This window comes from Mesorhizobium sp. B2-6-2 (assembly GCF_006440615.1).
GTDB lineage: Bacteria > Pseudomonadota > Alphaproteobacteria > Rhizobiales > Rhizobiaceae > Mesorhizobium.
Window position 1 is genome coordinate 111,424 of the sequence record NZ_VFUG01000007.1, and the last position, 167,224, is coordinate 278,647.

Sequence of the window (167,224 nt, forward strand, 5' to 3'; positions counted from 1 at the left end):
CACACCCCCCTCTGCCCTGCCGGACATCTCCCCTGCAAGGGGGGAGATTGGATGTCGCTCGGCTTTCGCCAATCGCCGACGTTGAAAAACGAGAGCCAGCGGATGAGCTGCTGATCTCCCCCCTTGCGGGGGAGATGGCCGGCAGGCCAGAGGGGGGTGCTGTCCCGCCAGCATTTCTAATTCTCACTTCCCCGCCCTTCGTCCCGCCTCATAGGCGCGCCGCGCCCACACTGCCATCTCGTCCGGATCGTCGAAGGCCTCGTCGGGCACGCTCCAATAGGGCATCGCCACCTCCTTACCGTGGCGCGAGCCGGTATAGGTCCACTGGCGGCAGCCGGCGGCTTCGAAGTCTGGGATGCTCTCCTCGTCCGCCTTGAGCATCAGCTCGCCACGCACGACGACCGCGACGATGACGCCGTCGCAATAGATGCCTTTGCCGCCGAACAGTTTTCGGATGGCGATAGGTCCCAGGCTTTCGAACAGTTCTTCAAGACGCGCATTGTCCATGCCGCGATCATCTCATCCGTCACCGGCCTTGTCATCGCCGCAACCAAAAGCATGCTGACAGGTTGACATCTGGAAACGGAGTTCCCGTCATGCCCGTCCTGCTCAAGGGCTCCTGCCGCTGCGGCGCCGTCCGCTTCGAGGTGGAGAGCCACACGCCCGTGCCGTTCATGCTCTGCTACTGCTCGATCTGCCGCAAGCAGCAAGGCGGCGGCGGGTTCGCCATCAATCTCGGCGCCGACTACGAGACGCTTGATATCAAGGGCAAGCGCAACCTCGGCGTCTATCGCGCCGAAATCGAGGATGACGAGCACCCGCATTGCGAGGTCTCTACCGGCGAGCGCAATTTCTGCCGGAAATGCGGCGCAGCACTCTGGCTCTACGACCCGACCTGGCCGGACCTCGTTCACCCCTTCGCTTCGGCGATCGACACCGACCTGCCGAAACCGCCGGAAAAGGTGCATCTGATGCTGAAATACAAGGCGAACTGGGTCGAGCCGGTCGTCGGCAAGAACGACAAGGTATTCGACGTCTATCCAGAGGAATCGATCGCCGACTGGCACAAGCGAACCGGCATGTGGGTTGATTAGGGCAATTCCCGCAAAGCTGCGCAGCGGTTTTCCGCCCGGAATTGTATCAAGACAAGCATCTGGCGACAGGAGGCAGAAATGAACCTCACGACGCACAAGAAATTCAAAGGCGATCGTTTGATGCCTTGGGGCAAGGGAACGGTCGTCTCGGACGCCAAGGGATATGTTTTTCTGTCCGGCAACACCGCCACGGTCGACGACTACGATCCTTCGAAACACCAGGGCGGCGCTGTCGGCGACGCGGCAACGCAGTGGCGCGAAATCCTGGCCAACGTCAAGTCGGATCTGGAGGAACTCGGCAGCTCGCTCGACTACCTGGTCAAGGTGACGTTCTACGTCAAAGGGCCTTTTCCGTCCGGCGGCGTTCTCAGCTCGCCCAACTTTCGTCTGGACGTGCTGGACGAATTCTTTGCCGAACATTGCCCGAAGCACTGCAGCTATAACAACCCGCCGCCATCGGAGGTGATCGGTGTCGCCGCCCTGGCGCAGCCTGACCTCGTCGTCGAGCTTGTCGTCGTCGCCGCGCTGCCGGACTGAGTGGAAGCACTGGCGGACCTGGTCAGGCCGAGGCGCGTGCCTCGGCAAGCGCCTTGAGGTCGGCCGGCTTCAGCTCGACGGACTCGCCGCAGCCGCAGGCCGAGCTCTGGTTCGGATTCTTGAAGGTGAAGCCGGTGCGCAGCGTCGTCTGCTCGAAATCCATCTCGGTTCCGAACAGGAAAAGTGCCGCCTCCGGCGCGACATAGACATGCGCGCCGTCGCGCTCGATATGGTCGTCCTTGGGGTTCGGCTCGGTCACAAGGTCGACCGTATACTCCATGCCGGCGCAGCCGCCCTTCTTGATGCCGAGCCGGATGCCATGCGCACCTTCCCGCGTGGCGACGATCTCGCGCACCCGGTCGGCGGCCTTGTCGGTCATCGTGATGACGGCGAAGCGTCCCATTCTTTCCTACTCCATTCCATGCAGGTTCAAGGCCTGCCGAATGATTCTCACCTAAAATGGTGAAGTTTTATGACTGGCGCAAGGTTATAGGCCTCAATACCACCCCACCGCGACCTGCGCCTCTTCCGACATGCGGTCGGGCGTCCATGGCGGATCGAACACCATGGCGACCTCGACACCGGACACGCCTTCCACGGCGCCGACGGCGTTCTCGACCCAGCCCGGCATCTCGCCGGCCACCGGGCAGCCCGGCGCGGTCAGCGTCATGTCGATCTTGACCGACCTGTCGTCCTCGATATCGATCTTGTAGACGAGGCCGAGCTCATAGATGTCGGCCGGGATTTCCGGATCGTAGACGGTCTTCAGCGCCGAAACGATATCGTCGGTCAGCCGCGCCAGCTCGTCGGCGGGGATCGCCGAGGCCGAAACGATGCCGTTCGCGGCCGTTTCCGGCGCTTTTTCCGCGGTGGTGCTCACGTCGTCCATCATCGTCACCCGAAGAACTTTCGCGCCTTTTCCAGCGCCTCGGCCAAAGCGTCCACTTCGGCCCTGGTATTATACATGCCGAACGATGCCCTGCATGTGGAGGTCACGCCGAAGCGTTTCAACAGCGGCTGGGCGCAATGCGTTCCGGCCCGGACCGCGATACCTTGCCGATCGATCACCATCGACACGTCATGCGCGTGGATACCCTGCAATTCGAACGAGATGATGGCGCCCTTGCCGGGCGCATCGCCGAAGATGCGCAGCGAGTTGATGGCGCGCAGCCGCTCATGCGCGTAAGTCTTGAGGTCCGCCTCATGCGCGGCGATGCGCTCGCGGCCGACCTTCTCCATATAATCGAGCGCTGCGCCCAGGCCGATCGCCTGCACGATCGGCGGCGTGCCGGCCTCGAAACGGTGCGGCGGCTCGTTGTAGGTGACGATGTCCTCCGTCACCTCCTCGATCATCTCGCCGCCGCCCATGAAGGGCCGCATCTCTTCCAGCCTGTCCTTCTTGCCGTAGAGCACGCCGATGCCCGACGGGCCGTAGACCTTGTGGCCGGTGAAGGCGAAGAAATCGCAGTCGAGATCCTGCACGTCGATCGGCATGTGCACGGCGCTCTGGCTGCCGTCGACGAGGACAGGAATTCCGCGCGCATGCGCGATGCGCACGATCTCCTTGACCGGCGTCACCGTGCCCAGCGCATTGGACATATGGGTGATGGCGACCAACTTGGTGCGGTCGGTCAGGCGCCTTTCGAATTCCTCGACGTGGAAGGCGCCGAGATCGTCGACCGGCACCCAGACGAGCTTCGCGCCCTGCCGCTCGCGGATGAAATGCCACGGCACGATGTTGGAATGGTGCTCCATGATCGACAGCACGATCTCGTCGCCCTCGCCGATCCGCGGCATGCCCCAGCCATAGGCGACGGTGTTGATCGCCGAGGTGGTGTTGGAGGTGAAGACGATGTTGTCGGTGCTCGGCGCGTTGAGAAACCGCTGCACCGACTTGCGCGCATTCTCGTAGGCGTCGGTCGCCGCATTCGACAGGAAATGCAGGCCGCGATGCACGTTGGCATATTCTTGGGAATAGGCGTGCTGGATGGTGTCGAGCACAATCTTCGGCTTCTGCGCCGAGGCGCCGTTGTCGAGATAGACCAGCGGCTTGCCATAGACCTGGCGCGAGAGGATCGGGAAGTCGCGGCGGATCGCCTCGACGTCGTACAGGCGGCCGTCATCCTCGGGCTTGTCCCGAGGATCTATCGCCTTCTCATCGACGGAATCGACCATCACTTTACTCCGAAACGCCGCAGATCCTCGGGACAAGCCCGAGGATGACGTCAGTACCAATTACCCGTGCGTCGAAAACCAGCCGTCGAGCCGCGCTTCCAACGCTTCGACCAGCGCCTCGTCGTCCAGTTCCTCGATCACTTCGGCCACGAATGCCTTCACCAGAAGACCCCGCGCCGACTTCTCGTCGATGCCACGCGCCATCAGGTAGAACAGATGGTCGTGGTCGATCTCGGTGACGGTGGCGCCATGGCCACAGACGACGTCGTCGGCGAAGATCTCCAGCTCCGGCTTGGTCGAGAACTCGCCGTCATCCGACAGAAGCAGCGTGTTGCAGGCCATCTTGGCGTTGGTCTTCTGCGCGTATTGATGCACGTTGATGCGGCCCTGGAAGACGCCGCGCGCCTTGCCAGTCACTACGTTGCGGATCACTTCGGTCGACGTCGTGTGCGGCACGGCGTGGTCGAGCACCATAGTCACATCGGTGTGGGTGTCGCCGGCGAGAAGATTAATGCCGCGCAATTTGAAGTCGGCGCCCTCGCCCGTCGTCCTGACGACGACCTCCTGGCGAACAAGCCTGCCGCCAGCGTTCATCACGAACAGCGTCAGCTTGGCATCCTTGCCGATATGCGCCTTGAACTGTGCGAGATGCGTGGCCGTGTCCGGCTGCTCCTGCACGATCAGCCAGGTCACCTCGGCGTCGTCGCCGACCACGAGCTGGCTGACCGAAGAGACGAGCGCCTCGCCGTCTTCGCTTGCCTCACCCGTCTGACGCTCGACGATGACTGCCCTGGCGCCGGCCCCGACACGCGCGAAGAGCCGCACATGCGACTGGCCACCGGCCTGCAGGTTCTGCAATTCGACCGGCCTTTCCAGCTCGGCGCCATCGGCGATGTCGACGAAATAGCCGTCGGCGACGAAAGCGGTGTTCAGCGCGCCGATCGCGTCGTCACTGCCATAGGGATCGAGCCCGGGCGCGACGCTGCCGTCGGTCAGCTTCTCCGACAGGCGCTGCACTGTCACGCCGTCGATCTCCGGCAGCTTCGTCTGCGAGACGCCGTTCAGCACCGGCAGCACGGCCGAGCCTTCAAGGATCGGCGCAAGTGCCTTGACGACGGCGCCGGCCTCGAAAGCCGGCACCGAAGTGAGCAGCCGGCGCAGGTCCGTATAATGCCAGGATTCGACGCGGCGCGTCGGCAGGCCGTGCTTGATCGCCTCGATCGCGTCGTCGCGCTTGACCATCACCGCGCCGTCGCCGGGCAGCAGCGACAGCCGCTCGCCGAAGGTGTCGATCAGCGCCGTCTCGGCCAAGGTCCGCTGGGGCTGTGCATGCATGTTCATGACTTTCGCCTCGACCGCTCCCATCTCACGCGGCTTGCCCGATCACGCCGGCATAGCCGTTGGCCTCGAGATCGAGCGCCAGCGACTTGTCGCCCGACTTGATGACCTGGCCCTTGTAGAGCACATGAACCGTATCAGGCACGATGTGCTCGAGCAGGCGCTGGTAGTGGGTGATGACGACGATGGCGCGGTCGGGCGAGCGCAGCGCGTTGACGCCGTCCGAGACGATCTTCAGCGCGTCGATGTCGAGGCCGGAATCGGTCTCGTCGAGCACGCAGAGTTTGGGCTCGAGCAGCTTCATCTGCAGGATCTCGGCGCGCTTCTTCTCGCCGCCCGAGAAGCCGACATTGAGCGGCCGCTTCAGCATGTTCATATCCATATTAAGCGAGGCGGCGGCTTCCTTCACGCGCTTCAGGAATTCCGGCACCTTCAGCGGCTCCTCGCCGCGCGCCTTGCGCTGCTCGTTCATCGCGACCTTCAGGAATTCCATGGTCGCGACGCCCGGTATCTCCATCGGGTACTGGAAGGCGAGGAAGATGCCGGCGGTGGCGCGCTCGGCCGGATCCATTTCGAGGATCGACTGGCCGTTGTAGAGGATGTCGCCCTCGGTGACCTCATAGTCCTCGCGGCCGGCAAGGATATAGGACAGCGTCGACTTGCCCGAACCGTTCGGACCCATGATGGCGGCGACCTCGCCGGCTTTCACCGTCAGGTTCAGGCCGCGGATGATCTCGGTGCCGTCATCGACGATGCGGGCGTGCAAGTTCTTGATCTCAAGCATTTCTGTTCGTCCTATTCGTAGCCGTTTGCGCGGCCAAATTCTTAACCAACTGCGTCAGGTCATCCTCGGGCACCAAGCGCGCCGTCCCTGGGACGTTAGGCGCGTCATCCGCAGGCGCTAGACGCGTCATCCTTGGGTTTGTCCCGAGGATCTACCGTTCCTCGGTCCTGACCACTCTACACTCTCGTTGGTCGGCAGATCCTCGGGACAAGCCCGAGAATGACGACCGCATTGCCGAAAGCTCAATTGTAATTACTCCACATTCTCGTATTCGGATGAGGCCGATAGACATTCTCGATCTCGTCAACGCTCTCATACAAATCCAGCCAGGTCGGGTTTAAGCCCTCAATCAGATTCACCTTCCATTCGCGGCGATATCGCTTCAAGGATTTCTCACGTTGGATCGCCAGAACGATATTCGGATGCTGTTCGAACCAAACCAGATTCTTCGCCTTGTACTTCGAAGTGAAACCCCGATGAATATCATTGCGGTGCTCCCACGCTCGCCCATGCAAATCGCTGGTTACGCCAATGTAGATCACGCCTCGCGGCTTATCGGACATCATGTACACGAAGCCGGTCATTTTCCCCCAGCCGAACGACGCAAGGCGCCGTCATCCTCGGGCGCTACGCCGTCATCCTCGGGCTTGTCCCGAGGATCTGCCGCCCAGGGACGATGTGGCGCAATCAGTCTTGAGACGTCAGTAGATCCTCGGGACAAGCCCGAGGATGACGGCGCAGAACTTGGCGCGACCGACGGAGCAAAATGGCTTAAATTGGGTGTCATCCCACCGAACCTTCAAGCGAGATTCCGATCAGCTTCTGCGCCTCGACCGCGAACTCCATCGGCAGCTGCTGGATGACGTCCTTGACGAAGCCGTTGACGATGAGCGCGATCGCCTCTTCCTCGGGGATGCCGCGCTGCATGACGTAGAACTTCTGATCCTCGGAGATCTTCGAGGTGGTCGCCTCGTGCTCGAACTGCGCCGTCGAATTCTTGGCTTCCATGTAAGGCACGGTGTGCGCGCCGCACTGGTCGCCGATCAGCAGCGAGTCGCAATTGGTGAAGTTGCGCGCGTTGGTCGCCTTGCGATGCGCCGAGACCTGGCCGCGATAGGTGTTCTGCGAGAAGCCGGCGGCGATGCCCTTGGAGATGATGCGGCTCGACGTGTTCTTGCCGAGATGGATCATCTTGGTGCCGCTGTCGACCTGCTGGTAGCCGTTCGACACCGCGATCGAATAGAATTCGCCGCTGGAATCGTCGCCGCGCAGGATGCAGCTCGGATATTTCCAGGTGATCGCCGAACCGGTCTCGACCTGCGTCCACGAGATTTTCGAGCGGTCGCCGCGGCAATCGCCGCGCTTGGTGACGAAATTGTAGATGCCGCCCTTGCCCTCGGCGTCGCCGGGATACCAGTTCTGCACCGTCGAATATTTGATCTCGGCATCGTCGAGCGCGATCAGCTCGACCACCGCCGCGTGCAGCTGGTTCTCGTCGCGCTGCGGTGCCGTGCAGCCTTCGAGATAGGAGACGTAAGCCCCCTCCTCGGCGATGATCAGCGTGCGCTCGAACTGGCCGGTGTTCTTCTCGTTGATGCGGAAATAGGTCGACAGCTCCATCGGGCAGCGCACGCCCTTCGGCACGAAGACGAACGAGCCGTCGGTGAACACCGCCGAATTCAGCGTCGCGTAGAAATTATCGGAGGTCGGCACGACCGAGCCGAGATATTTCTTCACCAGCTCCGGATGCTCGCGGATCGCTTCCGAGATCGAGCAGAAGATGACGCCCGCCTGCGCCAGCTCCTTCTTGAAGGTGGTGACCACGGAAACGGAATCAAACACGGCATCGACCGCGACGCGGCCCGATTTGTAGACGTTGTCGCTGGCTTCCTCGAGCTCCGAGGCATCGGTCTTCTGCACGCCGGCCAGTATTTCCTGCTCCTTGAGCGGAATGCCGAGTTTTTCATAGACCTTGAGCAGTTCAGGGTCGACTTCGCTCAGCGACTTCGGCCCCGGCGTGCTCTTCGGCGCGGCGTAGTAGTGGATGTCCTGGAAATCGATCTTCGGATAGTGGACGCGCGCCCAGGTCGGCTCTTCCAGCGTCAGCCAACGGCGATACGCCCCCAGACGCCATTCCAGCATCCAGTCCGGCTCATCCTTCTTGGCCGAGATGAAGCGAATGATGTCTTCGCTAAGGCCCTTGGGGGCCTTGTCCATCTCGATCTCTGTCTGGAATCCATATTTATACTGGTCGACGTCGATCTTTCGAACCCGATCGATCGTCTCCTGCACAGCAGGCATCAGCGTTCTCCATCCACGCCGGGGTCAAGGCCCGGCAGTTTTCAAACTATGGCACCGCCGAAATCGCGTCCCAGGGAGGGACTCGCGGCGGAGTAAGCTCCATATAGTGCGTATCCGCCGGAAATTCACCCGGCCAGAACAAAACGCACGGCTCTACCAGGCCCTAAAGCCTGAATTCTTGTTCGAGCAGCAGAAATCCGGGAACCGCAAGGCGTTTCTCGCTCCGATGCTCCGCCGTCAGGCGGCTTCTTCCTTGCCCGCGCGGCGGGCGACGATGCCGGCCAGTGCCGCCCGGAACGCCACGATATCGTCGGCGCCCGTCGCACGGCCGATCGAGACCCGCAGCGCGCCCAGGCTGTCGCCATGCCCCATCGCCTTGAGCACATGGCTTGGCCCGACTTTCCCCGACGAGCAGGCCGAACCCGCAGACAGCGCGACGCCGGCAAGATCGAAGGCGATCTGCGCCGTTTCGGCCTTGACGCCGGGAATAGCGAAGAATGTCGTGTTGGCAAGCCTGGCGGCGTCATTTCCGAAGATTTCCGCGTCCGGCGCAAGGTCCCGCACGATCGCCTCGACCTCGTCGCGCCGGCGCGCGATGGCGTCCATGTCGGCGAGACCTGCCAGCGCGACACGCGCCGCGGCGCCGAAACCGGCGATCCCGGCGACGTTTTCCGTGCCGGCGCGGTGGCTCTTCTCCTGACCGCCGCCATTGATCAGCGGGCGCGGCATCATCAGGTCGGATGCCGCCACGATCGCGCCGACGCCCTTCGGGCCGCCGATCTTGTGCGAGGACAGGATCAGATAATCGGCATAAGGAATTGACATATCGAGCGGAATCCGCCCGGCAGCCTGCACGGCGTCGACGACCAGCACCCCGCCGGCGGCCTTGACGATCTCGCCGATGCGCCCGATCGGCTGGATAACGCCGGTCTCGTTGTTGGCGGCGTGGATCGCCACCAGCGGCAGGCCGGCGACCTTGTCATGCGCGCCGAGCGCGGCGGCCAGCGCCTCGACATCGGCAATGCCGTTCCGATCGACGCCGATCTTCGTCACCTGCGCCACCGCGAAGCGTCCACCATTCAGGGTGCAGGGATGGTCGGCTTCCGAGACGTAGAGATGGCTCATGCGGATAGCACCGCGCCCCATCTGCCAGTCGGGCGTAAGCAGCGTCGAGGCGGCTTCGGTGGCGCCGGACGTGAAGACGATATGTTCAGGCCTGGCGTTGACCAGCCGCGCCACGTCGCGGCGCGCGTCCTCGACCAGCCGGCGCGAGGTGCGCCCTTCCGCGTGGACCGATGACGGGTTGGCGGCATCGAGCGCGCCGACCATCGCTGCCCGCGCTTCCGCAATGAGCGGCGCGCTGGCGTTGTAGTCGAGATAGGCGCGGGTTGCGGCCATTTTCGCTCAGTTCGTCCTTCCGCCGACTATCCCGCCAGGATAGCGCGTTATTTCCTTGAAATTGCAAGGCAAGCCGTCCTATTTACCCGGCTTGCGGCGCGGGCGGCCGGACCATAGGGTTTCGGCCTCCCAGTTTTGAACAATTCTAAACTAGCTTCTAGGAACCCGCTCGCCCGGCGTCAAGGCCACAGAAGATGTGGACCGCGGGTGAGTCGGGATCAGGAAAGTTCTGGGCTAGCGCATTCATATGCCATGTGGAGTATTTTATGCCTGAGGTCATTTTCGCCGGTCCGGCTGGTCGCCTGGAGGGACGTTATCAGCCTTCGAAGGAAAAGAGCGCCCCGATCGCAATCGTGCTGCATCCGCACCCGCAATTTGGCGGCACGATGAACAACAAGATCGTCTACGACCTCTTCTACATGTTCCAGAAGCGCGATTTCACCACGCTGCGTTTTAATTTCCGCGGCATCGGCCGCAGCCAGGGCGAGTTCGACCATGGCACCGGCGAATTGTCGGACGCGGCCGCCGCGCTCGACTGGGTGCAGTCGCTTCATCCGGATTCGAAGAGCTGCTGGGTCGCCGGCTATTCCTTCGGCGCATGGATCGGCATGCAGCTCCTGATGCGCCGCCCCGAGATCGAGGGTTTTATTTCGGTCGCGCCGCAGCCCAACACCTACGACTTCTCGTTCCTGGCGCCCTGTCCGTCGTCCGGCCTCATCATCCATGGCGATGCCGACAAGGTGGCGCCGCCGAAGGATGTGCAGGGCCTGGTCGACAAGCTGCACACGCAAAAGGGCATCACCATCACCCAGAAGACGATCCCAGGCGCCAACCATTTCTTCGCCAACGATTCCGAGCTGCTGATCCAGGAGTGCGCCGACTATCTCGACCGTCGCCTGGCGGGCGAGCTGGCCGATCCGAGGCCGAAGCGGCTTCGCTAAGCGCGGAGGCGCCAGTCAAGGCGTCTTAAGGAATCTGGGTTTGATCGACGGCGGGCTCGACCGAATCGGCCGTCGAGGCCCTGCTTCTTGGCGCGCGGAACGGTACCAACCGGAATGTCCGCTTGCGCACCGGCAGCTTTGAGCCTGTCTGGCCGAAGATGAAGCCGAGCCGGGCAAACATAAGTCCCGATAGCACCGCGAACGCCAGTCCGAGCCCGAAGCCCGCGACCGTATCGCTGGGATAGTGCGCGCCGACGAAGATGCGTGTCGAAGCGATGCAGGCCGTGACCGCCAGCGCGATGGTCCAGCGCCTCGGGAACAGCAGCAGCAGGATGCCGAAGACCGCGCCCATCGTCGTCGCATGGCCGGACGGGAAACCGGCAAAGCGCGCATCCATGGCGAAAGGATGCAGCGACAGGACGCCAAAACTGTCGAAATAAAGCGGCCGGGCGCGGCCGATTCCGTATTTCAGTAGGTTGACCGCAAGACCGGACAGGCCGACGGCGCACAGCACCAGGAACGCGAAACACGTCCAGTTGTAGACGATCATCCGGCCATGCCGGGACAGGCCGCGCCAATCCGTCAGATTGGCGGCGACAAGGCAGAGTGCCGCCGGAATGAGGTACCAACCGCCGAGGCCGAATTGCGTGAAGAAATCGGTGAAGCGTACGAAGCCGGGGGACCATTCGCCGCGCATCTCGCCCGCGCCGGCGTCGAGGCGCAGGAAGATCGCGACGGTGAGCAGCGCCCAGGCTATGAGCCAGATGCCCCACAAAATTTTCGGATAGCGCGCCGGCCGCACGGCAAAGCGTCGCTTCACGATCGACATCGTGTCGTGGAAATTGCCGAGCGAGCGGCGGTAGAGGGCAAGGGGCGGCGCGGCGGACATGGCTTGGCGCTTATAGGGACATTCGACGCCTGACGCTATTCATCACGGTGCCACCCGGTAAAGCCCGAGCGACAGCTTGTCTCCCGACGAATAGTTGATGCCGTCGATCTCGGTCAGTCGCTTTGCCGACTTGCCCTGAGCGGCCAGCACATCGGTAAGCTTCTGCTCGTCCTTGATCGGCGCCAGCCCAAGCGCGCAGGACGGATCGGCGAGCAGATGTTGCCCCACGCCCTCGACGTCGGTCAGCACGGTCTTGGTGCCGACCAGGAAGACGAGGCTCGGCTCCTGGAACTTCGCCGAGGCAAGCACGGTGGTATCGCAAGGACGGTTGGCGTCGACGGCGGCCTTGACGGCGGGGCCGAGCCAGATCGGGTTCAGCGACGGCGCGATGACGCCGAACAGCAGGCTGAAGGTGATGCCGGCGCCGACGGCGATCGCCGCGATGCGCGGCAGCGACACCTGCAGCTGTCTTGGGAAGGCAAGATAGCCGGTGACCAGAGCGGCGATCGCTGCCGGTATGCTCCACCAGGAGAAGGTCTTGGCGAGGTAAAGCGGCGCGCCGACGCAGACCACGGCAAGGCCGATCGCCACCACGGCAAGGCCGAAAGCCGTCGCCCACCACAGCCATGTCTGCCAGCGCTTCAGTGGCGCGTTGGCCTTCTCCGCCGGCAAGGTGAGCAGCCAGCCGACCAGAAGCGCCATGCCCGGATAGGCCGGCATCACATAATGCGGCAACTTGGTCGGGATCGCCTCGAACACCAGCCAGAACGGGATGTACCAGGCCAGGCAGAAGCGCAGCCGCGGATCGTCCCAAAACCGGTTGATAGCCTGGAGCCCGGCGCCGACCGCGATCAGCCCGAAGGGCCACATGAACAGCGAATAAGTCAGCATGTAGAAACCGGGCGGCAGGCCGTGTGACTCCTCGCCCTGAGCCACCTTGTTCAGCATGTCCTTGCCGACCGCTTCCTGGAAGAAGGCCCCGCCGCTCTTCCAGGTGATGAGGATCAGCCACGGCAGCACGATGACCAGCACGATGCCAACGCCGCGCACCAGCTTCATCTTGAGGAGCCAGCGCCAGTCGCGGTCGAAGGCAAAGAGTGCCGCGGCGGTCAGCAGCGACAAAAGTGGTGAAACCGGGCCCTTGATGAGGATTCCGAAGCCCTGCGCGATCCAGAAAATCCACGGCAGATGCCCGGGAACCGGATCGTTGCGCTTGGCTGCCCAATAGACCTGCGCCAGCGCGCCTTGCGCTATCACGCAGCAGGCGAGAAGCATGGCATCGGTCTTGGCGTCGCGCCCCTCGAAGGCGGTGGCGAAGATCGCCGCCATCATCAGGCCGGCGGCCAGCCCGGCACTGGCGCCGAAGAGTTTCGTCCCGGTCCAGCCGATGCCGACGACCGCGAGCGCGATGCCAAGCATCGAGACCAGGCGATAGACCCAGATCGGCGCCACGGCCCCCTCGCCGCTCAACGCCACGGCAGCCGACTGCAGCCAGTAGATGCCGATCGGCTTCTTGTAGCGCGTGACATCCTGCAGGCGGATATCGACATAGTCGCCCGTCTCGACCATCTGCTTGGTCGACTGGACGAAGCGGGATTCATCGCGGTCCACCGGCGGCAGGCTGGCAAGCCCGCTGACGGTCATCACGATGCTGAACAGAAAGAGGAAGAGGGTGTTCCTGTTCATCGCGGGAGCTTTTCCGATCTGAAACTGCGGGATGGCCCCGTCGCGGTGCATGGCGCCGTGTCTTTGCGCGGCGCCTCATTACGCCAGCAAAAAGGGCGAAGCAAGGACGCGCCGCGCTGCACGCGATCGGACGCGATCGGGCGCAAACCGGAAACCACTTTTGCTGATCGCGTGTTTGTCGGTTGAAGCGCCATCGAGCGCAAAACCGGATTCCACTTTTGCTGATCGCGTGTTTGTTGGTTGAAGCGCGATCGGACGCAAAACCGGATTCCACTTTTGCTGATCGCGCTTGGATGCTAAACGCGCGCCTTCATATCAAGCATGGCCAAGCGCCCGGCGACCTCCAGGAAGAAAAAATGTCCGCCTTCAAATCCGATTTCCTGCGCATCATGAGCGAGCGCGGCTTCATCCATCAGATTTCGGATGAATCCGCCCTCGACCAGCTTTTCGCCAAGGAAACGGTGAGCGCCTATATCGGCTTCGACGCCACCGCCAAGAGCCTGCACGCCGGGTCGCTGATCCAGATCATGATGCTGCATTGGCTGCAGCAGACCGGCCACCGGCCGATCGCGCTGATGGGCGGCGGCACCTCGATGATCGGCGACCCGTCCTTCAAGGACGAGGCGCGCAAGCTGCTCACTCCCAAGGACATCGACGACAATCTGGTCGGCATCCGCCGCAATTTCGCGCCTTACCTGAAATTCGGCAGCGGCCCGGGCGACGCGGTCATGGTCAACAACGCCGACTGGCTGATGCAGATCAACTACGTCAATTTCCTGCGCGATGTCGGCCGGCATTTCTCCGTCAACCGCATGCTTGCCTTCGATAGCGTGAAGCTGAGACTCGATCGCGAACAGTCGCTGTCCTTCCTCGAATTCAACTATATGATCCTGCAGGCCTACGACTTCGTCGAGCTCTACAAGCGCGTCGGCTGCCGGCTGCAGATGGGCGGCTCCGACCAGTGGGGCAATATCGTCAACGGCATCGACCTCGGCCACCGCATGGAGGGCGTGCAGCTCTTCGCCATGACCACGCCGCTGCTCACCACCTCGTCCGGCGCCAAGATGGGCAAGTCCGCCTCGGGCGCGGTCTGGCTCGATGGCGACATGCTCTCGCCTTACGAATTCTGGCAGTACTGGCGCAACACCGAGGACGCCGATGTCGGGCGCTTTCTAAAGCTCTACACGACCCTGCCGCTCGACGAGGTGGCGCGCCTTGAAAAGCTCGACGGCTCGGAGATCAACGAGGCGAAGAAGATCCTCGCCACCGAGATCACCGCCATGCTTCACGGCCGCGATGCGGCAGAGACCGCAAGCGAGACAGCGCGCAAGACTTTCGAGGAAGGCGCGCTCGCCGACACTCTGCCCAGCATGGAGGTAGCCAAATCGGACCTCGAAGCCGGGATCGGCATTCTCGCGCTGTTCGTAAGCGCCGGGCTAGCCGGCTCGAACGGCGAGGCGCGCCGGCACATCCAGGGCGGCGCGGTGCGCGTCAACGACCAGCCGCTGACCGACGACCGCCGCGTCGTCACGCTTCAGGATCTCGGCCCGGAAGGCCTCGTGAAGCTTTCGCTCGGCAAGAAGAAGCACGTGCTGGTGCGGCCGAACTGATCGGCCGAACTTACTGCGCAGTTTGGGACGGTTGCTGCCTGTATTCGAAGATCGAGCGGAATATGCCCGGCGCCACCACCGATAGCGGATTGATGTTGAGCGTCGGCTTGTTGGCGTTGCCGCGCAAACGGTAGGTGACGCCGATCAGGCCGCGGTCGCGCCCGTTGCCCAGCAACGGCCCGAACAAAGGCAGCTCGCCGAAGATGCGGTTGAGACCATAGACCGGCATGAAGGTGCCGGTCATGTCCATGTTGTTGTTCGGGTCGTAGAGCGTGCCCTGAAAGGTCGTGCCGATGCGCGGGCCGCGCAGCAGGCCGTTCGCCAGTTTCAGATAGCCGGAACCCTTGTCGATCTCGGCGAAGCCGCGCTCGAACTGCACCCTGGACGTATCGATCTTGCCTTTGACGGCCTGGTTCAGGCTGCGCGTGTCGCCGGCCGGCGTTGTCGACACGATCGAGGCCAGTTTGGGCTCGTTGACCACATAGAAGTTGCGGGCATCCACCTGACCCTTCATCGGCCCGTCGCCGGCGCCGGAGAGCGAGAGCGTGATCGCGCCGCCTTCCATATGCTCGTAGACATTGAGGAAACGCAGGATCGCGCCGGCATCGGCCGACTTGACGCTGAGCACGCGGCCGCCTTCGCTGGTGGTGTTGTTGATCGCGATCGCGGCGCCCGAGCTTGCCGCGGCGGTGACGTTTAGCCCGTTCACCCGCGATCCGGCGGCGCTGTATTCGAGCCTGAGGTTGGAAAGCACCTCGTCATGAAAACCGGTCAGCGATGCCACATCGGCGCTCACCGAGATCGCGTCGCTGCCGGCGCCCTTCGTGGCTGTATCGACGTCCGAGGTGAACTGCTTGATCAGCGAGCGGGCGTCGAGCGACGCGCCGCTGACATCGACAGCGTAGCTCTTGCCGGAACGCTTGACCGAAACGGCGACGTCGTCGCCTCTGTTCAACGCGACTTTGCTGAAGCGGGCCGCGGACAACGAGCCGTTGACCAGTGTCACATTGCCGTCGATCGAGAAGCTTTTTCCGTCGAGAGCGAAATCGGTCAATGTGGTGGTGCTGCCGGACTTCGCCATGTCGAAAGCGACCTTGGCGGGAATGCCGGCGCCCTTGCTCCAGCCTGCCCACGGAATGTCGAGCCTGGCATTGGTCAGGTCCGCCGAAACCTGCTGGGCGCCCTCGCCGCTCTTGTCGATCGCCACCTTGATGGTTCCCGAAAGCAGGTCCGACAGTCCAGGCATGCTGGCGTTGCGCGTCTTGTCGTCAAGGACCAACGTAACCTTGCGGCTTCGCGCCGGCCCGTCATCGGCGAGCGGCTCGACGAGGTCGAGCTCGGACGGAATGCCGTTGAGCTTGGCCTCGGCGGAAATCACCGCCTGCTTCGGCCCGACGGTGATCGAGCCATCGGCCTCGGTGACCGTCTGGTCCTCGAAAGGCTTCGCCAGCGACAGGTCCTGATAGTCGAGCGAAACCAGCCAATCGAGCTTCGAGGTGTCCATGCCCTTGGTCAGCGGAATATCCGCCCTGACATGGCCGGTGACGGTGCCGGACAGGTCTTCCGGTGCCAGTCCGACATGGCGCATGGCATTGATCGGCTCATAGGAGGCTAGCTCGGCGATCGCCGGCGCCTCGCCCGCCACGTCGATGTTGAGCCCGCCGATCACAAGCGGTCGATTCGCGTTCTTGACCGTCAGCGTGCCGCCGCTTGCCGCCACGGTGCGGCCGCTCGGCATATAGACGCTGCCCGAGGAGAGCGTGACATCGACGTCGTTGCCGTGGAATGCAACCGCGCCGACGGCGTCGCGGACCGGCGGGATGCGCCCGGCGGTATCGAAGCGCGACCCTTCGATCTGGAAACGGCCGAACACTTCGTCGCCGGTAAGCGGCACGCCGTTGCCGAGGCGCCCCGGCGCGACCTGGAACTGCAGCTTGGCGTCGGTCACCGTGCCGCCGAACAGATTGCCCAGCACCCAAAGCCGCGCGTTGCGGGCGGAGAACCACGGCCACAATTGCTTGACATGCGAGACCGGCATGTCGTGCACGTTGAGCGACAGCGATACCCCTGGCGGGCCGTTGTCGATGAAGGCGACGGTGGCCGCGCCCAGCACCTCGCCCGGTCCGCCGGAGCGCACACCGATCTGCTCGGCAACGAGCTTGCGGCTCTTCGGCTGGTAGACCCCGGCGATACGGGCCAGGAACTGAAGCGCCGGTTCCGGCGATTCCGAAGGCGCCAGCGTCGAGCCGTCGCTGGTGAGATCATAGCGGTAGGCGGGCTCCTCCCCCGCAGCTGCCGGCTTCGGCCCGATCGATCCGGCAAAGTTGAAGCTGGAGCGGCTGCTCCTGATCAGCAGCCGGTCGACCGAGATCTTGTTCGAACCGGCCACCAGCGTGGCATCGACATCGACATCGGTCGGCAGCAGCCCGCGCTCGTCCAGGTCGAGCACCGAACCGTTGAGCGAGAGCGAAGCCGCCAGGCGCGATGGGTTGTCGCCCGACGCTTCCGACCCGGAAAGCTTCAATGCGATCGAACCCAGCCTGCCGCCGTCGGCCGCCGGAGCGGCCTCGGTCGAACTGCCCTCGCCGGGGGCGCCTTCTATCTCGAGATTGGCGTCCAGCGACGAAATGCGCCTTGCCGTCGCATCGCGCGTCGCCGAGGCGGTCAAGGTCGCGTGCCGGCCGTCGACATCCGCATCGTAGGAGACCTGTATGCGTCCCATGCCTGTCTGGGCGACGGTCGCCGAGGCGACGGTCACGCGCTTGACCAGTCCGGTGTCCGGCAGCTTGAACTCGACATTGCGCAGATCGATCTGTCGCATCGAATCCTCGCGCACGGCATCAAGCGCGTCATTGACGGCCGAAAACAGCGCCGCCGACACTTTCTCCGGGTCGACAAGGCCATCCGCGTTGCGCAGCGCCGCCGTCCAGTCGCTGCCGCCGGAGGGCATGGCGGCCACCACGATATGGGCATCGGAAAATCTGGCGCTCGTCAGCCGGACGTCGCCCGAAAGCAGCGGCAGCAGGCGCATGCCGAAACGCACGCGTCCGATATCGGCCATCGGCTTGCCGTCGGCCGTCTTCAGGCTGACATCGTTCACCTGCAGGGCGACGAAGCTCGACCCGTCCAGCGTCAGCCGAGCCGCGCCGACGGCGACGTTGACATCGACGCCGGCCAGCTTCTCGATGGCTGTCTCCGCCTCGGTCCGCAGGCGCTCCGTGCCGATGCCGGAGGCGCCGAGGACATAGACACCTGCCGCCGCCAGAAGCATGAGCGCGCAAAACCCGGCAAACACCCGGCCGAGGATGCGGAAACGCCGCCGCACGGCTGCCCGGCCGAGCGGCGGCACGCTGCACGCGGACGGAAGCCTCGCCAGGTCGGTGATCTCGTCACGCCTGAACCTGATCTTCTCGTGCTGCGGTGCTTCCTGATCCAAGCAATATTCCGTTGTGACGAACTCGTCGTGGACGAATCCCCGCCTCACGTTATATCGATGATTTCCCGCGCGTAACCGCAAACAAGGGCATCGATATGGCTGACCTCGACGTGGGCGACGCAGCGCCGCAATTCGATCTTCCGCGTGACGGCGGCGGCTCCCTCAGCCTCGCGGCGTTCCTGGGCAAGCCCGTGGTACTCTACTTCTATCCGCAGGACGACACCACAAGTTGCACCGCCGAGGCCATCAGCTTCTCGCAGTTGAAGCCGGGGTTCGAGAAGGCCGGTGCCGTGGTGATCGGGCTGTCGCCTGATAGCGTGAAGAAACACGACAAATTCAAGGCGAAGCACGATCTCACCGTCGATCTCATCGCTGACGAGGAGCGCAAAGTGATCGACGCCTACCATTTGTGGGTCGAAAAGACGATGTATGGGCGCAAATATATGGGTGTCGAGCGCGCCACCTTCCTGATCGGCAAGGACGGGCGGATCGCCCGTATCTGGCGCAAGGTTCGCGTCAAAGGCCACGCCGAAGAGGTGCTTGAGGCCGTGCGCGCGCTCTAAGGTGTGTTGAGATTCAGGTCAGGCCGCGCCGAAAACGGCGGTTTTCGAGAACCGGAGCGGAGCGTACTTAAGTACGTGAGCACCGGAAGCGCAGTAAACTGGCGTTTGCAGGCCGGCATCACCTGAATATCAACATACCTTAGAAGCAGGCGCACGCTTTCGCGGTATCGTCGGCCGTCAGCCCGGCCATTGCAACCTCCCACCCGCAAAGCGCGAGATGGTGTTTCAGACGCTGCGGCCGGCAAAACTTTGTTAACCCTAATAATGTGTAATCAGGCTTGTCGTTGGTCCCGTAACGAAAGCTTGGTCCCCGTGAAACCAACCGGTCAGTCAGCTGTCTTCGGCAGGCGTAAGGAACCGCACACGGTCATCATCGCCAGGGGCAATGAGATAAGGCATTTCACCATCCGCCCTTGGCTCGCCGCCTTCATCGGCTCGGCGCTGGCGGCGATCGCCATCGGCTATCTGCTCGCGACTTCCTATCTGGTGCTGCGCGACGACCTGATCGGCGCCACGACGGCAAGGCAGGCGCGCATGCAGCAGGCCTATGAGGACCGCATCTCGGCCCTTCGTGCCCAGGTCGACCGCATCACCAGCCGCCAGCTTCTCGACCAGCAGCTGATGGAGACCAAGGTCAGCGAGCTGCTGGCCAGGCAGACCCAGCTCAGCGAGCGGCACGGACGGCTTGGGCCGATCCTCGAGCGCGCCGAGAACGAGGTCGGCGACACGCCTGCGACGAACGCGGCGACGCCCAAGCCCGATGAACACGCCGAGGTCACCGGCAGCGTTTCGCAGGCGCCGACCTATTCCGTCGCATCCTTGGACGCCGGCGATACAAGGCCCTTCTCGCTCTGGTCGACACGGTCCGATCCGCTGGACGGCGAAACGGCGGCCGATCGCGCCGACAAGCTGTTCGTTTCGATCAATGCCTCGTTGAAGGCCATCGAGGGCCAGCAGCTTTCGCGCATCGCCACGCTTGCCAACAACGCCTACAAGAATGCCGATGCCATAGCGCAGGCACTGGAAGCGGCCGGCCTGCCGGTCGACGGTGAACTGAACAAGAGCGATGTCGGCGGCCCGCTGGTTCCGCTTGATCCCTCCATGGGTTTCGACAGCAAGGTCAAGGAGTTGGACGAGGCGCTCGATGCGCTCGATCAGGTCAAGAAAGAGGCGCGCAAGTTGCCGCTCGCCAATCCCGCCCCGGGTCACACGGTGACCAGCCCCTTCGGCGTGCGCACCGATCCGATCCTGGGCAGCGCCGCCCTGCATACGGGAATGGATTTCAGGGCGCCGATCGGCATGCCGGCCAAGGTCACCGCCGCCGGCGTCGTCACAAGAGCCGGCTGGGCCGGCGGCTACGGCCGCATGGTCGAGGTCGACCACGGCAACGGCTTTGCCACACGCTACGGACATCTGAGCGAGATCGATGTGAGCGTCGGCCAGAAGCTCGCCGCCGGCGACGTCATCGGCAAGACCGGCAGCAGCGGCCGCTCGACGGGTCCGCACCTGCACTACGAAGTGCGCCACGATGGCGAGGCGGTCGACCCGCTGCGCTTCCTCACCGTTGGCAAGAAGGTCGCGCAGTACCTTTGACCGGCTGATCCAAACCGGCGCCGTGCCCGATCTCGATCATCCGATCAAGAATCCAGGCATCGATACCGGCCGCGGGACCGCTCGCGCCGGCCAGTCAGGCTTTGACATGGATATCCCGCGGGAACTTCGTCAGCGTCTCGTTGCCGGTATCGGTTACCAGAATGGTTTCGCTGATCTCGATGCCCCAGCCGTCCATCCACATGCCCAGGATGGAATGAACGACATTGCCGGGCTGGAGCACCGTCTTGTCGCCAGGCCTCAGGCTGATCGTATGCTCGCCCCAATCCGGCGGATAGGCGACGCCGATGGAATAGCCGATGCGCGATTCCTTCTTCAGCCCGTGACGCTCTATGACCTTGCGCCAGGCAGCTTCGACCGCCTCAGCGGCCGTTCCCGGACGTGCGGTTTCGAGCACCGCATCCATGCCCTCGATCACCGCCTTTGCCGTTTCCGCGACGCGGGTCGGCGTCTTGCCGAGCTGCATGGTCCTGGCGAGCCCGGCGGCGTAGCGGCGGCAGACGCCGGCCAGTTCGAGCGCGATCGTTTCGTCCTTTCCGAACCGCCTGTCGCTCCACATGATGTGCGGCGCGGAAGCGTTCTCGCCGCCGAGGATCGTCGGCGGTAGCGCCGTGATGTCGCCGGCGAAATCCGGACTGCCGGCAATCTGCGCTGCCTGGATGGCGGCGATCGCATCGCATTCGCGCACGCCCGGCGCGATAATTTCGAATGCGCGCGCGACGGCTGCTTCGGCCAGCATCGAGGCCTTGCGCAGATAGGCGATTTCCGGCGCCGATTTCACCGCGCGGATCCAGTTCACGAGCAGGTCGGCGTCGTTCCATTTCGCATTGGGCAATCCGGCGACGAGCTGCGCATGTGCCTTCGGCGAAAAATAATAGGCTTCGAGCTCGACGCCGATATGGCGGCTGCCCCAGCCCTTGGCGACGATCCACGCCGCGATCCAGTCCATGGGATGCCGATCGGCGCGCTGGACATGGTCCTCCGGAAATCCGACCACGTTTTCCGGCTTCATCCAGGCCGTCAGCAACCCGCCGGCCGCATCCATGGCGCGGCCGATCCAGACCGGCTCGACGTCCTCGATCGGCACGAGCACCACCTGGGGCGTGTAGAACGACCAGCCGTCATAACCGGTGATGTAGTGCTGGTTGGCGACGTCGTTGACGATCAGGAGCTCGATGCCGCGCTTTGCCATCTCGGCGCGGATTCTCGCGAGCCGCCGCTGGTACTCTTCGCGGGCAAAAGGCAGCTCAATCATCTTTTCTCCTCATCGGGATCGATCTGGTCGGGAATGAGCCGCGGGCTTTCTCCCACCGCCCACCATCGCGATGCTTTTGGCGGCCGGCAATCAGCCAGGCCGACGCATAGGCAGGGCCTGTACTGAACCGGATCAAATGCTGAGCCAGTCGGTCGGACCGCGGCGCGCTGCGCTCACATCGAAATAAATGTCAGGCTTCCGAGGCAACCAGGCATTCATCGCGCATTTATTCGGCCTGCGGTAGAATGCCGGCGTGCAACCGAACCGGGAGACAATTCGTGTCAAAAACTTTTCACGTCTCGATCCGAACGATGCTGGCCTTCATATGTCTGGCCGGGCTGGTCGCCGCGGCGTCCGCCCTTTTCCCCGCCACCGCCTCGGCGCAGCAACTGCGGCGATGCGCGAATGAGGGCGGCATATGTCGCTTGCCCTACCCCACCCAAGTGATCTACGGCGCGCGGGGGCGAACCACCGCACGGTTTTTCGACCGTCAGGCTGTGCCCTGCTCGAATCGCCTGTTTGGCGACCCCGCCCCCGGCCGCGAAAAGGCTTGTTATTTCGTGGCGCGCGGTGGCGGCGACTATGGCGACAACGACTACGGGGACGACGATTACGGTTCCCGCCCGGACCGCAGCGGATGGGCCGCCTGCGCCAGGGAGGGTGAGTTCTGCGATTTCCGCGGCCGCGCGATGGTCAGATACGGCGCACGCGGCCAGTACACGCAGGATGTTTTCAGGAACGGTGTCAGATGCGGCAACGACGCCTTTGGCGATGATCCCGCTCCTGGCGCTCACAAGCGCTGCTACGTCAGGCAGTAGTCGCGCCTGAACCCGGCGCGCAATAAGGTGGCGGCCCCAGCGAGGGCCGTCGCCGCATTCTGCTTCAGCTTGTCCGGCAGGCTGGTGGGCGATGACGGGCTCGAACCGCCGACATCTTCGGTGTAAACGAAGAGGACTGGTTACTCTACGCTCCCTCCTCCGCCCCTGTGATACTGTTTTCACTCAGTTATTTCATGTCGCGCTACCTTGTGGCCCCCGCCATTTCCCGCGATACTAGTTGCTAGTTTGTAGCTAGGGGGAAGGAATCATGGCCATCACGAAGACGGATGTAGACACACTCCCTGGGAACTCCGTCCTCTGGGACTCGGGAAAGGGAAGCGTTGTCGGTTTCGGTGTTCGTAAACAGCGGCGCGATGCGGTGTTCGTGATCAAATACGCGATCGACGGCCGCCAGCGGTGGTATACGATCGGACGGTTTGGATCTCCGTGGACTGTCGACCAGGCGCGCCAAGAGGCCAAAAGGCTTTTTGGTCAGGTCGCATCCGGAGTCGATCCTGGCCAAGCCAAACGCGATGCCAAAGACGCAACGCCTGTACTTTCGGTTTCGGACCTTTGCGACCGGTATATGGAAGTGGCAAACGCGGGTGCCATTCTGACAAGGTTCAATAGGCCCAAGAAAAGCTCTACCCTGCAAATTGATATCGGCCGAATCGAGCGACACATCAAACCGCTGATCGGCACCACAGCAGTCACTGAGGTCGACGCCAAGGTCGTTAAGCGCCTGATCCAAGACGTAGCCCTAGGCAAGTCGGCAATTGACGTCAAAACAAAGGCAAGAGGTCGAGCAAGGGTTACAGGCGGAGCCGCCACCGCAGCCCGGGTGGCCGACCTTTTGTCCGGAATAATGACGTGGGCCGTCGACGAAGCCATCATTGACAAGAACCCAGTCCATGGCGTCCGACGGTTCCGCAGCGAGGCAAAACAGCGCTTCCTCAGCGATGACGAACTAGCTGCGCTGGGAACCCAACTCCGAAAAGGCAAAGACCAAGCCGACAAAGCCTTTCATCCTTATGCCCTGGTAATTATCGAGCTACTCTGCCTGACTGGCTGCCGATCAAGCGAGATCACCAAACTCGTTTGGTCCGAGTTTGACCTCGACCAGCATTGCCTCCGACTCTCTGATACGAAATCGGGATACAGTTTGCGGGCCATCGGGAGTCCGGCCTCGGACTTGATTAGCAAGCAAGCCGTCGTTGAGTCGTCTCCCTTCGTGTTCCCTGGCGCCAAGGGGATTTCAAACTACCAAGGACTGAACAAAGAAGCCCCGCGCCTCTTCACATCCGCAGAGCTGGTAGGCGTGACATGTCATGTCCTCCGTCACACATTCGCATCGGTCGCTTCAGGATTGGGGTATTCGGATTCCACAATTGCCGGACTACTCGGTCATAGAGGTCGCGGAGTAACCTCTCGATACATTCATCGGCCAGACGCTGCGCTGGCATCTGCTGCAGAGGCGGTGGCAGCTGAAATTTCAAAAAAAATGCTGATTGAGATTCAGCGCTGACGCGGTTTGCGCGAAATTTGTGTCTGCGCAAATTTGTCATTCAACTCCCCTAATTCCCGCCGCCGTAAAGACCGCCGTTTCCACCTCGATGAAAATGAATCGCACTAATGTGAACCCGCGCGGAAATTTAGCAGACAAAACTTGGCATGGAAAATTTGGAGCGCGCGATTCCGCGATAACTCACATCGTGCGCATTTATGCGCGCGCGAATTTCTGCGCGTGACGTCGACGATTTTCGCCGCCGTAAAGACCGCCGTTTTCATGGGATGGAAAATCAATCGCGCGAACTTCGACGCGCGCGGAATTTAGCAAACTAACGAAAATTGAAATCCCAACTTGGTGCGCGCAATTCCGCGATGACCCGCGTCATGTGCATTTATGCGCGCGCGAATTTCCGCGCGTGATTTCGACGATTTTCGCCGCCGTAAAGGACGTGTGCACTCGAACAAAGGAGTACACGTTGTGCAGCAAACTCAATCCAAAAAAGCTGAGATCGACGCAGCTGAAAATGCGTTGTCCGATCGCCTGATTGACGAGAAAGCACTAGCAGTTCGCTGGGGCGTTTCAACGAGGACGCTACAGAACAAACGCGTCGCCGGAAATGGAATCCCATTTCTGAAAATCAGCTCATCCGTGCGATATCGCATGAGCGATGTGATCGCGTTCGAAAACGCGGCAATGCGTTTATCGACATCAGAATCTTCAGACACAAACTAGTCAGAACCGCACTACTCATGTCGGTCATTCAGCTGCACATGCGCACGCACCGCAACGCGCAATTCGCTTCATCGTTTAGCTTAGTCCGACAGCGATTCCGCTCATCGTAAATGATCCCGTCGAACGACGTTCACTCATTCGGCGATCTCAGCAAAAAATCAATTTCAACAAACGAAAGGAACTGCCGTGAAATCACGTCAGAAGGAAATCCGCGTTGCGCCGATCGACGCGAAAGGCAACAGCGGAAGGTCCATCTTGCGGACCTTCAAAAATGCTCGCAGTCACGACGACATCAGGAAACTCGGAAAAAACCTGCGAAAGCAGGACGGCGTCGCAAACGTGTTGATCAAGCTTCGGTCAGAGCTTGGTGCACTGTCGCAGGCATATCATCACCACGTCAGAGAATCGACCATCGCGGTCTACGCAGCCGCCCGACTCCTTGTCGAAGATAAATCTTCGTGGAAGGAGTTTTGTGGGCACCGCGAATGGCGAGATCGGAAGCGAGTTGCACCGCGCTTACGTCACCCAGAAGACGCACTGCGCGCGACTGCCAGGATCGCTGCGGGATTTGATGGCAAACGAGCGACGAGACGGGCCAGCCGCCTCTATCGGCTGCTGCAGCCGTTTTTCGCCCGCGGCACCTCCCCGCAAGAAGTCGCATCCATCGTCAGTGACGGCGGCTTGAAGCGCCTAGCCGAGGTCGGGGCAACGTTAAAAAAGGAAAAAAAGGCAGCGTTGCAATCGGGAAAGGCCCCAGCGTATCGATTCAAACTGGAAAACAGGCAGATGGCGAAGAAGATTTCAGGGATGGCGGCCGGAACGAAATTCAGGATGTCTGCCAAGATCAAAAAAACCAAAAGCGGTGCATTAGAAATCAAAATATACAAGGTGATAGCGGCATAAGGTATTGTAATACACTAATTACATGATGCATATAACATATGTAATAATAATAATAGCTATATGTTTTATATGACTATAGTTATTTGGTTATATGGTCATATAGCTATTATTTTTTTTAAGGCACCCGCAATGAAAAGAGAGCCTATACTAACTAAGAGCGTTTTTATCAAAACACATGATAAAATCGATGAGGTTATCGCCAAGAAACTTCTTACCCCGCTAGGCGAGGAGCTTCTGAACATCGACCTACGCGATGCGCTACTCGAAAGGGAGGCCAAATGCCTGTACGCCATCAACAAAAGGTCACGCATCGCCTTCGCTAAATCCGTGTACAGGACCTTCAAGCGCATAATCAACAACAAGGGCAAGAAAGCTACGTATCATTTCGTCACCCTGGCGCCAGCAAGGTTTGCTGTCCCCATCTCCCAAGCCTCGGCCATGGATGTCGCGCGCATCATCAAGTGGACCAGGCGTCACCTCGGGAAATGTCACTTCGTCGCCTGTGTAGAGGCTGCGATCTACCCCAACCTTGCTAAGGCTGGCATCGCCCGGGAGATAGTGGTCTCTTGGCACGTTCACGCCATCGTCTGGGGGGTCAAACGCGAAGCCGTTAAAGAACGCGTGGACAGGGTCACCAAGCGATGCCCCTCCCTCCTTCCAGGCGTGCCGGCAGGGCACGTTGCGACATTCACGGCCGACGAGATCCTCGGGCGGGTATGGTACGCTCTCAAGGCCCCCTGCTCCGAGCACAACGTGTACCCGATGAAGACAGAGGATGTTAATGGGGAGACCGGGGAGATCTTCACGGTAGCTACCGGACGGTTCAGGCAGAAAAAGCGCGAGATCCGCCCCGGCAATGCCGTTCGGATGGTTGGGATCATGGGAACTCGAACGATCCCGGACCTAGCTTTCGGCGGCGTTAAGGGTGCAGCGTTTCTGGAACGGGCTGAGAAGGCCGCCAGACGCACGTTGGAGAAGCAAGACAGGGAAGCCGCGCTGCGCCTCGACCGGCTGTTTGAGTAACAGCTTCGACGTTCGCTCCCGCGGCGGGGCTAAATCGCCACTGGGCCATGACCGTCATCGCGCTGATCGGGTGTTGTCGGCTTCTCCTCGATCGCAGGTAGCCTCGCCAATTGCTGGGGTGTTGCGCGCACGATACCCGGCTCGAAAGCACCCCACCGTAAAGGACTCATGACCAACGCGACTGGTGGGAAGAGAAGGATCTCTATCTCCATTCGAGTTGTCGCCGCGTTGGTTGCATGAGGACAAGGTTGCAACCCGAGTGTCCTCTCCACCCCAAAATCTATGGAGACTACAATGCCGAGTGTCGTTCGGACCCGTCCTGATATCATCACCAAAAGCGCTTTGATCGTTTGGCTATCCCACCAGGTCAAGCGAAGGGAGCGACAGAAAGAGGTGCCTGTCGCGTTCATCAACTACTTCAATCATCTGGTACGGCGTTTCAAGGAAGATGATTTCATCGAGGACGGTGAAGGCTGGTTCGATGAAATCTACAATCTCGTTTTCTGCGCGGTCGTCGATAACAACGGAGCAACGCAGCTCTGCAACGAGGACGTCACAGCTGCAATCGCTGCCACTGTTTCGCGCGCAATTAACAACCAAGGACGTGTCTCAGCAGCAGACTTTGTCACGCAGCTGGCGAGTCTGTCAGAGCTCAATTGGCTCGAGATAGACCAGTCCGACAAGACCACTCAGATCAGCAGCAAGCGTCAGTTCTTGGAGCACTGGGGGTTCAAGATCGACGTAGCGTTGTCACGATGTTAGCGGCCAGGGCTCCTACGGTAGTCTCCGATCTCTGCTCGACGAACTAGCTCTGCTGACAGTACGACCCATCGCGGAGGACGTCGATCCAGGTAAGGTGCAGAAAGCGGTCATGTCGTCCTTGGCGCCGGAACCGGACGGTATGCTCTCGGCATGACCGCGCAAATTGGCGGAGGCACGATTCTTGATGATCGCGGCGCGGCCAAGTGCGACAACGGGGCGGTGCCCGGATTGTGGAATAATCGCCGATCGGGTCCACAGCCGATACGAACGTGGGCTGGCCGACCTGCCGACGAGTCCGGCTCGTCTTAACGGTCCGGCGCTTCCGCTGTGACGCTGTGACGTGCGCGCGGCAGATCTTCGCCGAGCGCTTCGATACCGATGTCCTGGCACCCTGGTCCCGTCGGACCGCTCGCCTTGACCATATCGTCCATCATCTCGCGCTGGCTCTTGGCGGGCGGCCGGCTGCAAGCTTTGCGCGCAGGCTGATGCTACCCGTCAGCAACGACACCTTGCTGCGCGTGGTCAGGCGGCGCGCCACCCCCGGCTTCGTCCCGCCAGCCGTGGTGGGGATCGACGACTGGGCGTGGCGGCGCAACCAGCGCTATGGCACGATCATCTGCGATCTGGAGCGGCGACGTACGATCGCCTTGTTGCCCGATCGGGAACCTGCGACCGCCGAGGCTTGGCTCCTCGAACAGTCGCAGATCAAGGTCGTCGCCCGCGACCGCGGCGGCGGCTACTCCCTGGCCGCCGCCAGGGCGCTGCCAAAGGCGATCCAGGTCGCTGATCGATGGTATCTGATGGAAAACGCCAGCCGCGCCTTTCTCGACGCGGTCCGCAAATCCATGCGTCAGATCCGCACCGCACACCGTCCAAGGAACTCTGCACCCGCTATCTCGAGGATCTGAGGAACGGCCTTGTGCTCGGCAAGCGCGGGCGGCCTAAGAAGGCCACGACGATCTCCACCGATGTCGGGCGCATAGAGCGCCACATCGTTCCTCTGCTCGGGCGTCGACGGGTGCGGGGTTTTTGGCCAAGTCCGACATAATGCAGGCCATGAAGGACATTATGACGGGCAATACCCGTGCGAACGTGAAGACGGAAAAGCTGCGTGGGCGAGCAATCGTGCGTGGAGGGGCTGGCACGGCATCCCGGACGATCGGTCTCTTTGGCGGCATTCTCACCTACGCGGTCGAACTCGACATCGTCGAGCAGAACCCTGTCCATGGTGTGCGAAAGCCGAAGGACCAGGTCAACGCCCGCCGCCTCAGCGAACAGGAATACCGCACGCTTGGCGACATTTTGCGGAAGGCGGCCGAGGACAGGCAGTACGAGACCACCGCAGCACTGATCCGGGTGATAGCCTTGGCGGGCTGCCGGCGCAGCGAAGTCATCGGTCTGCGTTGGGGAGAAGTCGATATCGAGGGCAGTTGCCTGCGCCTTGCCGACAGCAAAGAGGGAGCATCGGTGCGTACCATCGGCTTGCCGGCCCAGGAATACCTCGAGGCTCGCCGCGACGAGGAACAGGATGCTGAAGTCTACGTCTTTCCCGGCTGGGAGGACGGCATACCGTTCGGGAGCTTCCCCAGGCAATGGACGAAGTTGCTCAAGGATACTGACTTGGCCGACATCACGCCGCATGTTCTGCGGCACAGCTTCGCCAGCATTGGAAACGACCTTGGGTTCACCGAGGCAACCATCGCCGCCTTGGTTGGGCACTCACGAGGCACTGTGACCAGCCGCTATGTCCATACCGTGGACACTGCTCTCATCATGGCGGCTGACAGCATCGCTGGCTACATACAGGGCCTGCTTGACGGCGTCGCCTTCAGCCACATCGCCTATGCGCTGGATCGAGATTCCAGGAAGGCGGCACTCGCACATTTCCTAGGGCAGCCGACATCGGGAGCGAGGGCTAGTGAACGCTCGGCAGCATGATTGGGCTTCTTCCTACCGAAACGTCTGCTTCGCGCCCCATTGGTCATGAGGTCAACTGTGCGGCTTCTCGAAGGCGGACATCATCGACTACAACGCAGGGATGCCGAGCAAGGCATTACATCGTAGCTTCCTCTCCATCATTTGCATGCCCTGAAAAGGGTCCGCCATCCGGGGTTGGACGCGACGCCGACCGCCCGCGCCGATAGCCCTGACAATCTCGTCGACGGCCGGGCCATTGGCAATCTGGAAGATGGCGGTGTCAGCGGCGGCCGTTCTCGTCTTGCGCATCATCTGCTGCAACAGCAGCGCGCTGGGCGCATTGCGCCTGTTGCAAAATTCGAGATAGGTCGTGCCGCTAAAGGCGTCGCGAAACACCTTGCCGAAGCGCGTGATTAGATTGCGGACTCGACCTCAATAGTAACATGCGAAAGATCGTGAATGTGCGCCAGCTTCTCGCGATAGTGCGAGGGTGCTTTCGGCTCACTCGATATCAGCGAGACTATAGCACCGTGGTGGCCGGGACCGAGCTGCCAGACATGTAAGTCGGTTATGCGGTCGGTATTGGTCTCCATCGCTGCGCGGATCTCTTCGGGCAGATCTTCCGCGGGCGACAGATAGTCGAGCAGCACGCCGCCGGCGTCACGGATAAGGCCCCATGACCAGCGTGCGATGACGAGGGCGCCGACGAGACCCATCGCGGGATCGAGCCAAAGCCAGCCGTAGATGCTTCCCGCCAGCAGTGCCTCGATCGCCAGGACCGAGGTCAATGCATCCGCCAGGACATGGACATAGGCCGCGCGCAGATTGTTGTCGCTGCCACCACTATGCGCTTGATGATCGTGGTGGTCGTGGGCATGTTCGTGGTGGCTGTGGCCATGGCCGTGTTGATGGTCGTCCTTGAGCAGCCACGCGCTGACCAGGTTGATAATCAGACCGATGACGGCAACGGCAATGGCCTGCGGGAAATCGATGGGCACGGGCGACCTCAGACGAAGGAAGCTCTCCCAAGCGATCATCAGGGCGATGAGCGCCAGCACGATCGCGCTGGCAAAGCCGGCAAGGTCTCCCATCTTGCCGGTGCCGAATGTGAAGCGCGGATTGCGAGCATTCTTACGGGCATAGAGATAGGCAAGCGCCGCAATCAGCATCGCCGCGGCATGCGTCGCCATATGCCAGCCATCGGCAATCAGTGCCATCGATCCGTAAATCGTGCCGGCGACGATTTCGGCCACCATCATCGTCGCCGTCAAGGCGATGACGAACCAAGTGCGGCGCTCGTTGCGCTCATGGGCATCGCCGAGGAACACATGGTCGTGGCCGCGGACGTCGAGATGCAGGCTCATTTCAGATAGGTCCTCACTACGGTGATCAGTTCGTCGGCGCCGCGGGCACGCGCGGTCGCGTCAGGACCGGCGACCACATGCTCACGCACATGGTCCTCGATCAGCTCGGCCGTCAGCCCGTTCACGGCGCCACGGATCGAGGCGACCAGGTTCAGCACCTCGGTGCATGGCGCTTCGGCCTCGAGCGCGCGCTCGACCGCTTCCATCTGGCCCTTGAGCCTGCGGACACGGCCTAGAAGCTTGGCCTTGTGTTTGATCGTGTGACTCATAATATAGGGAGGTACCCTATATTTTCCGGCACGTCGAGTCCACTTTCGAAGCTCGTGCTTGCTTGACCGATAAGCTGGAAAGGCCGATGGTCCACGAGAAACAGACGAGAACTTGCAATGCTGGCCATCGGCGATCTGGCCCGCCGGACGGGCGTCAAGGTTCCAACCATTCGCTACTATGAGCAGATGGGGCTGATCGATGCGGCCGAGCGGTCGGAAGGCAATCAGCGACGCTATGGCCGCAGCGAAGAGGACAGATTGTCCTTCATCAAGCACGCTCGTCAATTCGGGCTCAGTGTTGAGACAATTCGCGAACTTCTGCGGTTGAGCGCGGGTCCGGAAGGCTCATGTGGCGATGCCGGTCGCATTGCCGCCGAGCAGCTTGCCGTGGTGCGCCAACGCATAGCCGAACTGCGCAGGCTCGAGCGCGAGTTGGCGCGGATTTCGGCACATTGCCACGGCGACCAGGTCAAGGATTGCTACGTGATCCAGGCATTCGCTAATCATGAGCTGTGCGACGACGAGCACTGACGCCGGCTAAATCCGATACCTGACTACAGGATTGTTTCGATCGGCTAATCATTCGATTAGGCGGTGATCTTGCCCAATATACAATACCCCGTATGGTATACACGCGGGTTCGGACGGTGCTGCTTTCAAGAGCAGCGAGAACCGGAGCGAGCGAGGCCAGGTCTGACGTGTCAGGCTATCGACTCAGCGGCTAGGCGACGATTGATCACACCAGCCCTGACCTCGTTCGCTCCCGGCGAGTCAGGGGCGACGCGACATTTACGGGAGATTTTTCGCATGACCGACTTTTCGCAGTTGCTCCAGCAGGGAGCAACGAACGCTTGGCTTTTTATACCCAGCGCCATCCTGCTTGGCGCTCTGCACGGGCTGGAGCCCGGGCACTCGAAGACTATGATGGCTGCCTTCATTATCGCGGTGCGCGGAACGGTGTGGCAGGCATTTCTGCTGGCTATCGCCGCTACGGTCTCGCACACCGCCATCGTCTGGCTCGTCGCGCTGGCCGGCATCTGGTATGGGCCGAGTTTCTCCGCAGAGGCAACCGAGCCCTACTTCCTGCTCGCATCCGGCGTGCTCATCGTCGGTGTTGCGCTGTGGATGCTCCTGCGCACGTATCGCGAGCAGCAGGACACCAAGGCGCGCCTCGCCTATCAGCAGAAGGCTCAATCCAACCAGACACGCGTGATCGACACTGGTCACGGCTTGGTCGATCTCATGCTGGTCAATGAAGGCGGCTCGAACCGCTTTCGCGCCAAATTCAAGAATATGCGCGGCGTCGATAAGAAGCCGCCGGCCGCCAAGGAACTGATCCTGGACACAAAGCGTGACGACGGCTCGAAGCAGACGTTCCGCTTCTTGACCAAGGGCGACTACCTGGAGACGATCGATGCCGTTCCGGGACCGTTGTCCTTCGACATCGTGCTTACCTGGGATCACGATGATCATGAGCACGTCTACTACGAAAGCTTCCGGCCGCATGGCGCCGCCAAGCCAGCGGCGGCAGGACAACTCGACCTCGGCGACATGGAGGCAATGGATGCCCATGCTCGTTCGCACGCCATGGACATCCAGAAGCGTTTCGCTGGGCGCACGGTGACGACCGGACAGGTCATCATGTTCGGTCTGACCGGCGGCCTGCTGCCATGCCCGGCCGCCATCACCGTGCTGGTGCTGTGTCTCCAGCTCAAACAGTTCTCGCTCGGTCTCACACTTGTGCTGTGCTTCAGCATAGGGCTCGCGCTGACGCTCCTGTTCTCGGGGACGGTGGCAGCCTGGGGAATGCAGAAGGCCAGCAAGAAGTGGAAAGGCTTTGACGCCTTCGCCGATCGCGTGCCCTATTTCTCCAGCGCGGTCATCATCGCCGTTGGTCTCTTCACCGCCTATTCGGGCTACTCTCACCTGCTGCAGGGCCACGCAGCCTAGGCCACGGCCGATTCCTCCGCCAGGCGGCGCTTCGGCGCCGCCTCATCCTCCCAGCGGCGCTTCCTCTGGAAGCGCCGCCCACCAATTTGTTGCCATGCTGCGCCGCCTTTACGACTGGACCCTTTCGCTTTCTGGACGCCCTGGAGCCATCTGGGCACTGGCTGCGGTTTCCTTCGCCGAAAGCTCATTCTTTCCGATCCCTCCGGACGTGCTGCTTGTCCCGATGTCGCTGGCAAAACGCGATAAGGCCTGGCTCTATGCCGGAATTTGCACCATCGCTTCAGTGATCGGCGGCATTCTAGGTTATGCTATCGGATCGCTGCTTTACGATTCGGTCGGCACTTGGCTGATCAACGCCTATGGCTACGGCCAGAAAGTGGAGGCGTTCCGCCAGGCTTACGCCGAATACGGGCAATGGATCATCCTGCTCAAGGGACTGACACCCATCCCCTACAAGCTGGTCACCATCACCTCCGGCTTCGCCGGCTACAATCTTGTCTGGTTCGTGATCCTGTCCATCGTGACACGCGGCGTGCGCTTCTACGTCCTCGCGGGCTTGCTGACCCGCTTCGGCGACCCCTTGCGACGCTTGCTTGAAAAGCACCTTGGGCTGATCGTCGCTCTCTTCGCAATCGGCCTGCTCGGCGGTTGCGTAGCGTCGAAGATGTTCTTCTGAGTCACCGCAGCAAAGCACAAGGGTCAGCCGATGGCGGCCGGACGTACCTTACCATCCGCCTCACTTACAGATACTTGGTGATTTCCTTGAACTCGGCGATCGTGGCCGGGTGCGGGTGCGCATGGTCATGACTGTGCGGCTTGCCGTTTGCGCTTTCGGCTAGGCAATGGTCGATATGGTCGTGGATTAGGGTACGCTTGGCGCTGGCGACAGCGCGTTCCAGCGCGTGCAGTTGCTGTGCGATCAGGACGCAGTCCCGATCCTGCTCAAGCATGCCGATCAACGCGTCCATCTGGCCGCGCGCGCGCTTCAATCGCTTGATGATGTCAGTATGGCTTTCGTGTCTCATACGTCAAATAGAATACCCCACCCCGGTATCGTCAAGGCCTTCGGAAAAAAATGATCTCGATCCGAATTTCTCTCTTTGAAGCTATAGCCGCTAGAGGATGCAGGTTTCTTGCAAATTGAGATCGGCCCTCATTCCGGCCGCCCGCAGGAGACCATTTCCATGACCGCAACCAATACGCATAGCGATCTGTCCGGGAAGCACGCCCCTTCGTGTTCAAGGTGGAAGGAATGGATTGCAGCGGTTGCGCAGCGACACTGAAGAAGGCCGTCGAGCGTATGCCAGGGGCCTCCGACGTGGCTGTGTCGCTGACCAAGGAGACGATGACGCTGCTGCTCGATGAAGGGGCGACCGATATCGCGGCGATCGAAAAGAAGGTTCGTCAATTGGGTTTTCAGCCGCAATTGTCGTTCCGTCCGGCGATTGCCGCATCCGGTCACGTCCATCGTCCCGACTGCAGTCACGAGCACGCCGCGCGTGGCAATGCGGATCCCAAAGTTGTCCCGGCCTCGACCTTTAGCGATCGGCTGGTCTGGGAGCTGGAGGGTATCGACTGCAAAAGCTGCGCAGCCACCATCAGCCATGCGCTGCAGCGGCTGCCTGGTATCTCCAACGTCCAGGTTTCCGTAAGCAACGAGACGCTGACATTGGGGCTGGATGAGCGATCGACAAACACCAGCGCCGTCGAAGCCAAGCTCAATGCTCTCGGCTATGCCGCACGCCGTGTCGGATTGGCTACACAGGGAAACGAAGGCGAGTCATCGCCCGCGCCGGTGCGTCGCTGGTGGTGGCAGTCGCCGAAAGCCAGGATTGCCGCAACAGCAGGGATGCTGCTTGTTGCAGCCTATCTGGCAAGCGTGGTCTTTCCACCTTTGTCCAATTGGGCTTTCCTGCTGGCAACTATCGCTTGTGGATCGCGGTGTTTGCCGGCACCGGCGCCACGGTGGTGGTGACGCTCAACGCCATGCGCCTGCTCGGTCGGGCAGTCGACCGGCCTTGATCCGCGACCGGCGCGTTGACGGAGTTCGATCGAGTGAGCGCCGAAATGTGCTTGACCTTCCCACGTTGGCATCTTGCAGCGTGGCTAGCGCACGCATTTTTTTGAGAGACAACAAAGAAGGATACTAGATGAAACGAATGATGATCGCCGCGGCCGCATTTTCGTTGCTCGCGACACCAGTGTTCGCCTCCGGAACCGGGGAGCACAAGCATGTCGGTATGCCGGGAAAGGCCAATGATGCGACCCGGGACGTAACCATCGAGATGATGGAGATGAGCGACGGCTCGATGATGTTCGAACCCGCTTCGCTGGACGTCAAGGCCGGCGAGACGGTGCGGCTGAAGCTGAAGAACGACGGTGAAATCGACCACGAATTCGTCATCGACACCGACGAGGGCATTCAGGAGCATAAGGCGATGATGGCGAAGATGCCGGACATGCAACATGATGAACCCAATGCAATGCGCCTGAAGCCAGGCGCCAGCGGCGAGATCATATGGACCTTCACGACGCCCGGCAGCTTCGAGTTCGCCTGCCTCATCCCGGGCCACTACGAAAACGGCATGAAAGGCGCCATCACGGTTTCCAATTGATGTCGTGATGCTGGAACGGTCCGCCAATCGCGCGATCCGTTCCAGCAATCACAAAAAATTCAAAAAAACGCTTGACCTTCCCATGCTGGTACCTTGCAGTTTCGTGGCTGTCCTCATTTTGAACATCGGAGACAGCCATGTGTGAAGAACACGATCATCATCCTTCCGTCGCCGCATCGTCGGCATCGGTATCCGCAACCGGCACCACACTCTACGTATCGGACATGACCTGCAGTCATTGCGCCGGCGTCATCACCAGCGCTCTCGAACAGACTCTGCCGAACGCCAAGTTCAGCATCGACCTATCCAAGGCTCGCGTGACTGTCGATGGGGATGCGGCGCTCGCCATGGAAGCCATCCGCACTGCCGGCTACAGCCCCGAACGCATTGCCATCTGAGACCAAGGCAGGCAGCCGTAGCATTGCACGACGGCTGTCTGCTGCGACGACGTGCGCCCTCTCATCTCCATGCGACCGGATTCAACCATGAACACAACTGAGCTCAGCTTTCATGTCGAGGGCATGACGTGCGCGTCCTGCGTCCGCCGGGTCGAACTCGCCGCGGCGAAGTTGCCTGGAGTCAACAAGGCGTCAGTCAATCTCGCTATGGAGAGGCTGAATGTTTCGGTCGCGGACGGCTTCACGACCGAGGCGCTCGGCAAAGCCATCGCGGCAGCCGGCTATGGACTGCGCAAGACGCAGACGGAGATCGGCATCCAGGGGATGAGTTGTGCCTCGTGCGTGGCGCGCGTGGAAAAGGCATTGAAGCGCGTGCCAGGCGTCACCGCGGCCTCAGTCAACCTTGCAACCGAACGCGCCACGATCGAGGCGTTGACGATGCTCGATCCGAGCGCGATCTCGCGCGCGATCGAAAAGGCCGGCTATATGCCTGTCCAGCTCGCGGGCGCCGACCTGCCGCTTACCGACAACAAAGCGGCGGAAGTCAACGCTTTGCGTCGCGATCTGCTGATCGCCACAAGTCTGACGCTGCCGATTTTCGTCGTCGAGATGGGGTCGCATCTCTACAGCCCGATGCATCATTGGGTGATGAGCGCCATACCGATGCGCACACTCTATTTCGTCTACTTCGTCCTCAGCAGCATCGTCATGTTCGGGCCGGGCCTGCGCTTCTTCAGGAAAGGTTATCCGGCGCTTCTGCGCGGCGGGCCGGACATGAATTCGCTGGTCGCGCTGGGCGCGACCGCAGCCTATGGCTATTCGCTGGTGACCACCTTCTTCCCCGAGGTGCTGCCGCTCAATGCGCGCTTCGTCTATTACGAAGCGGCGGTTGTCATCATCACGCTGATCTTGCTTGGCCGCCTGCTCGAAGCCGGCGCCAAGGGCCGCACCAGCCGGGCAATCAGCCGGCTTGTCGGCTTGCAGGCGAAGTCGGCCTGGGTCGAGCGCGACGGCGTCATGCGCGACGTGCCCCTCGACGCTGTCGTACCGGGCGATATCATCGTCGTGCGCCCGGGCGAGCGCATCGCTGTCGACGGCAAGGTGATCGACGGCGCGTCTCACGTCGATGAGGCAATGATCTCCGGCGAGCCGATGCCGGTAGCGAAATCGGTCGGCTCCGATGTCATCGGCGGTACTATCAATCGCACCGGCAGCTTTCGCTTCCGTACGACGAAGGTCGGCAGCGACACCATGCTCGCGCAGATCATTCGCATGGTGGAGTCGGCGCAAGGGTCGAAACTGCCGATCCAGATGCTTGTCGATCGCGTGACGGGATGGTTCGTGCCGGCAGTCATGGGCATCGCTGTCGCCACCTTCACGATCTGGATGATTTTCGGACCTTCGCCGGCCTATACCTTCGCGATGATCAATGCCGTGGCGGTGCTGATCATCGCCTGTCCCTGCGCCATGGGCCTGGCGACGCCGACATCGATCATGGTCGGGACTGGCAGGGCGGCGGAGCTTGGCGTCCTCTTCCGCAAGGGCGAGGCGCTGCAGCAGTTGCGGGGAGCAGCGGTGGTCGCATTCGACAAGACCGGCACCCTGACACGAGGTCGGCCCGAGCTGACGGATATCGTCACTGCAAGCGGCTTCGATGCTGATATGGTGCTGCCGCTCGTCGCAGCGGTCGAGAAGTCGTCCGAGCATCCGATCGGTGAAGCGATCGTGCGCGCCGCCGAGGCTCGGGGTATTTCCGTTCCGCCGGCCAGCAATTTCGAAGCCCGTCCCGGTCATGGTGTGGCAGCGGTGGCTGACGGGAAGAAAATCGAAGTCGGCTCCCGGCACAATTTCGAGGCTCATGGTTTTGATCTCTCCGCGCTTGCCGCTGATGCGGAAGAGTTGGCGGGTGCCGGCAAGACGCCGGTCTATGCTGCCATCGACGGCAAGATGGCGGCCGTCATTGCGGTTGCCGACACGCTGAAGCCAACCAGTCGAAGCGTGATCGCCATCCTGCATCAAGCAGGCATCAAGGTGGCGATGATCACCGGCGACAACCGCCGCACCGCCGAAGCCATTGGCCGCCAGATCGGCCTTGATCACGTTCTGGCGGAGGTGCTGCCGCAGGGCAAGATAGAGGCGATCCGGCAATTGCAGAAAGGTGGCACGACTGTCGCCTATGTGGGCGATGGCATCAACGATGCGCCCGCCTTGGTTGGCGCTGATATCGGCATTGCCGTGGGCAACGGCACCGACGTTGCCATCGAGAGCGCCGATGTGGTGCTGGTCGGCGGCGATTTGCGTGGCGTCATCGACGCGATCGCGATCAGCAAGGCAACGATGCGCAATATCGCACAGAACCTGTTCTGGGCCTTCGGCTACAATGTGCTTCTCATCCCGGTCGCGGCCGGTGCGCTCTATCCGGCTTTCGGCATCGCGCTTTCACCCATGATCGGTGCCGGCGCCATGGCGCTGTCGAGCGTCTTCGTGCTCGGCAATGCACTCCGCCTGCGGCGGTTTCGCTCGCCAGGCGCGCCTCGTGAAGCAATGGCTATCAGCCCGACATTGGCGGAAGCTCACTGATGGCGTATCGAGCTATGATTTCCGGTGTCGAGCAGACAATCTCCGTCGAGGATGGCGAAACCTTGCTTTCGGCCGCCCTTGGCGCTGGCATCGCCTATCCTCACGGCTGCCGCTCCGGGCGCTGCGGCTCCTGCAAGACGCAGCTGCTGGACGGGCAGGTCGATCTGTTGCCCCATACGCCCTTCTCACTGACCGAAGCCGAGAAGCAGCAGGGGCTCATCCTCGCCTGCCGCGCCCGGCCGTCCTCGGATGTCGCGGTCCGCTGGCTGGCTCGGCCGGCTGCAAGCCATCCGGTCGTCCGGACAACAGCGGTCGTCCGCGCCGTAGAGCCGCTGACGCACGACATCGTCGAGATCCGGCTCAAGCCTGAGCAGCCGCTTGCAGCATCGCCCGGTCAATTTGCCCGTCTGTATTTTCGGGGACTGCCGGCACGAGACTATTCCTTTGCTCCAACTGCCGACGGCGAGGTCGCTTTCCATGTCCGCGTTATCGCGGGTGGCGAAGTTAGCCCGGCGATAGCGGGACGAACGCGGCCGGGTCTGAGGGTGACGATCGAAGGACCCTATGGCGAGGCCTATCTGCGCGAAGATCACACCGGGCCGATGCTATGCGTGGCCGGCGGGTCCGGCCTGGCGCCGATCCTTTCGATCGTCAACCGAGCGGTCAGCGCGAGAATGCATCAGCCGATCCATATGTATTTCGGGGCTCGGGATACTGGCGATATCTATGGCGTCGAACAGCTTTCGCGTTTGGCGGCGAAGCATCCTCGGTTGACCATGCATATCGTTCTGTCGGCTACCCGAGCTCCCGGTCCGCACCGGTCTGGCTTCGTCCATCAGGCGATCGCCGGCGATCTCAGCGGAAGCAAGCGGGGCTGGAAGGCTTATGTCGCTGGCCCTCCAGCGATGGTTGACGCGGTCGATGCGCTGTGCCGGGAACACGGAATGAAGCCAGGCGATTTTCACGCCGACCCGTTCTTCACCCCGAGTGCGTTGTCGGCATCCCTTGGCAGCGAGCACGAATTCACACGTTGAGCGTCGGCCAAGCCGTTGCCTTTCCGTGATGCAACTGCGGCTTTGCGGGGGGCTTTGGCCAGATCATTCAGGATCGGGCAGTTCGGCCGTTCATCGCCGCTGCAGCAACTGACGAGATGCTTCAATGTCTCGACCATCTCCTGCATGGCCGCAATTTTGTTCTGAAGCTCGCCGATATGGCTGCTCGCGATGCGCTTTACGTCGGCACTGGCGCGGCCCTTATCGCGCCAGAGACCCAACAGGACGGACGTTTCCTCGAGAGAGAAACCAAGATTGCGCGAGCGCTTGATGAAGCGCAGGACATGCACCTCGTCCTCGCCATAGATGCGATAGTTGCTTTCGGTTCGATGCGCCGATCGGATCAGTCCCGTCGACTCGTAATAGCGGATCATTTTGGCCGAGACACCTGATGCCTTGGCCGCTTCGCCTATGTTCAAAGTTCGCTCCTTCCGACGTGCGTCAGGCGGTCGCCGCGGCAGGTTCGACCACAATGCTGGCCAGCGCCTCGACCGCTTGCTTGAGCGCCGCTGCTTTGTCGGCAAGCACCTGTCTCACGACCGTGACGAAGCCTTCGTCCTGTTGAAGCACCATGCGTTGAGCCGCCAGCATTCTCAATGTCTCGGCAGGACAGGGAGCGCCCAGCGATATGCGGCGCTCAACGCTCTTTTGCGGATCAAGAATGTCGCTGATTTCGGTGGCGCCGAATTCAATCCTGCGATGCAGGACGATCTCGACCGCCTCCGTGACCATTTCCGCGGTGATCCCGCTCGCCGCGATCTTCTCCTCCAGTGCTCTTCGCGTCACATAACCGACGATGTGATGCGCTTCGCGGAATGACAGCCCGTGGCGCTGCACAATGAAGTCGGCAAGGTCGGTCATCGTGGAGAAGTTATTTGCGGTCAATTCGCGCATGCGCCGCGCCCGCGGAATGACGGCCGCAACCAGCAGGTCGAGCAGCGTCATGGAGGACCTGCAGGTCTCGAAAAGCGTCCAGGCGCGGTTAAGCGAGGCTCGGGTCGCGTCAATGCTGTGCGTGAAATGGCTGGCGCGCATAGTGGCAAGCATGGCGGTATAGTCGCCGATAACCTCGCCGGCGTTGGCTTTCAGGGCTTCGATGACGACTGGGTTCTTCTTCTGCGGCATGATGCTGGAGACGCCGGCGACCGAATCGGCGAAGTCGATCAGCGCGAACTCCGCGGTCGTCCAGACATAGAAATCCTGCGCCAGCCTGCTCCATGTCGTCGACAGCGAGGCGCCGATCGCGGACAGCGAAAGCATGTAGTCGCGCGCGGCGACGGCGTCCTGAGAGTGTTCGGCAACGCCGTCGAATGCCAGGAGCCCTGCCGTCATGTTCCGGTCGATGGCAAAGGAAGTGCCGGCCATAGCTCCGGCGCCGAGCGGGCAGAGATTCATGCGCCTGTATTCCGCGCGTAATCGTTCGATGTCGCGCGCCAGCGCGGTCGCGACGCCGAGAAGATAGAAGCCGAAGGTGACGGGCTGCGATGGTTGCAGATGGGTATAGCCAGGCATGACGGTGTCGGCATGGCGCTCCGCTTGGTCGAGCAGGCTGGACCGGACCCGTGAGACGGCCTCAATCAGGTCAAGGATCTCTCGGCGCGCGCGCATGCGGTCGATGGTCGCCCCTATGTCGTTGCGGCTACGGCCCACATGCAAGCTGCCGCCGATCTCCACGCCGGTACGGGCAATCAAAGCGGTTTCGCAATTGAAATAGAGATCTTCGAGCGACGGATCGTTGGGCAGGGCCTCCGCGCCCTGCCGCTGCAATTCCAGCATCTCGCGGGCCAGTACCGCTGCTATGTCCTTGCTGAGGAAGCCATGGCGCTTAAGCATCAGCAGATGCGCCTGGTTGATGGCATGCATGTGTTCCAGCGCGTGCTTCGTCTCGCGCTCCAGCCGCGGCCGGTAGACAAGCTCCCGCACCTCTGCGGCCATGCCCTGGCTCAACCTTTCGCCGCGTACAGACATTGTGCGTGTCTCTCAGCCGGCGACGTAGATAGTGCGCGAACGGGTGAAGAACTGGACCACTTCTGGTCCCATCTCCCGCACGCCAAAACCGGACTCGCCGTTACCGCCGAAGGGCACATGATAGTCGGTGCCGACCGTCTGCAGATTGATCATCAGCATGCCGGCAGTGCTGCGCCGGCGGAACTCGCCGATGGCGGCGTGCGAGGCGGTGTAGATCCCGGCCGACAGCCCGTAAGGCGTATCATTGGCGATCTCGATCGCATGGTCGAGCGAATCCGCGCGGATCAGCGATGCGACCGGGCCGAAGATCTCGTGCCGGTTCACAAAATCGGCGGACGACGTGCCGATGAACAGCGCGGGCTGAACGAAATGGCCGGGCGTCGCCCCCTCAAGTGGTGAGCCGCCCCAAGCTTCGCCGCTGGTCTCGGCCTTCGCGTTGTCGAGCGACTGCAGCACGCGCTCGCGCTGCTGCTCACTGACGAGGGGGCCGATGTTCGACTGCGGGTCCAATGCATGCCCGACCCTGAGACCCTTGACTCGCTCGAGCAACGTCTCGGCGAAGCGGTCGTGGATCGCGGCGTCGACGATGATGCGGCTGGAAGCCGTGCAGCGTTGACCGGTCGAATAGAAGGCACCTTTGATCGCCGCATCGAGAGCGCCTTCGAGATTGGCGTCGGCCATGACGATCAGCGGATTCTTGCCGCCGAGCTCTAGCTGGAGTTGCGCATTGCGGCCATTCATCGAGGCCGCGATCTTGCTGCCCGTGACGGACGAGCCGGTGAAGCTGACAAGGTCGACTTCTGGGTTGGATACCAGAGCCGCGCCAACTTCCCCGCCCCCCATCACCATCTGGAAGACGCCATTGGGCAGACCGGCCTCGACCATGATCTCCGACAACAACTGCGCGCAACCGCTGGTCAACTCCGAAGGCTTGAGGACCGCGCAATTGCCATAAGCCAGCGCTGGCGCCAGCTTCCAGGCCGGAATGACGATCGGAAAATTCCAGGGCGTGATAAGCGCGGCAACCCCAACCGGCTCGCGAACGACATCGATGTCTATGCCTTCGCGCAGCGAGCGCACATGCCGCCCGGACAGGCGCAATGCTTCTCCGGCGTAGAATTTGAACAACTGACCGGCCTTGGTCACTTCGGCGCGCGCTTCCGGCAAGGTCTTGCCTTCTTCGCGCGACAACAGTGTCGCGATTTCCTCGCGCCGGGAAACGATGAGCGAGCCAACCGTGTCGAGCAAATCGGCTCGCGCCTGCGGCAGCAAGCGAGCCCATTTCGGAAACGCCTCTCGCGCTGCCGCGACAGCCTCGGCAACGTCGTCCAGCGAGGCGAACGTCGCAACCGAGACGACTTCCCCAGTGTCGGACGGATTGCGCCGCTCCTTTGCAGCCCCATTCGCGACGCGCTCGCCATCTATCAGGTTCTGGCAGGCCAGTGGCTCGATCCGACCAAGATTAATTAGGGAAGCCTGCACATTCATTAGAATTCGTTCCTTGTCTAAATTCCATATGGCAATTAGGGTTTACATAGATAACCGTGCTGCATCAATCTCCCATTCATTTGATCCGGTAATGGATTTATAAACGGGAACGAAATACAAAATGAACCAACCTAGCTGAGAAAAAGTGAGGCATCCCGATCCAGCAGAAATCGTCAAAAGAGGCTTGAGAGCAAGCAAGCAGCCGCCACTCTCCAAAGCGAGGGCGCGACCTGCGAACCGAGCGAAGACTCGGCGCTACAGGCAACAAAAACAATAAGGGGAATAAAATGGAGAATCCGATGAAACGCGTTCCGTCAACAACGAAGGGGCTCGTTGCCGTTCTTACCGTCTGTGCGCTATTTTCGTGGCCAGCCTTCGCGCAAAACAAAGGCGGCAATCTTATTTCGGTTTTGCGCGCAGACCCAAAAGGGTTGGTTCTGGCTTTTCCGAGCGCGGGTGATACCCAGCTCGTTTCGGGCAAAATCTATGAGGGGCTGCTCAACTATTCGTCCGACCTGAAGCCGATGCCCTCATTGGCCAAGGCCTGGGAAGTCTCGCCCGACGGATCGACCTACACTTTCAAGCTTCAGCCCGGCGTGAAATGGAGCGACGGCGAGGATTTCACGTCCGCCGACGTGGTCTTCAGCCTGTCGGAAATGCTGCCGAAGACCAACGCCGCGGCCAAGCAGGCGCTGGAGCAGGTAAAGTCAGTGACGGCTCCCGACGCGCAGACGGTGGTCATTACCCTCAAGCGGCCGGTGCCTTATTTCCTGATGGTGTTTCCGCGCCAGCAAATGCCGATGATGCCCAAGCATATCTACGAGGGCACGGACTACGCGACCAATCCGCATAATGCCAAGCCTATCGGCACCGGTCCGTTCAAGCTGCAAGAATGGCAGCGGGGTTCCTATATCCGCTTGGTCCGCAACGACAGCTACTGGAACAAGGACCGTCCCGACCTCGACTCGATCACCTACCGGATCATGCCAGATGCGGCTTCGCGAGGCATCGCACTGGAAACGGGCGACGTGCAAGTTGCAACCTCACTCGAGGTGAGCAGCACTGACATCGCCCGCTTCAAGACCAATGCCGACATTGAAATGACGCCCAAGGGCTGGGAGTACTACAGCGCCCAGGCAATGGTTGAATTCAACCTGCGCAAACCCTTGCTGAGCGATGCGCGGTTTCGGCAGGCGCTGTCTTATGCTGTCGACCGCCAATTCGTGCTCGACCACATCTGGGGCGGACTCGGACGCATCGCCACGGGACCGATCGGCGCCAGTATTCCCTACTATACGCCGGACGTGCCGAAATATGATTTCGACGTAGGCAAGGCCAAGAAGCTACTTGATGATATGGGGCTGAAGGCTGACTCTGACGGCATGCGCCACGATGAAAAAGGCAATTCGGTAAAGGTAAGCCTCCTTGTTCTTCCCGGTGAGCCCTATGATCGCCTGGCCGAATACGTGCGGGAAGCCTGGAAAGGAATTGGGGTCGAGACGGACCTGCAGACGACCGATCTTGGCACCTGCTATGACCGGCTCTCCAATTGGAATTTCGACGCTGCCGTCTTCACCCTCGGCCAGCTCGCCGACCCGGGCATCGGCAGCCGCAGCTACTACCATTCTTCGAACATCAAAAAGGGCAGCCCGTTCTCGAACGTCGTCGGCTACTCGAACCCCGACGTCGACAAGTGGTACGACGAAGCGGCAGTGGAGATGGATCCGGCAAAGCGCGGCAAACTCTACGCCGACATCCAGCGCGAGCTGGTCGCGGATGCGCCGATGATCTGGCTGCTCGATCTCGATCGGCTGACCATTTACCACAAGAGCGTGCACAATCTCGTGACGGACGGGTTCGGTCCGCGCGGAGCCTGGGACCAGGCCTACCTCGATCAATGAGGCCACGGTGCAGATGATATCCTACATCGGGGCGAGATTGATCAAGGCGCTGGGCATCCTGGTCGGCGTCGTCTCGCTCAACTTCATCCTGATCCGCCTGGTCCCGGGAGATCCGGCGACGGTTATCGCCGGTGAAAGCGGCATGGCCGATGAGGCGTTCGTCAACACGATCCGCCACGTCTACGGGCTGGATCAGCCAACGCTGCTCCAGCTCAAGACCTACCTGGTCAATACGCTCTCGTTCAATCTCGGATATTCCTACCGACTTCAGAGCGACGTTCTGTCTCTCATCGTCGAACGGTTGCCGGCTACGCTGGCGTTGACAGGCTCTGCCTTCATCCTGTCACTCTTGGTCGGTGTCGGGCTCGGCGTCGTCGCCGGGACCCGTCCCGACACCAAACTCGATCATGTCATCAGGATCGTCACGCTCGCCTTCTATGCGATTCCCGTCTTTTGGATCGGTCTGATGCTGATCCTCGTCTTCTCGTTGCGAGTGCACTGGTTCCCAGCTTCGGGAACGGGCTACGAATATGGCGACAATCCAGGCCCGGCCGTCTTCCTCTGGCACCTGGCGCTGCCGGCGGTGACGTTGTCGCTGTTTTACATTGCCGTCTATGTCCGCCTTGCGCGTACATCGGTCATCGATGTCATGCATCTCGACTTCGTGCGCACCGCCCGCTCGAAAGGGCTGGGCTCCAGCGAGATCATACGCCGGCACGTGCTGCCCAACGCGATCCTGCCCATTCTGACGATGGCTTCGCTGCAGGCGGGCAGCCTGGTGAGCGGATCGATCGCGGTCGAGACCATCTTCGCCTGGCCGGGAATCGGCCGCCTCGGGTACGAGGCGCTGATGCAGCGTGATTACAACATGCTGCTGGGCGTATTCCTGACCACTGCGGCGATGGTCGTGCTGCTCAACCTCGTCGCCGACGTCCTCTACGCCATCGTCGATCCCAGAATAGAGTTGGCAAAATGAACCATGCCCGCACATTGCTAGCCTGCGCCCTGCCGTTGCGCATGCGCGACTGGCAATTGACGATCGGCACCGGCCTGCTTCTTGCCCTCGCTTTCGTCGCCGTGTCGGCGCCCGTCATCTCGCCATTCGGCCCGTGGGAGATCGGTGCCCCACCCTATCTGCCGCCCCTATCGCCGCATCACTGGCTGGGTACCGACATGCTCGGACGGGACGTCCTGTCCGGTGTCATATACGGGGCACGCGTATCGCTGTTGGTGGGCGTGATCTCCGCGGCTGCCGCGATCTGCATCGGCACCATTGTCGGCGGCACCGCAGGTTATGCTGGCGGCCTGATTGACGACATTCTGATGCGTCTGACGGAATTCCTCCAGACCATGCCGGGCCTGGCGCTGGCATTGGTCCTGGTCGCGGTGCTCGGCGCTTCGATGTGGTCGGTCGTGCTGGCAATTGCGCTTGTGAGTTGGCCGCCGGTGGCGCGGCTGATGCGGGCGGAGTTTCTTTCGCTGCGTAGCCGTGAATTCGTACTTGCTGCCAAGGTGCTGGGCGAAAGCCACAGCAAGATCGTCCTCAGCCACATGCTGCCCAATGCGCTGGGACCGATCATTTCAATCGCCTCGCTCAAGGTCGCCAGCGCGGTTCTGACCGAATCCACCATCAGCTTCCTGGGCCTGGGTGACGTCAACAAAATCTCCTGGGGCATGATGATCGGCATGTCGCAGAGCCAACTGCGCAATGCCTGGTGGATGAGCGTGTTTCCGGGGCTAGCCCTGCTCATCACGGTTCTTGCCCTAACGCTTATTTCAGACGGTATCGGACGCGCACTCAGCGGTCGTCGCCACAGCATGTTGTGAGCTGCCAATGCTGCAAGTCGAAAACCTGAAGATAGGCCTGCCTGCCGGCGCCGACAGGCCATTCGCGGTCAACAGCATTTCCTTTTCCGTCGAGGCTGGAAAGACACTTTGCCTGGTGGGGGAATCCGGCTCCGGCAAATCGGTTACCGGTCAGGCCATCGCCGGCCTGCAACCAAAGTTCCTGCGCCAGTCGACCTCTGGCTCGATCCGCCTCGGCGACCTCGATCTGTCGTCGCTCAGCGAGCGTCAATGGCAAGGCATTCGCGGCCGCGAGATCGGTATGATCTTCCAGGAGCCGATGACGGCGCTCAATCCGATCATGCCCGTCGGTCGCCAGATCGCCGAAGTCTATCGCGCGCACGGGCTCTTGGTCGGCAAGGCGGAAATGCGCGACCGCGTGCATGCTTTGTTGGAGCGCGTCGGTATCCACGATCCGCGTCGCATCGCGAATTCCTACAGCTTCCGCATCTCGGGCGGGCAGCGGCAGCGCGCGATGATCGCCATGGCGGTGGCGTTGAAGCCCAAGCTGCTGATTGCGGACGAGCCGACTACGGCACTCGACGTGACCACGCAACGCCAGGTGCTCGAGCTTCTGGCAGACCTGCAGCGCGAAACAGGCATGGCGCTGTTGTTCGTAACCCACGATTTCGGGATCGTCGCGGAAATCGCTGACGATGTCGCGGTGATGCAGCACGGTAATCTGGTCGAGTTCGGGGCGAAGGAGGAGGTGCTGCATCGGCCGCGCCAAAGCTACACCAGGAGCCTGCTCGATGCCGTGCCGCGTCTCGGCGCCTGCCGTCCCTGCGCCATGCAACGGGCCGAACCTCTGATCCAGGTCCGCGGCGTATACAAGCGCTATTCGGTTGCCGAAGGACTTCTGAAACGGCGCCAACTGGTGGCTTTGGACGACGTGTCCTTCGACGTCTGCAAGGGCGAGGTGGTGTCGCTTGTCGGTGAATCCGGGTCCGGAAAATCGACCATTGCCAAATGCCTGACCAAGCTGACGCCGCTCAATGGCGGATCGATCAAGCTGGACGGCGTCGACCTGCTCACGCTCAAGGGCGATGCTCTGAAGAATGCGCGTCGCCGCATCCAGATCGTGTTCCAGGATCCGTACGGCTCGCTAGATCCGCGGCAGAAGATCATCGAAAGCGTTGCAGCGGGTCCGATCGCCCATGGCGCGCCCAAGGCCCAAGCGCAGGCCGAGGCGGCGGAGCTGCTCTCCCTCGTCGGGCTGGGCCGGAATGTGTTCGACCGTTATCCGCACGAGTTTTCCGGCGGCCAGCGTCAACGCATCGGCATTGCCCGCGCGCTTGCGGTCAAGCCGGATCTGCTAATTGCCGACGAGGCCGTCTCGGCGCTCGACGTCACGGTCCAGGCGCAGGTGCTAGAGCTCTTGAGCGAGCTTCGCGACAGGTTCGGTCTGACGATGCTGTTCATCACCCACGACCTTCGCGTCGCCGGCCAGGTCAGCGATCGGATTATCGTCCTCAAAAACGGCGCTGTGGTGGAGGAGGGTGCGACTGAGAACGTCTTCGCCTGCCCATGCAGCGACTACACCCAGAAGCTTCTTAAGACCATTCCGGGTCTCGGCGCGATCCGCCACGACTCCGGCATGGATATGGTTCCCCGGGTGGCGGTCTAACGCGTCCCGGTTGTCAGTGCAGAGCAAAGGAGAATGGCATGACAAGTGAAGCCCTGGTCGGCAAAGACCGCATCAAGATCGACGGCGATTGCACCGTCGAAATCGCCCGCCAGGCTGACGGCGTTTGGCAACTCTCGTTCCTGGATGGATCCGGCAAGAGGCTAGTCGCGCCGGAGCCCGAGCAGGTCAAGGCGGAGTCGATCGGCAGCGACTTCATCGTTCGTGTGCTGACCGTCGCAAAGGGCCCGGACGCCAACACCCTGACGGCGACGGGCAAGACCGAACTGGCTAACTATGCCCGCATTTCCGTCGACAAGGGCGGCGCCTGGAAGACGCAATACGCGCTCCTTACGAACACCGAGACGCCGACGGCGCCGATCGGCCCCAATGGCGGCCCGATCATGGATATGGGTCACGATTCCTTCATCGAGCTTGCGGTCAATCCGGACAAGCCCTGGGACCTGACCTTCTACGAGGAAAAGGACGAAGTGGATGCGCCAAACCCGTCGATCATCCTTGTCGAGGCATTAAAGGGCGACGGCACCGTCGCCAATCTCGAGGTCGCCGCCGGTCCGAAGCCGTCGATGCTTGTCGCCTCAGGACCGACCCACAAGACCACGCGCGTGCGGCTCTTGTGGGCACATGGCGATCATTTCCATCGCCGTGAGTTCAACCTGCCGGATTGATCGGCAACATAGGTCCTGCAAGGAGGCCGGCCCAGAGACGGGCCGGCTTTTTGTGTTCACGCTTCCGCGTGTATCGCCTGGAATTCGTTCATTACTTTCAGGAAATTCTTGACACGCGCCGAGGTTTCTTCCTGGCGGCATACCGCCGCGATCTCGGCCAGTTTCGGCAATTCATGCAGAGGCCGGAACACCACCTTGGGATGACGCGCAAAATTGGTAACCGAGGCGGGAAGAATGGCGATGCCGACGCCGGCGGCCACAAGTCCGACTATACCCGTTGTGTCCGGCGTTTCCTGCACGACATAGGGCCGGAAGCCGACCTGCTGGCAATGCGCGATAAGGCGTGATTGATAGGGAATCTCTGGATGATGATTGTGCTGTACCAGAGGCTGGTCTGCGAGATCGGCGAGCCGGAAATCGGGCTTGGTCGCAAGCGAATTCATGACGTTGATGACCGCCACGAAGCCTTCGCGCACGAGCAACTGAGTGTAAAGCGAAGGCTCCCTTATCGGGGTCCGTATGAAACCGATGTCCAGCTTCTGGCTCATGATGGCGTCGATCTGCTCGCGCGAATTGAGATGGCGCAATTGCAGCGTGACAGCGGGGTATTTCTCGCGAAAACTGTGGATGGCTTCCGGTAAGCTGTCGACGATGGCGGAGGTGATGAAACCCATCCGCAGCTCTCCGGCCGCGCCGCGCGCGGTGAGCGAAGCGATGCGCGGCGCGGCGTCCAGCGTGGCCAAGCCCTGCTGAATCTGGGCGAGGAAGGCTTCTCCGGCTGGCGTAAGCTTCACGGCGCGCGTCGTGCGGTTGAGAAGCTTCACACCAACGCGATCTTCGAGCGCTTTGATCTGCTGGCTTATCGAGGATTGCGACACACCGAGACGTTCGCCCGCACGCGCGAAATGAAGATCACTCGCTACCGCTTCGAAGACGCGTAGCTGCTTGATATCGATGGGATTATTCATCATTATTCGTAATATATCTTCGCGTGCCGAGGCTTGGCAAGCGACCGAAGGATAGGCAATCTCGATTGCGAATGACAGAAAAGACAATCAGTGAAAAGGCCGAGGCGATTTATCGGTCGGCCATCGTCTGCGATCTCACCTTGCCATGGAGTTCAGGCCCGCCTGATGGCAGAGCCAAGGCTCTGAATGACGTTGCCGAAGCCGGCATAAATTTCATCTCGTTGACCATGGGCACCGACTTTTCCACGACGCATGACACACTGCGTCTGATCGCTGCCGAACGCGCCCGCACCGCGGCTTCGGGCAATCTCGTCTTCGTCGAAACAGTAGAGGATATTGCCGATGCCAGACGATCCGGCCGTCTTGCCGTCGGCTTCCATTTCCAAGGCGCGGGGCCGCTGGCCAACGATGTCGAACTGATCCCGGTTTTCTATGCGCTCGGCGTTCGCCACATGATCCTTGCCTACAATCAGCGCAACCGCTTCTGCGATGGTTGTTTCGAGGTCAATGACGGCGGGCTTAGTCGGCTGGGCATGCGCGCCGTCGATGAATTGAACCGCGTCGGCATGATCCTCGATTGCTCGCATCTGAGCTACCATTCCTCGATGCAGATCATCGACCGCTCTTCGGCGCCCGTCATGTTCTCGCATTCGAACGCCGATGCCGTGCTGCCCTCCTTTCGCAACATCAAGGACGACCAGATTGTCGCCTGCGCCGAAAAGGGCGGGCTGATCGGTGTATGCGGCGCCGGCAAGTTTTTGACCGCCAGCCAGGAATCCACGGTCGAGGGACTCGCCGATCATATTGACCACATCGCCGGTCTTGTCGGCGACAGCAATGTCGCGCTGGGTCTCGACGCAGTTTACTACCCGGAGGTGTTCTACAGACTCTACGCCGAGCGCAGGGACGCGTATCCCGCCGACGTTCCGCCGCCGCCCTGGAACTATTTCGACCAGGGCGAGCTTCGCCATCTGCCGGATGTGCTTCTGGCTCGCGGTTATTCGGACGAGTCGATCGTTGGAATTCTCGGCGGAAATTTCCTCAGGCTGGCCAGCCGTGTCTGGAAGCCGGTCGACGATGCCTGGCCGACAGGCAAATACTGAACGAAAAAAGCCCCGCGCCTGAGCGTGAGGAGAGCGTGCTTCCAGTGAGATCAGAATGTGCGCTGGAAACGAAGTATGCCGCCGACCGCGTCGCTGTCATCAATGTCGAAATTATCGAAGTAATCGACTTCCGCCGTGATCGTGTAGCCGGGGATGATGGTGTAAGCCAAATTGGCCGCCACGGAGAAATCCCTGGCGTCGGTGTAGGTAATCTGGGCATTGAAGGACGTCTTGTCCGTGACGGCATAGGAGCCGCCGCCCCACAGCGCCCATTTGCCGGACCATGGCTTGTAGAAATTGGCGTCGACATTGTCGTCGGTGCCGTAGCCAGCCATCACGAATAGCGTCAGGTTCTTGACAGGTTTGATGTCAAGCCGCAGCTTGCCGGCCCATTCCTCCCAGTTGCTGTTATAGGCGCCGACGCCGGTGATCGCGCCCCAGTCGCCCTTGTACTTCGCGCCGAGCACGACATGCGGGACGTAGCTGTCGATCGTGTCGGTTCCCGATCCCTCTTCGAGGGAAACCACGCCCGAGAACCCGCCGCCGGCGTCGAAATAGTAGCTGATCAGATTCGTGTCCTTGATGCCGTACGGGATGATTGTGTCCTGGATGACATTGCCGGCATAGCCGACGAAGGAATCATAGGTCGACTCGTCCTTGCCGACGCGCAGTCCGCCGAGTTGGATCCAGGCGAAGTTCAGCGTGAGATTGGTTGGGCCGCCGTTCGGATAGTTGAACCGCGTTTCGGTGAAAGTCTTGAGCGTGCCCAGTTCGGTTTCCTGTCCGGTCCAGGTCCTGAATGTGAAACGCGTATTGACCTTCAAGGCGTGCTGCGGATCGCCGTACTGCGCGTCCGTTGCCGTGCGACCATCGAAGACACGGCCGCCATCTCCGACGCTGGCGTCGAAACGGATATAGCCGCCGAGACGAAAACAGGTTTCGGTGCCTGGGATGTAAAAATAGCCGGCGCCATAGACGTCGCAGACCCGGACATATTCGGCTGGTTCCGGTCCGGCAACTGGGCCGTCCGCAGCATAGGCGCCAGACATTCCGATCAACCCGGCCACAGAGCCAAGCAGCAAACTTCTGATAGTCATTAAATTCCCCCTTATTTGATGTTTGTTTGGAGTTGCGGCGCCTCGGCCGGATGTTACGTGATCATCCGGACACGTCGGGCGATCTCGACGAAGCAGTCTTGCAGAACCTTCAATCCTCCATGCAGTTCACGTGTGTGTTCGTTGAGATAGAGGTCTCGCCGCATCTCCACCTGGAGGCTGTAGATGCCCGTCTTCGGGCAAGCGTGACGGCGCAGCAATTCGTTGCCACGGAATGGTTTATTGAAAGCAACCTCAAATCCGCGATCGCGGAAAACGGAAGCAACGAGCTCGACATAGGCCGGCATGGCCGTTGTCCCGTCGAGATCGCCAAGGCAGATGTCGGGACGCTTGATGCCGTCCTGCGGTCCGATGGACGACATCGAATGACAGCTCAGTTGGAATGCGTGGCCGAACTTAGCGCGCTTCTCCGCGAGCAGTTCGCCAAGCTTGCTGTGATAGGGGAGATAGTAATCATCTATCCTCCGCTTGACATCCGCGACAGCCAGCTTTTCTTCGTAGAGGGGCTTGTAACTGACCCCAAGTGAATGGATGAGTCCTGACCCCGACTTTATCGACGCCGGCAATGGCTTCACCGGCGATGGCCAAGCGCCGTCGATCTGGTCCGGATCGATGTCGTCTTCAGGCCGGTTGGGATCGACATAGGTCGGCGGAAACTGCGCCATAAGCACGGTCGCGCCTTCCGCGATGCAGGGCAGCACAACACGCTCGACATAGGGCGAGATTTTGGTGTGCAGGCTTTTGAATGAAGCCGGGGGCATGAATTCGGGCGGATAGGTCGTACCGCTTCGGGAAACGTCGAAGACGAGCGGACTGTCGATCTCGCCCGGAGCCATTCGGTAGATGGTCTCGGTCGCGATGCAGGCGCGCGCGTTCTCATCACGGTTTGGCGCCGTGGTTATATTCATTGCACCGTTCCTTTGTAATTTGCGCGCGGCACACCGTGCCGGTCGCGCTGGCGTTAGCGGGCGTTTGCCAGCTTCTTTTCCTCGACCTTGTCGAAGCGCGAGATGCAGAAGGCATCGATCGGCGTCTCGGAGCGGCCGTCGCGGATGACTTCGCACAGGATTTCCCCGATCGCCGGTCCGAGCTGAAAGCCGTGGCCGCACAGGCCGAAGGCATGGATGAGGTTGGGCGTGGTCTGGCTGGGTCCGATGATCGGCAGCTTGTCCGGCAGATCGCCTTCTAGCCCGCTCCAGGAGCGGATTATCTGCAGGCCCGAAAGCTCGGGCACCAGCTCGATGGCGCGTTGGAATTGACCAAGCGTGGTGTCGGCGCGGTTGCGGGCGCGCTCGATCGAAAGATCGCCCCAGCCCGGACCGCCGCCGAGCACGACGTTGCCGCGTTCCACCTGGCGAAAGTAGACCGCGCCGCCACAAACGGCGATCGACTTGGTCATGAAGTAGGAAACGGGTTCGGTGACGAAGAGGTTCGGCGTGCGCAGCGTCAACGGCGCGCTTTCATTGAACAGCTCGATGAATTTTCCGGCCCAGGCGCCTGCGGCGTTGACCAGATATTTCGACTTCACCATAAGTTCGGGCGCCGAGGTTTCGAAGTGGCTGCCGGTCCAGGCGCTATGCTCGACACGCGTAAATTCACGTATGTCGACGCCATGCGCGCGCGCCGCACGGCTGTAGGCCGGGGTGACGAGGCGTGGGTTCGCGTGGCCATCTTCGACCGCGAGCGAGGAGCCCGCGATCTTGCGGCTCACCCAGGGAAACATCTCTTGGGTGATCTTGCCCGAGTTAAGTTGAAGGTAGAGGCCGTAGTCGTGCGCCATCCTCGCGTAGTCTTCCAGCATCTGCACATCCTGTTCCGAGCGCGCCAGCCGCAAATGGCCGACTTGCCTAAACTCGATGTCTTCGCCGAGAACCTCATGCAGCCGAGGCCAGATCTTGGCCGCACGCCGTGTCATGGGAAGCTCGCTTTCGTCACGCGCCTGCTGTCGCACGCCGCCCGCATTCACTCCGCTGGCCTGCGCGCCGCACATGCCTTTATCGAGCAACACGACACTCATGCCAGACTTGCGCAGTGCCAAGGCCGTTGCGGAACCGACGATGCCGCCTCCGATGATCGCAACGTCAACCGTCAGCTTTTCCATCGCCGCCTCCTCAAACAACCATCGGAATTGGCTTGACCGGATGCTGGCCCCGCAGGCGGCCAACCTCCGCTAGCGGCCGCCCGCTCTTCTCGGCGAGTATCTCAGCGGCCATCGCGCCGCAGACCCGCCCCTGGCAGCGTCCCATGCCTACGCGCGTGAACGCCTTCAGCCGATTGACCTCGGGGGCGGCCGTCTTGACGATGTTCGCACGCAGTTCGCCGACGGTGACACCTTCGCAACGGCAAACCATCAGCGAGTCCTGCATCTGCCCGACGAGATGGACGGGGAACGGATAGGCAGCATCGATGGCGCTGCGGAAGCGGGCATGGCAATCGAGTTCCGCCTGGATTGCTGACAAGCGTTCCGCAGCCGGCGAGGCGATGCCCAAATCCTGCAAGACCGAGTAAGCCGCGCGCTGCCCTGTCAACTCCGCCACATCGGCTCCGCCGATGGCCGCGCAGTCACCGGCTAAATAGACATTGGAATTGCTGCTTCGCCCGCCGTCCCGGACTGACGGCAACCATTGTCGTGTCGGCTCGTCGAAGCGGAGGTCGCAGCCAGCGAGTTCGACTAGTTGCATCTCCGGCTTCAATCCGAAGGACGCAGCCACCGCATCGCAAGCAACCTGGTGCCAGCGGCCGCTGCCGTCGCGCCATTTCAGCCCCTCGACATGTGTATCGCCGATCACTTCGAGTGCCTTGGCGCCATAGATTGGCTTTACCCCATGCCTGCGGATCGTTCGCAGATAGGCCATGCCGCGTTTCACATAAGAGGGCAGCGCCATCATCGCGGGCAACGCTTTGACCTTCGCCGAAAAGGGTGTGACATCGATCACGGCCGCGACCTCGCCGCCGGCTTCCAGATACTGGCTGGCGACCAGCGGCAGCAGTGGGCCGCCGCCGACTAGCGCTACGCGCTTGCCTACCGCGACGCCTTGCGCCTTCAACGCGATCTGGGCCCCGCCCAAGGTGTAAACGCCAGGCAGGGTCCAGCCGGGAAAGGGGATGATGCGATCGAAGGCACCGGTTGCCAGAATGAGGCGATTGTAGGGGGCAATCCCCTGCGCGCCATTGCTGAGCGTATTGAGTTTCTGGTCGAAGCAGTTCCAAACCAGCGTGTTAGGTCGATAATCGATTCGGTCCCCGAACTGGGCAAGCGCGGCATGTATCGCCCTGGCTTTGCCCGCCTCGCTTCCATAGAGCTTGGCGGCATCGCGCTCGGCGCCTGCCGGCGGCTGACGATAGATTTGGCCACCGGGGCGCTTGGCTTCATCCAAAACGATTGGGCGAAGGCCAGCCTGTGCGAGCACCTCGGCTGCTCTAACGCCGGCAGGGCCGGCGCCAACTATGACGATGCTGGCAGTCAATTTCGATGCTCTCTGCTGGCGTGGAACAGTCCGGTTTCAATCCGCATGCCAGGCTCGACCGCGGTGTCGCATGCGCGCACCCGCCGCCCATCCCCGAGTTTCACCCAGCAGTCCTGACAAGCACCCATAAGGCAGAATCCCGCCCGGACACCGTCGCCGAATTCAAACCGACGCACTGCGGGCTGGTGGAGCAGGATGGCGGTGATCGCGAGATCGCCTGCTTGGACCTCGACAGGCCGGCCATCAATGGAAATCTCGAAGCGAAGACCTCCACGATCAACCAAGCGGTGAAATTGTGCCGAGCTCTGGCTCATCAGCTTGCGGGTGCTCCCGACAGGCTTCAAGCTCTTGATTAATCCCTGTAGATAATCCAGGAGGAATCTGAGAGGCCGAGCCTATCGTCTTGATAGCTGTTGAAATATGTGCGTAAAATCAACCATATGCGCTGAGACTGTCAACGGTATGCTCCTTATCGATTAATGACAGTGGCTAATCAGATGGACCATTGAGTGAGCCGATTTCACTGTATCAAAGCACTTGGGCAGGACGGAACTAATGGGCGCCCGGTCGCTGCTCACCCGTACGGCGGTGAGCGAGACCACGGAGCGGTTGTGGGCGGAATAGGAGGCGGTTACCAGCCCGATCTTGCCGAGTTCGAGGTGGTGTACTTGTTCGTCGACGGATCGCCGAGCTACTGTATCTGGGTCCCCGACGCGAGGCGGTGCTGGCGGCCTGAGCATCTTGGCTGACCACAAAGCCCTGCTGCTCGTGCCCGGCACCAAGGAGGACCCCGTGCGGCAACGAATGCACGCAGCGCATTCTCAAAAGAACGTCTCGATCGCTCCTACGACATTATAGCTGTCATCGATCTCGTAGATCAGGCGCCATTTGTCGAAGGTCGTGCACGGATGTGACGGGCTCAATGCAACCATGTCGCCGATCCCCAGCCCGTGCCCGACTGGCAGCTTAATGGTTGTATGCTGATCGTTGATGATCGCAATCTCGTAGGAGCCTGCGGCGAGAAGCCGGGTGCAAACCCCTCGTTGTGCCGTTTTCAACATCACCGGTGGTCCTGCGTCATGACCGAAGTCCCGTTGCCCCGCACCCAAGACAATTCGATCCGGTTCAGGGGTCGAAAGGACGTGGCACCAAATCTCCAATGCTGGTTCGAAAGAAAGGTGGGTCGCCTGGGCTATATCGTTACGCTGTTTCAGATCCTCAAATAACCGCGCATACAGTCCGGAATCATGTGTCAGATAGCATCCGCTCCGGATTACGATCTGTACCTGCCTGCTGAGTTGTAAATAGCGCGGTATATCGGCGACCAGATCGTAAAAGGAACTGCCACCGGCGCTGAGCATGATCCGATCGCGGGCATTGAAGAGACCCTCCGCGTCACAGGCCCGGATCATCTCGAGGAGAATGTCAAGGAATGAGGGTACGGCGGTTTGCCGTTCGTCCTTTGGCTTCGTTTGCAGCACACCCTCGTATCCCTCCAGCCCCACAAGACAAAGGTGAGGGAAACTCGCATGGACCGCACGCGCGACATCTAAGGCTGAGTCAACTGTTCGAACCCCGCAGCGGCCGCCGGGAAATCCTCCTTCCACAAGGACCTGCACCGGGCGACCTGGCGAGGATTGCTCCGCGCTCCTGCGCAGCCGTTCGACGCCATCGATTGAGTCGACGAGACAATAGAAATCGAATGCAGGATCGGCGCCCAGTTCCTGGAGAACAAAGGCGATCTCCTGAAGTCCGACGAGTTCGTTCGCATAGAAGATGCGGTCGAAGCCAAGGCGCCGCGCTGCGCGGAGCTGATGAAAAGTTGCAAGACTGATTCCCCAGCAGCCGTCGGCAAGCTGCCTCTGGAACAGTTGTGGGCTCATCGTCGTCTTGCCGTGAGGGCAAAGAACGATGTTGGGCGCAAAGGCTTCGAGAAAGCGGAGCATCCGCTTGCTGTTGTGCTCCAGCGCTTTCCGGCCGAGGGTGCATGCGGGCAGCGGAAGATCGCCGCGCAGGAGATTCCAGCCGGCGCCTGCGATGGATGCAAGGTCGACCCTGTCGTGACCGAGGCCGGGCAGACCCTTCTCCAAACCCGTCAGCCGACCAGTCGACTCGGAGCCTAATGCCGTCACCTCAGCTTCGTCTGACATCGCTTGCCGCCGTGTCCGACAACAGTTGTCGAATGGCAGTCAGCACCTCATCCGGTGCCTCCCGCGGGATGAAATGCCCTACGCCCGGCAGCACACGTCTTTCGTAAGAGCTGACAAAGAACCGCTCTTTGCCCTCGGACGTCTCCGGAAAGTTGTCGGCGTCATCGGCGCCTTGCAGCATCACGGTGGGCACTCGAATAGGCGGATTTTCGAGCAGCCGCTTTTCGAGCTCCTCATGCTCCGGCGCGCCCGCGGCTTCTCCCCAGCGCTGCAGGTAGGCATGAATGCTGATCGGAGCCCAGTCGCCGTTCTCCCAGGAGGCGGCCGTAGCCTCGAACTCTGCTTCATCGAACCTCCAGGCGGGCGACCAGGTCCGCCAAAGATGGCGGCAGAGACGACGCCTGTCCTTGTCCATCGCCTCGCGGCCTTGCTTGGTGGCCACCAGCCATTCGTACCAATAGGCCTTCGCCAGGTCGTAGGACATGTCGCGGACGGGCTTTGATGTGGCATAGCCAGCGGACATCGCAAGGAGTCCCCGCACCCGCTCGGAAAACAGCGCGCCGACGACGTAGCCGGCTCGGGCGCCCCAATCATAGCCCACCACGAGAATATCGCGGAGATCGAGACCGTCAATCAAATCCGCCAAGTCCTGACCCAGCGCCGAAATAGCTCCGCTTCTCAGCGTCTCCTCCAAGCGAAAAGTCGTAGGGGTGGTGCCGCGCAAGTAAGGGGCAAGAATACGATGCCCAAGTTTGGCAAGCTCAGGCGTGATCTTGCCCCAGCAGCGTACGTCGTCCGGCCAGCCATGGACTAAAACGATCGGATTTCCTTGCGGATTGCCCGCCTCTTCATAAGCGAGATTGAGATATGGCGTTTCGATGTATTTCGTCATGAGCGCGAACCAAATTCGTTCAACACGGGCCGCCCATCTTGGCTGTGACGGCGTTCTCTACGGCACTGGATTCTGGATCACGTGTCCGTTCTCCAACCGATCGAGCGTGCCGTCATAAAGCGCAATGGGCGGATGACCTCCCGGATCGGTCAGCACGTCGAGCAAGGCCAGTTTGTCGGACCCGGCCGCGCGATCGAACGCGGCGTCGAGGTCGCGCGCATGCTCCACGCGCTCCCCATAGCCGCCGCAGGCATGCGCGATTGAGGCGTGGTCCACATGGCCGAGGTGTCCTGCCGCGGTGTAGCGGCCGAACTTGGCCATCTCGGCGTCCTTTTGATACCCGAGGACACCGTTGTTAAGCACGACCACTGTCACCTTGATGCCGATCCGCACAGCGGTTTCCATTTCCGCCCAACCATGCGCAAAACCGCCATCGCCAACCACGACGATAACGTCTGCATTGGGTCGCGCCAGCTTGGCGCCGAGGGCGAGCGGCAGACCCCAGCCGAGGCCTGCAAGCCCGCGCGGCGAGATCACACGCGTTGTTGCATGACGCGTGCGAAGCTGACCCGCCACCCAGCTCGACGAATAGCTGGCATCCGCCGCGATCACGGTCTCCGGCCCGAGGCGCTTCTGGATAGAAGCAAGGACGCGTTCGGCGCGGATCGGTTCGGCGTCTGCCAAGAACGGCGCGCGTTCATCCTCAAACGCTTCCCAAGCAGACGCGATACGGCGTTCGATCGCACCGCGATCCCGTGCATGGCTGCCGAGCGCATCTGTGAGCGCGTCGAGCGTCGCACGTGCATCGCCGAGCAGGCGCACCGCCTCATAGTTCCGGCCGATCTCCTGCGGGTCGATATCAATGTGAAGCACGCGCGCATCGTCCGCAATCAGCGACCAGCCGTCCGTGCCGTCCTCGTTGGTGCGGTTGCCGATCAGCAGCACCAGATCAGCCTCTTTTACGAGCGGCTTGGTCTGGCGCCCGAGCCCACCTGGCCCTGTAAGATTGCCGATTACGCCCATGGCCAGTGGATGTGTCTCGGGGATCGCCCCCTTGCCCATGCTCGTCGTGGCGACGGGCGCGGTAGCTTTCTCCGCAAAACGAAGTAGCGCTTCGCCTGCTCCCGAACTGTGCACGCCGCCGCCGGCGATGACGATCGGCAAGCGGGCGTCGTTGATGAGTTTCGCCGCCTCGACGATGACGCCATCGTCCGGGCGTGGCCGGTCGATCGGCCAGTTACCGAGCCGTGTCTCACGGCGGCCGACCTTGCCGGCGCGCGCTTTGTGCAGATCGACCGGCAACATCAGCACGGCCGGGCCGGGCTTGCCACTGGCAGCGGCGACGAAGGCCCGGTCGAGATGATCGTCGATGCCGTCAGCGCTGTCGACGACGTGAAGCCACTTTGTCACCGGAGCGAACAAGGCCTTATGGTCGTATTCCTGAAAGGCGTTCTTTCCAATGTGGGAGCGGTCCACCTCCTGCATGATCGCGACGATCGGTGTGCCGGCTTTCATGGCTTCGGCGAAAGGTGCGACCGCAAGCGCGGCAGCGGGGCCGTTCTGGCAGATCAAAACAGGCACGCGGCCGGAGGCGCGCGCGAAGCCGTCCGCGATCGCCCCACCCATGTTCTCCTCGCGGTAGGTGATATTGCGAATGCCGCGGTCCTCGCAGGCGAGCACCAATGCTGTCGGCACGCTCTGTCCCAGGATGAATTCGACGCCATGCCGGACCAGTCCGTCGGCGACCACGTCAACCACCGTGGGCGGTTGGTTGGACATGCCGGCGGTGCACCGTGTGCCGATGTTGTCCAGCCCGGCCCGGAGAAAGCCTCTGATCGCTTCGACCGTCTTTTCCTTGTCTGCTGTGGGTTCGAAGTCCGCCGACCAGACGACGGTGCTTGTTTCATCGCCGTTATCTTCGACCCTGAGTTCGGAAACGTAGTCGCGAACCGGCATCGCGGTCTTTTCCATCCGGTACCGATAGGCGTGGCGGCCCGGCTGCTTTTCAAGCAACCGCTCCGTCTGTCGGCTGCCGTCACGGGTTTCGGCGATACGGAGGCTGCCTTTTTGTTCGCCCTCGCTTGTGACCTTGGCCAGCATCGGATGCCATTCGCCGACACCGCCGAACGATCCAATCATTCGCCACAGCGTTTCGGCTCCTTCCGCGACCCGCGTCCTCTCAGCAAGACTTGTCATGTCAGGCACCTCTCATTTTCATTCAATGCAGATTAGATTCGAGATGCTGTAAGACAGCATCTGCAACGATATCCGGCGCCTCACGCGTGGGAAAATGACCGATGCCATCCAGGACAACGCGCCGGTAACCGTTAGTGAAAAACCTGTCCTTGCCCTCGGTGCTTTTCGTCAACACCGTACCGTCGGCCGCGCCCTGGATCATCAGGGTCGGAACATCAAGGCGTTCCGTGGCTGCGATTTTGCTGTGCAACTCGTCGTAGCGCGGATCGCGCGGCTCGTTACGCCAACGGCTTCGATAATTACTGAGCGTGATCGCGAGCCAGTCGGGGTTCTCGAAGCTCCGAGCAACAGCCTCGAAGGAAGCGTCGTCAAACCAGCCAAGCGGACTCCAAGTCTGCCACTGAAGGCGCGCAAAGCCTGTCGGGTCCTTGGCCACCGCCTCCGCGCCACGGTCGACCGACATGAACCACTGATACCACCAAGCGCGCGATTGCTCGAATGGCGGCACTGGAAACGCCCCGCCGGGCGAATAACCGAGGGACAGTGCCGTTATCGTTTCCAAGCGCGCCGGCGCGATCGCGGCCAAGGCATAGGCGATGCGCGCCCCCCAATCATGCCCTACGACCGAGAAGCGCTCTATCTCAAGCGCATCCATCAGGTCGAGCGCATCCTGAGCCAGCGCTTCTATGCGGCCATCGCGAAACGTCGAGGGCGACAAGAACCGGGTTGGGCCGAACCCCCGAAGCCAAGGGGTGATTGTCCGAATTCCGGTCTGGGACAATCGCGGGGCGACACCGAGCCAGGTGGTGGCGTCGTCGGGCCAGCCATGAAGCAGCAACGTCGTCCTGCCACTCTCCGGACCTTCTTGGAGAAAGGCTATTTCCAGTACTTCTGTGATCGCTGTCAGCGACGGATTGGAGGATGCGAATGTCGACATCCTTACCCAACAACCGCGGCGCCACTAGGTTCCGCTGGATACGACGGCTAAGTCCCCAAGGTACCGAGTATAGCATCGACGGCGGAACGGAGGTCCGAAGGGAAAAGTCGGTGTGCGAATGCCGCTTCGTGGAATCTCGATCTAGCGCATAGGCGGTGTGGGTGAAGGCGACGCCATCAAGCAGACCGTGTAGCCAGCGATGCGTTCCGCTTCCAGCCTATTTGTCATGTTGAGCGTTGCTCACGTGGGCAAAGGTCAACCGAAGGCCACTTGGTCACAGACCGCAACACTAACGCCAGAATCGCCAATAACCTTCTAAACTCCGAGCAAACGGATTCTCGATTGGCAGATTTGCTCCCTCGGTGCTTTCGCGGCATTTGCCGAGATATGGAGCGAGCAGTTCGTTGGCTATACAAGTCTCTGAAAAATATAGAGAAACTGGCGCACCCGGCAGAATTCGAATCTGTGACCTCTGCCTTCGGAGGGCAAGCTGATGGAAAGCACCCAGGTTCTCGACTTGATGGGGACGCTAAAGCTCTTATGGCATGCGAAGCGCCTATGACGAGGTCATGGCGACAGGCATCAAGCGCCAGCACGAACCGCCCAGGATCGTCGGCGATCTGCTCTCGGCCGAGATATCCGAGAAGCAGGCCCGCTCGATCAAATACCAGCTCACCGTCGCCAAGCTGCCGCTGGAGTTCGACTTCGACGGCACGCCGGTCAACGAGGCGCTTATCCGCGATCTCGCGGATGGCACCTTCGTTGCCGACCGGCGCAACGCCGTCCTCATCGGCGGCACAGGAGCCGGCAAGTCGCATCTCGCCATCGGCATCGCGCGTGCCCTTATCGGCAACGGTTCTCGGGGCCGCTACTTCTTCAATGTCGTCGAGAGTTCGACGGTTAGTGTGAAATGGGTATTTCACACTGAGAGAATCGGCCAGCGGGTTCGAATCCCTCTCTCCGCCAGACTTCCGATAGATCGGCAAGTTATTGAAAAAACTAGATTAACAGAAGGACAACCAACTCGCGGTGCCCCAAACCGGTGCCCCAAATTCATTCCTGGACCCCGCCGTCTCCTTTAGGTTTCCGTGGCTTCCTGGGAGGCTTCGTCTCGCTCCTGCGCATTGCCTCGTATCGCTTACGCTCCTTTTCCCGGTCATCGCTGGAATAGGTGTCCGTTTTGATTTTGTGCGATCCTCGCGCGACCCACTGCCAGTCTTCCCGCAGCTTTTTGAGTTGCTCCGCCATTTGAATGAGCGGGGAGCGAGCGCCTAGGTGGCCATAGCCATTATAGTCCCCCATGGATAGCTCATAGCTAAGGGACTGGCGCTTTTGCTCGCGGGGATGGTGCTTCCAACTGGTCGAGACTTCGAAAGTCTTCCCGTGAAAGCCCTTGTAGTCGCCCACGTAGCTCGACATTGACTGACCCGGCTTTAAGATGCTGACGTGTCTCAACGGCCGCCCCTTGTCTTTATGGCCGTCCCTCTCAAACTCCGGGCTAAAAGCCACCGCCACGTCATGCGCCGCTGCGTTTCCTGTATTCGTGACGATCAAGTCAACATGCATCAGAGACCAGCGGTTAGGCTCAAGGGTGGCCACAACGTGAGCCTGTGCCGTTGCCCTTGAGAGACGCTTGGTCTCTCGTGCCAACACCCAGGTGAAGAAGCCAAGCGCGATGGTCGCAACGGCGGTGACAACCATGGACCACGTCTGGGCGTCCGCCCGCAAGCTCTCCCACAAGCCCGCCAAAAAATGGTCGTGTGCGTCAAGTTCTGCAAAAAGGGGCGGCCACGAGGCTGGTCATGCGGCTTGGCGCAGAGCGAGCTTCTTGTGCTCGCGCAGGTCGTCCATGTTGATGTAGCGGTTGGCCTCCATCCAGTTTTCGTTGGTTTCGACGGCCAGCGCCCTGACCAGGCGCAGGCAGCTTTCGGCGTTGGGAAAGATGCGCACGACATAGGTGCGGCGCCTGATCTCTTCGTTGAGGCGTTCCAGCATGTTGGTCGACTTCAGGTGCTTGTGGTGCTGGCGCGGCAGGCGAAAGAAGGTCAGCGTGCCCTCGATGGTCTCCTCCACCCACGTCGTCAGCCTGGGATAGCGGCTCGACCATTTGGCCAGCCACGCGGCAAGATCGGCCTTGGCCTCGGCGAGATCGCGCCGGTCGTAGAGCCATCTGAGCTCCTGCAGGCAGTCGTCGCCATGTTTCCTCGGCAGGTGATCGAGCGCGTTCCTGAGGAAGTGGACGTAGCAGCGCTGCCAGGCCGCTTCCGGGATCACCTCGCCGATCGCCGCGACCAGGCCGGCATGGTCGTCGGACACGACCAGTTCGACGCCCCTGAGGCCGCGCGCCTTGAGCGCGACGAGGAAGTCTTTCCAGGCCGAGCGGCTCTCGCGATTGGCCATCTCCACGGCCAGGATCTGGCGCCGCCCGTCCCAGTCGATGCCGACCGCGATCAGCACCGCCTGGCTCATGACGATGCCGGCCTCGCGCACCTTCTCGTAGCGGGCATCGAGGATGAGGTAGGCAAAGGGCTCTTGCAGCGGGCGCTCGGCAAAGGCCTTCAGGCTCTCGTCCAGGCGCTTGTTGATGGCCGAGATCGACGAGGCCGAGAACGCATGCCCGCACAGCTCTTCCGTGATCGCCTTGACCTTGCGGGTCGACACGCCCTGCACGTACATCTCGGCGAGCGTCGCCACCAAGGCCCGCTCGGAACGCTGGTAGCGCTCGAACAGCTCGGTGGAGAAGCGCCCCTGCCGGTCCTGCGGAACCCGCAGCTCCAGCTTGCCGACACGGGTGACAAGCGTGCGGCCGTAATACCCAGAGCGATAGCCCAGCCGCTCCGGCGTGCGCTCGCTCTTCGAAGCACCCAGCGCCTCGTCCATCTCGGCCTCGAGCACCTCCTGCATCACCGCGCGGATCACTTCATGCAGCCCGTCCGGGTTCGAAAGCAGAATGTCTTTGACGGCAGCTATGGCGGATTTATCTTCAGTCTTGGTCATGGTGGCGTTCCTTCGCGGGAATCAGGTGACGTGAACAATCACCAGCCTGCCATGACCGCCCTCTCTCAGCGAATTTGCAGAACTCTCAGCACACTACCCAAAAAATCCCAAATCATACTGAGTCCCCCAAGCTGAACACATAGTATGGGCCACAGGCAGCATGTCCAGTGGACAGTCTGAATGGCCGCTTGAGGCTCGACCGATACTGTGGCTGTATGCGGCCGCGAAGTTCAAAGGGGGTCTCAGAATGCAAAAGAACAATCTTGCAGCGCTCGCCGCGTGCGTGATGCTTGGCGGGTGCGCCATGACTCTGCCCGTGACGGGACAGTCTGGGGATGGTGCGGAGACCTTCACAGGCAGCGCCACCGGTTACGCAGACGGTGCCGGCAACCTGACCATCACCAGCAACAAAGGGCGGAAGTGCAAGGGCGACTTCGTCTATGTGAACCGCCGTGAGGGCAGCGGGACGTTCACCTGTAGCGATGGCTCAAGTGGCCCCTTCACATTCGTATCCACGGGCATGCGTGGCACCGGCACGGGAACCCTTGGCGGCAAGCCGTTCACGTTCTCCTTTGGCTAGGGCCTCAGAGGACGACAACTAGGGGCCTATGGAGAGGAGGCGAGTCCATGCCGTTAGTGTTTGATCGGCAGTTGCGGGACGTTGACCGGTGCCCGCAATGCAACGTGGCAAAGCCAAGTCTGTCTCTCGTGTGGGCATGTGATCCGATACCAACCGAGACGAAATCAATTCATCAGCGCTGGGGCATCTTTCAATGCTCGAACTGTCAAAGAATGATAATGGCGGAGGGAATACCGCTCCCACTCAACGGGGGCAATGCCCGAAAAGAGCACAACTTCGTTAAGCGGCTCTATCCCGATGTCAAGGCGGTAGACAAGAGCCTTCCTGAGGACGCCCAACGGTATCTAAAACAGGCAATTGATACCCTCTTTGCCCCAGATGCTAGCACCGTCATGGCAGCGTCGGCTGTCGATGCGATGTTAAGAGCAAAGGGATTTCGTGATGGCAGCCTTTATGGGCGAATCGACAAGGCAGTCCAAGAGCACGTTCTCACGGAGGGGATGGGCCGATGGGCGCACAAGGTTCGACTTGGAGCCAATGCCGTAAGGCATGCGGACGACGCGACCCTGCCGCCCACGGCTGACGAGGCCGCCCAGGTGGTGCAGTTTGCTAGTGCACTAGGCGACTTTCTATTCGTCTTTACCGCTCGCGTGGAGCAGGGGGTGAGTGAAGCGGAAAGTCAATCTGAAATAGATCAGCCAGCCGCGACCTCCTAGACTCACAGCCGCAATGTACGCATCCTCCTCGGGGAGCGGGCGATGGGCAAGGTAGTTCATCCCAACTGGACAAGGCGGCGACGGCCCCTGTGGCGCTCGCTTATGGCTGCTCGCCTTCCCATAGCCCTAGTGCTGCTAGCGGTTACCACGGGCGCTTACTTTGTGGTTGGCGAAGAGGCGCGACTTCCAACTGTCCACTCAGCCAGCTCATCGTCTAGCCAGACTGCTTTCCACAAGCCCGGCTGCGACATCAAGGGCAACATCAACGAGTGGGGCGAGCGCATCTACCATATGCCCGGCCAAGCTTACTATTCGGCCACCCGCATAAATTCTGCTCGGGGGGAGCGGTGGTTCTGCTCGCAGTGGGAGGCTTGGTGGGCCGGCTGGCGCAAGGCGAAGGTGTGAAGGACCGCCTCACTCCATGTCCGGCACGTCGCCGCCCACGAACAGCGTCTTCGGCTCCCCATACTCGCCCACGGCGGGGTTGGCCTCGCGCGACCACGCAACGACGCCGGCATGCTTTCCGGCTAGCACCTTGGCGGTCCTTATAGCCCGCTCCTCGCTCTGCTGCTCTGCCGGCCCGTAGACGGCCTGGAGGTTGCCCTCTTCGTCTCGGTCGAAGGCGGTGACCACGATGAGCTTCGGCGTTTGCCGCTGCGGGAGAATGCTCTCGCTCATGGCGGCCTCATGCCACCGTGGGGTGCGTCTCGTCAAAGTTGATGGAGACAAGCCCCGGATACCGGTGAGCGATGGCGAGTATTTGGGTCTCAAGCTCGCAGTTGTAGGCCATAAGTGCGTCCAAGGCATCCACCGGGCTCTCATATTTGGCAATGAGCTTTTGGGCCTCAGAGTGCAGCTCGGCCTTGGTGGCGGGGTCCAGATTGTAGGTTCCCATAGTTTCGCTCCTCATCCCACAAGCCGGCGAGAACGCGTAGACGATCCAGGGGCGGCATCGAGCTTTTCCCGAAGGTGGCCGTTAAGCACGATCATCTCCTTGAGGGCCTTCATCACGTCGCCCTGGTGGGTGGCAACAAACTTGTCTGCGATGGCTTGGAGGGCAGCCTCCTGGCGGCCGTCGAGCCTGACAATGTGGTCCATTTCATTGACTCCTAATCGCCCATACCAACATCGAACAAAAAGGGAACGAAAATGTCAATATGGGTGAATTGACTCTTTGAGGAATAGCTTCCTATCGGTTGGCCATGCCGGAGCCCAGCAGCCGAACCCGCCGCGTCGTTCAGACGCTCAGCCGTGCCCACGACATCGGGCAGCTGATCCGCGTCCGTTGCATCAACTGCAACATCACGCGCCACTATCTGCCGGGGGACCTCCTCAAGCTCGTGGGGGACCTTCCGTTCTGGGATGTCGAAAGGCACTTGCGGTGTGAGCGATGCAAGCGGCGGGAGTTTGATGTGGACATCCTGCTCCCCAGCGCTGCCCAGGTTGTGAAGATACGCGTGAGGCGGCTTGTCGGGGTCCGTATGGTTCGGCGCGTGATCTGGGAAGACGACTAGCGCACCTGAATTTTCAACACGGGCCGGTCCTTCCTTCGGCAATTGAGGGCTCCACGGTCACGTTTTCGATGGAGGACATCGGCACCGGCAAATCACCACCGAAGTTCTGTCGAACCCCGCCCCCGTAATGGCAACCGTCGCGAGCGAGCGAAGGGGTTTCGGTATGCAGGTCGGCCCCGTTTTGTCCGAGAAACTTGATGGTCACGTATTGCGATCCCTTCCACGAGCCACCGCTTCCCGTATAGAGCCACGTGGCCGTCCAACGGCCATTGGGGTGCGCGGCATCTGGAGGAATTAGTGAAACGTGGATGTCCCACATGTGACCGGACTTGCCGTCACCTTGCCTAGTATCCCGTTCAGCAAAATCAAAAACCCGTGGCTGCGGGGGCACGGGAGTGGGCGGAGCTGGGGGTTGGCGGACTAGGGGTTGGAGCTGGAGGGCTTGGGCTTGGAGTTGGAGGGGTTGGGTTTGGCACAGAAGCTGGGCTGTGCTGCACAAGATAAATAACCGCAACAACTCCTAGCACACAAAGAACCAATCCGGTGCCACCACTGGCTTCAGCACCAAAGATTTTTACCTTTGCGTCGCCACGATTAACGCCATTCGAGATCAGGACGGCACCTAACAGAACAATAGCTGTAGCTACCAACAGTGCAAGATACCACCCGATCATGGTTCGCTCCCCCCAATACTACAAAACGAAAGCACCGCGGCTATAGCAGCGATAACTGAGATTTGCGACTTAACTGAACTTTGATCTGTGTGGCCGGCTTCTCGACGATCACCAAGGCATCGTCTGGGGCCGTCCGTTGCATGTGTCGCGCTTCGGACCATGGGGCCGTCAACCAGGTTTCCACCTCCTCCCGCGTGGTGAGGATCACGGGCATGGCCTTCTCATGGATCGGCGCAATCAGGGCGTTGGGCTTGGTCGTGAGGAAGCCGTAAAGCTCGAAGTCGCCCGGCCCATCCTTGACCCTGCGGACACCCCGCCAGCGCGTCCATATGCCCGCGAAGAAGAACAGCGGCCGGTCCTCGCCCCGTGCAAACCAGTAGTTCCGCTGTATGCCCGTCTCCGGGTCCTTATCGTTGGGCGTAGGGCTCGGCTCCGCGAAGCTCGTGACGGGCACCACACAGCGGTTCTGCACGCCAACGTATTGCTGCCAGTGCCCATACTGCGGATTGCGAATGTTGGTGGTGCCATAGTGCGCCTTGCCCTTCACCCGCTCTGCCGGCGTAGGCATACCCCAGAGCAGCTTGGCAAGCTCACGCTGGCCATCGGAAGCATTGCGGACCACAGCGCCGGGCATGTTGGGGTAGACATCCAGCGACGGCTCAAGGTTGCCCATGATGTCCCGCATGGCGCGGGTCCACTCGCGGATGGCGTCTTGGGTGGTGGTGATGTTGTAGAGGTTGCACATGTGGGCGAATGTGCACTAGCGCCGGAACTTTGGGCAAGCCTTACATGTGGCAGCCCTTGGAACTGAGCCAAGGCAGAAGATCGCCGTACGCCCATATTAGCGTTCCAATAGCAGCTAGGAGTGGGAGGAGAAATAGCGGGTTCCAAATGTGGATTCGCTCCACCTCCCCGCCACTCAACAACCCTGTTTTAGGCTCATGCCACTCCCGCACCGCATACAAGGCCGCAGCGGTAAAAGTTATGATCCCACCAACCCGGGCGAAATTGACTCCGCACTCGGAACCAACCGCCCAGATGAAATGCACCACCGCAACCAGGATGCTAATTGCCAATGCCAACCTCGGAGCCAAATAGTTCACAGCCTTTCTTCGCATCCAGGGATCGGCCCGGGCCGAATGTCGCAGAACGCGCCACGAGAGCTGTAACGTGAATATCTCGTCGTGCTTGATGCCTAAATATTCAATTGGTTTTTCGGGCTTGTCGTTGGCCATTTTCAGAATTCCGGCACCGGCTTGTCCCGGCAGCCAAACTTGCCGCCAGTCCCCGAGTCCTTGATGCTCGAATCGTAGAAGCGCCCCTTGGACTCTGCGGCGAACAGTGCGTCCACCGTGCCCTGGTCAATCTCGCAGTAGTGATACCAAGTCTGCTTGAGGCGGATGAGCATGTAGGAGTACTCGGGGTTGTAGCAGACGCGCTTGAGCACGCTGCTATCTAGCTCCCCAGTGCATTGGAACTTGGCGAGGTGCACCGGCCCGCGATACTTCACATCAACCGTCTCGGCGTGCAGCAACCCCGAGGCGGCCAGCAGCGCGACCCCAGCGATTGCTGCGCGGGACTTCATGCCCGCAAAGGGTGCGAGGAGGCGATGGAACATTCCACACGCCGCTCTCATGGATGACTCCTGACGATTGGCGGCCGCCTACTGGCAGCATACCTTGCGAACATAGGTGTTTCCGAAAGTCGAATAGGAGTCACTAGGGATCGCGCCCCGCGCTTTCATCTCGCCGACCAAGGTGCTCGCCATGGGCTCGTCGTAGGTATTGTCGAGCGTTATCGCGAACCACCCGTTGGTAGCCAGATAGGCGGAGACTGGTATGGACGACGTTCGGACATAGGCCTCGGCCTCGGCGTAGTTGTCGAAGCTCTTGACCTGTATGTGGCGTCGTCCGAAAGGCCCGCTGTCGTATTGATCGACATGGACCCAGGTGTCGTGCATGTAGCCGACCTGGTTCCCGGCCTGGACTCGATACCACCGGCCGCTACTGCCCAGGATCGCCACCGGGCTGCCATTTCGCAGCACCGCGACATTAGTGGACTTTCCCTCCGGGAGCGCCTTAAGCGGCGCAGAGCCCCTCGGGTGCCCTATCCGGCCAGAATGAGCCTCAGGAACCACCAGCGAGGGATTAGCTGGAGGCGGTGGTGTGGTGATTGGGGTCGGCGGTGGGGGCTGAGATGGCGGCATCGAGGATGGCGGCGCATTTGCAACTGTGGCTTGGCCCGCGCCTGGGGTGAAAGTGACCACCTTGTACTTCGCCATCTCGCTCATGGAGAGATACCGGATGTCGTTGCTATCGTATTGCAGGGAGAGCTGGAGCAGCGCGGGGTCCACACCCATTTCGATCATGTAGGTGATGACGTCGGCCGTGATTTGCTGGACAGCGGAGACCGCCTCTTGCGTGGTGAAGGGAACGTCGCCCTGAAACGATGACTTGTGGACGCCTATCGAGCCCGCCTCGGCAAAACGTATCACGCCGCCAAGGAAGGCCAACGAGCAAGCTGACTCGCACTCAGAGGCTCTAAACTGTGCGGTCGCCAGGCCCAGCCGTCTAATGAGCCGACCCAGGTCCATAGCTTTCTGGATGTTGCCGCCGGGGGAATGAAACGTAACCGCCGTCGAGGCGCTGGAATGCACCAGTGCCTCAAAGACCGACAAGTCGTCCTGATAGGCAAAATCCCCTGATACCAAAATGTAGCGGAGCCCGCCGTCAGTCTGTCCCGCCTGGAACTGTAACCCAGCATGGGCGGACGAAGCAGCTAGCAGAGTCGATACGCTGCACAACACAACTAGGATCGAGAAAACGCGAAACATGGCCCCAAGCACCCCTGATCGAAGTCTAGCGTTGGCGAGCCGAAGTTGTCGAATCCTTGTTGCGAAAATTATGAATTTCGGCGTGGACTCTATTGTCAGAGGAGGACGAATCGATGGGCGAAGCAAAGCAGCGAAAAACATTCTCCCAGCGGATCAGAGGACCAGCCGTTCTGCATATTCTGCGGCGGAAGCACGCCAAGTGAGACGGTGGAGCACTACCCGCCTCGCAGCATCTTCGATGGCAAGCATCGGCCCAAAGGCATGGAGTTCGGGGCATGCAAGGAGTGCAACGAGGCGTCGCGCGAGGCCGATCTGGTGGCGGCCACCCTTAGCCGCATGATGCCGAACCCAAAGACTTCGACCGGGCGGGAGGAGATGTTGCGATAGTCCTCCCTCCCGCCCGTCTCGTGATCCGCGCCCCGTTTCCGCAGCTCCGCATCTGTTATTGTGTCTTACTTGGAAATACAGCGCGCCATCGTTATCTTACAGTGGGTGCTGCCATGGGTGGGGATGTCTGATGGACGAGTTCCAAGAGTTTCTTGATGAGTATGACGATCTCGCTCAGCGTCTGATCGGATCGCGGTATCAGGAGTTTCCGGCTGTCGCGCAGCGGTTCCTGCAATTGTTGCAACGCGCCCCAGAGCCATCAGCATCGAGGCTCACATGGCTTCGCGGCCTGATGCCTATCGAGCGCGTCGAGGCAGAGGTTCTCAAGGAACCAACCGGAATGGTTGGGTCCGGGCGAATGGTCTGGCCAAAGGACTTCGAACAAGCTCTGAGCGGACAGCTGAATCTTTTAGCGTCATTTACCGGCGACGAGAACGCGGCTTGGCAGTTCGCTCACAACTATTTCTATAGCCGCTCCAACAACATCAATGACACTCTCCACGAGATGACGGAGCACCTTTACGACCCGATGATCCGGGATCTGCGGCGCTACCTTCAGCGAAATAAGGACAAGCCGATCGACGTAACTCAAGTGCCGGCATCTGACCGGATTGTGCATCTCGATCACAACAAGCCCGAATACACAGCCACGCTCGAAGCGATAGAAGCCGCTCATGACGCTGCGCTGGCTTCCAACGAAATAGATCCAGACGACCGCGACCGAGTGAAGTTCGAACTTGATGCGGGCATTCTGCTGATTAAGGCTTCGTCCGTTCGGCTGGCCGCGATCGAGGCGGTGCTTATTCACGCTCTGAAGTGGCTCGTTGCTGGCTTCGCGGGCAATGCGCTAGCCCATGTGGCTGAGCAAGCACTGCAGGCCGTTCTTAAACTCTTAGCTATCAGCTAACCGGGCTGACAGTTCGCCAGCAGGCCTTCGAAGTCGTCCAGGCATCTGCGTTGGCATTCTCGCGCAGCTCGTCCGTCGCCTGCTGCCTCTTGGTTTGGCGATACGCGGCACCGATCGTTCCAAGAAACCCTCCTGCAACTGTTTTAGTGTGAAATTAGTCTTTCACACTGAAGTGTCACTCTTGACAGTAGCTCTTTAGGTACGATGGATGGCTGCTTGCCGTCATCCATCATTGGTTGGCTCGTCGATGCGGACCGAAATATTGTCCTAGTGCGTCAATCTGTGGGACGGCTAAAGACCGCTGCGCAGCGGAGTCTGGGTGCCAAGGGAGGTAGTTGTTGGCAGCCATTGCCGGAAGCCTCACCACTAAGAGAGGTGTGGGTTTGGTTCGGTTTTGACTGCCACCTTGGCCCCCGCAACGCTTCTTCTAGGGGATTGGCGACGAAGTGGCTTTGCGCTGAATCAATTTTTTGATGGTGAGATAGGAACTCCGTCGCCAGCGCGTCAATCCTCGACAGGTGGTCCGGCGAACTCAGCCCCTGCCCCAGCCTGAATGAGCTTCGCCTCTCGCATACGGGAGTTCCAGTTCCAGCCGATCAGGAGGGCAAGTTCGTGCGCTTGCGTCTCCGTGATGCCGGTCTCCTGAACGAGCTTTTGGACGAGCGGTATCGTCTGGTTTTCGTCTGACATGGCTGGATCTCTCTACCCCCCAGCGGCCGTAACTTCCGAATTTGGGATTCGGTTCCATAAAAGTTGAGGTAAAGAAAAAAGCTCGACAGGAGGCTGCCGGGCTTAGAGCCTGGGCATTTGCAGCGACGGGAACTAAACGCAGGGGCGTTGGGGTGCCGCTGCAACGGGTATGATTTGGTCATATCGGCAAGATCGCGTCAGTCCGCATGGGAGGAAATGCAGTGGCGCAATCCAGCCTCTACGAACTTGCGTCATCTGTTTCCTCGTCCCGCCGATCCAGCGCCGCTAACAAGTCAGTGAAAGATGTCGGCAGAGTCGGTCCGACGTCCAAGCTTAGCTGCTCGCGCAAATTTCGACGGTAGTCTTCCGAAGTGATCAACTGCCGGAAAGCTTGGGCAGACTCGTTAAGGATGGACATTGAGCAGGGCATCCAATCGGGGCCCTAAGATAGGAACTCGCCCGTAAGGGAATCGTTCCGAGACCGCCGGTGAGAACCAGAGGGTTCCTGGGTGCGCATCTATTCGTGCATGTCGAAGGCGACGAACCGGCCCAACAATATCGTCTCATACATTACGCATTCGGTGAGTTGGCAATCGCTCTCGGTGAGATCGGGATCGAGTTCGCACGGCACGTGAGCTGAACAGGCGGGGTGACCGCGATCAGTCCCGAAATCCCTAGCCTTCATTGAGCGCTCGGTTGCGCATGCAGAGATAGGCTCAACCTTGCCAGCTTTTCTCCATGCTCGTTGCGGATTTCGATGAACAACTCCTGGCCATTGAGGTCCTTAAGGAATTCTCTCGTCAGGTCTACCAGACCTTCTATAGCCTGATGACGCGCGCTCCCGATCCCATCGCATTCGATGCCTACCTCATCCTTGAGGACAACGTCGCGATCACCGCTATCAAAGAAGTATCTCGCCATCGCACCAGCTCGCCATCAGAATGTTATTGCGGTCCTTTGATGCAAGTAGGTGGCGTCAAAATCTCCGGCTCGGACGAGCCCGGCCCAATCAACAGCATGAAATCGGGTGCCCTCGGTAAATATCAGCCCATTGCGTCGTAGCTCCTGAAGCACTCGGTTCACGTGGACGGTTGACAGGCCCAACGCGTCGGCAAGGGCCGCCTGCGTGACCGGGAGATTGGCTACATGATCTTTGATAACCCCCATCGAGTGAAGGCGAACGATCAGTTCGCACAATATGTGAGCCATACGAGTATAGGCGTCGCGCCTTCCAACGTTGGTAACCCATTCTCGGTATATTGCTGCGTCGATCAGCGTCGAGCGCCAAAATATAGCGGCTATGGAGGCATGTCGGTCGCAGATGGCTCGCATGGCATCATGCCGCATGAAGCCCAGACTGGCGCGCGCGAGCGATGAAAAGGTGCAGTCCAGAACCGAGAGATGCATACCGTGCAGATCGGGAATATCTCCCGGAACAAAGAAGGACGTGATCTGCCGTTTGCCGTCGCCGGTAAGCTTGGTGGATCCCACCAAGCCCTCCAAGACCACAAATGAATGGGTGGGTCGCTCGCCCTCGCGTACAATATCCTCGTTTGCACGACACTCCCTCTTTGAAAGCGGAATGCCTTCTAAAATAGCTATATCTGACTGGGTCAGATCGGAGATGTTCTGAAGCTTACGGATCAAAACGTTCGGGGAAAGGACATGTGCCAAGTTGGGTGACCGGGTTGAGTTGCGTACCGAACCGGGATCAGGCGCTAATGTTCCATTTTGGCGGGCGGCTTTGCTGCCAAGCGCGAGCTTGGCGAGATGTCCTACGAGCGCAGTCTGGGCGGCCTCGGCTTGTTGGTGATGGCTTTGGCCTCTCGGACGAGCGAAGACCAATTCGTGCCGAGTAGTGAGACCACCTCTCGCGCTTGTTGCCTCGGTAATGCCGGTTTCTTCCAGAAGCCTCTGCACGAGGTCGCGGCCCGAGGTATCGGCTTAAGCGTGGCTCCAGGAGGCGTGACCCCAAACCGGGTTCAACGATACCTTTTGATATTCGTTACGCTCTATGCCGTTGATTTTTAAAGGGTGCTTGCTGCGCACAATTCCAAGCGCCTGATTGGCTTTTGTTAAGCGGGCGACCAGATGAAACTGTTTTTCTTTGCCCCCGATGTCTACCTAGGGTGCCGCTCAAGGCCGATTGGACAGCGGGGCTGAACGACGTCAGTAAATTCCCACCGCAATGATCAGGATGATACCGATAACCGCCAAGGCCATGACCGTGATCATTGCGGCTTCAAATAGGTCGCCGCCTTTTCTTACGTGGTTTGTCATGCTCCGACCCGCGCGTCCGCCCAATCCTCTTTCTAAGCTGAGTGCTAAGCCGAAATCAGTTCCTGCGGAATTACAATTGTTAGCAGTAGCTAAAAACGATTCGAAGCGGCCTGAGGTGTTGAAGCCGGTGCCGTTAGAGAGACGAGCAGCGAGGACCGGAACAAGCCCGCCTCGGATCGGGCAGGCCTCGTTCATGTGCAGATGCAAGGAGCTACACGCGAGTATTAATCGCCGAAGAGGTCACTTGACACTGACTATTTGCGACAGGGTAGCGTCGAGCCTTTCGACCTTGAGGTGACAGGCTATGGCTCGGATTGGTTACGCTCGCGTCAGCACGGTTGATCAGGACCTCGAAACGCAACTCGCCAAGCTAAAAGCTGAAGGGTGCGAGGTCATTCGGTCAGAGAAGGTGTCGGGCGGCAGCGGCGACGGCCGCGCCGAACTGGCAACCGTTCTAGAGTTCCTCCGCCCAGGAGATGAATTGATGGTGACGCGCCTAGACCGGCTTGGCCGCGACACGCGTGACGTCCTCAACCTGATTTACGAATGCGAGCAGAAGGGCGCGTTCGTGACCGTGCTAGACCCGCACGTGTCAACGCGGGTAGAAATGGGTCATGTCGTGCTTACCGTGCTTGGTATGGTCGCTCAGATGGAGCGTCGGTTCATCAAAGAACGACAGCGCGAGTAGGCCAAACGTGACGGCGTCTACAAGGGTGGGACGCCGCGGCTGGATAGAAGCCGTGTGCAGGGATACCGCCTCATTCCGTCGCACCACGTTGCCCGGCCCTAGTGCTGATCTCGTCAACGAAGGCAGTTTCGGCCTCACCGGGAATTACGCACTGAATCCGGAGCTGCATCAGCTCGCTGCCGGTGATATCCCGGATTGTGCACACCACATCGCGGCCCTTTCCACCTTTTACCAGCCTGCGAGCTACCTCGAAGGCCCTCTCCTTGGCTTCCAAGAAGCCAGGAGGTAGGTCCCTCGCGCATCGTGGTAGACATCGTCGCGGGGGGACAGATCAAAGAAAAATCTGGACATGTCGCCGCGGGTGACTGGCGGGCATTCGTGATCTGACGATGAACGGACGGAGGGAAATTCAGTAAATCCCTGGGACAATGACGAGTATGATTGCGATCGCCGCCAGGGTCATGACCGAGACCATGGCGAGCTCAAACGGGCCGACGCCATTTCTCACGAAATTCATGGTGCCTCCCCGCATGCCACTATGTTTTTTGCATCGTGGTTTGCCTGCATGGACAGAATGGATTTGATCCTGCTCCAACCTCCTCTCGGCCGGAACAGGAACTTCGCGGCATTAGATCGGAAAAAAACCAATGAGACTATCATAGGTAATCGCGTGCCGTGCCTGACGTAGCGTAAACGCCGGATCAACGAGCTTTTTTGGGAGCGGGCGTCATGCTGTATCCAGGTCGGTTTTTGGAGGCGAGCGAAATCGAGATGCTAGCTCGAGTTCTTCGGGCGATCTGCGCTGAGCGCGGCATTTTATCCGCCTCTGAACAAGGGGAACGCTTAGCTTCCCATTTGCTCAAGCTTTTTATGAACGGCTTGACTGGGGAGCACGAGTTGCTTGACGCCGAGAGGAACCGGGCTCGACGGCACTACGAGCCGCTCCAGCGGCTTTCTGGCGGTCACGCGTGGACGAGGGAGGCCGCGTGAAATCGAGGTGGGTCATTCAACCCGCTGGGTCTTAGCGCAACGCTGAAAGGCTCAGTACGCCACGAGATCGATGCCGCGGTCGCTAGAGCCGCGGGGCGCAACAAGCCAAGTGCACTCGGGTCCAGATTTGGAGCGGTTCCGATAGGCGGCAGAAGGGCCACATATTGCCGTCCTGCGATCCCATTGCTCGTTATGCGATTACTATCGCCCAATTCAGGGTTGGCACTGAGCGCCATCATCTACGGTTCGGTTTTGCTCAGGTGCGGGGGGACAGAAGCGCAATGGCCTTCAAAAAATACAGGGGGATATACACGCCTTCGGATATCGACCTTCTTCAGAGGGTGTTCGACCGATTGTGCAGCGAGCGACGTCTGGCCCTCAAAGATGAGGAGCAGAGGGATTACCTTGCCTGCGAGGTCATCGCAGCTTTCGATAGTGGAGTCGCCGACGAAACAGAATTGTGGAGATCGCTTTCAAGGCTCCGTGTTGCCAAGAACGCTTAGTGCCGGGTCTGTCCATATCTCGTGGCAAGGGATTAAATGTGCCGGTGATCTGACGCTTGTCGCGTCGCCAACCTTGCGAACGTCGAAGACGTCCCGAGTTCCAAATCGGCAATTCGCGTAATTCCAGCAGGATGCCCCCATTCTTTTTTTGGAATGCACCAAATCTTCAGGATAGTTTGACAGGCTCGCGCCTTGCGAAACCCCGTAAGGGGATCGAGTGGATGGTCAGGAGAAAGCGCAAGGCCTATCGACTGTGTCAGACCTCATGCGCCTCGATGTGCAGGATGATCCTGCCTTAAGTCCCGAAGTTGACCGGCTTCTGGTGCGCCGAACGCGCGATATCCGCCTCACAGGTGAGATCAAGCGTCTGTTTCGCGCACGAGTCTGGTCGCAAACGGCGAAGATCATCCGCGCCTGGATGATCTGGGTGGCGGTGTTGGATATGCTAACGCTGGCCTTCAATATGCTGATGCTCCCAACCGCAATCGCGCAATCTATGCTCCTGCCTGGAGCTATTATCCCGCCCGTCGTCATCGCAGTGGTGCTCGTATGGCGGAAACCGCGCCCTTCCTGGCTCGAAGGGGCTTCGCTGATTATAGGCATGTTCCTGATTTTGTTGTCGGTGGCCTTGGTCGGCGTAGCCGCTGGCGGCGAGTTCTATGAACGGCAATTGAACGTCATGCTGTTCGTGGCCATTACAGCCATTATCATCTTCGGCATCCCGCTGGCCTGGACGGTGACGATTGCCGCGCTGGCGCTCGGACTGTATCTCGTGTTTCAGGTGCAGAATCCGGCTATCGAGCACGGGAGCGCCGTCGCCGGAACGCTGTTCTTCGCCAGCGGTATCTTCGCGACGGTTGCAGCCCGTCGCATCATGACAATTCTCGCTCAGAAGACTTTCCTGTTTGAGCTGCGCGACCAGCGCAGGGTCGCCGAATTGGCTAAGGCGAACCACCGGCTGGAATTGCTGGCGAAGACCGATCCGCTCACGGGCATCGCCAACCGGCGCTGGATGACTGAAACGCTTGACCATCTGTGGGGAAATGACAAACGCTGCCTCGACGGCGCGGCGATGCTGATGTGCGACATTGATCGCTTCAAGAAACTGAACGATCACCTCGGCCATTCCGAGGGTGATCGCTGTCTGGTGGAGGTCGCCAATATTATTCAGGAGAACGTCAGGCGCGACTGCGATCTTGTGGCCCGCTACGGTGGCGAAGAGTTCCTGGTGCTCCTGCCCGGGGTAAGTGAGGAAGAGGCCGTCTCTGTGGCTGAGCGCGTTCGTAAGAGCGTTGAAGCTGCCGCTTTGCCCAACCCCGGATCCCGCGTCTCGCGCAGCGTTACTCTCAGCATTGGAGTTGCAGTTCAGACTGCTGACGAGGCCATTTCACCGGAACAGCTACAGCGTCAAGCGGACGCCGCACTCTATTTGGCCAAGCAAACCGGCCGGAACCGGGTGCTGCTCCACAGACCCGACCCAGCGGTGCACAAACGTATCCGCTCGACGCGGTGAGGCCTCGAGTGGGGTCCGCAGCGCGAGGTTCCGGAATATCTTGGCTTCGATCTACGGCGATTGAACGTAGCGTCTTCACCACATGCAGCCGCGGATCGCTGACGATGGAGCACATGAAAGCCCCGTTCGGGTTCGGACAAACGCAGGCTTGAGGACGCTTGATCTCCGCCGTTGAGCCGCTGGGGTTTGGTTCGTCACCATAGCTCGCCGGAGATCAGACCTATGAACCTTCCCGGCCATGCGCCGAGCCACATGGAAGTACGACAAAGACATTAAAATCCGAAGCATATTCGTAGCCGGTAAGAAACCATATCCTGCGGCTCCTCCTCCTGTGGGGAAACCCTCCGTACCTTAGCGCGTACTAATTTGAATACAGGCAAATGGCTTGTTGCAAGTTCGCAAAGCAACCACAGGAGAGCGTTATGGCCAGAATCTTCGGAAACCTTGCTAAAACATTGGCGGGCGGCGCAGTGATCGCGGTGATGTGCGTGTCGGCAAATGCAGCCGGAATTGGCGTCGGTGCGTCAGTCGGTGGCAGTGGCGGCATCAACGCCGGGGCGGGTGCTTCCTTGGGCGGCTCCAACGGGGTAAGCGCCGGGCTCGGTGCTTCGGTTGGCGGGTCAAGTGGCGTCAACGCTGGAGCCGGTGCTTCTTTAGGTGGCTCAAACGGGCTGAACGCCGGGCTCGGTGCCTCGGTTGGCGGATCAAGTGGCGTCAACGCCGGAGCCGGTGCTTCTTTAGGCGGCTCCAATGGGGTGAACGCGGGCGCTGGGGCGACAGTGGGCGGTGGCAGTGGCGTGACGGCAGGGTTAGGGGCTACGGCGGGTGGGACCAGTGGGATCGGCGTCGGAGCCGGTGTTGGGGTCGGCAACGGCGTTACTGCCGGGGTCGGGGTCGGAACCAATCCGAGCGGCCTGACAGGCCCGGCCACCCCGACGAGCCCCAAGTTGGCCAGCGCTGTCTCTGGTTTGTCGGGCGCTCAGTTGGTTCGGATGAAGAAGCGTTGTGTCGATGTGCTGGGTAGTCGGGATAGCTATGATCGGGATCTGCGCCAACTCTGCCTGATGATGTCGCGCAGATAGTCCGGCTCGCAGGGCGGAAGTGTTAACAGGCAGGAGGCTCATTGTGACACTCTCCGGGCTCCAGCCGGTTGGAAAGTCCGCTGCAGCAACGCGGCGATACGCGGTGCGTTCTGCGACGAATCCGTGATACGAAGGGAGCGGCTTCGGGGTCGATCGATCTCACGGAGGAATCTGCGTTGTCGAACAAGGAACACCGTAGCGAACATCGGAACCGCGTTCTCAAGGGCGCGACGATCATCACCAGCATTACGAACTCGGAAACCACCTGCACCATCCGCAATCAACACGCGGATGGTGCAGAATTGAAAGTGCCGCTCGAAACAAGGGTCCCGGCAGAATTTCTACTCTACGTCCCGGTTGATGGGATCGCTTACCGGTGCATCACGCGATGGCGGAAGAACGACACGATCGGTGTTCAATTTACCGGCACAGAGACCAAGCCGAAGCTTCACTATGGCTGACGGACGCCGAAAGGAATGTCAAATATCCCGTGTTGATGCACATCGTCGTATTTCCGATGTTCACTACAGTGCACATTTTAGCGTGTTTGGAGACATTTATTTGGAGTCGTAGCGTCAAGAGCGTATTGTAGTTATTTATGACCATTAGACCTGGTGCTTTTAAGGAGGCCCTGCGGTGACTGCACTCTCAACTGATCTCCGCACCCCGGCAGCGCAGTACCTTCGCATGTCAACCGAACACCAGCGGTATTCTCTGGAAAACCAGACCACTGCAATTGAGGAATATGCAGAAGCCAGAGGCTTCGCAATTGTCCAGACCTATGCCGACGCCGGTAAGAGTGGCCTTAGTTTAACAGGCAGAGACGGGCTTCAGAAACTGCTGGCCGATGTCGTGACAGGCGAGCGGAGCTATTCTGCGATCCTCGTATTGGACGTCAGCAGGTGGGGACGCTTTCAGGACGCCGATCAATCCGCTCACTATGAGTTTCTCTGTCGATCCTCGGGTGTGCGGGTGGTGTACTGCGGCGAACCCTTTGAGAACGACGGCAGCATGATTTCAACCATCGTCAAAAATCTCAAACGCGTGATGGCAAGCGAATACAGTCGTGAGCTTTCGGCAAAAGTTTCCAGAGCGAAAATACAACAGGCCCAACTTGGATTCCATCAGGGTGGGTCAATACCCTATGGAGTGAGGCGGATGCTGGTTAGCGCTGAGGGGCAGCCGCGATTTTTGCTCGGGCCAGGAGAAGCGAAGGGCCTGAACACCGACCGAGTAGTTTTTGCGCCGGGTCCACCTGACGAGTTGAGAGCGGTGCGCCGGATCTTTCAAATGTTTGTCGATCAAAAGCGGAGCATGACGGGCATCGCGCGGACATTAAACGACCAGAGGGTGGCTTCATCTGATCCGTTCCGATGGACTGAGAGGCGGGTCGGAACCGTCCTTCGAAGCGAGTTAATGATAGGTTTTTACGTGTACAACAGAACAAATCAGAAACTCAGGGGGCCGCGCAAGCGAAATAGCGCAAGTCAGTTGATTAGAACGCAAGTAATGGAACCGATTGTAGACCCTAAGCGATTTGCGAAAGCGCAGCGTGAAATGGGATACCACCGACAACACTTATATCCGAGAGAGGACATGTTAAGGCGGTTGAGGCTACTTCTGCAGGAAATGGGCAAGCTCAGTCAGAGGATCATCAACAGTTGTCCGTATACGCCCTCTGTCGGAGCGTATCGAGCTCGCTTCGGAAGCCTAACCACCGCATATGCAGCACTTGGGTACAAGGGTCGGCCCACACCCAACCGATGGCGACAATACACCGATGAAGAGCTACTCGCTGGTGTTCGCAAAGTACATGCAAAGTTCGGATATATCACCATCGCCCTAATAAAGGCAGACCGCGAGTTACCCGGACCGGGGGTTTTTGTCGAGCGGTTTGGATCGTTCATCGAGACATATAGGTTGGCGGGTCTTCCAACAACCAAGGAGGCAACGGTTCAGGCGGCGGCGCGACGGGGTAGGCAAAAGCGGAGTGAACGATTTTCTGACGGTGCGCTCCTCGAAGGTATCCGAAGGCTGTATGCTACCTTCGGTTATATCACAGGCGCTTTAGTAGACACGGACCCAGAACTTCCCAGGTCCATCGCTTACAGGCTACGATTCGGCTCCCTAACCAAAGCGTATGCGCTGGCAGGCGTTTCGGTTGGTGAATCGGAAGCAACGCGTCGAGAGAAGAAGAGGGCGCGGGGCCGGTTGCAAGACGCGTTGCGGTATGATCCCTCGAAGCCTCGGAGCAGAGGAGCCGGAAAACCAAGCTAAATCCGTACAGTCCGACAATGATCCACGGTTCGCAATCGCCGAAGTCGATACATTCTCTCGACGTTCTTCTGGATGATCGCAGGATTGGCACCATCCTTCGTAGTCCCGTCTACGCCTTTTCGTTCGAACAGGATTATCATGACAGAGGTGGCTCTCCGACTTTGAGCCTTTCCTTTCACTCACCGGCTGGCGAATTGCGGAAGGCACCCAAACCGCTTGCGGGCATCCTGCCGGCGTTCTTCGCGAATCTCTTGCCAGAGGGCAACCTTCGCGAGGCTATGGAAAGACACCACCGAGATAGCGTCCGACGAGGCAACGATTTTGATCTTCTAGCAGCTCTTGGCGCTGATCTGTCGGGTGCCGTGCAGGTTTTTCCGAGTGATCGACCGAGCTTAAACGAAAGGCCAAAGGTTCGCTTTTCGTTGGCTGGTGTCCAGATGAAGCTATCGATCACAAAGAGCAACAAAGGCGCGTTCACCCTGCCGATGGAGGAGCAGCAAGGGGATTACATCGCAAAGTTTCCCCCTGCAGCGTTTCCCAGTGTTTCCGAGAATGAATTCGCAAACCTTGCTCTCGCGGCAGCGATAGGAATGGAGGTTCCTGAGCGGGAGTTGGTCGATAGGTTGGATTTCGAGTGGCTTCCCAAGGAATTCGCAGCGCTCTCAAAGGGCAAGGTTCTTCTTGTCAGGCGCTTCGACCGGAGCGCTGACGGTAAGCGGATTCACATTGAGGATTTCGCCCAAGTTTTCGGCGTCCAGCCTTCGCGCAAATATGAGGGCGTCTACCATGCTATCGCGGCCATTCTCCACGAAGCTGTTGGACCCGGCGCCGCTCTCGAATTTGTCCGGCGTCTGACCCTAGCTGCTGTTACCGGCAACGGCGATATGCACCTGAAGAATTGGTCGCTAGTCTATAAGGGAGATGGCACCAGCCCAACGCTCGCTCCCACATATGACTTGCTCTCCACCGTGCCTTATATCCCTACAGATTCGGTAGCACTATCATTTGCAGGAGAGCGCTCGTTCAGAGCGATGACGGCCTCACGGTGGAAATCGTTTGCCCGCCGGGCGCGGCTGCCCGAGCAGGCGGTCATGAATGCTGTGGTTGAGACCGTTTCCCTAGTCAATGAACGGTGGTGGCAACTGCCAGAGCGCAAAGTGGTGCCCGCAGAAATCCTGACGTCCATCGACGCGCACATCAAGGCTATGACTCCTATCCTCAACACCTGCGCCTTTTGACGAGGACGGCAGCTCTCCCCCAGCGGTAATTGCGATCACGGGGGGACAGCTAGAAATTGGGCCAAGCGGAATCGGTTGGATCGGCGGCGTGATGCAGTGAGGTAAAGTGGGAAAGCGGGCGCAGAAACCGAGTCATGTCGGAAAGCAGAAGGTGAGAGGCTCGGAATGGAAAAATGACGCGCATCTAGCCTCGTGACGAGGGTGGCGCCATCTTCTTCTATGCAGCCTTCCTAAAATTGGGTCTGAACGGGTGAGCAAGCGTGAAAGCCTCCGGCCGCACACCTGCTTCAACCTGCTTCCATGTCACTGGATGGGCGATTGGGAAGCCAAGGCGGGCTCGGGGAGAGAACGCGCCTACGGCAGTGTTTCCTCGGCCGTTACGCAGGTAATCAAGGAAGATCCGGCCTGCCCGCGCTGCCGGGTCAGCTGAAAGAAGGTACCGCTCGGGGTCGGCATCCACGAGACACTGAGCGATTGATCTGGCCATTTTTCGGGAGCTGTCATGAGTCATATTCGGCGGTAGCGGGGCGGTGAGATGGATGCCCTTGCCGCCGGTGACCTTGGGCCAGCCTTCCAAGCCAGCGGCTTCAAAAATGTCGCGCAGCGACAGCGCGGCCTCGATCACCGCCCCCCATGCCACGCCTTCCCCCGGATCAAGGTCAAGTACGAGCTGATCGGCGTGTTCGATGTCGTCAATGATAGCGTTCCACGGATGAAGCTCGACGGCGTCCATTTCGACCAATCCAAGTAAGCCGTCGAGGTCATCTACCCAAACCCGGACGCCTTCGCCGCCTTCGCGCTTTTGGACTTTCAGCTGGTGCACCGTCGGCGGGATCGGGGGCAGCGGCCCTTTGTGGTAGAACGTGGCCCCGTAGGCGTGGCGGACGAGCTTCAGTGGTCGTCGGCTTAAATGAACGAGCGCCCGGTCGGCCACCCGCCGCCAGTATCCTATCAGTTCTTCCTTGGATGGCGCGACCGCATTAGGCAGCAGCTGAAGAATGTTCTCTCGCGGGACGCCATGCTTGCCTTCCGCCCGGCCCTTAGAAGGGGCCGCAGGCTTGGCTGGAATTGGCTGAAGGTCCTCGCGCAACCCCTTGAACACCGCCTCGCGCAAGATGCCGCGGTCCGTCACCCCGCTGAATTGCACCTCGGCCAGCACCTCTGGTTTGACCCACGTCGCCTTGGGCTTCTTGATGGGTTCCGACAAGGGCGACTTGTCGATGATCAGCGGGTCCAGCCGCTCCCGAACCCGTCGCGCTGCTTCCAGCGTGTAGCCGCTTTGTGCCTTCCCGGCATAAAGCAGCGTGTCGCCGTCTCGCCTGCCAATGTAAAGCGATGCGATGCGGCGCGGCTGAGCACCGAGCTTCTCAACGAACGCGACAATCGGGAACGTATCGCTCTTAATGCATTTGATCTTGAGCCAGCTTGTTTGAACTCCGGAACGGTACGGAGAGTCGGCCCGCTTCGACACAATGCCCTCCAGGCCCATTCGACAGGCATGATCAAACACGTCCTTGCCGGTTAGCTCCAGATGCTCGGCATAGGTCAGTCTCGGAGCGGTTTCCTTCAGCAAGCGCTGCAGAGCGGCCTTGCGCTCAATAAGGGGCTGTTGTCGCAGATCGCGGCCATCGAGGTGCAAAAGGTCGAATGCAAAGTACATGAGCTTAGGCGAGTTTGGCTTTCCCAACTCCCGCTCGAGGGCTTGAAAATCCGGCAAACCGGTATTGCCGAGGACGACCACCTCGCCATCTAGGATTGCGGACTTGATCGGCAGGTTCGCCGCCGTCTGGATTATGCGCTTGTACCGGTGAGACCAGTCATAGCCCCTGCGAGTGAATGCTCGTGCCTGCCCGCGCTCGACTACGATCTCGGTCCGATAGCCATCGTACTTGATCTCGTGCAGCCAGTCGGAATCGTCGGGAGCTCTCTCGACCAACGTCGGCGATTGGAACTCGATGAAGGCGAGTTGGCCCTTCGGCTTACGCATGAACTCGTGACTCCTGATCCGGGATTCAAACCGGCTTGAGCCAATCGGTTCCAGCAAATTATGCGAAGGAAAGGCAAGGTGCTCGTGCCCATCTCGTCGGACAATCTGAACGCGTTAGAGTATCTCAAATTCAATGCTCCTGCGGCGCTGACGAGAACTGCCGCTGGCTTGGCAGCTGTTCATGGCTGCTTATAGAAGCGCTCCGCGGCCTTGCTCATGGCACCGCCGGGTCCATTTAGCTGGTTGCCGTATAGTTCGGATCGCTGGTGGAAATTCTCTTGGATAGCATCCAGGCGCTTTTTGACGAGGCTCTTCAGCTTACGGCACGTTGGATCCCCGTTCATCGACACGTTCGCAGTCGCTGCTTCCATCTCGTAAGCAGCTTGAACTGCCCACGACCAAGCTTTGTCTCGACTCGATTTGACAGCGGCATCCAACCCATTCCAGCGCCTTCGCAGTTCCGGAGAAATATTACCGATTAGGCGAGGATGAGTTGCCACCTGAGTCAAAGTGTAGTGGGCAGACGGTACAAAGCAGGTTGCCGGGCGCCGGACTGCGAAGACAACCTCGCGCCTGAACGTTGTCGCCATATTCCGATCCCGAAAAGAAAAATGGCTGCCTATCTCTTCGGGAGTGGTGGCCTCTATTGCATGGGGCGTGTCCCTGCGGATCAGCGAAACCTTAGCCTCGGCGCTCGACGCGATGATACAGGGCAGCGTGAAAGCTGCGAATACAAAAGATGCAGTCCGGCGCACCGTCGTCCCCCTGACAGTCATTCTTTGCTCTATGACATCAAAGGAATCTAGACCGTACCTATTAAAACTCCTGCCTGTGAATTGCCGCATCACAGCCGTAAGCGTGACGAGCAGAAGGACTAACCGAATGAAATGGCAGGCCATACCCTCCGTTGCATTGCTTATGTTCGGCCTAGTTGGATGCGGCGCTGTGGACGGCGTACAATCGTTCGAGATGCGCCGAGACGCGGACGGTGCGCGAGCTTCCTGCGGGCTGACAACTGCCGCTGCATCTTAAGCAACGGCAATATCGACCCTGACGTAGCCCGATGCGTAAATGCACGTAAGCATCTTGGGTTTGTGGTCGAGAGCGCTTTACCTCCCGCTCTGATCAACAAGAAGATTGACACGTCTAGCGATAGCTCGTCCGCAGAGTGTCCAATCTACAAAAAGTGGGACGCGGGCCTGACGCCGACCCCCTTCGTGTTTATCAGATAGTTTGCCACGGTTCGGCTTATGCCGCCGAATGCGACCTGCGAAGCAGATCCCACCTCCGACCAAGCCGATGGATCTAAGGAATGCGCAGCGGCTGCTGCGTGCGCGCGTCAATCAAGCACTGGATGGACTGGCGAAGTGAACGAGAATCACTCGTCACGCCTGATCACTCGCTTCTTCCAACGGATCTGCGCCTGGCGCCGGAAGCGGATCGGGTGGACCTGCTCGCCGGTTGGACGGAATAGCTGTGCGCTCATCCACCCCCGGCTCTTGCACTGCTGGCAGCGCGCCTTGTCCCTCACCTCATCGATCGTGACGTTGCCGATCACCTCCCGTAGCTCGAGCGGCTTGTAGTAGTGCGTGATGTTGCAGCGGGCGCAGTGGATCCCCGCCACCTGCCCTGCGTCGTGGGCATGCGTCAGGGTCCAGCGGGCGCCTCTCGGCCATTTTTGGGGTTGTTCCGGCATACCATGAAATGAGGAACATATTCCTAATTATATACTTGACGTACTAGAGCGAATTTGCGATAACAAACCCAAGGGAGTTACCGCAATGTTCGATCTGACCAACGAAATTTACCACGACGCCGACAAGGCACGCGAACATCTGGAGGCTATCCATTGGCCGCATGGCCCATTCTGCCCTCATTGCGGCAACGCCAATCCCGAGCGCATCACCAAGCTTGCCGGCAAGTCCACTCGCCCCGGCGTCTACAAGTGCAACGAATGCCGCCTGCCGTTCTCTGTGACCGTTGGCACTGTCTTTGAGCGCTCCAAGATCGGCCTGCACAAGTGGGTGCTGGCTTCGCATCTCTACGCCTCCTCCAAGAAGGGCATGAGCGCGCACCAACTCCACCGTATGCTTGGCGTCACCTACAAGACCGCTTGGTTCATGGCGCATCGCATCCGTGAAGCGATGGCGGAAGACGTTAAGTCATCCGGGCCGCTTGGGGGCGCCGGCAAGATCGTTGAAGCCGACGAAACCTATTTCGGGCCGAAAGACACGATCAAGAAGCGCACCATTCGCGGCAAGCCTGCCAATTCGTCAAAGCGTTCTATCGTGGCGTTGGTCGAGCGCGGCGGCAAAGCCCGTATGTTCCATGTCGAGCGCGCCACGAAGGAGTCCGTGCGCGATGTGCTGGTCCGCAATGCCGACCGCAAGTCGACGCTCATGACCGACGAGTCCAACTTCTACCCGATCACCGGTCTGGAGTTCGCGGATCACGCCACGGTCAAGCACACTGGCGGCGAATACGTTCGCTACGAAGCCGGCCGCGTCGTTCACACCAACACGATTGAGAACGTGTTTTCGGTCTTCAAGCGCGGCATGGTCGGCGTTTATCAGCACTGCGGCGAAGCCCATCTGCACCGCTACCTTGCAGAGTTCGATTTCCGCTACAATCGCCGTGCCGCTCTTGGTGTTTCCGACCGAGAGCGCGCCGCCGATCTGCTTCGCATGGCTCGCGACAAGCGCCTGACCTATCGGCGGATTGGTGAAGCCGATCACGCCTAAGCAGAAGGCGCGAAGACTTATTGTGCTTCGCAAGCGCTCTAAGGACTAATCTTCCCTTGCGTGATACGGTGGAGGGAATCGGACTGCAATCCGATTCCCTCAGTCCACGCCGTTTTCGCGGGCCATCGTGGACTTGAACAAAGCAGCGACGTGACGTCGCCGCATTCCCGGCTAGTGGCGGCCTTAGTAGAAGGACGCCATTCCCATGGCTAAATTTACGTATCGACGGACTAAAATAGGCCGCAATGGAAGCAGCAGCGACATCGCTTTTGACATCGACCTAGGACTATTAATTCGCCTTCTTGCGATCTTGCTTTCGCTCTTGACGTAGCTTCTTCGGGCGCGGCGCTGGCGTCGGTGCCGCGCCCTCGCTACCGTGGCTATGAGGTTTTGGCGGCGTCTTCAACATGCGCCGCAAAACTTCGTCGCCGCGCTTCGGATCAATTTCCACAGGTTTGTCGGCCATCGCGCGATATTCACCGTTCGAGTCTTGTTCCGGTGTCCGGTCGGTTGGCACTATTGGCGGTTGGCGCGACGGGGCCGGTGATTCGGGACTTGCACTCCCAAGACCACCGGCCGCCATTTGGCCCGCTAGCTGGCGCTACCCGCTATGGGTGCCTTCAGAGACCGTCGTCGGGTCTCTGTCGTAGTGTGGGGGCGGCTTGGTGCTGGTCCGGATTTGCCATCCCTGGGTCCAGTGGGGTTCGATTCCCACCGCCTCCACCGATTCAATGTAACCAAAATGGTTTCATGATGAAAGGCGCGTGCGCCTTTTTCTTCTGTCTTTCCTTGCCGGCCTGCCACGATCTGGCTTGCATTTTCGATCCCGGTACGTTAAGTATATATTTAGGAACATATTCCTAATTATATACTGGACATAGCGGCAGCCTTGGCCGATAAAAGGTCAAGAGGGGGACAAGCTATGACGAATCTTACCGATCCGATCTTCAACGACAACGACAAGGCGCGCGAGCATCTTCAGGCGATCCGTTGGGCCGATGGCGTCTATTGCCCGCATTGCGGCAATTCCGATCAGGCTTCGCTGCATCTGTTGAAGGGCAAGTCTCACCGTCCCGGCCTGTACCAGTGCAACGCTTGCCGTGAGCATTTCACCGTCACCGTTGGCACCGTTATGGAGCGGTCGAAAATCCCGTTGTGCAAATGGGTTCTCGGTTTCCATCTCTATGCCGCCAGCAAGAAAGGTCTTTCGGCGCATCAGCTGCACCGCATGATCGGCGTTACCTATAAGACCGCCTGGTTTATGGCGCACCGCATCCGCGAAGCCATGAAGGAAGACGTGAAGTCGTCCGGCCCGCTCGGCGGCGAAGGCAAGATCGTTGAAGCGGACGAAACCTATTTCGGGCCGAAGGACAGGGTTGTGAAGCGCACCATTCGCGGCAAGCCGTCCAATTCGTCCAAGCGTTCCATCGTGGCGCTGGTAGAGCGCGGCGGCAAGGTTCGTTCCTTCCATGTCGAGCGCGCCACGACTGCATCTGTCCGCGACGTGCTGGTCCGCAACGCCGACCGCAAATCGACGCTCATGACCGACGAGTCCAACTTCTATCCAATCACCGGACAGGAGTTCGCTGATCACGCGACCGTCAAGCACACTGGCGGCGAATACGCTCGCTACGAAGCCGACCGCGTGGTCCACACCAATACGGTTGAGAACGTGTTTTCAGTCTTCAAGCGCGGCATGGTTGGCGTCTATCAGCATTGCGGCGAGGCCCATTTGCACCGCTACCTTGCCGAGTTCGATTTCCGCTACAATCGCCGCACGGCGCTTGGCGTCACCGACCGTGAGCGTTCGGATGATTTGATCCGTGGCACCACTGGCAAACGCCTGACCTATCAACAGACTGACGATGCCGCTAACGCCTAAGCAGAAAGCGGCTGCCTTTATTCGTTGGCGAAAACGTCACCGACGATCGGAAGATTGACTCTTCTTGTCCTTTGGCTTCCCCTTCGTCTCGTGCTTTGACGGAGGGGTTTTCAATGCGCGTCGCAAGGCGTCATCGCGCCTTTTGGCGATATCACGGTCCAGTTCTGGGGCTTTGTTTTCCTGCTCTTTGGGCAAAAGCGTGATCCTTTTGTCAGACCCGAGGTCTAGGAACAATAAGCGATACTACCGTATCCGGTTCAACCAAACTGACGGCTTGAAAAACTGGCAGGTCGGTTCTGTCTGGTGGCAGCGCCGCCCCGACATTCCGCGTGTTCCGCTGCCGGATTTTCCAATCCCTCTATACCATGAAACGATCGTTGCGGCTAAGGCGCGCCAATCCTTAGGTTCTGCCAGCAGTTGTGTCTACTGTGGGGCCACACGGTTCAATGCACACCGCGTTGACCTATCCGAAGAACACGTTATTTCGGAGGCATTCGGCGCGGCGTTGGTGCTGGATAAGGCGAGTTGCGAATCTTGCAATGCCGCGACGTCCGGTATCGAGTCGAAGATCGTTGCTGGCATGCTCGATCCAAGTCGGAAGCATCTGGACATAAGAGGTAAGAACCCGACCATACGGAAAAACCGCTTCAAGCTTATGGCCCACGATGCAGGCTCAGATTATGAACTTCTAATTCCATCAGAATTGCATCCGACCGTGTTGTTTCTTCCTCTGCTTCTTCCCCCCGGCAAAATGTGGAGGAACGATCCTTTGCCGTTTGAAGGTATGGAGGGCTTCTGGGCCATGAACGTCAATGCTCACCCAGGTACGTTGTCGAAGGCTGAATTTCGTTCCTTTTCGACACCTGTGATCGACACGGTTACGTTCTGCCAGTTTCTAGCCAAAATAGCTCATGGCTTCGCCGTGTCGAAGCTTGGCGATACGTTCATCCCATACCATCGTGAGTTCATCAGAAGGAAATTTGCCAAAGACGAGACAGACCAGCGCCGATATCATCTAATTGGGGGATCGATCACGGATGAGGAGCCGACAAGTAACCTACACGAATTGGCTCTTTCCTCGGGGACGATAGACGACGTCACCCACTACCTTGTCCGCATTCGTTTGTTCGCCAAACTTGGTGCGCCGGTTTACCTAGTGCTGGTTGGTCAACGGCTATTCGGATGAAGAGCAGCTTCGACCCAGCTACGGCATTTCAGCAATTCCCTCACGCATCCGCGTCGGAATTCCTGCTCAAACGGCGCCAGCTTTTCCCAAGTTAGATTTTCTTCTTCTGGGTCAAAACGCTCCATCGTCATGTGAAGATGACGCGCCAGAAGCTCAATCGCTTCATCCTTCGATATCGTCGTTTCGTCGGTCATAGGAACTTTCCTAAGTTCCGTGACGTGCCGGCCTGTCGCTCGAATCAGTAGCAGCAGAAAACAGCTATGTCACGTATATAATTAGGAACATATTCCTGCCCGGTCAAGAGGCTCTTGACTCCAGTGTTCTCATTTTGTTCACTGATGCCCTGACAGCCACAGGAGGCCGGTCATGGACATTATGATGGACGCCAGGGGAGCCACCCCTGAAGAAAAACAGCGCGGTCTCGCCGCAGCACGGGCGGTGATCGAGCAATCTGGCTTGACGGCCGAGGAAGCGGCGGAAAGCTCATTCGCAGTTGAAGGCTGGGATGAGATGGGTTTCCCGCCGGATCAAGAGCCATCGGAAGACGAGTACGCCGCCGCTGAGATTTGGTGGGCGGCCAGCAATGCCGCAATCAAGGCGTGTTGCGAAGGATGGCCGGACGAGAAGCGCATGCAGGTCAGTGGCCTGCAGTTGCTGCATGATCCGGATGTGCAGCTCGCCGACCGCACCACTGCACTACGCCGGATGCGCGCCATCATCCAGGCCGAAGACGGCAAGCATGAATATCACGACGACAGGGTCTTCTTACTTGCTCTTGGCGCTACTGCGGAGGTTCCGGATAGTTCGAAAGCGCAGGAACTCGTCAGCGCTGTAACGGTTGCCTATACGTCTCTGTCGCTCGCAGGGTTCCACCCAGATGAGCCTATCGAGCCAAAGCGCCAGGCAGTGCTCGACGCGATCGACGCCCTTGAGGCGGGATCAGCGCCGCTCAACTGAGAAAGGCCATCGGATGTCCACGCACGTCCTTCCGGAGCAGAGAAAGCCGAAGCTGATTGTTGTGGTCGCATTCGACCGCGGCGACAATGGCGAGCTGTTTCCTATGTACGGCCCGGCCGATCAGCAAAGCGAAGAGCGGGCGATCCGAACCGCCAAAGCACTGGCTGACAAACACGTTGGTGTCATTGCTTGGAGCCGGGATGCCGATCCGGCGCTTGGGGACTACGGCCCGCCAAACACTTTGTTTGTGAGCGGTGATGTGCCCGACATGGAATGATAGACATGTGTGGGCGCTACACCAGATATCTGCCATGGTCGGAAATCCATCGGCTCTATCGGCTGACCGCGCCGGCCGATGTCGGGCGCAACGATGCGCCGCGCTACAACATCGCGCCGACTGATGAGGTGCCTTTCATCACCTCCGCAGATGACGGCAACCATAAGGTTCGCTCGGGCCGCTGGTGGCTGGTGCCGTTCTGGGCGAAGGAAATGCCCAAGGCGCCGATGTTCAATGCGCGTATCGAGACGGTCGACACCACCCCCGCCTTTCGAGATGCGTTCAAATCGAAACGTTGTCTGGTCCCTGCCGATGGCTTTTACGAATGGACCATCAGCCCTGCCGATCGCGGCAAGGACCCCTGGCACATCTTCATGCCAGGCCATGCCCCGTTCTCCTTCGCGGGGCTTTGGGCCTACAACAACGCGCTGGATATCACGAGCTGCACGATCATCACGGAGCCGGCCGGCGAGCCAATGCGCCAGCTTCATGACAGACAGCCGCAGATCCTCGATCCAGCCTACTACGACGCCTGGCTGAATGCGGAGACGCCGGCTAGCGACCTTAAGGATGTGTTGTCCCACGACATTGACGGGCAGCTTCAATTCAACCGCGTTGGACGCGAGGTGAATTCAGCAGCGATTAACAAGCAGCCCAACGACCATTCCGGCCTTGTGGGACCATCAATCCGCTATGAGCGACGAAATCAGACTTCCACGCCCCGAATACGCTACGCCGGCTGGCGTCCAGCACCACGTCTGCGAGCACGATGGCTGCAGCAAGGACGCCGGTTGGGGCTTCGCCAAGCCGAAGCAGGCGCCGCACTGGTTCTGCTTTGAGCATAGGGCTGAAGGCGAGCACTTCCTGTAGGAACTTGACCGATGTCCCGTCATCAATTCGTGCACGAACTGGAAAGCACCGCCGACCATATCGCGGACGCTTCTCGGGCTGATTTGCAGGTGCTGTTGCGGCGGGCCGCGCTGCTGCTCAGAAATGTCGGCGGGATCAGCCTTGATCCGCGTACCGATGACGTGTTGACCGACCTGGCAGCCGAGATGGGAACGGCCAAGCCGGATCTAGTGGAAACGATCGTCGGCTAATGGCTCGTCGCCAACGCTTATCTGCCGGTGCCGCGACAGTTGGACGAAGAGAGCACAGTGGACGGCAACGGATGATCAGCGGACCGAGGCGCGAAGGCGACTACCCCGACCGAGAGGTCGACTGCCAGGAAGCAATGGAGCCCGGCTTTCAGGCAATTGTGGACTGCATGCTTGAAGCAGGATGGGCGCGCGGCGAAGTGATGCGCGCCCTGCGGCGCCTGATTGCTGCCGACAACATGACGCAGAAGGAAAACGCCAAGGTGGAAGCAGACCTTGCCATCGCCCGGGCGATGCTCCGGGCGGGAAAGGCGCTTTAGTTGTCGCCCGTCGCGAGCGCGCTTTCGTCGAGCTCTGTTTCGAGCCGATCGCTCACCGGCTTCGCCTCGGTGCCAATCGGCACGCCGTCGAAGCCCTGCAACCATGCTTCGGCATGCTCGGCCCAATAGTCCGGCACGGCACGTTCCTTGCCGTCCTTCCGCGCTTGCTGGCCATACATCCAGGCGTAGGTGACGCGCTCCTGGTGGTCTTTCTTGGCGACTGCCATCTATTGTCTCCAGGCTCGTTTCAGCGAAGCGTGACGCAGCTTCTCCTCGCCCTTCAGGGTTTCGACCTCGCCGACAAGGCCAGGCTTCAGCCACTGCGCTTTTTCCTTCTTCAATTCCTTTGGAGGCGGCGCGCCGGTCAGGCCCTGGACTTGATCCCATAGTTTCTGCCGCTGGTCGAGCTTGAAGTTGACCATGGCCGCGCCGACATAGCGACCATTGTCCGCCATTAGCACGCGCACGGCCTGGCCGGGGTCGCGCTGAACGCCGAGGATCTCCAGTGTCTTTGTCTGGAAGCATTTCACCTTATGCCAGTTATGGTTGGTCCGCTGCGATAGCGACTCCCTTTCCGCTTGGAAACCATTCCCTCCACACCGGCCATGTCGACCAGGTGGAGCACCGCGTCGCCAGTGCCCGGCATGGCTTCGCTGAACTGGATGCGATTGTCGGCGGGGATCAGGCCTTGCAGGATATCGCGCCTCCGCTCCACGGGCTCGTCGCGAACGTCCTCGCCGTTCAGATAGATAAGATCGAAAGCGACCAGATAGATATCCCTGGCCCTGCCCGTGCCGATAGTTTTCTGAAGCGCGTTGAAGTCGGCGAGGCCGGCGGCATTGATCTTGATGGTCTCGCCTTCAAGCATGAAGTTGTTAGCTACGATCGCGGTTGCCTCGGCCGCCAGCTCCGCAAAAACGCCGGTCCAGTCATAGCCCCTTTTGGTGAAAAGCCGAATGCCGCCGCCGTCCTTGATGATCTGCGTTCGATAGCCGTCCTGCTTGACCTCATGAATCCACTCGTCGCCCTTGGGAGCATTCCGGAACAGCCTGGGCACCATGGGCGGAATGAAGGATAACCGATCCCCGCCGGCAGGCTTACGCATTGGAACTCCACGCATTTACTCGAATTCGATTCAATAGCGCAGGGTCGCTTCAGTTCCATTAGCTATGGCTAATGGGAACATTCCTTCGCCGCCGCTGTTCACAAGTGACAGGCCAGGAGATGCAACAATGGCAGACGACAAGACCAAACGGGACTTCCGCGACCGCGATCGAGTTTCAGCCGACGAGGATTACGAAGTGCGTCACTTCGCCAACAACGTTGGCCTGACGGTGCAACAGGTACGAGAGCTGATTAAGCAGCATGGCAATGACCGAAAGACGCTTGAAAGTGAAGCCCACAAGCTCCGGGGCAACTGACGCCGAATCGGAGAGCTCCGAAGACCTTCTCGCACTGCCGTGGGTTTCGACATCCGCAGAGGACTGCGACGAAGCGCTCAGCCTGATCAGGATGATTATCGAGATGACCTGTCCAGCCGGCGTATTGCCAAGCCGGGAAATGGTGAACGGCATCTATGGGCCGGCGCCGATCGATGAAGCCGAGGCGCTTGCCAAGGCAATCATCACCACAGTCGAGAAGCGGTCGGGATGACCAAGCTTTCCGACCTGGGGCGCCGCTTTGAGTTCACGGCGCATGACCAGCCGGGCGCACCTGTCACACCGGATGTGTATCGGTGCGAGACCTGCGGACAGCTCGTCGACCGGGGAGACCTGCGACAGGTCTTGTGGCACGAACAACCGCAGCATGAGCCGCTTCAACTGGACAGCTAATTGGAAACGCGGCGATAGCGGAAGTGATTGCGAATGTGGTCGTTGAAAAAGCGGCCTTTGACAAAAGCGGACCGGAATGCCGCATAAGTCTCCGGGGGCACTTCCTCGAAGTCATAGCGCTTGCCGCTGGCAACGAACCAGATTGAGAGAACTCTGCTCACCGGATCGTATTCGGTTTTCCTTATCGAGGTGGACGGCATCATATCGAACGGTCCGCGCCAGCATTTGTTTCAGGGCTGGCGACATGTCTCAATTCGGGACCAGAATGCTGGCATCGGCCTTGCACCGAACAGGTTATCGGTACCTCTCCCGGGCCGGTAGCTCGCCGGGCTTCGAGGTTGTGGGTGGGGGGCCTCGCCCTGCGAGCTCGCGCGTCCGTGATCTGGACACAAAGACGGGGTGGGCGCATTCTTGCGGTGGGGAGAGGGGCTTGGACAGGTCTCGTCACGAGAATCGATCTGATCAGTGGCGCAAGCGCGCCGGCGTAAAGCGTTCCCGGGCGCTGTCTTGGGCAAGTGTTCCGCGGCGCCTCATCTTCGTAACCGTGGCCGCAGCCGGCGCTTTGGCCGCGCTCACCGCGATGCGGCATAGCGACAGCTTACGCGAGGTCAATCTGCAGAACCTTGTCGGCACCAAGCCGGCGCCGATCACCGGCGTCGCATCGGTCATCGACGGCGACACGATCGAAGTTCACGGCCAGCGGATCCGCTTCAACGGCATCGACGCGCCGGAGAGCCGCCAATACTGCGACGACGCCAAGGGCTTCGAATATCCGTGCGGCCGGCGATCGGCAGAAGCGGTGGATAGCTTCCTGGCGGCTTCGCGGCCGGTGCGGTGCACGTTCGTCGAATGGGATCGCTATCACCGCTTTGTCGGCGACTGCCGGCGCGCCGACGGCGCCAGCGTGGCGGCGTGGATGGTCGAGCACGGCCAGGCGCTGGACTGGCACCGCTACAGTCACGGCGCCTACGCTCCGCAACAAGCGAAGGCAGAGGCGGCAAAGGTCTGTCTATGGGTCGGCAAGTTCGAAGCCCCTTGGGACTGGCGCGCGTCGCACGCCGACGGCGCGGCGCCGGCGAAACAGCCACTCGGCATCATCAGCCGCAAGCTGGTCGCGCAGAGCGGCTATTCATGCGAGCCGCGGCGGACGTGCAAGCAGATCAGCTCATGCGACGAAGCCCAATGGTATCTGCAGAATTGTTCGTGGGGCGGGCGACTGGATCGGGATGGCGACGGCGTGGCGTGCGAGACGCTTTGCTAACGGGCGAATGGGGGCAGCCGAGTGGACAACGGTGGCGGTGGTCTTTTCATAGTGGTCTTGGTCGTGGGCGGTTGGTTCGCGTTCGGCGATCCTCCGCGGACAGTCGCCGGCTGGTGGTGGCCGGAATCGTCAGCCCCTTGGGAGACTGTCGATGCGTTTTTCTATCCCGACCGCAACAACCTCTACCTCGTGCAGGAGCAAGATGGATTGAAAAGCCTTCAGGCATGTCGAGAATGGGTGAGCGCGGCGGCGTATGCGAACAACGATCCGACGATGAGCCGATCGGACTACGAGTGTGGGCTGGGAACGTCGAAGCCGTACGGAACGCTGAAGGTCTACCGAAACACGGTTCGATGATGATGGACATAGTGCCCGGCCGTCGGCGTGGCGCCGCCGGACGTCGGGCCTGGATTAGCAGGAGGTTGACATCGGCAAGCTGATTCAAGGTGACGATGGCCTGCCGGCCGAAGAGGTTGGCGTGTGGGTGAAGGAAAAGCACGACGTTCTCTGCAAGTACGTGCAAATCTCCTCCGCCACCCGAAAAAAGTACCTTCCGCCGAAGAACCGTGGGGGAGCCGCATACATTGATCTGTTTTGCGGCACAGGGCGTGGACAGATTGAAGGAACGAAAGAATGGATCGACGGAGGTGCCGTGGCGGCATGGAAACGTTCCGTGGAGTGCAATACACCCTTCACTCGCGTCATTGTTGGCGACGCAAATCGCGACAGACTCGAGGCTTGTGAGGAGCGTCTGCGAAGACTAGACGCGCCGGTCGTGGCAACGTGCGGCCTCGCAAAGGACACCGCGTTTTGGGCACGGCAAAGGACGCCTCCGCACGGCTTGAACTTTGCATTCCTCGATCCGTTCAGCCTGGAGGCTTTGGACTATGAAGCGATCAAATCGCTCGCTCAGATCAAGCGCATCGACATGTTGGTGCACGTTAGTACTATGGACTTGCAGAGGAATCTCAAACTGAATTTGACGGCTGAGGACTCTGCATTCGACTCCTTCGCGCCTGGTTGGCGGGACGTTTTGGAAATCCGCTCAAAGGCAAGAACCAGGGAGGACTTGCTCACATACTGGCGCGAACTCGTGAGCAAGACCGGCATATGGACATCTGAAGATGTCCGGCTAATTAAAGGTAGCCGCGGGCAAAGATTGTATTGGTTACTCCTGGCTGCGGGGCATGACCTGGCGCATCGTTTCTGGAAGTCGGTTGCGCCAAAAGACGGGCAGGCGTCGCTGAACCTCTAGTCTAGATATTCGCAGCGGCGGGCATTTCGTCGTAGATCCGGCCGTTGAGCATGCGCCCGTTGGCTTTCTTGTTGCGGCCGCCCCATTGTTTGAAGAAGAATGCCGTGCCGCTGCGCCGGCACATGCTCTCGATTTCGTCGACCCAGTGCGGATCCATGTAGCGAGCACCCGGCCCACTTTCGCCACCGACAATTGCCCAATGAATATCCGACAGGTCGGCGCCAGCCACCGAGCCAATCAGCGGCTCCAACGAAACGAAGCGTATCGCCGCCGGCACTTTCCGGAGATCGTCAAGGCGACCCAGCACGCGGCGATCCTCAACACTCGTTCCGAGCCAAACATTCGACAGGACGGGAAAGTCGCCGCGGGTGAGGACTTCAGCCATGATTTCTGGGCGCTTTGTGAGGATTTGATAGGTGTGCCGCGGCGTCTCTTCCATGACGGTCCAGACTTTCCGAATGAAACCCGCCGGCACGTCAACGTGGAAGAGGTCCGACATAGAGTTGACAAAAACTCGGCGAGGCTTCGACCATGTTGCTGGTATCTCGAGCGACTTCGGATCGGTAACGACCTTGCCGGTCCATTTCGCCCTGCCTCCGGTTTTTCGTGTCAGGCCCCGGTACTTGCCCATCCCCATGGCCTCGAGGCGCGCGGCCATACGCATCGCATAGCAGTTCGTGCAACCTGCTGTTAGAATCGTGCAGCCAGCGACCGGGTTCCAAGTCGCGTCAGTCCATTCGATCGATGTCTCGGCCATTGAGCGATTCTCCCATAGGAGGATGGTTAATCAATGGTCCTGAAGACTTCGTTATGCGTGTTGTGTGGGATGCCAAGTGAACGAGAATCACTCGTCACGCTTGATCACCCGCTTCTCCCAACGATTGCGCCTGGCGCCGGAAGCGGATCGTGTGGACCTGCTCGCCGGTAGGATGGAATAGCTGTGCGCTCATCCACTCCCGGCTCTTGCACTGCTGGCAACTGACTCTCCCCCCTCACATCGTCGATCGTGACATTGCCGATCACTTCGCGGAGTTCGAGTGGCTTGTAGCTTGTAGTAGCTCTTCTGCGCATGTAACGAAGGGGGCGATAATGGACTTCAGCGGCCTGTGCGAATACCCTTCATCTCCGTCGCAGCCGCCCAGACTCAGCCAGAACCGCTCACCCTCCGCCTTGGCCGGTGCCGGCGCGAGCGTCTTCGGCTCTAGACTGGGTTGGCGCCCATCAGGCGACGCTTCATTTCTTCGAATTCGTCGTCGGTTATAGCGCCCTTGTTTCGCAGCTCGGCTAACCGCTCCAACTTTTCGATCGGCGGTTCGGCAGTCTTGGAATCTCCAGGCCTCGCATGAGCCTGGAGCGGCTGCCTAGGCCGCGCCATAGCGTTTGGATTTTGGCGCGCCCCTGACGAATATGGTATAGGGGGAGATCCATATTCGTTCCGCTCTTTCTCAGAAGCCATCAATGCGAAGATCAGTGCGATCAGCGGTACGATGCAAGGTATGACGACCCACGTGCTGTATCCCGCATCGTGCAGACGCCGCACAAGTGCGGAAAAATAAGGAATGATGTGAAAGAGAACCGCTAGATTAAGAAAAATATCCGTGCTTAGCATGGAATCGAGTGCGAGGGAGACTATGACAATTATGTTTACAGCACCGTAAAAATACCAAAACCCCCTTCTGCTAAGGCGACCCGAGAACGTGGCATAATTTCGAACCGCGCTCTTATAGTGAAAGACAATCTCTTCAATATCTCTAATTTTATTGTGGAACATAATTTCTGCCACAGGTTCATCCCTCTCCTTGCGACGAACAAGCAAGACCATCCACCGCCCTGGTGCCGGGCGGTTGGCCGCGTGGACCGCGGGGCTGAGATATGCCAAGAGCCGCCCCATCGATCGTCTTGGGGAGGAGCCTCAGCCGCCCGTCGCCCTGCCAATAATGTGAAGTCGCCATCGCCCAACTCTCTGGTAAATATGGGACTGTCAGTCCGTCTATTGTCAACCCGTTTGTACTGCCTTTTTGCGCATTCATCGCGAACAGATCCTTCTCCCGCAATTGCTGGACGGTCGCTTCGATAGGTCCGTCGTGCGTCAACCCACGTTTAATTTGGAGGCAGTGAGGGCGAGTCAGTACTCGTCGGCTCGCATGATCGTCATCACCCGTGAGGTGACGTTTCGGTCGGATGGGTCGGAGGAATGGTAACGGCGGCTTAGGTCGTAGTAGTCGATCTTCCAGACGATCTTGATCCCGCTAACTGCCATGACCGCGCAGTCGTGCTCTCCATAGGGATCGTTCTCGGGAGTGAACCCATCAAACGCGGTGATAGCCGAGATGATGTCCCTGATAGTCGACGGACCGAGGGCCGCTATGCCTGCGGTGATAACAATGGTCCCACCAAGACGCCGGATCCTGAGGTCGTCATTCAGCTGCCTGGTCTTGAGGACGGCCTCGTCGAGCGCCCGATTGATATCATTGGCTTCCCCAAAGAGCATGACCGGTTTGTGGTTCGTCATTGGTCTTTCTCCTTTTCTTGGACACGAGTGGTCCGATCTGGCTGACCGATTGCCGGTCAGTTCCGCGTTCAAGTTTCCTGTTTGAAGTCGTTGGCCGATGTCAGACGCAGTCACTCAGCCGCGGGCTTGCCCGCCGGGAGAAATTGGGAACGTCATTACGCGCGAGCTCCCGCGGGTGTTCCCCCTCCGGTCAGGATCAGGATACAGGAAAATATTCCTATTTTCAAGCCACCAACGGACCGAAACAGAACAAAATCGCCAATCGTCGGACCTGGGTCGAAATCCGGTGGTTCAGGGATGTTGCTTGATCCCGCCCATCGTGATTCCAGGTGTTGCTCGGGCGGAGGGTTTCGACCATCGCAGGATGTCAGTCGAACTCATCGACTGGCTCGTTCATTCAGCGCGGACATCCAGAGCGAAGCTGGGATCACACTGACCTTCCCTCACCATCCGCGTCCGGATCACGCGAAGATTCAGGACCAACGATCGCCAGCCACGTAAGCAATGTGTCGAGTAAATAGGAGACTGTCAGTCCGTCGATTGTCAGGCCGTTTGTGTTGCCTTCTTGCCCACAATGAACGTGCGCAAGATCATTGGTTGGAATCTCCGCAAACTCCGAGCATCGCAGGGTTTGTCGCAAGAGAGGCTGGCATTGGCGGCAGAGATCGATCGATCCTATGTCGGCCGTATTGAGCGTGGCTCAGAGAACGTCACCATTGACACGTTGGATGCTCTGGCAACCGTCCTTGGGGTCCCTGCTGCGTCTCTTCTGATTGAGCCCGCCAAGGGCGCCCGGCAGCCTATGCCTCTGTCGTCGGGTAGAAAGCCGAAGAAAGGGTAGAGAGCGCGGAAGCGCCCCGCGTGCCTTGGTCTTGTGCAGAGCTGCCTCAGTACTCCTCCGCGGCTCCGCGCACCTATCCCTTTTCCTGGTCCTGCCTCTCCGCAGGACCCTGCCGCCGCCACCATCCTTGTTGACAGGCTTTCCAGATCACATAGTCGACCGCCGAGACGCTGTTTCCCGACTGTCTCGACAATCGTCCGCACAATTGATGGACCGTCTCACCCGACGTTGCCGCAACCCTCTCCAACCAGACATCGGGTTTCGCCACATCGACTCCCAGGTTCTTTGCCAAGTGATATTTCGTTATGTCACCGACATGAGGAAGGGTCTGACAAAACTCGATCACTTCCTCTGATCCCCGCTGCCACGCCGCACGAAACCCTTCAAAACATTCCGACCGGTTGGACATCACCTGGTTGATGGACTTTTTCTTTCCCGAGTGACCAAACGTTTCCCCCACCTCCCCTATTTCGACCAGGCTTGGTTTCATCCGGGTCCAGATATCTTGGGCAACGGTCCACCTCATTCCACTGTTGAGGATCACGTACGCGACCCTGAGGGCAAAATCGGTAGCGTCGATCGGAGGGGATTTCGTCTCCACCTTTTTCATCGCGTCAGGATCGAGTTCGACGACCCTTTGACGGTAGCCGAGATATTCCTCGAGGGTCACCTATGGGGTTCCGCTCATTGTCGGCGCACACCGATCATTGGTGATGATTCCCTCAGTGTAAAAGTGACATTTCACACTGATGGATCGATCACCCGGATTTCTACTAGATTCTACTACCAACGCTCCCTCCCCTTCGAATGAGAATGATTTCGTCCGGATCAATCTGGTAAGGAACTCTCGGATCGCGGAGCGAGCACCGCGCCCGCTGCAAAACTTTCATCGAGTCGGAGTCGAACAGTCGGATCGTTCTCTTGGTCATCCGATAGGCAACCGTCCAATGATCGTGACGACCGGACAGACCGATTATGGCAACTTGGTTGTCGTCCAGGCTTTCTCTCAACGCCGTCCACAAATCATCGAACCGCCGAATCTTCGAGGTAAACACACCCACGCTGATTGGCGCCTCGAGTATTTCCCCAAGGTACTTGCAGGCGGCCTCAACGAGGGCCTGGACAGTCGGAATTTCGATTCCCAGTCCGACAGTCTCATGGGCCGTCACCCTGTTTGTCGTCAGGTTCTCCGACAGGACTTGGAAAAGGCCGATCGACTTCTGACGTCCCAACTCCGGGCAAAGAAAGCGGACGGCGTTCATCACGCAATAGACACCACAAAGGCTATCGAGATCCCCTTGATCGAAAGGCGCCAGGATCTTCTCGGCGACCGGCTTTTTCAAAATTCGCGCGCGCGAAATCAGTCCACGAACATCGTCGGTCCCGTTAGACATGGACTTTCTCAGATCATTGAGACGATTCGGCGTTGCGCATCGGTGTCGCCGTCGATGTAGGTCTGTGTCATCGACAGCGATCGATGACCGGCGAGGAGCTGGACGTCGCGAAGACATCCTCCAGCGCGATGCGCGGATCGTGCCGCCGTCGTTATGAACGTCCGGCGTCCCGAATGGGACGAGCACCCTTCGAAGTTCAGCTCTCGATAGAGTTCGACAAACCAATTGACGATGCTGTTAGGCCTCATGGCGCCACCGCGGCCGGAACGGATGACTGGGCCGTCACTACCCTCGTCTTCTCTTAAAAGAGACAGTGCGCCCTTGAGACTGGGATGGAGCGGAATCCGTCGTCCGGATTGGCGTTTAGCGATACGATCCTCGATCATGATCAGGTTCCCAATCCTCCCCTTTGGATCGAGGAGCATGGACCATTCCAACCCGGCAATTTCGCAGGCCCTCAACCCAGCTTTACAAGAGAGGAGGATGATCACCCGGTCCCGCATTGGATGTGATGACTTGCGCGTATGCGCCAGCATTTTGCGCAACATTGAATCGGTGACGGCCTTGGCTTGACGACCTGACATTGGGTTGCGCTCCAAACATTGGACAATCCTAGATTATAGGCAAATATTCCTATTTTCAAGCCGAAAAGCGGCCTGCGGATTGGAAGGATTTTGGAGGATGAAACCGATTCCTGTGTTGGTCGTCGGGTTTGACGAGATCCACGTGGCTTACCCGAGGGCCTGGGCCAAATCCAACAGGGTCGCCACCGTTGGGTTTCGTTTCCCTTTCCAGGCCATGACAACTTGCTGGCTCAAATTCGCTGTTGGAAAATTTCGCTCCACGCGCAACTTGGGCCAGGGTAGCTACGCAGTGCCAGCACCCCTCTCGGCAAGCGCAGTTGACTGTCGCACGCAACCCGCACGAACTCGCCGCGCGGTAGATCGAAAGCGACAACCGGACGCCCTTTCCTGCTTGACGCGCCAGACGGTCGTGTCAGAGGCGCCTCTTCCGTAGAGACCTATTTCTGGTTCGAAACAATAAACGTGACTAGGTATGGCTTCCCTTTGAACAGGGTCATATCGTAATTATCAGTGATTGTGCCGATTGCGCGGTACTTATCCGCGTCTGACAGATCCTCTTCCGCGCAGACGTTCTTAGCTCCGCCAGGATATTTAACTGCGGAATTTACCAATAAAAGCTTCGGTTTTACCGAGTCGTCCATGGAGGCATCCGGAAGCTGCACGCCAAAAACCGTAACTATGTGGGTCGTCGCGTACTTAGATTCTTCGATGCGGGTAAACGATAGCATTACCGGCGTCTGCACGAGAGCCGCTGATAAAGCTTCTCCGAGGCCGTCCGGATTAGATACCCCTGTCTTGTCTGCCACGAAGTGCATTGCCGGATCTAAATGGTCGAAGGCCTTCCAATCGACAGAAAGGACGCCGTTGGAAACCTCTTCGACGGCCGCCTTCCAGTCGTCTCGCGTGGGCTCTGCGCCATTTGCGCTCGCTTCCAAAGCCTTGCGCGTTCGCCTTTCGAGCTCGCGAAGCTCCGTGGCTGTTTCTGCCCGGAAGGGGGAATTGGGCGCGAACGCCATGGCCAGTGCCATCGAATATGACTGACACGTATTTGAGAATTCCTGGGGGCTTGGATTTATGACCAAATCGATAGGATCGGCCGAGGCAACGCTTGCGACGACTATGCCTGACACCAAAAGAATGGCCGCACCGATCAATCTAAACATACCCGCCTCCGTTTGCGAGGTGCCCACGCCATTCCGTGTCTGCTGCTCGCTGTTTCTTACCTTCGATTGATAAGCCTCGCCTCAATTAACCTCGATCCGAACGGCAAAGCGCGTACCAGATTCGATAATCTGTTCACCGGGTTTAATGTCTTCGTCTCGGCGGATCGGCTCGTTAGAAAACGAGGCCGGCATGGCCTGCAGGAATTCCTCGACAAACACGGCATAGGTCAGGTCCGGATGCTCGCCGAGAGCGAAAGGCAGAGGCAGCTTACATGACCATAGCAACGAGGTTCCAGCGGAACCTTCCCCAGACTTGACGACCGGGCCATCGCTCTCGCCAAAGCCGCTCGTGCTATCCTGTCCCAGCTCAAGGCGTGCAACGCGCTCTGATACCTGCCCTGTGGGGAGTCGTCGGCATTCGATAAGGGTGGCCCGAAACTGTGGAGGATTGCTGTCAGTGTCTGTCTCGCAACCGCCAGTCGCATCACCCGTCATATCCGCAGAGCTAGCACTGCGGACCTCTACCCACACCCAATCTCGGGGTTGTGCTCCGACTGGGGCAACCGGTTCCTTGCCCGGACTTCTCGAGATTTTGACCTGTCGCGAATAGCCCACCACTTGTACCCACTCGGCAACCGGCGACGAAAGCTGCAAATCGCGCTGCGCGTGGGGTTGGAAACGAACCAATCCGAGTCGTACGAATGGGTCGCGCGCGTGGCCGGTGTCGAGATCTATATCGACATACCAGTGTTCAAAATCAGGGTCGAAGCGCGGCATATAGGTTACCAACGACACCATCATAAACTCTGGCGATTTGACAGCCTCGCTCGTTTTTGCTTGGGCCCCCGAGGCCTTTGGATCAGTCCCCTTGACCTTCGGGTCAGCGTTCTTGGCCTTGTCTTCTACATCCGGGATAGGCATCAGGACATTTTCGACGAACCGCGGCCTGTAGCGGTCTGCTGCAGGCCATAGCGAGCTGCTGTCTTGTCCTTCGGTCGCGATCATATCGATCGGTGCCGCGAAGATGCGGTCGGATAGATCGAATACATCACCGAACGCGTCCTTGGCGATGAACCACGATACGTCATCCGCATTGAAGATAGGATCGGAACCCCATCGAGTAATGTATTCTCCACCTGGTCCAAGATCGGCGTCGCTGAAGAAACCCTCTCGCCAAGCAGCGTCCTTCTGGTTTGCGAGCTTATGCATATTAAGTTTGACAAGCCCGTCGCCTTTAGCCATCGGCGTCTGACGGCGAATGGTTCCTTTTTTCAGTTCTGCTGCGGGCCATTGGCTGTCGGTGTGGAGTATGTTCGGTGGCCATACGACCACCCCAAGCCGCTCATCCTCCCCAGAAGTCCACCATGGCCGACGAAGCCGAACTCGAATTTTTGTTTTGCGTGTTTTCTCCGATGGGTTGGTGTCCGCCCAAGTGAAGGCAGGGAGCAAACTCTTAGTCGAAAGCGCAGACGGCCGCTCTGTAGCCGGCAGAATGCATTCCAGTCGCGTGTTGCCTGACCGAAAAAGCCGCACTTCGTCGACTTGAGCCTCGGCTTGGGTTGGATAGGTCAATCGGTCGGGTATGTGGCGGGCCGTGCGCGATGTCGCAGCAAGGCTCAGCGTCAGTCGTCGCGCCTTGGTGTCCGAGAAAAGACCCTCTATTGCCGCTCGCTTATTTGCAGACAATTCTTTAGTCAGCTCGAGAAAGTCGACCGTAGGATCCTTCCTTGCACGATCGATGGTCCACCGCGCCAAGGTGGCCTTACTGCGTCGGACGTCCGCGGTACCATCTGCCGCAACATCAAATCCGAACAAATCGCTCATGTAACTTCTGCTGGAGTCATTCGACTTGATCGGCAGAATCTCCCCCGGCTCAATCCCCGACTTGGTGCGCGGCCACAGCCCTCTCGCTCGTTTCTCGTAGCTTCGACCTTGGCGGGGATCATCGAACGCCTCGCCCTTCGGCGATGCCCCTACCACTCTCAATTCTAGCGTCTCGGTGGTGTCCACGTCGATCGTCGCCCGCCCGGCGATCAAAACATCCCGGGCGCCGTCCTCGCTTGTCGTCCTCCACGGCTTTGTGCCCGCAACGATTGCATCGCGGGTTTCGGGAACGACGCGAATGAGCGAAATGGGCCAGCCCGGGGGTTCCGCCGGCCCAAAGTCTAGCCCTGGCTTGGGCAACCCGGTGGCGTGTAGGGCATGCAACCGCCGCACCGACGAAATCCCGGCGACCGGCTGTTTCAGCAGGGTTTTATATACGACTGCGGCCGCCTCGCGCACGAGAGCCCACGGTATAGTTGCCTCTCCGCGACGAGCACTCCATGGCGCAGGCTTCGGCGAGTTCGGCAAGGTCCGAGCAATGGCGGCATATTTCTTGGCAAGGTCGGTCTCCGGCGCTCCGTGTAGGAGCAAGGCCATTGCTTCGGGGGCGTCAAACCAAGCAAGGAGATGGGTTTCGTCCGGCACACACCATGCTTCGATCTCAAAGTCCTCGCCCGGCGCGAGGCATATGGTTACCACCCGAGCGCTTCCTGCGCCTTTCACAACTGGCGTGTACGGCCATTGCTCGTCTGTCTTGATGCCGGCCCGTTTGCGAAGATCATCATAGCTGCTGACACTCCCCGTGCCTTCGTAGGTCTGAACTCTCAATACGACTGGCCGCGCATCCGGATATCCTGGCGTATCGGCAAAAGGATCGGGGGTCGGCGTTCCAGGATAGAGCGGAATTCGAATAGCATCCCCCGTCAGATAGGAATCTCCTTTTTCCGGTCGATGCAATGCAATCATCATGTGGCGAGCGGCTGGATCGGGATAATACTGTAGTGTGCGTTTGGACGGACTCTTTCCCGTTGCGCGCCTTAAGGCAGCGAACCCGCTTGGAACTTTTGTTGATTTCGGCTTTTCGCCCCGCATGATGGTGCAGGTGTCCGTAGGCTTAGAGCGCTCGGGTGGTAGTTCGTCGTTGCGAAACTCTCCACGCACTGCCTCCATGATCGCCGGCCCTCGAGGATCGAAGACCGGAAAGCCTCCCCAATCTGAGTCATAGTCGACATCGAGCAGCCCCCCGAAAGGTGCCCTGCGGGCAAACTGCCTGGCCGATTTGTCGAACGAGCCGTGCAAAGTCGCGAAATTGAGATCTACGCCCGGAGCAAACAAAACACGCTCGGTTTTAGCCGGCTGGAAGCGCCACGCCTCGGACTTCGGAACACCGTTGTCCTTGGGCAGACTGCGCACGATCATTTCCTTACTGTCGATACCGCCGCGGTTGCTCGCGTGTTCGTAAACTAAGAGTTCAGCTGCCGTTGCGACAATCGGCGCATGAATCCGTTCGTGCCGAAGGAACCGCTGCAATTGCATCGGAGAGGACGGATAGGCAAGACCTCTCCCCAAACCTTTGTCATACAGGACCGCGGCGCGCTCAACCGGAAGCGTGACCCCACCCATAAGCACTGATCGCATTCCCAAGGCGTAGTTGCGACCGAAGCGCAGCCGATGTGGCGCGCGACCGGTCTTGCTATTCTTTGGTAATGTCGCGGATTGGGAAACAGGGAGCGCGTCGTTTCCACCGAAAGCAGTGAATGCGCCCGTGCGCTGTCCGATTGGATCCCCGTCCCACGTCGCGATAAGTTGTTCGGTGAAGGCCGTGAGTTGGCCGTTTAACGCTTCGCTGTTCGCGGCGGCATTTCTCAGCAAGCGTGAACCCGAGGCCAGCACAGCCCCATCAACTTCGCGCAACGTTATCTCACGTTGATCGAAGCTTTGTCCGGGCTGAAAGCTATCGGCCAGGCGGCTGATATTCAAACGGCCTTCGTCTTCGTCACCGAAGGCACTATATGTTACCGCCCGCTCCGTAAGACTCCGCCAGTCCCTAAGAGACGAGGCGGCGGTCTGTTTTTGCGTGACACCGACGTCGATCTTGTAACCGATCGCCAAATCATTGGCGTCCAGCCGGTGCTCGCTCTTCTTGGCCCGATCACATGCACTGATAAACTGATCAACCGCCACTGCCTGTCGCCACCGATCGATCACCTGCAGGCCTGCGGTTACCAGTGTGGACGGCTCAATCGCCTCAGCAACATCGTCTAGGGGAAGAGCACCTCTAGTTTCCTTTTTTGCCTCCTCCATCGTTGCGATCCGGCGGTGACGTTTTTGTTCGGCTTCTGCCGCTAGAACCACGTCGACGGAGATGACGTCATAGCGTTTCGGCCTTTTGTCGGCAGGTATGTCTTTTGCGTAAAACTGTGCCTCGAGGTCCACCACGCCATGGACGTAATCAAGCAATCCCTCTTTGCTCGCAATGTCGTCCGAGCACGTCGTGGAAGCAGCCATGGCCCATTCTTCAATGGTTGAAGGCCAACATGTTGGTGCAGTCTTTTCACCCGCGCGGGGAAGAACGACTTTGGTCAGCGTCCAAAGCCGTGGTTCGACGTGGTTAGGGCTGTCCAAGGCAAGTTCTACGAACCGCGGTTGGCAGTCATCATTGATAGCCTTCCCCACTACGGACTCAAGTTCTGGCGCCACTTGGTCAAGCACGGTCCGCGGTATGTCGAATTCGATATCGACCACAAGATGAACAACTCGCGCCAAGGCGTGAATGCCCTGTAACGAATGCCAACGCAAATCCGCTTTCTCGCTTTTCGGAGGGACGTCCGTTCCATAGTCACCCAGCGTGGAGGCACTCTGGACGGCTGTATCGTCATCAAGTTTCTGCTGAAACTTGTCATCCTTATCAACACACTGGTTGGCGACGCTATCGATGTCAGTGACTTTCTCGTCACTTCGCATCTCTCTGAGTGCTGCCAACACGGCGTCAGGATCTGCGCTCGCCGCACAGCTCTGCGAACTCTGGGCAATATTGACCGCAGCCATGCGATGCGGCTTCAGCTTCTCTCCGAGTGCGGCGTCGAGCCACCCGCGCTCTTCTTGAAGGTGCTGCTTCAGGAGGAGCCACTGTTTGTCAGACGGTACCTCGCCGTACTGGAATGGCTCGTAGGTCGCGCGATCTGACTTGGCATTCTGCTCGGACGAGGGCGAACTAGCGTTCGCCGGTGCTGGCTTTTTGATAATTTCAAGCTCCTGCGCCGTCGGCAGTCGCGCCCATGGTCGGTCGACCAGCTTTGCCGTGTCGAACGACAGCGTTCGCCGCACACGCGCCTCCGAAATCGATTTTGCTGCTTCCGGAGAGAGGATGCTGACAGCCTCCTCGAGCAGGTCGCGCGCTCTTGCCAACGTCAAGCGGCGGGCCAGTTCGGCGCGTGGAACCGCCACGATATCTGGGACCGAAGACGCGCTAGGCTTGTCGGCTGCCTTCGGTTGAAGAACGTCTCCGAATGCTGTGGCTGGCGTTTTACTGGCCCCGTCACTGAGGAGCGCTCTCAGACTGGTGAAATCGTCTGGCGAGCCATCACTCAACCATTTTGCCCAAAGCACATCGAGGTGCGAGAGCAGTGCGGCTCGATCTACCTTGGCAATCTTGGCAAGCGCCGTGTAGCGCGATTTGAATGAGTTTCTCGGAGTTCCCAAAAGCACTCCGGTCCCCGACGAGAGCGCCGGCCTGGCCCGAACGCTCATCTGTCCCTTTTCTTCAAAGAGGCCAGCGATCCAACTTGGCCACGTATCGAAGCCGCCGTTGCCCTGTTTTGCTGGGACAGGCGTGAAGCATACGGTTGCCTGGATTCTAAGTGACTTGCCCATTGTTACCGAATTCCCAGGCGCCACTATTGCGGTTGGGATGAGGTGCGCAGCGAACCGATCGGCTTCAGCGGTTGAACCGTTCGTCGTCTGGTCGGGTGTTGGATCGGCTACAGGGGTATCCACGGATCTACCTCCGAAAAATAGTCCATATAGCTGGCAAAATCCTCGCCTTTGCACGAGGCTTTGGCCTCGAGCTTTGGGCCGCAACGATCGAAGGCAGCCCAGCTTTCCCACTGTTTGTAGGTTGGCGCCGGTGTCGAACCTGTAACGGTTGGGTCAATGAGTGCGTTGGCGAAACGGGGCTGGCTATCATCGAGGAGCGCTGCTGATAGCCCACCTCCGCCGTACCCTTTCGACTCCTGTTTGAAGATGACGAAGCGGAATTCGATATCCTTGATGCCGAGTGAAAAGGAAAAGACAAAGATTGCGTGGCCTGCGACCCCGCCCGAACCCTGCTGTCCTACTCTGACCTGGAGCATCGCGGATATCCGAAACATCGCGATGTTGGCCGAACCTGCGGCCGTAAAAACGCCTTGTATCGTGGAAACACGCGTTTTGCCGATCTTCAGCGAAACGATGTAGATGCCGGCTGAAACTTGGCCCCGCCCGGCCACCGGACCAAGGCGAAAATCGACTATCGCACCGAACTCCATTGATGCACTGAAGCCGATTATGCCGCTTGCGTTCGCGTAGAGCGCCAAGTGGCCCGCGCCGCCGTAAATGCCGACAGTGATCGCAAAAGGCGACTCCGGTCGTGACAATCCCACCTTGAAAATTGCCTCTCCATCGGAGAATGGCAGGATACAGGAGGCGTTGAGCGAAAGGTTCGAAATGTTGAGCGCGCCCAGCGTAAGGTAAATGGGCGCCATTCGATAACCGGCCTCTATGCCTGGTAGGTCAAACCGATAGGCAAGGAAAAAGCCGCTATCGCCGAATGAGATATATTGAGAAAACTGCTCTAGGAACTCGACCATCTCGCCCAGTTGCACGCCGGTGACGTTGGTCTTGAACTTGCCGCCGGTATCGGATCCGTAGCGCGCTCCATCGAACTTCAGAGTGATAACGTCGAAGTCAGTGCCTACAAGCTTGACCGCAAACGCACCAAGTCCGCCCGAAACGTCTACTTTTGGGGGCGCCCGTGTAAGGAGATCAATAGTCGTGCGCGCCTTCAAGGTCAGCTGGCAATCAGCACTATTTGGATCGTAAATATCTTTGTATTTATCTTTCAGAGCGCTGTGATTTGGAATGAATATCCCACCTAGGACTGCATCCTTAAGTTCAGCGTTGAAATCGTACGCTAATGTCACACGCGTCGGAATAAGCTCCTTGAGCTTGTCTTCGATAGCACGGCGGACAATACCAAGGTCGATGAGGCGGGCAAAATCACGGCGGACCAGTGTGTCGATTGCGTCCTTGACCTGAGCAAAAATAATAAGGACTGCGTTTTGCTTCAGTGTGTCGCCGTCTGTGCAGATGTTGTCTTTTTTAGCTTCGACCGATGCCCAAGATTTAAAGAGAACAAACAGCTCTTTGGCAGCATCTATCTGCTGCTGAGGATTAGAACTGCTTTCGAACTTAAGATTGAGATTCGACAGATACGTGGACTGTTTCTGTAAGCGGTCGTTCTTGGGATCGCTCGTCTTTGCTGGGCAGGCAGAGAGCAGCAGCACAAAGGCTTGGTTCAGGGAGGCGACGGTGGCGTTGGATGACCCACCGTTCGTGATATCATCGATCAGCTTGTTGCGCGCCGCGAGGACCTGTCCAAACCCTGTAGCCGCGACGTCACTCACAGTCGCCAACTGGGGAGCCAGTTTGCTGACCGCAGTCGCGTACAATTCTTCGCCGCGGGAAAGTGCTTTCAGGAGAAAATCGGCGAGCACGGCTTCGTATTTGGTGTCCAATTCGCTGAAAAGGTCCTGCCCCTCCTTGACCGCAGCATCGAGAATGATGCGTTTCACCTCGTCGCCGAGTGCGATGAAGTCCTTCTGGACGCTTTCCACCGACTTAGGTTCGAACTCCACGACTGTCCTTTTTTCGTCGCTCAGTATTTGCCAGATCGAATCTTTAACAGTCTGATCAAGTTGGGCTTTCCAGTGATCGATGAAAGACTTCGCGAGACCGACAACCTCGCTGACCGGCTTATATTCATCGGCCTTAAAACTCGATGCGAAGTCGGCCAGCCTTTTGCCGGCATCGCCGAGTCCGCTCTTGTCGGTGAGCAGTTTGGCCAGGCTTTCGACACTCTGCGCGAACGCTGTCTTGGCGTCTTTCCTCGTCTTGTCCACGAGGTCACCAAGAAAGGCGGCGAGCGACGTGAAGTCAGCAAGGAACGACGCCGAATGGGCCACCGGTGCCAGAATGGCGCCGAGAATGTCCTTCTTCGCAGTCTCGAGAAAATAAACGGCATCGCTGGCAATGCTAATCGGATTACTGGCCGTTCCTACCTCGTCCCACTTCCAGTTGGCCGGCATCGCATTTGGAGCAGGGGCAACGGTTTTTGTAGCGGGGGGTATCAATGTGACCGGCCCAGCTGTCGTATCAGCCACAATCTCGAACAAGGCCTTGATATCTGAGGATATCCCAACCAACGTCCCCAATGCCGCCCGCCGTTCGTGGTCGAGCTCCACAAGCGGTGCAACGAGCTGATTAAAGAGCCTCTCCGGTGTGGTACAGACTGCCTTCAGTTCACCTTGTAATTCAGAGAAGCGGCCGACATAGAACTTGCCCAAGGCATCGATACGCCGCGCGGTGTCCAGCAGCTGTGTTCGGGCGTTGCTTATATTCCCACGCGTTCCGTTGGCGAGCTTTGTTCGGAGGGCCTCCAATGGGCCTCGCGCACGGTCAATTTCCCTCCGGCCAGCGGGGTCGAATGCAGTCGCAGCCTTGTCGACTGCCTGCAGCAGCTTCTCTAATTTGCCCTGCCCGCTTTGCACCAACAGATCAAGCGCATCGGCTAGCCGCACGACAGCTGCCACAGCTTTGTACGCGGAAGGAACATTACTCGTTCGGCACTTATCCCAGTCGACTGGGGTCGGACCAATACAGACGGTGTTGTCGCCCGCAGCGGCACCGATGGGAAGCAGCACTCTTGCGAAGTGATCGAGCGTTTCCACGACGGCGCTACACTGCCCCGTAAGCACATCGCCGATCTTCTTCAGCTCCTCGATTTGAGCGAACGCATCGCCGATCGCATTGCCAAACCTTTGCAGGGCTTCGAGAAAGATATCCAATTTCTCGACTGACAGCTTTGCAAGTGGCTTCAGCGCTTCTGTCAGGTTGATGACCACCTTGCTGAACAGCGTCCAAAGTTGTCCTTGTAGTTCGTCGGTACGGTCTTGGAGCGCTTTCTCCAATGAGGTTTGCTGCTCCAGAAGCCATTGCTTGACCGGATCGGTGTCAGCCAACGCCTTTGCCTGGTCACCTAATTCCTTGGTGAGCCGTTTGCCAAAGCGCGACAAGTCGAATAGCGGTTCGTCCTGCTTCAGGCTCCAAGGCGAATCATCCTCGTCTGGTTTCGCCCGGATCGTCGCTGACAATGCTTTCTCAAGGGCGGCCCCCACCTGTTGTTCCAACTTTTGCGGAGGTGGAACCGGCGAAGGAATGCTGAAGATAAGGTGCGCCACCGCCGTGGCGGCCGAATCCGATGCCGTGAGTAGCCCATCCTTGATCAGGTCAATGGCCGCGCTGCGCAAGGCAGGGGGGCTGAAGGCCTGGAGCAGCTTGTCGGCGGCGCCGCTGAGCTGCGTGGTGATGCTATTGACGAACTCATCCGTCCATTTGCGCAGTGCCTCGCGAAGCGGGGTGATCGGGTCGCGCACGGCGCGTTCGACGGCGGAGGAGAACCGCCGTCCGGAGGAATAGACGCTTGAATAGGCCGCAATCGACGCCTCGGGATCTTGGCTAGTAGACGTGCTGGAAAGCGCCTCTCCGACGCTGGTTCTAAATTCTACAAATGACGCCTCAACTTCGGGATAGACGTCCTTCAACGCGTCGTGACCGGACTTACCTCTGAAGTTGATGTCTGTAAGGCGGGTTTCGAACGCGTCGAGGGCGGCATCGATTGGCAGCAACACATTTTGCCGAACGAACGTATCGGCATCGTCGGAGAGGCCACCACCAAATTCGGTAATCTCCCGAAGCTTGGGTTCCAACCCCAAAGCATCGGCTAGTATTGACAAGAGGTCACTGAGTTTAACTAAGCCAAGCAATTTAGCATTGTCGGGGAAGAAATCCTTTAGGTTCTTTCCGCTTATGTTTTCGGCAACTGGAGGTATTTCTGGCACGCTTGGGACAGCCGGAGCGTCCGCAGCGGCGGCTGGCGCTGCGCCTGGAGGCGGGATTGGATCCGTCGACCCAATGGGGCCACGCGACCTTGAGAGCGCGAATACTTCGATCTCTGGGCGTGCAACCGCTCCGCCTCGGTGGCCGTCGTTTCCAAACTCCATCTTTGGGCGTGGGTTCGACGCAATAGCCAGGAAGATGTCACGCTTGTTGTTGAGGTCACCGGACGGTTTCCCTCTCGGGTCTTTCGGGCTGGGCGGGTCGAAGCCATACAACGCGTAGGTCGGATCGTAGCCAACGGTGACCGGATCTCCCTTCTTTCCTGTCAGCCTGTCGATCTGTGCAATCCGAATTGACGCGCGGCGCATCGCCGGGAAGAATGGCGGCTGGTCGGCGCCCTGCATGAAGGCGTCACTGGCAAAATCCACGTTGAATGTGGCCGGAATATAGTCGCTGGCATGAGGCTTTGGTTGTTCGAGCGAGCGCCTCCCCTCAACCGCGAAGGTGACGCTCTCCGTTTCAAACTGCGTGTCTCCCTCGTCGAGCGAAGGCGCGAAGGCGACTTGCTGCCCGAGCAGGGGCCGCTGAACCAGTTGCGAGTGTGCAATATATGGGCTTTGCCAAGCTGCCGAATTGGACGGCAGTGTGCCCAGAAGGTTGTAATACTTACAAAGCTCCTCCAGGGAAGATTTGTTGTTCGCCGTGACATTGTCGACGAACACCAGCGGCATGCGGACTTTGAACTTCTCGTCGAACAGAACCTCGAACATTACTTCCGCGCCGGCCCGACGTGCGGTGCGTGGCCAGAACGGCGTACCGGCCGAGGCTGGGGCGGGGCTGCCGTTTTCTTTGCGCTCTTCGAGATCGATCAATCCGCTCGACCAAACCTTCGTATCGTCGCGGCTGCCGGAGAGATCGAACGGATCGACAATGTCTGGCGACTGGGTAGTAACGATCCTTGCCCGAAGGAAGGGGACGCGGCGACCTTCGTCGGGCTGACGGAATGCCGGATAGTCCTTCTCGGGCTTTGCAATTTGGATGAACATCCGTTGCCTGAGGATCGCCACCGGGCTATCGCGCCCGCAAACCCGTTCGAAACGTCGTTCCGTACTCTTGATAAGAGCAGCTCTGATGCCGAAGGGCATCAGGTAGCCCTTGTAAACCACCTCGGCGCTAATATCCCGACCAAGAACAATGCGGTGGCGCCATCGCTCTATCGAAAGCGCGTCAAAGAGCGTCCCCCGGTCGAAGTCCGCAATGGCTGCGGGCGGCTCGAAGGATGCGTTGACGGAGAGGTAACCACCTAGTGACGTCAATCCGAGTTCGAAGCCCTCGGGATCGAGAGGCCGCGGCACGTAAATGTCATTGTATTCAAGACGAGCGACCTCGTCTGGCGGGCATCCCCGCAGCGAGACCTGAAATCCTGGCGGCGGTTCAAGTTGATCGATACCGATCCGCGCGCCGTCAGGAGCAACCCGGCCCATGACTGGCAGCCCGTAGACGGATGTGAGCGTAACCAACTCATGTCGATCGAATGCGTCCAGCGAGGTGCGGAAACGACGATTGCCAAGCTCAGCAACAGCCCCGGTAAGGTCCGCCGAAGAAAGATGGCGACCGATCGCCCACGGTGGATAGGGCCCCCGGAGCGGTGCCCTGTTGGAGCGCGATTTGTTTTTCGGAAAGTAACCCAACTGCGCCGTTATCGCCTCGAGCATGGTTCGACGACGCGGTTCTTGCGGCACAAATACTTCAGGTCGAAAGTCCGGAGACCAAACGGCACGTGTCTGCGCGCCGGCATCGGGGTCTAGCTCAGCTACCCAAAGTGCGTTGGTGGGCGCGCTGTCTGTAGTGGTAGCGTCGTTGAAGAGGCTGGCGGGCACGCCGCGCGGCGTGCGGAACAACGCATCCTGTGATGGTGAAAGGTGCAGTCGGAACGGCATCTCGATCGCTGTTTCAAAGAGCGTCGGCGGCTCGCTCGCTAGCTTAACGACTTCTGCTAGACGCTGGTCGACCGAAATCCTGGCCTCCTGCCAATTCATTCCCGAAGGATCGACCCAATCCGGATCGTTACAAAGATCGTCCGGCGAGGTCGGAGGAGCCAGGTTTCCGTAGCCGCCGCGCGAGAAGCCTTGATGGACCAACATTCTCGCGAGGTCTTGATCTCTCTCGGCGTCCCACATCGGTCGACGGGTGCCGTCCTGGTACGTGCGGAATAGCCTTTGCGCGCGCCGCACCACTGACAATTCGAACCGCGAGAAATTGGTTAGCTCGTCAACCGTGAACGGTATCTCGCCGCCGGTGTCCTGATAGTCGTCGGTGTTGACACGGAAGGCGAGCCGGCTGCGGCCCGCAAGGCGCGACTGCACCGGGCGCACTGGCATCTCGTCGCCTGACGGATCAGAAGGGCGATTGATAGTTCCAATTACCTTCTTGAGCTTCGCGAAGATGCCGTCAGGCTTTTTGAGCCAGTCCGCCAACGCTGCCTTCTTTGTAGCGTAGTCTGGATTTTCAGGCTTTTCGTCGCCGACCTGACGAAGCAGACCCAGAAGGAGCTCACGGAGCTCATCACGACCATCAAAAATTTGAATAGCTTTTGGATCGCCGGTGAAGCCTTTGGGATAGACTGCTTTGGTGAACTCCGTTTCGTATTGTTTTTTGAAGTCTGGGTAGTATGGGTCGCGCAGCTTCTGCAGCGCCTCTACCTCTTTTGTAACCGCAGGATCATTTTTGGCCTTGCCGGTATTTTTTGCTATTGCGTCGATCTCTTCATCCGATACTGGATCGGTCGGCATGCCATCGAAGAGAGGGTTATAGCCGTCATCAGTTAGAGCACTCTCTTGGGCCAATTTCGCTGTTTGCTCCGCGTAAAGCAAAGCGTCGGGATCAAGGAATTCTCGACCTATGTAGAGTTTTTGCTCAAGTGGAAGCGGGACGTCCTTAACGTGCTCTGCAAAGCTATTCGCGAAGGCCAAAAAGGTCCCTAACTCGTCCTTCTTCGCCTTCTCCTTCGGAGGTATAAGTGGCGGGTCTAACGCCCCGGGCTGAAGTGGATCAAGAAGTGTCGTGAGCGCGGCATAGTCTTTCTTTTCGCTTATATCGACCAAGGCCTTCAATAAAGCTGCTCGGATACTTGCGCGCTCCGTAGCGAGTTGTTCAGCAGAACTTGCCGGCACCACAAACATGCGGTGCAACTCGTCAAGCCCCTGAAGGACTGCTTCGTCGCTATGCAGCCAGAGCGGCAACTTGACAGGGCCAGGCCGACTTGGTCGGCGTTGAAAGAACGCTTCCTCAGCTCGGTGTTGTGGAGGGAATTCGACGACGATGAAGGGCCGCGGATCATAAACGGCACCGGAAAGGACGCCTTCATCTGCCACCTCACCAACTTTGGGATCGTCGGGCGAGGAACTTTTGGCAACTGTTGTGTTTTCACTGCTCCCCTTGCCGCTGTTGGCAGGCAGAGACGTAACTCCTCGGCCGTCGTCTCGGTTTTCCGGATCGCCCAGACGTGCAACCGCAGCTAGACCACGCGGACGCAGGCTAGTTTTGGTGCCGTCGTTGACTAAATCCAATCCTGCAAAACGATAACGCAGATCGACAAGATCGCGAGAGCGTACAAGACGAAGCAGTGCGCTTTCCATCGGAATAGAGCACGGTGGGCTTGGCACGTTCATTGCGGACGGTGAAAAACCTAAGAGTATGCGGCCGATTTCCGGTTTGCGGTCAGCTAGATCCGCAACGCAGCTCAGAAGAAATGTAACTTGGGCTCCGCCGAGGAAATCCAAGCGACCAAAATGGTCAGCGCCTCCGGCAAGCACCTGCGCCGCACCAGATGGACTTCTTGCGAGGGCAATCGAAGCATCAAATAGATTCGCCGTTGCTTCGAAATGTTTCACTGTCGTCCAGTTAAGCGCACGCATTCGCACGGGACGCGGCTCCCGAGTTGAGTCGCCGTCAGCTCGCTTTGGCTCAGGCCCTTCGGCCGAAAATGTTCCGAAAGCTGTTAAGATGGAAAATGATCCGGCGGTGAGTGGAAACCGGGTGTCCAGTTCCAGGTCGTTGCCACCCACCAACTTGAAGAGCCGAAGATCGCCGGGGGCAAGTGGAAAAGGTCCCTCGATGAAGGATCGTGTCACGCCGTCCTTCGCGCTAGCAGCCTCAACGATGAGATCGCCGCTGCCCACGACTTTGGCACAAACGACCTCGCGGCCATCATCGGTGGCCCAACGAGCCCATTCAAATGGATAGTCCGCCTTGCTCTGAAGTGACGAAGCAATCGCGAAGTCCGCAATGATGGGGCGGATGACGCCCGCCTTCGATTTTTTCGGCGGCTGTTGCTCCGCGAGGACGAGCTGTTGGCCAATCACCTGCGGATCAAGAAATCTGGCACGAGTAATCGAACCAGTAGGACTGCCTATCTCTATGCCATCCTCAGGCTTGTTTGATACGGCTGACTGATCCAGGGCTTTGGGCGTGGAGCCCTGATCGGTATCTGCAAAGATATCGCGCCACACTTCTACGATCGCTGAGGCGCTTAACGCTGTCTTTGCGAAGGTCGCCGGAGCGTCCGGGTTGGCGCCTGGCCTTACCGACAGGGAAAAGAGGTCGCGGGGATGCCCTTTCGCGTTTAGCGCTTCGACGCGCCAATAGAAGACGTCGTCGACGGCGAGCGTCGGCTTGAACGAAAGCCGCATCTTGCGTGGCGCCAAGACTAAGCCATCAAAGAGCTGACTTACGAATTTTGCGGTAAGACTCGAGCCGGCACCCGCAGCGACAATCGCCGTATGGTTGCCTCCGGACCAATCGGCAACGCTCGCCTTTTCAGCGAGAACGCATCCTGCCCCAAATATCCAACCTACCGCGCGGACATCGATCGATGGTACTCCGTCGCCTCGCTTCGTGTCGTGGAAGAAATCGAACTCGAGCGCGAACAATCTGCTACGCAAACCCGCAAGAGCTGTCCGGCTGTCGCCCGTATTCGGAAGAAGAGTCGCCCCCGCTACGGTAAGGCGCAGGTCAATAGATCCGTCGTTGTCGGAGTGGCCCTGCCGGTTGGGAATCGGCTTGATGTTGATCCGGGCGAGATCGCCAAAACTCCGCTCCCTAAAAACGGCCACGGCACTTGCCATCTTGGGGTGTCGGACAGTGTAGATCATCCGTCCGCCATCGCCGTCTCGGCTCCAGGACCACTGGTTGGAGACTGTAAGATCTTCGGTGTGACCTTTGGCGCTCACGAGCAAGGCGCTGGCTGCACTGCCAGCCACAAATGCCCGTCTTGTTACTTTGAGCTCGCGCGCTGAACTATCCACTTCCGGAGCCTGCTGCGGCTCGAAGTCCGACGGAAATCCAGCGGCGTCACGGTCCGCGTTTGTCATGACCCCCTCAGTAGACCTCACGAAACACGGCAAACCTGTTCTCGCGCCGTACGCGCAAAAACTAAGCGCCGCCTCCGCGTTGTTCACGTGGAGACTTACAAGATGTGGCTTCCTTGAGGTACAGCCTCCCCTCTAGCCAGTAATCATGATTTAGCTGTCTCAAACAATCAAGAGCTAAAATTCCCTCTTCACGTCTACCGGGGGTCGCTGCTATCTTGATTGCTGGACTGAAGTGGCCGGCGTCGTCGAAGACAAGGCAGTTTGGGAGAAACTTTATGCGACCATTGCAGACATTGCTAACCCGTGGCGTGCTGGTCTCTTGCATCGTCGCCTTGCACATTCCCCCTGCTTTTTCAAAGGACGCATGGGCGGTTGCACGCAGCCCTAAAGCATTCCCAGGATCCTGCTACGTGGGCGAGCAGCCGTTTGCAAAAACAACTTCAGATCAATATTCTCAAATACTTGCTTCTAAGTTGGCGTCTCGGAAAGTCGCCTGCCAGAAGGCGAAGGACCTGAAGACCGATGAGGTAGACGACGACAAGGGGTGCTTTGCCTATTCGACTGCTTCCATTGTCGACTGCAAGAATGAGGGAGTCGAATTGAAATGACGCGAACACTGGTGTCAACATGAAGCATATTCAAATGCACTTGGCCCGGAAATCCGCATTGGGAACACTGCTCCTTTGTATTTCCTCCATAACTTCCGCCGCATCCTGTGACGTTGGCGCGGTGCGTAGTAATATCAATTGGCTTAAAGATAACAATGTCGACGCCTACAATGAAATCCAGAGAGGGTGTCGGATCTTAAGAAATACCACAGATTCGGGGATCGGCCTCGCTACAATCGTCGACGCCTACAAGAACGGGCAGTCGCATAATCATGACGCCAGCGCCGCCATCAACGGATGCCAAGCGGCTGATATGCTGGATTTGTGCGATCATTGAGGCCGTTGTGGCGCATCCAAAGTGCGCGCTTCCGGATTGCCCTGATGCTGCGTAATCACTGATCGAAATCGCAAGAGGCTCTTTTATGGATTTCTGCCCTGTCCTCGCTTTGGGCAGCGCGTAGAAGAAGCCACCGTCGAGAAGTTCTGCGAGCCAGAGGACGACCTCGCACGGTAGTGTAAGGCAGCAATCCGACTGTGAGCCCAAACGTAAGGCCCAAAATCCAGGGGTCGTTGAGTCCGCCGTCGGCATGCGCGGTGCCTGCCTTCTGCGTATCGATGGAGGGGAGATGGAGGAGATCGAGAGCCTGCAGGTTTTACCCGTCGAAGGCCGTCCGCTGACGCGCGATTCCTTCCGCAACCATCTGTTTTGTCGATTGCCGAAGGGCACACATAGCCGCTGCACAGAGTTGCTAGTTTGTAGCTAGGGGCGGTAACCCGTGAATTAGTTACCAACCAATGGATGGAATAACCGATTAAATTCAGAAGGTTATTTGGTGGGCGATGACGGGCTCGAACCGCCGACATCTTCGGTGTAAACGAAGCGCTCTACCAACTGAGCTAATCGCCCGCTTGAGCGCGGACCTTTAAGCAGTTAGGGCCGCATTCGCAAGGCTAAATGAACAGACGGCGTACCCGTCGGGGCACGGATTTCCCCAGCCTCGGCGCCGCTGTCAAAAAACCTTCTCCTGATTGCTGTAATGCTTGAATGCCGCGCTTGACACCCGCAGGCGAACCCCTTATCCACCGCCCAACGACGAACACGGCTGACACGTGCTCGTCAGTGCGCGGGTGTAGCTCAGTCGGTTAGAGTGCCGGCCTGTCACGCCGGAGGTCGCGGGTTCGAGCCCCGTCACTCGCGCCATCTTTTCAATAAGTTGGCCGTTGAGGTAGAGGTCAAAAGTCTGAATGCCGGACAGGCAATTCAGACTTTTAGCTCTTTTTGTTCCTAGCTCTTTTTGTTCCCCCTGAGAGCCCGCCTTCCCTCGCGTCGAACATCATCCGCACGCCTGACCATTTCGATCTGGACCGACACATAGGTTTGCTCAAGCTTCTTCGATTCGGACAGCGAGTTGGCGAGCTTCGCCGACAACGCGGTTACCCTCGACGCCGCCGCCAACGGCCTCGGTTCTCCCCCGATCGACGGAAGTCCAGCATCATCCTGGTGTCGCCCGGGAACACCACCTTGCGGATGTCCCGGAAATCCTCCGAAAATGAATTTTTCCGATAGGCCGCACCACGACGCGTACGGAAAATCTCCATGCTCCGATCGGCTCGGCCTCGCCGAACTGTTTTTCGAGGTTGAAAAGCCGCTCGGTGCGGCGATGAGCGTGCAGCCGTTTCTTTTCGGCGATGGCTGGATCGAGGTGCGCGACGGAAACGACACCGCGCGCGCGCTCTTCGATCGACACTGCAGCCGCTACTTCTATGCCGACGGTCGCAAGCCGACACTGTTCGTCCGGCCCGGGCGAGAAGATGGTGCTGCTCGCCCCAGACGCCGGCGCCCTTTGCGTGTGACGCAAGTTTTTCAGCAACGACGGCCAGAAGGGCGTGAACTGCGCCGTTTACCGCGAGACCAGTGGCGCAGAGGTGACGCTCCAGACCCGGAAAAGGGAACGGAGCGCCGTGGTCCTCTCACAGACAACTGCAGTGGCTACTTGGGGGCTGTTACAGTGCCGTGGCTCTTGGTACTATGATTGCGCCATTGCAGAACAATTGGGTTAAAGCCAGTTGCTATAAATTCTCCACCATTCATGTGGCCGACCAAGTTTCCTCCCTGGATATCGACATCATATCCATCTGGAGCATAGAGATTTGAAATTGCGGCAGGATGCAGAAAGAAATTGGTCAACGAAACTACAGTAGTGCCGACTGCCACAACTCCTCCAATCGCCGCAGCTGCGATCGCCAAGCTAGCACCGCCCGTGAATGGAGCAGCACCCGCGGCCGCCAGTACGCCTGCAGACCCAACTACGATCTCTGCAATTTTCCAGGCGTTGTTATCTCTGACGTTGATTTTGTTTTGCCCGTTTGACGGGATCACTGTTAGATCATGCCAGATCGCATCGTTCAGAGTCCATGTGAAGTCTGTTTTGGGAGCCACATCGTTCTTGCAGTATTGAACTACGCCCGCGGTCGACAGGGCGACGTGGACCGGCACGCCGGAATCGTTAACTATATGGAAGTGTGAAGTCATCGAAATTTCCTCCTGACGGTCCCGCACCTCGACTTCATCTCAATTAAATCTAGCCGCTGTTTCACGACCCGCCAATTCGCATCTGATACTATTAGGCACGCTCACACTAGGGAGACTCGTGGTTAACGCTTCAGGGGCCGGCGGAGAATTGCTGTGAGCGTTTTCAAGATATAATATGCTATACTAGAAACTCGAAGGTCATGCCGTCGACGGCAGCACAAAGCGACGTCCAGTATTCGTCGGCTCTGAAGTAAGCTGGCGGCACATGGACCTTTGAAGATCTCAATTCCTTCATCTCAAACCCGGCTTTCGCTTTGCCTGGAACAGCCATGATTTTCCCGGGCCTGCGAGACGAGAACCAGCGAGCAAACCTGATCGCTTACCTGCGGACCTTGAGCGACAGGCCGTTGCCGCTTCCCGAGAATTGATTGCTCCTGCGAATATGCGGCGCGACTGCGCTTCGGTGAGGCCCGCGCCCTCCTGGCCGAAGAAGACCGGCCGATTGTCCTCGTCGCACTGGTCGGCATCAACGTTGGCAGGCGTCAATTCAAAGCCTTGAAGGGGCCTCCGCGCGAATGCCGCAGCAGGTTTGCCGTCTGAGATCCTTGATCCCGGAACCATTCCAATCTTGTCCCGTTCAGCCAACGGGCGAAAAGACGGGAGAGATAAGATGGCTGTGAGATGTCGGATTTCCATCGACGACGAAAGGGATGTCGACGAGCTCGCCTTCCAGGAATTGCCGCGGGTCGGCGAAAGCGTGTCGATGCCGGTCGAAGGGTCGAGCAGGGACCTTCGTGTGCTCCGTGTCGTGCATATGCCCGGCAGCGAGCAAGGCGCAACGACGATGCTGGAGTTGACCAGCAGAATTCTTTAGCGCTGCCCCCTCGAATCATTCGCCCAGCACAACCCCGGAAGCGACGATCTGGGCCGTCCGTTCGGTGAGCTTCTGGCGCTTTACCAGCGTGGGCTTTTCGTAAGGCTTTTTCATCCTACCGTTCCAAATCGGCGCGCAGACAGGACGATGAACGCGCTCGCCTCAGTTGCGTTCCGCAATAAGGGGCCGCTAAAAAAGCCGCAAAAAGTGGAAGGTGGAGGGCTCAGGCCCTGGCGAGCAGCGCCTCGACCTCCTGCGATGTCGGCATCGACGGCGCGGTGCCGGGGCGGGTCACCGAGACGCCGGCGACCGCGCAGGCAAAGCGTACGGCCTCCAGCGGCTCGATGCCTTTTGCCAGGGCGGCCGCGAGACCGCCGTTGAACGCGTCACCCGCCCCCGTCGTCTCGATCACCGGGCCGGCATTGACCGCGTCGACATGTTCGGAGCGGGCCTTGGTGTGCAGCAGCGCGCCCTTTTCACCCAACGTCACGATGACTGCGCCGACACCTTTGGCCAGCAGCACGTCGGCGGCGCGGCGGGCGTCGTTGATCGACGAAATCTTGATGCCGGTCAGCCCTTCGGCCTCTGTCTCGTTGGGCGTGACATAGTCGCAGAGCGCGTAGATGCGGTCGGGCAGGCTTGCGGCCGGCGCGGGATTTAGGATGGTCGTCACCCCTGCCCCGCGCGCGATCTCGAGCGCCTTCAAGGCTGCGTCGATCGGCTGTTCGAGCTGGGTGACGAAGACACCGGCGGACCGGATCAGGCCGGCATGCGCCTCGATGTCGGCAGGCGAGATCAGCATCGCCGCGCCCGGGCTGACGATGATGGCATTGTTGCCGCTGCCTTCCTCGACGAAGATATAGGCCGCGCCCGTATAGCTGTCCGGCGTATCGATGACGGCGCTTTTCACGCCTGCGTCCTTCCACGTCTGCTTTGCCATGTCGGCGAAGGCATCGACGCCGAGCCTGGTCAGGAAGGTGATGTCGGCACCGAGCTTGCCTGCCGCCACGGCCTGGTTCGAGCCCTTGCCGCCCGGGCCGAGCTTGAAGGAATTGCCGAGGATCGTTTCGCCCAGGCGCGGCTGGCGGTCGGCGCGATAGGCGGTGTCGGCGACGAACACGCCCAAGATGATGATGGGTTTGCCGGTAGCCATGTCCTTACTCCGCATCCGGCGGCACGACGCCCTTGCGGAAGGCAAAGCAGCCATAGAAGCGGCGCTCGCCGGTCTGGATCACGCAATAGGCTTTCTTGGAGCGCTCGTAGAAGGCGTAGCGTTCGATCGAGATCATCGGCCAGGGCTTGCCCTCGGCCGCATCGATCTCCTTCTGCACCTCCTTCTGCACCGGCGGGATTTCGCCCGGCTTGCCGACGATCTCCATGCGCGCTGCCGCATCGTCGACGAAAGTATCCAGCGGATAGAGCGACAGCACCGCCTTCACCACCTCCGCCGCCGTCGCGTCGATGCGCAACAGCTTGCCGAGCACCGTCTGCCTGGCCACAGAATCGGACGGGAAATTGGTGTCGGCGATGATCAGGTCGTCGCCATGGCCCATCGCCCGCAGCGCCTGGAGCACATCGGCATTGAGCAGCGGGTTGATCCCTTTGAGCATGGTTTCCTCTTGGAGGGTTGTGTGCGGTTAGAGACGCTTGCCGGTTGCGGCGTCGAAGAGGTGGACCTGGTCGAGACGCGGCTTGAGCTTGAGCGTGTCGCCCGGCTTGAAGTCGTGACGCTCGCGGAATAGCGCCACCATCTCGCCCTCGCCGAACCGTAGGAAAACCAACGTCTCCGAGCCTGTCGGTTCGACCACCGAAATCGTCGATGCGACGCCGTCGGGATGGATTTCCAGGTGCTCGGGGCGCACGCCATAGACGACGGCCTGGCCGTCCGCCGCGGCGATACTGGTCGGCATCGGAAACGCTGAGCCTGCAATATCGACCACGGGCTTGTCGCCCTTTTTCACGCCCTTGAGTAGGTTCATCGCCGGCGAGCCGATGAAGCCGGCGACGAACAGATTGGCCGGCCGGTCGAACAGTTCAAGCGGCGCGCCGACCTGCTCGATGCGGCCGTCGCGCATCACGACGATCTTGTCGGCCATGGTCATGGCCTCGATCTGGTCGTGGGTGACGTAGATGGTGGTCGTCTTCAGCCGCTGGTGCAGTTCCTTGATTTCGGTGCGCATCTGCACGCGCAGCTTGGCGTCAAGGTTGGAAAGCGGCTCGTCGAACAGGAACACCTGCGGATTGCGCACGATGGCGCGGCCCATGGCGACGCGCTGGCGCTGGCCGCCCGAAAGCTGGCGCGGATAGCGCTTGAGATAAGGCGCGAGGTCGAGGATGTCAGCTGCGCGCTTCACCCGTTCGGCGACGACGGCAGGATCGGTGCCGCGCAGCTTCAGCGCGAAGGCCATGTTCTGCTCCACCGTCTTGTGCGGATAGAGCGCATAGTTCTGGAACACCATGGCGATGTCGCGCTTCGCCGGCGGCAGGTTGTTGACGACGCGGTCGCCGATCGAGATCGTGCCGCCAGAAACGGTCTCCAGCCCGGCCACCATCCTCAAGAGCGTGGACTTGCCGCACCCCGACGGACCGACCAGCACGACGAACTGTCCGTCGGCAATATCGACGCTGACCTCATGCAGGACCTTGACGGTTCCGAACGCCTTGGCCACACTGCTGATCGCGACTTGAGCCATCGTCTCCCCTTTATCGTTTGCGGTGAAGCTAGCCATTGCGAACGGCAACGGCAAGTCGGTATCTTATAGATAAAAAGCCAATCTTGTTGACAAGGTAATCGATTACGCGAATAGTTGCGAGTGCCAATCCGACAGCCGGTTCTTGTCCCGGAAAATCGGAGCTCCAGGCGACGCAGGATGGGGGCCCCCGTCCTCCTATGGTATAGGAGAACCACAGACGCTTCGGCGTCGGACAGATTGGCAAGTCAATTCACGACTGAAGTTCTGGGAGGAACATTGAGATGAGAGTCGATCTTTACGAGAAACTGGTGCGAGCCGGGGCGACGCGCCGCGATTTGCTGAAGGGCGCCGCCAGCATGGCGGCACTTGCTGCGGCGTCCGGCGCCGGGCTCGGTGCGCTGACCAGGCCGGCAGCGGCGGCCGACAATCTGCGCGCGAAAATCCTGCAGATACCGGGCGTCGGCAAGGGCCAGCCGACGGATGCCGACTTTCAGAAGGTCGGCGAGCTCTGCCTCGAGGCGACCAAGGCCAATGTCAAGGAAGGCGAGTTCGCCGGTGTCGAGCTCACCTTCATGGGCCTCAACAACCAGAACCTGCACAACGTGCTGTTCCGCGGCTTCCTGAAGCCATGGGAAACTTATACCGGTGCCAAGATCAATTGGATCGACCTGGCGCAGGCTGACTACAACCCGCGTCTGCAGCAGGCCATCGCCACCAACACAGTCGATTTTGACATCGTCGAGATGGGCGCGCCTTTCGAAGGCGATGTCTGCGGCAAGGGCCTTACCTCCGAAATGCCTGACTGGGTGAAGAAGCAGATCGATATGGACGATCTGGTGGCCTATCTGAAGCCGCCGGTCGGCACCTGGAATGGGAAGCAGTATCGGGTGACCGTCGATGGCGACACGCACAACTTCAACTACCGCACGGACGTGTTCTCCGACTCCGACCTGGCGGCGGCTTGGAAAGCTGACAGCGGCGACAAGGCAGGCCTGACGGAATGGGGCGTGCCGAAGACCTGGCAGCAGGTGCAGGCCGTGACCAAATTCCTCAAGGGTAAGCAGATGAAGGGCCAAGACGTCTATGGCTATCTCGATGCGCCTAAGCCCTGGGGCGGTTTCGGCTTCTACTTCCTTGGCAGCCGTGCCAGCGCCTATGCCAAGCACCCCGATGACAAGGCATGGCTGTTCGATCCGGATACTATGAAACCGCGCGTCAACAACCCGGCTTGGGTGCGGGCGATTCAGGACGTCATCGATGCGCTGCCTTTCGAACCCCAAGATCAAATTAACGCCGACCCTAACCAGACCTGCTTCTCCCAATTCCTGGGCGGCACTGGTTCGATGCTGGCTTGGTGGGGAGATGCTGGGTCGAATGCGAAGACCAACGACTCCTCGGTCGTCGGCGACGTCACCGGCTTCTCGATCCTGCCGGGCTCTGACGACGTCTACAATTCCAAGACCGGCAAGTGGGAAAAGCTCGCCAGCGGTCCGAGCTACGCGCCGAACTGCGCCTATCTCGGCTGGGGCGTCTATGTCATGGCCCGCGTCGATTCCGACGAAAAGAAGAAGAAGGCCGCATGGTCGGCGGCGGCTCATCTCGGCGGCAAGGACCTGTCGCTGTGGTGCGCGGCCTACCCGTCGGGCTTCCAGCCCTACCGCAACTCCCATTTCAATATCCCGGAATGGGTGGCAGCCGGCTATGACGAGGCTTTCATCAGTTCGTATCTGAAGTCTGAAGCCGACAGCTACAACCATCCGAACGCGGCGATCGAGCCGCGCATCCCCGGCATCTTCCAGTACTATGCTGCCGCCGAGGACATCCTGGCCAACACCTTTGCCGGCAAGATGAAGGCGCAGGAAGGCGCCGACGCCATCGCCGCCGCCTGGGAAAAGCTGACCGACCAGATCGGCCGCGAAAACCAGATCAAGCTCTACAAAGCCTCGCTCGGCATGTAGGCTGGCTTATGAGACGTCGCGGCCCGGTGGCACATCGTCACCGGGCCGCATTTTTACCGGCTCGGCCGGTTTGATGCGTTGGAGCAATTCCAGGAAAAGTGTGAGCGGTTTTCCGTCCGGAATTGCGTAAAAACAAAGAGATAGGGCGTTGCGTCGTTTCCGTGAAACGGTGAAGCGCTCTAGAAGGCGAGAGGCGTGGCTGAGCAGACTTCGACCGTGAATGCGTGGCCGGCAGATCCGGCCGACCTGATCCCGGCAGGCCGCAAGCGCCTCGGCTGGGGCGTGCTGGCCATTGCAACCCTTGGCCTGCTGGCGATCATCGTCGTGCAGATCCTCTACAAGACCGAGATGTCCACGGTCGGCTTCGACACCTGGCGCCCCGTGGTCTACGCTTATGTGCTGTGGGGTGTGGCGCTCGGCGCCTGGCAGGTGCTGACGCGCGGCGAGGACGGCCAGCGCGCGCTGTTCCTGTTGCCGGCCCTGCTGTTCACCATCGCCATGGTGATTTTCCCGACGCTGTTCGGCTTCTACATCGCGCTCACCGACTGGAACCTCAGTTCCTTCAGCGGGCGCAGGTTCAACGGCCTCGACAATTTCTGGCAAATGCTGGCCGACCCTTACTACCGCAACGCTCTGTTCAACATGGTGCTCTATGTGCTTGCGGTGCTGGTCGAATATGTCATCGCCTTCGGCCTGGCGCTGCTGCTCAATGCGCAGATCCGCGCCCGCAAATTCTTCCGCGTCGTTTTCCTGCTGCCGCTGATGCTGTCGCCGGTCGCAGTCTCCTGGATGATCGGCAAATCACTGATGGAGTACCGGTTCGGACCGGCGGCGACGCTGGCGCGTCATCTCGGCTGGAACAATCCCGCCTTCTTCTCCGATCCGATCACCGCCCGCATCTCGATCATGGTGCTTGACGCATGGACCTTCATTCCGTTCATGATGATCATGCTGCTCGCCGGCCTGCAGGCGATGTCGCGGGAGGTGATCGAGGCGGCGCGCGTCGATGGCGCGAATGCGTGGCAGAGTTTCTGGCAGGTTACCTTTCCGCTGATGCTGCCGGTGTCGGTGACCGCGTTGATCCTGCGCGTTATCTTCAAGCTGAAGCTCGCCGACATCATTATCACGGTGACCTCCGGCGGCCCCGGCGGCGCCACTGATTCCGTTTCGAGCTTCATCTACCGCGAATATCGCGACCGCTCGAATGTCGGCTACGGCACCATGCTGGCCATGGCCTATCTGGTCATCATCGTCGTGTTCGTGACCTGGCTGCTGAAATTCGCCAGTCGCTTCGTGCGCAACGTCAACTGAGCGGCATCATGAGCGTCCAGACCACCGACTACACCGTTTCCGAAATCCGCTCGCCGGCGGCCTTCATCGCCAGCCGCGTCTTCATCTATGGCGCGCTTATCTTCTGGGCTTGCGTCTGCCTGTTCCCGATCTACTGGACGATCACCACCTCGTTCAAATCGGCGGTCGACGTCACGCAAGGTCATCTCATTCCCTTCGTCGACTTCACGTCTGACTGGAAGGGCTGGCGCTCGCTCGGCCTGTCGCCGGATTCGATCTCCCAGACCTCGACCGTGCGCGACGAATTCCTCAAACGCTTCATGAACTCGGTCATCACCTCGGTCGGCGCATCGAGCCTCGCCATCATCATCGGCAGCCTCGCCGCCTATGGCCTTGTCCGCTACCGCTACAAGTTCGCCTGGTTCAAGAACGAGGACATCTCCTTCTTCTTCCTGTCGCAGCTGATCCTGCCGCCGGTCGTTCTGGCGCTGCCTTTCCTGGTGCTCTACCGGGAAGTGGCCCTCCTCGATACGCGCATCGGGCTCGTGCTCCTCTACACGCTGATGGTGCTGCCGATCGTCATCTGGATCATGCGCGACCAGTTCAACTCGATACCCGTTGAATTGGAGGAGGCGGCCCTTGTCGACGGGCTGTCGATCTGGGGCGCCTTTTTTCGCATCGTCATGCCGATCGCGCTGCCCGGCATGGTCGCCGCCTTCATCCTGGCGATGGTGCTGTGCTGGAACGAGTATTTCTTCGCCGCGCTGCTGACGTCGACCGATGCCAAGACCATCCCCGTCATGGTGGCGAGCCAGACCGGCTCGCAAGGCATCAACTGGTGGTCGATGGCGGCCTTGGCCACCGCCGCGATCGCGCCGCTGGCGATCATCGGCATCGCGCTCGAGCGCTATCTGATCATGGGCATGACGGCCGGCTCGGTGAAGTAGGATGACTTCCCCTTCCCCCTTGTGAGGGGGTGGCCGCGAAGCGGCCGGATGAGGGGTGTCCCAGGGAAGCCGACGTCTCACTCCGCTGGAACACCCCTCATCCGTCTCGGCGCTGCGCGCCGATCCACCTTCTCCCACAAGGGGAGAAGGAAGAACCGCGCCTATCGCACCAGGATCGACCGCAAATGATCGAGGATCATGGCGACGCCGATCTTGCCGAGGCCCGCCGAGGCTTCCGCAGCGCTTCTCGTGTACCAGCCGGTGTTGTCGGCCAAATGCTTCTCGTCCACCGCCTCCGGGCACAGCGCCAGCATCAGCGAGGTTTCGCCGATGCCGGCATGGTCGAACGGATATTTGCCGTTCATCGCGGCCGGCATCAACGGATGCACCTGCACCCAGTTGAAGACATTCTCGCCCTGCGCATGGCCGGCATAGTAATCGGCCATGGTGTTGGAACCCCACCAGCCCTCGCCGCGCTCCTTTTCCAGGAAACGGAAGATCGCCTGCCGTCCAGCGCTCTTGAAGGCGAGATCGGTCGGCATGCCGGCCGCGAAATTCTCGGTCTGGTGGTGGATGATGGCGTGGATGTTGCGGAAGCCGATACGCAGCAGGCCGTAGAACAATTCCTCCGCGAAAGGCGAAAGCGCCGGGCCGCCGACCTGCACCGAGCCGCTGCCTTCCGGCGCCGCCACCGCATAGCTTGCCGCGCCGTAATAGAAGGGCGGCAGGATGACGAGGTCCCTTTCCTTCTCGATCAGCTCCACCGTCTTGACGACCGCCAGCGTGTCCATGCCGACCGCCATGTGCTCGCCGTGATATTCGAGCACGCCGAGCGGCAGCACCACCGGCCAGTTCTCCTCGATCGCCTTGCGGATCTGGTGCGGCAGCATCAGCTCGTAGCGCATTCTCTACTCCATATTGGTATGCCTGGCGCGCATCGCTTCTGGCGTCGCGCCAGTGAGCGCTTTGAGCTTCAGCACCATGATCTCGAACAGAAGAAACAGCGCGCCTTCGAACAGCGAGCCCATCGGCAGCACCGAGCTTCTTGCCTCGCCCTGGTCGCTGGCCATCGTCTGCGCTGGGATGACGAGCGTGAAGTCGGCGAGCTTGGCTGCGCTGCTTTCCGGTTCTGCGGTCAAGAGCAGCACCTTGGCGCCGGCCTCGCGGGCAACCCGCATCAAGGTCAGCACCGTGGTAGTCTCGCCTGGACCTGAGCTCGCCAGGAACACATCCCCTCGCCCCAGCGGCGGCATGGTCATGTCGCCGACGACCGAAACCGGCAGGCCGAGATGGTAGAGCCGCATGGCGAAGCCCTTCACCTGAAGCGCCTCGCGGCCGCAACCATAGACGGCGATCCTGCCGGCGCCGGCCAGCATTGCGCAGGCGGCGTCGATGCGAGCTTCATCCGTGCGCGCCAGCACCGCGCCAAGCTCGTCCAGCGCGGTCGCGAACATCCCTGATGCGGCTTTGGTCATGACGGCTCACCTTGCCTGCCGGGGCGTCGCTTGCCTCTATGGATTTGCGGCTCGCGACCACGAAAGGCTTGTTTTTGTTCATGCTACCACTGCGAAAATCGCTGTCCAACGAGCCTCGGCACTTTTGCTGGGCCACGAGCGTGATAGTGTCATGTCAGACAAATCACTCCGGGACATCGTCAGACATGAAGACACGGCACTTCGACCGCATCGGCAATGGCGGCATCACCTTCACCGAGCTCGGCTTCGGCACCGCGCCGCTCGGCAATCTCTATCGCGCCATCTCCGACGAGGACGCCAATGCCACCCTGGAAGCGGCATGGGCGACCGGCTGCCGCTACTTCGATACGGCGCCGCTCTATGGCCTCGGCCTGTCGGAGACCCGCCTCAACCCCTTCCTGCGCGGCAGGAAGCGCGACGACTATGTGCTGTCGAGCAAGGTTGGGCGCATCATGCGCGTCGCCCCGCCGGACCAGCGCACCGGCATCGGCAAGTTCTTCGAGACGCCGTCGCGCCGGGAAGTCTACGACTACTCCTATGATGGCGTCATGCGCTCCTTCGAGGCCTCGCTGGAGCGCCTCGGCGTCGATCGCATCGATATCCTCTTCGTCCACGACGTCGACATCTTTACCCATGGCAGCAAGGAAGCCTCCGATGCCCGCATCGAGGAGTTCATGTCGTCCGGCTATTACGGGCTGCTTTCGCTGCGCGACCAGGGCGTCATCAAGGCCTTTGGCGGCGGCATCAACGAGTGGCAGGTGGCACAGACACTCGCCGAACGCGGCGATTTCGACCTGTTCCTGCTCGCCGGCCGCTACACGCTGCTCGAACAGGAAGCGCTGCAATCCTTCCTGCCGCTTTGCCAGAAGCGCGGCATCGGCATCGTGCTGGGCGGCCCCTACAATTCCGGCGTGCTGGCGACCGGCCCGAAGCCCGGCGCCTTCTACAATTACAGCGAGGCGCCGAAGGAGATCCTGGATCGCGTGGCGCGCATCGAAGCCGTCTGCAAGCGCCACAATGTGCGCCTGATCGAGGCGGCTCTGCAGTTCCCGCTGCAGCATCCTTCGGTGGTGTCGGTGATCCCTGGCGGCCAGCGGCCGGCCGAGGTCGAAAGCAACCGCGCCCTGCTCGACACCAAGATACCTGCGGCGCTGTGGGCGGATTTGAAACAGGAAGGCCTGATGCGCGCCGACGCGCCGACGGCCTGAGCGGCCGCGAACAGCCGCAAAAAAGAAAAGCCGGGCTTGCCCGGCTTTTCTGGTCTTAAAAGAAAAAGGTCTTAGTTGACCGCGTCCTTGAGGCCCTTGCCGGCCGAGAACTTCGGCACGGTGCGCGCCGGAATCTGCACTTCCGCGCCGGTCTGCGGGTTGCGGCCGGTCGAAGCAGCGCGTTTTGACACGGTGAAATTTCCGAAGCCGACAAGCCGGACATCGCCGCCCTTCTTCAGTTCGCCAGTGATCACGGAGAACACCGCATCGACGGCGGACTGCGCATCAGCCTTCGAAATGCTTGCGGAGTCGGCGACGGCGGACACCAGTTCGTTCTTGTTCATAAAAATTCCCTTCCATGAGAAACCGGAACCACGACTCATCCGGCAGGAAACGGACTTTAGAAAGAAGCGCTCCGGAACCCAAGCCCGAAAACCGCGGAATTCCGGGCTTTTTTCCACTTTTTCGTGGCTTTTCACATGAAAAAGCCGGGCTTGAAGCCCGGCTCTCTCTTTGTGCGCTGCAATATTAGCAAGAACTAATGAGCAAGCGACTTTCCGGCTTCGTCGCCACTGTCGACCGGAGCCGGCGCATTGACCGGCTCGACCCACTCGATCGGCTCCGGCATCCTGGTCAGCGCATGCGCGAGCACCTCGCCGACCCGCGAGACCGGGACGATCTCCATGCCGTTCTTCACATTGTCCGGAATCTCCGCCAGATCCTTGACGTTCTCTTCCGGGATCAGGACCTTCTTGATGCCGCCGCGCAACGCCGCGAGCAGCTTCTCCTTCAGGCCGCCAATCGGCAGAATACGGCCGCGCAGCGTGATCTCGCCAGTCATCGCCACATCGGCGCGGACCGGAATACCCGTCAGCACCGACACGATGGCCGTGGCCATGGCCGCACCGGCGGACGGGCCGTCCTTCGGCGTGGCACCCTCCGGCAAATGCACGTGGATGTCGCGCTTGTCGAACAGCGGCGGCTCGATGCCGAAATCGATGGCGCGCGAGCGGACGTAGGACGCCGCCGCCGAGATCGATTCCTTCATCACGTCGCGCAAATTGCCGGTCACCGTCATGCGACCCTTGCCGGGCATCATGACGCCTTCGACCGTCAGCAGCTCGCCGCCGACTTCCGTCCAGGCAAGACCCGTGACCACGCCGACCTGATCGTCGGCCTCGATCTGGCCGAAGCGGAAGCGCGGCACGCCGAGATAATCGGCGAGGTTGTCCGCCGTGATCTTCACCGTCTTCTTCTTCGTCCGCAGGATCTCGGTCACCGCCTTGCGGCCGAGCTTCATCAGCTCGCGCTCCAGGCTGCGCACGCCGGCTTCCCGCGTGTAGGTCTGGATGATGCCGCGGATCGCGTCCTCGCCGACCGAGAATTCGTTCGGCTGCAGGGCATGGTCGCGGATCACCTTGGGCATCAGGTGACGCTTGGCGATCTCGATCTTCTCGTCCTCGGTGTAACCGGCGATACGGATGATTTCCATGCGGTCCATCAGAGGCGCAGGGATGTTCAGCGTGTTCGCCGTCGTCACGAACATCACGCTCGACAGGTCGTATTCGACCTCGAGGTAATGATCCATGAACGTCGAGTTCTGTTCCGGATCGAGCACTTCGAGCAGAGCCGAGGACGGATCGCCGCGGAAGTCCTGGCCCATCTTGTCGATCTCATCGAGCAGGAAGAGCGGGTTGGACTTCTTGGCCTTCTTCATCGACTGGATGACCTTGCCGGGCATCGAGCCGATATAGGTCCGCCTGTGGCCACGGATCTCGGCCTCGTCGCGCACGCCGCCGAGCGCCATGCGGATGAACTCGCGACCGGTGGCCTTGGCGATCGACTTGCCGAGCGAGGTCTTGCCGACGCCGGGCGGGCCGACGAGGCACAGGATCGGCCCCTTCAGCTTCTTCTGGCGGCTCTGCACGGCGAGATACTCGACGATGCGTTCCTTGACCTTGTCGAGGCCGAAGTGATCGGCATCGAGCACGTCCTGCGCAAAGGCGAGGTCCTGCTTGACCTTGGAGTTCTTGCCCCACGGGATCGACAAGAGCCAATCGAGATAGTTGCGCACGACCGTCGATTCAGCCGACATCGGCGACATCGAGCGCAGCTTCTTCAACTCGGCCTCCGCCTTTTCGCGGGCCTCCTTGGAGAGCTTGGTCTTCTTGATGCGCGCTTCGATCTCGGCGGCCTCGTCGCGGCCGTCCTCGCCCTCGCCGAGCTCCTTCTGGATCGCCTTCATCTGCTCGTTGAGGTAGTACTCGCGCTGCGTCTTCTCCATCTGGCGCTTGACGCGCGAACGGATGCGCTTTTCCACCTGGAGCACGGAGATTTCGGCTTCCATGAAGCCCATCGCCTTCTCCAGACGCTCCTTGACGGAAAGCGTCGCAAGCATCTCCTGCTTCTCGGGGATCTTGATGGCGAGATGCGATGCAACAGTATCGGCGAGCTTGGAATAATCGTCGATCTGGCTGGCGGCGCCCACCACTTCGGGCGAGATCTTCTTGTTCAGCTTGACGTAATTCTCGAAGTCGGTGACGACCGAGCGGGCAAGCGCCTCGATTTCGACCTCTTCCTCTTCCGGCTCGGCGAGCGCCGTGGCGCGGGCCTCATGGAAATCGGCACGGTCGGTGAACGAGACGATTTTGGCGCGCGAGGCGCCCTCGACCAGCACCTTCACGGTGCCGTCGGGAAGCTTCAAAAGCTGCAGCACATTGGCGAGCGTGCCGATGTCGAAAATCGCACCGGGCTCAGGATCGTCGTCGGCTGCATTCATCTGGGTGGCAAGCAGGATCTGTTTTTCCTGACCCATCACCTCTTCCAGCGCCTTGATCGACTTTTCACGGCCCACGAAGAGCGGAACGATCATATGCGGGAACACGACGATATCGCGCAGTGGGAGGACTGCGAAAACGCCGTCGCCGGAAGCCTTGGATATCTTGGCCATTGTCCAACCTTTCATGTCGCGACCGCTTATTTAGCCAACCGCGAATCTCATATTAACGACCGAGCGTCGTTCCGCCTACCACCGTTTGTGACGGGAATTTTACAGCACAGAATTCGGCGCCTCGGCCTTCTGTTGTTAGGTGGATGTAGCCGAGGCAAAGATCAAGGGTTAACACGGTCGTTCGAGCCCTTCCACTGCCCGCCTCCCCGCCCTTGACAGCAAAACGGCGCCACGCGGGCGCCGTTCCATGAAAATTGTCGGGCGCAGCGCCATTTCAGGCGCTGACATTGCCCTTCTTTTCCTTCTGTTCGGAGTAGATGTAGAGCGGCCGGGCGTTGCCGGACACCACCTCTTCCGAAATCACCACCTCGCGCACGCCTTCCAGCGCCGGCAGCTCGAACATGGTGTCGAGCAGGATCGCTTCCATGATGGAGCGCAGGCCGCGCGCGCCGGTCTTGCGCTCGATGGCGCGCTTGGCGATCGCCGACAGCGCGTTCTCGTGGAACGTCAGGTCGACATTCTCCATCTCGAACAGCCGCTGATATTGCTTGACCAGAGCGTTCTTCGGTTCGGTCAGGATCTGGATCAGCGCCGGCTCGTCGAGGTCTTCCAGCGTCGCCAGGACCGGCAGACGACCGACGAATTCCGGGATCAGGCCGAATTTCAGGAGATCCTCCGGCTCGACCTGGCGGAACAGGTCGCCGGTGCGCCGATCCTCGGGCGAAGCCACGGTGGCGCCGAAGCCGATCGAGGTCTTGCGGCCGCGATCCGAGATGATCTTGTCCAGTCCCGCGAAGGCGCCGCCGCAGATGAACAGGATGTTGGCGGTGTCGACCTGCAGGAATTCCTGCTGTGGATGCTTGCGGCCGCCCTGCGGCGGCACGGAGGCGACCGTGCCTTCCATGATCTTCAGGAGCGCCTGCTGCACGCCCTCGCCCGACACGTCGCGGGTGATCGAGGGATTGTCCGACTTGCGCGAGATCTTGTCGATTTCGTCGATATAGACGATGCCGCGCTGCGCCCGCTCGACATTGTAGTCGGCAGACTGCAACAGCTTCAGGATGATGTTCTCGACGTCCTCGCCGACGTAGCCGGCCTCGGTCAGTGTCGTGGCGTCGGCCATGGTGAACGGCACGTCGATGATGCGGGCGAGCGTCTGCGCGAGAAGCGTCTTGCCGCAGCCGGTCGGACCGATCAGAAGGATGTTGGACTTGGCCAGCTCGACGTCGTTGTTCTTGCCGGCATGCGCCAGGCGCTTGTAGTGGTTGTGAACCGCCACCGACAGCACGCGCTTGGCATAGGGCTGGCCGATGACGTAGTCGTCGAGGACCTTGAGGATTTCCTGCGGTGTTGGCACGCCTTCGCGCGACTTCACCATCGAGGTCTTGTTCTCCTCGCGGATGATGTCCATGCACAGCTCGACGCATTCGTCGCAGATGAAGACCGTCGGCCCGGCGATCAGCTTGCGGACCTCGTGCTGGCTCTTGCCGCAAAACGAGCAGTAGAGGGTGTTCTTTGAATCACCGCCGCCGTTGCTGACCTTGCTCATTTTTCTGTCCTTTCACCGACGCCGCCGACCGCCTGGCTTTGAGTGACGTCTTCACCAATCTATCGCGGGAATCCGCCGCCGCCAGTGTCCCGGCCCACACAGCGCATTCCGTACGAAACACAAATCAGAAAACGCGGCAATGATTCGCAGCAACCCCACGCAAAGCTAAGCCGTCGAAAATCAACATAGCCTTAACGTAGGCAATCCCAACGCCTGAGGGAACAGCCAAATGTGGCCGAAATGCCGCAAGACGCGCCAAAACCGCGTTATGCTGCCATTTGCCGTCGAGGTCAGGCTGAAGCGGTGGCTGTCTCGACCGCCTCGCGGCTGGAAATGACCTTGTCGATCAGACCGAAGTCCCTAGCCTCGTCCGCGGTCATGAAATGGTCGCGGTCGAGCGTCTTCTCGATCTCGTCATAGCTCTTGCCGGTGTGCTTGACGTAGACCTCGTTCAAGCGGCGCTTCAGCTTGATGATGTCTTGCGCATGACGTTCGATGTCCGAGGCCTGGCCCTGGAAGCCGCCTGACGGCTGATGGACCATGATCCGGGCGTTCGGCGTGGCAAAGCGCATGTCCTTGTGGCCGGCGGTCAGAAGCAGCGAACCCATCGAGGCAGCCTGGCCGATGCAGAGCGTCGACACGGCCGGCTTGATGAACTGCATCGTGTCGTAGATCGCCATGCCCGAGGTGACGACGCCGCCCGGCGAATTGATATAGAGGTTGATTTCCTTCTTGGGGTTCTCCGCCTCGAGGAACAAAAGCTGTGCACAAACCAGCGTCGCCATCCCGTCCTCGACCGGACCGGTGATGAAGATGATGCGTTCCTTCAAGAGGCGCGAGAAAATGTCATAGGCACGCTCGCCGCGGTTGGTCTGCTCGACCACCATCGGAACGAGGTTCATGTAGGTTTCAACGGGGTTCTTCATGGACTACCCTTGTTGGAGATGGATTCCGGCACCTTGGTATATCAGCAATCGCGCGGAATCGTTCTGGATTGGTTACGACCTAAATAGGATGCCGGCTCACCCTAGCGCAAGGCCGCCTCTCCTAGCCATCTGGTTAACTCGAATCAAGCGCGGCAAGCCCGCGGAGCACGGGCGCCCTGGCCTAATGGGACGGCCCGGTCTCGGCTGGCCCCCGAAAGCCGCTCGCAAGGTAGCAATTCCTTAACCGCAATGCTTAACGAAAAGCCTTGAAATCGCTGTCCGCCCCCGGAGCTTCCGTTACAGTCCTGCGTTGTGAAGACGTCCTTTTCAACGGGGGAATGTCATGATCCGCAAAAGCTCCGCATCGCTGGCGGCAGTCGCGATGCTTGCCAGCGTCTGTGAAACCGCCGCAGGCAGCCGCGCGCTCGAATGCTATGAGCCGATCCACAGGCCGGCATTGTACGATACCGTCTATGAGGACGTGATGCTGAGCCCCGGCGGCCAGGTGGTCGACTACGATGCGCCGATTTACGGCACCTACCAGGGCGTGGAGCAGATCGCGCCGGCGCGCGTCACTTATGAGAGGGTGCCTGCGGTTACGCGCACGATCTACCACACGGTCAAGGTCGACGATGCCGGCTATGCCTGGGAATGGCGCGTCATCCATGGCCGCAAGGTGCTGTGTAAGGTATGGCGCAAGGCCCGCTATGCCCGTGTCGCCGAGACGGTCGTGGTCCAGCCGGAGCGCGTCCGGCGCGTGGTTCAGCCGGCAGAATTTGAAGCGGTTGCCCACGAAGTGCTGGTGCGGCCGCAACAGGTCCGCATCCGGGAAATCCCGCCGTCTTACGGGACGGTAGCGCGTAGAGTGGCGGTGCGGGAAGGTTCGACCAGTTGGCGGCGCGTGCACATTCCGCGGCACTGCCAGGATTAGGCGGTACTTCGCCTGAGGATTGCAGCCGGCCGGGCGACGGTATCGCCCGGCCGGCCGGAGCTGTCGCCGGCTTAGGCGAGGTCGATGTCGAGGATCGCCATCGAGAAATTGTAATCGCCGTCGTCCTCGTCCTTGAAGACGATGCCGAGGAATTCGTCGCCGACATAGACTTCGGCCGAGTCTTCCTTGCGCGGACGCGCCTTCACCTGCAGCTTGGGATTCTGGAAGACGCGCTTGAAATAGGCGTCCAGCTTTCTGATTTCGTCAGGCTTCAAAAGACTTCTCCGAAATGTCGGCTTAATTCATGGGAACGCGCTTCTGACACGCCGACGATGGCGATGTAAAGGCAAGCCGACAGGATAACACGTGACAACCGGCACCTGAAAACCGTGGCCGGATTCCGGTCACCAGGCGGACTGACAGTCTCAGATGTCGAAGCTGACCACGTGGTCCATGCTCTGCGACGGCAGGAGCTGGTCCATCTGTCGCGAAGGCTGGTCGCAGCCGGTTTCTCCCACGACCCGCGCCGGCACGCCGGCGACCGTCTTGTTGTGCGGCACGGGCGACAGCACCACCGAACCGGCGGCAATCTTCGAGCAATGACCGACCTCGATATTGCCGAGAATCTTGGCGCCGGCGCCGATCAGCACGCCGCGGCGGATCTTCGGATGACGGTCGCCATTGGCCTTGCCGGTGCCGCCCAGCGTCACGCCGTGCAGGATCGACACGTCATCCTCGATGACCGCCGTCTCGCCGACGACCAGCCCGGTGGCGTGATCGATAAAGATACCCTTGCCGATGCGAGCGGCCGGATTGATATCGGTCTGGAACACCGATGACGACCTGCTCTGCAGGTAGAGCGCGAAGTCCCGGCGGCCATGGTTCCACAGCCAGTGCGCAAGACGATGCGTCTGGATGGCGTGAAAACCCTTGAAGTAGAGCACCGGCATGATGAAACGGTCGCAGGCCGGGTCCCGATCGTAATAGGCCTGGATGTCGACGCGCACCGTCGTGCTCCAGTCAGGATCGTCGTCCAGCATGGCTTTGAAGGTCTGGCGGATGAGATCGGAGCCGATATCCTGGTGGTCGAGGCGCTCGGCAAGCCGGTGGATCACCGCTTCTTCCAGGCTCTCCTGGTTGAGGATCGTCGAATAGAGGAAGGCCGCCAGCAATGGATCGCGGTTCACCGCCTCCATCGCCTCGTCGCGGATCGACCGCCAGATCGGATCGACCGGCTGCACCCTGCTGGGGCGGGCAATCGTAATGCTGTTCATCGACGCTCTCCGGCCTTCCTCATTCTCCGGCGGCACATATAGGCCACATCATAGCACGGTTGAACTCAATTTTCCTTAGTGCTTTGTCAAATGGACCTGGTTCACGCAAATTCAAGCGACGATGGAGAACGAACCCTTGATCGACGACGCGCTGAAAAGCGAGCTTGCGGCGCTCTACCGGGCTGCCGACCGCCACTACCATGGCTTGGCCCACATCGAGGCCATGCTGGCGCTGGCGGCCGAATACCGACCCCTTCTGCATGACCCCGAGGCCGTCGAAGCGGCGATCTGGTTTCATGACGCGATCTATGACAGCCGCGCCAAGGACAATGAGGCAAAAAGCGCCGAACTGGCCGAGAAAAGGCTCGCCGGGCGCGCCGATCCGCATCGCCTCGCCCGCATCGCGGCGATGATCAACGCCACCGCCACCCATCAATTGCCGCCTTTACGCGACGAGAATGCGCTCAACGATGCGGCGCTTTTGCTCGACATGGATCTGGCGATCCTCGGCGCCGAACCCGCGGTCTTCGATGCTTATGAGAAGGCGGTCCGGCTGGAATATGGCTGGGTGGACGAGCCGATGTGGCGCGCCGGCCGCGCGGCGGTCCTGAAGAGTTTCCTCGGCCGTCCGCATATTTTCTACACATCCGGATTCCGGCAGCGTTTCGAGACCCGGGCAAGGACGAACCTCCAGCGCTCGCTCGCGGCGTTGGAGGGCTGAAAAGCCTAATCCGGAAAAGTCTCCATCCGTTGCGCATAGGGCTTGAATCCCGCTCCTCCATAGACCGACTGGGCGGCCGGATGGTCATAAGTGTCGGTGTGGAGCCAAAGCCTTCGCGGCCGATGCGACCACGCCGCGCATAACGCGTGGTCGAGCAGGAACGGCCCCAGCCGCTTTCCTTGAAAAGCCGGGACCAGCCCGAAGTGAACGAGCTCGACAGCCTCTTCGCCGACATTGTTGAACTCGCAGAAGCCGGCGGCCTCGCCATCGACGCGAAGCACATGGATGTGCGTGGCGTCATCGGCGAGCAGCGTTTCGAGGTCCGCCTCTGACATGCGCAGTCGCTGGTCCCATTGCACCGGTCCGCCTACGGCACGATAGAGATCGAGATAGCCCGAAAGATCGAGCCTTTCGCGCGCCACGACCGCGACGGGCGACGGTGACGCAAGCGGCACGCCCTGAGGCGGCGCCAGCATCTCCATATAGGTGACGAGCAGATCGACCATTGTCAGCCCAGCAGCGCCGCGCGCTTAGAGCGGGTTCTCGGCGTAGAACTCGAGCACGCGTTGCTTGAAGCTCTTGTCGCCGACGGCGAGCATGTGGTCGCGGCCCTCGATATTAAAGGCACTGGCATTCGGCATCAGCGCCGCAAGCTCGTCCGGCGAACCGCCGATGTCGTCCTTCGTGCCGACGGCAATCAGCGTCGGCTGGGCGATGCGGGCCATGTCATCCTCGCTCAGCAACTCGCGCGACTTTGCGATGCAAGCCGCAAGCGCACGACGGTCGCTGCGCGTCCGATCTGCGAAAGCGCGGAACGAGCGCCCGCGCGGATGCGTGGTGGCGGCGGGATCCTCCGCCAGCAGGGCAGCAGCGATCGGGTCCCAGTCGCCGACCCCGTCGACCATGCCGATGCCGAGGCCGCCGAACACCAGCGTCGCGACCTTCTGCGGATCGGAGAGCGCCAGGAAAGCCGAGACGCGCGCGCCCATCGAATAACCCATGACATGCGCGCGCTCGATGCCGAGATTATCAAGCAGCGCGGCCGCATCGGACGCCATCTTGGCCGGCGTGTAATCGGCCTCGTCATAGCTCTTCGACGACGAACCATGGCCGCGATGGTCGAACGCTATCGCCCGATAGCCGGCGTCGTTCAGCGTCTTGAACCAGCCCGGCGAGACCCAGTTGACGTAGTGGCTGGAGGCAAAGCCGTGGATCATCAGCACCGGGTTGCCCTGCCCCGAGGCCGGCTGGCGATCGAGATAGGCAAGTTCGAAACCGTCATGGGAAAAGAACTGCATCGGCGGAACTGCTTCTCAGTTGGCGCCGGTGCCGATAGTCGGGTGGCGCAACAGATCGCCTTCCTTGATGCCGTCCCTGGCGGCTGTGCCGGCCTTGAGTTCAAGCACGAAGCGCACGGGTTGTCCCGGCGAGATGATCGCTTCGGATTCGGGCTCGCCGCGCTTGATGGCTTTGATCCTGCCATCTTCACCGATGAAGATGAGGTCGAGCGCCATCGGCGTGTTCTTCATCCAGAAGTCCACCTCGTCCGTTCTTTCAAAGACGAACAACATGCCGTGATCGTCTGCCATGGTCCGGCGAAACATCAGTCCCGCCTCGCGTTCGGCTGAGGTATCGGCGATCTCGATGGAGAAGGAACGCTCGCCGGAGCCGGTCGACACCACAAGCGGCGTCCGGTCGATCGGCAGCAGCATCGCATCCGCCGAACTTGGCTTCGCAGCGATGAAACAGGCGGCGAAAACGATCGCGGCGCAGAATATGCCCGCAGTCAGCCAATTGCGATGAACCATGCGTACCTCGTCCAGACGCTCGTCCTAAACCATGATCCGGACAAGTGGAACCGGTTTTCGGACAAGATGGTCGCGCCGCGGCAAAGGGACTTTTCGACTGCGTCGAGAAGCCCTCAGTGCGAGACCGACAAGGTACCCATATCGGGGTGAATTTCGGCGGCCATAAGGCCTTTGTCGCCGCGTCCGAAGCGAACGAGCACGACTTGGCCGGGGCGGAGCTCGGTTATGCCGTAGCGCCGCAGCGTCTCCATGTGGACGAAGATGTCTTCCGTCCCCTCGCCCCGCGTCAGGAAGCCGAAACCCTTGGTGCGGTTGAACCACTTGACCAAGGCTCGCTCGAGGCCGCTCTCCGGATTGACCGTGACGTGGGTGCGCTGTTCCTGCTCTGCCGGGTGGACGGCCGTCGAGGCGTCCATGGAAAGGACGCGGAAAGCCTGCAAGCCGCGCTCGCCCTGTTTCACCAGGCAGACGACCCGCGCGCCCTCGAGCGCCGTCTGGAAACCGTCCCTTCGAAGACATGTCACATGGAGGAGAATATCACCCGAGACGCCGTCGTCCGGAAGAATGAAGCCGTAGCCCTTGGCCACGTCGAACCATTTGATAGCGCCGGCGATTTCGACAAGCTCGGCGGAGTCGCCGCCATTGTCCCGCTGCAAGGCGTCGTCAAGGCTTCCGTCCCGCCTCGTGAAAGAGGCTTTTTCCCCCATAAGAATGCCCCCCTTTTTCAACTGAACCGCAACTGATTCTTGCCAAGAGATTAACACTGCGGCTTCCGGGGTGTGCAAGGGCTGACGTGCCTTTTTTCACCGTTCAACACCGGAAAGGCTGAAATGTCGTTTGCCGGCGCTTCCGGATGCCGGAATCGCAAGGCCTGAAATCGACCGCGCCGCCGCTATTGTCGGACGATTGCCCTTTCACCGGACGGCTCCTATGGTGCCCGCAACCCCAACACTTTGAGGAAGCCGCCATGCGCTATCTGCACACAATGGTCCGCGTCGCCGATATCGACCAGTCGCTCGATTTCTACTGCAGCAAGCTCGGCCTCAAGGAGGTGCGCCGCTACGAGAACGAGCAGGGCCGCTACACGCTTGTCTTCCTCGCCGCGCCGGAAGACGAGCAGAGCGGCATCCATGAGAAGGCGCCGCTGGTCGAATTGACCTACAATTGGGACCCGGAGGACTATAAGGGCGGCCGCAATTTCGGCCACCTCGCCTATGAGGTCGACGACATCTACGCAACCTGCCAGAAGCTGATGGACAATGGCGTGACCATCAATCGTCCGCCGCGCGACGGTAACATGGCTTTTGTCCGTTCGCCGGACGGCATCTCGATCGAGCTGCTGCAGAAGGGCCCGGCCAAGGCGAAGGCCGAACCATGGGCCTCGATGCCGAACACAGGGGCCTGGTAAATCCGGCGATACCACGCCGATTTGGCCGGCGGCCGCCAGAGCAATTCCAGGAAAAGTGTGGGCGGTTTTCCGTTCGGAATTGCGTCAAAACGAAGAGATAGAGCGGTTCGCCGCTTCGGCGAAACGGTGAAACGCTCTAGCGTTTCGCCCGGCGCTGCCTATCTATCCGCAATTGGCGCCAGCCTCGTCCAGGCTGGCGTTTCTTCATCCGCCAGGAGAATTCCATGCTGACCAGCCGCGCCGATGTCGCCACCGAACATGCCAGCCGCTACCTGCAGCAGCTCTGCAAGCACTGGTCGCATAAATTCCCGGTCGAGTTCGACCCGCGGCACGGCGCCATCCAACTCTCGATCGGCCGCACCGTGATGGACGCCGACGATCAGGCGCTGCACATCGCTGTGGCCGCCGACGACGAAGCGTCGCTGGAGCGGCTTGAGAGCGTGGTCGCGGACCATATCAAGCGCTTCGCCTTTCGCGAGGAACTAAGCTTCGACTGGCAAAAGGCTGCCTGAGTCGGAGCAATTCCGGGAAAAGTGCCTCGAACAGTCAGCCGCCGGCCTTGCCGGCCATGTCGAGCAGCGCCAGCACGCTGCGCCAGTTGCGCGCCGTGCCCGGCACCTTCAAGGTACGCGGGATGAGATTGGCGAACACCGATTTGCCGAGACCGTCCGGCGCATGCAGGTAAAGCACGTCGCCCTTGACCTCGAAGCGCTCGGGGCCGGTGCATTTGTCGGCGAGCCGCTTGGTCTCCTCGGCGGTCGGCTCCCGTTCCAGCGCATAGGCGTGCAGCTTGGTCGGCTCGCCGGCGACCTCGGGATAAGGGTTGTCCTTCACCAGCCGCTCGAACCAGCCGGCATCGCGCACCATGATGCGCGAATGAAAACCCCACTTCTTCTCGAAGGCAGCCTCGATCTCCCTGGTCAGCGCCGCCGCGTCCCCCTTCTTCGCCCGGAAGACGACATTGCCGCTCTGCACATAGGTCGCGACATCGCTCAAGCCGAGACTTTCGAAGAAGGCTTTGAGCTCCGCCATTTTGACGATGCGGTTGCCGCCGACATTGATGCCGGAAAATAGCGCAACGAAAACGGTACCCTTCATATGATGAACCCCGCCAGCGTCTCGTTGTCGGTGATGTCCTGATATTGCACGCCTTCGGCGTCGAAATTGGCTTTCAGCAGGTCGAAATTGCGCCGGTCCTTGGTCTCTATGCCGATCAGCACCGAGCCGAAATTGCGCGCCGATTTCTTCAGATACTCGAAGCGGGCGATATCGTCGTCGGGACCGAGCATTTCGAGGAAATCGCGCAGCGCGCCCGGCCGTTGCGGGAAGCGGATGATGAAATACTTCTTCAACCCCTCGAAGCGCAGCGCCCGCTCCTTCACGTCCGGCAGCCGCTCGAAGTCGAAATTGCCGCCGGAGACGACCGCGACCATGGTCTTGCCCCTGATCTCCTTGCGCGAGAAATCCTTGAGCGCGTCGATCGCCAGCGCGCCGGCCGGCTCCAGCACGACGCCCTCGACATTGAGCATCTCGATCATGGTGGCGCAGAGCCGGTTCTCCGGAACCAGCCGCACGGCATCGGCGGTGAAGTCCTTGAGATGGCGCAACGGCTCGCGTCCGATCTCGGCCACCGCGGCACCGTCGACAAAATTGTCGACCTTGGCGAGCCTGACCCGCTTGCCGCCGGCAAGGCTCTCGCGCAGGCTCGGCGCGCCCGCCGGCTCGCAGAACACGAAACGCGGGTCGCGATGCTGGTCGGCGAAATAGTGGGTCACACCGGCGGCAAGACCGCCGCCGCCCACCGGCAGCATGACGATGTCGGGCACGCGCCCGCCCGGCATCTGGGCCGCAATCTCGTAGGCAACCGTCGCCTGGCCCTCGATAATGTCCTTGTGGTCGAAGGGCGGCACCATATGCGCGCCGGCGGTCTCGGTGAATTCGAGGGCGGCGCGGTAGCAATCGTCGAAGAAGTCGCCGACCAGCCTGATCTCGACGAAATCGCCGCCGAACAGCCGCGTCTTGTCGATCTTCTGCTGCGGCGTCGTCACCGGCATGAACACGACGCCTCGTCTGCCGAAATGGCGGCAGACGAAGGCAAAGCCCTGGGCGTGATTGCCTGCCGAGGCGCAGACGAACAGCTCGGCATTGTTGCCGGCGGCGAGCGCCTTGCGGAAGAAGTTGAACGCGCCCCTGATCTTGTAGGAGCGCACCGGCGTCAGGTCCTCACGCTTCAAAAGGATGCGCGCGCCTGTCTTCTTGGACAGGTAATCGTTCTCCTGCAGCGGCGTTTCCGGAAAGATTTCGCGGATCGCCTCGGCGGCAGCGGCGACGCGAGAAGAGAAGCTGTTCAATAGAAGTCCCTCATTTGGTCTCGGCGGTACGCCAGGACAGCCGTATCCCGTGCCGGCAACCTTCCTGCCGCCGTTTTGGCTTTCGCGCAACAGTGCAATGGCCGTCGCCCGGCGCTGAGCCAATTTCCACTGGACACGACTTACTTTAGCCGCACTTCGGCTGTCCGGGAGATTTCCGCGGAGGTGGACGGCCAATCGTGGCCGGAGTGGAATTGCCAGTGAAAGTGTCGATGTGCGGTTGAAGACAATTCTGATCATTGCCTTTGCCCTGCTGATAGCAGGCTGCGCGGGCCACCAGACGCAGGAAATCCTGGGCAGCGTCGTCGTGCCGACGACGGCGACCGAGATCGCCGGCAACCACTCGATCTTCATCGCCACGACCCGCAAGCGCTCCGACGACCCGAACAAGGTTTTTGACGGCGAACGCTCGGCCACGCTCAACTATGCGCGTGTCAACGTCACCGTTCCCCCCATTCACCAGACCGGCCAGATCGAGCGCCGTTCGCGCGGCAAGTCGAACGACCCGACGAAATATTTCATGGCCTCCGAAGTCGTCGGCTACGACACGCAGCCGAAATTCGCCAGCGCCCTCAACGCCGACATCGACGCCCGCGGCGGCCGCGTCATGGTTTTCGTCCACGGCTACAACACCGGCTTCGACGACGCCGTCTACCGGCTGACCCAGATCGTCCATGATTCCGGCTATCCGGGCACGCCAGTGCTGTTTTCCTGGGCCTCCGGCGCCAAGACCACCGACTATGTCTATGACAAGGAAAGCGCCGCCGCCGCCCGCGACCAGCTGGAGGTGACGTTGCGGATGCTGGCGCAGACCGGCGCCCGGCGCATCGACATTGTCGCCCATTCGATGGGAACCTGGGTGACGATGGAAACGCTGCGCCAGCTTGCCATCACCGGTGACCGCGATCTCAGCGGCAAGCTCGGCGACGTTGTGCTCGCCTCGCCCGACATCGATGTCGATGTCTTCAAGAGCCAGATGCGCCGCTACGGCAAGCCGGACAAGCCCTTCATCCTGCTCCTGTCGGACGACGACCGGGCGCTGCGGCTCTCCGGCCTGATCGCCGGCGCGCGGCCGCGCGTCGGCGACTATCGTGATGCCGCAGATCTCGCCTCCTATGGCGTCACGGTGGTCGACCTCTCCAAGATCAAGGGCGTCGACAGTTTCAACCACACCAAATTCGCCGACAATCCGATGATGGTGCAGATGATCGGACAGCGGCTGCGTGAGGACGATGGCTTTGCCAGCGATCGTGATGTGACGGACCGCATCCGTCAGCTGGCTGCGCAGTAACCGTATCGGTGCGGGTTCGGCGCCGCAGGGACTTTGAACTGGACCCGGCCGCTCTCTGGCTTTATCGCAGTAGCAAGAGACGTTGCCGCCTTGGGGGACCCCGGGTGATTGCGCATGTGAAGATCGTTGTCGGCCTTGCCTTCACGCTCGCCCTCGCCGGCTGCGCCGGTCCCACGCATGATCTTCTCAACCGCAAAACAGTTACAGCGCCTGCCTCCGACATTGCCGCCACGCACGAAATCTTCGTCGCCACCACCCGCCAGCAGGCGACCAAGGATCCGCGCCAGGTCTTCGACGGCGACCGTTCGCTGACCACCAGCTACGCCCGCGTCGACGTCACCGTGCCGAAGGTCCACCAGGTCGGCGCGATCGAGCGCGCCAAGGGCTCGACAGACTCCAATCCGGCCAAGCAGTTTACCGCCACCGATGTCGTCCACTATGGCGACGCGCGGCAATTCGCCAAGGCGGTCGGCGCCGACATTTCCATGCGCGGCGACCGTGCCCTGGTGTTCGTGCACGGCTTCAACAACGGTTTCGACGACGGTATCTACCGCATCACGCAGATAGCGCATGACACCAAATATCCCGGAACGCCGGTGCTGTTCTCGTGGGCATCGAGCGCCAAGGCGACCGGCTACATCTACGACAAGGACAGTTCGACCGCCGCGCGCGACGATCTCGAGGCGACGCTGCGGATGCTTGCCAAGACACGCGTCAAGAGCATCGACATCATCGCCCATTCGATGGGCACCTGGCTGACGATGGAGGCGCTGCGCCAGCTCGCCATCACTGGCGACCGCGATCTCGGCGGCAAGCTCGGTTACGTCATCCTCGCCTCGCCCGACATCGACGTCGATGTCTTCAAGAAGCAGATGATCCGCTACGGCAAGCCGGACAAACCCTTTGCCATTCTGCTTTCGGGCGACGACCGGGCGTTGAAGCTGTCGAGCTTCATTTCCGGCGACAAGCCGCGCGTCGGCGACTACGGCAACGCGGCCGACCTCGCTGATTACGGCGTGACGGTGGTCGACCTGACCCACGCCAAGGGCGGCGACGGCGGCCTGAACCATGCCAAATTCGCCGACAATCCGATCCTGGTGCAATTGCTGGGCAACCGGCTGCGCACGCCAGCCGGCCTTGCTTCGGACGAGCCCAACCCGACGCAGCTCAACAATATCGGCCAGGGTCTCGGCAAGGCGGTCGGCTCTGTCGCCGAGGTCGTCATCACCACCCCGTTCAGGGTGTTGACCATCGCTACCGGCGGATAGCTGACGCTCAGATAAAAAGATCGACCTTCTGGAACGTCGTCACGTCGACCAGGCCGACGTCCGAGATCCTCAGCTCCGGAATGACCACCAGCGCCAGCAGCGAGTGCTGCATATAGGCGTTGTTGAGCGAGCAGCCGACCTTGCGCATCGCCTCGGTCAGTTGATCGGCCTTGGCCGCGACGATCTCGGCGCGTTCGTCCGACATCAGGCCGGCGATCGGCATCTCGACCAGCGCCAGTTCCTTGCCCTCGGAATAAAGCACGACGCCGCCGCCCACCTCGCTCAGCCGGTTGACGGCCAAGGCCATATCCTCCTTGTTGGTGCCGACGACGATGATGTGGTGCGCGTCATGCGCCACGCTGGACGCCATTGCGCAGTCTTTCACATAGCCGAAGCCGGAGACGAAGGCGTTGGTGACGCCGCCCGTGCCGCGATGCCGCTCGACCAGGGCGATCTGGCAGATGTCGTTGCGGCGATCCATGGCGACCAGCCCGTCCTCGACCGGCAGGTCGGCTTCCAAAGCCCGCGTCGGCGCCTGGTTCTCGATCACGCCGATCACCCGCGCCCGCACTTCGTTGGCGCCTTGCGGCGCGGAAATGTCAAAATCCTTCGCCGCGAGCTTCTTGCCGAGCTTGACCGTGTTCTTTGCGGATTGCGGATAGTCATAGGCGGCAATGTCGATCTCCAGCTTGCCGCCCTTCGCCAGCCGGACGCCGCGGGCATAGACCTCGTCGATGGTCATCCGGGCAAGGTCCGAAACGATCAGCAGATCGGCGAGCCGTCCGGGCGCGATGGAGCCGATCTCGCGCTCCAGCCTGAAATGCTGCGCGGTGTTGAGCGTCGCCATCTGGATCGCCGTCACCGGCTTCAGCCCCTGGCTGATGGCATGCCGCACCACCCGGTCCATATGGCCTTCATGCACAAGCGTGCCGGAATGGCTGTCATCGGTGCATAGGATGAAGTTGCGCGGGTCGATGCCGCCTTCGGTCACCGCCTTGATCTGCGCCGCCACGTCGTACCAGGCCGAGCCCAACCTCAGCATCGCCTTCATGCCCTGGCGCACCCGAGCGATCGCGTCCTCCGCGCGCGTGCCTTCATGGTCGTCCTCCGCCCCGCCGGCGACATAGCCGTGGAACGGCAGGCCGAGATCGGGCGACGCATAATGCCCGCCGACCGTCTTGCCGGCCTTGACCGTCTCGGCGATCTCGCCCGACATCACCGGATCGTTGGCGGCAACGCCGGGGAAATTCATCACCTCGCCAAGCCCGATGATGTTTTCCCAGGTCATGGCCTCGGCAACGTCGGCGACCGTCAATTCGGCGCCGGCATGCTCCAGCCCCGGCGCCGAGGGCACGCAGGACGGCATCTGCACATGCACGTTGATCGGCATCGCGACCGCCTCGTCATGCATCAGGCGCACGCCCGGCAGTCCAAGCACATTGGCGATCTCGTGCGGATCGATGAACATCGAGGTCGTGCCGTGCGGGATGACGGCGCGGCAGAACTCCGTCACCGTCACCATGCCGCTCTCGACATGCATATGCGCGTCGCAAAGGCCCGGCACCAGATAGCGCCCGCCGGCATCGACGACCTTCGTCCGCTGCCCGATGGCATGGCCGGCATTCGGCCCGCAATAGGCGAAGCGGCCGGCTGCGATCGCGATATCGGTGCCGGGGATGATCTCGCCCGAATGGACGTTCACCCAGCGACCGTTGCGGATGACCAGATCGGCCGGCTTCCGGCCCATCGCGACGTCGACCAGATGTGTCGCCACTTCCGTCCACGGCTTTGGCTTTGCGGCGCTAGTCGGCTTGGCGTTCGTCATGGGCTTTGAGTCCTCTGCGTAGGTCACTTTGGCAAATGTCGGCGTCCGGAGCCAGAGCGTCAGGTCGTAAACCACTGTTGCAGAGATGCAATTCCGTTTCGCGGCGAATGGGGCTAGTCTGCTTCGAGGAGTCGTTCGAAACCGCCATTTCGGAGCGATCGATGCGTCGACTGACGCTTGCCAGTGCCGGCTTTCTTGTCCTGCTGTCCGGATCCGCTTGGGCGGCGGATCTGGGGGCTGATCTGCCGATGACCGCGGCCGGCTTCGACTGGACCGGCTATTACGCCGGCCTGCAGGCCGGCTATGGCTGGGGTCGCTCCGACATCAGCGGCGACGATGGCGGTCCGTTTTCGGTCAAGCCCGACATCGACGGCGGTTTCGTCGGCGGCCATGTCGCGGGGCTCTGGCAGTTCGACCAGGCTGTGATCGGCGCCGAGGCCGATCTGAACTACGCCTCGATCGACGGCACCGCCGAGGCCGGCCCGGCAAACACATTCGGCACCGACATCAAATGGTTCGGATCGATCGATGCCAAGGCCGGCTACGCCATGGATCGCGTGTTGATCTACGGCATCGGCGGCGTCGCTTTCGCCGGGATCGAGACCTCGCAGGCGGCAGGCACGGCCTTTACACAAACCCGCACCAGCACCGGCTGGACGCTCGGCGCCGGCGTCGACTATGCCTTGACCAACAATGTCGTTGTCGGCGCGCAATACCGCTACTACGATTTCGGCAAGGAGCATTTCGATGCGCCGGACACCTTCGCCGACCGCGACCAGGACGTGAAGCTGCAGACGCTAGGCGTGAATTTCAGCTACAAATTCTGAGGTTTGCGGCACCGCGACGACGCGCAACACCCCTTCCGCATCTCTTGAAAATTCAGGTGGCCGGCGCCCGCAGGGGGCGGGGGAATGGGTAGGGGCCTGATGGACGCCGGCCTCGGCGGATCGATCCGCCACGGCGCAAACATTAGCGTTCCCAGGGCAGGCCGTAATAGCGTGATCGCGCCACTTTCCCACCGCCCTGCCCCGCCTAGCGGACATGCTTGGCTGAACAGTCAGGATCGGTCCGAAGCCCTCTTTCCTTCAGGCATGGCCTCGAGGCACTCCTCCAGCCGCCGCAGCCGGGCCTTGTGCCAGCGCAACGTGTGCGCGACCTCGTGCAGGTTCCATTTGGCCTTCGAATTGGCGGCTTCGATCAGCCCTCGTTCGAGCCGACCGATCTCGCGGCGCAGCTGCCGCGCCTCCTCCTCCCGCAGTCCCCTGATCCAGCCTGGCCCACGCATGGTTCCACCATCAAAGCCGACCATAGACTCGCACACAAACGCTAATGGGATCAGTTCGGAGAAACTGGCATTTTAAATATCACTAATATTAAATCTGCGCCTGAGAACGGGCAGGACGGCGGCACAAAGTCCAGCCGATCCGAAACTTGGCTTGACGGCTCATATCAGGCATCTGAAAAAGGCACGCCTGCGGACGTGGCGGAATTGGTAGACGCAAGGGACTTAAAATCCCTCGATCTCTGATCGTACGGGTTCGATTCCCGTCGTCCGCACCACCCTTCGCTCTTCGACGAGTCCTCCGAAGCCTTGGCGAAGGAGGAGCTTCGGGTGGCAGACCACCGACAACCTGGTAGACGAGGGTCCGTCCTCCCAAGTCTTGGGGCGCAGGCACTCAACCGCTCATCGGGTTGAGCTTCAAATGCTGGATCAGGATGATCGTCTTGGCGTCGACGATGCGGCCGTCGGCGATGCCGGCCAGCGCCTCGTCCAAGGGCATTTCCAGAACCTCGATGTCCTCGCCCTCCTCCGGCGCGCCGCCGCCGTCGGAAATACGGTCGGCCGGCGAATAGCGCGCGGTGAAGAACCAGAGCCGTTCCGTCACGCTTCCCGGGCTCATGAACGGCGAAAACAGCCGCTCGACATCCTTCAGGTGATAACCCAGTTCCTCTTCCGCTTCCTTGCGAATGGCGGTTTCGGGATCGTTCTCGTCGAGCAAGCCGGCGCAAGCCTCGATCAGCGGCTCGTGGTGGCCTACGGCGTAAGCCGGGAAGCGGAATTGACGCACCAAGAGGACGGTCGAGCGCTGCGGATCGAAGGGCAGGATCACGGCGCCGTCGCCGCGGTCGTAGGTCTGGCGGGTCTGCGTCTCCCATCGCCCGTCGCGGCGGCGATAGTCGAGCACCGTCTTCTTCAGCACCGCCCAGTCGTCCGAAAGGACCTCCTGCGAACGGATGCGAATGCGATCTTCCATGACGACCTCCGTATTCGTCGCAAAGGCGTAGCGATGAAAGATGTCGCAGGCAATCCAGGAAACCGACTGGCCTTGGACTCCGGCTGGCTTCGAAACCGATTGGTCCAGCGGGGAGTCTCACCGGCTCGTGTCTGGCGCGCCGCGCCGCGACTGCCTAGATAGCGGTATCTCTCCAGGAGCCCGTTTCACATGACGTCATCGCTTTTCCAGCCGATCACCCTCGGCGGCCTCACCTTCCCCAACCGCATCGCGGTTGCCCCCATGTGCCAGTATTCGGCCGAGGACGGCTCGGCCAGCGACTGGCATCTCCATCATTGGATGAACCTGGCAATGTCGGGCGCCGGCATGGTGACCGTCGAGATGACCGATGTCGAGCGGCGCGGGCGCATCTCGCATGGCTGCCTTGGCCTCTATTCGGACGACAACGAAGCGGCCGCCAAGCGCACGCTCGACGCCGCCAGGCGCGTCGCCGCGCCCGGCACGAAGTTCGGTGTCCAGCTTGCCCATGCCGGCCGCAAGGCCTCCAACCGCAAACCCTGGGAAGGCGGCGGTCCGCTGCAGCCGGGCGAAGATCCCTGGCAGACGGTTTCGGCCTCGGCCATCGCTTACGACACCGGCTGGAACGTGCCGCATGCGTTGGAGGAGGACGAAATCCTGGAGCTCATTGCGCGCTTTGCGCAGGCGGCCGCACGCGCCGAACGCGCCGGCTTCGACTTTGCCGAACTGCACGCCGCGCATGGCTATCTGATCTTCCAGTTCCTCTCGCCTCTCTCCAACCAGCGTACCGACCGTTGGGGCGGGTCGCTGGAAAACCGCATGCGCTTCGCTCTCGAAATCGCCAGGGCGGTGAGAAAGGCCGTCCCGTCCATGATGCTGGGGGCGCGCCTTTCGGTTAAGGAATGGGTCGAAGGCGGTTTCGACATCGAGGACGCGATCGAGGTGGCCAAGGCGCTGAAGGCCGAGGGCATCGCCTATATCTGCTGCTCCAGCGGCGGCAATTCGCCCCTGCAGCAGGTGCCGCCCGGCCCCGGCTACCAGGTGCATCTGGCCGAAGCTGTGCGCAACGGCGCCGGCATTCCGACGCGCGCCGTGGGGCTGATCGACGATCCGAGCCAGGCCGAGGCGATCGTCGCCGACGGTCGTGCCGACATGGTGGCGTTGGCGCGCGCATTCCTCGCCGACCCACGCTGGGGCTGGCGCGCGGCCGCCGCCTTCGGCGAGGAAATCCATCCGGCGCCGCAGCTGGCACGTTCGGTGACGACGATGCGGCATTGGATGAAGGCCGCCGGCTAGGGCAATTTCAAGAAAAGTGTGACACGGTCAGGCTCGGCGGCTTCGCCGTGGCCTTCCGTCCGCAATTGCGTCAAAACAGAACCGGAAATCGGCACAGTCCTGAGACGTTTGGGCGCAGGATCATCGCCACAACTGCAACCAATTTGGCCGCTTTACGTTGGCGGCCATGATGGACAACAAACCCTTTGAAAAACCGGTGGTCGTCGAGCTCGGCCATGTCGGCAAATACCGCCAGATAAGCAGCACCCGCGAGGCCGCCGAGTGCCTGATGACCGTTTGGCCGCTCAATCGCGGCGATCGCCATCGTTATGCTCTCGACACTTGCCTCAAAGCGCTGGAAGGTTATCGTTCGACAGCGGACGCGCGTCGCGCCCTTGTCGAGGCGGCCAGGGAATCGGAAGTTCTGGTTCCCGAAGACAGGCTGCCCGACGGAAAGCTGCACTGAGCATGCTTCTTAACCGGAGGATTCCATGGCGAAGCTGACTTACAAGATCGTCGAGCATGATGGCGGCTGGGCCTACAAGGTCGGCTCGACGTTTTCCGAGACTTTCCGCACGCACCAGGAAGCGCTGCGCGCCGCCGAGATCGCCTCGTCCGAGCAGCAGGTTGCCGGTACCACCGACGGCATCCAATATGAGGACGCCGAAGGCACGTGGCACGACGAACTCGCCGACGGCCGCGACCGCCCGCAAACCGAAGTCTCCGACTAAGCGAGTTGCAACCGCCCCGCGACCGGCGAAGCCGGAAGGCCTCACACCGGCCGCCGGTGGCTATGCGGCGCTACTTACCGCAGTAATGATCATTGACGTTCTGTTGCGAGTTGGCATCCGGACCGGGTGTGTTGTGGGCGCACGGCCCCATGCCACCGGTTTGGCCATAGGTGGTCAGCCCGGAGCCGCCATTGATGCTGCCTGTGGTATAGGGATCTACCTGCTGGCTCGTGTCGGGACGATGATCGCGGTGCCACCACCACCAGTCATCGGACGACTGCGCCATGGCTGCGCCACCCATGGCCAGCACCAGCGCCGAAGCTGCAATGAGTCTTGTAATCATTGGATTCTCCATTCTCTTGATCGCCAGAAAATCGGGCACCAAGGCCCTGGCGACACCACCGAAACCCTGGTTTGGGTGCGAAGGTTCCCCTGGAAATTCCGGGTAGGACAGAATGTCCGACACATTTGCGTGACGCCGCGTGAAGAGCCGCGAGCCCCCGCCAAGGTCAATTGCGGTCAATGCGCGAAAGCGCGCGCGGCGATACGCTGGACGAAGGCGACGACCCGTTCAGGATCCGAAAATTGCGGCATGTGGCCCACGCCTTCGATCCGCTCAAAGTCGAGCCCCTCGATCTTGTCCAGCATAGGTTCGCCGTGCACGGCCTCGGCGATCACCCGGTCGCCGGTGCCGAACAGAATGCCTGCCGGCATCGCTATTTCGCGGTAAGACCGTTCGATTTCGCCAAGATCCCGTTCCACGGCCACGACATCGGTGGACGTGGCGAAATAGTGGGACGGACGCAGCCCAAGCCATCCGCCGCCGCCGATCATGTAGTCTGCCGGAACCGCTTGTGGCGCGAAAATGAACCGCAGCGTCGGCTGCGCGTAACGGAGGCTGAGCGGTATCGCCACCGTGTGGGCCAGGACGCGGCGCAGCAGCCGTGATGGAACATAGAGCAGGTCAAATCCCTGACGCCCCGTCGCTTCCTGATGCGTCAGCGGCGAGAGCAGCGCAATGCCGGAAATCGCTGTCGGATGCCCGGCTGCCAGCGCAAGCGCGATGGCCCCGCCGAGCGAATGGCCGACGACCAAAGGCCGCTCCAGGCGCAATTCCTCGATGAAGCGCCGCACGATGTCAGCCTGCTCGGGCAGCCGGCCGGTGGCCCCGTTTGCCCGAACTGAATAGCCCGAGCCCGGCCGGTCGAGGGCGATCAGCCGGTAGCCAGGACCGAAACGGCCGAACAGCGTCTGGCGGAAGTGGTGGAGTTGAGCGCCCAGCCCGTGCACAAACACGATCGGCCTGCCGTCGCCCTCTTCCACATAGTGGATGCGGTTGCCGTCGATCTCGACGAATTTGCCGCAAGCCGGCACCAGTCTTTCGGCCTTTGCCGCGATCCGCCAGGTCGCAACCGTCACGGCGAGCACGGCAAGCGCCGCCGCGACAAGCAACCCGGCGAGCAACCACAGGACAAACGACATCAGCATGTTTTCACCCCGAGCCGACCGACCGCACCATATCCGCAACGGCCGCCGCCACAAGCACGGATCCGGCTTTCGCATTGCGGCCGGCCGCGGGCCGCGTTATCTCAGGCGACCTTTGCTGCCGGAGCCCGCCATGCCTGAAATCGTCACCGCCGCCATGCTCGTCATCGGCGACGAAATCCTCTCCGGCCGCACCAAGGACAAGAACATCGGCCATCTCGCCGACATCATGACGGCGATCGGCATCGACCTGAAGGAAGTGCGCATCGTCCCCGACGAGGAAGACGAGATCGTTGCGGCGGTGAATGCCTTGCGTGCCCGCTATACCTACGTCTTTACCACCGGCGGCATCGGCCCGACGCATGACGACATCACCGCCGACTCCATCGCCAAGGCCTTCGGCGTGCCTTGCGAATACGACGCCAAGGCCTATGCGCTGCTTGAAGCAAGCTATGCCGAGCGCAGCATCGAGTTCACCGAAGCGCGCAAGCGCATGGCGCGCATGCCGCGCGGCGCCGACCATATCGACAATCCCGTCTCGGTCGCGCCGGGCTTCCGCATCGGCAACGTCCACGTCATGGCCGGCGTGCCGTCGATCTTCCAGGCCATGCTCGACAACGTGGTGCCGACGCTCAAGGCCGGCACCAAAATGCTGTCGGCCACGGTGCACTGCCCCTTCGGCGAGGGCCTGATCGGTGGGCCGCTGGCCGAGATCCAGAAGGCGCATCCAGGCACCATCATCGGCTCCTATCCCAAATATGGCGACGGCAAGTTCTGGACCGAGCTCGTCGTCCGCGCCCGCAGCGAGGAAGCACTCGAGGCCGCGCGCAAGGACATCGAGGCGATGGTGGCGGGCTTGGCCAAGGCAGGCTGATCCGCGGCTGGAACCAGTCAATGCGCTGAGGCGTTCCCTTGCCGCGCGGATTCGCGGGGCAAACAATTGAGGGACTACCCATGCGCTTCAAGACGATCGTGGCCATTTTGCAGAACGAACAGGACGCCGAGCGCGTTCTCGATTGCGCCCTTCCGCTTGCCGAAAGATTCGACAGCCATCTCGTCGGCATCCATGCCGAGGCGCTTCCCGTGCCCTACACATCGGCCACGGGCTTTCCCGATACCGAATTCCTGCAGGTCTCGGCCGAGATGAACAAGGAGCGCGCCGACAAGTTACATGCCTATTTCCTGAAGCGGATCGAGGAATCCGGCCTCTCCTTCGAATGGCGAAGCCTGGAGAGCTTTTCCGGCGACAGCGCGCTGACCGGCATATCGAGCGTGCGCGCCGCCGATCTGATCATCGCCGCGCAGCGTGACACCGGCGGCGATCCGAGCGCCGATGTCGACACGCTGGTCTACGACGCCGGCAGGCCGGTGCTGGTCGTGCCGCATGACGGCCCGCTGGTGACAACCTTCAGGCGTGTGTTGCTGGCCTGGAACGGCAGCAAGGAAGCGGCACGCGCGGCCTTCGACGCCCTGCCCTTCATTGCCGAGGCCGACAAGACCGACATTCTCGTCATCGATCCGCCCGAGAGCCTGGACGAATCCCCCGAGGCGGCCGGCGCCGAGATCGCGGCCGCCCTGTCGCGCCACGGCGCCAATGTCAGCGTCTCGGTGCAGAAGTCGGATGGCTCGGCAATCGACGACATCATCCAGTCGAGGATGGCCGAATCCGGCACCGACCTGCTCGTGCTCGGCGCCTACAGCCACTCCTGGCTGCGCCAGCTCCTGTTCGGCGGCGTTACCCGCACGGTACTGCGCAGCACGAATGTAGCCGCTTTCCTGTCGCGGTGACGCCGGAGCAATTCCGGGAAAAAGCGTGACAGGGGACGTCCATCCGCTGTCCCTTGCCAAGAGCAAGGCTTTCCAGCTAATTCCGCCTGCATTCCATTGTTTCTGCGCGCTGATGGTGCGCGCTTGCGGAGTGCGCGAACATGTCCCTTCCCGAAAAAGCCTTTCCCGTCTCCTGGGACCAGTTCCACCGCGACGCCCGCGCGCTTTCCTGGCGGCTGTCCGGCGCCAACAAGGGACAATGGAAGGCGATCGTCTGCATCACGCGCGGCGGCCTGGTGCCCGCCGCCATCATCGCGCGCGAGCTCGGCATCCGCGTCATCGAGACGGTGTGCGTCGCCTCCTATCATGACTACACCAGCCAGGGTCAATTGCAGGTCCTGAAGGAGATTTCGCCTCCGCTGCTCGCCGATGACGGGGCCGGCGTGCTGATCATCGACGACCTGACCGATACCGGCAAGACGGCCGGCATAGTGCGCGCGATGATGCCGAAGGCGCATTTCGCGACGGTCTATGCCAAGCCGAAGGGCCGTCCGCTGGTCGACACGTTCGTCACTGAAGTCAGTCAGGACACCTGGATCTACTTCCCGTGGGACATGGGCTTCACTTACCAGAAGCCGATCGCGGACGATCACGCCGGCTGAACGGCCATCTTATTCTCCAGAGAATCTGCCTTAAACCTCGGTCGTGTAGTCGTGCCAACGAACACGACTACTTTGCAGGATTGACTTTTTCTGGTGGAGTTTTCCGGTAGAGTGAAGTTTTTTACTTTTAAAGCCCACAATTCGCCGTAAGATTCGTAAGATGGCAAACGATTCTGGAGGCTGGGGCAGCTTCTTACCATGTTGACGAGGCCGACGACGCACAACCTGATGGCCGAAAGAGTCCGGCGGCTCTTCGGCGTTGCGCCTTGTCGCCTTCAGGTTGCCGCCTTGCCTTGGCGCGAGAGCGAGAACGGCGTCGAGATCATGCTGATCACCAGCCGCGACACCGGTCGTTGGGTGCTGCCCAAGGGTTGGCCCGAAGCCAGGGAACCGCTTTGCGAAGCCGCCGCTCGCGAAGCAGGCGAGGAAGCCGGACTGCGCGGCTCCATATCGCATGTTGAAGCCGGCCGCTATTTCTATGCCAAGGTCCTCGCCTCCGGCGAGGAAGTGCCTTGCGAGGTACTGGTCTTTCCGCTGCATGTCGACCGCGTCGCGGATCGCTGGAAAGAGAAGCGCGCGCGAACGCGCAAATGGGTTGGCCCGAACGAAGCCGTCCAGATGGTCAACGAACCCGACCTTTGCCAGATCATTGCCCGCTTCTGCGCCGCGCCGCGCAAGTTCGCCTGACCCGGTCAGGCACGGCCAAAATCGTCGGAACTGAGCCGGGTCCAGCGATCGCCCATCAACCCGCCGATGAAAATGTCGCCGGAGCGGACCGCTTCGGTGACCTCGGCGATGCGCGAGCGGACCATCGTGCCCCCGGCATAGCGGAAGAAGACGTCCTTGTGGCCGAAGAGTTGCGGCATGAACCGGTTCTGCGTCTGCCCGGTGATGCCGACGCAACCCATCTCCCGCGCAGCCGCAATGAGGCCGTCCAGCGTCACGCCCCAATGGGATCCGGACGCCTGGATTTGCAACAAGTTCGCGATGCCGCCGGCCTGGCCGTAGAAGGCGTAGCAGCCCAGCATCCTGCCCGTTTCGTCGTAAGTCCGGCCGAAATGAAGTGGCCCGTCGGCTCGTTTCTCGGCCGCCAGCGCGAGCAGCCGCGGCAACTCTTCGTCCGTCCAACTCGGCCGAAGGGAGTAATCGGTCATGAGGGCAGGCAGTTGCTCCGCAAATTGGGCCGCATCGATCAGCTCCCGGTGGATCCGTTGGGATGACGAATGCTGGGCCGATGGCTCGAACCTTCTTCTTGCAAGAGCGTCGAACGCTCTCGCGCAAGGATCGAGCGCCAGGCGAGGCAGCCCGGGCCATTTACGGCGCAGCACGGCAGCGGCCATGGCGCCCGGCCGGAAAATACAGGTCCACTCCAGGCAATGCACCGGCAGCAGCTGATACTTCATCGGGCGCGCGAACGCCAAGGATGTCCGGTTGGCGGAATCGGTCAGGTACAGATCGAATTCGCCTTGATGCAGGGCACGCAGCAATTGCGGGCCGGCCCAACCGTGATCGGTGCTGGAGTCGGTCATGAAGGGACCGATGATGGCCGCGCTCAATGCCCTTCCATTGAGCTCATAGCGGGCTTTCAGAACGCCCATGAAGCCACCCAGGCGGCCCTGCGGATTGATCTGGACAAGAGCCTTGCTCTCATCCCCGTCCAGGTAAAGCCCCCTCATATAGTCCGCCGTCTGCACGATCGCGCGATCGCGCTGACGGCGACGATGACGAAACTTCATCAGGAACAGCGCGGCGACCTGCTCGAGATCCTCGGCGACTAGCGGCCGAACCGAACCATGCTGGGATTCCAGCGGCGCACCCACCTGTCCCGGACCCGCTTTTGCGGAGACAAGATTCATTATGATTGCCTATACGAAAGCGCTAAAGGCGGCCGTGCTTCCCAAAGGAAATCTCCATCCGGTCGGCTTCCCTGCAAAAATCTCCAAGAGGCCTTCTTCTGCCATATCTGGTTTTCTTTTCTGTAAATACATCAAAATCATCGCTTGAGAGCGCGCTAATAGCTAAAAACTAAATAGAATCTTCTAAAACTTCAATATATATAAGTTAATTTGAAAAACATATTGAGCCGCTCTAACCGCATAACGGGAGGGCGGTTGCAACCGTGTTGCGGCTGATGGCGCCCGGCGGAGGCCGGGCGCCATCCCTTTCCTCAGGCGACGAGGCCCTTGGTCAGCTCGAGCGCCTGACGCTCGAACAGCCGCCGGTAGATGCCGCCGTTCAGCCGGATCAGGTCGTCGTGCGAACCTTCCTCGGCGATACGCCCGCGATCGAAGACCAGCAGCCGGTCGAGCGCGCGCACCGTCGAGAGCCGGTGCGCGATCACCAGGGTCGTGCGCCCGACCATCAATCGCTCCATCGCCTTCTGGATCAGGACTTCCGATTCCGAATCGAGACTCGATGTCGCCTCGTCCAGGATCAGGATGCGCGCGTCGGCCAGGAAGGCGCGGGCGATCGCCACGCGCTGGCGCTCGCCGCCCGACAACTTCACGCCACGCTCGCCGACCAGGGTTCCATAGCCCTTGGGCAGGCTGGTGATGAAATCATGAGCGCTCGCGAGCCTGGCCGCATGCTCGATCTCGGCCTGGCTGGCGCCGGGCCTGGCATAGGCGATGTTCTCGGCGAGCGACCGGTGGAACAGGATCGGCTCCTGCTGGACGATGGCGATCTGGCTGCGCAACGAAGCCTGCTCGACCTGCGAGATGTCCTGCCCGTCGATCAGAATCCGCCCGGCATTCACATCATAAAGCCGCTGGATCAGCTTGACGAAGGTCGTCTTGCCCGAGCCCGAATGCCCGACCAGTCCGATGCGCTCGCCGGCCGCGATATCGACCGAGAAATCGCGGTAAAGCGGCAGAAGGTGGGTGCCGTAGTGGAACGTCACCTCGTCGAAGGCGATGTGCCCGTCGCTGATCCGGATCGGGCGAGCGCCGGGCCGGTCCTCGATGCCGAGCGGCTCGGACTGGAAGTCGACCAGTTCCTCCATGTCGTTGATCGAGCGCTGCAGGTTGCGGATATGCGTGCCGATGTCGCGCAGATAGCCCTGCAGCACGAAGAACGAGGTCAGCACGAAGGCGACGTCGCCGGCGCTCGCCTGGCCCCAGGCCCACAACATGAGGGCAAGACCGATCACCGCCGCCCGCATCAGCAGCAGCAGCGCTCCTTGCGTGGTGCCGTTGGCGGTGCCGCGCATCCAGGTGCGGCCGGTGCGCAGGCGCCATTTGGCGACGACGCGCGCCAGCCGCGCTTCCTCGCGAGCCTCCGCGCCGAAGCCCTTGACGACGGCGTTGCAGCTCACCGCGTCCGCCAGCGAGCCGCCCAGTCGCGTGTCCCAGCTGTTGGCGAGCCGTGCGGCAGGCGCGACATAGCCGAGCGACAGCATCGCCGTGACGGCGATGAACAGCACCGAACCGGCGGCCACCACGGCCCCCATCAACGGCCAGAACCAACCAAGCAGCAGCGTGGAGCCGACGAGCATGACGACCGACGGCAGCAGCGCGATCAGGATCGTGTCGTTGAGCAGGTCCAGCGCCCACATGCCGCGCGTTATCTTGCGCACCGTCGATCCGGCAAAGCTGTTGGCGTGCCAGTCCGTCGAGAAGCGCTGCACCCGATGGAAGGCATCGGCGGCGATGTCCGACATCATCTTCAGTGTCAACTCGACGATACACAGGAACGCGACATTGCGCAGCACGACGCCGGCCAGCGCCAGCGCCATCAGGGTCGAGAACGCCGCCATCGCCGCATTCCAGGCGACTGCCTCGGTTCCGGCACCGCTGGCGACGGCGTCGACCAGGCGGCCGGAATAGAAGGGTGTCAGCACGTCGGCGAGCGTCGAGAGCAGGAAGGCGCTCATGATGAGCGAAAGCCGCCACGGCTGGTGGCGCCAGTGACTGAACGTAAAGCCAAGCACGCTGCGAAAGGCGCTTGCGCGCAGGTCGATCTTGAAACGAGCCATGATGTCATACGGGCGCAAACGAGCCCGGTCCCGGTAAAAATCGAATTGGAAAACCCGCGTCCGCGCTTTGCGACGACCCTGAAAGCGGGAGGTTCAGTATGGTAGACCGCCTGCCCTGAGGCGGCGACCGGCAGCGGCAAATGCCTGTTCCGCGTCCGGCTCTCCGAGAAATCCTCGGAGCGCCGGCGCCGACCTAGGCCGCGCGGCCTCGCATAACGATGTCAAATCCTGCCATACGGTCTTCCCGGAAGGGAATCGCGGAAAGGTTGTTATAGGCAGGCATCAGCCGATCGCCAAGTCGACCCGTCGCCAAAACGACATCTGGTCCAAGCACTGCGACGAATTTGCAACAACGGCGGGTTGTGCAGCCATCAGGCAGTCAGGCTGTCGGCTTGCGATCCAGTCGCATGTAGCGCCCGTCGGTCGACGCCTTGAACCCAAACTTCTCGTAGAGGCTGTGGGCGTCGTTGGTCGAAAGGCTCCAATGCGTCACCATCCCGACCTCCGGGTGATCGATCAGCGCCTGGACGAGCCGGTTGCCGATCCCCCGTCCGCGATGTTCCGGCCAGATGATGACGTCAGCAACATAGGCAAAGACCGTGTAGTCGGTGATCGCGCGGGCAAAGCCGACTTGCCTGCCGTCAAGATAGGCGCCGACGCAAAGCGAGTTGTCGAAGGCGCGACGGTGGGCCTCGTCGGTTCTGGATGCGCCCCAATAGCTTTGCATGAGCTGGTCGGAGGTTGCCCGGAAATCGATCCGCGACAGGTCGAAACTGATTTCAACATCCTGCATGCGCGCGCAATCTCGCGGACTAGCCGCGGTCCCGGAACCGGTTGGTGATCGGATAGCGGCGGTCGCGGCCGAAATTCTTCCGTGTGATCTTGACGCCGGGCGCCGCCTGGCGGCGCTTGTATTCGGCGATGTAGAGCAGGTGCTCGACGCGCGTCACCGTCGCCCGGTCGTGGCCGCGCGCGACGATGTCGTCGACGCCCATCTCGTTCTCCACCAGGCATTCCAGAATGTCGTCCAGAACCGGATAGGGCGGCAGCGAATCCTGGTCGGTCTGGTTCTCGCGCAGCTCCGCCGACGGCGCCTTGTCGATGATGTTGTTGGGGATCACTTCGCCTGACGGCCCGAGCGCACCCGGCGGCACATGGTTGTTGCGCCAGCGCGACAGCGCGTAGACCTGCATCTTGTAGAGATCCTTGATCGGGTTGAAGCCGCCATTCATGTCGCCGTAGAGCGTGGCGTAGCCGACCGACATCTCGCTCTTGTTGCCGGTGGTGACCACCATCGAGCCGAACTTGTTGGAGATCGCCATCAGGATCGTGCCGCGGGCGCGGCTCTGCAGGTTTTCCTCGGTGATGCCTTCCTGGGTGCCCTCGAAGAGCTGCGTCAGCGCATGCCTGAAGCCTTCGACCGGCTCGGAGATCGGCACGATGTCGTAGCGACAGCCAAGCGCGCGCGCGCAGTCCTCGGCGTCCTTCAGCGAATCCTTCGACGTGTAGCGGTAGGGCATCATGACGGTGCGCAGCCGCTCTTCGCCCAGCGCATCGACGGCCAAAGCCGCGCAGATCGCCGAGTCGATGCCGCCGGAGAGGCCGAGCACGACGTTCTTGAAACCGTTCTTGTTGACGTAGTCGCGCAGACCCAGCATGCAGGCACGGTAGTCGGCCTCTTCACGCTCGGGAATCTTCGACATCGGGCCTTCCGAGCAGACCCAATGATCGCCTTTCCGCTTCCAGGTGGCGACGTCAACCGCCTCCTCGAACTGGCTCATCTGGAAGCCAAGCGTCTTGTCGGCGCCGATGGCGAACGAGGCGCCGTCGAAGATCAGCTCGTCCTGGCCGCCAAGCTGGTTGGCATAGATCATCGGCAGGCCGGTCTCGATGACCTGGCGGATGACGACCTGATGGCGAACGTCGATCTTGGCGCGATAGTAGGGAGAGCCGTTCGGCACCAGCAGGATCTCGGCGCCGCTTTCGGCCAGCGTCTCGCACACGGCGACGTCGCCCCAGATGTCCTCGCAGATCGGAATGCCGATGCGCACGCCGCGGAAGTTGACCGGACCCTGCAGCTCCGGCCCGGCCTGGAAGACGCGCTTCTCGTCGAACTCGCCATAATTCGGCAGGTCGAGCTTGTAGCGCTCGGCGATGATCTTGCCGCCGTCGGCGAAGACGATCGAGTTATGCGTGCCGGTCCGGCGCTTCAGCGGCGTGCCGACGATGACGCCCGGCCCGCCATCGGCGGTGTCCTCGGCGAGGTCCTGCGCCGCCTTCTCGCAAGCCTTCAGGAAGGAGGGCTTCAGCACCAGGTCTTCCGGCGGATAGCCGGCGAGGAAGAGCTCGGTGTAGAGCACCAGATCGGCGCCCTGGCGCGCCGCGTCCGCCCTCGCCTCGCGCGCTTTTGCCAGATTGCCGGCGACGTCGCCGACGGTCGGGTTGAGCTGGGCGACGGCGATGCGCAGGATATCGGGAGCGGTCTTGGTCATGGTACGGATTTAGCGTGGCTGAAATCGCCCCGCAATGGCGTTTGGTTGTGCCACTTAGGATCGATCGAAGATCGTATCCTGACTAATCGGCGGGGCCGATTATGTCCCTGATCGATTGAAGACCGTATCCTGACTAATCGGCGGAGCCGATTATGTCCCTGATCGATCAACCGATGTCGATTGTATCCGGCTCGCCTGGTGGCACTGCACAGGGATTTTGACCAGTCGGCTCTGTTTGCGTTGGTGGCATGCGTTGGAGATTGGCCGAAACGCCCATCGCGATCGTCATTCCAGGGCGGAGCAGGAGCGAAGCTCCGTC

At 60.4% G+C, this 167,224-nt stretch carries 161 protein-coding genes, 3 tRNA genes and 4 pseudogenes; 76 read left to right on the top strand and 92 right to left on the bottom strand.

What is annotated here, in order from left to right:
* Nucleotides 1-183 precede the first annotated feature (183 nt).
* On the bottom strand, nt 184-507 hold the full coding sequence (locus FJ419_RS16450; RefSeq protein WP_140695146.1) for a TfoX/Sxy family protein: 324 nt from the start codon (nt 505-507) through the stop codon (nt 184-186).
* 89 nt (nt 508-596) lie between these two features.
* Here FJ419_RS16450 and FJ419_RS16455 point away from each other — a divergent pair, with 89 nt between their 5' ends.
* Together FJ419_RS16455 and FJ419_RS16460 are read left to right on the top strand one after the other, a co-directional pair.
* Nucleotides 597-1,094 carry a GFA family protein gene (locus tag FJ419_RS16455; protein WP_140695149.1) on the top strand — a complete coding sequence of 166 codons (498 nt, stop codon included), beginning with the start codon at nt 597-599 and terminating at the stop codon, nt 1,092-1,094.
* A 78-nt stretch (nt 1,095-1,172) separates the two neighbouring features.
* Entirely contained in the window at nt 1,173-1,631 is a 459-nt protein-coding gene (locus tag FJ419_RS16460) for a RidA family protein (RefSeq protein ID WP_140695152.1), read from the top strand.
* A gap of 22 nt (nt 1,632-1,653) precedes the next feature.
* Here the strand turns inward: FJ419_RS16460 and sufA are convergent, their stop codons facing one another.
* From sufA to FJ419_RS16500, 8 genes are all read right to left on the bottom strand, one after another.
* The gene (gene sufA / locus FJ419_RS16465) at nt 1,654-2,034 is read right to left on the bottom strand and encodes a Fe-S cluster assembly scaffold SufA (RefSeq protein ID WP_140695155.1); all 381 of its coding nucleotides are present in this window, start codon (nt 2,032-2,034) and stop codon (nt 1,654-1,656) included.
* 93 nt (nt 2,035-2,127) lie between these two features.
* Complete coding sequence (locus FJ419_RS16470; RefSeq protein WP_095765178.1) at nt 2,128-2,520, bottom strand: SUF system Fe-S cluster assembly protein; 393 nt, start codon at nt 2,518-2,520, stop codon at nt 2,128-2,130.
* Between the two features lie 5 nt (nt 2,521-2,525).
* Nucleotides 2,526-3,806 carry a cysteine desulfurase gene (locus FJ419_RS16475; protein ID WP_246679219.1) on the bottom strand — a complete coding sequence of 427 codons (1,281 nt, stop codon included), beginning with the start codon at nt 3,804-3,806 and terminating at the stop codon, nt 2,526-2,528.
* Between the two features lie 60 nt (nt 3,807-3,866).
* Nucleotides 3,867-5,147 (bottom strand): Fe-S cluster assembly protein SufD, encoded by a 1,281-nt coding sequence (gene sufD / locus FJ419_RS16480; RefSeq protein WP_140695160.1) that lies wholly within the window; start codon nt 5,145-5,147, stop codon nt 3,867-3,869.
* Between the two features lie 25 nt (nt 5,148-5,172).
* Complete coding sequence (gene sufC / locus FJ419_RS16485; protein WP_140695163.1) at nt 5,173-5,928, bottom strand: Fe-S cluster assembly ATPase SufC; 756 nt, start codon at nt 5,926-5,928, stop codon at nt 5,173-5,175.
* Between the two features lie 242 nt (nt 5,929-6,170).
* Nucleotides 6,171-6,512 (bottom strand): GIY-YIG nuclease family protein, encoded by a 342-nt coding sequence (locus FJ419_RS16490; protein WP_140695166.1) that lies wholly within the window; start codon nt 6,510-6,512, stop codon nt 6,171-6,173.
* 199 nt (nt 6,513-6,711) lie between these two features.
* A complete protein-coding gene (gene sufB / locus FJ419_RS16495) occupies nt 6,712-8,229 on the bottom strand; it encodes a Fe-S cluster assembly protein SufB (protein WP_140542626.1) in 1,518 nt (505 codons plus the stop codon).
* A gap of 237 nt (nt 8,230-8,466) precedes the next feature.
* Nucleotides 8,467-9,627: a cysteine desulfurase family protein gene (locus tag FJ419_RS16500; protein WP_140695169.1), complete on the bottom strand. Its 1,161-nt coding sequence runs from the start codon at nt 9,625-9,627 to the stop codon at nt 8,467-8,469.
* 266 nt (nt 9,628-9,893) lie between these two features.
* Here FJ419_RS16500 and FJ419_RS16505 point away from each other — a divergent pair, with 266 nt between their 5' ends.
* Entirely contained in the window at nt 9,894-10,568 is a 675-nt protein-coding gene (locus FJ419_RS16505) for an alpha/beta hydrolase (RefSeq protein WP_095765174.1), read from the top strand.
* 25 nt (nt 10,569-10,593) lie between these two features.
* Here the strand turns inward: FJ419_RS16505 and FJ419_RS16510 are convergent, their stop codons facing one another.
* Both FJ419_RS16510 and FJ419_RS16515 read right to left on the bottom strand, forming a co-directional pair.
* Nucleotides 10,594-11,457: a phosphatase PAP2 family protein gene (locus tag FJ419_RS16510; protein ID WP_181170719.1), complete on the bottom strand. Its 864-nt coding sequence runs from the start codon at nt 11,455-11,457 to the stop codon at nt 10,594-10,596.
* Nucleotides 11,458-11,499: 42 nt separating this feature from the next.
* A complete protein-coding gene (locus FJ419_RS16515) occupies nt 11,500-13,143 on the bottom strand; it encodes a glycosyltransferase family 39 protein (protein WP_140695172.1) in 1,644 nt (547 codons plus the stop codon).
* 356 nt (nt 13,144-13,499) lie between these two features.
* Between FJ419_RS16515 and tyrS the strand changes: the two genes are divergently transcribed.
* On the top strand, nt 13,500-14,753 hold the full coding sequence (gene tyrS, locus FJ419_RS16520) for a tyrosine--tRNA ligase (RefSeq protein ID WP_140695175.1): 1,254 nt from the start codon (nt 13,500-13,502) through the stop codon (nt 14,751-14,753).
* A 10-nt stretch (nt 14,754-14,763) separates the two neighbouring features.
* Here tyrS and FJ419_RS16525 read toward each other — a convergent pair whose 3' ends face one another.
* Nucleotides 14,764-18,189, bottom strand: coding sequence for a DUF3971 domain-containing protein (locus tag FJ419_RS16525; RefSeq protein WP_140695178.1), 3,426 nt, complete (start codon nt 18,187-18,189; stop codon nt 14,764-14,766).
* Nucleotides 18,190-18,284: 95 nt separating this feature from the next.
* Here FJ419_RS16525 and FJ419_RS16530 point away from each other — a divergent pair, with 95 nt between their 5' ends.
* Nucleotides 18,285-18,752, top strand: a complete 468-nt coding sequence (locus FJ419_RS16530) for a peroxiredoxin (protein ID WP_140695181.1) — start codon at nt 18,285-18,287, stop codon at nt 18,750-18,752.
* 312 nt (nt 18,753-19,064) lie between these two features.
* On the top strand, nt 19,065-20,345 hold the full coding sequence (locus FJ419_RS16535; protein WP_140695184.1) for a M23 family metallopeptidase: 1,281 nt from the start codon (nt 19,065-19,067) through the stop codon (nt 20,343-20,345).
* A 94-nt stretch (nt 20,346-20,439) separates the two neighbouring features.
* Here the strand turns inward: FJ419_RS16535 and FJ419_RS16540 are convergent, their stop codons facing one another.
* Nucleotides 20,440-21,618 (bottom strand): M24 family metallopeptidase, encoded by a 1,179-nt coding sequence (locus FJ419_RS16540; protein ID WP_140695187.1) that lies wholly within the window; start codon nt 21,616-21,618, stop codon nt 20,440-20,442.
* 278 nt (nt 21,619-21,896) lie between these two features.
* Between FJ419_RS16540 and FJ419_RS16545 the strand changes: the two genes are divergently transcribed.
* The 8 genes and pseudogenes from FJ419_RS16545 to FJ419_RS16585 all read left to right on the top strand — a co-directional run.
* On the top strand, nt 21,897-22,436 hold the full coding sequence (locus FJ419_RS16545; protein WP_246679220.1) for a hypothetical protein: 540 nt from the start codon (nt 21,897-21,899) through the stop codon (nt 22,434-22,436).
* Nucleotides 22,437-22,704: 268 nt separating this feature from the next.
* A complete protein-coding gene (locus FJ419_RS16555) occupies nt 22,705-23,961 on the top strand; it encodes a site-specific integrase (RefSeq protein ID WP_140695190.1) in 1,257 nt (418 codons plus the stop codon).
* A gap of 378 nt (nt 23,962-24,339) precedes the next feature.
* Entirely contained in the window at nt 24,340-24,678 is a 339-nt protein-coding gene (locus FJ419_RS16560; protein WP_210241665.1) for a hypothetical protein, read from the top strand.
* A 186-nt stretch (nt 24,679-24,864) separates the two neighbouring features.
* On the top strand, nt 24,865-25,581 hold the full coding sequence (locus FJ419_RS16565; RefSeq protein WP_140695220.1) for a hypothetical protein: 717 nt from the start codon (nt 24,865-24,867) through the stop codon (nt 25,579-25,581).
* A gap of 129 nt (nt 25,582-25,710) precedes the next feature.
* Nucleotides 25,711-26,604, top strand: a complete 894-nt coding sequence (locus FJ419_RS16570) for a hypothetical protein (RefSeq protein ID WP_140695222.1) — start codon at nt 25,711-25,713, stop codon at nt 26,602-26,604.
* 294 nt (nt 26,605-26,898) lie between these two features.
* On the top strand, nt 26,899-27,366 hold the full coding sequence (locus tag FJ419_RS16575; RefSeq protein WP_140695227.1) for a hypothetical protein: 468 nt from the start codon (nt 26,899-26,901) through the stop codon (nt 27,364-27,366).
* Nucleotides 27,367-27,586: 220 nt separating this feature from the next.
* Nucleotides 27,587-28,226 (top strand): annotated as a pseudogene (locus FJ419_RS16580) (ISL3 family transposase); the annotation flags it as partial.
* Between the two features lie 14 nt (nt 28,227-28,240).
* Nucleotides 28,241-29,304: pseudogene (locus FJ419_RS16585) on the top strand (site-specific integrase); the annotation flags it as partial.
* 87 nt (nt 29,305-29,391) lie between these two features.
* Here FJ419_RS16585 and FJ419_RS16590 read toward each other — a convergent pair.
* The 3 genes from FJ419_RS16590 to FJ419_RS16600 are packed head-to-tail and all read right to left on the bottom strand — an operon-like array spanning nt 29,392 to nt 30,916.
* Nucleotides 29,392-29,697 carry an amino acid synthesis family protein gene (locus FJ419_RS16590; RefSeq protein ID WP_140695232.1) on the bottom strand — a complete coding sequence of 102 codons (306 nt, stop codon included), beginning with the start codon at nt 29,695-29,697 and terminating at the stop codon, nt 29,392-29,394.
* Nucleotides 29,697-30,647, bottom strand: a complete 951-nt coding sequence (dmeF, locus tag FJ419_RS16595; protein WP_140695237.1) for a CDF family Co(II)/Ni(II) efflux transporter DmeF — start codon at nt 30,645-30,647, stop codon at nt 29,697-29,699. The genes FJ419_RS16590 and dmeF overlap by 1 nt, the downstream gene beginning before the upstream one ends.
* On the bottom strand, nt 30,644-30,916 hold the full coding sequence (locus FJ419_RS16600) for a metal/formaldehyde-sensitive transcriptional repressor (RefSeq protein WP_140695240.1): 273 nt from the start codon (nt 30,914-30,916) through the stop codon (nt 30,644-30,646). The genes dmeF and FJ419_RS16600 overlap by 4 nt, the downstream gene beginning before the upstream one ends.
* A 117-nt stretch (nt 30,917-31,033) precedes the next feature.
* On the opposite strand from FJ419_RS16600, the gene FJ419_RS16605 reads away from it, so the two are divergent.
* The 3 genes from FJ419_RS16605 to FJ419_RS16615 all read left to right on the top strand — a co-directional run bounded on the left by FJ419_RS16605 (nt 31,034) and on the right by FJ419_RS16615 (nt 33,542).
* Nucleotides 31,034-31,447: a helix-turn-helix domain-containing protein gene (locus FJ419_RS16605; protein WP_140695243.1), complete on the top strand. Its 414-nt coding sequence runs from the start codon at nt 31,034-31,036 to the stop codon at nt 31,445-31,447.
* Nucleotides 31,448-31,723: 276 nt separating this feature from the next.
* Complete coding sequence (locus FJ419_RS16610; protein WP_140695246.1) at nt 31,724-32,866, top strand: sulfite exporter TauE/SafE family protein; 1,143 nt, start codon at nt 31,724-31,726, stop codon at nt 32,864-32,866.
* 94 nt (nt 32,867-32,960) lie between these two features.
* Entirely contained in the window at nt 32,961-33,542 is a 582-nt protein-coding gene (locus tag FJ419_RS16615) for a YqaA family protein (RefSeq protein ID WP_140695252.1), read from the top strand.
* 64 nt (nt 33,543-33,606) lie between these two features.
* Here the strand turns inward: FJ419_RS16615 and FJ419_RS16620 are convergent, their stop codons facing one another.
* Nucleotides 33,607-33,891, bottom strand: coding sequence for a metal-sensing transcriptional repressor (locus FJ419_RS16620; protein ID WP_140695258.1), 285 nt, complete (start codon nt 33,889-33,891; stop codon nt 33,607-33,609).
* Nucleotides 33,892-34,100: 209 nt separating this feature from the next.
* Between FJ419_RS16620 and FJ419_RS16625 the strand changes: the two genes are divergently transcribed.
* The 5 genes from FJ419_RS16625 to FJ419_RS16645 all read left to right on the top strand — a co-directional run bounded on the left by FJ419_RS16625 (nt 34,101) and on the right by FJ419_RS16645 (nt 39,493).
* Nucleotides 34,101-34,841, top strand: coding sequence for a heavy metal-associated domain-containing protein (locus tag FJ419_RS16625; protein WP_140695264.1), 741 nt, complete (start codon nt 34,101-34,103; stop codon nt 34,839-34,841).
* 175 nt (nt 34,842-35,016) lie between these two features.
* On the top strand, nt 35,017-35,481 hold the full coding sequence (locus tag FJ419_RS16630) for a cupredoxin family protein (RefSeq protein ID WP_140695274.1): 465 nt from the start codon (nt 35,017-35,019) through the stop codon (nt 35,479-35,481).
* A gap of 137 nt (nt 35,482-35,618) precedes the next feature.
* Entirely contained in the window at nt 35,619-35,879 is a 261-nt protein-coding gene (locus FJ419_RS16635; RefSeq protein ID WP_140695285.1) for a heavy-metal-associated domain-containing protein, read from the top strand.
* A gap of 87 nt (nt 35,880-35,966) precedes the next feature.
* Nucleotides 35,967-38,459 (top strand): heavy metal translocating P-type ATPase, encoded by a 2,493-nt coding sequence (locus tag FJ419_RS16640; protein ID WP_140695300.1) that lies wholly within the window; start codon nt 35,967-35,969, stop codon nt 38,457-38,459.
* A complete protein-coding gene (locus FJ419_RS16645; RefSeq protein WP_140695303.1) occupies nt 38,459-39,493 on the top strand; it encodes a 2Fe-2S iron-sulfur cluster-binding protein in 1,035 nt (344 codons plus the stop codon). The genes FJ419_RS16640 and FJ419_RS16645 overlap by 1 nt, the downstream gene beginning before the upstream one ends.
* Here FJ419_RS16645 and cueR read toward each other — a convergent pair.
* Genes cueR through FJ419_RS16660 form a run of 3 tightly spaced genes read right to left on the bottom strand, consistent with a single transcriptional unit; the run spans nt 39,421 to nt 42,967 of the window.
* On the bottom strand, nt 39,421-39,930 hold the full coding sequence (cueR, locus tag FJ419_RS16650) for a Cu(I)-responsive transcriptional regulator (RefSeq protein WP_140695306.1): 510 nt from the start codon (nt 39,928-39,930) through the stop codon (nt 39,421-39,423). The genes FJ419_RS16645 and cueR overlap by 73 nt on opposite strands.
* A 22-nt stretch (nt 39,931-39,952) precedes the next feature.
* Entirely contained in the window at nt 39,953-41,479 is a 1,527-nt protein-coding gene (argH, locus tag FJ419_RS16655; RefSeq protein ID WP_140695309.1) for an argininosuccinate lyase, read from the bottom strand.
* A gap of 12 nt (nt 41,480-41,491) precedes the next feature.
* Nucleotides 41,492-42,967 carry an aldehyde dehydrogenase family protein gene (locus FJ419_RS16660; protein WP_181170720.1) on the bottom strand — a complete coding sequence of 492 codons (1,476 nt, stop codon included), beginning with the start codon at nt 42,965-42,967 and terminating at the stop codon, nt 41,492-41,494.
* A gap of 299 nt (nt 42,968-43,266) precedes the next feature.
* Here FJ419_RS16660 and FJ419_RS16665 point away from each other — a divergent pair, with 299 nt between their 5' ends.
* Genes FJ419_RS16665 through FJ419_RS16685 form a run of 5 tightly spaced genes read left to right on the top strand, consistent with a single transcriptional unit; the run spans nt 43,267 to nt 49,026 of the window.
* The gene (locus FJ419_RS16665; protein WP_181170721.1) at nt 43,267-44,868 is read left to right on the top strand and encodes an ABC transporter substrate-binding protein; all 1,602 of its coding nucleotides are present in this window, start codon (nt 43,267-43,269) and stop codon (nt 44,866-44,868) included.
* A gap of 13 nt (nt 44,869-44,881) precedes the next feature.
* The gene (locus FJ419_RS16670; protein WP_181170722.1) at nt 44,882-45,844 is read left to right on the top strand and encodes an ABC transporter permease; all 963 of its coding nucleotides are present in this window, start codon (nt 44,882-44,884) and stop codon (nt 45,842-45,844) included.
* Between the two features lie 41 nt (nt 45,845-45,885).
* A complete protein-coding gene (locus FJ419_RS16675; RefSeq protein WP_140695767.1) occupies nt 45,886-46,695 on the top strand; it encodes an ABC transporter permease in 810 nt (269 codons plus the stop codon).
* 7 nt (nt 46,696-46,702) lie between these two features.
* Nucleotides 46,703-48,340 carry an ABC transporter ATP-binding protein gene (locus FJ419_RS16680; protein WP_140695320.1) on the top strand — a complete coding sequence of 546 codons (1,638 nt, stop codon included), beginning with the start codon at nt 46,703-46,705 and terminating at the stop codon, nt 48,338-48,340.
* Between the two features lie 38 nt (nt 48,341-48,378).
* The gene (locus tag FJ419_RS16685) at nt 48,379-49,026 is read left to right on the top strand and encodes a hypothetical protein (protein WP_140695325.1); all 648 of its coding nucleotides are present in this window, start codon (nt 48,379-48,381) and stop codon (nt 49,024-49,026) included.
* A 56-nt stretch (nt 49,027-49,082) separates the two neighbouring features.
* On the opposite strand, the gene FJ419_RS16690 is transcribed toward FJ419_RS16685, so the two are convergent.
* Nucleotides 49,083-50,081: a LysR family transcriptional regulator gene (locus FJ419_RS16690; protein WP_140695329.1), complete on the bottom strand. Its 999-nt coding sequence runs from the start codon at nt 50,079-50,081 to the stop codon at nt 49,083-49,085.
* Here FJ419_RS16690 and FJ419_RS16695 point away from each other — a divergent pair.
* Nucleotides 50,066-51,097: a membrane dipeptidase gene (locus FJ419_RS16695; RefSeq protein ID WP_140695333.1), complete on the top strand. Its 1,032-nt coding sequence runs from the start codon at nt 50,066-50,068 to the stop codon at nt 51,095-51,097. The two genes, FJ419_RS16690 and FJ419_RS16695, sit on opposite strands and share 16 nt — an antisense overlap.
* Before the next feature lie 50 nt (nt 51,098-51,147).
* Here FJ419_RS16695 and FJ419_RS16700 read toward each other — a convergent pair whose 3' ends face one another.
* The 9 genes from FJ419_RS16700 to FJ419_RS16740 form a co-directional block, all read right to left on the bottom strand.
* A complete protein-coding gene (locus tag FJ419_RS16700; RefSeq protein WP_140695336.1) occupies nt 51,148-52,194 on the bottom strand; it encodes a porin in 1,047 nt (348 codons plus the stop codon).
* 53 nt (nt 52,195-52,247) lie between these two features.
* Nucleotides 52,248-53,120 (bottom strand): N-formylglutamate amidohydrolase, encoded by an 873-nt coding sequence (locus FJ419_RS16705; RefSeq protein ID WP_140695339.1) that lies wholly within the window; start codon nt 53,118-53,120, stop codon nt 52,248-52,250.
* A 53-nt stretch (nt 53,121-53,173) separates the two neighbouring features.
* Entirely contained in the window at nt 53,174-54,313 is a 1,140-nt protein-coding gene (locus FJ419_RS16710) for an FAD-dependent oxidoreductase (protein WP_140695342.1), read from the bottom strand.
* A gap of 10 nt (nt 54,314-54,323) precedes the next feature.
* Nucleotides 54,324-55,679: an FAD/NAD(P)-binding oxidoreductase gene (locus FJ419_RS16715; RefSeq protein ID WP_140695345.1), complete on the bottom strand. Its 1,356-nt coding sequence runs from the start codon at nt 55,677-55,679 to the stop codon at nt 54,324-54,326.
* Entirely contained in the window at nt 55,676-55,993 is a 318-nt protein-coding gene (locus FJ419_RS16720; RefSeq protein WP_140695348.1) for a (2Fe-2S)-binding protein, read from the bottom strand. The genes FJ419_RS16715 and FJ419_RS16720 overlap by 4 nt, the downstream gene beginning before the upstream one ends.
* Nucleotides 55,994-56,500: 507 nt before the next feature.
* Nucleotides 56,501-57,829 carry an amino acid deaminase gene (locus FJ419_RS16725; protein WP_140695351.1) on the bottom strand — a complete coding sequence of 443 codons (1,329 nt, stop codon included), beginning with the start codon at nt 57,827-57,829 and terminating at the stop codon, nt 56,501-56,503.
* Nucleotides 57,813-58,721 carry an alpha/beta hydrolase gene (locus FJ419_RS16730; protein ID WP_140695354.1) on the bottom strand — a complete coding sequence of 303 codons (909 nt, stop codon included), beginning with the start codon at nt 58,719-58,721 and terminating at the stop codon, nt 57,813-57,815. The genes FJ419_RS16725 and FJ419_RS16730 overlap by 17 nt, the downstream gene beginning before the upstream one ends.
* A 57-nt stretch (nt 58,722-58,778) precedes the next feature.
* A complete protein-coding gene (locus FJ419_RS16735) occupies nt 58,779-60,917 on the bottom strand; it encodes an acetolactate synthase catalytic subunit (protein ID WP_140695367.1) in 2,139 nt (712 codons plus the stop codon).
* 22 nt (nt 60,918-60,939) lie between these two features.
* A complete protein-coding gene (locus FJ419_RS16740; protein WP_140695382.1) occupies nt 60,940-61,854 on the bottom strand; it encodes an alpha/beta hydrolase in 915 nt (304 codons plus the stop codon).
* A gap of 493 nt (nt 61,855-62,347) precedes the next feature.
* Between FJ419_RS16740 and FJ419_RS16745 the strand changes: the two are divergent.
* Nucleotides 62,348-62,744, top strand: a pseudogene (locus FJ419_RS16745) (ATP-binding protein); the annotation flags it as partial.
* A 163-nt stretch (nt 62,745-62,907) separates the two neighbouring features.
* Here the strand turns inward: FJ419_RS16745 and FJ419_RS16750 are convergent.
* A complete protein-coding gene (locus tag FJ419_RS16750) occupies nt 62,908-63,555 on the bottom strand; it encodes a hypothetical protein (RefSeq protein ID WP_140695396.1) in 648 nt (215 codons plus the stop codon).
* Nucleotides 63,556-63,654: 99 nt separating this feature from the next.
* Nucleotides 63,655-64,851, bottom strand: a complete 1,197-nt coding sequence (locus FJ419_RS16755; RefSeq protein ID WP_140695409.1) for an IS256 family transposase — start codon at nt 64,849-64,851, stop codon at nt 63,655-63,657.
* A gap of 247 nt (nt 64,852-65,098) precedes the next feature.
* Between FJ419_RS16755 and FJ419_RS16760 the strand changes: the two genes are divergently transcribed.
* The 3 genes from FJ419_RS16760 (at nt 65,099) to FJ419_RS31180 (ending at nt 66,552) form a co-directional block, all read left to right on the top strand.
* Nucleotides 65,099-65,431: a hypothetical protein gene (locus FJ419_RS16760; RefSeq protein WP_140695423.1), complete on the top strand. Its 333-nt coding sequence runs from the start codon at nt 65,099-65,101 to the stop codon at nt 65,429-65,431.
* Nucleotides 65,432-65,478: 47 nt separating this feature from the next.
* Nucleotides 65,479-66,147 carry a DUF4145 domain-containing protein gene (locus tag FJ419_RS16765; RefSeq protein ID WP_140695435.1) on the top strand — a complete coding sequence of 223 codons (669 nt, stop codon included), beginning with the start codon at nt 65,479-65,481 and terminating at the stop codon, nt 66,145-66,147.
* 102 nt (nt 66,148-66,249) lie between these two features.
* The gene (locus FJ419_RS31180) at nt 66,250-66,552 is read left to right on the top strand and encodes a hypothetical protein (protein WP_246679230.1); all 303 of its coding nucleotides are present in this window, start codon (nt 66,250-66,252) and stop codon (nt 66,550-66,552) included.
* Between the two features lie 9 nt (nt 66,553-66,561).
* On the opposite strand, the gene FJ419_RS16775 is transcribed toward FJ419_RS31180, so the two are convergent.
* The 8 genes from FJ419_RS16775 to FJ419_RS16810 form a co-directional block, all read right to left on the bottom strand.
* Entirely contained in the window at nt 66,562-66,825 is a 264-nt protein-coding gene (locus FJ419_RS16775) for a hypothetical protein (protein ID WP_140695463.1), read from the bottom strand.
* 7 nt (nt 66,826-66,832) lie between these two features.
* Nucleotides 66,833-67,042: a hypothetical protein gene (locus FJ419_RS16780; RefSeq protein ID WP_140695478.1), complete on the bottom strand. Its 210-nt coding sequence runs from the start codon at nt 67,040-67,042 to the stop codon at nt 66,833-66,835.
* An 11-nt stretch (nt 67,043-67,053) separates the two neighbouring features.
* Complete coding sequence (locus FJ419_RS16785) at nt 67,054-67,245, bottom strand: hypothetical protein (protein WP_140695491.1); 192 nt, start codon at nt 67,243-67,245, stop codon at nt 67,054-67,056.
* A gap of 11 nt (nt 67,246-67,256) precedes the next feature.
* Nucleotides 67,257-67,703 (bottom strand): hypothetical protein, encoded by a 447-nt coding sequence (locus tag FJ419_RS30785; protein ID WP_181170723.1) that lies wholly within the window; start codon nt 67,701-67,703, stop codon nt 67,257-67,259.
* Between the two features lie 672 nt (nt 67,704-68,375).
* The gene (locus FJ419_RS16795) at nt 68,376-69,080 is read right to left on the bottom strand and encodes an SOS response-associated peptidase (RefSeq protein WP_140695501.1); all 705 of its coding nucleotides are present in this window, start codon (nt 69,078-69,080) and stop codon (nt 68,376-68,378) included.
* Nucleotides 69,081-69,120: 40 nt separating this feature from the next.
* Nucleotides 69,121-69,570, bottom strand: a complete 450-nt coding sequence (locus tag FJ419_RS16800; RefSeq protein ID WP_140695504.1) for a hypothetical protein — start codon at nt 69,568-69,570, stop codon at nt 69,121-69,123.
* Nucleotides 69,571-69,572: 2 nt separating this feature from the next.
* Nucleotides 69,573-69,953 carry a KTSC domain-containing protein gene (locus FJ419_RS16805; protein ID WP_210241666.1) on the bottom strand — a complete coding sequence of 127 codons (381 nt, stop codon included), beginning with the start codon at nt 69,951-69,953 and terminating at the stop codon, nt 69,573-69,575.
* A gap of 45 nt (nt 69,954-69,998) precedes the next feature.
* The gene (locus tag FJ419_RS16810) at nt 69,999-71,168 is read right to left on the bottom strand and encodes an SH3 domain-containing protein (RefSeq protein ID WP_140541041.1); all 1,170 of its coding nucleotides are present in this window, start codon (nt 71,166-71,168) and stop codon (nt 69,999-70,001) included.
* Nucleotides 71,169-71,685: 517 nt separating this feature from the next.
* Between FJ419_RS16810 and FJ419_RS16815 the strand changes: the two genes are divergently transcribed.
* Nucleotides 71,686-72,462, top strand: a complete 777-nt coding sequence (locus tag FJ419_RS16815; RefSeq protein ID WP_140541040.1) for a hypothetical protein — start codon at nt 71,686-71,688, stop codon at nt 72,460-72,462.
* Between the two features lie 504 nt (nt 72,463-72,966).
* Here the strand turns inward: FJ419_RS16815 and FJ419_RS16820 are convergent.
* From FJ419_RS16820 to FJ419_RS16835, 4 genes are all read right to left on the bottom strand, one after another.
* Complete coding sequence (locus tag FJ419_RS16820) at nt 72,967-73,152, bottom strand: hypothetical protein (RefSeq protein ID WP_140695507.1); 186 nt, start codon at nt 73,150-73,152, stop codon at nt 72,967-72,969.
* A gap of 681 nt (nt 73,153-73,833) precedes the next feature.
* Nucleotides 73,834-74,073: a hypothetical protein gene (locus tag FJ419_RS16825; protein WP_140695510.1), complete on the bottom strand. Its 240-nt coding sequence runs from the start codon at nt 74,071-74,073 to the stop codon at nt 73,834-73,836.
* A 15-nt stretch (nt 74,074-74,088) separates the two neighbouring features.
* The gene (locus FJ419_RS16830; protein WP_140695513.1) at nt 74,089-74,826 is read right to left on the bottom strand and encodes a Crp/Fnr family transcriptional regulator; all 738 of its coding nucleotides are present in this window, start codon (nt 74,824-74,826) and stop codon (nt 74,089-74,091) included.
* A 495-nt stretch (nt 74,827-75,321) separates the two neighbouring features.
* On the bottom strand, nt 75,322-75,627 hold the full coding sequence (locus FJ419_RS16835) for a hypothetical protein (protein WP_140695516.1): 306 nt from the start codon (nt 75,625-75,627) through the stop codon (nt 75,322-75,324).
* Nucleotides 75,628-75,736: 109 nt separating this feature from the next.
* On the opposite strand from FJ419_RS16835, the pseudogene FJ419_RS16840 reads away from it, so the two are divergent.
* From FJ419_RS16840 to FJ419_RS16875, 6 genes and pseudogenes are all read left to right on the top strand, one after another.
* Nucleotides 75,737-76,117, top strand: a pseudogene (locus FJ419_RS16840) (recombinase family protein); the annotation flags it as partial.
* Nucleotides 76,118-77,391: 1,274 nt separating this feature from the next.
* The gene (locus FJ419_RS30790) at nt 77,392-77,613 is read left to right on the top strand and encodes an RNA-binding protein (protein WP_181170724.1); all 222 of its coding nucleotides are present in this window, start codon (nt 77,392-77,394) and stop codon (nt 77,611-77,613) included.
* Nucleotides 77,614-77,878: 265 nt separating this feature from the next.
* The gene (locus FJ419_RS16855; protein WP_140695770.1) at nt 77,879-79,126 is read left to right on the top strand and encodes a diguanylate cyclase; all 1,248 of its coding nucleotides are present in this window, start codon (nt 77,879-77,881) and stop codon (nt 79,124-79,126) included.
* Between the two features lie 1,258 nt (nt 79,127-80,384).
* Nucleotides 80,385-80,669 (top strand): PilZ domain-containing protein, encoded by a 285-nt coding sequence (locus tag FJ419_RS16865; RefSeq protein WP_181170725.1) that lies wholly within the window; start codon nt 80,385-80,387, stop codon nt 80,667-80,669.
* 175 nt (nt 80,670-80,844) lie between these two features.
* Entirely contained in the window at nt 80,845-82,485 is a 1,641-nt protein-coding gene (locus FJ419_RS16870; protein ID WP_281405824.1) for a recombinase family protein, read from the top strand.
* Nucleotides 82,486-82,502: 17 nt separating this feature from the next.
* Complete coding sequence (locus tag FJ419_RS16875; protein ID WP_140695525.1) at nt 82,503-83,723, top strand: HipA domain-containing protein; 1,221 nt, start codon at nt 82,503-82,505, stop codon at nt 83,721-83,723.
* 217 nt (nt 83,724-83,940) lie between these two features.
* Here FJ419_RS16875 and ligD read toward each other — a convergent pair whose 3' ends face one another.
* From ligD to FJ419_RS16890, 3 genes are all read right to left on the bottom strand, one after another.
* A complete protein-coding gene (gene ligD, locus FJ419_RS16880; protein WP_140695528.1) occupies nt 83,941-85,710 on the bottom strand; it encodes a DNA ligase D in 1,770 nt (589 codons plus the stop codon).
* A gap of 179 nt (nt 85,711-85,889) precedes the next feature.
* Nucleotides 85,890-86,486, bottom strand: a complete 597-nt coding sequence (locus FJ419_RS16885; RefSeq protein ID WP_181170726.1) for a DUF922 domain-containing protein — start codon at nt 86,484-86,486, stop codon at nt 85,890-85,892.
* 602 nt (nt 86,487-87,088) lie between these two features.
* Complete coding sequence (locus tag FJ419_RS16890; protein WP_140695545.1) at nt 87,089-87,334, bottom strand: hypothetical protein; 246 nt, start codon at nt 87,332-87,334, stop codon at nt 87,089-87,091.
* 157 nt (nt 87,335-87,491) lie between these two features.
* Between FJ419_RS16890 and FJ419_RS16895 the strand changes: the two genes are divergently transcribed.
* Nucleotides 87,492-88,451: an IS1595 family transposase gene (locus tag FJ419_RS16895; protein ID WP_140695561.1), complete on the top strand. Its 960-nt coding sequence runs from the start codon at nt 87,492-87,494 to the stop codon at nt 88,449-88,451.
* Between the two features lie 289 nt (nt 88,452-88,740).
* On the opposite strand, the gene FJ419_RS30795 is transcribed toward FJ419_RS16895, so the two are convergent.
* A complete protein-coding gene (locus tag FJ419_RS30795; protein ID WP_181170727.1) occupies nt 88,741-88,917 on the bottom strand; it encodes a hypothetical protein in 177 nt (58 codons plus the stop codon).
* A 456-nt stretch (nt 88,918-89,373) separates the two neighbouring features.
* On the opposite strand from FJ419_RS30795, the gene FJ419_RS16900 reads away from it, so the two are divergent.
* Nucleotides 89,374-90,333, top strand: a complete 960-nt coding sequence (locus FJ419_RS16900; protein WP_140695575.1) for an IS1595 family transposase — start codon at nt 89,374-89,376, stop codon at nt 90,331-90,333.
* Between the two features lie 274 nt (nt 90,334-90,607).
* Nucleotides 90,608-91,519: a hypothetical protein gene (locus FJ419_RS16905; RefSeq protein ID WP_181170728.1), complete on the top strand. Its 912-nt coding sequence runs from the start codon at nt 90,608-90,610 to the stop codon at nt 91,517-91,519.
* Here the strand turns inward: FJ419_RS16905 and FJ419_RS16910 are convergent.
* Nucleotides 91,501-91,713, bottom strand: a complete 213-nt coding sequence (locus tag FJ419_RS16910) for a hypothetical protein (protein WP_140695596.1) — start codon at nt 91,711-91,713, stop codon at nt 91,501-91,503. The genes FJ419_RS16905 and FJ419_RS16910 overlap by 19 nt on opposite strands.
* A 172-nt stretch (nt 91,714-91,885) precedes the next feature.
* Here FJ419_RS16910 and FJ419_RS16915 point away from each other — a divergent pair, with 172 nt between their 5' ends.
* From FJ419_RS16915 to FJ419_RS16935, 5 genes are all read left to right on the top strand, one after another.
* Nucleotides 91,886-92,476, top strand: coding sequence for a hypothetical protein (locus FJ419_RS16915; RefSeq protein WP_140695599.1), 591 nt, complete (start codon nt 91,886-91,888; stop codon nt 92,474-92,476).
* A gap of 13 nt (nt 92,477-92,489) precedes the next feature.
* Entirely contained in the window at nt 92,490-92,753 is a 264-nt protein-coding gene (locus FJ419_RS16920) for a hypothetical protein (RefSeq protein ID WP_140695602.1), read from the top strand.
* Nucleotides 92,754-92,758: 5 nt separating this feature from the next.
* A complete protein-coding gene (locus tag FJ419_RS16925) occupies nt 92,759-93,592 on the top strand; it encodes an SOS response-associated peptidase (RefSeq protein ID WP_246679222.1) in 834 nt (277 codons plus the stop codon).
* Nucleotides 93,593-93,634: 42 nt separating this feature from the next.
* The gene (locus FJ419_RS16930; protein WP_348642817.1) at nt 93,635-93,853 is read left to right on the top strand and encodes a hypothetical protein; all 219 of its coding nucleotides are present in this window, start codon (nt 93,635-93,637) and stop codon (nt 93,851-93,853) included.
* A gap of 71 nt (nt 93,854-93,924) precedes the next feature.
* On the top strand, nt 93,925-94,170 hold the full coding sequence (locus FJ419_RS16935; protein ID WP_140695605.1) for a hypothetical protein: 246 nt from the start codon (nt 93,925-93,927) through the stop codon (nt 94,168-94,170).
* On the opposite strand, the gene FJ419_RS16940 is transcribed toward FJ419_RS16935, so the two are convergent.
* The 3 genes from FJ419_RS16940 to FJ419_RS31575 are packed head-to-tail and all read right to left on the bottom strand — an operon-like array spanning nt 94,167 to nt 95,275.
* Nucleotides 94,167-94,397, bottom strand: a complete 231-nt coding sequence (locus FJ419_RS16940) for a hypothetical protein (RefSeq protein ID WP_140695608.1) — start codon at nt 94,395-94,397, stop codon at nt 94,167-94,169. The genes FJ419_RS16935 and FJ419_RS16940 overlap by 4 nt on opposite strands.
* Entirely contained in the window at nt 94,398-94,700 is a 303-nt protein-coding gene (locus tag FJ419_RS31570; protein WP_348642818.1) for a hypothetical protein, read from the bottom strand.
* Nucleotides 94,697-95,275 carry a hypothetical protein gene (locus FJ419_RS31575; RefSeq protein WP_348642819.1) on the bottom strand — a complete coding sequence of 193 codons (579 nt, stop codon included), beginning with the start codon at nt 95,273-95,275 and terminating at the stop codon, nt 94,697-94,699. The genes FJ419_RS31570 and FJ419_RS31575 overlap by 4 nt, the downstream gene beginning before the upstream one ends.
* A 127-nt stretch (nt 95,276-95,402) precedes the next feature.
* Here FJ419_RS31575 and FJ419_RS16950 point away from each other — a divergent pair, with 127 nt between their 5' ends.
* Genes FJ419_RS16950 through FJ419_RS16960 form a run of 3 tightly spaced genes read left to right on the top strand, consistent with a single transcriptional unit; the run spans nt 95,403 to nt 96,002 of the window.
* Nucleotides 95,403-95,591, top strand: a complete 189-nt coding sequence (locus FJ419_RS16950) for a DUF3606 domain-containing protein (RefSeq protein ID WP_140695611.1) — start codon at nt 95,403-95,405, stop codon at nt 95,589-95,591.
* Nucleotides 95,542-95,823 (top strand): hypothetical protein, encoded by a 282-nt coding sequence (locus tag FJ419_RS16955; RefSeq protein ID WP_246679223.1) that lies wholly within the window; start codon nt 95,542-95,544, stop codon nt 95,821-95,823. Before FJ419_RS16950 ends, FJ419_RS16955 begins: the two co-directional genes overlap by 50 nt.
* Nucleotides 95,820-96,002, top strand: a complete 183-nt coding sequence (locus tag FJ419_RS16960; RefSeq protein ID WP_140695614.1) for a hypothetical protein — start codon at nt 95,820-95,822, stop codon at nt 96,000-96,002. Before FJ419_RS16955 ends, FJ419_RS16960 begins: the two co-directional genes overlap by 4 nt.
* On the opposite strand, the gene FJ419_RS16965 is transcribed toward FJ419_RS16960, so the two are convergent.
* Complete coding sequence (locus FJ419_RS16965) at nt 95,999-96,205, bottom strand: KTSC domain-containing protein (protein WP_246679224.1); 207 nt, start codon at nt 96,203-96,205, stop codon at nt 95,999-96,001. The two genes, FJ419_RS16960 and FJ419_RS16965, sit on opposite strands and share 4 nt — an antisense overlap.
* 359 nt (nt 96,206-96,564) lie before the next feature.
* Between FJ419_RS16965 and FJ419_RS16970 the strand changes: the two genes are divergently transcribed.
* The 3 genes from FJ419_RS16970 (at nt 96,565) to FJ419_RS16980 (ending at nt 98,518) form a co-directional block, all read left to right on the top strand.
* Nucleotides 96,565-97,263, top strand: a complete 699-nt coding sequence (locus tag FJ419_RS16970) for an excalibur calcium-binding domain-containing protein (RefSeq protein WP_246679225.1) — start codon at nt 96,565-96,567, stop codon at nt 97,261-97,263.
* Nucleotides 97,264-97,284: 21 nt separating this feature from the next.
* Nucleotides 97,285-97,620, top strand: coding sequence for a hypothetical protein (locus tag FJ419_RS16975; protein ID WP_140695620.1), 336 nt, complete (start codon nt 97,285-97,287; stop codon nt 97,618-97,620).
* A gap of 121 nt (nt 97,621-97,741) precedes the next feature.
* Complete coding sequence (locus FJ419_RS16980) at nt 97,742-98,518, top strand: three-Cys-motif partner protein TcmP (RefSeq protein WP_246679226.1); 777 nt, start codon at nt 97,742-97,744, stop codon at nt 98,516-98,518.
* 1 nt (nt 98,519) lies between these two features.
* On the opposite strand, the gene FJ419_RS16985 is transcribed toward FJ419_RS16980, so the two are convergent.
* From FJ419_RS16985 to FJ419_RS16995, 3 genes are all read right to left on the bottom strand, one after another.
* The gene (locus tag FJ419_RS16985; RefSeq protein ID WP_140695626.1) at nt 98,520-99,275 is read right to left on the bottom strand and encodes a DUF5131 family protein; all 756 of its coding nucleotides are present in this window, start codon (nt 99,273-99,275) and stop codon (nt 98,520-98,522) included.
* 444 nt (nt 99,276-99,719) lie between these two features.
* On the bottom strand, nt 99,720-100,340 hold the full coding sequence (locus tag FJ419_RS16990; RefSeq protein WP_181170729.1) for a DUF805 domain-containing protein: 621 nt from the start codon (nt 100,338-100,340) through the stop codon (nt 99,720-99,722).
* A 303-nt stretch (nt 100,341-100,643) separates the two neighbouring features.
* On the bottom strand, nt 100,644-101,030 hold the full coding sequence (locus FJ419_RS16995) for a DUF3768 domain-containing protein (protein ID WP_246679227.1): 387 nt from the start codon (nt 101,028-101,030) through the stop codon (nt 100,644-100,646).
* A gap of 574 nt (nt 101,031-101,604) precedes the next feature.
* Between FJ419_RS16995 and FJ419_RS17000 the strand changes: the two genes are divergently transcribed.
* A complete protein-coding gene (locus tag FJ419_RS17000) occupies nt 101,605-101,871 on the top strand; it encodes a helix-turn-helix transcriptional regulator (RefSeq protein ID WP_140541020.1) in 267 nt (88 codons plus the stop codon).
* 73 nt (nt 101,872-101,944) lie between these two features.
* Here FJ419_RS17000 and FJ419_RS17005 read toward each other — a convergent pair whose 3' ends face one another.
* The 6 genes from FJ419_RS17005 to FJ419_RS17030 form a co-directional block, all read right to left on the bottom strand.
* A complete protein-coding gene (locus FJ419_RS17005; protein ID WP_140695629.1) occupies nt 101,945-102,541 on the bottom strand; it encodes a hypothetical protein in 597 nt (198 codons plus the stop codon).
* 103 nt (nt 102,542-102,644) lie between these two features.
* Nucleotides 102,645-103,265 (bottom strand): hypothetical protein, encoded by a 621-nt coding sequence (locus FJ419_RS17010; RefSeq protein WP_140695631.1) that lies wholly within the window; start codon nt 103,263-103,265, stop codon nt 102,645-102,647.
* An 8-nt stretch (nt 103,266-103,273) separates the two neighbouring features.
* Nucleotides 103,274-103,849 carry a site-specific integrase gene (locus FJ419_RS17015; protein WP_140695634.1) on the bottom strand — a complete coding sequence of 192 codons (576 nt, stop codon included), beginning with the start codon at nt 103,847-103,849 and terminating at the stop codon, nt 103,274-103,276.
* Nucleotides 103,850-104,286: 437 nt separating this feature from the next.
* On the bottom strand, nt 104,287-105,012 hold the full coding sequence (locus FJ419_RS17020; RefSeq protein WP_140695636.1) for a hypothetical protein: 726 nt from the start codon (nt 105,010-105,012) through the stop codon (nt 104,287-104,289).
* 81 nt (nt 105,013-105,093) lie between these two features.
* On the bottom strand, nt 105,094-110,709 hold the full coding sequence (locus FJ419_RS17025) for a hypothetical protein (protein ID WP_140695639.1): 5,616 nt from the start codon (nt 110,707-110,709) through the stop codon (nt 105,094-105,096).
* Between the two features lie 107 nt (nt 110,710-110,816).
* Nucleotides 110,817-120,362, bottom strand: a complete 9,546-nt coding sequence (locus tag FJ419_RS17030; RefSeq protein ID WP_140695642.1) for a hypothetical protein — start codon at nt 120,360-120,362, stop codon at nt 110,817-110,819.
* A gap of 275 nt (nt 120,363-120,637) precedes the next feature.
* Here FJ419_RS17030 and FJ419_RS17035 point away from each other — a divergent pair, with 275 nt between their 5' ends.
* Entirely contained in the window at nt 120,638-120,970 is a 333-nt protein-coding gene (locus FJ419_RS17035; protein WP_140695645.1) for a hypothetical protein, read from the top strand.
* An 831-nt stretch (nt 120,971-121,801) separates the two neighbouring features.
* Here FJ419_RS17035 and FJ419_RS17040 read toward each other — a convergent pair.
* Nucleotides 121,802-121,877 (bottom strand) — tRNA-Val (locus FJ419_RS17040).
* A 217-nt stretch (nt 121,878-122,094) separates the two neighbouring features.
* Here FJ419_RS17040 and FJ419_RS17045 point away from each other — a divergent pair.
* Nucleotides 122,095-122,171: transfer RNA gene (locus tag FJ419_RS17045), tRNA-Asp, on the top strand.
* 292 nt (nt 122,172-122,463) lie between these two features.
* On the opposite strand, the gene FJ419_RS17050 is transcribed toward FJ419_RS17045, so the two are convergent.
* Together FJ419_RS17050 and FJ419_RS17055 are read right to left on the bottom strand one after the other, a co-directional pair.
* Nucleotides 122,464-122,718 (bottom strand): hypothetical protein, encoded by a 255-nt coding sequence (locus FJ419_RS17050; RefSeq protein ID WP_140695648.1) that lies wholly within the window; start codon nt 122,716-122,718, stop codon nt 122,464-122,466.
* Nucleotides 122,719-122,960: 242 nt separating this feature from the next.
* On the bottom strand, nt 122,961-123,503 hold the full coding sequence (locus FJ419_RS17055) for a hypothetical protein (RefSeq protein WP_140695651.1): 543 nt from the start codon (nt 123,501-123,503) through the stop codon (nt 122,961-122,963).
* Between the two features lie 670 nt (nt 123,504-124,173).
* Between FJ419_RS17055 and FJ419_RS17060 the strand changes: the two genes are divergently transcribed.
* Nucleotides 124,174-124,377 carry a hypothetical protein gene (locus tag FJ419_RS17060; protein WP_140542619.1) on the top strand — a complete coding sequence of 68 codons (204 nt, stop codon included), beginning with the start codon at nt 124,174-124,176 and terminating at the stop codon, nt 124,375-124,377.
* Between the two features lie 15 nt (nt 124,378-124,392).
* Here FJ419_RS17060 and FJ419_RS31030 read toward each other — a convergent pair whose 3' ends face one another.
* The 4 genes from FJ419_RS31030 to ugpC form a co-directional block, all read right to left on the bottom strand.
* Nucleotides 124,393-124,491 (bottom strand): putative RiPP precursor, encoded by a 99-nt coding sequence (locus FJ419_RS31030; protein WP_208648418.1) that lies wholly within the window; start codon nt 124,489-124,491, stop codon nt 124,393-124,395.
* Between the two features lie 109 nt (nt 124,492-124,600).
* Nucleotides 124,601-125,530 carry a ribokinase gene (rbsK, locus tag FJ419_RS17065; protein WP_140695655.1) on the bottom strand — a complete coding sequence of 310 codons (930 nt, stop codon included), beginning with the start codon at nt 125,528-125,530 and terminating at the stop codon, nt 124,601-124,603.
* Nucleotides 125,531-125,534: 4 nt separating this feature from the next.
* Nucleotides 125,535-125,987, bottom strand: a complete 453-nt coding sequence (locus FJ419_RS17070; RefSeq protein ID WP_140695658.1) for an RbsD/FucU family protein — start codon at nt 125,985-125,987, stop codon at nt 125,535-125,537.
* A gap of 27 nt (nt 125,988-126,014) precedes the next feature.
* A complete protein-coding gene (gene ugpC, locus FJ419_RS17075) occupies nt 126,015-127,070 on the bottom strand; it encodes a sn-glycerol-3-phosphate ABC transporter ATP-binding protein UgpC (RefSeq protein WP_140695661.1) in 1,056 nt (351 codons plus the stop codon).
* Between the two features lie 281 nt (nt 127,071-127,351).
* Here ugpC and FJ419_RS17080 point away from each other — a divergent pair, with 281 nt between their 5' ends.
* From FJ419_RS17080 to FJ419_RS17090, 3 genes are all read left to right on the top strand, one after another.
* Nucleotides 127,352-129,028: a sugar ABC transporter substrate-binding protein gene (locus FJ419_RS17080; RefSeq protein ID WP_140695664.1), complete on the top strand. Its 1,677-nt coding sequence runs from the start codon at nt 127,352-127,354 to the stop codon at nt 129,026-129,028.
* A gap of 195 nt (nt 129,029-129,223) precedes the next feature.
* Nucleotides 129,224-130,339: a sugar ABC transporter permease gene (locus tag FJ419_RS17085; protein ID WP_140627506.1), complete on the top strand. Its 1,116-nt coding sequence runs from the start codon at nt 129,224-129,226 to the stop codon at nt 130,337-130,339.
* Nucleotides 130,340-130,347: 8 nt separating this feature from the next.
* Nucleotides 130,348-131,265: a carbohydrate ABC transporter permease gene (locus FJ419_RS17090; protein ID WP_140695667.1), complete on the top strand. Its 918-nt coding sequence runs from the start codon at nt 130,348-130,350 to the stop codon at nt 131,263-131,265.
* A gap of 161 nt (nt 131,266-131,426) precedes the next feature.
* Here the strand turns inward: FJ419_RS17090 and FJ419_RS17095 are convergent, their stop codons facing one another.
* Together FJ419_RS17095 and hxlB are read right to left on the bottom strand one after the other, a co-directional pair.
* Nucleotides 131,427-132,170 carry a creatininase family protein gene (locus tag FJ419_RS17095; protein WP_140695670.1) on the bottom strand — a complete coding sequence of 248 codons (744 nt, stop codon included), beginning with the start codon at nt 132,168-132,170 and terminating at the stop codon, nt 131,427-131,429.
* 3 nt (nt 132,171-132,173) lie between these two features.
* Nucleotides 132,174-132,740, bottom strand: coding sequence for a 6-phospho-3-hexuloisomerase (gene hxlB, locus FJ419_RS17100; RefSeq protein WP_140695673.1), 567 nt, complete (start codon nt 132,738-132,740; stop codon nt 132,174-132,176).
* 185 nt (nt 132,741-132,925) lie between these two features.
* Here hxlB and FJ419_RS17105 point away from each other — a divergent pair, with 185 nt between their 5' ends.
* The gene (locus FJ419_RS17105; protein WP_140695676.1) at nt 132,926-133,948 is read left to right on the top strand and encodes an aldo/keto reductase; all 1,023 of its coding nucleotides are present in this window, start codon (nt 132,926-132,928) and stop codon (nt 133,946-133,948) included.
* Between the two features lie 71 nt (nt 133,949-134,019).
* Here FJ419_RS17105 and hupB read toward each other — a convergent pair whose 3' ends face one another.
* From hupB to FJ419_RS17125, 4 genes are all read right to left on the bottom strand, one after another.
* Complete coding sequence (hupB, locus tag FJ419_RS17110; protein WP_140532907.1) at nt 134,020-134,292, bottom strand: DNA-binding protein HupB; 273 nt, start codon at nt 134,290-134,292, stop codon at nt 134,020-134,022.
* Between the two features lie 194 nt (nt 134,293-134,486).
* Nucleotides 134,487-136,898, bottom strand: a complete 2,412-nt coding sequence (gene lon, locus FJ419_RS17115) for an endopeptidase La (RefSeq protein ID WP_140542609.1) — start codon at nt 136,896-136,898, stop codon at nt 134,487-134,489.
* Nucleotides 136,899-137,172: 274 nt separating this feature from the next.
* Entirely contained in the window at nt 137,173-138,447 is a 1,275-nt protein-coding gene (gene clpX / locus FJ419_RS17120; RefSeq protein ID WP_040981372.1) for an ATP-dependent Clp protease ATP-binding subunit ClpX, read from the bottom strand.
* A gap of 290 nt (nt 138,448-138,737) precedes the next feature.
* Complete coding sequence (locus tag FJ419_RS17125; protein WP_095765152.1) at nt 138,738-139,373, bottom strand: ATP-dependent Clp protease proteolytic subunit; 636 nt, start codon at nt 139,371-139,373, stop codon at nt 138,738-138,740.
* A gap of 343 nt (nt 139,374-139,716) precedes the next feature.
* On the opposite strand from FJ419_RS17125, the gene FJ419_RS17130 reads away from it, so the two are divergent.
* The gene (locus FJ419_RS17130; RefSeq protein WP_140695679.1) at nt 139,717-140,304 is read left to right on the top strand and encodes a hypothetical protein; all 588 of its coding nucleotides are present in this window, start codon (nt 139,717-139,719) and stop codon (nt 140,302-140,304) included.
* Nucleotides 140,305-140,375: 71 nt separating this feature from the next.
* Here FJ419_RS17130 and FJ419_RS17135 read toward each other — a convergent pair whose 3' ends face one another.
* Together FJ419_RS17135 and cysE are read right to left on the bottom strand one after the other, a co-directional pair.
* Nucleotides 140,376-140,579, bottom strand: coding sequence for a DUF3126 family protein (locus FJ419_RS17135; protein ID WP_027166457.1), 204 nt, complete (start codon nt 140,577-140,579; stop codon nt 140,376-140,378).
* A 150-nt stretch (nt 140,580-140,729) separates the two neighbouring features.
* Complete coding sequence (gene cysE / locus FJ419_RS17140) at nt 140,730-141,578, bottom strand: serine O-acetyltransferase (RefSeq protein ID WP_095765150.1); 849 nt, start codon at nt 141,576-141,578, stop codon at nt 140,730-140,732.
* Nucleotides 141,579-141,699: 121 nt separating this feature from the next.
* Here cysE and FJ419_RS17145 point away from each other — a divergent pair, with 121 nt between their 5' ends.
* Nucleotides 141,700-142,299: a hypothetical protein gene (locus FJ419_RS17145; RefSeq protein WP_140695682.1), complete on the top strand. Its 600-nt coding sequence runs from the start codon at nt 141,700-141,702 to the stop codon at nt 142,297-142,299.
* A gap of 5 nt (nt 142,300-142,304) precedes the next feature.
* Here FJ419_RS17145 and FJ419_RS17150 read toward each other — a convergent pair whose 3' ends face one another.
* The 4 genes from FJ419_RS17150 to FJ419_RS17165 form a co-directional block, all read right to left on the bottom strand.
* On the bottom strand, nt 142,305-142,805 hold the full coding sequence (locus FJ419_RS17150; protein ID WP_140695685.1) for a GNAT family N-acetyltransferase: 501 nt from the start codon (nt 142,803-142,805) through the stop codon (nt 142,305-142,307).
* Between the two features lie 24 nt (nt 142,806-142,829).
* Nucleotides 142,830-143,597: an alpha/beta hydrolase gene (locus FJ419_RS17155; RefSeq protein ID WP_140695688.1), complete on the bottom strand. Its 768-nt coding sequence runs from the start codon at nt 143,595-143,597 to the stop codon at nt 142,830-142,832.
* A gap of 15 nt (nt 143,598-143,612) precedes the next feature.
* Complete coding sequence (locus tag FJ419_RS17160; RefSeq protein WP_140695691.1) at nt 143,613-144,107, bottom strand: DUF192 domain-containing protein; 495 nt, start codon at nt 144,105-144,107, stop codon at nt 143,613-143,615.
* 113 nt (nt 144,108-144,220) lie between these two features.
* The gene (locus FJ419_RS17165; protein WP_095765583.1) at nt 144,221-144,814 is read right to left on the bottom strand and encodes a cold-shock protein; all 594 of its coding nucleotides are present in this window, start codon (nt 144,812-144,814) and stop codon (nt 144,221-144,223) included.
* 260 nt (nt 144,815-145,074) lie between these two features.
* Between FJ419_RS17165 and gloA the strand changes: the two genes are divergently transcribed.
* Nucleotides 145,075-145,515: a lactoylglutathione lyase gene (gene gloA / locus FJ419_RS17170; RefSeq protein WP_140695694.1), complete on the top strand. Its 441-nt coding sequence runs from the start codon at nt 145,075-145,077 to the stop codon at nt 145,513-145,515.
* Between the two features lie 224 nt (nt 145,516-145,739).
* Nucleotides 145,740-146,027, top strand: coding sequence for a DUF2218 domain-containing protein (locus FJ419_RS17175; RefSeq protein WP_140546663.1), 288 nt, complete (start codon nt 145,740-145,742; stop codon nt 146,025-146,027).
* Between the two features lie 34 nt (nt 146,028-146,061).
* On the opposite strand, the gene FJ419_RS17180 is transcribed toward FJ419_RS17175, so the two are convergent.
* Together FJ419_RS17180 and ilvA are read right to left on the bottom strand one after the other, a co-directional pair.
* Complete coding sequence (locus tag FJ419_RS17180; RefSeq protein WP_140695697.1) at nt 146,062-146,613, bottom strand: DUF1697 domain-containing protein; 552 nt, start codon at nt 146,611-146,613, stop codon at nt 146,062-146,064.
* Nucleotides 146,610-147,866, bottom strand: a complete 1,257-nt coding sequence (ilvA, locus tag FJ419_RS17185) for a threonine ammonia-lyase IlvA (RefSeq protein WP_140695701.1) — start codon at nt 147,864-147,866, stop codon at nt 146,610-146,612. The genes FJ419_RS17180 and ilvA overlap by 4 nt, the downstream gene beginning before the upstream one ends.
* Nucleotides 147,867-148,098: 232 nt before the next feature.
* Between ilvA and FJ419_RS17190 the strand changes: the two genes are divergently transcribed.
* A complete protein-coding gene (locus FJ419_RS17190; protein ID WP_140695704.1) occupies nt 148,099-149,175 on the top strand; it encodes an alpha/beta hydrolase in 1,077 nt (358 codons plus the stop codon).
* Between the two features lie 104 nt (nt 149,176-149,279).
* Nucleotides 149,280-150,443, top strand: coding sequence for an alpha/beta hydrolase (locus FJ419_RS17195; RefSeq protein ID WP_140695707.1), 1,164 nt, complete (start codon nt 149,280-149,282; stop codon nt 150,441-150,443).
* A gap of 7 nt (nt 150,444-150,450) precedes the next feature.
* Here the strand turns inward: FJ419_RS17195 and ade are convergent, their stop codons facing one another.
* Nucleotides 150,451-152,268 carry an adenine deaminase gene (gene ade / locus FJ419_RS17200; RefSeq protein WP_140695710.1) on the bottom strand — a complete coding sequence of 606 codons (1,818 nt, stop codon included), beginning with the start codon at nt 152,266-152,268 and terminating at the stop codon, nt 150,451-150,453.
* A 161-nt stretch (nt 152,269-152,429) separates the two neighbouring features.
* Between ade and FJ419_RS17205 the strand changes: the two genes are divergently transcribed.
* Nucleotides 152,430-153,095, top strand: coding sequence for an outer membrane protein (locus tag FJ419_RS17205; protein WP_140695713.1), 666 nt, complete (start codon nt 152,430-152,432; stop codon nt 153,093-153,095).
* 230 nt (nt 153,096-153,325) lie between these two features.
* On the opposite strand, the gene FJ419_RS17210 is transcribed toward FJ419_RS17205, so the two are convergent.
* Nucleotides 153,326-153,577: a hypothetical protein gene (locus FJ419_RS17210; RefSeq protein WP_246679228.1), complete on the bottom strand. Its 252-nt coding sequence runs from the start codon at nt 153,575-153,577 to the stop codon at nt 153,326-153,328.
* Between the two features lie 165 nt (nt 153,578-153,742).
* Between FJ419_RS17210 and FJ419_RS17215 the strand changes: the two genes are divergently transcribed.
* Nucleotides 153,743-153,828: transfer RNA gene (locus tag FJ419_RS17215), tRNA-Leu, on the top strand.
* A 116-nt stretch (nt 153,829-153,944) separates the two neighbouring features.
* On the opposite strand, the gene FJ419_RS17220 is transcribed toward FJ419_RS17215, so the two are convergent.
* A complete protein-coding gene (locus FJ419_RS17220; RefSeq protein WP_140695715.1) occupies nt 153,945-154,523 on the bottom strand; it encodes an NUDIX domain-containing protein in 579 nt (192 codons plus the stop codon).
* A 189-nt stretch (nt 154,524-154,712) separates the two neighbouring features.
* Here FJ419_RS17220 and FJ419_RS17225 point away from each other — a divergent pair, with 189 nt between their 5' ends.
* The 3 genes from FJ419_RS17225 to FJ419_RS17235 all read left to right on the top strand — a co-directional run bounded on the left by FJ419_RS17225 (nt 154,713) and on the right by FJ419_RS17235 (nt 156,526).
* On the top strand, nt 154,713-155,816 hold the full coding sequence (locus tag FJ419_RS17225; protein ID WP_140695719.1) for an NADH:flavin oxidoreductase/NADH oxidase: 1,104 nt from the start codon (nt 154,713-154,715) through the stop codon (nt 155,814-155,816).
* 166 nt (nt 155,817-155,982) lie between these two features.
* Nucleotides 155,983-156,261 carry a DUF982 domain-containing protein gene (locus tag FJ419_RS17230; protein WP_095765138.1) on the top strand — a complete coding sequence of 93 codons (279 nt, stop codon included), beginning with the start codon at nt 155,983-155,985 and terminating at the stop codon, nt 156,259-156,261.
* 25 nt (nt 156,262-156,286) lie between these two features.
* Nucleotides 156,287-156,526: a DUF2188 domain-containing protein gene (locus FJ419_RS17235; protein ID WP_095765137.1), complete on the top strand. Its 240-nt coding sequence runs from the start codon at nt 156,287-156,289 to the stop codon at nt 156,524-156,526.
* Nucleotides 156,527-156,596: 70 nt separating this feature from the next.
* Here the strand turns inward: FJ419_RS17235 and FJ419_RS17240 are convergent, their stop codons facing one another.
* Both FJ419_RS17240 and FJ419_RS17245 read right to left on the bottom strand, forming a co-directional pair.
* Nucleotides 156,597-156,869, bottom strand: a complete 273-nt coding sequence (locus tag FJ419_RS17240; protein ID WP_140695722.1) for a hypothetical protein — start codon at nt 156,867-156,869, stop codon at nt 156,597-156,599.
* A gap of 176 nt (nt 156,870-157,045) precedes the next feature.
* Nucleotides 157,046-158,014 (bottom strand): alpha/beta hydrolase, encoded by a 969-nt coding sequence (locus FJ419_RS17245; protein ID WP_140695725.1) that lies wholly within the window; start codon nt 158,012-158,014, stop codon nt 157,046-157,048.
* A 130-nt stretch (nt 158,015-158,144) separates the two neighbouring features.
* Here FJ419_RS17245 and FJ419_RS17250 point away from each other — a divergent pair, with 130 nt between their 5' ends.
* The 4 genes from FJ419_RS17250 to FJ419_RS17265 all read left to right on the top strand — a co-directional run bounded on the left by FJ419_RS17250 (nt 158,145) and on the right by FJ419_RS17265 (nt 161,127).
* The gene (locus FJ419_RS17250; RefSeq protein ID WP_140695728.1) at nt 158,145-158,885 is read left to right on the top strand and encodes a competence/damage-inducible protein A; all 741 of its coding nucleotides are present in this window, start codon (nt 158,145-158,147) and stop codon (nt 158,883-158,885) included.
* An 80-nt stretch (nt 158,886-158,965) separates the two neighbouring features.
* Nucleotides 158,966-159,799 carry a universal stress protein gene (locus FJ419_RS17255; RefSeq protein ID WP_140695731.1) on the top strand — a complete coding sequence of 278 codons (834 nt, stop codon included), beginning with the start codon at nt 158,966-158,968 and terminating at the stop codon, nt 159,797-159,799.
* 140 nt (nt 159,800-159,939) lie between these two features.
* A complete protein-coding gene (gpt, locus tag FJ419_RS17260; protein ID WP_095765134.1) occupies nt 159,940-160,440 on the top strand; it encodes a xanthine phosphoribosyltransferase in 501 nt (166 codons plus the stop codon).
* A gap of 198 nt (nt 160,441-160,638) precedes the next feature.
* Nucleotides 160,639-161,127: an NUDIX hydrolase gene (locus FJ419_RS17265; RefSeq protein ID WP_140695734.1), complete on the top strand. Its 489-nt coding sequence runs from the start codon at nt 160,639-160,641 to the stop codon at nt 161,125-161,127.
* Nucleotides 161,128-161,132: 5 nt separating this feature from the next.
* Here the strand turns inward: FJ419_RS17265 and FJ419_RS17270 are convergent, their stop codons facing one another.
* The 4 genes from FJ419_RS17270 to FJ419_RS17285 all read right to left on the bottom strand — a co-directional run bounded on the left by FJ419_RS17270 (nt 161,133) and on the right by FJ419_RS17285 (nt 166,905).
* Nucleotides 161,133-162,296 carry a hypothetical protein gene (locus FJ419_RS17270; RefSeq protein ID WP_140695737.1) on the bottom strand — a complete coding sequence of 388 codons (1,164 nt, stop codon included), beginning with the start codon at nt 162,294-162,296 and terminating at the stop codon, nt 161,133-161,135.
* Nucleotides 162,297-162,607: 311 nt separating this feature from the next.
* Entirely contained in the window at nt 162,608-164,413 is a 1,806-nt protein-coding gene (locus FJ419_RS17275; protein ID WP_140695740.1) for an ABC transporter ATP-binding protein, read from the bottom strand.
* 379 nt (nt 164,414-164,792) lie between these two features.
* On the bottom strand, nt 164,793-165,206 hold the full coding sequence (locus tag FJ419_RS17280; RefSeq protein ID WP_140695743.1) for a GNAT family N-acetyltransferase: 414 nt from the start codon (nt 165,204-165,206) through the stop codon (nt 164,793-164,795).
* Nucleotides 165,207-165,225: 19 nt separating this feature from the next.
* Nucleotides 165,226-166,905, bottom strand: coding sequence for an NAD+ synthase (locus tag FJ419_RS17285; RefSeq protein WP_140695746.1), 1,680 nt, complete (start codon nt 166,903-166,905; stop codon nt 165,226-165,228).
* Nucleotides 166,906-167,224: the final 319 nt, after the last annotated feature.

Excerpts from the sequence above, each read along its gene's own strand:
- FJ419_RS17010 (WP_140695631.1), bottom strand. The coding sequence starts at position 103,265 with ATGTCTAACGGGACCGACGATGTTCGTGGACTGATTTCGCGCGCGCGA.
- FJ419_RS16810 (WP_140541041.1), bottom strand. The coding sequence starts at position 71,168 with ATGTTTCGCGTTTTCTCGATCCTAGTTGTGTTGTGCAGCGTATCGACT.
- cysE (WP_095765150.1), bottom strand. The coding sequence starts at position 141,578 with ATGAACAGCATTACGATTGCCCGCCCCAGCAGGGTGCAGCCGGTCGAT.
- FJ419_RS17275 (WP_140695740.1), bottom strand. The coding sequence starts at position 164,413 with ATGGCTCGTTTCAAGATCGACCTGCGCGCAAGCGCCTTTCGCAGCGTG.
- gpt (WP_095765134.1), top strand. The coding sequence starts at position 159,940 with ATGTCCCTTCCCGAAAAAGCCTTTCCCGTCTCCTGGGACCAGTTCCAC.
- FJ419_RS16570 (WP_140695222.1), top strand. The coding sequence starts at position 25,711 with ATGAAAAGAGAGCCTATACTAACTAAGAGCGTTTTTATCAAAACACAT.
- FJ419_RS16930 (WP_348642817.1), top strand. The coding sequence starts at position 93,635 with ATGTCCCGTCATCAATTCGTGCACGAACTGGAAAGCACCGCCGACCAT.
- FJ419_RS17150 (WP_140695685.1), bottom strand. The coding sequence starts at position 142,805 with ATGGTCGATCTGCTCGTCACCTATATGGAGATGCTGGCGCCGCCTCAG.
- FJ419_RS16915 (WP_140695599.1), top strand. The coding sequence starts at position 91,886 with ATGGACATTATGATGGACGCCAGGGGAGCCACCCCTGAAGAAAAACAG.
- ade (WP_140695710.1), bottom strand. The coding sequence starts at position 152,268 with ATGACGAACGCCAAGCCGACTAGCGCCGCAAAGCCAAAGCCGTGGACG.
- FJ419_RS16800 (WP_140695504.1), bottom strand. The coding sequence starts at position 69,570 with ATGGCCAACGACAAGCCCGAAAAACCAATTGAATATTTAGGCATCAAG.
- FJ419_RS17080 (WP_140695664.1), top strand. The coding sequence starts at position 127,352 with ATGAGAGTCGATCTTTACGAGAAACTGGTGCGAGCCGGGGCGACGCGC.
- FJ419_RS17160 (WP_140695691.1), bottom strand. The coding sequence starts at position 144,107 with ATGGTTCATCGCAATTGGCTGACTGCGGGCATATTCTGCGCCGCGATC.
- FJ419_RS16920 (WP_140695602.1), top strand. The coding sequence starts at position 92,490 with ATGTCCACGCACGTCCTTCCGGAGCAGAGAAAGCCGAAGCTGATTGTT.
- gloA (WP_140695694.1), top strand. The coding sequence starts at position 145,075 with ATGCGCTATCTGCACACAATGGTCCGCGTCGCCGATATCGACCAGTCG.
- FJ419_RS16900 (WP_140695575.1), top strand. The coding sequence starts at position 89,374 with ATGACGAATCTTACCGATCCGATCTTCAACGACAACGACAAGGCGCGC.
- sufB (WP_140542626.1), bottom strand. The coding sequence starts at position 8,229 with ATGCCTGCTGTGCAGGAGACGATCGATCGGGTTCGAAAGATCGACGTC.
- FJ419_RS17280 (WP_140695743.1), bottom strand. The coding sequence starts at position 165,206 with ATGCAGGATGTTGAAATCAGTTTCGACCTGTCGCGGATCGATTTCCGG.
- FJ419_RS16645 (WP_140695303.1), top strand. The coding sequence starts at position 38,459 with ATGGCGTATCGAGCTATGATTTCCGGTGTCGAGCAGACAATCTCCGTC.
- hupB (WP_140532907.1), bottom strand. The coding sequence starts at position 134,292 with ATGAACAAGAACGAACTGGTGTCCGCCGTCGCCGACTCCGCAAGCATT.
- FJ419_RS16630 (WP_140695274.1), top strand. The coding sequence starts at position 35,017 with ATGAAACGAATGATGATCGCCGCGGCCGCATTTTCGTTGCTCGCGACA.
- FJ419_RS17205 (WP_140695713.1), top strand. The coding sequence starts at position 152,430 with ATGCGTCGACTGACGCTTGCCAGTGCCGGCTTTCTTGTCCTGCTGTCC.
- FJ419_RS17250 (WP_140695728.1), top strand. The coding sequence starts at position 158,145 with ATGCCTGAAATCGTCACCGCCGCCATGCTCGTCATCGGCGACGAAATC.
- FJ419_RS17155 (WP_140695688.1), bottom strand. The coding sequence starts at position 143,597 with ATGCAGTTCTTTTCCCATGACGGTTTCGAACTTGCCTATCTCGATCGC.
- FJ419_RS16695 (WP_140695333.1), top strand. The coding sequence starts at position 50,066 with ATGACAGAAAAGACAATCAGTGAAAAGGCCGAGGCGATTTATCGGTCG.
- FJ419_RS16605 (WP_140695243.1), top strand. The coding sequence starts at position 31,034 with ATGCTGGCCATCGGCGATCTGGCCCGCCGGACGGGCGTCAAGGTTCCA.
- FJ419_RS17225 (WP_140695719.1), top strand. The coding sequence starts at position 154,713 with ATGACGTCATCGCTTTTCCAGCCGATCACCCTCGGCGGCCTCACCTTC.
- FJ419_RS17210 (WP_246679228.1), bottom strand. The coding sequence starts at position 153,577 with ATGGTCGGCTTTGATGGTGGAACCATGCGTGGGCCAGGCTGGATCAGG.
- FJ419_RS17255 (WP_140695731.1), top strand. The coding sequence starts at position 158,966 with ATGCGCTTCAAGACGATCGTGGCCATTTTGCAGAACGAACAGGACGCC.
- FJ419_RS16940 (WP_140695608.1), bottom strand. The coding sequence starts at position 94,397 with ATGGCAGTCGCCAAGAAAGACCACCAGGAGCGCGTCACCTACGCCTGG.
- FJ419_RS16600 (WP_140695240.1), bottom strand. The coding sequence starts at position 30,916 with ATGAGTCACACGATCAAACACAAGGCCAAGCTTCTAGGCCGTGTCCGC.
- FJ419_RS17020 (WP_140695636.1), bottom strand. The coding sequence starts at position 105,012 with ATGTTTAGATTGATCGGTGCGGCCATTCTTTTGGTGTCAGGCATAGTC.
- ligD (WP_140695528.1), bottom strand. The coding sequence starts at position 85,710 with ATGCGTAAGCCGAAGGGCCAACTCGCCTTCATCGAGTTCCAATCGCCG.
- FJ419_RS16780 (WP_140695478.1), bottom strand. The coding sequence starts at position 67,042 with ATGGGAACCTACAATCTGGACCCCGCCACCAAGGCCGAGCTGCACTCT.
- FJ419_RS17180 (WP_140695697.1), bottom strand. The coding sequence starts at position 146,613 with ATGAAGGGTACCGTTTTCGTTGCGCTATTTTCCGGCATCAATGTCGGC.
- FJ419_RS16705 (WP_140695339.1), bottom strand. The coding sequence starts at position 53,120 with ATGAATATAACCACGGCGCCAAACCGTGATGAGAACGCGCGCGCCTGC.
- argH (WP_140695309.1), bottom strand. The coding sequence starts at position 41,479 with ATGTCTGTACGCGGCGAAAGGTTGAGCCAGGGCATGGCCGCAGAGGTG.
- FJ419_RS17105 (WP_140695676.1), top strand. The coding sequence starts at position 132,926 with ATGAAGACACGGCACTTCGACCGCATCGGCAATGGCGGCATCACCTTC.
- FJ419_RS31030 (WP_208648418.1), bottom strand. The coding sequence starts at position 124,491 with ATGAAAAAGCCTTACGAAAAGCCCACGCTGGTAAAGCGCCAGAAGCTC.
- FJ419_RS16785 (WP_140695491.1), bottom strand. The coding sequence starts at position 67,245 with ATGGACCACATTGTCAGGCTCGACGGCCGCCAGGAGGCTGCCCTCCAA.
- FJ419_RS17175 (WP_140546663.1), top strand. The coding sequence starts at position 145,740 with ATGCTGACCAGCCGCGCCGATGTCGCCACCGAACATGCCAGCCGCTAC.
- FJ419_RS17270 (WP_140695737.1), bottom strand. The coding sequence starts at position 162,296 with ATGAATCTTGTCTCCGCAAAAGCGGGTCCGGGACAGGTGGGTGCGCCG.
- FJ419_RS16540 (WP_140695187.1), bottom strand. The coding sequence starts at position 21,618 with ATGATTGAGCTGCCTTTTGCCCGCGAAGAGTACCAGCGGCGGCTCGCG.
- FJ419_RS16795 (WP_140695501.1), bottom strand. The coding sequence starts at position 69,080 with ATGTGCAACCTCTACAACATCACCACCACCCAAGACGCCATCCGCGAG.
- FJ419_RS16775 (WP_140695463.1), bottom strand. The coding sequence starts at position 66,825 with ATGAGCGAGAGCATTCTCCCGCAGCGGCAAACGCCGAAGCTCATCGTG.
- FJ419_RS16530 (WP_140695181.1), top strand. The coding sequence starts at position 18,285 with ATGGCTGACCTCGACGTGGGCGACGCAGCGCCGCAATTCGATCTTCCG.
- FJ419_RS16755 (WP_140695409.1), bottom strand. The coding sequence starts at position 64,851 with ATGACCAAGACTGAAGATAAATCCGCCATAGCTGCCGTCAAAGACATT.
- dmeF (WP_140695237.1), bottom strand. The coding sequence starts at position 30,647 with ATGAGCCTGCATCTCGACGTCCGCGGCCACGACCATGTGTTCCTCGGC.
- FJ419_RS17145 (WP_140695682.1), top strand. The coding sequence starts at position 141,700 with ATGGAGAACGAACCCTTGATCGACGACGCGCTGAAAAGCGAGCTTGCG.
- FJ419_RS17090 (WP_140695667.1), top strand. The coding sequence starts at position 130,348 with ATGAGCGTCCAGACCACCGACTACACCGTTTCCGAAATCCGCTCGCCG.
- FJ419_RS16700 (WP_140695336.1), bottom strand. The coding sequence starts at position 52,194 with ATGACTATCAGAAGTTTGCTGCTTGGCTCTGTGGCCGGGTTGATCGGA.
- FJ419_RS31180 (WP_246679230.1), top strand. The coding sequence starts at position 66,250 with ATGGCTGCTCGCCTTCCCATAGCCCTAGTGCTGCTAGCGGTTACCACG.
- FJ419_RS17265 (WP_140695734.1), top strand. The coding sequence starts at position 160,639 with ATGTTGACGAGGCCGACGACGCACAACCTGATGGCCGAAAGAGTCCGG.
- FJ419_RS16670 (WP_181170722.1), top strand. The coding sequence starts at position 44,882 with ATGATATCCTACATCGGGGCGAGATTGATCAAGGCGCTGGGCATCCTG.
- FJ419_RS16660 (WP_181170720.1), bottom strand. The coding sequence starts at position 42,967 with ATGAATGTGCAGGCTTCCCTAATTAATCTTGGTCGGATCGAGCCACTG.
- FJ419_RS17070 (WP_140695658.1), bottom strand. The coding sequence starts at position 125,987 with ATGCTCAAAGGGATCAACCCGCTGCTCAATGCCGATGTGCTCCAGGCG.
- FJ419_RS16735 (WP_140695367.1), bottom strand. The coding sequence starts at position 60,917 with ATGACAAGTCTTGCTGAGAGGACGCGGGTCGCGGAAGGAGCCGAAACG.
- FJ419_RS17025 (WP_140695639.1), bottom strand. The coding sequence starts at position 110,709 with ATGGGCAAGTCACTTAGAATCCAGGCAACCGTATGCTTCACGCCTGTC.
- FJ419_RS16815 (WP_140541040.1), top strand. The coding sequence starts at position 71,686 with ATGGACGAGTTCCAAGAGTTTCTTGATGAGTATGACGATCTCGCTCAG.
- tyrS (WP_140695175.1), top strand. The coding sequence starts at position 13,500 with ATGTCCGCCTTCAAATCCGATTTCCTGCGCATCATGAGCGAGCGCGGC.
- FJ419_RS16555 (WP_140695190.1), top strand. The coding sequence starts at position 22,705 with ATGGCCATCACGAAGACGGATGTAGACACACTCCCTGGGAACTCCGTC.
- FJ419_RS16475 (WP_246679219.1), bottom strand. The coding sequence starts at position 3,806 with ATGGTCGATTCCGTCGATGAGAAGGCGATAGATCCTCGGGACAAGCCC.
- FJ419_RS16760 (WP_140695423.1), top strand. The coding sequence starts at position 65,099 with ATGCAAAAGAACAATCTTGCAGCGCTCGCCGCGTGCGTGATGCTTGGC.
- FJ419_RS16455 (WP_140695149.1), top strand. The coding sequence starts at position 597 with ATGCCCGTCCTGCTCAAGGGCTCCTGCCGCTGCGGCGCCGTCCGCTTC.
- FJ419_RS16955 (WP_246679223.1), top strand. The coding sequence starts at position 95,542 with ATGACCGAAAGACGCTTGAAAGTGAAGCCCACAAGCTCCGGGGCAACT.
- sufD (WP_140695160.1), bottom strand. The coding sequence starts at position 5,147 with ATGAACATGCATGCACAGCCCCAGCGGACCTTGGCCGAGACGGCGCTG.
- FJ419_RS16620 (WP_140695258.1), bottom strand. The coding sequence starts at position 33,891 with ATGAGACACGAAAGCCATACTGACATCATCAAGCGATTGAAGCGCGCG.
- FJ419_RS16635 (WP_140695285.1), top strand. The coding sequence starts at position 35,619 with ATGTGTGAAGAACACGATCATCATCCTTCCGTCGCCGCATCGTCGGCA.
- FJ419_RS16765 (WP_140695435.1), top strand. The coding sequence starts at position 65,479 with ATGCCGTTAGTGTTTGATCGGCAGTTGCGGGACGTTGACCGGTGCCCG.
- FJ419_RS16750 (WP_140695396.1), bottom strand. The coding sequence starts at position 63,555 with ATGGTTGTCACCGCCGTTGCGACCATCGCGCTTGGCTTCTTCACCTGG.
- FJ419_RS17220 (WP_140695715.1), bottom strand. The coding sequence starts at position 154,523 with ATGGAAGATCGCATTCGCATCCGTTCGCAGGAGGTCCTTTCGGACGAC.
- FJ419_RS16805 (WP_210241666.1), bottom strand. The coding sequence starts at position 69,953 with ATGTTCCATCGCCTCCTCGCACCCTTTGCGGGCATGAAGTCCCGCGCA.
- FJ419_RS16675 (WP_140695767.1), top strand. The coding sequence starts at position 45,886 with ATGCGCGACTGGCAATTGACGATCGGCACCGGCCTGCTTCTTGCCCTC.
- FJ419_RS16895 (WP_140695561.1), top strand. The coding sequence starts at position 87,492 with ATGTTCGATCTGACCAACGAAATTTACCACGACGCCGACAAGGCACGC.
- sufC (WP_140695163.1), bottom strand. The coding sequence starts at position 5,928 with ATGCTTGAGATCAAGAACTTGCACGCCCGCATCGTCGATGACGGCACC.
- ugpC (WP_140695661.1), bottom strand. The coding sequence starts at position 127,070 with ATGGCTCAAGTCGCGATCAGCAGTGTGGCCAAGGCGTTCGGAACCGTC.
- FJ419_RS31575 (WP_348642819.1), bottom strand. The coding sequence starts at position 95,275 with ATGCGTAAGCCTGCCGGCGGGGATCGGTTATCCTTCATTCCGCCCATG.
- FJ419_RS16610 (WP_140695246.1), top strand. The coding sequence starts at position 31,724 with ATGACCGACTTTTCGCAGTTGCTCCAGCAGGGAGCAACGAACGCTTGG.
- FJ419_RS17235 (WP_095765137.1), top strand. The coding sequence starts at position 156,287 with ATGGCGAAGCTGACTTACAAGATCGTCGAGCATGATGGCGGCTGGGCC.
- FJ419_RS16995 (WP_246679227.1), bottom strand. The coding sequence starts at position 101,030 with ATGACGAACCACAAACCGGTCATGCTCTTTGGGGAAGCCAATGATATC.
- FJ419_RS17125 (WP_095765152.1), bottom strand. The coding sequence starts at position 139,373 with ATGAAGAACCCCGTTGAAACCTACATGAACCTCGTTCCGATGGTGGTC.
- FJ419_RS16560 (WP_210241665.1), top strand. The coding sequence starts at position 24,340 with ATGCGCGCGCGAATTTCCGCGCGTGATTTCGACGATTTTCGCCGCCGT.
- FJ419_RS16450 (WP_140695146.1), bottom strand. The coding sequence starts at position 507 with ATGGACAATGCGCGTCTTGAAGAACTGTTCGAAAGCCTGGGACCTATC.
- FJ419_RS16505 (WP_095765174.1), top strand. The coding sequence starts at position 9,894 with ATGCCTGAGGTCATTTTCGCCGGTCCGGCTGGTCGCCTGGAGGGACGT.
- FJ419_RS16990 (WP_181170729.1), bottom strand. The coding sequence starts at position 100,340 with ATGGTCTTGCTTGTTCGTCGCAAGGAGAGGGATGAACCTGTGGCAGAA.
- FJ419_RS17095 (WP_140695670.1), bottom strand. The coding sequence starts at position 132,170 with ATGCGCTACGAGCTGATGCTGCCGCACCAGATCCGCAAGGCGATCGAG.
- FJ419_RS16680 (WP_140695320.1), top strand. The coding sequence starts at position 46,703 with ATGCTGCAAGTCGAAAACCTGAAGATAGGCCTGCCTGCCGGCGCCGAC.
- FJ419_RS16515 (WP_140695172.1), bottom strand. The coding sequence starts at position 13,143 with ATGAACAGGAACACCCTCTTCCTCTTTCTGTTCAGCATCGTGATGACC.
- rbsK (WP_140695655.1), bottom strand. The coding sequence starts at position 125,530 with ATGGCTACCGGCAAACCCATCATCATCTTGGGCGTGTTCGTCGCCGAC.
- FJ419_RS16720 (WP_140695348.1), bottom strand. The coding sequence starts at position 55,993 with ATGAGCCAGAGCTCGGCACAATTTCACCGCTTGGTTGATCGTGGAGGT.
- FJ419_RS17285 (WP_140695746.1), bottom strand. The coding sequence starts at position 166,905 with ATGACCAAGACCGCTCCCGATATCCTGCGCATCGCCGTCGCCCAGCTC.
- lon (WP_140542609.1), bottom strand. The coding sequence starts at position 136,898 with ATGGCCAAGATATCCAAGGCTTCCGGCGACGGCGTTTTCGCAGTCCTC.
- sufA (WP_140695155.1), bottom strand. The coding sequence starts at position 2,034 with ATGGGACGCTTCGCCGTCATCACGATGACCGACAAGGCCGCCGACCGG.
- FJ419_RS16685 (WP_140695325.1), top strand. The coding sequence starts at position 48,379 with ATGACAAGTGAAGCCCTGGTCGGCAAAGACCGCATCAAGATCGACGGC.
- FJ419_RS30795 (WP_181170727.1), bottom strand. The coding sequence starts at position 88,917 with ATGGCCGACAAACCTGTGGAAATTGATCCGAAGCGCGGCGACGAAGTT.
- FJ419_RS17165 (WP_095765583.1), bottom strand. The coding sequence starts at position 144,814 with ATGGGGGAAAAAGCCTCTTTCACGAGGCGGGACGGAAGCCTTGACGAC.
- FJ419_RS16965 (WP_246679224.1), bottom strand. The coding sequence starts at position 96,205 with ATGATGCCGTCCACCTCGATAAGGAAAACCGAATACGATCCGGTGAGC.
- FJ419_RS16730 (WP_140695354.1), bottom strand. The coding sequence starts at position 58,721 with ATGACGAAATACATCGAAACGCCATATCTCAATCTCGCTTATGAAGAG.
- FJ419_RS16950 (WP_140695611.1), top strand. The coding sequence starts at position 95,403 with ATGGCAGACGACAAGACCAAACGGGACTTCCGCGACCGCGATCGAGTT.
- FJ419_RS17245 (WP_140695725.1), bottom strand. The coding sequence starts at position 158,014 with ATGCTGATGTCGTTTGTCCTGTGGTTGCTCGCCGGGTTGCTTGTCGCG.
- FJ419_RS16835 (WP_140695516.1), bottom strand. The coding sequence starts at position 75,627 with ATGAACGAGGCCTGCCCGATCCGAGGCGGGCTTGTTCCGGTCCTCGCT.
- FJ419_RS16470 (WP_095765178.1), bottom strand. The coding sequence starts at position 2,520 with ATGGACGACGTGAGCACCACCGCGGAAAAAGCGCCGGAAACGGCCGCG.
- FJ419_RS16710 (WP_140695342.1), bottom strand. The coding sequence starts at position 54,313 with ATGGAAAAGCTGACGGTTGACGTTGCGATCATCGGAGGCGGCATCGTC.
- FJ419_RS16985 (WP_140695626.1), bottom strand. The coding sequence starts at position 99,275 with ATGGCCGAGACATCGATCGAATGGACTGACGCGACTTGGAACCCGGTC.
- FJ419_RS16500 (WP_140695169.1), bottom strand. The coding sequence starts at position 9,627 with ATGGCCGCAACCCGCGCCTATCTCGACTACAACGCCAGCGCGCCGCTC.
- FJ419_RS16740 (WP_140695382.1), bottom strand. The coding sequence starts at position 61,854 with ATGTCGACATTCGCATCCTCCAATCCGTCGCTGACAGCGATCACAGAA.
- FJ419_RS17240 (WP_140695722.1), bottom strand. The coding sequence starts at position 156,869 with ATGATTACAAGACTCATTGCAGCTTCGGCGCTGGTGCTGGCCATGGGT.
- hxlB (WP_140695673.1), bottom strand. The coding sequence starts at position 132,740 with ATGACCAAAGCCGCATCAGGGATGTTCGCGACCGCGCTGGACGAGCTT.
- FJ419_RS16820 (WP_140695507.1), bottom strand. The coding sequence starts at position 73,152 with ATGTCAGACGAAAACCAGACGATACCGCTCGTCCAAAAGCTCGTTCAG.
- FJ419_RS16665 (WP_181170721.1), top strand. The coding sequence starts at position 43,267 with ATGAAACGCGTTCCGTCAACAACGAAGGGGCTCGTTGCCGTTCTTACC.
- FJ419_RS16960 (WP_140695614.1), top strand. The coding sequence starts at position 95,820 with ATGACCAAGCTTTCCGACCTGGGGCGCCGCTTTGAGTTCACGGCGCAT.
- FJ419_RS16510 (WP_181170719.1), bottom strand. The coding sequence starts at position 11,457 with ATGTCCGCCGCGCCGCCCCTTGCCCTCTACCGCCGCTCGCTCGGCAAT.
- FJ419_RS16490 (WP_140695166.1), bottom strand. The coding sequence starts at position 6,512 with ATGACCGGCTTCGTGTACATGATGTCCGATAAGCCGCGAGGCGTGATC.
- FJ419_RS17000 (WP_140541020.1), top strand. The coding sequence starts at position 101,605 with ATGAACGTGCGCAAGATCATTGGTTGGAATCTCCGCAAACTCCGAGCA.
- FJ419_RS17015 (WP_140695634.1), bottom strand. The coding sequence starts at position 103,849 with ATGTCAGGTCGTCAAGCCAAGGCCGTCACCGATTCAATGTTGCGCAAA.
- FJ419_RS16910 (WP_140695596.1), bottom strand. The coding sequence starts at position 91,713 with ATGACCGACGAAACGACGATATCGAAGGATGAAGCGATTGAGCTTCTG.
- FJ419_RS17230 (WP_095765138.1), top strand. The coding sequence starts at position 155,983 with ATGATGGACAACAAACCCTTTGAAAAACCGGTGGTCGTCGAGCTCGGC.
- FJ419_RS16640 (WP_140695300.1), top strand. The coding sequence starts at position 35,967 with ATGAACACAACTGAGCTCAGCTTTCATGTCGAGGGCATGACGTGCGCG.
- FJ419_RS16875 (WP_140695525.1), top strand. The coding sequence starts at position 82,503 with ATGATCCACGGTTCGCAATCGCCGAAGTCGATACATTCTCTCGACGTT.
- FJ419_RS17055 (WP_140695651.1), bottom strand. The coding sequence starts at position 123,503 with ATGACTTCACACTTCCATATAGTTAACGATTCCGGCGTGCCGGTCCAC.
- FJ419_RS16615 (WP_140695252.1), top strand. The coding sequence starts at position 32,961 with ATGCTGCGCCGCCTTTACGACTGGACCCTTTCGCTTTCTGGACGCCCT.
- FJ419_RS16885 (WP_181170726.1), bottom strand. The coding sequence starts at position 86,486 with ATGACTGTCAGGGGGACGACGGTGCGCCGGACTGCATCTTTTGTATTC.
- FJ419_RS17030 (WP_140695642.1), bottom strand. The coding sequence starts at position 120,362 with ATGACAAACGCGGACCGTGACGCCGCTGGATTTCCGTCGGACTTCGAG.
- FJ419_RS30790 (WP_181170724.1), top strand. The coding sequence starts at position 77,392 with ATGGCCTTCAAAAAATACAGGGGGATATACACGCCTTCGGATATCGAC.
- FJ419_RS16935 (WP_140695605.1), top strand. The coding sequence starts at position 93,925 with ATGATCAGCGGACCGAGGCGCGAAGGCGACTACCCCGACCGAGAGGTC.
- clpX (WP_040981372.1), bottom strand. The coding sequence starts at position 138,447 with ATGAGCAAGGTCAGCAACGGCGGCGGTGATTCAAAGAACACCCTCTAC.
- FJ419_RS16925 (WP_246679222.1), top strand. The coding sequence starts at position 92,759 with ATGTGTGGGCGCTACACCAGATATCTGCCATGGTCGGAAATCCATCGG.
- FJ419_RS16575 (WP_140695227.1), top strand. The coding sequence starts at position 26,899 with ATGCCGAGTGTCGTTCGGACCCGTCCTGATATCATCACCAAAAGCGCT.
- FJ419_RS17060 (WP_140542619.1), top strand. The coding sequence starts at position 124,174 with ATGGCTGTGAGATGTCGGATTTCCATCGACGACGAAAGGGATGTCGAC.
- FJ419_RS16825 (WP_140695510.1), bottom strand. The coding sequence starts at position 74,073 with ATGGCGAGATACTTCTTTGATAGCGGTGATCGCGACGTTGTCCTCAAG.
- FJ419_RS16855 (WP_140695770.1), top strand. The coding sequence starts at position 77,879 with ATGCGCCTCGATGTGCAGGATGATCCTGCCTTAAGTCCCGAAGTTGAC.
- FJ419_RS17130 (WP_140695679.1), top strand. The coding sequence starts at position 139,717 with ATGATCCGCAAAAGCTCCGCATCGCTGGCGGCAGTCGCGATGCTTGCC.
- FJ419_RS16725 (WP_140695351.1), bottom strand. The coding sequence starts at position 57,829 with ATGTCAGACGAAGCTGAGGTGACGGCATTAGGCTCCGAGTCGACTGGT.
- FJ419_RS17035 (WP_140695645.1), top strand. The coding sequence starts at position 120,638 with ATGCGACCATTGCAGACATTGCTAACCCGTGGCGTGCTGGTCTCTTGC.
- FJ419_RS16460 (WP_140695152.1), top strand. The coding sequence starts at position 1,173 with ATGAACCTCACGACGCACAAGAAATTCAAAGGCGATCGTTTGATGCCT.